The organism is Pseudomonas sp. NEEL19 (genome assembly GCF_028751975.1).
Classification (GTDB): Bacteria; Pseudomonadota; Gammaproteobacteria; order Pseudomonadales; family Pseudomonadaceae; genus Aquipseudomonas; species Aquipseudomonas juntendi.
The window spans coordinates 3,757,697-3,988,382 of record NZ_CP081491.1; the positions used below are offsets into that span (position 1 = coordinate 3,757,697).

General features: G+C 62.1%; 182 protein-coding genes, 19 tRNA genes, 3 rRNA genes and 5 pseudogenes (2 of these 209 cut by a window edge). 73 read left to right on the forward strand and 136 right to left on the reverse strand.

Annotation, left to right across the window (positions count from 1 at the left end; all coding sequences use genetic code 11):
* On the forward strand, positions 1 to 1,662 hold the 3' portion of the coding sequence (locus tag K4A76_RS16675; RefSeq protein ID WP_274410737.1) for a PAS domain S-box protein. 1,635 nt of this gene lie to the left of the window's left edge; 1,662 of the gene's 3,297 nt are visible here — the last part of the coding sequence; its start codon lies beyond the left edge, outside the window; its stop codon occupies positions 1,660 to 1,662.
* A gap of 226 nt (positions 1,663 to 1,888) precedes the next feature.
* On the opposite strand, the gene K4A76_RS16680 is transcribed toward K4A76_RS16675, so the two are convergent.
* The 10 genes from K4A76_RS16680 to gltX all read right to left on the reverse strand — a co-directional run bounded on the left by K4A76_RS16680 (position 1,889) and on the right by gltX (position 6,656).
* Complete coding sequence (locus K4A76_RS16680) at positions 1,889 to 2,332, reverse strand: Hsp20 family protein (protein WP_009685045.1); 444 nt, start codon at positions 2,330 to 2,332, stop codon at positions 1,889 to 1,891.
* 142 nt (positions 2,333 to 2,474) lie between these two features.
* Positions 2,475 to 3,443 (reverse strand): tRNA dihydrouridine synthase, encoded by a 969-nt coding sequence (locus K4A76_RS16685; protein WP_274410738.1) that lies wholly within the window; start codon positions 3,441 to 3,443, stop codon positions 2,475 to 2,477.
* Positions 3,444 to 3,494: 51 nt separating this feature from the next.
* Positions 3,495 to 3,929, reverse strand: a complete 435-nt coding sequence (locus K4A76_RS16690; RefSeq protein ID WP_009685047.1) for an acyl-CoA thioesterase — start codon at positions 3,927 to 3,929, stop codon at positions 3,495 to 3,497.
* A gap of 239 nt (positions 3,930 to 4,168) precedes the next feature.
* Positions 4,169 to 4,244: transfer RNA gene (locus tag K4A76_RS16695), tRNA-Glu, on the reverse strand.
* A 42-nt stretch (positions 4,245 to 4,286) separates the two neighbouring features.
* Positions 4,287 to 4,362, reverse strand: a tRNA-Ala gene (locus tag K4A76_RS16700).
* Positions 4,363 to 4,423: 61 nt separating this feature from the next.
* Positions 4,424 to 4,499: transfer RNA gene (locus K4A76_RS16705), tRNA-Glu, on the reverse strand.
* A gap of 42 nt (positions 4,500 to 4,541) precedes the next feature.
* Positions 4,542 to 4,617 (reverse strand) — tRNA-Ala (locus K4A76_RS16710).
* 52 nt (positions 4,618 to 4,669) lie between these two features.
* Positions 4,670 to 4,745 (reverse strand) — tRNA-Glu (locus K4A76_RS16715).
* A 72-nt stretch (positions 4,746 to 4,817) separates the two neighbouring features.
* A tRNA-Ala gene (locus tag K4A76_RS16720) sits at positions 4,818 to 4,893 on the reverse strand.
* A gap of 281 nt (positions 4,894 to 5,174) precedes the next feature.
* Positions 5,175 to 6,656, reverse strand: a complete 1,482-nt coding sequence (gene gltX, locus K4A76_RS16725) for a glutamate--tRNA ligase (RefSeq protein WP_274410739.1) — start codon at positions 6,654 to 6,656, stop codon at positions 5,175 to 5,177.
* A 144-nt stretch (positions 6,657 to 6,800) separates the two neighbouring features.
* Here gltX and K4A76_RS16730 point away from each other — a divergent pair, with 144 nt between their 5' ends.
* Positions 6,801 to 7,856 (forward strand): HlyD family secretion protein, encoded by a 1,056-nt coding sequence (locus K4A76_RS16730; protein ID WP_009685049.1) that lies wholly within the window; start codon positions 6,801 to 6,803, stop codon positions 7,854 to 7,856.
* A 49-nt stretch (positions 7,857 to 7,905) separates the two neighbouring features.
* Positions 7,906 to 9,396 carry an MDR family MFS transporter gene (locus K4A76_RS16735; RefSeq protein ID WP_172828417.1) on the forward strand — a complete coding sequence of 497 codons (1,491 nt, stop codon included), beginning with the start codon at positions 7,906 to 7,908 and terminating at the stop codon, positions 9,394 to 9,396.
* A gap of 37 nt (positions 9,397 to 9,433) precedes the next feature.
* Here K4A76_RS16735 and uvrB read toward each other — a convergent pair whose 3' ends face one another.
* Positions 9,434 to 11,449 (reverse strand): excinuclease ABC subunit UvrB, encoded by a 2,016-nt coding sequence (uvrB, locus tag K4A76_RS16740; RefSeq protein ID WP_009685051.1) that lies wholly within the window; start codon positions 11,447 to 11,449, stop codon positions 9,434 to 9,436.
* Between the two features lie 287 nt (positions 11,450 to 11,736).
* Here uvrB and K4A76_RS16745 point away from each other — a divergent pair, with 287 nt between their 5' ends.
* Positions 11,737 to 12,933, forward strand: a complete 1,197-nt coding sequence (locus K4A76_RS16745; protein WP_029887102.1) for an amino acid aminotransferase — start codon at positions 11,737 to 11,739, stop codon at positions 12,931 to 12,933.
* A 62-nt stretch (positions 12,934 to 12,995) separates the two neighbouring features.
* A tRNA-Asn gene (locus tag K4A76_RS16750) sits at positions 12,996 to 13,071 on the forward strand.
* A gap of 82 nt (positions 13,072 to 13,153) precedes the next feature.
* Here K4A76_RS16750 and K4A76_RS16755 read toward each other — a convergent pair.
* The 16 genes from K4A76_RS16755 to K4A76_RS16830 form a co-directional block, all read right to left on the reverse strand.
* A complete protein-coding gene (locus K4A76_RS16755) occupies positions 13,154 to 13,714 on the reverse strand; it encodes a DUF1285 domain-containing protein (protein ID WP_110679709.1) in 561 nt (186 codons plus the stop codon).
* A gap of 10 nt (positions 13,715 to 13,724) precedes the next feature.
* A complete protein-coding gene (locus K4A76_RS16760; protein WP_009685054.1) occupies positions 13,725 to 14,330 on the reverse strand; it encodes a DUF4823 domain-containing protein in 606 nt (201 codons plus the stop codon).
* A 66-nt stretch (positions 14,331 to 14,396) separates the two neighbouring features.
* Positions 14,397 to 15,365, reverse strand: coding sequence for a GTP 3',8-cyclase MoaA (locus K4A76_RS16765; protein WP_110679708.1), 969 nt, complete (start codon positions 15,363 to 15,365; stop codon positions 14,397 to 14,399).
* A gap of 92 nt (positions 15,366 to 15,457) precedes the next feature.
* On the reverse strand, positions 15,458 to 16,093 hold the full coding sequence (locus K4A76_RS16770; protein WP_009685056.1) for a TetR/AcrR family transcriptional regulator: 636 nt from the start codon (positions 16,091 to 16,093) through the stop codon (positions 15,458 to 15,460).
* A gap of 786 nt (positions 16,094 to 16,879) precedes the next feature.
* Entirely contained in the window at positions 16,880 to 17,662 is a 783-nt protein-coding gene (locus K4A76_RS16775) for a TatD family hydrolase (RefSeq protein WP_009685057.1), read from the reverse strand.
* A gap of 30 nt (positions 17,663 to 17,692) precedes the next feature.
* Positions 17,693 to 18,679: a DNA polymerase III subunit delta' gene (locus K4A76_RS16780; RefSeq protein ID WP_274410740.1), complete on the reverse strand. Its 987-nt coding sequence runs from the start codon at positions 18,677 to 18,679 to the stop codon at positions 17,693 to 17,695.
* Positions 18,672 to 19,304, reverse strand: coding sequence for a dTMP kinase (gene tmk, locus K4A76_RS16785; RefSeq protein ID WP_274410741.1), 633 nt, complete (start codon positions 19,302 to 19,304; stop codon positions 18,672 to 18,674). Before tmk ends, K4A76_RS16780 begins: the two co-directional genes overlap by 8 nt.
* 9 nt (positions 19,305 to 19,313) lie before the next feature.
* Entirely contained in the window at positions 19,314 to 20,498 is a 1,185-nt protein-coding gene (gene mltG / locus K4A76_RS16790; RefSeq protein WP_274410742.1) for an endolytic transglycosylase MltG, read from the reverse strand.
* Between the two features lie 4 nt (positions 20,499 to 20,502).
* A complete protein-coding gene (pabC, locus tag K4A76_RS16795; protein ID WP_274410743.1) occupies positions 20,503 to 21,318 on the reverse strand; it encodes an aminodeoxychorismate lyase in 816 nt (271 codons plus the stop codon).
* Entirely contained in the window at positions 21,318 to 22,562 is a 1,245-nt protein-coding gene (gene fabF / locus K4A76_RS16800; protein ID WP_173890700.1) for a beta-ketoacyl-ACP synthase II, read from the reverse strand. Before fabF ends, pabC begins: the two co-directional genes overlap by 1 nt.
* Before the next feature lie 187 nt (positions 22,563 to 22,749).
* Complete coding sequence (acpP, locus tag K4A76_RS16805; protein WP_009685065.1) at positions 22,750 to 22,986, reverse strand: acyl carrier protein; 237 nt, start codon at positions 22,984 to 22,986, stop codon at positions 22,750 to 22,752.
* A 202-nt stretch (positions 22,987 to 23,188) separates the two neighbouring features.
* Positions 23,189 to 23,929: a 3-oxoacyl-ACP reductase FabG gene (gene fabG / locus K4A76_RS16810; protein ID WP_003247160.1), complete on the reverse strand. Its 741-nt coding sequence runs from the start codon at positions 23,927 to 23,929 to the stop codon at positions 23,189 to 23,191.
* 15 nt (positions 23,930 to 23,944) lie between these two features.
* Positions 23,945 to 24,883 carry an ACP S-malonyltransferase gene (fabD, locus tag K4A76_RS16815; RefSeq protein WP_274410744.1) on the reverse strand — a complete coding sequence of 313 codons (939 nt, stop codon included), beginning with the start codon at positions 24,881 to 24,883 and terminating at the stop codon, positions 23,945 to 23,947.
* Positions 24,884 to 25,048: 165 nt separating this feature from the next.
* Positions 25,049 to 26,059: a phosphate acyltransferase PlsX gene (gene plsX / locus K4A76_RS16820; protein WP_443218403.1), complete on the reverse strand. Its 1,011-nt coding sequence runs from the start codon at positions 26,057 to 26,059 to the stop codon at positions 25,049 to 25,051.
* Positions 26,060 to 26,062: 3 nt separating this feature from the next.
* The gene (rpmF, locus tag K4A76_RS16825) at positions 26,063 to 26,245 is read right to left on the reverse strand and encodes a 50S ribosomal protein L32 (protein WP_029887079.1); all 183 of its coding nucleotides are present in this window, start codon (positions 26,243 to 26,245) and stop codon (positions 26,063 to 26,065) included.
* A 13-nt stretch (positions 26,246 to 26,258) separates the two neighbouring features.
* Entirely contained in the window at positions 26,259 to 26,786 is a 528-nt protein-coding gene (locus tag K4A76_RS16830; RefSeq protein ID WP_080709253.1) for a YceD family protein, read from the reverse strand.
* A gap of 96 nt (positions 26,787 to 26,882) precedes the next feature.
* Between K4A76_RS16830 and K4A76_RS16835 the strand changes: the two genes are divergently transcribed.
* Positions 26,883 to 27,461, forward strand: a complete 579-nt coding sequence (locus tag K4A76_RS16835) for a Maf family protein (protein ID WP_274410745.1) — start codon at positions 26,883 to 26,885, stop codon at positions 27,459 to 27,461.
* A gap of 123 nt (positions 27,462 to 27,584) precedes the next feature.
* Here the strand turns inward: K4A76_RS16835 and K4A76_RS16840 are convergent, their stop codons facing one another.
* From K4A76_RS16840 to rluC, 3 genes are read right to left on the reverse strand one after another with little or no spacing between them, the layout of a single operon-like run.
* Positions 27,585 to 28,574, reverse strand: a complete 990-nt coding sequence (locus tag K4A76_RS16840; RefSeq protein WP_009685073.1) for a S49 family peptidase — start codon at positions 28,572 to 28,574, stop codon at positions 27,585 to 27,587.
* Between the two features lie 6 nt (positions 28,575 to 28,580).
* Positions 28,581 to 29,255, reverse strand: coding sequence for an HAD family hydrolase (locus tag K4A76_RS16845; protein WP_054905786.1), 675 nt, complete (start codon positions 29,253 to 29,255; stop codon positions 28,581 to 28,583).
* 3 nt (positions 29,256 to 29,258) lie between these two features.
* Positions 29,259 to 30,215 (reverse strand): 23S rRNA pseudouridine(955/2504/2580) synthase RluC, encoded by a 957-nt coding sequence (rluC, locus tag K4A76_RS16850; protein WP_009685075.1) that lies wholly within the window; start codon positions 30,213 to 30,215, stop codon positions 29,259 to 29,261.
* Between the two features lie 800 nt (positions 30,216 to 31,015).
* Here rluC and rne point away from each other — a divergent pair.
* Complete coding sequence (gene rne, locus K4A76_RS16855; protein ID WP_274410746.1) at positions 31,016 to 34,282, forward strand: ribonuclease E; 3,267 nt, start codon at positions 31,016 to 31,018, stop codon at positions 34,280 to 34,282.
* A 226-nt stretch (positions 34,283 to 34,508) separates the two neighbouring features.
* On the opposite strand, the gene murB is transcribed toward rne, so the two are convergent.
* The 8 genes from murB to K4A76_RS16895 form a co-directional block, all read right to left on the reverse strand.
* Positions 34,509 to 35,528 carry a UDP-N-acetylmuramate dehydrogenase gene (gene murB, locus K4A76_RS16860; RefSeq protein ID WP_009685204.1) on the reverse strand — a complete coding sequence of 340 codons (1,020 nt, stop codon included), beginning with the start codon at positions 35,526 to 35,528 and terminating at the stop codon, positions 34,509 to 34,511.
* Positions 35,525 to 35,989 (reverse strand): low molecular weight protein-tyrosine-phosphatase, encoded by a 465-nt coding sequence (locus K4A76_RS16865; RefSeq protein WP_009685205.1) that lies wholly within the window; start codon positions 35,987 to 35,989, stop codon positions 35,525 to 35,527. Before K4A76_RS16865 ends, murB begins: the two co-directional genes overlap by 4 nt.
* Positions 35,989 to 36,753: a 3-deoxy-manno-octulosonate cytidylyltransferase gene (gene kdsB / locus K4A76_RS16870; RefSeq protein WP_054905782.1), complete on the reverse strand. Its 765-nt coding sequence runs from the start codon at positions 36,751 to 36,753 to the stop codon at positions 35,989 to 35,991. The genes K4A76_RS16865 and kdsB overlap by 1 nt, the downstream gene beginning before the upstream one ends.
* Complete coding sequence (locus tag K4A76_RS16875; RefSeq protein WP_003247142.1) at positions 36,750 to 36,935, reverse strand: Trm112 family protein; 186 nt, start codon at positions 36,933 to 36,935, stop codon at positions 36,750 to 36,752. Before K4A76_RS16875 ends, kdsB begins: the two co-directional genes overlap by 4 nt.
* A 43-nt stretch (positions 36,936 to 36,978) precedes the next feature.
* Positions 36,979 to 37,980 carry a tetraacyldisaccharide 4'-kinase gene (gene lpxK, locus K4A76_RS16880; protein WP_274410747.1) on the reverse strand — a complete coding sequence of 334 codons (1,002 nt, stop codon included), beginning with the start codon at positions 37,978 to 37,980 and terminating at the stop codon, positions 36,979 to 36,981.
* The gene (locus tag K4A76_RS16885; RefSeq protein WP_012271149.1) at positions 37,980 to 38,414 is read right to left on the reverse strand and encodes an ExbD/TolR family protein; all 435 of its coding nucleotides are present in this window, start codon (positions 38,412 to 38,414) and stop codon (positions 37,980 to 37,982) included. Before K4A76_RS16885 ends, lpxK begins: the two co-directional genes overlap by 1 nt.
* Entirely contained in the window at positions 38,411 to 39,046 is a 636-nt protein-coding gene (locus K4A76_RS16890) for a MotA/TolQ/ExbB proton channel family protein (RefSeq protein WP_009685211.1), read from the reverse strand. The genes K4A76_RS16885 and K4A76_RS16890 overlap by 4 nt, the downstream gene beginning before the upstream one ends.
* Before the next feature lie 495 nt (positions 39,047 to 39,541).
* Positions 39,542 to 41,755, reverse strand: a complete 2,214-nt coding sequence (locus K4A76_RS16895) for a DNA internalization-related competence protein ComEC/Rec2 (RefSeq protein WP_274410748.1) — start codon at positions 41,753 to 41,755, stop codon at positions 39,542 to 39,544.
* A 142-nt stretch (positions 41,756 to 41,897) separates the two neighbouring features.
* Here K4A76_RS16895 and K4A76_RS16900 point away from each other — a divergent pair.
* Positions 41,898 to 42,404: pseudogene (locus K4A76_RS16900) on the forward strand (DUF2062 domain-containing protein); the annotation flags it as partial.
* 9 nt (positions 42,405 to 42,413) lie between these two features.
* On the opposite strand, the gene K4A76_RS16905 reads toward K4A76_RS16900, so the two are convergent.
* The 3 genes from K4A76_RS16905 to K4A76_RS16915 form a co-directional block, all read right to left on the reverse strand.
* Positions 42,414 to 43,193, reverse strand: a complete 780-nt coding sequence (locus K4A76_RS16905) for an ABC transporter permease (protein ID WP_029887525.1) — start codon at positions 43,191 to 43,193, stop codon at positions 42,414 to 42,416.
* Positions 43,190 to 44,122, reverse strand: a complete 933-nt coding sequence (locus K4A76_RS16910) for an ABC transporter ATP-binding protein (RefSeq protein WP_009681882.1) — start codon at positions 44,120 to 44,122, stop codon at positions 43,190 to 43,192. Before K4A76_RS16910 ends, K4A76_RS16905 begins: the two co-directional genes overlap by 4 nt.
* Before the next feature lie 146 nt (positions 44,123 to 44,268).
* A complete protein-coding gene (locus K4A76_RS16915) occupies positions 44,269 to 44,892 on the reverse strand; it encodes a glutathione S-transferase (protein WP_274410749.1) in 624 nt (207 codons plus the stop codon).
* A 286-nt stretch (positions 44,893 to 45,178) separates the two neighbouring features.
* On the opposite strand from K4A76_RS16915, the gene K4A76_RS16920 reads away from it, so the two are divergent.
* The 6 genes from K4A76_RS16920 to K4A76_RS16945 all read left to right on the forward strand — a co-directional run bounded on the left by K4A76_RS16920 (position 45,179) and on the right by K4A76_RS16945 (position 53,386).
* The gene (locus tag K4A76_RS16920; protein ID WP_274410750.1) at positions 45,179 to 47,626 is read left to right on the forward strand and encodes an acyl-CoA dehydrogenase; all 2,448 of its coding nucleotides are present in this window, start codon (positions 45,179 to 45,181) and stop codon (positions 47,624 to 47,626) included.
* A gap of 92 nt (positions 47,627 to 47,718) precedes the next feature.
* Complete coding sequence (locus K4A76_RS16925; protein WP_110679739.1) at positions 47,719 to 48,123, forward strand: PA2817 family protein; 405 nt, start codon at positions 47,719 to 47,721, stop codon at positions 48,121 to 48,123.
* Positions 48,124 to 48,358: 235 nt separating this feature from the next.
* Entirely contained in the window at positions 48,359 to 48,901 is a 543-nt protein-coding gene (locus tag K4A76_RS16930; RefSeq protein ID WP_274410751.1) for a fimbrial protein, read from the forward strand.
* Positions 48,902 to 48,970: 69 nt separating this feature from the next.
* Positions 48,971 to 49,714: a fimbrial biogenesis chaperone gene (locus tag K4A76_RS16935; RefSeq protein WP_274410752.1), complete on the forward strand. Its 744-nt coding sequence runs from the start codon at positions 48,971 to 48,973 to the stop codon at positions 49,712 to 49,714.
* A gap of 31 nt (positions 49,715 to 49,745) precedes the next feature.
* Positions 49,746 to 52,232: a fimbria/pilus outer membrane usher protein gene (locus tag K4A76_RS16940; RefSeq protein WP_274410753.1), complete on the forward strand. Its 2,487-nt coding sequence runs from the start codon at positions 49,746 to 49,748 to the stop codon at positions 52,230 to 52,232.
* Positions 52,233 to 52,285: 53 nt separating this feature from the next.
* Positions 52,286 to 53,386: a fimbrial protein gene (locus K4A76_RS16945; protein WP_274410754.1), complete on the forward strand. Its 1,101-nt coding sequence runs from the start codon at positions 52,286 to 52,288 to the stop codon at positions 53,384 to 53,386.
* 20 nt (positions 53,387 to 53,406) lie between these two features.
* On the opposite strand, the gene K4A76_RS16950 is transcribed toward K4A76_RS16945, so the two are convergent.
* The 5 genes from K4A76_RS16950 to K4A76_RS16970 form a co-directional block, all read right to left on the reverse strand.
* Positions 53,407 to 57,261: an RHS repeat domain-containing protein gene (locus K4A76_RS16950; protein ID WP_274410755.1), complete on the reverse strand. Its 3,855-nt coding sequence runs from the start codon at positions 57,259 to 57,261 to the stop codon at positions 53,407 to 53,409.
* A 36-nt stretch (positions 57,262 to 57,297) separates the two neighbouring features.
* Positions 57,298 to 57,771, reverse strand: a complete 474-nt coding sequence (locus tag K4A76_RS16955) for a hypothetical protein (RefSeq protein ID WP_274410756.1) — start codon at positions 57,769 to 57,771, stop codon at positions 57,298 to 57,300.
* Positions 57,771 to 60,662, reverse strand: a complete 2,892-nt coding sequence (locus tag K4A76_RS16960) for a hypothetical protein (protein ID WP_274410757.1) — start codon at positions 60,660 to 60,662, stop codon at positions 57,771 to 57,773. The genes K4A76_RS16955 and K4A76_RS16960 overlap by 1 nt, the downstream gene beginning before the upstream one ends.
* Positions 60,663 to 60,677: 15 nt before the next feature.
* Complete coding sequence (locus K4A76_RS16965) at positions 60,678 to 62,951, reverse strand: hypothetical protein (RefSeq protein ID WP_274410758.1); 2,274 nt, start codon at positions 62,949 to 62,951, stop codon at positions 60,678 to 60,680.
* A gap of 74 nt (positions 62,952 to 63,025) precedes the next feature.
* The gene (locus tag K4A76_RS16970; RefSeq protein WP_274410759.1) at positions 63,026 to 64,834 is read right to left on the reverse strand and encodes a hypothetical protein; all 1,809 of its coding nucleotides are present in this window, start codon (positions 64,832 to 64,834) and stop codon (positions 63,026 to 63,028) included.
* Positions 64,835 to 65,033: 199 nt separating this feature from the next.
* Between K4A76_RS16970 and K4A76_RS16975 the strand changes: the two genes are divergently transcribed.
* The 4 genes from K4A76_RS16975 to K4A76_RS16995 all read left to right on the forward strand — a co-directional run bounded on the left by K4A76_RS16975 (position 65,034) and on the right by K4A76_RS16995 (position 76,157).
* Positions 65,034 to 70,082: an RHS repeat domain-containing protein gene (locus K4A76_RS16975; RefSeq protein ID WP_274410760.1), complete on the forward strand. Its 5,049-nt coding sequence runs from the start codon at positions 65,034 to 65,036 to the stop codon at positions 70,080 to 70,082.
* A 313-nt stretch (positions 70,083 to 70,395) separates the two neighbouring features.
* A complete protein-coding gene (locus K4A76_RS16985; protein ID WP_274410761.1) occupies positions 70,396 to 72,384 on the forward strand; it encodes a hypothetical protein in 1,989 nt (662 codons plus the stop codon).
* A 142-nt stretch (positions 72,385 to 72,526) separates the two neighbouring features.
* A complete protein-coding gene (locus K4A76_RS16990; protein WP_274410762.1) occupies positions 72,527 to 74,680 on the forward strand; it encodes an autotransporter outer membrane beta-barrel domain-containing protein in 2,154 nt (717 codons plus the stop codon).
* A 52-nt stretch (positions 74,681 to 74,732) separates the two neighbouring features.
* Positions 74,733 to 76,157, forward strand: coding sequence for a hypothetical protein (locus tag K4A76_RS16995; protein ID WP_274410763.1), 1,425 nt, complete (start codon positions 74,733 to 74,735; stop codon positions 76,155 to 76,157).
* 50 nt (positions 76,158 to 76,207) lie between these two features.
* Here K4A76_RS16995 and K4A76_RS17000 read toward each other — a convergent pair whose 3' ends face one another.
* The 6 genes from K4A76_RS17000 to K4A76_RS17025 form a co-directional block, all read right to left on the reverse strand.
* A complete protein-coding gene (locus K4A76_RS17000) occupies positions 76,208 to 78,661 on the reverse strand; it encodes a hypothetical protein (RefSeq protein WP_274410764.1) in 2,454 nt (817 codons plus the stop codon).
* Positions 78,662 to 78,835: 174 nt separating this feature from the next.
* Positions 78,836 to 78,911, reverse strand: a tRNA-Gly gene (locus tag K4A76_RS17005).
* Positions 78,912 to 78,962: 51 nt separating this feature from the next.
* Positions 78,963 to 79,038 (reverse strand) — tRNA-Gly (locus K4A76_RS17010).
* Positions 79,039 to 79,041: 3 nt separating this feature from the next.
* Positions 79,042 to 79,117, reverse strand: a tRNA-Glu gene (locus K4A76_RS17015).
* A 92-nt stretch (positions 79,118 to 79,209) separates the two neighbouring features.
* Positions 79,210 to 79,285: transfer RNA gene (locus K4A76_RS17020), tRNA-Gly, on the reverse strand.
* 4 nt (positions 79,286 to 79,289) lie between these two features.
* Positions 79,290 to 79,365 (reverse strand) — tRNA-Glu (locus K4A76_RS17025).
* A 267-nt stretch (positions 79,366 to 79,632) separates the two neighbouring features.
* On the opposite strand from K4A76_RS17025, the gene K4A76_RS17030 reads away from it, so the two are divergent.
* A complete protein-coding gene (locus tag K4A76_RS17030; RefSeq protein ID WP_029886503.1) occupies positions 79,633 to 80,400 on the forward strand; it encodes a hypothetical protein in 768 nt (255 codons plus the stop codon).
* Between the two features lie 62 nt (positions 80,401 to 80,462).
* Here the strand turns inward: K4A76_RS17030 and K4A76_RS17035 are convergent, their stop codons facing one another.
* Together K4A76_RS17035 and K4A76_RS17040 are read right to left on the reverse strand one after the other, a co-directional pair.
* Positions 80,463 to 80,945, reverse strand: coding sequence for a GAF domain-containing protein (locus K4A76_RS17035; protein WP_274410765.1), 483 nt, complete (start codon positions 80,943 to 80,945; stop codon positions 80,463 to 80,465).
* Entirely contained in the window at positions 80,946 to 81,833 is an 888-nt protein-coding gene (locus K4A76_RS17040) for an ATP-binding protein (protein ID WP_054913045.1), read from the reverse strand.
* A 177-nt stretch (positions 81,834 to 82,010) separates the two neighbouring features.
* On the opposite strand from K4A76_RS17040, the gene K4A76_RS17045 reads away from it, so the two are divergent.
* Complete coding sequence (locus K4A76_RS17045) at positions 82,011 to 84,368, forward strand: hybrid sensor histidine kinase/response regulator (protein WP_274410766.1); 2,358 nt, start codon at positions 82,011 to 82,013, stop codon at positions 84,366 to 84,368.
* On the opposite strand, the gene K4A76_RS17050 is transcribed toward K4A76_RS17045, so the two are convergent.
* The gene (locus K4A76_RS17050; RefSeq protein WP_009682840.1) at positions 84,358 to 84,846 is read right to left on the reverse strand and encodes a glutathione peroxidase; all 489 of its coding nucleotides are present in this window, start codon (positions 84,844 to 84,846) and stop codon (positions 84,358 to 84,360) included. The two genes, K4A76_RS17045 and K4A76_RS17050, sit on opposite strands and share 11 nt — an antisense overlap.
* A gap of 13 nt (positions 84,847 to 84,859) precedes the next feature.
* The gene (gene msrB, locus K4A76_RS17055) at positions 84,860 to 85,255 is read right to left on the reverse strand and encodes a peptide-methionine (R)-S-oxide reductase MsrB (RefSeq protein ID WP_009682839.1); all 396 of its coding nucleotides are present in this window, start codon (positions 85,253 to 85,255) and stop codon (positions 84,860 to 84,862) included.
* Between the two features lie 167 nt (positions 85,256 to 85,422).
* On the opposite strand from msrB, the gene K4A76_RS17060 reads away from it, so the two are divergent.
* Together K4A76_RS17060 and htpX are read left to right on the forward strand one after the other, a co-directional pair.
* Positions 85,423 to 86,634 (forward strand): pyridoxal phosphate-dependent aminotransferase, encoded by a 1,212-nt coding sequence (locus K4A76_RS17060; RefSeq protein ID WP_173890733.1) that lies wholly within the window; start codon positions 85,423 to 85,425, stop codon positions 86,632 to 86,634.
* A gap of 349 nt (positions 86,635 to 86,983) precedes the next feature.
* Positions 86,984 to 87,871 carry a protease HtpX gene (gene htpX, locus K4A76_RS17065; RefSeq protein ID WP_047150248.1) on the forward strand — a complete coding sequence of 296 codons (888 nt, stop codon included), beginning with the start codon at positions 86,984 to 86,986 and terminating at the stop codon, positions 87,869 to 87,871.
* Positions 87,872 to 87,938: 67 nt separating this feature from the next.
* On the opposite strand, the gene K4A76_RS17070 is transcribed toward htpX, so the two are convergent.
* Entirely contained in the window at positions 87,939 to 88,592 is a 654-nt protein-coding gene (locus tag K4A76_RS17070; protein WP_274410767.1) for a thiopurine S-methyltransferase, read from the reverse strand.
* Between the two features lie 101 nt (positions 88,593 to 88,693).
* On the opposite strand from K4A76_RS17070, the gene K4A76_RS17075 reads away from it, so the two are divergent.
* A complete protein-coding gene (locus K4A76_RS17075; protein WP_054905502.1) occupies positions 88,694 to 89,461 on the forward strand; it encodes a DODA-type extradiol aromatic ring-opening family dioxygenase in 768 nt (255 codons plus the stop codon).
* 87 nt (positions 89,462 to 89,548) lie between these two features.
* On the opposite strand, the pseudogene K4A76_RS17080 reads toward K4A76_RS17075, so the two are convergent.
* Positions 89,549 to 91,262: pseudogene (locus K4A76_RS17080) on the reverse strand (DEAD/DEAH box helicase).
* Between the two features lie 409 nt (positions 91,263 to 91,671).
* Positions 91,672 to 92,427: a spermidine synthase gene (locus K4A76_RS17085; protein ID WP_274410768.1), complete on the reverse strand. Its 756-nt coding sequence runs from the start codon at positions 92,425 to 92,427 to the stop codon at positions 91,672 to 91,674.
* Positions 92,428 to 92,542: 115 nt separating this feature from the next.
* On the opposite strand from K4A76_RS17085, the gene K4A76_RS17090 reads away from it, so the two are divergent.
* Entirely contained in the window at positions 92,543 to 93,889 is a 1,347-nt protein-coding gene (locus tag K4A76_RS17090) for a class II 3-deoxy-7-phosphoheptulonate synthase (protein WP_182369764.1), read from the forward strand.
* A gap of 81 nt (positions 93,890 to 93,970) precedes the next feature.
* Here K4A76_RS17090 and K4A76_RS17095 read toward each other — a convergent pair whose 3' ends face one another.
* Positions 93,971 to 94,720 (reverse strand): sulfite exporter TauE/SafE family protein, encoded by a 750-nt coding sequence (locus K4A76_RS17095; protein ID WP_029885627.1) that lies wholly within the window; start codon positions 94,718 to 94,720, stop codon positions 93,971 to 93,973.
* 113 nt (positions 94,721 to 94,833) lie between these two features.
* On the opposite strand from K4A76_RS17095, the gene K4A76_RS17100 reads away from it, so the two are divergent.
* The 3 genes from K4A76_RS17100 to K4A76_RS17110 all read left to right on the forward strand — a co-directional run bounded on the left by K4A76_RS17100 (position 94,834) and on the right by K4A76_RS17110 (position 96,870).
* Positions 94,834 to 95,787: a LysR family transcriptional regulator gene (locus tag K4A76_RS17100; RefSeq protein ID WP_054913039.1), complete on the forward strand. Its 954-nt coding sequence runs from the start codon at positions 94,834 to 94,836 to the stop codon at positions 95,785 to 95,787.
* 58 nt (positions 95,788 to 95,845) lie between these two features.
* Positions 95,846 to 96,301 carry a MarR family winged helix-turn-helix transcriptional regulator gene (locus tag K4A76_RS17105; RefSeq protein ID WP_054913038.1) on the forward strand — a complete coding sequence of 152 codons (456 nt, stop codon included), beginning with the start codon at positions 95,846 to 95,848 and terminating at the stop codon, positions 96,299 to 96,301.
* Positions 96,302 to 96,441: 140 nt separating this feature from the next.
* A complete protein-coding gene (locus tag K4A76_RS17110) occupies positions 96,442 to 96,870 on the forward strand; it encodes an organic hydroperoxide resistance protein (RefSeq protein ID WP_054913037.1) in 429 nt (142 codons plus the stop codon).
* An 85-nt stretch (positions 96,871 to 96,955) separates the two neighbouring features.
* On the opposite strand, the gene efp is transcribed toward K4A76_RS17110, so the two are convergent.
* Both efp and earP read right to left on the reverse strand, forming a co-directional pair.
* Positions 96,956 to 97,525, reverse strand: a complete 570-nt coding sequence (efp, locus tag K4A76_RS17115; protein ID WP_023535349.1) for an elongation factor P — start codon at positions 97,523 to 97,525, stop codon at positions 96,956 to 96,958.
* A gap of 48 nt (positions 97,526 to 97,573) precedes the next feature.
* A complete protein-coding gene (gene earP, locus K4A76_RS17120; protein ID WP_054913036.1) occupies positions 97,574 to 98,707 on the reverse strand; it encodes an elongation factor P maturation arginine rhamnosyltransferase EarP in 1,134 nt (377 codons plus the stop codon).
* Positions 98,708 to 98,796: 89 nt separating this feature from the next.
* On the opposite strand from earP, the gene K4A76_RS17125 reads away from it, so the two are divergent.
* Complete coding sequence (locus tag K4A76_RS17125; protein ID WP_054913035.1) at positions 98,797 to 99,174, forward strand: hypothetical protein; 378 nt, start codon at positions 98,797 to 98,799, stop codon at positions 99,172 to 99,174.
* Positions 99,171 to 99,647: a GreA/GreB family elongation factor gene (locus K4A76_RS17130; protein WP_009685219.1), complete on the forward strand. Its 477-nt coding sequence runs from the start codon at positions 99,171 to 99,173 to the stop codon at positions 99,645 to 99,647. The genes K4A76_RS17125 and K4A76_RS17130 overlap by 4 nt, the downstream gene beginning before the upstream one ends.
* A 6-nt stretch (positions 99,648 to 99,653) precedes the next feature.
* Here K4A76_RS17130 and K4A76_RS17135 read toward each other — a convergent pair whose 3' ends face one another.
* Positions 99,654 to 100,589, reverse strand: coding sequence for a LysR family transcriptional regulator (locus K4A76_RS17135; RefSeq protein WP_274410769.1), 936 nt, complete (start codon positions 100,587 to 100,589; stop codon positions 99,654 to 99,656).
* A gap of 118 nt (positions 100,590 to 100,707) precedes the next feature.
* Here K4A76_RS17135 and K4A76_RS17140 point away from each other — a divergent pair, with 118 nt between their 5' ends.
* From K4A76_RS17140 to K4A76_RS17150, 3 genes are all read left to right on the forward strand, one after another.
* Positions 100,708 to 101,457, forward strand: a complete 750-nt coding sequence (locus K4A76_RS17140; protein WP_009685217.1) for a 3-oxoacyl-ACP reductase family protein — start codon at positions 100,708 to 100,710, stop codon at positions 101,455 to 101,457.
* A 122-nt stretch (positions 101,458 to 101,579) separates the two neighbouring features.
* Positions 101,580 to 102,773, forward strand: a complete 1,194-nt coding sequence (locus tag K4A76_RS17145) for an MFS transporter (protein WP_054913786.1) — start codon at positions 101,580 to 101,582, stop codon at positions 102,771 to 102,773.
* A gap of 174 nt (positions 102,774 to 102,947) precedes the next feature.
* Positions 102,948 to 105,080 (forward strand): TonB-dependent siderophore receptor, encoded by a 2,133-nt coding sequence (locus tag K4A76_RS17150; protein WP_274410770.1) that lies wholly within the window; start codon positions 102,948 to 102,950, stop codon positions 105,078 to 105,080.
* A gap of 124 nt (positions 105,081 to 105,204) precedes the next feature.
* Here K4A76_RS17150 and K4A76_RS17155 read toward each other — a convergent pair.
* A tRNA-Ser gene (locus K4A76_RS17155) sits at positions 105,205 to 105,294 on the reverse strand.
* A gap of 198 nt (positions 105,295 to 105,492) precedes the next feature.
* On the opposite strand from K4A76_RS17155, the gene K4A76_RS17160 reads away from it, so the two are divergent.
* The 3 genes from K4A76_RS17160 to K4A76_RS17170 all read left to right on the forward strand — a co-directional run bounded on the left by K4A76_RS17160 (position 105,493) and on the right by K4A76_RS17170 (position 108,089).
* Positions 105,493 to 106,182, forward strand: coding sequence for a crotonase/enoyl-CoA hydratase family protein (locus K4A76_RS17160; protein WP_054913784.1), 690 nt, complete (start codon positions 105,493 to 105,495; stop codon positions 106,180 to 106,182).
* A 151-nt stretch (positions 106,183 to 106,333) separates the two neighbouring features.
* Positions 106,334 to 107,053: a lysophospholipid acyltransferase family protein gene (locus K4A76_RS17165; RefSeq protein ID WP_274410771.1), complete on the forward strand. Its 720-nt coding sequence runs from the start codon at positions 106,334 to 106,336 to the stop codon at positions 107,051 to 107,053.
* A 64-nt stretch (positions 107,054 to 107,117) separates the two neighbouring features.
* On the forward strand, positions 107,118 to 108,089 hold the full coding sequence (locus K4A76_RS17170) for a magnesium and cobalt transport protein CorA (RefSeq protein ID WP_009684091.1): 972 nt from the start codon (positions 107,118 to 107,120) through the stop codon (positions 108,087 to 108,089).
* Positions 108,090 to 108,815: 726 nt separating this feature from the next.
* On the opposite strand, the gene nadA is transcribed toward K4A76_RS17170, so the two are convergent.
* The gene (nadA, locus tag K4A76_RS17175; protein ID WP_009684090.1) at positions 108,816 to 109,874 is read right to left on the reverse strand and encodes a quinolinate synthase NadA; all 1,059 of its coding nucleotides are present in this window, start codon (positions 109,872 to 109,874) and stop codon (positions 108,816 to 108,818) included.
* Between the two features lie 231 nt (positions 109,875 to 110,105).
* The gene (locus K4A76_RS17180; RefSeq protein ID WP_274410772.1) at positions 110,106 to 111,614 is read right to left on the reverse strand and encodes a YdgA family protein; all 1,509 of its coding nucleotides are present in this window, start codon (positions 111,612 to 111,614) and stop codon (positions 110,106 to 110,108) included.
* Between the two features lie 448 nt (positions 111,615 to 112,062).
* On the opposite strand from K4A76_RS17180, the gene K4A76_RS17185 reads away from it, so the two are divergent.
* The 5 genes and pseudogenes from K4A76_RS17185 to K4A76_RS17200 all read left to right on the forward strand — a co-directional run bounded on the left by K4A76_RS17185 (position 112,063) and on the right by K4A76_RS17200 (position 117,409).
* Positions 112,063 to 113,415, forward strand: coding sequence for an APC family permease (locus K4A76_RS17185; protein WP_110679189.1), 1,353 nt, complete (start codon positions 112,063 to 112,065; stop codon positions 113,413 to 113,415).
* 409 nt (positions 113,416 to 113,824) lie between these two features.
* Positions 113,825 to 114,640: pseudogene (locus K4A76_RS23930) on the forward strand (PDC sensor domain-containing protein); the annotation flags it as partial.
* Between the two features lie 396 nt (positions 114,641 to 115,036).
* Positions 115,037 to 115,546: pseudogene (locus K4A76_RS23935) on the forward strand (methyl-accepting chemotaxis protein); the annotation flags it as partial.
* Between the two features lie 144 nt (positions 115,547 to 115,690).
* Positions 115,691 to 116,650, forward strand: coding sequence for a cation diffusion facilitator family transporter (locus K4A76_RS17195; protein WP_274410774.1), 960 nt, complete (start codon positions 115,691 to 115,693; stop codon positions 116,648 to 116,650).
* A 60-nt stretch (positions 116,651 to 116,710) separates the two neighbouring features.
* The gene (locus K4A76_RS17200) at positions 116,711 to 117,409 is read left to right on the forward strand and encodes a CatB-related O-acetyltransferase (RefSeq protein WP_274410775.1); all 699 of its coding nucleotides are present in this window, start codon (positions 116,711 to 116,713) and stop codon (positions 117,407 to 117,409) included.
* A 126-nt stretch (positions 117,410 to 117,535) separates the two neighbouring features.
* Here K4A76_RS17200 and K4A76_RS17205 read toward each other — a convergent pair whose 3' ends face one another.
* The 16 genes from K4A76_RS17205 to K4A76_RS17280 form a co-directional block, all read right to left on the reverse strand.
* Positions 117,536 to 118,366: a cache domain-containing protein gene (locus tag K4A76_RS17205; protein WP_274410776.1), complete on the reverse strand. Its 831-nt coding sequence runs from the start codon at positions 118,364 to 118,366 to the stop codon at positions 117,536 to 117,538.
* 139 nt (positions 118,367 to 118,505) lie between these two features.
* Positions 118,506 to 119,489: an SUMF1/EgtB/PvdO family nonheme iron enzyme gene (locus tag K4A76_RS17210; protein WP_274410777.1), complete on the reverse strand. Its 984-nt coding sequence runs from the start codon at positions 119,487 to 119,489 to the stop codon at positions 118,506 to 118,508.
* Positions 119,486 to 121,123, reverse strand: a complete 1,638-nt coding sequence (locus tag K4A76_RS17215; RefSeq protein ID WP_274410778.1) for an arylsulfatase — start codon at positions 121,121 to 121,123, stop codon at positions 119,486 to 119,488. Before K4A76_RS17215 ends, K4A76_RS17210 begins: the two co-directional genes overlap by 4 nt.
* A 13-nt stretch (positions 121,124 to 121,136) precedes the next feature.
* Positions 121,137 to 121,922: a cyclase family protein gene (locus K4A76_RS17220; protein WP_274410779.1), complete on the reverse strand. Its 786-nt coding sequence runs from the start codon at positions 121,920 to 121,922 to the stop codon at positions 121,137 to 121,139.
* Positions 121,919 to 122,911, reverse strand: coding sequence for an NAD-dependent epimerase/dehydratase family protein (locus K4A76_RS17225; RefSeq protein ID WP_274410780.1), 993 nt, complete (start codon positions 122,909 to 122,911; stop codon positions 121,919 to 121,921). Before K4A76_RS17225 ends, K4A76_RS17220 begins: the two co-directional genes overlap by 4 nt.
* Positions 122,902 to 123,894, reverse strand: a complete 993-nt coding sequence (locus K4A76_RS17230) for a fumarylacetoacetate hydrolase family protein (RefSeq protein ID WP_274410781.1) — start codon at positions 123,892 to 123,894, stop codon at positions 122,902 to 122,904. The genes K4A76_RS17225 and K4A76_RS17230 overlap by 10 nt, the downstream gene beginning before the upstream one ends.
* Positions 123,891 to 124,463, reverse strand: a complete 573-nt coding sequence (locus K4A76_RS17235; RefSeq protein WP_274410782.1) for a cupin domain-containing protein — start codon at positions 124,461 to 124,463, stop codon at positions 123,891 to 123,893. The genes K4A76_RS17230 and K4A76_RS17235 overlap by 4 nt, the downstream gene beginning before the upstream one ends.
* A 23-nt stretch (positions 124,464 to 124,486) precedes the next feature.
* On the reverse strand, positions 124,487 to 125,077 hold the full coding sequence (locus K4A76_RS17240; protein ID WP_274410783.1) for a malonic semialdehyde reductase: 591 nt from the start codon (positions 125,075 to 125,077) through the stop codon (positions 124,487 to 124,489).
* A gap of 16 nt (positions 125,078 to 125,093) precedes the next feature.
* On the reverse strand, positions 125,094 to 126,290 hold the full coding sequence (locus tag K4A76_RS17245) for an MFS transporter (RefSeq protein WP_274410784.1): 1,197 nt from the start codon (positions 126,288 to 126,290) through the stop codon (positions 125,094 to 125,096).
* Positions 126,291 to 126,418: 128 nt separating this feature from the next.
* Positions 126,419 to 128,869 (reverse strand): efflux RND transporter permease subunit, encoded by a 2,451-nt coding sequence (locus K4A76_RS17250; protein WP_274412306.1) that lies wholly within the window; start codon positions 128,867 to 128,869, stop codon positions 126,419 to 126,421.
* 4 nt (positions 128,870 to 128,873) lie between these two features.
* Complete coding sequence (locus K4A76_RS17255; RefSeq protein WP_274412307.1) at positions 128,874 to 129,971, reverse strand: WD40/YVTN/BNR-like repeat-containing protein; 1,098 nt, start codon at positions 129,969 to 129,971, stop codon at positions 128,874 to 128,876.
* A 55-nt stretch (positions 129,972 to 130,026) separates the two neighbouring features.
* Positions 130,027 to 131,391: a DUF1329 domain-containing protein gene (locus K4A76_RS17260; protein WP_274410785.1), complete on the reverse strand. Its 1,365-nt coding sequence runs from the start codon at positions 131,389 to 131,391 to the stop codon at positions 130,027 to 130,029.
* A gap of 11 nt (positions 131,392 to 131,402) precedes the next feature.
* A complete protein-coding gene (locus K4A76_RS17265) occupies positions 131,403 to 133,085 on the reverse strand; it encodes a DUF1302 domain-containing protein (RefSeq protein ID WP_274412308.1) in 1,683 nt (560 codons plus the stop codon).
* Positions 133,086 to 133,222: 137 nt separating this feature from the next.
* Positions 133,223 to 134,347 (reverse strand): FAD-dependent oxidoreductase, encoded by a 1,125-nt coding sequence (locus K4A76_RS17270; protein ID WP_274410786.1) that lies wholly within the window; start codon positions 134,345 to 134,347, stop codon positions 133,223 to 133,225.
* A gap of 142 nt (positions 134,348 to 134,489) precedes the next feature.
* The gene (locus K4A76_RS17275) at positions 134,490 to 134,831 is read right to left on the reverse strand and encodes a Rieske (2Fe-2S) protein (protein ID WP_274410787.1); all 342 of its coding nucleotides are present in this window, start codon (positions 134,829 to 134,831) and stop codon (positions 134,490 to 134,492) included.
* A 2-nt stretch (positions 134,832 to 134,833) separates the two neighbouring features.
* The gene (locus K4A76_RS17280; protein ID WP_274410788.1) at positions 134,834 to 135,775 is read right to left on the reverse strand and encodes a VOC family protein; all 942 of its coding nucleotides are present in this window, start codon (positions 135,773 to 135,775) and stop codon (positions 134,834 to 134,836) included.
* A 281-nt stretch (positions 135,776 to 136,056) separates the two neighbouring features.
* Here K4A76_RS17280 and K4A76_RS17285 point away from each other — a divergent pair, with 281 nt between their 5' ends.
* Positions 136,057 to 137,004 carry a LysR family transcriptional regulator gene (locus K4A76_RS17285; protein ID WP_274410789.1) on the forward strand — a complete coding sequence of 316 codons (948 nt, stop codon included), beginning with the start codon at positions 136,057 to 136,059 and terminating at the stop codon, positions 137,002 to 137,004.
* A 91-nt stretch (positions 137,005 to 137,095) separates the two neighbouring features.
* Positions 137,096 to 138,253, forward strand: a complete 1,158-nt coding sequence (locus K4A76_RS17290; RefSeq protein ID WP_274410790.1) for an alpha/beta hydrolase family protein — start codon at positions 137,096 to 137,098, stop codon at positions 138,251 to 138,253.
* Positions 138,254 to 138,555: 302 nt separating this feature from the next.
* Here the strand turns inward: K4A76_RS17290 and K4A76_RS17295 are convergent.
* The 18 genes from K4A76_RS17295 to K4A76_RS17380 all read right to left on the reverse strand — a co-directional run bounded on the left by K4A76_RS17295 (position 138,556) and on the right by K4A76_RS17380 (position 152,335).
* A tRNA-Lys gene (locus K4A76_RS17295) sits at positions 138,556 to 138,631 on the reverse strand.
* A 57-nt stretch (positions 138,632 to 138,688) separates the two neighbouring features.
* Positions 138,689 to 139,363 (reverse strand): 7-cyano-7-deazaguanine synthase QueC, encoded by a 675-nt coding sequence (gene queC / locus K4A76_RS17300; RefSeq protein ID WP_274410791.1) that lies wholly within the window; start codon positions 139,361 to 139,363, stop codon positions 138,689 to 138,691.
* A 17-nt stretch (positions 139,364 to 139,380) separates the two neighbouring features.
* Positions 139,381 to 140,028 carry a 7-carboxy-7-deazaguanine synthase QueE gene (gene queE / locus K4A76_RS17305; protein WP_009684060.1) on the reverse strand — a complete coding sequence of 216 codons (648 nt, stop codon included), beginning with the start codon at positions 140,026 to 140,028 and terminating at the stop codon, positions 139,381 to 139,383.
* A 168-nt stretch (positions 140,029 to 140,196) separates the two neighbouring features.
* A complete protein-coding gene (gene ybgF, locus K4A76_RS17310; RefSeq protein WP_029887417.1) occupies positions 140,197 to 141,000 on the reverse strand; it encodes a tol-pal system protein YbgF in 804 nt (267 codons plus the stop codon).
* Between the two features lie 6 nt (positions 141,001 to 141,006).
* Positions 141,007 to 141,507 carry a peptidoglycan-associated lipoprotein Pal gene (gene pal / locus K4A76_RS17315; RefSeq protein WP_029887416.1) on the reverse strand — a complete coding sequence of 167 codons (501 nt, stop codon included), beginning with the start codon at positions 141,505 to 141,507 and terminating at the stop codon, positions 141,007 to 141,009.
* Between the two features lie 54 nt (positions 141,508 to 141,561).
* Positions 141,562 to 142,863, reverse strand: a complete 1,302-nt coding sequence (tolB, locus tag K4A76_RS17320; RefSeq protein ID WP_009684057.1) for a Tol-Pal system beta propeller repeat protein TolB — start codon at positions 142,861 to 142,863, stop codon at positions 141,562 to 141,564.
* Entirely contained in the window at positions 142,860 to 143,969 is a 1,110-nt protein-coding gene (gene tolA / locus K4A76_RS17325) for a cell envelope integrity protein TolA (RefSeq protein WP_054905832.1), read from the reverse strand. The genes tolB and tolA overlap by 4 nt, the downstream gene beginning before the upstream one ends.
* Positions 143,969 to 144,421: a protein TolR gene (tolR, locus tag K4A76_RS17330; RefSeq protein ID WP_003254760.1), complete on the reverse strand. Its 453-nt coding sequence runs from the start codon at positions 144,419 to 144,421 to the stop codon at positions 143,969 to 143,971. The genes tolA and tolR overlap by 1 nt, the downstream gene beginning before the upstream one ends.
* 14 nt (positions 144,422 to 144,435) lie before the next feature.
* Positions 144,436 to 145,131, reverse strand: a complete 696-nt coding sequence (gene tolQ, locus K4A76_RS17335; protein ID WP_009684054.1) for a protein TolQ — start codon at positions 145,129 to 145,131, stop codon at positions 144,436 to 144,438.
* Between the two features lie 2 nt (positions 145,132 to 145,133).
* Positions 145,134 to 145,586, reverse strand: a complete 453-nt coding sequence (gene ybgC / locus K4A76_RS17340; protein ID WP_054911979.1) for a tol-pal system-associated acyl-CoA thioesterase — start codon at positions 145,584 to 145,586, stop codon at positions 145,134 to 145,136.
* 125 nt (positions 145,587 to 145,711) lie between these two features.
* Complete coding sequence (gene ruvB, locus K4A76_RS17345; RefSeq protein ID WP_029887414.1) at positions 145,712 to 146,758, reverse strand: Holliday junction branch migration DNA helicase RuvB; 1,047 nt, start codon at positions 146,756 to 146,758, stop codon at positions 145,712 to 145,714.
* Positions 146,755 to 147,372 carry a Holliday junction branch migration protein RuvA gene (gene ruvA / locus K4A76_RS17350; protein WP_029887413.1) on the reverse strand — a complete coding sequence of 206 codons (618 nt, stop codon included), beginning with the start codon at positions 147,370 to 147,372 and terminating at the stop codon, positions 146,755 to 146,757. The genes ruvB and ruvA overlap by 4 nt, the downstream gene beginning before the upstream one ends.
* 109 nt (positions 147,373 to 147,481) lie before the next feature.
* Positions 147,482 to 148,006, reverse strand: coding sequence for a crossover junction endodeoxyribonuclease RuvC (gene ruvC, locus K4A76_RS17355; protein WP_029888028.1), 525 nt, complete (start codon positions 148,004 to 148,006; stop codon positions 147,482 to 147,484).
* Between the two features lie 185 nt (positions 148,007 to 148,191).
* A complete protein-coding gene (locus K4A76_RS17360) occupies positions 148,192 to 148,938 on the reverse strand; it encodes a YebC/PmpR family DNA-binding transcriptional regulator (RefSeq protein WP_029888029.1) in 747 nt (248 codons plus the stop codon).
* 113 nt (positions 148,939 to 149,051) lie between these two features.
* Entirely contained in the window at positions 149,052 to 150,827 is a 1,776-nt protein-coding gene (aspS, locus tag K4A76_RS17365; RefSeq protein WP_029888030.1) for an aspartate--tRNA ligase, read from the reverse strand.
* A gap of 93 nt (positions 150,828 to 150,920) precedes the next feature.
* Positions 150,921 to 151,142: an FmdB family zinc ribbon protein gene (locus tag K4A76_RS17370; protein WP_003254776.1), complete on the reverse strand. Its 222-nt coding sequence runs from the start codon at positions 151,140 to 151,142 to the stop codon at positions 150,921 to 150,923.
* Between the two features lie 92 nt (positions 151,143 to 151,234).
* Positions 151,235 to 151,564: a ribbon-helix-helix domain-containing protein gene (locus K4A76_RS17375; RefSeq protein WP_009684046.1), complete on the reverse strand. Its 330-nt coding sequence runs from the start codon at positions 151,562 to 151,564 to the stop codon at positions 151,235 to 151,237.
* A 297-nt stretch (positions 151,565 to 151,861) separates the two neighbouring features.
* On the reverse strand, positions 151,862 to 152,335 hold the full coding sequence (locus K4A76_RS17380; RefSeq protein WP_009684045.1) for a Dps family protein: 474 nt from the start codon (positions 152,333 to 152,335) through the stop codon (positions 151,862 to 151,864).
* Positions 152,336 to 152,616: 281 nt separating this feature from the next.
* On the opposite strand from K4A76_RS17380, the gene K4A76_RS17385 reads away from it, so the two are divergent.
* Positions 152,617 to 153,210 (forward strand): cold-shock protein, encoded by a 594-nt coding sequence (locus K4A76_RS17385; protein ID WP_009684044.1) that lies wholly within the window; start codon positions 152,617 to 152,619, stop codon positions 153,208 to 153,210.
* 88 nt (positions 153,211 to 153,298) lie between these two features.
* Here K4A76_RS17385 and K4A76_RS17390 read toward each other — a convergent pair whose 3' ends face one another.
* Together K4A76_RS17390 and K4A76_RS17395 are read right to left on the reverse strand one after the other, a co-directional pair.
* On the reverse strand, positions 153,299 to 153,505 hold the full coding sequence (locus tag K4A76_RS17390; RefSeq protein ID WP_029885229.1) for a SlyX family protein: 207 nt from the start codon (positions 153,503 to 153,505) through the stop codon (positions 153,299 to 153,301).
* A gap of 1 nt (position 153,506) precedes the next feature.
* Positions 153,507 to 153,926: an HIT family protein gene (locus tag K4A76_RS17395; protein ID WP_274410792.1), complete on the reverse strand. Its 420-nt coding sequence runs from the start codon at positions 153,924 to 153,926 to the stop codon at positions 153,507 to 153,509.
* 690 nt (positions 153,927 to 154,616) lie between these two features.
* On the opposite strand from K4A76_RS17395, the gene K4A76_RS17400 reads away from it, so the two are divergent.
* The 3 genes from K4A76_RS17400 to K4A76_RS17410 all read left to right on the forward strand — a co-directional run bounded on the left by K4A76_RS17400 (position 154,617) and on the right by K4A76_RS17410 (position 158,749).
* A complete protein-coding gene (locus K4A76_RS17400) occupies positions 154,617 to 155,900 on the forward strand; it encodes an OprD family porin (RefSeq protein WP_009684041.1) in 1,284 nt (427 codons plus the stop codon).
* Between the two features lie 159 nt (positions 155,901 to 156,059).
* Positions 156,060 to 157,775 carry a proline--tRNA ligase gene (locus K4A76_RS17405; RefSeq protein ID WP_054911983.1) on the forward strand — a complete coding sequence of 572 codons (1,716 nt, stop codon included), beginning with the start codon at positions 156,060 to 156,062 and terminating at the stop codon, positions 157,773 to 157,775.
* A 20-nt stretch (positions 157,776 to 157,795) separates the two neighbouring features.
* Positions 157,796 to 158,749, forward strand: a complete 954-nt coding sequence (locus tag K4A76_RS17410; protein WP_054911984.1) for a hypothetical protein — start codon at positions 157,796 to 157,798, stop codon at positions 158,747 to 158,749.
* 135 nt (positions 158,750 to 158,884) lie between these two features.
* Here the strand turns inward: K4A76_RS17410 and dinB are convergent, their stop codons facing one another.
* Positions 158,885 to 159,943 (reverse strand): DNA polymerase IV, encoded by a 1,059-nt coding sequence (gene dinB, locus K4A76_RS17415; protein WP_161892868.1) that lies wholly within the window; start codon positions 159,941 to 159,943, stop codon positions 158,885 to 158,887.
* A gap of 221 nt (positions 159,944 to 160,164) precedes the next feature.
* On the opposite strand from dinB, the gene K4A76_RS17420 reads away from it, so the two are divergent.
* The 5 genes from K4A76_RS17420 to K4A76_RS17440 all read left to right on the forward strand — a co-directional run bounded on the left by K4A76_RS17420 (position 160,165) and on the right by K4A76_RS17440 (position 165,449).
* Positions 160,165 to 160,241 (forward strand) — tRNA-Met (locus K4A76_RS17420).
* A gap of 745 nt (positions 160,242 to 160,986) precedes the next feature.
* Positions 160,987 to 161,063 (forward strand) — tRNA-Met (locus K4A76_RS17425).
* Between the two features lie 121 nt (positions 161,064 to 161,184).
* A tRNA-Met gene (locus tag K4A76_RS17430) sits at positions 161,185 to 161,261 on the forward strand.
* Positions 161,262 to 161,514: 253 nt separating this feature from the next.
* The gene (gene mprF / locus K4A76_RS17435; protein WP_274410793.1) at positions 161,515 to 164,157 is read left to right on the forward strand and encodes a bifunctional lysylphosphatidylglycerol flippase/synthetase MprF; all 2,643 of its coding nucleotides are present in this window, start codon (positions 161,515 to 161,517) and stop codon (positions 164,155 to 164,157) included.
* Positions 164,157 to 165,449 (forward strand): virulence factor family protein, encoded by a 1,293-nt coding sequence (locus K4A76_RS17440; protein WP_110679226.1) that lies wholly within the window; start codon positions 164,157 to 164,159, stop codon positions 165,447 to 165,449. The genes mprF and K4A76_RS17440 overlap by 1 nt, the downstream gene beginning before the upstream one ends.
* A 34-nt stretch (positions 165,450 to 165,483) precedes the next feature.
* Here K4A76_RS17440 and K4A76_RS17445 read toward each other — a convergent pair whose 3' ends face one another.
* Positions 165,484 to 167,394, reverse strand: coding sequence for a potassium transporter Kup (locus K4A76_RS17445; RefSeq protein WP_009682553.1), 1,911 nt, complete (start codon positions 167,392 to 167,394; stop codon positions 165,484 to 165,486).
* Between the two features lie 235 nt (positions 167,395 to 167,629).
* Between K4A76_RS17445 and rimO the strand changes: the two genes are divergently transcribed.
* The 6 genes and pseudogenes from rimO to K4A76_RS17475 all read left to right on the forward strand — a co-directional run.
* Entirely contained in the window at positions 167,630 to 168,961 is a 1,332-nt protein-coding gene (gene rimO / locus K4A76_RS17450; protein ID WP_009682554.1) for a 30S ribosomal protein S12 methylthiotransferase RimO, read from the forward strand.
* Positions 168,962 to 169,117: 156 nt separating this feature from the next.
* Positions 169,118 to 169,585: a GNAT family N-acetyltransferase gene (locus K4A76_RS17455; protein ID WP_274410794.1), complete on the forward strand. Its 468-nt coding sequence runs from the start codon at positions 169,118 to 169,120 to the stop codon at positions 169,583 to 169,585.
* Between the two features lie 108 nt (positions 169,586 to 169,693).
* Positions 169,694 to 170,404, forward strand: a complete 711-nt coding sequence (locus tag K4A76_RS17460; RefSeq protein ID WP_054911989.1) for an rRNA pseudouridine synthase — start codon at positions 169,694 to 169,696, stop codon at positions 170,402 to 170,404.
* Positions 170,405 to 170,453: 49 nt separating this feature from the next.
* The gene (locus K4A76_RS17465) at positions 170,454 to 170,915 is read left to right on the forward strand and encodes a DUF1456 family protein (protein ID WP_029887591.1); all 462 of its coding nucleotides are present in this window, start codon (positions 170,454 to 170,456) and stop codon (positions 170,913 to 170,915) included.
* Between the two features lie 6 nt (positions 170,916 to 170,921).
* Positions 170,922 to 171,614, forward strand: a complete 693-nt coding sequence (gene tsaA / locus K4A76_RS17470; protein WP_144189050.1) for a tRNA (N6-threonylcarbamoyladenosine(37)-N6)-methyltransferase TrmO — start codon at positions 170,922 to 170,924, stop codon at positions 171,612 to 171,614.
* A 184-nt stretch (positions 171,615 to 171,798) separates the two neighbouring features.
* Positions 171,799 to 171,864, forward strand: a pseudogene (locus K4A76_RS17475) (hypothetical protein); the annotation flags it as partial.
* A 227-nt stretch (positions 171,865 to 172,091) separates the two neighbouring features.
* Here K4A76_RS17475 and K4A76_RS17480 read toward each other — a convergent pair.
* From K4A76_RS17480 to K4A76_RS17495, 4 genes are all read right to left on the reverse strand, one after another.
* Entirely contained in the window at positions 172,092 to 173,414 is a 1,323-nt protein-coding gene (locus K4A76_RS17480; protein WP_054911991.1) for a dicarboxylate/amino acid:cation symporter, read from the reverse strand.
* A gap of 297 nt (positions 173,415 to 173,711) precedes the next feature.
* Positions 173,712 to 175,058 carry an ATP-binding protein gene (locus K4A76_RS17485; protein WP_274410795.1) on the reverse strand — a complete coding sequence of 449 codons (1,347 nt, stop codon included), beginning with the start codon at positions 175,056 to 175,058 and terminating at the stop codon, positions 173,712 to 173,714.
* Positions 175,055 to 175,732 carry a response regulator gene (locus K4A76_RS17490; RefSeq protein ID WP_274410796.1) on the reverse strand — a complete coding sequence of 226 codons (678 nt, stop codon included), beginning with the start codon at positions 175,730 to 175,732 and terminating at the stop codon, positions 175,055 to 175,057. Before K4A76_RS17490 ends, K4A76_RS17485 begins: the two co-directional genes overlap by 4 nt.
* 149 nt (positions 175,733 to 175,881) lie before the next feature.
* Complete coding sequence (locus K4A76_RS17495) at positions 175,882 to 176,487, reverse strand: outer membrane protein (RefSeq protein WP_197886317.1); 606 nt, start codon at positions 176,485 to 176,487, stop codon at positions 175,882 to 175,884.
* A 129-nt stretch (positions 176,488 to 176,616) separates the two neighbouring features.
* On the opposite strand from K4A76_RS17495, the gene K4A76_RS17500 reads away from it, so the two are divergent.
* Both K4A76_RS17500 and K4A76_RS17505 read left to right on the forward strand, forming a co-directional pair.
* Positions 176,617 to 177,408 (forward strand): dienelactone hydrolase family protein, encoded by a 792-nt coding sequence (locus K4A76_RS17500; RefSeq protein WP_274410797.1) that lies wholly within the window; start codon positions 176,617 to 176,619, stop codon positions 177,406 to 177,408.
* Between the two features lie 156 nt (positions 177,409 to 177,564).
* Positions 177,565 to 178,266 carry a 4'-phosphopantetheinyl transferase family protein gene (locus tag K4A76_RS17505; RefSeq protein ID WP_274410798.1) on the forward strand — a complete coding sequence of 234 codons (702 nt, stop codon included), beginning with the start codon at positions 177,565 to 177,567 and terminating at the stop codon, positions 178,264 to 178,266.
* Between the two features lie 3 nt (positions 178,267 to 178,269).
* Here the strand turns inward: K4A76_RS17505 and K4A76_RS17510 are convergent, their stop codons facing one another.
* Together K4A76_RS17510 and K4A76_RS17515 are read right to left on the reverse strand one after the other, a co-directional pair.
* The gene (locus K4A76_RS17510; protein WP_274410799.1) at positions 178,270 to 179,877 is read right to left on the reverse strand and encodes an ATP-binding protein; all 1,608 of its coding nucleotides are present in this window, start codon (positions 179,875 to 179,877) and stop codon (positions 178,270 to 178,272) included.
* Complete coding sequence (locus K4A76_RS17515; protein ID WP_009682568.1) at positions 179,874 to 180,572, reverse strand: response regulator; 699 nt, start codon at positions 180,570 to 180,572, stop codon at positions 179,874 to 179,876. The genes K4A76_RS17510 and K4A76_RS17515 overlap by 4 nt, the downstream gene beginning before the upstream one ends.
* Positions 180,573 to 181,318: 746 nt before the next feature.
* On the opposite strand from K4A76_RS17515, the gene K4A76_RS17520 reads away from it, so the two are divergent.
* Both K4A76_RS17520 and K4A76_RS17525 read left to right on the forward strand, forming a co-directional pair.
* Positions 181,319 to 184,198: a ribonucleoside-diphosphate reductase subunit alpha gene (locus K4A76_RS17520; RefSeq protein WP_274410800.1), complete on the forward strand. Its 2,880-nt coding sequence runs from the start codon at positions 181,319 to 181,321 to the stop codon at positions 184,196 to 184,198.
* Positions 184,199 to 184,846: 648 nt separating this feature from the next.
* The gene (locus tag K4A76_RS17525; protein ID WP_029885549.1) at positions 184,847 to 186,097 is read left to right on the forward strand and encodes a ribonucleotide-diphosphate reductase subunit beta; all 1,251 of its coding nucleotides are present in this window, start codon (positions 184,847 to 184,849) and stop codon (positions 186,095 to 186,097) included.
* 1,168 nt (positions 186,098 to 187,265) lie between these two features.
* On the opposite strand, the gene K4A76_RS17530 is transcribed toward K4A76_RS17525, so the two are convergent.
* The 7 genes from K4A76_RS17530 to K4A76_RS17560 all read right to left on the reverse strand — a co-directional run bounded on the left by K4A76_RS17530 (position 187,266) and on the right by K4A76_RS17560 (position 195,858).
* Positions 187,266 to 188,150, reverse strand: a complete 885-nt coding sequence (locus K4A76_RS17530) for a hypothetical protein (RefSeq protein ID WP_274410801.1) — start codon at positions 188,148 to 188,150, stop codon at positions 187,266 to 187,268.
* A 95-nt stretch (positions 188,151 to 188,245) separates the two neighbouring features.
* Positions 188,246 to 189,037, reverse strand: a complete 792-nt coding sequence (locus tag K4A76_RS17535; protein WP_274410802.1) for an IclR family transcriptional regulator — start codon at positions 189,035 to 189,037, stop codon at positions 188,246 to 188,248.
* A gap of 60 nt (positions 189,038 to 189,097) precedes the next feature.
* Positions 189,098 to 190,408, reverse strand: coding sequence for an MFS transporter (locus tag K4A76_RS17540; RefSeq protein ID WP_054913804.1), 1,311 nt, complete (start codon positions 190,406 to 190,408; stop codon positions 189,098 to 189,100).
* 58 nt (positions 190,409 to 190,466) lie between these two features.
* Positions 190,467 to 191,615, reverse strand: coding sequence for a galactonate dehydratase (gene dgoD, locus K4A76_RS17545; RefSeq protein ID WP_110679749.1), 1,149 nt, complete (start codon positions 191,613 to 191,615; stop codon positions 190,467 to 190,469).
* 38 nt (positions 191,616 to 191,653) lie between these two features.
* Entirely contained in the window at positions 191,654 to 192,274 is a 621-nt protein-coding gene (locus tag K4A76_RS17550) for a 2-dehydro-3-deoxy-6-phosphogalactonate aldolase (protein ID WP_144189084.1), read from the reverse strand.
* Between the two features lie 12 nt (positions 192,275 to 192,286).
* Positions 192,287 to 193,261 carry a 2-dehydro-3-deoxygalactonokinase gene (locus K4A76_RS17555; RefSeq protein ID WP_182389237.1) on the reverse strand — a complete coding sequence of 325 codons (975 nt, stop codon included), beginning with the start codon at positions 193,259 to 193,261 and terminating at the stop codon, positions 192,287 to 192,289.
* Positions 193,262 to 193,476: 215 nt separating this feature from the next.
* On the reverse strand, positions 193,477 to 195,858 hold the full coding sequence (locus tag K4A76_RS17560; RefSeq protein WP_274410803.1) for a glucose/quinate/shikimate family membrane-bound PQQ-dependent dehydrogenase: 2,382 nt from the start codon (positions 195,856 to 195,858) through the stop codon (positions 193,477 to 193,479).
* A gap of 311 nt (positions 195,859 to 196,169) precedes the next feature.
* Between K4A76_RS17560 and K4A76_RS17565 the strand changes: the two genes are divergently transcribed.
* The 8 genes from K4A76_RS17565 to K4A76_RS17600 all read left to right on the forward strand — a co-directional run bounded on the left by K4A76_RS17565 (position 196,170) and on the right by K4A76_RS17600 (position 204,283).
* Positions 196,170 to 197,414, forward strand: coding sequence for an OprD family porin (locus K4A76_RS17565; protein ID WP_274410804.1), 1,245 nt, complete (start codon positions 196,170 to 196,172; stop codon positions 197,412 to 197,414).
* Positions 197,415 to 197,664: 250 nt separating this feature from the next.
* Positions 197,665 to 198,471 (forward strand): NAD-dependent epimerase/dehydratase family protein, encoded by an 807-nt coding sequence (locus K4A76_RS17570; protein ID WP_009682575.1) that lies wholly within the window; start codon positions 197,665 to 197,667, stop codon positions 198,469 to 198,471.
* Between the two features lie 24 nt (positions 198,472 to 198,495).
* Complete coding sequence (locus K4A76_RS17575) at positions 198,496 to 199,377, forward strand: glucurono-1,5-lactonase (protein WP_274410805.1); 882 nt, start codon at positions 198,496 to 198,498, stop codon at positions 199,375 to 199,377.
* Positions 199,378 to 199,444: 67 nt separating this feature from the next.
* Positions 199,445 to 200,416 (forward strand): TRAP transporter substrate-binding protein, encoded by a 972-nt coding sequence (locus K4A76_RS17580; RefSeq protein ID WP_029885563.1) that lies wholly within the window; start codon positions 199,445 to 199,447, stop codon positions 200,414 to 200,416.
* A 64-nt stretch (positions 200,417 to 200,480) separates the two neighbouring features.
* On the forward strand, positions 200,481 to 201,008 hold the full coding sequence (locus tag K4A76_RS17585) for a TRAP transporter small permease (protein WP_009682578.1): 528 nt from the start codon (positions 200,481 to 200,483) through the stop codon (positions 201,006 to 201,008).
* The gene (locus tag K4A76_RS17590; protein ID WP_009682579.1) at positions 201,009 to 202,289 is read left to right on the forward strand and encodes a TRAP transporter large permease; all 1,281 of its coding nucleotides are present in this window, start codon (positions 201,009 to 201,011) and stop codon (positions 202,287 to 202,289) included.
* Positions 202,290 to 202,464: 175 nt separating this feature from the next.
* Positions 202,465 to 203,388, forward strand: coding sequence for an EamA family transporter (locus K4A76_RS17595; protein ID WP_274410806.1), 924 nt, complete (start codon positions 202,465 to 202,467; stop codon positions 203,386 to 203,388).
* A gap of 25 nt (positions 203,389 to 203,413) precedes the next feature.
* Entirely contained in the window at positions 203,414 to 204,283 is an 870-nt protein-coding gene (locus K4A76_RS17600) for an aldose 1-epimerase (RefSeq protein WP_274410807.1), read from the forward strand.
* Positions 204,284 to 204,304: 21 nt separating this feature from the next.
* Here K4A76_RS17600 and K4A76_RS17605 read toward each other — a convergent pair whose 3' ends face one another.
* The 13 genes from K4A76_RS17605 to K4A76_RS17665 form a co-directional block, all read right to left on the reverse strand.
* The gene (locus tag K4A76_RS17605) at positions 204,305 to 205,201 is read right to left on the reverse strand and encodes a LysR family transcriptional regulator (protein ID WP_054913711.1); all 897 of its coding nucleotides are present in this window, start codon (positions 205,199 to 205,201) and stop codon (positions 204,305 to 204,307) included.
* Positions 205,202 to 205,284: 83 nt separating this feature from the next.
* Positions 205,285 to 207,321, reverse strand: a complete 2,037-nt coding sequence (locus tag K4A76_RS17610; RefSeq protein ID WP_274410808.1) for a pyridoxamine 5'-phosphate oxidase family protein — start codon at positions 207,319 to 207,321, stop codon at positions 205,285 to 205,287.
* Between the two features lie 21 nt (positions 207,322 to 207,342).
* Positions 207,343 to 207,972, reverse strand: a complete 630-nt coding sequence (locus K4A76_RS17615; RefSeq protein ID WP_029885569.1) for a glutathione S-transferase family protein — start codon at positions 207,970 to 207,972, stop codon at positions 207,343 to 207,345.
* 215 nt (positions 207,973 to 208,187) lie between these two features.
* A complete protein-coding gene (locus tag K4A76_RS17620; RefSeq protein ID WP_274410809.1) occupies positions 208,188 to 208,739 on the reverse strand; it encodes a UPF0149 family protein in 552 nt (183 codons plus the stop codon).
* A gap of 92 nt (positions 208,740 to 208,831) precedes the next feature.
* Positions 208,832 to 209,821, reverse strand: coding sequence for an asparaginase (locus tag K4A76_RS17625; protein ID WP_274410810.1), 990 nt, complete (start codon positions 209,819 to 209,821; stop codon positions 208,832 to 208,834).
* Positions 209,818 to 210,972 (reverse strand): hypothetical protein, encoded by a 1,155-nt coding sequence (locus K4A76_RS17630; protein WP_274410811.1) that lies wholly within the window; start codon positions 210,970 to 210,972, stop codon positions 209,818 to 209,820. Before K4A76_RS17630 ends, K4A76_RS17625 begins: the two co-directional genes overlap by 4 nt.
* A 10-nt stretch (positions 210,973 to 210,982) precedes the next feature.
* The gene (locus tag K4A76_RS17635; RefSeq protein ID WP_274410812.1) at positions 210,983 to 211,879 is read right to left on the reverse strand and encodes a nitrilase family protein; all 897 of its coding nucleotides are present in this window, start codon (positions 211,877 to 211,879) and stop codon (positions 210,983 to 210,985) included.
* A gap of 223 nt (positions 211,880 to 212,102) precedes the next feature.
* Positions 212,103 to 213,746 (reverse strand): acetolactate synthase large subunit, encoded by a 1,644-nt coding sequence (locus K4A76_RS17640; RefSeq protein WP_274410813.1) that lies wholly within the window; start codon positions 213,744 to 213,746, stop codon positions 212,103 to 212,105.
* Between the two features lie 229 nt (positions 213,747 to 213,975).
* Positions 213,976 to 214,091 (reverse strand): 5S ribosomal RNA (rrf, locus tag K4A76_RS17645).
* A 134-nt stretch (positions 214,092 to 214,225) separates the two neighbouring features.
* Positions 214,226 to 217,118, reverse strand: a 23S ribosomal RNA gene (locus K4A76_RS17650).
* Positions 217,119 to 217,367: 249 nt separating this feature from the next.
* Positions 217,368 to 217,443, reverse strand: a tRNA-Ala gene (locus K4A76_RS17655).
* A 114-nt stretch (positions 217,444 to 217,557) separates the two neighbouring features.
* Positions 217,558 to 217,634: transfer RNA gene (locus tag K4A76_RS17660), tRNA-Ile, on the reverse strand.
* Positions 217,635 to 217,720: 86 nt separating this feature from the next.
* Positions 217,721 to 219,257, reverse strand: a 16S ribosomal RNA gene (locus K4A76_RS17665).
* The 16S, 23S and 5S rRNA genes sit together here with 2 tRNA genes alongside, the layout of an rRNA operon.
* A gap of 456 nt (positions 219,258 to 219,713) precedes the next feature.
* On the opposite strand from K4A76_RS17665, the gene K4A76_RS17670 reads away from it, so the two are divergent.
* Positions 219,714 to 220,610 (forward strand): formate/nitrite transporter family protein, encoded by an 897-nt coding sequence (locus K4A76_RS17670; RefSeq protein WP_009684638.1) that lies wholly within the window; start codon positions 219,714 to 219,716, stop codon positions 220,608 to 220,610.
* Between the two features lie 2 nt (positions 220,611 to 220,612).
* Here the strand turns inward: K4A76_RS17670 and K4A76_RS17675 are convergent, their stop codons facing one another.
* Positions 220,613 to 221,704: an MBL fold metallo-hydrolase gene (locus K4A76_RS17675; protein ID WP_274410814.1), complete on the reverse strand. Its 1,092-nt coding sequence runs from the start codon at positions 221,702 to 221,704 to the stop codon at positions 220,613 to 220,615.
* A gap of 129 nt (positions 221,705 to 221,833) precedes the next feature.
* Between K4A76_RS17675 and K4A76_RS17680 the strand changes: the two genes are divergently transcribed.
* Positions 221,834 to 222,907 carry a diguanylate cyclase gene (locus K4A76_RS17680; RefSeq protein WP_274412309.1) on the forward strand — a complete coding sequence of 358 codons (1,074 nt, stop codon included), beginning with the start codon at positions 221,834 to 221,836 and terminating at the stop codon, positions 222,905 to 222,907.
* Between the two features lie 51 nt (positions 222,908 to 222,958).
* Positions 222,959 to 225,523, forward strand: coding sequence for a bifunctional diguanylate cyclase/phosphodiesterase (locus tag K4A76_RS17685; protein ID WP_274410815.1), 2,565 nt, complete (start codon positions 222,959 to 222,961; stop codon positions 225,521 to 225,523).
* 70 nt (positions 225,524 to 225,593) lie between these two features.
* Here the strand turns inward: K4A76_RS17685 and K4A76_RS17690 are convergent, their stop codons facing one another.
* On the reverse strand, positions 225,594 to 225,923 hold the full coding sequence (locus K4A76_RS17690) for a DUF2025 family protein (protein ID WP_029885164.1): 330 nt from the start codon (positions 225,921 to 225,923) through the stop codon (positions 225,594 to 225,596).
* A gap of 125 nt (positions 225,924 to 226,048) precedes the next feature.
* Positions 226,049 to 226,957 carry a LysR family transcriptional regulator gene (locus tag K4A76_RS17695; protein WP_274410816.1) on the reverse strand — a complete coding sequence of 303 codons (909 nt, stop codon included), beginning with the start codon at positions 226,955 to 226,957 and terminating at the stop codon, positions 226,049 to 226,051.
* A gap of 112 nt (positions 226,958 to 227,069) precedes the next feature.
* Here K4A76_RS17695 and K4A76_RS17700 point away from each other — a divergent pair, with 112 nt between their 5' ends.
* Complete coding sequence (locus K4A76_RS17700) at positions 227,070 to 227,828, forward strand: SDR family NAD(P)-dependent oxidoreductase (protein WP_274410817.1); 759 nt, start codon at positions 227,070 to 227,072, stop codon at positions 227,826 to 227,828.
* 22 nt (positions 227,829 to 227,850) lie between these two features.
* Here the strand turns inward: K4A76_RS17700 and K4A76_RS17705 are convergent, their stop codons facing one another.
* The 3 genes in view from K4A76_RS17705 to K4A76_RS17715 are tightly spaced (at most 12 nt apart) and all read right to left on the reverse strand, a layout consistent with a single transcriptional unit that may run on beyond the window.
* On the reverse strand, positions 227,851 to 228,708 hold the full coding sequence (locus K4A76_RS17705; protein WP_029885161.1) for an efflux RND transporter periplasmic adaptor subunit: 858 nt from the start codon (positions 228,706 to 228,708) through the stop codon (positions 227,851 to 227,853).
* Positions 228,709 to 228,720: 12 nt separating this feature from the next.
* Positions 228,721 to 228,927 carry a DUF1656 domain-containing protein gene (locus tag K4A76_RS17710; RefSeq protein ID WP_009684629.1) on the reverse strand — a complete coding sequence of 69 codons (207 nt, stop codon included), beginning with the start codon at positions 228,925 to 228,927 and terminating at the stop codon, positions 228,721 to 228,723.
* Positions 228,914 to 230,686, reverse strand: the 3' portion of a protein-coding gene (locus K4A76_RS17715) for an FUSC family protein (protein ID WP_115294626.1). Its footprint extends 216 nt past the window's final position; only the last 1,773 of its 1,989 coding nucleotides appear in the window; the start codon falls outside the window, past its right edge; the stop codon is at positions 228,914 to 228,916. Before K4A76_RS17715 ends, K4A76_RS17710 begins: the two co-directional genes overlap by 14 nt.

Below are 230,686 nucleotides of genomic sequence, written 5' to 3' on the forward strand. Positions count from 1 at the left end.
AGCCCTGACGCCATCACCATCACCGAATGCAACAGTGGCCGTTACCTGGAAGTCAACGATGGCTTCTGCCGCCTGACCGGCTATAGCGCTGCGGAAGTGGTGGGCCAGACGGTGTACGAAATCGGCATCTGGGCCGATGACAAGCAACGCGGCGCCTTGCTCGCCGAACTGCGCGAGCGCGGCCGGGTTCATCACCGCGAGATGCTCGGGCGCAACAAGCGCGGCGATATCCTGACCGTGGAGGTGTCGGTCGAGCGGATCACCCTCAATGAAGTGGACTGCCTGTTGCTGACCGCCCGCGACGTCAGCCAGCTGAAGAACGCCCAGGCGCAGATCCGGCACCTGGCCTACCACGACCCGCTGACCAACCTGCCCAACCGCGCCCTGCTGATGGACCGCCTCAGCCAGCAGATCGCCCTGCTCAAGCGCCACAACCTGCGCGGCGCGCTGCTGTTCCTCGACCTTGACCACTTCAAGCACATCAACGACTCGTTGGGCCACCCGGTGGGCGACGCGGTGCTGAAGATCATTACCGCGCGCCTGGAAGCCAGCGTGCGCCTGGAAGACACCGTGGCGCGCCTGGGCGGCGACGAGTTCGTGGTGCTGCTCAGTGGTCTGGAAGGCAGCCGAGAATTGGTGGAAGCACAAGTGCGCGAACTGGCCGACACCCTGCGCGAGCTGCTGGCCGAGCCCATGTCGCTGGATGGGCAGCGCCTGCAGGTCACGCCAAGCATCGGCGTGGCGCTGATCCCCGACCATGGTGCCACCCCGGCCGACCTGCTCAAACGCGCCGATATCGCCCTGTACAGGGCCAAGGATTCCGGTCGCAACACTACCCAGCTGTTTCACACCACCATGCAAAAGGCCGCCAGCGAACGCCTGCGCATGGAGAACGACCTGCGCCTGGCCCTGGCCCGCGGCGAACTGGCGTTGCACTTCCAACCGCAGGTGGATGCCCGTGACAACCGCATCGTCGGTGCCGAGGTGCTGCTGCGCTGGCACCACCCGCAACTTGGCCAGCAGCCACCCGCGCAGTTCATCCAGGTACTGGAGGAAAGCGGGCTGATTCTGGAAGTGGGGAGCTGGATCCTGGACGAGGCCTGCGACGCCTGCGCGCGCATGCTGACGGACGGCCTGATCGACGCCGACGACTTCAGCCTGTGCGTGAACATCAGCCCGCGGCAGTTCCGCCAGGCCGACTTCGTGGGGCGGGTATTGCGCAGCCTCGACGACTACCGTCTGCCCCGCAAGATGCTGAAGCTGGAAATCACCGAGGGCATCGTCATCCAGAACCTGGAAGACACCATCAGCAAGATGCGCGAGCTCAAGCGCTATGGGGTGAGTTTCGCCATGGATGACTTCGGCACGGGCTACTCGTCGCTGACGTACCTGAAGCGCTTACCGGTCGATGCACTGAAGATCGACCAGAGCTTCGTGCGCGATGCGACGGTCGACCCGAACGATGCCGAGATCGTCCGTGCCATCGTCGCCATGGCCCGCAGCCTGGAACTGGCGGTGATTGCCGAAGGGGTCGAGCTCACAGAGCAGCTGGAGTTTCTGGAGCAGCTGGGGTGCTACCTGTACCAGGGCTACCTGCATAGCCGGCCGTTGCCGTTGGCGGAGTTCCGGCAGATGTTGCTGGAAGCACCGGCGGATTACTGACTGGAACCCCGGTGTGGCCGCTTTCGCAGGGCCAGGCAAAAAATGGCACCCGAAGGTCAATGCCAGCCAGTTAAGTAATTTGGGGCCGCTTTGCGACCCTTCGCGGGCACGCCCGCTCCCACATCTTGAATTCACCTGTGGGAGCGGGCGTGCCCGCGAAGGGCTGCAAAGCAGCCCCAGTAACGCAGGCATTAACCCAAAGATGCCCTTGTTTACAACGACCCCATCAATTCAGCGCTGGCTTGTCGCCGTTGATCGGTATGCGCTTGGCCTTGGCTTCTTCAGGCACGATGCGCAGCAGGTCGATGCTGAGCAGACCATTGGCCAGGCCGGCAGCCTTGACTTCAATGTGGTCGGCCAAGCGGAACGACAGCTTGAAGGCGCGCTGCGCGATACCCTGGTGCAGGTAGGTCACTTCAGCATCGCCATTGTCACGCTTGCCACCGATAACGGTCAGGACACCCTTTTCGACCTGTAGGTCGAGGTCCTGCTCCTGGAAACCGGCTGCGGCAACCACGATACGGTATTGGTCATCGCCATGCTTTTCCACGTTGTAGGGCGGGTAGCTGCTACCAGCCTCATTACGGGCCGCGGATTCGAACAGGTCATTGAAGCGGTCGAAGCCAACGGAATGACGGAACAGTGGAGCAAGAGAGAAAGCGGTAGTCATGGTCATAAACTCCTGAGTATCAGCAAGTAAGTCATTGCGCGACCCGAATTCGGCATCGCGTACTCAAGAGATAGGGCCGAGACAAAGGCTTTCAAGGGGGTAAATTGAAAAAATCTGCTGGGGGGAACGGGCCGACGGCCGTTCAGGCAACACAGGCCTCGGCCACCGCCTCACAGCCCAGCAACCGGCTGATCCGCGCACAGTCATCCTCGCGGCGCAACTCGGCAAACAGCAGCACCGCCTCCGGGTAGCTACGGGTCAGCATGGCCAGCCACTGCTTCAGTCGGCCAGGCGCATAACGCGGTGACAGCTTGGCCTGGGCCTGGCGCCAGAACTCGCGCAGCAGCGGCTGCAGGTTCTGCCAGCCCAGCGGCTGGTAATCACGCCCATCCCGCGCCGCGGCTATCTGCAGGCCAAGGTCAGGGCGCGAAACCAGCCCACGGCCAAGCATGATGTCCTCGGCACCACTGACTTCACGGCAACGCCGCCAGTCGTCCACGGTCCAGATCTCGCCATTGGCAAACACGGGCACCTTGACCACGTCCTGCACCCGCGCCACCCACTCCCAATGGGCGGGCGGCTTGTAGCCCTCGACCTTGGTCCGCGCATGCACCACGAGGTGCGCCGAGCCGCCGTCAGCCAGCGCCATGGCGCAATCCAGCGCGCCGGCCGGGCTATCGAAGCCCAGGCGCATCTTCGCGGTTACCGGGATATGCGCAGGCACCGCGCGGCGCACGGCATGCACGATAGCATGGAGCAACTCTGGCTCCTTGAGCAGCACGGCGCCACCGCGGGACTTGTTCACTGTCTTGGCCGGGCAGCCAAAGTTCAGGTCGATGACCGGCGCGCCCAGTTCACAGGCCAGTGCGGCGTTTTCCGCCAGGCATAGCGGGTCCGACCCCAGCAGTTGCACGCGCATGGGCACCCCGGCAGCCGTCAGCGCCCCCTGGCGCAGCTCGGGCGCCAGCTTGTGGAACGAAGCCGGCGGCAACAGGCGGTCGCACACCCGAATGAACTCGGTGACGCACCAGTCTATGCCGCCCACACGGGTCAGCACGTCGCGCAGGATGTTGTCGACCAGCCCCTCCATGGGGGCCAGAGCAATTTGCATGTCGGGGTCTCGGCGGAAAAAGGCGGCAGTCTAACAAAAAAACCCGGCGTTTCAGGCACCGATCAGCGCCGGCCCATAACCGTCGAGAAATTCTGCCGGCATGCGCCTGGGCTTGCCGCTCGAAAGCTCGATGCAGGCGAAGGTGGTCTGCGCTCGCAGCAGGGTCACACCGTCACGCGGGCGTTGGAGTTGGAAACGCCGGGTCATGCGCAGGCGCTGATCCCAGTCGATGATCCAGGTGGCCAGTTGCAATTCGTCGTCTTCGTAGGCGGCCGCCAGGTAATCGATTTCGTGGCGCACCACAGCCATTGCACGGTCCAACCGGCGATACGCGGCAAGGTCCAGGCCCAGGCGCTGGGAGTGACGCCAGGCACAGCGCTCCAGCCAGGTGACGTAGACGGCATTGTTGGCGTGGCCGAGGCCATCGATGTCCTCGCTGCCGACGCGCAGGTCGATGACGAAGGGTGTTGGCAGGTCCCAACTCATGTTCGCTTCCTTGGCGCAAAAGCCGATTTAGCAGCGGCGAGCGGGTCAATGTCCAGCGACATCGCCATGCTCCAGGGTCAATGCACCCTGCGCAGCCTGCAGAATGCGTTAGCCAGGCAAAAGCCATGGCCCTATTCCAGAGCAGGTATGACAGGGAAAACGGGGGAAGGGAAAAAACAAAAGGCTCATTCAATAATCGAATGAGCCTTCAAAGTCCCGCAAAACGCGGGTAAAAAAATTGGCGTCCCCTAGGGGACTCGAACCCCTGTTACCGCCGTGAAAGGGCGGTGTCCTAGGCCACTAGACGAAGGGGACATAACCTTCGCAAAGATTCATTTGCATGAACCCTGGCATAAATGGTGGAGCTAAGCGGGATCGAACCGCTGACCTCCTGCATGCCATGCAGGCGCTCTCCCAGCTGAGCTATAGCCCCGAAACAAAAGGCTCATCAATAATCGACGAGCCTTTTTAAGCCCTGCAAAACGCAGGAAAAGTGGCGTCCCCTAGGGGACTCGAACCCCTGTTACCGCCGTGAAAGGGCGGTGTCCTAGGCCACTAGACGAAGGGGACGTAACCTTCGCGAAGATTCACTCGCGTGAACCCTGGCAGAATTGGTGGAGCTAAGCGGGATCGAACCGCTGACCTCCTGCATGCCATGCAGGCGCTCTCCCAGCTGAGCTATAGCCCCGGATTTTTAGCCTCGCGGCCCAGCGACATCTACAACATCGCTTGTGCAAAACTGGCGTCCCCTAGGGGACTCGAACCCCTGTTACCGCCGTGAAAGGGCGGTGTCCTAGGCCACTAGACGAAGGGGACGAACCTTCTTACCTTCAAGACCCGGTTGCTGGACCCGGTCTTGCTTACCAGCCTGGGCTGTTAAGCGGAATTTGGTGGAGCTAAGCGGGATCGAACCGCTGACCTCCTGCATGCCATGCAGGCGCTCTCCCAGCTGAGCTATAGCCCCACAATGTCGCTTTGAACCGAACCGCTGGCTGGGTGCCTGGCGCTTCGTTTACGTTCATCGCTGTGGACGGGGCGCATATTAAGATCGGATTGCAGGGCTGTCAAACGAATTTTCAAAAATAACCAAAAATTTTTTCACAGATAACAATCACTTACCGCCCTGCCCCGGTTTTTGGGCTTCAGCTGGGCTTGTGGGAGCGGGCGTGCCCGCGAATGCGATCGTAGATCAAACACCGCATTCGCGGGCGCGCCCGCTCCCCACAGGTTAGGTGTAATACTGAATCAGGCGATGGAAGCCAGCAGCTTTTCCCACTCTTTGTTTTCCTTCTTCGACACACCACCCAGCAGGTCCAGGGCCTGGCGCAGGCGGTAGCGGGTCAGGTCCGGGCCAAGGATTTCCATGGCGTCCAGCACCGACACCGAGCTGGCCTGGCCGGTGATGGCCGCGAACATCAGCGGCATGGCATCGCGCAGCTTCAGCTCCAGCGCCTCGACCACAGCCTGGATACAGCCGGTGATACGCTCTTTTTCCCACTGGCGCAGGCTTTCGAGCTTCCACAGGATCAGCTGGATGACCTGGCGCACCTGGTCGGCCGACAACTTCTTGCTTTCGAACAGCTTGGCGTCCAGCTTCAACGCGCCTTCGAAGAAGAAACCGCCCAGCGGGGCGACCTGGCTGAAGGTTTCCACCCGGCCCTGCACATGCGGAGCGATCTTCATCATGTAATCGCTGTTGAACGCCCACTTCTGCAGGCGCGCCGCGAACTCCTCGACGGGCAGCTCGCGCAACCACTGGCCGTTGAGCCAGGACAGCTTCTCGATATCGAAGATCGGGCCGCCCAGCGAGATGCGCGACAGGTCGAAGTGCTCGACCATCTCGGCCAGCGAGAACTTCTCGCGCTCGTCCGGCATCGACCAGCCCATGCGGCCCAGGTAGTTGAGCATGGCTTCGGGCATGAAGCCCATGCGCTCGTAGAAGGTGACCGACGTCGGGTTCTTGCGCTTGGACAACTTGGACTTGTCGGGGTTACGCAGCAGCGGCATGTAGCACAGCTTGGGCTGCTCCCAGCCGAAATACTCGTACAGTTTGATCAGCTTGGGTGCCGATGGCAGCCATTCTTCGCCGCGCAGCACGTGGGTAATGCCCATCAGGTGGTCGTCCACCACGTTGGCCAGGAAGTACGTGGGCAGGCCGTCGTTCTTCATCAGCACCTGCATGTCCATGCGATCCCACGGGATTTCGACATCGCCACGCAGCATGTCCGGCACCACGCACACGCCTTCGCTGGGCACCTTCATGCGGATGACGTGCGGCTCGCCAGCGGCCAGGCGGCGCTGTACTTCCTCGTCGCTCAGCAGCAAGGCACGGCCGTCATAGCGCGGGGTTTCGCCGCGGGCTTGCTGTTCGGCGCGCATCTGTTCCAGCTCTTCGGCGGTGCAGAAGCAGTAGAAAGCGTGGCCGGCGTCGACCAGTTGCTTGGCGTACCGGGCGTAGATCTCGCCACGCTCGCTCTGCCGGTACGGGCCGTGCGGGCCACCAACGTCCGGGCCTTCGTTCCATTCGATGCCGAGCCAGCGCAGGGCATCGAAGATCTGCTGCTCCGACTCGCGCGTGGAGCGCAACTGGTCGGTGTCTTCGATGCGCAGGATGAACTCACCGCCGTGCTGCTTGGCGAAGCAGTAGTTGAACAGGGCGATGTAGGCAGTGCCAACATGAGGGTCGCCGGTAGGCGATGGCGCGATACGCGTGCGTACGGTGGTCATGGAGAGTCTCGAACGAAAGATGAAACAAAGGCGGGATGTTAGCAGGTGGCGGGCACCGGGCTCCAGCAATGGCGCGAACGTCACTTGCCGAGTGGCCATCTGCCGCTGTTAAATTTATTTACATTTCTGCAACGACAATCCCCCATGCCTGCCCAACTCAAACGCCGCCTGGCGATATTCTTCACCCTGGTGGCCATCATTGCCCTGGCTTTCCTGGCCCATTGGTATTTCAAGGGGCGCTTCTACGAAAGTACCGACAACGCCTACGTACAGGGCGAGATCACCCGTGTCTCCAGCCAGTTGGGCGCGCGCATCGACAGCGTGCCGGTCGAAGACAACCAGCATGTCAACCAGGGCGACCTGCTGGTGCGCCTGGAGGCGGCCGATTTCGAGCTGGCCCTTGAGCGCGCCCGTGCGGCACTGGCCACCCGCGAAGCCGAGTACGCCCAGGCGCAAAGCCGCCTTACCCAGCAAAGCAGCCTGATTGCCGCCGGCCAGGCCCAGGTGGCCGCCAACCAGGCCACGTTCGACCGCTCGCGGCTGGACCTGAGCCGCGCCGAGAAACTGCGCAAGCCAGGGTTTGTGTCGGAAGAACGGGTCACCACCCTGTCGGCCGACAGCCATGTTGCCGGGTCGCAAGTGGACAAGGCCCGTGCCGACCTGCAAAGCCAGCGCCAGCAGGTCAGCGCACTGAATGCCGAGCTCAAGCGCCTCGATGCGCAGATCGCCAATGCCCGCGCCGACCTGGCCCAGGCCGAGTTGAACCTCACCCGCTGCGAGATCCGCGCGCCCATCAGCGGCACCATCGGCCAGCGCAGTGCCCGTAATGGCCAGGTGGTGCAGGCCGGGGCTTACTTGCTGTCGATCGTGCCTGACGAAGACATCTGGGTGCAGGCCAACTTCAAGGAAACCCAGATCGGCCATATGCAGCCAGGCCAGCGCGCCGAACTGCTGTTCGACAGCTACCCCGATACGCCGATCGAAGGCCGGGTCGACAGCCTGTTCGCAGCCTCGGGTGCGCAATTCAGCCTGCTGCCACCGGACAATGCCACCGGCAACTTCACCAAGGTGGTCCAGCGCATCCCGGTAAAACTCACCTTCCGCGCCGACAACCCTCTGCACGGACGTATTCGCCCGGGCATGTCGGTCACTGCCACCGTGGACCTGCGCAACGAAGACGAAGGCCACGATGGCCGCTGAACAACTGCTGCGCCCGACGGCGGAGCCCAGCCGCCGCGACTGGATCGCCGTGATGAGCGTGATGCTCGGCGCCTTCATGGCGGTGCTGGACATCCAGATCACCAACTCTTCGCTCAAGGACATCCAGGGCGCGCTGTCGGCCACCCTGGAAGAAGGCTCGTGGATTTCCACCTCGTACCTGGTCGCGGAAATCATCATGATCCCGCTGACGGCCTGGCTGGTGCAGCTGCTGTCGGCGCGGCGCCTGGCGGTGTGGGTTTCGGCCGGGTTCCTGCTGTCTTCGTTGCTGTGCTCGATGGCCTGGAACCTGGAAAGCATGATCCTGTTCCGCGCCCTGCAAGGCTTTACCGGCGGCGCGCTGATCCCGCTGGCATTCACCCTGACCTTGACCAAACTGCCGGAGCACCACCGTGCCAAGGGCATGGCCATGTTCGCCATGACCGCCACGTTCGCGCCGTCGATCGGCCCCACCCTGGGCGGCTGGCTGACCGAGAACTGGGGCTGGGAATACATCTTCTACATCAACATCCCGCCGGGCCTGGTGATGATCGCTGGCCTGCTGTACGGGTTGGAGAAAAAGGAGGCGCACTGGGACCTGCTGAAAAGCACCGACTATGCCGGCATCCTCACACTCGGCCTGGGCCTGGGCTGCCTGCAGGTATTTCTCGAAGAAGGCCACCGCAAGGATTGGCTGGAATCGCACTTGATCGTGGCCCTGGGCAGCGTCGCCCTGGTCAGCCTCATCACCTTCGTCATCCTGCAGTTTTCCAGGCCGCACCCACTGATCAACCTGCGCATACTCGGCAACCGTAACTTCGGCCTGTCGAGCATCGCCAGCCTGGGCATGGGGGTCGGGTTGTACGGCTCGATCTACCTGCTGCCGCTGTACCTGACCCAGGTGCAGGGCTACAACGCCCTGCAGATTGGCGAAGTGATCATGTGGATGGGTATTCCGCAGCTGTTCCTGATTCCGCTGGTGCCGCAGCTGATGAAGGTGGTATCGCCCAAGGTGCTGTGTGCGCTGGGCTTCTGCCTGTTCGGCGCTGCCAGTTTCGGCTCGGGGGTACTGAACCCTGACTTTGCCGGGCCGCAGTTCAACCATGTGCAGATCATTCGCGCACTGGGCCAGCCGATGATCATGGTCACCATCTCGCTGATCGCCACCGCCTATATTCAGCCGCAGGACGCAGGGTCTGCGTCGAGCCTGTTCAATATCCTGCGCAACCTCGGCGGCGCCATTGGCATTGCCTTGCTGGCTACACTGCTGGACGCACGCACCAAGGTGTATTTCGATTACCTGCGTGAGGCCGTGGTGCCCACCAACCCCCAAGTGGCCGAGCGCCTGGCGCAACTGACGGAGCGCCTGGGGAGTGACAACGCGGCGCTGGGCAAGCTGAGCGAGATCACCCACCAGCAGGCGCTGATCATGGCTTACAACGACGCCTTCCACTTCGTCGGGATTGGTTTGGCGGTAAGCATGGTGGCGGTGCTGCTGACCCGCAAATTGCCCCAGGGCTTGAAAGCGGGCGAGGCCCATTGAGCTTGTTACAATGCACCCACAGGGCCGGCGCCAGCCTTCAGCTGGTGATCAACCGCTCGCGCAGCTTGGTGATCTCGTCACGCAACTGCGCAGCGGCTTCGAACTCCAGGTCGCGGGCGAACTGCATCATTTTCTCCTCCAACTGCTTGATACGCTTGGTGATCTCCCCAGGCGTGCGCAGTTCGGCCTCGTAACGGGCGCTTTCCTCCGCGGCCTTGGCCATGCCCTTGCGCTTCTTGCTGCGCGCACCTGGGACGGTGGCGCCCTCCATGATGTCGGTAATGTCCTTGATCACGCCCTTGGGCACGATGCCGTTGGCTTCGTTGAAGGCGATCTGCTTCTCGCGGCGGCGCTCGGTTTCATCGATCGCCCGCTGCATCGAGCCGGTGATGTTGTCGGCGTACAGGATGGCCCGGCCATTGAGGTTACGCGCCGCACGGCCAATGGTCTGGATCAGCGACCGCTCCGAGCGCAGGAAGCCTTCCTTGTCGGCATCGAGGATCGCCACCAGGGACACCTCGGGCATGTCCAGGCCCTCACGCAGCAGGTTGATCCCCACCAGCACGTCAAAGGTACCCAGGCGCAAGTCACGGATGATCTCCACCCGCTCCACCGTGTCGATGTCCGAGTGCAGGTAGCGCACCCGCACATCGTGATCGGCCAGGTAGTCGCTGAGGTCTTCTGCCATGCGCTTGGTCAAGGTGGTGGCCAGCACCCGTTCGCCGGCAGCCACCCGCTTGCGGATCTCCGACAGCAGGTCGTCGACCTGGGTCAGTGCCGGGCGAATTTCGACCTGCGGGTCGACCAGCCCGGTGGGGCGCACCACCTGCTCCACCACCCGCCCGGCATGCTCGGCCTCATAAGGCCCCGGGGTGGCGGAAACGAAGATGGTCTGTGGGCTGACACTCTCCCATTCATCGAAGCGCATGGGCCGGTTGTCCAGTGCCGACGGCAGGCGGAAGCCATACTCGACCAGGGTTTCCTTGCGCGAACGGTCGCCTTTGTACATGGCCCCCACCTGCGGCACGCTGACATGGGATTCGTCGATTACCAGCAGCGCATCGGGCGGCAGGTAGTCGTACAGCGTTGGCGGCGGTGCACCCGCCGGGCGGCCAGACAAGTAACGCGAGTAGTTTTCGATGCCATTGCAGTAGCCCAGCTCCAGGATCATCTCCAGGTCGAACCGGGTGCGCTGCTCCAGGCGCTGGGCTTCGACCAGCTTGTTGGCCTTGTGCAGGTACTCCAGGCGGTCCTTGAGCTCCGCCTTGATGCCCTCCACGGCGTCCAGCAGGGTTTCCCGCGGGGTGACGTAGTGGCTTTTGGGGTAGAAGGTGAACCGCGGCAGCTTGCGGAAGACCTCGCCGGTCAGCGGGTCGAACGCCGCGATGTTCTCCACCTCGTCGTCGAACAGCTCGACGCGGATGGCCTCCAAGTCCGATTCTGCGGGGAAAATGTCGATCACATCCCCCCTTACACGGAAGGTGGCGCGGGCAAAGTCCATCTCGTTGCGGGTGTACTGCAGGTCGGCCAGGCGGCGCAGCAGCGCGCGCTGGTCGAGCTTGTCGCCGCGGTCCACGTGCAGGACCATTTTCAGGTAGGTCTCGGGGCTGCCCAGGCCGTAGATGCACGACACGGTGGTGACGATGATCGCATCGCGGCGCTCCAGCAGCGCCTTGGTCGCCGAGAGGCGCATCTGCTCGATATGGTCGTTGATCGATGCATCCTTCTCGATGAAGGTGTCCGACGACGGTACATAGGCTTCCGGCTGGTAATAGTCGTAGTAGGAGACGAAGTACTCCACCGCGTTATTGGGGAAAAACGCCTTGAACTCACCGTACAGCTGCGCGGCCAGGGTCTTGTTCGGCGCCAGCACCAGGGTCGGGCGCTGAACCTGCTGGATCACGTTGGCAATGCTGAACGTCTTGCCCGAACCGGTCACCCCCAGCAGCGTCTGGTGCGACAGCCCGGCCTCGATGCCCTCGACCATCTGGCGGATCGCCTCGGGCTGGTCGCCGGCAGGCTGGAAACGGGTAACGAGCTGGAACTCGGACATGACGGACCTCGCGGTGCTGCAGCAACTGTAAATTTAGCCAGTAGTCTATACCCAAATGCGCCCGCAAGGGGGGGCTTTCAAGGCACAGCCACAACCAGGTATTACGGTTGACCGGGCAATCAGACCGATGGTCAAAAAATATTTGCGCAAATACCCGGAAAAGCCGCGCCAGAGTGTCGCGGTCACCGGTCGGTATCACTATACTGACTCCCCGTTTGTGCACCGCTTCAGTGCATTCGGCTGGAGCGTGTACGCCCTATCACTCTCCAATCAGAGCCGAAGTAACAATGAGCCTGTTTTCCGCTGTCGAGCTGGCACCCCGCGACCCTATCCTGGGCCTCAACGAAGCATTCAATGCCGACCCACGTACCGACAAGGTCAACCTGGGTGTTGGCGTGTACTGCAATGAGGAAGGCCGCATTCCGCTGCTGCGCGCCGTGATCGAAGCCGAGACCCAGCGTGCAGCCCAGCATGCCTCGCGCGGCTACCTGCCGATCGATGGTATCGCCACCTACGACCAGGCCGTGCAAAAGCTGCTGTTCGGTGCCGAATCGCCACTGCTGGCCGCCGGCCGCGTGGTCACCGTGCAGGCCGTCGGTGGTACTGGCGCACTGAAAATCGGTGCCGACTTCCTCAAGCGGATCTCGCCAAACGCCGTGGTGGCCATCAGCGACCCAAGCTGGGAAAACCACCGCGCCCTGTTCGAGTCGGCCGGTTTCCCGGTGCAGACCTACCGCTACTACGACGCCCCGAGCAACGACGTCAACCGCGCCGGCATGCTCGAAGACCTCAACGCCCTGCCCTCCGGCTCGATCGTGGTGCTGCACGCCTGCTGTCACAACCCGACGGGCGTCGACCTGAGCCTGGACGACTGGAAAAACGTGCTGGAAGTGGTCAAGGCCAAAGGCCACGTGCCGTTCCTCGACATGGCCTACCAAGGCTTTGGTGACGGCATTGCCGAAGACGCCTTCGCGGTCCGCCTGTTCGCCGAGTCGGGCCTGGAGTTCTTCGTATCCAGCTCATTCTCCAAGTCGTTCTCGCTGTACGGCGAGCGCGTGGGTGCGCTGTCGGTGGTTACCGCCTCCAAAGACGAAAGCACCCGCGTGCTGTCGCAGGTCAAGCGCGTGATCCGCACCACCTATTCCAACCCGCCCACCCACGGCGCAACCATCGTCGCTACCGTGCTGAACAGCGCCGAGCTGCGCCAGATGTGGGAAACCGAACTGGCCGAAATGCGCGAACGCATCCACGGCATGCGCAAGCAGATGGTCGCGCTGTTGGCCGAATACGGTGCCAACCGCGATTTCAGCTTCGTCGGTCGCCAGGTCGGCATGTTCTCCTACTCGGGCCTGAGCGTAGAGCAGGTCGCCCGGTTGAAGAACGACTTTGGCATCTATGCGCTGGACACTGGCCGCATCGCTGTGGCTGCGCTGAACCAGAGCAACATCCATGTCGTCACCAAGGCGATCGTGCAAGTGTTGTAACTGCTTGATTTGGCAGGGGGTGGCTTGACTTCCCCCTGGCGATCAGTATGATGTGCGCAGATTCCGCGATAGCTCAGTCGGTAGAGCAAATGACTGTTAATCATTGGGTCCCTGGTTCGAGTCCAGGTCGCGGAGCCAAACATTGAAAAAGCCCCCGGCTGTGAAAGCAGCCGGGGGCTTTTTCGTTTGCTGCGAAGCCGGCGACGCACGCACAATGCAATCAGCTGCTGCGCCCAATCGGGTAGAACTCGCCACCGCTCCAAACGCCCAGCCATTGCTCACCGTCGATCTCGCGCGGCACCGCCAACTCCACCATCTGGTAGAACACATTACGGTGTATCAATGCCTCGAGGTTGCTGCGCATCAGCACGTACGGCGACGGCTCTTGCGTCACCGGATCGGTGACTACCCGTAGCGGATTGGCCGGGCCGGCCTCGACCTGATCCTCGACATTGCTGGTAAAGCGCAGCACCTGCTGCTCGCCCTGCCCTTGCACCTCCAGCGCCACTGCCACGAACGGCGCATCGTCTACCTGGATGCCCACCTTTTCCACCGGGGTAATCAGGAAGTAATCGTCACCATCGCGGCGCAGGATGTTCGAGAACAGCCGCACCATCGGTTTGCGGCCGATGGGCGTGCCCAGGTAATACCAGGTGCCATCGCGGGCGATACGCATGTCGATGTCACCGCAGAAATCGGGGTTCCACAGGTGGACCGGTGGCAGGCCCTTGGCCTTGGGGATCTGCGCCAGCAGGTCGTTGGCCTTACCGGTGTCGCTCATCACACTCGCCTCACTCACTCATGCCCAGAAGGCTACGAGCGTACTCGCGCATCGGTGCGGCAAGCAAATCCTCGGGGGTTTTGTCGTGGAACGTCAACAAACCGCCACGGCTCTTGATGCGAGCGGTATCGATCAGGTAACGGGTATTGGTTTCGATCAGCATCATCTGCACCACGCCGCTGTCCCAGCCCAGGCGGTCGACGGCTTGCTCGTCGTACCACTCGTCACCATTGCCGATGCGGTCGTCGGTGCGGGCGAAGCGGGTATACAGCACATAGTCGGCACCGACCGAACGGGCCTGCGCAATGGCCTCTTCCAGGCCCAGCGGGCCTTGGGCGCGGCGTACCAGCGGGAAATACTCGACGAAACTCTTGAACGCCTGCTCGGCCACTGCATTCTGCCGGGGTACCGGGCCCTTGCCAGGCGGCACGAATGCGCCCTGCCCTATGAAGATGAACGAGTCGGGCTGCAGGCGAATCGACAGCGTGCGCCGGGTTTCGCTATGGTCCAGCAGCCCTGCGTCGCTCATGTGATAGCGGACGCCCTCGCCCATATCGCTGACATTCATGCAACCGCCCAACGCCATCAGCGCCAGCAGCAAGACCAGGCTACGCATCTTTCCTCCAGTGACCGGCGACGAAAAACCGGCGAATAGCCGGCGGATGCAGCTTTTGCGCCAGCTTCAGCCGCCGATTACCTTCATCACCGTCACGCCGCCGGAAAACGCCAATGCCTGTTTGTCTGCCAGCGCCTTGACCAGTAACCGCTGCAGCGCCGGCAAGGCTTGGTGACGTGGTTTCTCCAGAAGGTCGCCAACGAAATGACGATTGCCCGACGACAGGCAGCCATGCAGCCAACCTGTGGACGACAGCCGTAGCCGCGAGCACGTGCGGCAGAACGGCACGCTCTCATTGGCGATGACGCCGAAGTGCCCCTTGCCGGGGATCTGATAGCGCATGGCGGTGGCGTCCACCGGCGCAGCGACACGGGCGAGGGCATGCTGACCGCCGATCAGCGTGAGCAGGTCATCGAGGCTGACGAATTGCCGCAGGAAAGCAGAGTGATCACGCGCCAGGTGGCCCATGCGCATCAGTTCGATGAAACGCAACTCAAAGCCCCGCGCCATGCAGTAATCCAGCAACGGCAGCACCTGGTCGAGGTTTTGCCCGCGCATCGGCACCATGTTCACTTTGATCTGCATGCCCATGGCGCGAGCCCGCTCCATCGCCGCCAGCACCGTGGCCAGGTCGCCGCCGCGGGCGATCTGGCGAAACGTCAACGGATCCAGGGTGTCGAGCGAAACATTCAGCCGGCGAATTCCGGCTGCCTGCAATTGCGGCAACTTACGGCCTAGCAGCTGACCATTGGTAGTCAGCGAAATATCCTCGAGGCCGAGCTTGGCCACCGCGGCGAGAAAGGGATCCAGGCGCGGACTGACCAGCGGTTCACCACCGGTGATACGCAAGCGCTCGATGCCGGCTGCTTCAATCAGGTAGGCCACGCCACGCGCCAGTGCGTCTGCCGAAAGCTCATCCTGCGCCGCCACCAGGCGCTTGCCGTCGGGCACGCAATAGGTACAGGCGTAATTGCAGGCAGCCGTCAGGCTGACACGCAGGTTACGAAACCGCCTGCCTTGACGATCGACGATCATGGATGACTCCGGCATGGATAGAAGGGCCGGCAAAAGCTGACTCATAAATCAGGTTTTTGCAAGCCCTGTACACATAGCCGGTGGGGCGTAGCTCAGTGGGACGGCTCCGGGTCGCGCTTGCGCTTGTTGCCCATGCGCACGCCGATGTCCATCAGGAACTGGAAGAAGCCTTCCTGATCTTCCAGCACATTGCTCCAGAACGGTGAGTGGTACAGCGCAACGGCACCATGCACCAGTGCCCAGGCGGCGCAGTAATGGAAGTAAGGAGGCACGTCTTCGAGCTTGCCCTCGCTGATGCGGCCCTTGATCAGCTGGGTGAGGCGGTCGAAGTTGGAGGCACGGATGCTGTGCAACTGTTCGACCATTTCCGGCACCTGGTTGCCCTTGACCACCTTCTCTTCCAGGCGGTCGAACAGCCGGTAACGCTGAGGGTCACGCATGCGGAATTCGAAATAGGCACGCGACAGGGCCTCTTTGTCACGGTCGACGTCGGCCGAGTGCAGCAACCCGTTCAGGTCGCGCTCGTAGTCGAGCATCAGGCGCAGGTAGATTTCGGCCTTGGACTTGAAGTGCTTGTAGATCGTGCCTTTGCCGATGCCCACGGCGTCGGCGATCATCTCGACGGTGACGCTGTCTTCACCTTGCTCGAGAAACAGCTTGAGCGCGGTATCGAGGATTTCCTGTTCGCGACGGCGAAACTCACGGACCTTACGAGGTTCTTTCTGCATGGGAAGGACTGGATGACAATCGAAGCGGTTTATTATGCCTAACTTGCGGGAAATTGCACGGATCTTCCGAGCATGGCTGTGTTTCAGAATGCTCTCGGCCATACGCTGCGGGAGGAACCAGACGCGGGCGTATTCCAAATCTGTTTAAAAAACGACCAATAGCCACTGGCAGGCCGCCAAACCTGGCCAATACTAGAAGTGTTGGCGCGGCGCATCCCCCCTAGCGGCGCGCCGATAAAGGTGCTCAGGGACCGCGTACCTTTGTTTTACTCCTAATGGTCTTAACCCGGATTCCTCCCCCAGAACCCGGGTTTTTTTTGTGTGTTTGCGGCGGGCGTTGGAGGTGGGATTTTTGGGGGTGGTACGAGCGCCGCTGGTGTTCGCCGAAGCATTTGCAGCGCCTGTGAGATCGAGCGCCGCCCGCGTTCGCCGAAGCATTTGCAGCGCCTATGAGATCGAGCGCCGCCCGCGCGGCGCTTCGCGGGTAAACCCGCTCCTACATTTGTTTAGGGCCAATTATGCCTGTGGGATTTGCGCGCGAACGCTTTGGCGCATGGCTCGATATGGCGTCGTACAAACAAGGCGGTCGCGCGCGCCTGGCACAGGCGATACTGGCCAGAAACAAACGTAGGAGCGGGTTTACCCGCGAAGCGCCGCGCGGGCGGCGCTCGATCTCATAGGCGCTGCAAATCCTTCGGCGAACACCTGCGGCGCTCGATATCACAGGCGCTGAATTTGTTGTGGCAGGCACCTCATGGCCCTCACACAACCTTCAACTCCAATGAATCAACCCACCCGCGCTAACGGAAACAACCGCTTGAAGTTAGCCGTTGTCTGCTCAGCCAATTGCCCATAACTGGCCCCGCGCAGCGAAGCCACATACTCCGCCACTTCCCGCACATATTGCGGCAAGTTCGGCTTGCCGCGATACGGAATTGGCGCCAGATACGGCGAATCGGTTTCCACCAACAAGCGGTCGACCGGCACTTGCCGCGCCACTTCCCGCAGGGCATCGGCATTGCGGAAGGTAACGATGCCAGACAGCGATATGTAATAGCCCAGGTCCAGCGCCGCCTTGGCCATGTCCCAGTCTTCGGTAAAGCAGTGCAGCACGCCAGCCTGCGGCAGATTGGCCTCGCGCAGCAGTGCCAGGGTATCGGCGCGCGCCGCCCGGGTATGCACGATCACTGGCTTGCCGGTCTGCCGCGAAGCCTCCAGGTGCAGGCGGAACGAGGCCTGCTGCAATTCAGCGGCTTCAGGCTCGTAGTGGTAATCCAGCCCGGTTTCGCCAATGGCCACCACATGCGGGTGGGCCAGTTCGCGCAGTAGCCATTCCAGCGCCGGGGTTTCGCCCGGCGCCAGGTCCAGCGGGTGTACACCGACCGAGCAGTCGACATCCGCGTACTGCTCGCTCAACGCCTTTACCGCGCCGGCGTTTTCGGCACTGACGCCGATGCACAGGAAATGCCCCACCCCGCGATCACGCGCCGCCTGCAGCGCAGCATCGAGCGAGCCCTGATGGGCACTGAGGTCAAGACGGTCAAGGTGGCAATGGGAGTCTACGAGCATGGGATAGCGGCACACATGGAAAATGGGAAATCAGCGGGCGCCCGGCAGTTGCAGCCAATGAGCCAGCAGCGATTCGAGCAACAGGATTTGATTGAGGTTGGCCTTGCCCAGCACTTTCTGGCGCTGTTCGAGGATCCACGCCTGCACCTCCAGCACCTTGGCCTGGCGGCTTTTCTGCGCCAGGTACTGCACCACCTTGCGCATATCGGCCAAGCCTAACCCCTCCTCGTCCTGGGTCAACTGGTAGCGCAGAATGAGGTGCGCCCAATCGCAGAACCAATCGAATACCCTCAACATCGGCACAGCCTTCCAGGCTTCGGCCAGCTGGCTGGGCGATTGCTGTTGCTTGAGTAACTTCTTCACCCCGTCAGTAACCAGCGCACGCTGCTCGCGCACACCCTGCGCCTGCAGGCTGACCGCCATCAGCGGCGAGCCGGCGGCCAAGCTCAGCAATTCGTCGCGTTCGGCCTCGTCCGTATCAGGCAACGCCGCGGCCAACCAGGCCTGGCTCTGGGCCAGGTTCGGCTGGGGGCAGGCCACCTGCTGGCAACGGCTCTTGATGGTCGGCAGCAGCCGGCTGGGCTGGTGCGTGACCAGCAGCAACACGGTGTCGCCGGAAGGCTCCTCAAGGCTTTTCAACAGTGCGTTGGAAGCATTGACGTTCATGGCTTCCACCGGCTCGATCAACACCACCTTGCGCCCACCCAGCTGCGCCGTCTGCACCACGAAGGCCACCAGGTCACGGACCTGGTCGACCTTGATCGGCTTATCGGCCTCTTCGGGCTCAAGGATGTAGTTGTCAGGGTGGCTACCGGCTTTCAGCAGCAGGCAGGACTTGCAGGTGCCGCAGGCATCGAGGCCTTGCGGCTGCTGGCACAACAGGCGGGCCATCAGACGCTCTGCCATGGCCCGCTTGCCAATGCCCTGCGGACCGTGCAGCAGGTAGGCATGGGCATGCTGACTGCGCCCGGCCAATTGCTGCCAGAGCGCCTGCTGCCATGGGTAGGCCTCAGCCACGGCACCGCTCCACGATGGCCGGCAACAGCGCATCGATAGCACGCTGCACGGCCGCGAGCGGCTGTGCGGCATCCAGCAGGCTGTAACGCTGGGGTTCGCGCTGAGCGCGCTGCAGGTAAGCCTGGCGCACAGCCTGGAAAAACGCCTGGCCTTCCTGCTCGAAGCGGTCGAGGCGACCGCGCGCAGCGGCACGGGCCAGACCGACTTCGACCGGCAGGTCGAACACCAGCGTCAGCTGCGGGCGAAGGTCGCCCTGGACGAATTGCTCCAGAGTGGCGATACGCTCGACCGGCAGGCCGCGGCCACCGCCCTGGTAGGCATACGTGGCATCGGTAAACCGGTCGCACAACACCACAGCGCCACGGGCCAGCGCCGGGCGGATCACCTGCGCCAGGTGCTGGGCGCGGGCAGCGAACACCAGCAGCAGTTCGGTGTCGGCGGCCATGGGTTCATCGCTGGGGGCCAGTAGCAGCTCACGCACCTTCTCGGCCAGCGGCGTGCCACCTGGCTCACGGGTCAGCACCACATCCAGGCCATGCTCGCGCAGGCGCGCCGCCAGGTAGTCGCGGTTGGTGCTTTTGCCCGCGCCTTCGGGGCCTTCCAAAGTAATAAACAAGCCGCTCACAGGCAGTCCTTAATGTTGTTCGTCAGGCGTTGCCGGCTCGGCCGCCTGGGCATCACCGGCGGGAGCGGCCGGCGCCGGCTGCGCAGCCGGCTCATCGGGTGCCGGCTGCTCTTCGCCGGCCGCTGGCGCAGCGTCATCGTCGCCCGGTTTTGCCGGCTGCTGCGGCGCAGGGCTGGAGCGATAGTCTGCCCGCCGCTTGAGCTGAAACTCCCGGACCGCCGAGTTGTGATCGTTGAGGTCGTCGGAGAACACATGGCTGCCGTCGCCACGGGCGACGAAGTACAGGCTGGTGCCATCGGCCGGGTTAAGCGCCGCGTGAATCGCCTCGCGGCCGACCATGGCAATCGGCGTGGGCGGCAGGCCAGTGATGGTGTAGGTATTGTAGGGCGTAGGCTCACGCAGGTCGGCACGGGTGATCTTGCCGTTATAGCGCTCACCCATCCCGTAGATAACCGTCGGATCGGTCTGCAGCATCATGCCCAGGCGCAAACGCCGCACGAACACCCCGGCGATCTGCCCGCGCTCTTGGGGGATGCCGGTTTCCTTCTCCACCAGCGAAGCCATGATCAGCGCCTGGTAGGGATCGCGGTACGGCAGGTCGGTGGCGCGCTCGGCCCATTCCTTGGCCAGCACTTCTTCCAGGCGCATGTAGGCCTGCTGCAGCAATTCGACGTCGCTCATGCCGCGCACGAAGCGGTAGGTATCGGGGAAGAACCTGCCCTCAGGGAACACACCGGTATGGCCAAGTTTGTCCATGACCTCGGCGTCCGACAGGCCATCCAGCGTGTGCTTGAGCTTTTCATGCTTGGCCACGGCCGCGCGCAGCTGGCGGAAGGTCCAGCCCTCGACCAGGGTAAGGTTGTATTGCACCACGTCGCCCCGGCGCCAGGCGTCGAACAGCTGCTCGACGGTCATGCCAGGGGTGAGGCGGTATTCGCCGGTGTGCAACGGGGTACCGGCCATGTTGAAGCGCCAGTACAGGCGCAACCAGACGGCGTCGTCGAGCAGCCCTTCGGTTTGCATGCGGTAAAACATGCGGTTGGGGGTGGTGCCATTGGGCACGTCGAGCAGGCGTTCCTGCGTGACGTGCAGTGGCTGCTCCAGGACCGAGTTGATTTTCCAGGCCGACCAGCCTAGCGCCAGACCGGCGAGGATCAGACCCATTTCCAGCAACAGCAGGAATTTACGTCTCACGAATTCAGGTTTCCAGTAACGTACGGGCAACGGCCTGCAGTTTTCGGGTAAGCGGGCCCGGCGACCAGTTTAACGCGGCAAGCCCGCGCACGGGCCACACGCCATAGACGCTGTTGCAAACAAATACTTCATCGGCCTGCTCCAGCGCATCATACGGCAGGTCGCAGACGTGGGCCGTAATACCCTGCAAGCGCGCCTGGTCGAGCAAGGCACCGCGCATGACCCCGGCCACGCCACAACGGCTGAGGTCGGCGGTAAAGAGCACGCCGTCGCGCACCAGGAACAGGTTGCTGTATACCCCTTCGATCACCCGGCCGTGCCCGTCACGCATCAGGCCCTCGGCATGGTCACTGTCCTGCCATTCGGCACGGGCCAGCACCTGCTCCAGGCGGTTGAGGTGTTTGAGCCCGGCCAGCAACGGTTGTTCCCCAAGCCGTGTCTGGCAGGGGAACAAGCGTACGCCCTGCTCGGCATGGGCAACAGGATAGCTGGGTAACGGGCCGCCCTGCAGGATACGCCGGGGCACGGCATCGGCAACCGGCGCGTAACCACGCTGGCTGTCGCCACGGGTGAGGATGAGTTTGGCTACCCCGTCGCCGAGCTGGCTGGCATAACGCAGCAATTCCTCACGCACCTGCGCCAGGTCGGCGCCAATCGCCAGCCGCTGGCAACCCAGCGCGAGGCGGGCGAGATGGCCGTCCAGCAGGCTGGGCCGGCCATGCCGAACGGCGATGGTTTCGAAAAGACCATCGCCGTAAGCCAGCCCGCGGTTCTGCAGATTGAGCGCAGTCGCGGGCTGGCCGTCGATCCAGCTGAGCATCAACCGGCGAACCGGCGGAACACCAGCGAGCCGTTGGTGCCACCAAAGCCGAACGAGTTGGACAACACCACATCAATCGGCATGCTGCGCGCCTGGTGCGGTACGAAGTCCAGGTCGCAACCTTCGTCCGGTTCGTCCAGGTTGATGGTCGGCGGCGCCATCTGGCTGTTGATCGCCAGCACACTGAAGATCGCCTCTACCGCGCCAGCTGCCCCCAGCAGGTGGCCGGTCATCGACTTGGTCGAGCTGACTGCCAGCTTGTAGGCGTGCTCGCCGAATACGCGCTTGATCGCCGCCACTTCGGCAATGTCGCCCGCGGGGGTCGAAGTGCCATGGGCGTTGATGTAGCTCACGTGTTCCGGCTGGATGCCAGCATCGCGCAGGGCGTTGGCCATGCAGCGCGCAGCGCCTTCACCGGAGTCTGGTGGCGAGGTCATGTGGTAAGCGTCGCCGCTCATGCCAAAACCGATCAACTCGGCATAGATGGTCGCCCCACGGGCCTGGGCATGCTCCAGTTCTTCGAGCACCAAGGCACCGGCACCGTCGGACAGCACGAAACCATCGCGGCCTTTGTCCCATGGGCGGCTGGCGCGGGCAGGCTCGTCGTTGCGGGTGGACAGCGCGCGCGAAGCACCGAAGCCACCCATGCCCAGCCCGCAAGCGGCCATTTCGGCGCCGCCGGCAATCATTACGTCGGCTTCACCGTAGGCGATATTGCGCGCGGCCATGCCGATGCAATGGGTGCCGGTGGTGCAGGCCGTGGCAATGGCGTAGTTGGGGCCCTGCAGGCCCAGGTGGATCGACAGGAAACCCGAGATCATGTTGATGATCGAGCCCGGCACGAAGAATGGCGAAATGCGACGCGGCCCCGAGTCATGCAGGGTGCGGCTGGTTTCTTCGATGTTGGTCAGGCCCCCGATCCCCGACCCCATGGCCACGCCGATGCGCTCGCGGTTGGCGTCGGTGACTTCCAGGCCGGCATTACGCACCGCCTGGAACCCGGCCGCCAGGCCGTACTGGATGAACAGGTCGAGTTTGCGGGCCTCTTTGGCCGACAGGTACTGCTCCACCTCGAAGCCTTTCACCGAGCCGCCAAAACGGGTGGAGTAGGCAGACAGGTCCGTGTGTTCGATCGGACCGATGCCACTGCGGCCAGCCAGAATGCCCTGCCAGGTGCTCGGTACATCGGTACCCAGTGGCGACAGCATACCCATACCGGTGACCACGACGCGTCTACGCGACACAGTACTCTCCTTTTCTAATAACAGAGTCTCTTGGCATTGCATTCAAGCGCTGGAATGAAATGGCAACAGACTCTTGGTGCGCGGTGAACGAGGCGGCCTGGACAATACGCGGCGCTCGCAAAGAAAAAACCGCACGCCAGCGAAGGCAGTGCGGTTTTCCCCGACAAGTAGCGTCGACGGTAACGTCTTAAGCCTGGTGGTTCTTGACGTAGTCGATAGCAGCTTGAACGGTAGTGATCTTCTCGGCTTCTTCGTCAGGGATTTCGGTCTCGAATTCCTCTTCCAGAGCCATCACCAGTTCAACGGTGTCAAGCGAATCGGCACCCAGGTCATCGACGAAGGACTTCTCAGCAGTCACTTCTTCTTCCTTGACGCCCAGTTGCTCGGCGACGATTTTCTTGACGCGTTCTTCGATGGTGCTCATACCTAGTTTTCACTCCTAATGGATATATGCAGGCAGCTGGCCGGTGGCTAATTTTATAGAAAGACGTTCGCTTTTCAAGCTGAACCTGCCTTCAGGCTAGTCACCGCACCCGCTGTCTGGAATCTGATTGCAGCTTTATAACGGATTTTAGGCTCGCAGTATGACTCTTTTTTTACGAAATCCGTCACATTGAGTTGCAGGGTTACATGTACATCCCGCCGTTGACCGGCACGGTTGCACCGGTTACATAGGCTGCACCGTCCGAAGCCAGGAACGAAACCACCTTGGCAATTTCGTCGGCCTGCCCCAGGCGGCCCAGTGGGATCTGGGTTTGCAGGGCTTCGCGCTGCGCTTCAGGCAGTTCGCGGGTCATGTCGGTATCGATGAAACCAGGGGTCACCGAGTTGACGGTAATGCCACGCGAACCGACTTCACGCGCCAGGGCGCGGCTGAAGCCTTCCAGCCCGGCCTTGGCAGCCGCATAGTTGGCCTGGCCAGCGTTACCCATGGCACCGACGACCGAGCCGATGCTGATGATACGACCCCAACGGGCCTTGGTCATGCCACGCAGCACACCCTTGGACAGACGGTAGAGGCTGTTCAGGTTGGTGTCGATCACATCGAACCATTCGTCGTCTTTCATGCGCAGCATGAGGTTGTCGCGGGTGATGCCGGCGTTGTTGACCAGAATGGCCGGGGCGCCGAACTGCTCGCCAATGGCAGCCAGTACCGCTTCAACCGACTCAGCGCTGGTCACGTTCAATTCCATGCCGGTGCCGGTGATACCGTGCTCTTTGAGGGTGGCGGCGATACGCTCGGCGCCGGAGGCCGAAGTGGCGGTACCAATCACGGTTGCGCCCTGGCGGCCCAGTTCCAGGGCGATGGCCTGGCCAATGCCACGGCTGGCGCCAGTGACCAGTGCAACTTTACCTTGCAGGCTCATGCAAGCTTCTCCAATTCAGGCCAGTGCCGCGCGGGTGGCGGCAACGGCGTCAGGGGTATTGAGGTTGTAAGTGGTCACGCCATCGGCGCAACGCTTGTTCAGGCCAGCCAGCACTTTGCCCGGGCCGCACTCGACCAGATTGACCGCACCATTAGCCGCCAGGGCCTGCACGCACTCAACCCAGCGTACCGGCTGGTACAGCTGCGCCAGCAGGTCCTGCTTGAGGGCATCGAGGTCGGCCGCGATGGCGGCGGTGACGTTCTGAACCACCGGAATCTGCGGGGCCTTCCACTCGATGGCGTTGACCGCATCGGCAAAACGCTCGGCAGCCGGCTTCATCAGGGCGCAGTGCGAAGGCACGCTGACGGCCAGCGGCAGGGCGCGCTTGGCGCCTTTGGCCTTGCACAGCTCCATGGCGCGGTCCACCGCCGCCTTGTTGCCGGCGATGACCACCTGCCCTGGCGAGTTGAAATTGACGGCACTGACCACTTCATCTTCAGCCGCTTCGGCGCACAGCTCCACGACCACAGCGTCGTCCAGGCCGAGAATGGCGGCCATCGCCCCGTGCCCGGCAGGCACCGCTTCCTGCATCAGCTGGCCACGGCGCTCGACCAGGCGCACAGCGTCTTTCAGGCTGATGCTGCCGGCAGCGACCAGGGCGCTGTATTCACCCAGGCTGTGACCGGACACGAAAGCTGGCTTGGCACCGCCCTCTTCCAGCCACAGACGCCACAACGCGATGGACGCGGTGAGGATCGCCGGCTGCGTCTTGTCGGTCTGGTTGAGTTGCTCTTCCGGACCTTCCTGGACCAGCTTCCACAGGTCGTAACCGAGTGCGTCAGAAGCTTCCTTGAAGGTTTCGATGATCACTGGCTTCTCGGCGCCGAGCTCGGCGAGCATGCCCAGCGACTGGGAACCTTGACCGGGAAAGACGAATGCGAGAGATGCAGACATTGAACAAGCCCTTATGATCTTGTCGTCGGATAGGGTACGCCAGGCCTTGGGCCAGGCGCGGAATCTGAAAGCTTGGATGAAGACGCAGACCAAGCGGTCACATTTAAGCACTTCATCGGTGATATGCCTAAGGTCTTTGTTTGCCTGCTCGGGCCCCGTCGCAGGCTAAAGCAGCAGGTCCTCCAAACGCCCGTGCAAACGCTGCGGCAGATTCTCCTGAATCTCGATCAACGCCCGCTGGATGGCACTCTGGAACCCCTGAACGCCCGCGGAGCCATGGCTCTTGATGACGATACCCTGCAAACCCAGGAAACTCGCGCCATTGTGCCGCGCCGGCGCCAGGTCGGCCTGCAGACGCTTGAGCAGGGGCATGGCCACCGCTCCAGCAGCCCGCGCCAGCAAGCCGCCCTTGAACAATTGCTCGATCCGCGCACCGATCATGGTGGCCAGGCCCTCGCTGGACTTGAGCAGGATATTGCCAACAAAGCCGTCGCACACCACCACATCCGCCTCGCCACGGTACAGCCCGTCACCTTCGACAAAGCCCACATAGTTGAGCCCGCGGGCATTGTGCAACAGGCTTGCCGCCAGCTTGACCTGCTGGTTGCCCTTGATGTCCTCGGTACCGATGTTCAGCAACGCCACGCGCGGGCGGTGAACACCCAGGGACTGGGCGGCCACCGACCCCATCACGGCGAACTGGTACAGGTTTTCGGCACTGCAATCGACATTGGCACCCAGGTCGAGCAACTGGCAGTAACCGGCCTGGGTCGGGATCGCCGCCACCATGGCCGGGCGATCGATACCCGGCAGGGTCTTGAGCACGAAGCGTGACAACGCCATCAGCGCGCCGGTGTTGCCGGCACTGACGCAGGCCTGGGCCTTGCCATCACGCACCAGTTCCAGGGCGATGCGCATGGACGAGTCCGGCTTGCCACGCAGCACCTGGGATGGCCGCTCGTCCATGCCGACCACTTCACTGGCGGCGACGATTTGCAGGCGCGCGCGATCCGCAGCCGCAAGGCCACTGACAAGATCTTCCAGGAGGGAGGGTTGACCGACGAGGGTCAGGTGTAACGAGGGGGTAGCGGAAAGGCAGGCAATGCTAGCCTGAACAATGCTGCGGGGACCGAAGTCCCCGCCCATTGCGTCGATCGCGATGACCTGAGCGGACAAGGATTACTCGTCAGCGCCCTTGTCGACCACTTTGCGACCACGGTATACGCCTTCTGGCGAAACGTGGTGGCGCAGGTGGACTTCACCGGTGGACTTGTCTACCGACAGCGCGTTTTCCGACAGAGCGTCGTGCGAACGGCGCATGTCACGGGCAGAGCGGGATTTTTTGTTCTGCTGAACAGCCATAATTGATTAACTCCTAAACGTTTGGGTCACGCTTTAACTGCGCCAAAACACTGAACGGGTTGGACCGCGATACCTCGTCCTTGCTCGATTCGGGCTCGTCTGCGCCCGCCGGCTGCTGGCATTCTTCCGGATGATGAGCAGGCACGATTGGCAGGGCGAGCAGAAGCTCCTCCTCGATCAATGCCTGCAGATCCAAAGGATCTTCGCCCAGTTCCAGCACGTCATAGCCTTTCGGCAACGACTGGGTATTCGCACCCTCCTTCACCACAGCGTAAGTGCATTCGCTATGGATCGGCAGGGTGACCAGCTCAAGACAACGCTGGCAAACCATTTTGACTTCGACGTCCAGCTCGCTGTGGATAACCACCACGTGCTGTTCATCTCGTTCAAAATCGAACTTCGCCTGCACCGTACCGACATTGTCGGAAAGCGGGTCGCAGAGTCTTTCCAAATCAGCGAGCGGCAGCGAACCGTTAAGGGTTACGCCACGATCGGCTAATTTGCGCGGGTCAACGTGAGGTGGAATCGGGTCATTCAACATAGGCGCAGCATAATAGGGATGCCCCCCGCCCCTGTCAAAGGAAATTAGGCAGCATCGTGCGTGATAGAATTTGTTCAACTGAATCAGGAGTCTACCATGCTTCCTCTGTTACTGGCTTCCAGCTCTGCCTATCGCCGCGAACTGCTCGCCCGCCTGCAACTGCCTTTCACCTGGGCAAGCCCCGACATAGACGAGCAGCGCCAGGCCGGCGAGCCAGCGCCAGAGCTGGTGCAGCGCCTGGCCAGGCAGAAGGCCGAGGCACTGGCGGGCAACCACCCCGGGCACCTGATCATCGGCTCGGACCAGGTGGCGGTGCTGGGCGAACAGGTGCTGGGCAAGCCGCAGACCTTCGAGCGCGCGTGCGAACAACTGCTGGCGTGCAGCGGGCAGCAGGTGTGCTTCCTGACCGGGCTGGCACTGCTTAACAGCGCCACCGGGCAATGCCAGGTCGATTGCATACCGTTTACCGTGACCTTGCGCGAACTAAGCCCCGAGCAGGTGGAGCGCTATGTAGCGGCGGAGCAGCCGCTGGACTGCGCTGGCAGCTTCAAGGCGGAGGGGTTGGGGGTGAGTTTGTTTCAGAGCACCCATGGCTGCGACGCCACCAGCCTGATCGGGCTACCGTTGATTCGGCTGGTGGACATGCTGACCAAGGAAGGGGTGGTGATTCCTTGAGGGCCTGGGGCCGCTTTGCGGCCCATCGCCGGCAAGCCGGCTCCCACGGGTACTGCACAAGTTTTGAGAACTGTGGGGCACCTGTGGGAGCCGGCTTGCCGGCGATGAGGCCAGAACAGGCTATCAGCGCAGCTGTGGCCCCTGGAAGCCCATCCACATGGCCAGGTGCTCAGCCACACTGGCCCCGACCCGCTTGGAGAAGCGGTCAAACGGCGATTCCTGCACGGTGAAGTCCACCAGCTCCTTCTCGCCAACGATCTCGCGGGCCACATAGCTGGCACTGCCCAGCCCATCCACCAGCCCCAGCGCCTTGGCCTGCTCACCCGACCACACCAGGCCACTGAACAGCTCCGGGTGCTCCTTGTCTTTCAGGCGCTCGCCGCGGCCCTGCTTGACCATGGCGATGAACTGGTTGTGCGTGGTGTCCAGCACTCCTTGCCAGAACCGGGTCTCCTCGGGCTTTTCCGGCGAGAACGGATCAAGGAACGCCTTGTGCTCACCCGAGGTGTAGGCACGGCGCTCGACACCCAGCTTTTCCATGGTGCCGACAAAGCCATAGCCGGCCGCCGTTACCCCGATGGACCCCACCAGGCTGGCCTTGTCGGCGTAGATCTCGTCTGCGGCACTGGCAATGTAGTAGGCACCGGACGCCCCCAGGTCGGCGATTACCGCGTACAGCTTGATGGCCGGGTATTCGGCACGCAGGCGGCGGATTTCGTCGTACACGTAACCGGCCTGCACCGGGCTGCCACCCGGGCTGTTGATGCGCATTACCACAGCCTTGGTCTTGCTGTCCTTGAAGGCCTCACGCAGGCTCTTGACGATATTGTCTGCGCTGGCTGCCTCCTGGTCGGCAATCACGCCACGCACCTCGACCAGTGCGGTATGGCTGGCACCGCGCGAGGCCGCCTTGTCCATATCCATCAGCGGCGAGAACAGCGCCAGGATGCCGAACAGGTAAACGAAGGTCAGCAGCTTGAAAAAAATACCCCAGCGCCGTGAGCGGCGCTGCTCCTGCACACTGGCCAACAGGGTCTTTTCCAGCAGTTGCCAGCTCTTGCGCTCTTCGCGCTCCCCGGGCTCGGCCTCGGGGGCTTTCCATTCGTCTGCCATGCTCACCTACCTTGGAAGTGGAATTGCGGCCCCAGCCAACCACTCGCGCAGCTGGGAAAAATGCTCGATGCACACCTGCGGGCCGAACTCGGCCAGCGCCTGTAACGACATGGCACCATAGCCCACGGCCACCGAATGCATGCCGGCATTGCTGGCCATTTGCAGGTCGAATGCCGAATCTCCGACCATCAGCGCACGCTGCGGTTCTACACCACAATGGCCGAGAATTTCCTCGAGCATCAGCGGGTGTGGCTTGCCACGGGTCTCATCAGCGGCGCGGGTAATGTCGAAAAACGCCTGCCAGCCGTTGGCCTTGAGCACCCGATCGAGGCCGCGACGGGCCTTGCCGGTGGCCACCGCCAGGCGGTAACCCTCGGCGCGGAAGGCGTCCAGCGACTCGCTCACCCCCTCGAACAGCGGCGAAGGCTGCTGATCCAGGGCGGTGTAGATATCAGCGTAGTGCTGACGGAAGCTTTCGACCTGAACGGGCTCCAGGTGCGGGTACAGGGTATGGATGGCCTCGTCCAGGGCCAGGCCGATGATGCCCTTGATCGCATCATCACTGCGTTGCGCCTCACCGGCACGCACGGCAGCCGCGTTCATGGACTCGACGATGCGCCCGATGGAGTCGGCCAGCGTGCCGTCCCAGTCGAAGATCAGCAGTTCATAAGCTTTTTTCATAGGTCACGGCGCACTCAGCCGCTCCACCGTCTTGGCCCAGACTTCGTCCACCGGCGCCTCAAGCTTGAGCTCGCCACCGTCCGGCAGCGGCACGGTCAGCGCGTAGGCGTGCAGGAACAGGCGCTTGCCACCCAACTCACGAATTTCGCGGCTGAAATCTTCGTCGCCGTATTTGTTGTCGCCGGCGATCATGTGCCCGGCATGCAGGGTATGCACGCGAATCTGGTGGGTACGCCCGGTGATCGGCCGCGCCTCGACAATGGTGGCGAAATCGCCGAAGCGACGCAGCACGCGGAACAGGGTCAGCGCCTCCTTGCCCTCATCGTTCACCTCGACCATACGCTCGCCCGAGCGCAGGTTGCTTTTGAGCAGGGGCGCGTTGACCTGTTTCTTGGCCGTGGGCCAGTGGCCCCGCACCAATGCCATGTAGCGCTTGTCCACGCCATCACCGCGCAGCGCCGCATGCAGGTGGCGCAACATGCTGCGCTTCTTGGCGATCATCAGCAGGCCGGAGGTGTCGCGGTCCAGGCGGTGCACCAGCTCCAGCTCCTTGGCGTCAGGGCGCAGCTGGCGCAGCGCCTCGATCACGCCGAAGCTCAGGCCACTACCGCCATGCACGGCGATGCCGGCCGGCTTGTTCATCACGATCAGCGCCTTGTCTTCATAGACGATGGCCGCCTCCAGGCGCTGCAACAGCCCCTGGGCGACCGGTGCCGGCTCGTCGCGCTCCGGCAGGCGGACGGGCGGCACCCGCACGATATCGCCGGCCTGGATCTTGTACTCGGGTTTCACGCGGCCCTTGTTGACCCGCACCTCACCCTTGCGCAGGATGCGGTAGACCAGGGTCTTGGGCACGCCCTTGAGCGCCGTGATGAGGAAATTGTCGATGCGTTGGCCGGCAAGCTCCGGCGCGACTTCGATCAGCTGTACGCCGGAAGTCGGAGGGGTATTGGTCGTCATGGCGGGAATCATAACAATTTTTTATGGAATTGAAGCACTTAATCATTGCTGCTATAGTCGCGAACGCCGCCAAAAGTGGCAGGCCAGCAAAACCAGGCCCTGAGCCGGTTGCTGACCTACGCAATTCTCCAGGACGCGAGGCCGTCCTACGGGGTTTTCGCCAGTTTACCGAATTGCCTGGAATCGCCACCAGCGCTGTGTAGAGAAGACCGAAAAAAACGACAAGTGTGGTTGTTCACCTGCTTACCCGATTCTTTTCGTTGTAGCTCTGCCCGCCCCCGTCGCTTCCACGCAACGCAAGGCGAATGCTCCGGAAACAACAGCCTTGGACATGTAATGGCGTCAGCTTCCCATTCGAAGCTGGCGAAAAATGCAACCCGTTGCGGATTCAGCGCGCGGCAGCACCCGAATTATCAGGGATACGTGCAGGGTGGAGATGCACAGCCCTCGGACCGTGTAGCACCGCGTCCGGCCAGCAGCCGATTGAAGGCTGGTGAGCGGATAAGGTCCTGAACAGATGCCCCCGGGCGTCCACGGCTGACGGTTGATTCCTCCTCCTGACTGAGTGCACACGGCCCGCTTGGTTGATTCGGATACCCATTCGAAGCCACCGGGGCCTTGTTGGCACCGCAGCAAACAGGACGCGTCGTCGCGACAACGGCAGGCTGGGCAACCGGCTGGTGCCGAACGTTGCTCGACACGGGGGTGGCCCGGCCACCCTTTGCGCACCTTGGCACCGACCATGAGACGTCGTGTGTGCCGAACGCCGTTTCCGGCAGCCCGGAAACCGACGGTACAACATGAAAAGAATGCTGATTAACGCAACTCAACCCGAAGAGTTGCGTGTAGCCCTGGTGGACGGCCAACGTCTCTACGACCTGGACATCGAGTCCGGCGCGCGTGAGCAGAAAAAGGCCAACATCTACAAAGGCAAGATCACCCGCATCGAACCCAGCCTCGAAGCCGCTTTCGTCGACTTCGGTTCCGAACGTCACGGCTTCCTGCCGCTGAAAGAAATCTCCCGCGAATACTTCAAGAAAACCCCGGAAGGCCGGGTGAACATCAAGGAAGTGCTCAGCGAAGGCCAGGAAGTCATCGTTCAGGTCGAGAAGGAAGAGCGTGGCAACAAAGGTGCCGCCCTCACCACCTTCATCAGCCTGGCCGGCCGCTACCTGGTACTGATGCCCAACAACCCGCGCGCCGGTGGCATCTCGCGCCGCATCGAAGGCGAAGAGCGCAACGAACTGCGCGAAGCCCTGAACGGCCTGACCGTACCGGGCGACATGGGCCTGATCGTGCGCACCGCCGGCCTGGGCCGCAGCAGCGAAGAAATGCAGTGGGACCTGGACTACCTGCTGCAATTGTGGACCGCCATCAAGGAAGCGTCCCTGGACCGCGCCGCGCCGTTCCTGATCTACCAGGAAAGCAACGTCATCATCCGCGCCATCCGCGACTACCTGCGCCAGGACATCGGCGAAGTATTGATCGACAGCATCGACGCCCAGGAAGAAGCCCTGACCTTCATCCGCCAGGTGATGCCGCAGTACGCCAGCAAGGTCAAGCTCTACGAAGACAGCGTGCCGCTGTTCAACCGCTTCCAGATCGAAAGCCAGATCGAAACCGCCTTCCAGCGCGTGGTCGACCTGCCGTCCGGTGGCTCGATCGTGATCGACCCGACCGAAGCCCTGGTGTCCATCGACATCAACTCGGCGCGCGCCACCAAAGGCAGCGACATCGAAGAAACCGCCCTGCAGACCAACCTGGAAGCGGCCGAGGAAATCGCCCGCCAGTTGCGCCTGCGTGACATCGGCGGCCTGATCGTCATCGACTTCATCGACATGACCCCGGCCAAGAACCAGCGCGCCGTCGAAGAGCGCGTGCGTGAGTGCCTGGAAGCCGACCGCGCCCGCGTGCAGGTTGGCCGCATCTCGCGCTTTGGCCTGCTGGAAATGTCCCGTCAGCGCCTGCGCCCATCGCTGGGTGAAAGCAGCGGCATCGTCTGCCCACGCTGCTCCGGCACCGGCATCATCCGTGACGTCGAGTCGCTGTCGCTGGCCATCCTGCGCCTGATCGAAGAAGAAGCCCTGAAAGACCGCACCGCCGAAGTGCGTGCCCAGGTGCCAATCCCGGTAGCAGCGTTCCTGCTCAACGAAAAGCGTAATTCCATCACCAAGATCGAGCTGCGCACCCGTGCGCGCATCATCATCCTGCCGAACGATCACCTGGAAACCCCGCACTTCGAAGTCCAGCGCCTGCGCGACGACAACCCGGAAGTGCTGAACAACCAGTCCAGCTACGAAATCGCCGCCAGCGAAACCGAAGAAGCACCACAACCGACTGCCACCCGTACCCTGGTTCGCCAGGAAGCGGCCGTGAAAACCGCCCCGGCCCGCGCCAATGCACCGGTACCGGCCGCCGCCGAAGAGCAGCAACCTGCACCCGCCGCCGCCGCGCCGAGCGCGCCGGAGCCAAGCCTGTTCAAGGGCCTGGTCAAGTCGCTGGTCAGCCTGTTCGCCGGCAAGGACGAGCCTGCCGCTGCCCCGGTCGCCCCTGCCGCCGAAAAACCGGCCGCCGAGCGCAGCCCACGCAACGAAGAACGCCGCAACGGCCGTCAGCAAAGCCGCAACCGCAATGGCCGCCGCGACGAAGAGCGCAAGCCGCGTGAAGAGCGTGCCGAGCGCCAGCCACGCGAAGAACGTGCACCACGTGAAGAACGTGCCCCACGCGAAGAGCGGGCACCGCGGGAAGAACGCGCACCACGCCAGCCACGCGAAGACCGCCGCGGCAACCGTGGCGAAGAGCGCGTACGCGAACTGCGCGAGCCGCTGGACGCTACCCCACCGGCCGAACGCGAAGAGCGCCAGCCACGTGAAGAACGTGTAGCCCGTGAAGAACGCGCCCCACGTGAAGAGCGTGCACCGCGTGAAGAGCGGGCCCCTCGCGAAGAGCGTGCCCCACGTGAAGAACGCGCCCCTCGTGAAGAGCGTGCACCACGTGAAGAACGCGCCCCGCGTGAAGAGCGTGCACCACGTGAAGAACGCGCCCCGCGTGAAGAGCGTGCACCACGTGAAGAACGTGCTCCGCGTGAAGAGCGCGCCCCGCGCCCACCCCGTGAAGAGCGTCAGCCACGCGCGGCCGAAGAAGCGGCCGAACAGGCTGCCGAGCTGGCCGAAGAGCAACTGCCGAATGAAGAACAACTGCAAGACGAGCAGGAAGGCACCGATGGCGAGCGTCCGCGCCGCCGCTCGCGTGGCCAGCGTCGCCGCAGCAACCGTCGTGAACGTCAGCGCAATGCCAATGGCGAGCTGATCGACGGCGAAGAAGAAGGCAGCGACGAACAGCCACAGCAGCACCAGGCCACCGAGCTGGGTGCTGAACTGGCGGCCGGCCTGGCTGTAACTGCAGCGGTTGCTACCAGCAACATCAGCAGCGACGCCGAAGCCCAGGCCAACCAGCAGGCCGAGCGCGCCACCGCTGACGTCGTTGCCGCTGCAGCAACCGACAACAGCGAAGCCGCCCAGCCGGTTGAGCAGGCTGAAAAGCTCGAGCAAGTCGAAGTTGTCACCAAGGTTGAAGAAGTGGCCGTGGCCCCAGTGGTCGAGCAGCCGGTCAGCGAGCCTGTAGCCGTGGTCGAGGCAACTGCCGAGCCCGTGGTCGAAGTCGCGCCACAACCGGTCGTCGAAGAAGCGCCTGTTGTCGAGCCGGCCGTGGCTGTCGAAGCTCCGGTAGAAGCGCCAGCTGTCGAAGCCGGTGAAATCGAGCAGGCCCCGACCGTGGTCGAGGCTGCGCCGGCTGCCGAACAGCCTGCCCCGGTTGCCGAAGCCCAGCCAGAAGTAGTGGCCGAGCCTGCACCTGTGGTTGTCGAGCCTGCGCCGGTCGCGGCCCCAGCCGTGGTAGAGCCTGCCACTGTCATGCTGGCCAACGGCCGCGCGCCGAACGACCCGCGTGAAGTTCGCCGCCGCAAACGTGAGGCCGAGGCTGCCGCCAAAGCCGCGCAGGAAGCTGCTGCAGCCGCCGGAGAGCCAGCCCTGGAAACCGCCGATGAGCAAAAGCCTCATCATGGTTGATAGCCAAGGCTGAATGAAAAAGCCCCGCCAGTGCGAACTGGCGGGGCTTTTTCTTGGCCTATCACTTTATGTCAGCGCCGGCGCTGCCCTTTGTAGGAGCGGCCTTGTGTCGCGATGGGGCGCAAAGCGGCCCCAGGAATGTTTGCATTGACGCTGAAATCTGGGGCCGCTACGCGCCCCATCGCGACACAAGGCCGCTCCTACAGGTTCTGCACCGCCCTCTAATTCAGTACAGGTTAGGCTCCATCTCCAGCTCAACCCCGAACCGTTCGAGGATATCGGCCTGGATCCGTCGCGCCAGCGCATGCATCTGCGCCCCGCTCGCCTGGCCATAGTTGACCAGCACCAGCGACTGCAAGCGATGCACCCCGGCATCACCCTCGCGATAGCCCTTCCAGCCTGCCTGCTCGATCAACCAGCCTGCGGCCAGCTTTACCTGACCGTCAGCCTGCGGATAGGCGACCACGCCGGGGTACTGCGCACGGATGCGCGCCACGCATTCGGCCGAAACCACCGGGTTCTTGAAGAAGCTTCCGGCATTACCCAGCTCGGCCGGGTCTGGCAGCTTTTCGCGGCGAATGCTGCAGATCGCATCGCTGATCGCCTGCGCCGTCGGTTCGGTCACGCCCTGCTCTGCCAGGCGCTGGCGGACCGGGCCGTAGTCCAGGTGCGCGTGCAGGGTACGGCTCAAGGCAAACCGCACCCGCAGGATCAACCACCGGCCTGGGTTACGCTTGAATACGCTGTCGCGGTAACCGAAGGCACAGTCCGCCAGCGCGAAGTCGCGCAGCTCGCCCGTCTCGCGGTCCAGGGCCGTAAGGCCGACGAACACGTCCTTGATTTCCACCCCGTAGGCACCCACGTTCTGCATGGGTGCAGCGCCCACGGTGCCAGGGATCAGGCTGAGGTTCTCCAAGCCGCAAAAACCCTGCGCCAGGGTCCACTGCACGAACGGGTGCCAGGGCTCGCCGGCCTCGGCTTCGACCACCACATGCTCGCCGTCATCACTGAGCACCCGTCGGCCCTGGCTGGCCATGTGCAAGACCAGCGCATCGATATCGCGCGTCAGCAGCAGGTTGCTGCCGCCCCCAATCACCAGCACTGGCAACGCCAGGCGCTGAGCCTGGCTCAGCGCCTGGCGCACATGCAGGTCATTGCGGGCCTGGCTGAAATAACGCGCCTTCACGTCGATGCCGAAGGTGTTGTAAGGCTTGAGCGATACCTGCTCCTGCCATTGCCCGGTCATAACCGCCCCTTGATTTCCAGCACCAGCGCCTGGCAGGCCGATTCGATCAGGTCGAGTACCTGCTCGAAGCCATCGGCGCCGCCGTAGTACGGGTCAGGCACTTCATCCAATGCCGCACCATAGCGGCGCAGGAACAGGTCAAGCTCGCCCGTCGCCGTTGGCGGGCGCAGGGCACGCAGGTCGCGAAGGTTGCTCTCGTCCATGGCCAGCACCAGGTCGTATTCGGCGAAATGCCGCTGCTTGACCTGCTGCGCGCGTTGCCTGGACAAGTCATAGCCACGCGCCAGCGCCGCCTTGCAGGTGCGGCTGTCGGGTGGTTTGCCAACGTGCCAGTCGCCCGTACCCGCGGAGGCCACCTGCACGCGGTCGGCGAGCCCGGCGGCCTGCAGTTGGTGGCGCAGCACGCCTTCGGCAGTGGGCGAGCGGCAAATGTTGCCCAGGCACACGAACAGTACGCGCATCAGGCCTCCAGCAAGCGCCGTACGCGCTCCAGGTCTTCTGCGGTGTCTACACCCACGGCAGGCGCCTCGATCGCGTCCTCGACGTGGATGCGCACACCGTGCCACAGGGCACGCAACTGCTCCAGGGCTTCGGTCTGCTCCAGCCAGCACGGGCCCCAGCTGACGAAGTCGTGGAGGAAGCCCACGCGGTAGGCGTACATGCCGATATGGCGGCGGTAAGGTACGCCGGCTGGCAACTGGTCCTGGCCTTTGGCGAAGGTGTCACGCGCCCACGGCAGCGGCGCCCGGCTGAAGCTCAGGGCAAGGCCATGCTTGTCGCTGACCACCTTCACCGCATTGGGGTTGAACACGGTTTCCGGCTCATGGATCTGCTCGGCCAGGGTGGCGATGGCCGCTTGCGGGTGAGCAGCCAGGTTGGCAGCTACCTGGTCGATGATCACCGGCGGGATCAGCGGCTCGTCACCCTGCACGTTGACCACGATAGCATCGGCCGCCAGGCCCAGTTGCGTCGCCACTTCAGCCAGGCGGTCGGTACCCGACTCATGGTCGACACGGGTCATCAGCACTTCGGCGCCAAATGCCTGGCAAGCTTCGAAGATGCTGGCATCGTCGGTAGCGATGACCACGCGGCTGGCCGCGCTCTTGCGCGCCTGCTCCCATACATGTTGCACCATCGGCTTGCCGGCGATGGCCAGCAGCGGCTTGCCTGGCAAGCGCGTGGAACGCAGGCGGGCAGGAATCACCACGGTGTAGTCAAGGCTCATTTGTCCAGGCGCTCGTCGTCGGTCAGGGTACGTGCCTCGCTCTCCAGCATGACCGGGATACCGTCGCGAATCGGGTAGGCCAGGCCGGCACCCTTGCTGATCAGCTCGGTCTTGTCGGCGCTGAGCTTGAGCGGGCCCTTGGTGATCGGGCAGGCGAGGATATCGAGCAGTTTGGTGTCCATTGAAGGCTTCCTTTAGGCCAGATGGCCAGAAATGAAAACGGGCTCAGGGCTTGTGCAGCAAACGCTGCAGTTGGCAGTCGAACCAGGCGCTGAATGCCGGCGTGGGCTGTGCTTCGACAGCCAGGTACCACCAGTCGTCGGCGGCGAAGGCGCGGCATTTCACGGCGTCTTTCTCGGTCATGACCAGCGGTAGCGGTGGGCTGAAGGCCAGGCTCCGGGCGCTGAATTGTGCATGGTCGGCAAAAGGGTGCGGCAGCGGCTGCCAGTTTAGCCCCAGCAGGGTATTGAAGAAACGTTGCGGGTTGCCGATACCGGCCACCGCGTGCAGGCGCTGGCCGGCGGGAAAATGGTCGAGTGCGCGGCGCTCGCCACTGCGCAGGTTGACCAGTGCGGATGGCTGCAGGCGCAGGCCAAAGCCACCGGCACGGTCTTCGCCGGCACCATTGAACAGCACCGCATCGGCGCTCTGGAGACGTTCGGCAGGCTCGCGCAGCGGGCCGGCCGGCAGGCAGCGGCCGTTGCCCAGGCCACGCGCGGCATCGATCAGGACCAGCTCCAGGTCACGTGCCAGGCGGTAGTGCTGCATGCCGTCATCACACAGGATCAGGTCCAACGGTTCACTGGCCAGCAGGGCCTGCACGGCCCTGGCGCGATCTGGGTCGATCATCAGCGGTACCCCACTGCGCTGCACGATCAGCAGCGGTTCGTCCCCGGCCTGTTCGGCCGACTGGTCGGCCAGCACCCGCCACGGCAACTGCGGCGGTTTGGCGCCATAGCCACGGCTGACCACGCCGACGTTCAGCCCCTGCTGGCGGCAATGCTCGATCAGCCAGAGAATCATCGGTGTCTTGCCGGTGCCACCCACGGTGATATTGCCCACCACGATGACCGGCACCGGTGCGCGGTAGCTGGCACTTTCACCCTTTAGAAAGCGCGCGCGCTTGCGCGTGACCACGCGGCGGTACAACGCCTCCAGCGGGCGCAGTAGCGCCAGCGCCGGGTGCCCGGCGTACCAGACGGCGAGCAGGCGGTCGGCGATAGCCATCAGGGCGTGCCCTGGGCCGCCTCGACGGTGGTCATGCGCAATTGGCTGAAGCCGAGCTTGCCGGCAGCATCCATCGCAGTGACCACAGCCTGGTGCGGGGTCTTGCCATCGGCACTGATGGCCAGCGGCAGCTTGTTGTCACCACCCGACTCACGCTCGATGGCCTCGCTCAGGGTGGCCAGGTCGCTCTTGGGCAGCAGGTGGTTGTTCACCGAGTACACGCCTTCGGCGCTGATGGTGATTTCCACCAGCTTGCCCTGGTCGGCCGGCGCCTGCTCGGCACTGGCGGCCTCTGGCAGCTCGACCCGCAGCTGCGTTTCACGGGTGAAGGTGGTGGTGACCACGAAGAACAGCAGCAGCACGAACACCACGTCGATCAGCGACGCCAGGTTGATGTCGACGTTCTCCCGCTGGCGATTGCGCCGGAACTTCACGCCTTGCCTCCAGCCACTTCCACTTCGCGGTCGCCCTGCAGCACTTCCACCAGCTTGATCGCCTCCTGCTCCATGCCCACCACCAGTTCATCGATGCGGCGCAGCAGGAAACGGTGGAAGAACACCGCCGGAATACCGACCATCAGGCCCGCCGCCGTGGTGACCAGGGCCTTGGAAATACCACCGGCCAGTACCGCGGCGTTGGCGGTCATCTGCGTGCCCATGAAGGCACTGAAGATGTCGATCATGCCCAGCACGGTGCCTAGCAGGCCCAGCAGCGGGGCCATGGCGGCGATGGTGCCGAGGGTGCTGATGTAGCGCTCCAGCTCGTGAATGACGCGCGAAGCTGCCTCTTCGATGCACTCTTTCATGATTTCGCGGCCATGGCGCGAATTGGCCAGGCCCGCAGCGAGGATCTCACCCAGTGGCGAATCGGCGCGCAGCGCCTTGAGCTTGTCACTGGTGAGTTGCTTGTCCTTGATCCATATCCAGACCTGGCCCAGCAAGTGTGGCGGGGTGACGCGGCTGGCGCGCAGGGTCCACAGGCGCTCGATGACGATAGCCATGGCAGCGATGGAGCTCAGAATGATCGGCAGCATCATCCAACCACCGGACTTGACCAATTCCCACACAGTAAACGCCCCTTCGGATAAAGGCCGCCACTCTACCATAGGCACGGCGGGGGCTCATCTGCCGGAGATCGGGGAGCATGCCTTGGATGGGTATCAGGGCTGACAGGGGCATGCCTTGGGTTTTCCAGCGCCTGTGAGATCGAGCGCCGCCCGCGCGGCGCTTCGCGGGTAAACCCGCTCCTACGTTTGTTTCGGGCCAGTATTGCCTGTGCCGGACGCGCGCGACCGCCTTGTTTTTACGACGCGATATCGTGGCGGGCGCCAAGGCGTTCGCGCGCAAATCCCACAGGAATAACTGGCCCGAAACAAACATAGGAGCGGCTTTAGCCGCGAAGCGCCGCGCGGGCGGCGCTCGATCTCACAGGCGCTGAATATGTCGAGGCGAACGCTTCGGCGCTCGATCTTACACGCGCTGAATGTGTCGAGGCGAACGCTTCGGTGCTCGATCTCACACGCGCTGAAGATCTTGTGGCAAGCACCTGCAAGCCCCTCCCCTCACTCCCCCCGAGCCCGCCAGAACCGCCGCTGCCCCCGCATACCCTCAACCTCCCCCCACCCACCCAGCACCAACCGCAAAGCGCCCTGCACCGCCGTGTCATGCACCACCACCCCATGCCGCCGGTACCGCTCCACCACCTGCGCATGCGGGTGCCCAAAACTATTGTTGCGCCCCCGCGATATCAGCACCCCACGCGGCGCCGTGGCACGCATGAACCCCTCGCTGGAAGAACTGCGGCTGCCATGGTGCGGCGACTGCAGCCAGTCGATGCGTGGCGCGTCGGTTGCCGCCAGCCAGGCACGCTCCGCCCCTGCCTCCATGTCGCCGGCCAGCAACAACCGCTCGCCCTGCGCCTCGACCAGCAACACACAGGAGCGGTCATTACTGCTGCGCCCTTGCGCCCAGCGCCACAGCGAGAAGCGCACACCATCCCATTCCCATTGCTCGCCACTGGCACAGGGTTGCAACTGAACATCATCCAGCGCTTCCCCACCGATAACCCGCTCGACCGGCAAACCCCGCTGTATCGCCCCAGCACCGCCGGCATGATCGGCGTGGGCATGGCTGATCAGCATCACGTCCAGGTGACTCACCCCCAACTTGCGCAAGGTCGGCAACACCACCCGCTCCCCCAAGTCGTAGTCGCCCCTCGCCGGCCCGGCGTCATACAGCAGGTTGTGCTGCCGGGTGCGCAACAGCACCGCCAAGCCTTGGCCGACGTCCAGTTGCCAGACCTCCACCTGCCCGAAAGGCACCGGCTCGCGCGGCACCCAAAGGGCCAACAGCATTACCCCGCCCAACCCTCGCAGCGGCACACCACGGGGCAGCAGCACCAGCAAAGCCCCCAGGCAGACCAGCAGCCAGGCCCATAGCGGCAGGGCTGGCGGCACCCATGCCGGGCGTTGCTGCGCAACCAGCGCCAGCACCCGAAACAGCACATCCAGCAAGCCACCTGCCAGCCACAAGAAGGCCTCCCCAGCCCCACCCAACGGCAACAACAAGGTACCCAGCAAGGCCAACGGCAGTACCGCCAGGCTCACCCATGGCACCGCCACCAGGTTGGCCAGCGGCGCACTCAGGCTCACCGGCAAGCCCACGGCCAGCAGCACCGGCAACAAACCGATGGCAATCACCCACTGCGCCCGCGTCCAGGCCTGCCATGGCCGCCATGCCCCCAGGCGGGCACTGAAGCAAAACACCAGCGTGGCCACGGCGCCGAACGACAGCCAGAAGCCCGGAAGCAGCGCCGCCAGCGGCTCGACCAGCAACACGGCCACCAGCGCCAGCAACAGTGGCAGGAACGCCCCCAGGTGCCGAAAACGCAGCCGCCAGAGCAACACCACGGCCAGCATCAGGCAGGCACGCTGCACCGGCACCCCCGCGCCGGCCAGCCAGCCGTAGGCCAGTGCCGCACCCATGGCCAGCGCGCACGCCGAGGGCAGCCAAGGCAGCCGTGCGGGCCACAGCCCCCAGCGGGCCAACCCGGCGACCAGGCCGTAGAGCAAACCGGCAACCAGGCCAATGTGCTGGCCGGAAATGACCAACAAGTGCACCGTGCCGGTGGCCTGCAACGTCTGCCAATCTTCCCGCGCCAGGCCGGCCCCGTCGCCGAGCACCAGGGCCACCAGCGCGGCCTGCCGGCCGTTGGCATCGACCGCCAGCAAGCGCTGGCGCAGCGAATCCCGCCACCCATAGCTGGCCGGCGCCAGCAGCTGCCCCGCCTTCACCGTACCGGTAGCGCCGACCCGCCGGGCCAGCAACTGCGCTTCACGGTCCGGCCCATGCGGGTTCAACAACCCGGCGGGGCGCTGCAAGGTCACCGCCAGCCGCCACTGCTCGCCGGCCCGTACCGGCGGCCCGTCGAACCAGCTGACTTGCAGGCGTTGTGGCAGTTCGGCACGGCGCGAACGGGCGGCCTCCAGCTCGAAACGCACACCGTGCGCCGTGCGCGCCGGCAAGCCGACCACCCGCCCCTCCAGCCACAAGGTGCGGCCATCCAAAGCGGCCGCCAGCCGGTCATCCAGGGCCTGCTGGGCAGACCAGCTGGCCCAGCACAGCCCCAACAGAAAACAGCCCAATGGCCACCCGCGGGTGAACAGGCACACGCCAGCGCAAGCCGCCAGCACCCACAACCACCCGTCCGGTAGCAATGCAGGAAGAAAGCCCAGGCACAGCAGCCCGAGCGCAAGCGCCAACATCCCTGTGCGCATGAGGTAGAGCTCCAGAAGCCAAATCACCTTCTGAGGCATAGCCCAATTGCCGGCACAGCTTGCTCAACAATTGTCACAAACTCTGAACGAGGCTGAGCGGGAATAAGGGCATACTGCCCGGGTCAACGCTCCGGGAGCCTACATGCCGCGCCGACTTTTCAAACGCTACATGCCGGACCCGACCAGTATTCGGGAACACAAGTCCTTACGCTTTTTCGGCAAGTTGCTGCACGACCCGAACCTCTGGCACCTGAACCGCCATTCGGTGGCGCGGGCCATGGGCGTTGGCCTGTTCGCGGCACTGATCCCGATGCCGGCGCAGATGCTGCTGGCCGCCGCGCTGGCCATTCCGGTACGCGGCAACCTGCCGATCGCGGTCAGCCTGGTGTGGTTGACCAACCCACTGACGATGCCGCCGGTGTTCTTCGTCACCTACATGACCGGCGCCTGGCTGATGCAGGTACCACCGCGCACATTGCCTGACGAACTGACCTTCGAGTGGATCACCGACCAGCTGTCGACACTGTGGCAACCCTTCCTGCTCGGCTCGGTGGTGTGCGGCGTGGTGCTGGGCATTCTTGGCTACTTCGGCACCATGCTGTACTGGCGCTGGTGGGTGGGCCGGCAGTGGCGGCGGCGCCAATGCCGGTGCAAGGCCTCAGGCGCGCATGCCGCGGCCGCTGACCAGCAGGCGCACACACAGCAGGTAGAGCACCGCGGTGGCCACCAGCATGAAGGTGATCGCCGTACCGATGCTGATATCCGACACCCCTAGGATGCCGTAGCGGAACGAGTTGACCATGTGCAGCACCGGGTTGGCCAGCGACACGGTCTGCCAGAACGGCGGCAGCAGGTTGATCGAATAGAACACCCCGCCCAGGTAAGTCAGTGGCGTCAGCACGAAGGTCGGGATGATCGAAATGTCATCGAAGTTGCGCGCGAACACCGCGTTGACGAAGCCCAACAGCGAGAAGATGGTCGCGGTCAGCAGCACCACGGCCACGGTCACGCCCAGGTGGTGCACCTGCAGGTCGGTGAAGAACATCGACAGGATGGTCACGATCACCCCCACCGCCAGGCCACGCAACACGCCGCCCAGCACATAGCCAATGAGAATGATGTGCGGCGATACCGGCGACACCATCAACTCTTCGATCGAGCGCTGGAACTTGCTGCCGAAGAAGCTCGACACCACGTTGCCATAAGAGTTGGTGATCACCGACATCATGATCAGCCCGGGCACGATGTACTGCATGTAGGTGAAACCACCCATGTCACCGATCTGCCGGCCGATCAGGTTACCGAAAATCACGAAGTACAGGACCATGGTGATCGCGGGCGGCAGCAGGGTCTGCGGCCAGATGCGCAGAAAACGCCGCACTTCACGGTAGACGATGGTGTTCAGGGCGACCCAGTTGGTACGCAGTTCCACACTCATACGGCCACCTTCGACAGGTTTTTTTCCACCAGGGACACGAACAGCTCCTCGAGTCGGTTGGTCTTGTTGCGCAGGCTTTGCACTTCGATGTTCTGCAGGGCAAGCTGGCCGAACAGCGCGGTAATGCCGATGTCCTTGTCCACCTGCACTTCCAGCGTGTGCGGGGTCAGCAGCCGGCAAGGGTAGCCTTGCAACACCGGCGCCGTGGCCAGGTCCTGCTTGAGGTCGAGGACGAAGGTTTCGACATGCAGCTTGCCCAGCAACTGGCGCATGCTGGTGTTCTCGACGATGGTGCCGTGGTCGATGATGCCGATGTTACGGCACAGCTGCTCAGCCTCTTCCAGGTAATGGGTGGTGAGGATGATGGTGATGCCCTTCTGGTTCAGCTCGGTGAGAAAGCTCCACATCGACCGGCGCAGCTCGATGTCCACCCCGGCGGTAGGTTCGTCCAGGATCAGCAGGCGCGGCTCGTGAATCAGCGCGCGGGCAATCATCAGGCGGCGCTTCATGCCACCAGACAACGAACGCGACTGCACGTCGCGCTTGTCCCACAGGCCCAGCTGGGTCAGGTATTGCTCGGCGCGCTCCTTGGCCAGTTTGGGCGGGATACCGTAGTAGCCGGCCTGGGTCACCACGATATCGAAGGTTTTCTCGAACTGGTTGAAGTTGAATTCCTGCGGCACCACGCCCAGGCAGCGCTTGAGCGCGGCGGGCTCGCGGTCCAGGTCATGGCCGAACACGTTGACCGTGCCGCTGGTCTTGTTTACCAGCGTGGACAGGATGCCGATGGTGGTGGACTTGCCGGCGCCGTTGGGGCCGAGCAAGGCGAAGAAGTCACCTTCGGCAACGTCCAGGTCGATGCCCTTGAGGGCCTGGAAGCCGTTGCCGTAGGTTTTGGTGAGCTGTCGGATGGACAGGGCAGAACTCATAGCGGGTCACTTACCGAAGAATAAGGTGCAGGACACGCCAGATAACGTCACTGGCGCAGTGAGTGCGGCCAATGGTGCAAGGCCTGGCCGCACAAGTACAGTCATGTGTATTGATAGTGACTATCGAAACAGCCGTGGTGTTCGATTCAGGTCAGTGCCGTCATCACCGCAGCCTGGTAGGCCGGGCGTGCCTTGAGGCGGGCGTACCAGGCTTCCAGATGCTGCATGGCCGGGCGCTCGATGGGCAGCTCGAACCAGGCGTAGGCAAAGCACCCCAGTGGGATGTCGCCCATGCCGATCTGGCCACCGGAAAGATACGGCTGCTTGGCCAGGGCTGCATCGGCCATCGCCAGCAGCTCGGCACAGCGCTTGTGCGCAGCGTTGATCGCCACCCAGTCGCGCTGGTCTTCCGGGGTACGCAGCAAGCCCCAGAACAGCGGTCGGAAGGGGGTTGCCAAGGATGACGTGGTCCAGTCCATCCACTTGTCGGCCAGGGCGCGCTGGCGTGGGTTTTCCAGGTACCAGCCTCGCTCGGCGCCGTACTCGGCGCACAGGTAGCGGACGATGGTGTTGGACTCCCACAGGACCAGGTCGCCGTCCTCCAGCAGGGGCACCAGGCCATTGGGATTGCGCGCGCGGTAGTGCGGCTCGTTGACCACGCCGAAAGCGCCGCCGGCGTCGATGGACTCGAAGTCCAGGCCCAGTTCGTGGGCAATCCACAGCGCCTTGCGCACATTGCTCGAATTCTTGCGGCCCCAGATCTTCAGCATGGCAACGTCCTTATGAATGTGGAGGGCTGCACAGTCTACTCCAGAGTTTTCTCGCCTGTACCGGCCTCTTCGCGGGCGCGCCCGCTCCCACAGGTGTCTCACCCGTCTCGAACCCTGTGATATCCCTGTGGGAGCGGGCGTGCCCGCGAAGAGGCCGGCACAGGCTGAAAATATCCTGAAACTCCCGCCGCCACACCCTGTCACTGTTCTGACCCTGCCGTTCACGGCGTTACGTCTAAGCTGTCTGGGACGGTTCAAGCTCCCCTGGTTCCAAGGAGGACCGATTATGTTGCTGTTATGGTTGGTAGTGCTGGTGATCGGCGCGGCATACCTCACGCACCGGCGCCTGGCGCCCCTGCAGATTCTCGGCAGCGTGGCGGCCTACGTCCTGCTGATGAGCATTTTCAGCAACGCCCCCGGCTGGCTGCTGGCGCTGATCTGGATCGTGCTGGCGTTCAAGGTGGCCGTGGTGGCGCTGCCCGACTGGCGCCGCAGGGTATTTACCGGCCGGGTGTTCAGCTGGTTCCAGCGCACCCTGCCGCCCATGTCGCAAACCGAGCGCGAAGCGATCGACGCAGGCACCGTCTGGTGGGACGGCGAGCTGTTCAGCGGCCGCCCCGACTGGCGCACCCTGCTGGCCTACCCGGCACCAAAGCTGACCGAGGAAGAACAGGCCTTCATCGACGGCCCCACCGAAGCGCTCTGCGCAATGGTCAGCGACTGGCAGATCGGCCAGGACCTCGACCTGCCGCCCGAAGCGTGGGCGCATATCAAGTCGAACGGTTTCTTTGCCCTGATCATCCCCAAGGAATATGGCGGTAAAGGTTTCTCCGCCTATGCCCACTCCCAGGTGGCGATGAAGCTGGCCACCCGCAGCGGCGACCTGGCCTCGACCGTGATGGTGCCCAACTCCCTGGGGCCCGCTGAGTTGCTGCTGCACTACGGCACCGATGAGCAACGCAACCACTACCTGCCGCGCCTGGCCCGTGGCGAAGAAATCCCTTGCTTCGCCCTCACCGGCCCACTGGCCGGCTCCGACGCTGGCGCCATGCCCGACACCGGCGTCATCTGCAAAGGCCAATGGCAAGGCGAAGAAGTCCTCGGCCTGCGCCTGAACTGGGAAAAGCGCTATATCACCCTCGGCCCGGTCGCGACCCTGCTGGGCCTGGCCTTCAAGGCTTACGACCCGGACCATTTGCTGGGCGAGCAGGAAGAACTGGGCATCAGCCTGGCCCTGATCCCTACCGACACCCCCGGCGTCGAAATCGGCAAGCGCCACCTGCCGCTGGGCGCTGCCTTCATGAACGGCCCCAACAGCGGCAAGGATGTGTTCGTGCCGCTGAGCTTCCTGATCGGTGGCCAGGCCATGCTCGGCAAGGGCTGGATGATGTTGATGAACTGCCTGTCGGTGGGCCGCTCGATTTCCCTGCCCGCCGTCGGCACGGGGGCGGCCAAGTACACCAGCCTGGTCACCGGCCAGTACGCCACTATCCGCGAGCAGTTCAATGTGCCGCTGGCGGCCTTCGAAGGCATCCAGGAATCCCTGGCGCGCATCGGCGGCAACGCCTGGCTGATGGACAGCGCCCGCCTGCTCACCGCCAAGGCTGTGGACCTGGGCGAAAAGCCCTCGGTGCTGTCGGCGATTCTCAAGTACCACCTCACCGAGCGCGGCCGTGAATGCATCCAGCATGCCATGGACGTGCATGGCGGCAAGGGCATCATCATGGGCCCGAACAACTACCTGGGCCGGAACTGGCAGGGGGCGCCGATCTTCATCACCGTCGAGGGCGCCAACATTCTCTCGCGCAACCTGATGATCTTTGGCCAGGGCGCCATCCGTTGCCACCCGTTCGTGCTCAAGGAAATGGCCCTGGCCGGGCGCCAGGACCCCGACCAGGCACTGCGCGAGTTCGACGACCTGTTGATGCAGCACATCATGTTCGCCGCCGGCAATGCGGCCAGCACGTTCATCCACGGCATCGGCCTGGGCCGATTTGAGAAGGTGCCGGGCGATGCCTTGAGCCAAGGGTATTTCCATGCACTGAACCGTCAGGCTGCCGCGTTCGCGATGCTCGCGGACCTCTCCATGATGCTGCTCGGCGGCGCGCTGAAGCGGCGCGAACGTTTGAGTGCGCGCCTGGGGGATGTGCTCAGCCATCTTTACCTGTCCAGTGCCGCCCTGAAGCGCTACCACGACCTTGGCTCACCCGAGCATATGCGGCCGCTGTTGCGTTGGGCCATGGAAGAGAGCTTGGGCCAAGCGGAAAAGGCCTTGGATAGCCTGCTCGACAACTTCCCGAACCGCTTCGTCGGCTGCGCCCTGCGCGTGCTGGTTTTCCCATTCGGGCGCCGTCACACCGGGCCGAGCGATGAACTGGACGCCGAGGTGGCTGCACTGATCGGCCGTCATAAAGGCGACCCAGCGCTGGAAGAACTGCTGGCCGGCTGCTTCAGGCCCCAGGCTGAGGGAGACCCGGTAGCGGCCCTGCAACGGGCCTGTGACTTGCTGGGTGAAGCGGCCCCCCTGCAAAAAGACGTGCACCAGGCGCTCAAAGATGGCCGAGTGCGGCCCGCGCCCGGGCAATCGACCATAGAGGCCGCCGTGGCGGCGGGTGTGCTGCAGTCGACCGAGGGGCAACGGTTGCTGGCAGCCGAGGCAGCACGGCGGGCTGTGATCGACGTGGACGCCTTCGACAAGGATCAGTTGCTGCCCGAGCCCGGCAAGGTCCGCTAGACCGGAGCGGCCCATGGCGGGCCGCACTGTCTCCAAAAGACATGATCTGGCGTATACTCCGCGACCGTTTCAACGACACCGAGGACCGCCCCATGGCCACCCCCAATCTGGAATACCACCTGCAACTCCTGAACCACCTGCGCACCATCCTGGTGGCTTTGAGTGAAGCCGAGCAGGTACCAGAGGAAAGCCACGCTCTGTTCCTCGAACGCTTCGACGAACTGCTGACCCTGCTGCCGCAAGACCCGCTGGAAAGCCAGTACCTGGGCCAGGACCTGATCTGCCAGGTGATCCAGCGGTACCCGCAGATCGCACACTTGGTGCCCCGCGACCTGCTATGGTTCTTCGGCGGCGATTGCCTGCATTACATGCCGGACGAAGAACTCGATCTCTATCAGCGCCTGGAAGAACTGCGCTACGAAGCTGAACGCAGAGGCGAACCCTTCGACTGGAACCTGCAGAAACGTACGCTTGGTTCGCCCGACCTACCCCACTGATGCCACGTTTGCCCGGTGACACTGTGTAGAAGCGTCCCCGGGAAACTGCCCTTCGCGAATAGAGCATTATTTCCTACGCGCTCTTGTCCCATTACTTACCGTTATTCGCGGTCTTCCTACATTCGCCCTATTCGCCCGTCCATAAACTGTTCGAGTTCCGGAAGTGCACTGCTCACTCGCGATCCGGAACCTGCGGAGTTCACGCAGCCACCTGAACTTGATTATGGACATCACGATGAAAAGACTGTTTTTCCCGCTAGGCCTTGCGCTGGCGAGTACAACCGTTTCAGCGGCGACGGAAACCGGCCGCATCGACTTCACGGGTTACATCTACGCTGGCGGCACCTGCCCAATCGAGGTGGTAGAGCCGGGCATGGGCGTCCTGCCTTCCGTTTCCATGGGCAACTTCCTGCCCAAGCACTTCCCGGTAGTGGGTACCACTTCACCGGAAAAGGCGTTCGCACTGCGCATTACGCCCGACGCGACTTGCACGCCCAGCACCAAAGCCAGGGTCACTTTCGAAGCCTTGCATGGCGTAGTGGGTGGCGACGAGCTCTACGGGCTGCGCCGGGGCGACGGCACAGCATCGGGCCTGGGCGTACTGATCAAGGATCAGAATCACAACATCCTCAAGCCCGACATGGAGTCGGAAGAGTACGACATTTCTCCGTCGCAACCGACTGACATGCAGTTCTATGCAGCTTACCAATCGACAGACCCGGTAGTGACCGAAGGCCTCGCAGAGGCCCGCGTCAATTTCTCGGTCGAACTGCCCTGACGATTCACTCCAGGTGCCGCCCGCGCACCTGGAGTTTTCCGCTACAACCTCACTTCGAACGGTCTCGACATGAATGTTCTGACGTCAGGCAGGCGCTTGCTGTGCGCTTGTCTGTTGCCGCTCGCCCTGGCGCCTAACGGTGCCCAGGCAGCGCTCACCATCAGCACCACCCGCATCGTCTACGACGCTCATCAACGCAGTGCCTCGGTAGTTGTCGCCAATCCCTCGGCGCAGCCTTATGCCGCACAGGCTTGGGTCAACACCGAGGCCGACGACACCACTACCAGCGTGCCGCTCGTCACCACCCCTGCACTGTTTCGCCTGAACCCAGGCCGAGAGCAGACCGTGCAAATAAATGGCTTGCCCAATGAGTTACCCCAGGACCGCGAGTCGCTGTTCTTCTTCAACCTGCAGGAAGTCCCACAAGCCGACCCGGACTCGGCTGCTCGCAATACGCTACGCATCGCCCTGCGTACACGCATCAAGCTGTTCTACCGGCCCACCGCCATCGCCGGGAACCCGGCACGCGAGCTGAAGAAGCTGGAGTTCTCCACCGTGCAGGAGGGCGGCCGCCGCTACCTGCAAGTAAGTAATCCCACTCCTTATCACTACGTGTTCAGCCGGTTCGAGCTGCAGCTCGCCGACCAGCGCCACCCGCTGCGTGAGGCCGACATGCTGCGCCCGCTAGACACGCAACGCTATGCAATACCGCGCCAATTCGGCACGAGTGGCCTGAAGGTCACCGTTACGTTCATCAACGATTACGGTGGCCTGACCCAGCCTCTGACCCTCCCCGTGCAGGACGCTATCTGAGCGTAGCGAGTCGCCTTCAGGAATGGAACACATGAACCCATCACCAACCTGTCCTGACAGCGAGTCGGTGCGGCGAGCGCTGCTCGCGCTCAGCTGTCTAGTGCCCCTGCTCGTGCAACCGGGCAGAGCCATCGCTGCACCTTTCGAAGCCGGTTTTCTTCGCCAAGACCCCCGCCAACCTGGCGCCAGCGCCCTGGCGCTCGGCGCCTTGAGCGATGAACAGCAACTACCGCCGGGGCGTTACCGGGTGAGGCTGATCGTCAATCTCGAGGACATCGGTGAGCACTTGCTGACGTTCAAAAACGATGCCCGCACGCAAACGCTCGAAGCCTGCCTACCCCCGGCGCTCCTAGGTGAATTGGGGTTGCGCCTGGATGCACTGGAGGATCCGACGGCCACCAGCCTCCAGTGCCTGGACCTGCCGGGCGTAGTGCCCGGCGCGCAAGTGAACTTCGACAGCGAAAAGCTCCAGCTATCGCTGTCCATACCGCAAATCGCCTTGCGCCGTGATGTGGCAGGCTATGTCGATCCCCAGCGTTGGGACAGTGGCATCAACGCAGCATTCGTCAATTACCAGGCCTCGGCGCGACGCAGCGACGGCTACCAGAGTAGCCAGTACAGCCAGGACCTGTACCTCAATACCGGTCTGAACGTGCAGGGCTGGCGCCTACGCAGCCAGCAGTCCTGGCGACAAGACAGCGGCAGCGGGGCACACTGGGACAGGACCAATACCTTCGCCCAGCACGACCTGCCCGGGACGTGGGGGGCCGTGACCTTGGGCGAGTCGTTCACCGACAGCCAGGTGTTTCGAAGCATTCCCATGCTCGGTATCCGTGCGAATGCAGACCAGGACATGCTGCCGGATGCCCTGCGCAGTTATGCCCCCGTGATCCGCGGCGTCGCCCAGAGCCGCGCCAAGCTGGAAATCTGGCAGAACGGTTACCCGATCTACTCCACCTATGTCAGCCCTGGCCCCTATGCCATCGACGACTTGAGCGTAGGAGGTACTGGAGAACTGGAAGTGGTGCTGACCGAAGCTGACGGGCAGGTGCGCCGCTTTCAGCAACCCTATGCCAGCATCGGCAACCTTCTACGGCCTGGGGTCTGGAACTACAGCGCCGCAGTGGGGCGTTACAACCCGCCCGACAAGTTCGAAACCCCGGTATTCTGGCAGGCCGGCCTGGCCATGGGCACACCTTGGCGCTCATCGGTGTACGGCGGGGTGATGTCCAGCACCGGGTATCGCGCAGTCGCGCTGGGCATGGCGCGTGACCTGGGCGAGCTGGGGGCGCTTTCACTGGATGTGACCCACGCCAGCAGCGAGCTGCCAGCGCCGCACCGCGACCTGCAGGGCCAGAGCTATTCGATGCGTTACAGCAAGAGCTTCGGCGCCGACACACACCTGCGCTTCGCCGGTTACCGCTATTCCACCCAAGGGTATCGGGATTTCGACGAATGGGTCCGGCAAGGCAGCAATGACCGCAGCTTTCTCGGCAGTCGTCGCAGCCGCCTCGAGGCCTCTGTTTACCAGAAAATCGGCAAAGGGCACTCGATCAGCCTGAACCTATCGCAGCAAAACTACTGGCAGCGCCAAGACGTACAACGTCAGTTCCAGTTCAATTTCAGCGGCTACCATGGCTCGCTCAACTACAACCTGTATGCTTCGCAATCCCTGACCAGCGCCGGCTCACACAGTGACCGCCAAATCGGCCTGAGCCTGTCGATGCCCTTGGAGTTCGGCGCCACCCACCGGCTGTCGACCGACGTGTCGCACAGCGCCAGTGGCAGTAGCCTGCGTACCTCACTCAGCGGCCAGGCGGGACAGGAGCTAGGCTATAACGCCAGCGTTCAGCGTGATCAGCAGCGCAATGATACCCTTTCACTGGCCTTGGCATACCAAACACCGCACGCCAGCCTCGGTGCGGGAGGCGTGCTGAGCGAGCGGTACCGTAACGTATCGGTGAATGCCAGCGGCGCCGTGCTGCTGCATGAAGACGGTCTGGCTTTCGGCCCCTACCTGGGAGACACCATGGGCCTGGTTCAGGTGCCAGGTATCGCCGACGTCGGCATACGCCAGGGTGGCGCAGCCCGTACCGATGCCAACGGCTACGCGCTGATTCCTCACCTGCGCCCCTACAAGCCTAACGCCTTGGTACTGGATACCGACCAACTCGGGGCGGATGTGACCATCGAAAATGCCACTGCCCAGCTTGTGCCACGGCGCGGAGCGGTGGTCAGGCACCGCTTCGAGGCCCGCCGCATCAACCGCATGGTGCTGACCCTGCACAACGCCGAAGGCTACGTGCTGCCCTTTGGCGCACAACTGCTCGACCACTCGGGAGAAGTAGTAGGCATGGTCGGCCAGGGCGGGCAGCTATTGCTGGCCCTGGATGAGGGTGAGCACACCCTGACCGCGCACTGGGGCGAAGACGACCAACCACGCTGCCAGGTGCAACTGAACCCTGCTGGCCTGCCCATCTCGGACGGGTATCGACAGCAAACCCTGACCTGCAACTGACTCACCAGCCTTGGTCGGTCGCCCACGGGTTGACCGCCAGACAAGGATATCCAATGTTCAGCCCGCGCAATACCCTCGCTATCACCACGTTGATCTGTACGCTCGGCTTCCTGCCGCACGGCCAAGCAGCGCCAAGCGCAGACCCCTCCTTTTGTGCCGTGGCGCGTCCCGGGCCGATGCCCATGACCTATCACCGTGACCTGGGAACCTTGCACGTGCCGCGCGACGCCCCGGTCGGTACGGTCATCGGCCAACTCGACCCTGAAACCTGGGAAAGGACCGACGGCGCAAGGCTTACATGCTTTCATTTTGGCGACGGCGCCTACATGCGCTTGCACCTCAACGCGAGCGTGCCCATTGTCCCACACCCCTTGCCACCGATCGGCGGTGAACCCTCAGATGGACACATTCTCGAAACCGGTATTGACGGCATAGGTATGCGCATCCGGGTCAAAACACCGCTTGACGGCGTTATGTCCAGTAGTTTCATTCCAGAGAACGGTGACACGCGTGTGCCTTACGTCGCTTACAGAGATACCGACAACGGTCTTGTCGGAACAATATTGGGGCTCCTCTTCACACAGATCACCTTCGTCAAAACCGGTGACATTGCACCCGGCCCCCATCGGCTCGCCGCCAAGCAAATGTTCAATGCCGTCCTCGATTTCAATAACTTCGGTGAAGCGTTCAAGTTCCTGGTATCGGCCACCATCGTCCAGGCCGAGTGCAGTATCGTCGGCGACGCGGTGAGCCCGAACCCCGTGGTGCTTGGGGAATGGCAGAAAAGCGACTTCACCGGACCGGGGTCGCGCACCACGACCGTACCGTTCACGATCGCCTTGAAAGGTTGCGTTGCCGACCCTGGCGGCAATAGCCGAGTGACGCTGCAATTGGACCCGACCAACGGTTCGCTGGCCGACCCGCGCCACCCCGGCGTTTTCAGCATGGGCGCTGGCGCGGACGCCGGCGGCGTCGGCATCCAGGTGGTCAAGAACGATAGCTCGCCTTTCCCCCTGGAAGTCGAGCACGACATGCTGCCGCTCACCTCGGGCGACATGCGCCTGGACCTGGGTGCCCACCTGTTCCAGACCGAGGACACCGTTGTCCCTGGCGCTGCTAGCGGCGCGCTGAACTTCACCCTGCGCTACCGCTAGCGCGCCACACCGCGATAGGTTCAAGCCGGCCCGGAGGTGCCCGTCAGCACGTCCTGAGCATCGTAGTGGTACTGGTGGTTGGCCTGGCCATCGACGACCTCGCGCAGCCGGTTCAGGCCATCATAGGTCAGGGTGCGGCCTGCCTCGTCGCACGTCATATTGCCATTGGCATCGTAGGTGAACGACACAGGTGGCAGCACCGACCGATCTGCTGGGTAATGGGCCAGACCGGTCAGCTGCGCTGGATCCAACGGGTTTTCGAAATTGTAGAGGGTCCTGTGGATCTGGCCTTCGGCATCGGTGGTGGCCACCATGGTAATGTTGTCCAACTCATCGAGCATGAATGCCTGCTGCGCGATCACATTGCCCCACGGGTCCTCGGGGGCCTGCAATGCAGGCTGCCCCCCCTCGCCCTTGCACTGGTACACCGTCAACCGATTACGAAGGTCGTAGGTAAAGAACTCATCGCGCAGTACCGTGCTGCCTTCGCACAACGTGCGTTGCACCAAGTTATCGATGTCGTTGTACACCTGCTTCAAGCTCTGCGTCAGGCCACCGCCGAAGTCGAACGTACGCAAGACCTCACGATCGAACTCGTCATACATCAAGGTCGTCACCAACTGCTGGTCGCCGTCTTTTGTCGTGATGGAATGGGTGCGTCCGAATGCGTCGTAGGTGAAGTCCGCCGTAGTGGAGCCCAGGGTCGTCCGGGACAAGCGGCCGCTCTCATCATAGCCATAGGTCTGCACACCGCCGAGCACGTCCTGGTAACTCATCAGGCGCTCCTTGACGCTATAGCCGTACTTCATGGTGAAGGTCTGATCAGCGCCGTTCGCGGCTGACGCAGTGTAAGTCCGTGTTTCGTCCTTCACTTGCCCGGTACTGTAATAGCTGCGCACGACCGTCTGGTCCCCCGCGACGCAACTCAACAGCCGTCCGTTCTGGCGATCGTAGTCGTAGATGTCCTGCGCGTTCGCCAGCCCTGCTCGATCGGTTCCCGACGGAGCGATAGTCCTGCTGACGGGCTCATCGACAAGCGTTGGCACGTAGTCGTATTCGACCACATCGCCGCTGGGCATGGTCACGGTTTGCGGACGCAGTTGGCTGCCGTTGTAAGTGTAGGTTTGCAGCCGGCCGCCAGTGGTGGAGGTGCTCATCCGCCCCAGGCCGTCGAAGCTCTGTTCGCCCAGTATCTTTCCGTTGATCGCTATGGAGGTGGGCAGGTCGTCGGCACTGTGCGACGCATAAGTACGAACGACAATGTGTTCATACGGCAGCTTATGCTCGAGCAAGCGGTCGAAGACATCATAATGGTACTCGTTGACCCGTGTGTCGATGACCTCGCGGGTGTGGCGCCCCAACCCATCGTAGCTGTCTTCCTGAATACTGATCGTGTTGCCCTCGATGTCTTGCCGTTCGGTGCGTACCTCTTTGTCGAAAAGGTTCAGCCAAGTGACCGTCACGCCCGACTTGAGCCACTGACGGGTTCCGTCCGAAGCCACCACCTCGACCTCGTCCCAGGCCCGAGTGACCACCCCGTCGTGCTCAGCGACCCCTACCGGGTCGGTATAGGCATAATGGTGCACCCGGTCAGGCCCAACCGTGCAGCATCGTTGCCCCCAGTCGTCATGACGGTATGTGGTGCGCAATTCCAACAACTTGCCGTCTACCCAGTCGATGTCTTCTTCCGCTATTTGTTCTCCCAGCGCGTTGAAGGCGGCGCGATAGGTCGGATGCAGGTCACCACTGTCATCGATGAGCGCATCGACGTCCTCGCGCAGTTCAGCGATGACCCGATTCAAACCGTCGAACTCGCTGCGGGTGGCCACCGACTTGACGTCAAAGCTCAGTTGGCTTGCCTGCTCGCCGGTAGCGGCACAAAGCTGGTACTGGTAACGCCGACTGGCTTGCTCGGGCCGGCCGGGCGCGACAGTCTCGCAGGTGACCCGGTGCAAGGCGTCGTATTCGTAGCGTATTTCGACATCGTTGTCGTCGCGCGTCAGCAAAGGCTCGTCGAGCACTACCGAATGCTGGGACACGATGGTTCGGGTAGGCGAGTGCTGATCGTCGCCTTCGAGCGAACCGGTCAGGGTTTCCTGGACCTCAAGCACAGTATTGCCCAACAGCGCGGTCTGGCCAGCAGTGTAGGGTTGCTGGCTATACGCATACCGCGTGGTGAGGTCGCCACCCTCCATGCGCTGAACCTTGCGCCGCGGTCGAGCGTATGTCCAGCGTTCGGCCGGGTCGGTCTCGTACTCGTAGGTCATTTCCTGCCACTGCCGTTCAGTGTCGGCCGGCAACATTTCCACCAGGGTCTCGCTGTCGAGTGCATACCACGGCGCAAGCTCCACGCCCGCCTCGCCATCATTGCCCAATGCCGCCAGCGTCGCATAACGGTAACGGCTTACCAGGACGCTGGCCGCCCCCACACCGCTTTCGGCCGGCACCACGGTTTTCTGCTTGAGGTCTCGGGCGAACCCTTCAGGGTCGGCGTCATGCCCGTCCTGATGCGACGCGTCATACCACTGCTGCAGCGTCTTCACCCCAGTGGCATCGACCTGCTCCAGCAGGTTGCCGAACCCGTCATACCGTGTCAGGACGCTCTGTTCACGGCGCACAGCCGATTGTGAATGGCGCCACCAGGCCTCGGTACTCCGGGTGGGCAACTGCATATTGGCCGGTTGCTGGGCGAACTCGATCATGTTGCCGTCACTGTCGAGCTGCACGTTGTACACCGTACTCGAGCGTTGAACACTGTCGTTCTGGACAGTCTGTGTACTGGTTTGCAGGTGGAACTGATCGAACGCGCGGGTAATGGTGCGCACGGGCTGGGCCACGCCTTGCTCATCGGCGACATACCAGGTTTCCACCGACCCGTATGCATAGGTGCCGACATAGCGGAACAGGTTGTCCAAGCCATCGTCCTGCCAGGTCACCGGCAGCCCGTAACCGAGAAAATTGTGCTTGTTGGGTCGAGTGGGATCGAGTTCGTAGCCGTAGCGCTTCTCGATCGTCGGCTGCTCGAATCCGGGGTGGATCAAATGGTGCGTGACCCGAGGGAGCGAGGTACGTGCATTGCCGGGAAACAAATGGCCTTCGTCTTCATAGCGCAACGCTTCAAGGGCGCCGGTCGGGGTCTGCACCTCGACGATGCACTGCAGGTCGCGCATGGTTTCGTAGCGAAAGCGCCAGGAAGCTTGCTCCTCGGTCGGCAGTATGAGCCGGTCCACTTGCCCATCACCCCTCAGAAGCAACGTGAAGGCCGTGCGGGCCTGTGCGTCTTCCAGGTTGGGAAAAGTCGTGGCGTGCAGCGCATTCCCTTCTCGCTTGATCTGCAACACGACCTCGCCATCGTCCTGGGTGACCGATGCCAACTGCGGGAAGCCACCAAAGTCCTGGTAGTACAGGCGTATTCCATGGCCTTGCGCATTGTATATTTCCACGGGCACGGCAAGGTTGCGGGCGCCTTGCGGCTTGAGCACTTCGACAGCGCCCGATTTGTGCACGATACGATAGCCTCGGTTGCCGTGCGCGTAGAAGTGGAACGTTTCGAGTTTCTGCTCTTTCATCACCCAGGGTTTGCCGGCGGGTTTGCCAGTGACCTTGAAGCTTTCACCGGTGGCCAGCGAGACGACGTCCGTGGCGGGGTTGAATTGCGAAAGCCGCAACGTCCAACCCTTGCCGAACCCCGAATCGACGGTATTGAGCGGACTGTAGAACAACGGGAACTCGAACAGCGGCCCCTGCAGGAAATTGCAATTGAGCCCGGGCAAGTTGACCGAGAATGTATATTGGCCAGTGCGTGGATCGACACCGGAAGCGAGGTAACTCATGAAGTTAAAGGCGTTCGAATGAACGGCAGTGGAATCGGTCATGTTGGTATCTCCAGAAAGGGTTGTGCGTGCGACCAGTCAGTAGAGATGGATTGACACACAAGACAATTTCCCTTTGATATTTCCCTGATTATAATCATAATCATCGCGACGCACCCCTCTCTCGACAATCCTATCCGGAGCTACGTTCATCAAGTCAGGAATGGCTATCCACTTCGTGGATACAGGATTTATATTCACGCGCAAAATGAAATACCAATCCGGTTTGTTGTACGTTCTACATTTAGCCTCTGCGTACAAGCCGATCAGAGTCGCTGATGGCACACTATCAAGCTTGAAATAGGTCATCTGATCATTCTTGCAGTCATTATTATCACCTTTGAAGTCAAAGATTTGTGTTTTTTCACTTGCTTCGATATCAATAGAACACCGATCCCCGCCAGGGCCATTGACGCTGTCCCACTTTTCGGCGAAATCGATTTTGCCGGCAACCGCTGTATCGAGTATCAACAGCCCCAATATCGCCAACATGCAGCTTGTACGAATTTTCATTATACCGCTCCTCTCGAATTGCCCTGCATCACGCTCTGCGGAGGTTGCTCGACTTTAAGTGCCACCTGATTGCGCCGCCCAATCTGGGTGGGCTGTCCGTAAGAAAGGCGCAGATAGTGGGCATTGCCATCCTGGTCTACTAACTCGACGCCTAGATCTTTATTGACGACAGCCAGGGCTTGCTTATTGAATGGAAATTCGTCATGCCTGAAGTTTACGATTACCAACGCGCCGTCCTTGAAACCGGTGAGTTTTACCGTCTGATCGAAGTCCCCAATCACTTTCTCCACATAAGGTTTCAGGCGGCTGTCATACTTTATTTCAAGTGGAGGCGGGCCACCGCCTTCCTTTTTTTCCAGGCGGTCGCGGAAAATCCAGCCGGTATAGCTGGCCATCACCTCGTTGTTGTAGCTGCTTTCCCAGGTCAGCAGCGAGCAGGGCGGTGTTACCAATAAATCCTTGGCGTAGCCATCGAGCCAATAGAACTTGCATGTCTCGAAAATACCCTGACCGTACTCTAGAATAAAGTAATCCTGGGTCCGGAGATGAAAGTCGAAATTGTCCTCTACCGGGTCGCCCGGGGCCGCCGACCCGCCCTCGGCCCGCCAACGCGCAATGCTGTAATGATCCTCTTTGAAAATAGGGCGTGGTATATGCTTGAATGTGAACGAAGCGTTATCAACGGGCTTTTCTGTCGAAACAAACTGGCCGCCCCCATCCTTATCCAGAACCAAGCTGAACTCGGCACTCGGGGCGTTCTCGTAGCGTGCGTGCAAATAAAGTGTTTTGAAGGTAACCCCCTCGTCAGCGGCGGCCAAAGGCGTATGGCCCTGCCCGCCTTGGGACATCCTGAACCGATTGGGCGTGGTGCGCGTTGCGTACAGAGACGTAGAGCCGCTCTCGATGCCTTCGGCCTCCTCATCCAAAAGGTCGATGTCTAACCCCGACCGGCGATCGCGCAAGCGGATGCTGGCGATTTCCGTAGGGCTGAGCCAATAGACCTTGTCTCCAGAAACGGGCTGAACCGGCTTCACCTTGATGTCTAGCTGCAACTGTTGGTAACCGTTGGCAAATGCGCGCCCCTCATGCGTGCCCCCCACACCGCTACTGAGCGTTACCTGAAATATGTCTAGATCTGTCCAGCTCTTTTCCGGTTCCAGGCTCGAGACCGTCACTACCGCGTGCCCACCAGGGTAGCTCACACCGTTCTGGATAAACGCCAGCGCTACCACATCCGTGGCCGCGAGCAAGCCGGTGGGCGCGGTGTACTGGCCCTGAGCATCGAGTACGCCATCGCCCAGTGCGCGCCAACGACGTTCGGCGCTGGGCAACCAAGTGGCATCATCGTGCATGAACGTGCGTTGCTGGCCAGGCTTGATCACGCCTTGTTCGCTGGAGTTGATGCGGGCCGGCTGATAGCTGTTGTTGAGCACGACGCCGAGGCGCTGCTTGCCTTCGGCGTCGACAGCGATCTGTTGCAACGCCACGTCGTGGGTTATACCCGCAGCAGGTTCGAATTTCGCTTGCCGTGCCTCTGGTAGCAAGGTGCCCAATGCAGGCCCCAGCAAGCGCCAGGACAAGGCATTGTCATCGGTACGCGAGGCGTTCAACCTCACCGGCTCCAGGCTGCCAACGGTCTTGTACAGCGCAGGCGCGAAGGCGACCGGCTGGTGCTGCACCAGCAACCGGGCGCTGGCCTTGCGCAGGACCCCGCCTTGCTCGTGCACGGCGGTGATCACCACGGTCAGGCTGTTTTGACCAATGGCCTCTACGTCGGCGGCCTGGTACAAGCCCGGGCGGCCACTCACGAACATGCCATCCGCCTCGCGCTGGTGACTGCGCAGGCTCATCGCCGTCCAGCGCGTCGCTTGTAGCCGCGCGCCATTGGCATCATACAAGGTGAACTGGACCGTCTCCCCGGCCTGTAGCGTTCGAGTCGCCGGCGATAAGGTCAACAGACTACGGTGTGGCGCGATGTCGCCAAACACGATCAGATCCCTGGGTGAAGCACGGTCGATCTCCTGGAACACCTGGCCACCAGGAAACAACAGGCTGCTGAGTACATCGAGACGGCCGCCGGTGACATGCTCGAGCATTTCCCGCTGGACCAGCAGCGACGCGGAATACCGTTCACCATCGTCATCGTCAGGTATTAGGTAGGGGAATTCGCGGTCAGGCTCGAGGCCGGTTGCCTCGTTGCCTAGCAGCTTGATGAACACCACCACCGCCCCAGCCCCATAGTTGTTCGCACCCAGCAGTTGCGCCCCGGGCGCGGCCTGGGTACGAATGATGAAACGATCCGGTGTCAGCGGGCTTACCCCTTGAAGGTCGATGATGCCCAGGTCGAACAGGGTGCGAGACCGAGGTAACCCGGCGAACCAGCTACCGAGCCGGGTGTTCAACGCCTTGGCGAGCTCCCCTTCGTACAGGTTGCTGGCAAGGCGGGTGCCCTGGGACAGATCGAGCACCACGCGCCCGCGTTGATCGACGATACCTTGCACCTGGGTCAACTCGATGGCCATCTCTAGGGTGTAGCCCATGCTTTCGGACAGCTCATACCGGGCCAATAGCTCCCCCGTGCCGCCGTATTCGAGCACCTGACCGCCGATGATGTTCAGGGTCAAGCTGGCCTGCGAATCCTCGAACGAGGCCGTTTCAAAGGACAGCCTCGGGGTGCCGAACTCGATCATGACCAGGGCGATGCGCTTGTCCGCTTCCTGGAATTCGAGTGAGCAGGGCGGCAAGAAGGTAAGCGTTTCCAAACGGCTCAAGTACTGCTGCTCCAGCGCCCGATTGAGCCGAGCGCGGCTGAACACCGAGATCGCCCCCCAGCCACGGGTACTTGGACCTTGCAGCCGAGCAATAATGTCGTTACGTGAATTACTAAGCATGTCGATAGCCTCGTGTCATTGCGGATCATTGCTGTCTGTGACGTTTGCCTCATGCCAGACGAGCTGCGAGAGCAGTGCCGAGTGGGCCGAAAGCGGTAGTGGCAAGATCGAGTAACCCTCAAAGGTGCCGTACTCGGGGTGCTGATAGCTGGCGGCGACCAGGGCATAATGCTCGAAGGCCAACGGATCGCTCGCGTACATGCCCTGCTTATCGATAGAGCCGGGGCCACCTAGCGGCAGGCTCCACATCACTTCATCCAGCAGGGTGCCGTTGACACGTGCCTCCAGTTGCACACGGCCGTCCGGTTGCAGCGCGCCGAGGGCGATGTCGAGCAGCGGCTGGCGCTGCTCCACCAGCATGTGTACCTTGCGGCTTTCTCCCCGCCCATCGCTCACGACGATTTCGTCGATCACCCACGCCTTCTCGGGATCGGGGCTACCCGCGGTGTACGTGCAGGAGGCTCCATCGGGGGTCGGTTCGAGGAGACCCGCCCCTGGCCCTGCGCCCTCGATAGACCAAGCCAGGTCGCCGCCGCCGTTCGATGCCGCGCTCAACTGTGCCTCATCCCCTGGCTGCAGCACCCTGATCAAGGGGTTGACGCTGATCCCGTGGGGCAACACGGTAACCAGCACGTCGCTCGTCTGCTGGGTGACCCTATCGGTCGCGGTGACCATGATGCGCGTGGCGAGACCGCCCATGGCATTGGGGCCCGGCGCGGTATAGGTGCCAGTGTCGGCATCGATACGCCCCCACTCCCCCGAACTGCCGGGTAGGCCGGTCAACCGCCATTGCAGCGTGGCGCCGGCGGGCTCGACGGTAAAGGTGTGCACATCCCTGGCCTTGAGCACCAGCGGCGCATCGACAATCCGTAGCGTTGAGCCCTGCGCCCGCAAGGTACCGAACACCGCCGGGTTGATCGCTGTTTCAACCCGCTGGGGCACCGGTTGGCTGGCCTCACCCACTGTGAAGTCCTGGAGCAACTGCTCGCCGATATGCGCCGTCAGGTGGGGGGCCAAAGCGTTGTAGAAGGCCTTGTGGATCGAATACGCCACCGCCTCGTGAATTTGCGCGCGCGCTTCCATGGGCAGGTCGGGCGGCAGCCCGCCGGTGAGTTCGACCACCGGTGCACCAATGGCCGAAGTCTGCAGTTTGCCCTCGGTCATGAAGGCTGCGTCACTTGCCAGACCCAATTCGAAACGGTGAGCCAGCGTCACAGAGCCTGTCAGCGACAGGCTGCTCCAGGACGAGCTTTCGCGCGGGCGGTATTTCAATGACATCGAGAACGACTGGCGCCAGGCCTGCTCGCTCGCCGGCGCCGAAAAGGTCGCCCGCAGGGTGCGTGCCTCTAGATCGAAACCGTCGAGCTGAAAGTCAAAAGCTTGCGAGCTGTAATCACTGCCAGGGACATAGAGTCGGCCTGCACGCGCCGAAAGCCCCTCGAGCCTGCCACCCTCGCCTCTCGTCCAGGAGAAATCGCCATCAGGAATCAGCCCCAACATGGCCTCGGCAAACGCCACCCGTTGCAACGCGGCCAGCGATAGCAGACTGGTCACCTGCTGCGGGCCGGCGAACTCATCCGGTAGCAGGAAAGGCAACGGGGCACCCGGCAGCTCACCGTTCGCTCCGCTATCGAGCGTCGACCACAGCACGAGCGCCATGCGCTGCTCATCATCGCTGCGCTGAAACCTGGCGACCATATTCTTGCCGGCACGCAACGGCTTGTCCGGCGCAGTGCGGATGCCGGCCAACAGGAAGTAACGCTGTGCATCGCTCAGTTCGGCGAAATGGCTCCGGAAAAACTCCCCCCCCAGCATACCGTCGACCGAAGAGCCCATGCCTTCCATGAAAAAGTCGTCACCGCTTGGTAGGTCAAGCTGAAGCCTGCCGTCAGCAGCGGCCAAGGTATGGTCGGATCTCAAACGCAGGCTGTCCAGCGCATCGTAATGGGCCAATTGACGAATCCCGCGCAGGCTCTGCAGCATGACCACGGTGCCTTCCACCTGCAGCGTCACACGCGCCACTGGCCGTGCTTCGGAAACGATGCTCAGGTCCAACTGTGGAGCCGCCAGGCGCACATCATTCAAGTTGTATGAGATGTCGGTATGCTCGATGTCGAACTGGCCGTTGATCTCGTCGATGGCATTCCCATCGCGCCATCGCAACAGATACCCCTGGCGCATCGAATCGTTGAGCCCCCGGACGTCCAGGGCATGGACGAAATCCCACTTGGCCAGGTCTGGATAACGGCCCATCCACTCTAATATTGCCTCTACGGTATGTACGGACATGCAGATAGTCCTCTTGCTCGGTTATGGATCTGATGGCGATCAGGGACGACACCCTGCCTGCCATATCGAAGCCGCTATGACATCAGGGTCAGGGACAGCGCTTTGAACGGCTTGAAAGAAGCGCCCTCGTCGAAGCTCACACTGCCCTGAACCTGGAAAATCTGGTTCAATGCCAACTCACTCAGTTGGGCCCTTTCGAAATGGGCAACGATTCGCTCAGCCACTTCCTCCTCGTCGCTAACGGCCACCTTGCAGCGCGGGTAGAAGGTTTTGGAGGCGCCCCCGACGAGCCCGTGAACTTCAAGGGTGACCTGTTGCCCGGCAGCCATGCCTTTCCAGTAGTCAACACTTAGCTCCAGCCCTTCGTCCGGCACCTTCGCCAGCGACACAGTGCCGTTGTCGACCGGTTGGCACTGGATGCCTGGGAGGCGGTCTTTGACGATGTCCTCAACAACGTGAAGCCGGTAGGCGTCGGAACTGCCCAGGTGTTCCCCCCCCAAGCTGACCGAGCAGGAAACCTCTACGACCCGGTCAAGATTCGGCAGTATCAGGTTGGCTGGGACAGCGCAGCGCTTCTGGTCGCTCGCTAGCGAAAAGCTTTGCGAACCCGCCTCGGTGAACCCCCGCCAGTGAGCGCTGAGTTCGGCTCCGACCGGCAGGTCTAAAAGGTCAGGTATCAAGATGGCCGAACCGAAATTCAGCGAATTCCAGCCGTCGATGGAGCCGTCGTACTCTCCGCCATCGTCGCCAGGCACGGCGTCTTCCACGCTTGGAGTGGGCAGTTTCAGTTGGGTCTTGATGTCGATGCTCAGGTCTTGCGAGCGGCCATCGTAGCCACCCCGTGCGCACTGGTATGACAGCACCACCTTGTCGCCACGATGGTCACGTACCCACTGCCCATCGAGACTGAATGCAAAAAACTGGCTGTCCACTGACGTGAGGTCCAGCCGCATGCCGAGCGCCTCGCTGGTCCCCGAGGCATACTGCAGAAGCAGAACGACGCCATCTCTGTCGGACATGCCAGCATAGGGTGCGAACTCGAGGGTGATACCTTCAGGGTAAGCATCGGGGTCGATGATCACCGTGCCGTCAGCACCAGGGGGAACGTCGCGCACCCGTGGCGGGGGCAGCAAGCCCGGGAGGCCAGGGTCGCTGTTCACTATTAGCAGCGTTTGCATGGGCGAATCGCTGAAGCGAGTGTTCCCCACATAATCGATGCGGTAGGAAACCTTCAGGGCCAGGCCGCTCCCGGTCACGAGGATCGAATGGGGGAATGGCAAGCTGACTGCACGGTTTATATCGTCAGGCCCCACCGTGTGGCCAATGGTGCCTTTCTGGAGTTCTATATCACTGTCGGGGAAGACAAGCGACCACGAGCACGTGAACTGGTCCCCTTCGCTCATTGCCTGATACGGCAACAGCACAAGGTGCGCATCCTGGCCGCCCAGATCATCGACCACCACGGTCAAGTCGTGAGACTCCAGGAGCTGTGCGACAGGTAAGCCGCCCTGGGCCGGTAATTCACGGTTGACATAGAAAAAACGGCGCAATGACGCTTCATAGGTTTCGCCCGGGGTGCCTACCCGGGTATGCGCAGTGTAAGCGTAGAACACCCACCCGCCTTTCAGCCCACTGAACCTCCCTGCCGGGATGAGGCAGTGATAGCACCCTTGGTCATCCAGCTCATCTACAACCAGTGCCACTTGAAGGTGATCCGAAGGGCTGCCGTCGGCTGCACAACCGCGAAGATCGATATCGAGCGTGTCACCTTCGACAATGCCCGGATAGCAGATCAGTGTATCGAGCATTTCATCCAATGCATCGGCATCGAGGCTGTTGTTGGCATCGAGTGCCGGAACATCAGGCATCGGTAAAAACGGCATGGGGAACTCCATTGATGAGCGCTACTGAGATCTCAGAAGCTCGCAATGGAACCTTTTTTACCCCTGCCTCCACCCACGGGAAACTGGCAAATATGCTAGGTGGCACACCTGGATCACGCTGTTAAGGTCTGCGACAAACAGGCCCGGCTTCTACCGTGACCGGTGCCTGACCCAGTACCCCTGTTACGAGGTCAGCACAATGACGCTCAATTCCAGAGTGCGCAGCAATGCCAGTAATTTCATCGAACAACTGCAAACCGGTGTCGATGCACGCACCGGTCAGTTCACCGTGAACCTGAAACTGCCTACCGTCCAAGCGCATGATCGGCGAGGGCCGGCGCTGGACATCGCGCTCGCCTACAATGCCTTGACCCCCATTGATGCAGGCTACGGGCTGGGCTGGGATTTACCCCTGTCGCAGTTTCGCCAAAGCAAAGGGCTGCTCACTACCAATAGCGGCGAAAACTTCAAGATCATCAGCGACCCGACACAGCTCGGGCGCATGACCGTGGGCCAGCAGAAGCTCGAAAGTTTTCACTTCTATCGCGACAGCGAAGCGGTTTTTCGCCTGGTGCACCGCAGCGGTGAGGTCGAGTTCCTGGAAGAGCGCGGCAGCGGCGAATTCCGTACTGCCGTGCCCGTGCAAATCTGTACGCCACAGGGCCATCGGCTGAACCTCGACTACGATACCTACGGTGGCCATCCCTACCTGTCCCGCGTTCGTCAGAGCGACGGCGAGACGCTGTTACGGATAGAACGGGCCCCAGGCCGCAACAGCGTGGTCTTGTCCTTCAACCCCGACATCAGCGACCAGCCAGGCCCCTCCTACACACTGCACCTCGATGCCGAAGGCAAGCTCGTGCGCTTCGAGCTACCCACTGACGAGAAGGCTACCTGGGCCTTCGACTATCGAAAAATCAGGGACATGTGGTGTGTCGTGGAAATGCGTACGCCCATGGGTGGTGTGGAACGGCTGGAGTACGCCGACGGTGGGCATCATTTCCCCACCAGTGCCAACCGGCCCACATTACCCAGGGTCACCCGGCACCTGCGGCACCCTACCGCTGACGGCGACCCTGTCGACATCCGCTACCAGTACTGCATGGATGCGCAGCGTCCGGACGCCCGCAACTTCCTGGGCTATGAATTGAACTACAGCTGGCTCGACGATGGCCTGGACTACCTCTACCAGCACAGAGGCGACTACCGGTACGGCACCATCGAGACGTACTGGACAAACGACGGTAACGGCTCGCCGCGTGCGCTGCGCTCGATCAACCGCCATTACAACCGTTACCACCTGCTGGTGCTGGAGCAAACAAGCCAGGGCGAGGCGGTGGCACGCCAGACCATCACCTACAACCTGCACGACGATACCCACTTCGATCAGCAGCCGGCCACCTGCCAATTGCCCATCGAAACGCAATATTCCTGGTGGCTGACGAGCGCTTCGAGCGAGGTTTACCATGAGAAGGAATCACGCACGTACGACCACCAAGGGAACCTCAGGACCCTCACTCGGCGCGACGGGGTGCAGGAAATCAGCGAGTACTATCCGGCCGAGGGCGAAGACGGTGACGAGGGTGTCTGCCCCGCCAATCCTGAAGGTTTCGTGAGCTACCTGAAGCGACAGGTGACGATACCCGTAGCCGGGCCAGGAAATGCCGCCACGCTGGTCAAGCGTTTCGACTACAGGGCCCTGCCGGCACTGAGAGACCCTGAGCGAGCCGACTTGGCCGACTGGCATACCGTGACACAAGAGCGAACGCTGCAGCTGGACAATCAACAGGAAGTCGAGCTGACCCGGCATGAGTACACCTATGTCAACGATATCGACGTACCCTTCCTGCATGGGCGGGTGGTGATGAAAGTGACCACCCGCGACTTCCTGCCTACCGTGGTGACGCATGCATTCAGCCAGCTGAGAGCCGACCAGACACTGGCCAATGTACCGGTGGTGCAGACCCAGGAAACCCTCAGCGGGTGGGACGGCAGCGTATCGACGAGCCTGGTTCAGGAGTCGGCGTTCACCGGGGACGTGGTACTGCGCGAGGACACCGAAGGGGTTCAAGTACTCTATGAGTACGATGCCCTTGGGCGCCCGCAACGCGAAATTCTAGCCCCCGAGGACCCGCAACACCGTGCCGAGAACACCTGGCAGTACTATCTGCATTGCACGGAAATAGGCGAGGCACCTGGCACATCCACGACCTCTGTCGGCGGGGTCACCACCCGCACGTATGTCGACGGGTTCGGACGAGTGATCGGCGAGGCCCGAGACCACATCGACAAAGACGTCCCCCAGCGCCTGCACGAAACCCTGGAAGTACGCTATGACGCGCTAGGTCAAACCATCGAACGCACCGAGCATGACTGGTACCAGAACAATCCGCAGCCGCTTGTCACCCGCTTCGAATACGACGACTGGGGGCAATGCCATCGCACCACGACCCCCGACGGCGTCATTCACCACGAACAAGCCAAGCCGACCCGCGAAGGCATGGTGATTCGCAGTTGGCGCAGCAGCGGCGATCGCATCAACGCAATGACCGAAGCTTCGATGAACAGGTTCCAGGCCCCGGACCAGCTGCGCACGCTGGACGCCAGCGGCACACTATTGTGGACACGTAACTTTACCTACGATGGGCTTGGACGCATCCACCGCCAAACCGATGAACATGGCGACACCCAGAGCTTCACCTATGATGCCCTAGGGCGGCTAAGCAGCACCCGCCTGGCGGATGGGACGGTCCTTGAGCATGGCTACGCCGCCCACGCTGAAGCCGCGCTGCTCACCGAGGTTGCCCTGGTACCCGAGGGGGACCGTAACCAACGTGCGATATTGGGTTCTCAAGCGTTCGATAGCCTGCATCGCCGCACGCGTACCGACGTGGGCAAACAGAGCCATCGTTACCACTACCAAGGCGGACGCAACCGACCGTCAAGCTACACCACACCTGCCGGCGCGAAGATCGAACTGAGCTACCTGCTGAACCTGACCGGCGCGCCGATCGCCAGTGTGGCCCCCGACCAAACCTGCAGCTACGGCTACGACCCACGCAACGCCCAACTGGAACGCGCCACCAGCGAAGAGGGCGAGCGCCAGTACGAGTACGACAGCTTTGGCCATTTGATCCGCGAGCAGTGGACAGGCAAGGATCAGGTAACCTGGACCACTCGTTACCAGCCATCGCTGCACGGGCGTATCCACCTGCGCGAAGACCAGACGCGCCCCCCCACACGCTATACCTATGACGCCGCCGGAAGGGTGAGCAGCATGACCTGCGAACAGGTGACGGTCACCTACCGTTACGATACCCTCGGCCGGCTCGAGCACGTCACCACTACCGATCGGGCCGGTGGCAGTGAGCAGGTCACCACCCATGGCTACGATGACCACGACCGCGAGACCAGCCGTACCACCAGGGTCACCGGCCAACCAACGCGAACCCTGGAACAGACCTGGTACCCAGGTGAACGCCTGAAAAGCCGCACGCTGACCGAAGAGGGCACGCTGCTGCTGGGTGAAACGTTCGCCTACGACAGCCGTGCTCGCCTGAGCACCTACAGCTGCACTGGCAGCGAATTACCCCGTGACGAACTTGGCCGACCGATCAGTAAAGAGATCTTCCTCTACGACGGTTTCGACAATATCAAAGTGGTCACGACTACCATCGAAGGAACGATATACCGTACCCTCTACACCCCCCGGGAAGACGACCCCTGCAAGCTCGCCAGCATCCAGCATCTGCCCGCCCGGCCGGGCCTTCCCATACCGCCATTCGAGTACGACGCCAACGGCAACCTGCTCAACGACGAAGCCGGGCGCCGGCTTTGCTACGATACCCAGAGCCGTTTGCTGTCAGTGACCGACGCCTCCAGCCAGGTACTCACCAAATACCATTATGACGGTAACGGTGACCTCCATGCAGTCCAGGCCACCGGTCAACAAGCCACACAGGTGTTTTTCGAAGGGTATCGCCTAAGCCTGGCCATAGGCAACGCGCAGGCGCAACGAGTGCTATACAACGGCGAAGGGCCAGTGGCCCAGCAGGCGTGTGGCGAACCTGGCCAGACGCTGCTGTTGCAGACCAACGCCAGCCACAGCGTGATCGCCGAGTATCACTTGGGCGAGTTGCGCAAACTCAGCTATGGCGCTTACGGCAGCCTGCCGGAAAGCGAACAGGCCGCCGCCAAAGGCCTGTTGCGTTTCAACGGCGAGCTGGCCACGACTGCACTGGGCTGGTACCTGCTCGGGCGGGGCTATCGGGTCTACAACGAACGTATCCGGCGCTTCCATAGCCCCGATAGCCTGACCGTGTTCGATGGCGGCGATATCAACCCCTACAGCTACTGCCGCAACGACCCGGTGAATTTCCGCGATCCCAGTGGGCACGAGGGTGTGGGCAGCACCGGCCGGCTACGCTCCCCGGTCGAGGACGAGGTGCCCACCTACGGAGGCGGCGGAGGGAACTGGGAAGGATGGTTGATGCTGGGCGTCGGGCTGATTGCCACCGTAGCAGCGGTGTTTACCGCAGGGAGCTCGATCAGTGCACTGGTAGCAGCCGCCAGCGTCACCGCGGGAATGATCGCCAAGGCCACGGTGCTGACCATCATCGCTGCCGGCGCCGTCATCTCGTATGGTATGCAAATCTACGCCACCATCAAGCAGGACGAGAAAGCGAACATGATCGCTTTCTCGATCAACATCGCGGTGACGGTCGTGTCAATCATGTACGCGGCGTTTACAAAAATGGCCAGTCTTTTCAGGTCATTCAGGAGACAGTCTGGGTCGCCGGCGGCGCAGTCATCGAGATCATCAATAGCAAGAAGCAACTCCACGACGAGCGCTTCTTCGGTAATTGACGACGCCGTGCCCTCCAGCTCGTCCCGCGCTTCAACGTCAACACGACCCTCGTATATCTCAAATGCCAGCCTAAATGCGCAAAGAAGTGGGGCAAACAGCCGAACTTCATCGATAGCAGCCGGCGCGGAAGTGAATCAGCTCGAAAATACCATTCCACCGAGCTTGCCGGGAACTTCTTCCGCGATTGCAAGAACGTCACGGTCCAGTTCCCTGGCAAGTGATGTTCTCTCGCAGCTCGACCGCCCCCCGCTTGAGTACTCGTCCGGGGTAATCTGGTATAAATCCCCTACTAGAGGGTGGCTTGAGGTGAGTGAAACCACGGCCGAGAAAATTCGGTACAGGTGGCAACAGGCTTACTACGGTCGGGCTCTGTTCCCGTAGGCCGATCGGCCTAAAAACGCCCGATGCACCGCATCGGGCGTTTTGTTTTTCACGGCTATGTGAGGCTGCTCTGTGTACATCTGCACCGCCTCATCAACCATCTTTCTCGCCTGCGCCAGGTTATCTGGTTTGCTCCGCAGTAGCTCTGATGAATGAGGAAGTAAACCTTATTCAGGTCGGGACATGCCTAGCATTTTTACCAGTAGTCCGATGGCCTGAACGGGCGCTAACGTAACGTCAGCGCCCCCTGGCATGCCAGGAACCGAATTCACCTGACACCTGTGTGCTTCGCACCCTGCAAAGGAGTTTACGGATGAACAGTAAAGACTCACGCCACCCCAACCGACAGCTCGCCGACGAAGCCCGCCGCCAATACCAGGCGCAACGGATCAAGCGCCTGGCCAGCCTACCCATCGCCGCCCTCGCTGAGCCAACCGTCGCGGCAATCGTCGACCCTAGCGACGGCACACTGAATGTGAAACTAATCGATCAAGACCTCGATGTGAGCATCGCAAAATGGCCGAACATTGCCGCCGGCGACAGCGTTCAATTGTATATCAAGAGGGGTGGCAGCAACGAAAGCATTGCTGTGAGCGAATCGATCCCGGCCGACGAGAGCACAACATTCCCAATGAGTGTGCCAATGGACCATGCGCATCTAGAGCAAGAGGGGGTCTTCGATCTTTTCTACAAACAGATGAACGCCGACGGTAATTCGATCGACTCCGCCCCCCGGCCACTGCGCGTGGACCGCACACCACCTTGGGGCCATCAGTATCCTGAAAAGCTGGCCCTGCCCGCCGTCCCCATCACCGATGCCTACCTGAAACAAAACCCGCAAGGTGTGACGGGCACGATTCCCGAGTATGAGGACAGCCAGAGCAACGACAAGGTTGCCGTCTATTACTTCAATGAGCTCCCCCCGAATAGCTCAGACGATCTCCCTGCCCCAATCCTCCTCATCGACGTACCTGCCAACAGGCAGATCACCATCAGTGAAGAACACGTGCGTACCTATGGCGACGGTGGCTGCTATGTGGTCTATGTGCTGATAGACATCGCGGGCAATGCCAGCCGCATTTCCACTTACACTGCCCTGGACGTCGCGCTCGGCACCCTGCCCAGCGGTATGGGTGACCCGGTGGTGCCACTGGCCGCTCCCGACAATTTGGTGGACCTGGAGGATGCCCGAACTGGGGTGGTGGTGGAAATTCCCCCCTTCGAGAACTGGAAAAGCACGGACACCCTCATCGTGAGCTGGGGCAACACCCCGCTTCCCAGTGAGCAGATCGGCTCCAGCCCGCACTTCCCCCTCGAGGTGCGCGTGCCTGCCGCAGCCTTGAAGGCTGAGTACACCGACGCACCCGACCGCCAAAGTACGCGTGTCTCCTATGAGCTGTTCAGGGGAACGATGTCACAGGGAACACTGGACACGGAGGTTGATGTCGACTTTTCGGTCATAGGCCCTGTGCGCCCTGATCCGGATCCGAACTGGCCAGGCGGAAACGCCAATCTGCCCACGCTAGAGGTTCGCGGCAAGAAATCCGACCAGGCCAATACGCTCACGCGTGAAGATGAAAACCAGCCTGCCCTCATCACCCTGACACGCTACCCAGGGGCCAAGGACGGCGAGCGGATTCAATTCTACTGGAAAGGCGAACACGTTCCGGAAGCCGATCTGACCATCGACACCGAGAAGACCGATGAACTGACGGCCGAAATTCCATGGGAATACATCTATAACGCACGTAACGATCCGCAATTGCCGGTGCACTACGGCATCACCGCCCCCGGAGAAACCAACGAAGAGCACTCTCTCGCCACCTTGGTGAACGCAAATGCCGTGGTGCTGCGGGCTCCTGCGGTGAAGTTCGAGCGCACCTTCAAGCGCGCTGATGGCACGGAGGTGTTGAATTGCAATTCCCTCTGGGACCCAAACGATGGGAGTAAAGAGGCCGCGTTCCTCGTCACGATCCCGGACCTGACAAGCCTCGGCGTCTCGGCCGGCCATGTGCTGAAGATCACCTGGACCGCGCTGAAGGGGGAAAGCGGTGATACGCAAGTAGCTGAGCTGTCCCAGAATCTGACCATCGGCACCGACCTGCCCATTACCGGCGGGGGATGGGAAATAAAACCTTACGACGAGAACATCTACCCTATCTACGATGGCGTCAACAGGGGGCGTGGACGGGTCGACTATGAAATCAGCGGCGGAGCGGAAACGATCAATGCCATCTCCGCTGAAATGTTGGTGAGTATTTTCAATGGCGGTGGCTCGTGCGAAATACCTTCTGGGGCCTGACCGGAATCGCTCTCCTGTCCGCGAGAGCGATGACCACTCAGGCAACTGGCGACTTTTCCTACATAACCTAGAGACCAATCTGAATACAGTTTTCCTTTTCGTAGAACTTTAGTTGCGTCCTAGACCTGAAAGGAAATAACTCATGCGAATCCATCGTACCCGCACGGCCCCACTCCTGGGGCTGAGCGGCTTTCTCCTGCTACCGTTCAGCCCAGTAACGGATGCTGCCCCTGTGTTCGACGACCAAACCATCGACGCCAGCACCCCCCGCCAGAGCTGGCAGGTGATCGATGGCAGCCTCACCGCCAACGGTGCCACCACCAACGAAATCATCGCCGAACCTGGTACTCGCGTAACGCTCAACGACAGCACCGTCGCCGCCAATGCCGCTGGCCTGCGGTTACTGGGTGCTTCTGCGGTGGTCAACCGTTCGCAGCTCAGCAGCCAGAGCAACCAAGGCTTGCTGATGAACGAGGGTAGCCAGGCGCAAGTGTTCGACAGCCAGATCACCGGTGCCTTGCGCGGCGCCACGGTCAATGCCAGCACCCTGGAACTCACGCGCACCCAGGTCAGTGCAACCGCGGCCACATCGTCAGGCCTGGTGGTGCTCGACGGAACGCTGCGCGCCAGTCAAGGCAGCGTGATTTCAGGCGTCAACGAAGGGATATTGATACGTTCGACGCCAACCGGTACGGCCAATTCCGTGGTGCTGGACGCCAGTCAGGCAAGCGGCCAAGCCGGGCCTGCCATCCGTGTGGGCCAGGCTGGCGCGCCCGCCGATGCACAAATCGCCATACTCAATGGTTCGACCCTCAGCGCCGGTGCTGGCGAGGCACTGATCGACATCGGCGACAATGCCACCGCCAGCGTACGCGTCAACGCCAGCGACCTGATAGGCGACATCGTCGCGCAGCCCGACGGGCACGCCAGCCTGACCCTGGAAAACCGAGCGACCCTGCGTGGGCGCCTGGATAACATCGAGCGGGTAGCCATCGACAGCCTCGCCAGCTGGACGCTGGTCGAAGACAGCCAGATAGGCGCCTTGTCGATGAACGGTGGCAGTATCCGCTTCGGCGAAGCGGACGGCCAATTCCATACCCTTACCGCCGACAGCCTGGAGGGTAATGGCACCTTCGTCATGGCTGTGGACTTCAACACCCTGCAGCATGACTACCTCAACATTACCGGCCAGGCTACCGGTGACCATGGTTTGCTGGTCAGCAGCAGCGGTACCGAGCCGCAAGCCGAGAGCCAGATGCACCTGGTGCATACCGGCTCGGGTGATGCACGTTTCTCGCTGGTCGGCGGGCCGGTGGACCTGGGCGCTTACTCCTACGACCTGGTCCAGCGCGACAACGACTGGTTCCTCGACACCAGCACAAGAACCGTCAGCCCAGGCACCCAAACCTTGCTGGGGCTGTTCAACACTGCCCCGACAGTGTGGTATGGCGAATTGGCCACCTTGCGCAGCCGGATGGGCGACGTACGCCGAGGTGGTGATACGGCCGGTACCTGGCTGCGCAGCTATGGCAACCAATACAACGTGTCGTCCAGTTCCACGACGCAGTATCAGCAGACCCAGCAAGGCATCTCGTTCGGTGCCGACAGGCCGTTGGGCCAGGGGCAGTGGCTGGCCGGCGTTACCGCGGGCTACAGCAAATCCGACCTGAACCTGCCACGCGGCGCTTCCGGCGAAGTCGACAGCTACCACCTGGGTGTTTATGCCACCTGGGTCGACCCGCAGTCCGGTTACTATTTCGACGCGGTCGGCAAACTCAACCGCTTCCGTAACCAGGCCGAGGTACGCCTGAGCGATGGCCAGCGAGCCAAGGGCGACTTCGATACCACCGGTGCAGGTGTTTCGCTGGAGGCCGGTCGCCATCTGAAACTGGGTGATGGCTGGTTCGTCGAACCCTACGCACAGGTCGCTGGCCTGATCGTGCAAGGCCGCGAAGTCACCCTCGACAACGGCATGCGCGCCGACAGCCAGCGCAGCCGCTCGTTGCAGGGCAAGGTAGGCAGCGCGCTGGGGCGTGACATCGCCCTCGAAGGCGGCGGCACTTTGCAGCCGTATATCAAGGTCGCCGCACTGCACGAATTCGCGCGCGGCAACGATGTAAAGGTCAACGACAATCGCTTCCACAACGACCTGGCCGGCACCCGTGGCGAAGTGGGCGCAGGCCTGTCCGCTCGCTGGGCGGAGCGCTGGCAGGTGCACGCCGAGTTCGACTACAGCAACGGGGACAAGCTGGAAAAGCCTTGGGGCATGTCACTGGGCGTCAACTATCGCTGGTAACGCATTCGCGTGGGGGCGTCACGGCTCCCACGTAACATCAAGGAGAAACACCATGCGCCCAACGCCACTCGCACAACTCCCTCTTCCCACCATCCCGGCCCTGTTGCCGAACATTCCCGGTGGTCAGCCCAACCTGCTACCGGTCAACGCACTGGCGGCGCCGCTGCGGGTCGAAGTGGTCATGTGGCTCAATTCAAGGCCAACCCCTGCAGCCCCGGAAACACTGAACCTGTATTGGAACAAGCAATGCGTCCACTCCAAAACCTGGGACGCCCCCATCGAGGAGGACGAACTGTTCGTCGAAGTCCCTGTCGAGCATCTGGTGGATGGCGAACATGAAGTGTTCTATGAAGTAGTGCTAGGTGACGGCAACCCAGCTTATTGCGAGCCACTGCCGATCACCATCGACCTGGCACCACCGGAGTTGCCGCAAGACAACGCGATCCACTTTCCGGAGGAAGTGATCCAGGATGGCGTCAGTGACCGCTACCTCAAGGCCCATGACGACCTGCTGCTGGGCAGCATCGCGCCTTACGACGATGCCGCCCCGGGCGATGTGGTGAAGATTTACTGGGGCGAGGTGCCCGACGCCAAAACCAGCACGGTCGTCGACCGTTACACCCTCACCCCGCAAGACCTAGGCCAGCCCCTGCGCGCCAGGATCTCCGGAACCGACATTCGCGACAGCGGCGAGGGCGGGCGCTGGGCCTGGTATGGGGTTCAAGACCGCGCCGGTAACCTGGAACACTTTTCCATACCAAAATCGCTGTACGCCCGCGCCACACCCCGAGGCCGGGTACTGCCAGCCCCCACGCTGGTCGAAGCCGAAGGGGGGGCGAGCCGAAGCATCTTGCGCCCGAATATGGCGGCCCAGGGCGCCACCGTGCGGATACCGGACAGCGCCGACATCGGCCCTAACGAAAGCATCGAGGTATTCTGGGGCAAGCCGGGCGAGGAAGGTTCGTACAAGCCCCAGCCGCTGCAGCCCGATGCCCGCCTTTATCATGTGCCCCCTGAGTTCGTAGCCATTCATATTGGCAAGCAGATCGAGCTGTACTATGAACTCACCGAGAGGGAAACGGAGAAGTCGCCGGCCCACACCCTGACCGTGGACAACGTCGACCACCTGCCTACGCCGCAGAGCGATGCGATCGACGCCGGCATACTCAACCTCACCCGCCTGGGTACTGGCAAGGCCAGCCTGCATTCGGCCATCTGGCCGTTCATCGCAACGAGCCAGTTCATCAAGATCGAACTCTACGGGCGTAGCGTTGCCGATGGCTCGAATCTGCGTACCCAAATTGGCGAGAAGGCAGTCGTTAGCACGCAAGGCCGTATTGAACTGGGCGAGATCGACAAGGACAAACTGGCGCTCTATAAACGCGACGAAACCCTGCGCATCGAGGCGTCGATCAGTTTCGACAACAAGAAAAGCTGGCAGCCGATGCCGATCATCTTTCCGTTGCTCGTGGACTGATCGGCCCTGGGTGATGGCCGGTCGGCCATCACCCAGGGGTTGGCGAGCACTTACAATGAATGGACTTGACGCACGCCCTGCCCTGCCACGACCTCGACCGATCCTGGCAAGGCACGCTGTTGCTCCGTCAATGGCAGGGGCAGAATGATGAAGCCGTCGAAGATGCCGAATGGACCTCCATCCACCGAGCAGCCGACCACCGCGTATCTGGACGCAGGGAGCGTTTCATCGACTGTGTAGAGCCCCGAGGCGTCCACCTCGCCGGGCCCCGCTATCACTTCCCACAGCCCACCCGTTATCGGATCGCCATCGAACCGGCTTTCGAGCTGAACGCTGCCCTCATTCATGGCGACCATCTGCACTTCGAGCAGCGGCTCACGATGCATGGCGATCTGATGGCAAACTTTGCTATTACCCAAGGTATCACTCACCGTGATCTCGTCCAGAACGTAGCTCGGCATTCTTTCACCATCTTTGGGCTCGTACGCCCTGTAGGTGGCGGACAGGCCATCGGCGGCGGGCTCGAGGGAACCTGCCATCGCGTGCTCGGTCACCGACCAGCTCAGTTTGCCACCGGTCGTAAGTGTGCTCGCCAAGAGCTCCACTTCCTCCGTGTTGCTCGTTGCTTTCACTTGGGGGTTGAGTTGCAAAACGTTGCGCATGATCGTCAGCAACGCAGTGGCCTTGGAACCGACTGCAGTGGCTGTGACGCGTACACGCGTGAATGCCCCCTCTATAAGTTCTGCCGGCGGTGCGGTATAGAGCCCATGCGAATCGATCGAACCCGCCTTCCCCATGCCGTGAATTGCCTCGACCGACCACACAACAAACGGGGAAGCGGTGGAGAACTGATAAGACTCTCCAGCAGCCAGGATATGCTCGTAAGTATTCAGCTGCACTTGGGTGCGCGCGGGACTGATATCTCCGAATGCCACCGCGTCATAGGGGGCCACAATGTCGGACACCCGTACCACTTCCCCGAAATTCATCGTCAGGACAGAACGTATGGGCTCTTCCATGGAGATCTTGATGGGGAGCAAATTCAACGCATCATTTTCGATGCTTTTGGCGATCTCATACAGGATGAGACCATCCTTCATGATCAAGCCAGCGATGGTGTCATGAACCATAAGAAGAAAGTCGCAGAAACGATCTAATTCTTCATTAGTCGGAGGTTCAAGAGTTCTGACTCGCCTAGAGCCTTTGAGCCTTTGCGACCGACCGTCAGAAACCGTACTGGTAGAGGTATAGACGAGGTTAGCGGAATCTTTCTGGCCTTCATAATATCCTGTTACTGTGGTATCAACGTGCACCGGTACTAAGGATGCTAATCGTTCAATAAGATCAGGGCGATACACCGCAGCATATCCAAGTGCGAGCGTATACATGAAAAGATACCAGGGATTCTCAAACCCCATGATAAGCACGTTAAAATCCTGCTTGACTGGCCATGAACAATAGACCCTGCCGTCGCGAGCCTCGAACTTCAATCCCTCAGCGGACACGTCTAGATTTTCGATTGCGTACCAGATTTTGACGTACCGATCCTCATAACCAAGCTCTTCCGGAATTGGCATCGAAACGGGGTAAGGTGTGTCAGCCAAGGCTAGAACACCGCCGCTTACCTCAAGCCCAGATGGAAACCCAATATGGTCATAGTTCGTCTTGAATGTGCCGCCTGATATGACTTTCGGCAGCTCATGGCCCAATGCAGGTATTGAGAAATATCGCGTATCCATCATGACCGTCGCGGTATGGTCATCGGCTACCAGATACCGGAAGTCAGACCCTGGGGTGGGCTCGTCGCCGTTATAACGGGCGTTCTCCATCCTGACCAAGCCGAGCACACCCCCCTCGCTGCCCTCCCCCGCAGACTGTGTACGCATGATGAACGACTGTGGATGCATCAGCTCGTGCTCACCCCGCTGTATGCGCCCCAGCAGAAAACGCCGTTGCGCGTCGGGTAAAGACTCGAACAGCTCCTTGAAGACAAGTCCCCCCAGCGAGTTCTCATAAGGCTCGTCGGTGAACGTCAACGTGAAATCACTGCTATGCTTCAGGTCCAACAGCAACTCGCCGCCATCACTGACAAGCCCAGGAACATCCGACAACTTCAGGTGCAGCTTCAGCACCGGCCCCTGAAGCGGGTCGATCCATTCGATCTCCCGAACCTGCCACTGGCCGTTGATTTTCTTTTTACTCAGTAAGTTACCGCCGATAACTCGCAGGGTCATGTCAGCCTTGGAGTTGTCCAGGGCTGCCGTTTCGAACGAGACTCTCGGGGTGTCGAGCACGAAACTTTCAAATCGGTACTGCCAGTCGTTACTGGCCGAAGAGACCATCCCACAGATCGGTGGAAAGTAAGATTCATCGGAAAAACGACGGATGTATTCCTGGAGCAAAAAACGGTTGAGCGTCGCACGATCGAATGCTGCGATCATTCCCCACTTGAGTAACCGACTGTCCATCGCCATCCAGTCAATAAGTTCGCGCTTGCTGGCCATGTCAGACCTCCTGATGATAGGTGCGCAGGGAGTCAAGCCCTGCTGTCAGAGTGACTGGAGCAGGTTCGCATGGGAGCAAGGAGGGGGGTACTGACAGTTTTATCAGTAGCGATGCGCCTGTTTTTCACCCAGGCATAACGAAAAATGCCACTCGAAAGAGTGGCATTCTTGATTTGGAGCGGGAAACGAGACTCGAACTCGCGACCCCGACCTTGGCAAGGTCGTGCTCTACCAACTGAGCTATTCCCGCATATTTGAAGCAGACCGTACCGTTTTGTTGAACGCCACAGCCTTGGAAGACTGGAGCGGGAAACGAGACTCGAACTCGCGACCCCGACCTTGGCAAGGTCGTGCTCTACCAACTGAGCTATTCCCGCAAATGGCGTCCCCTAGGGGACTCGAACCCCTGTTACCGCCGTGAAAGGGCGGTGTCCTAGGCCACTAGACGAAGGGGACACACGACACTTTTCAGTGCACCAGAACATGAACCTCACGATTCAGCCTGGATTTTCTTTTCCTGCCCCGCCGTTAAGCGCTGCCGGAGAAACTGGAGCGGGAAACGAGACTCGAACTCGCGACCCCGACCTTGGCAAGGTCGTGCTCTACCAACTGAGCTATTCCCGCAATTTGGCGTCCCCTAGGGGACTCGAACCCCTGTTACCGCCGTGAAAGGGCGGTGTCCTAGGCCACTAGACGAAGGGGACACGCTGCTGGCATCGCTGCCTGCTTTCACTCCCTGCCGCGTTTCGCTGTGTGCTTTACGCTGCAAGTGGCGCGCATTCTATGGATGCTTGATACAGGCGTCAACCCCTTTGTAGAAATTTATTTAAATCAATGACTTCCGGGTGGGTTGGGGTGCAGATGCGGGCTGGCTTGTCGATATAGAGAACGGGTTTGCCTGTGCCGCTATTCGCTCCGAGGCAAACTCACTACACTCAACGCTGTAATTCTTCTTCAATGAGGCATTAACGGTGACACCACTTCTGATCACCCTGCTCATCGTAGCGGGTATCGCGTTGCTGATCGTGATCGGCTACCTCAACAATGTGGTCGAGAACGGCAAGCTGGAGCGCGCCCGCCTGAAGATCGAACTGGCCGACCGCCTGCGCCGCTGCGGAGAAATCACCGAGACCTTCCCGGGCCAGTTCATGACCCCGGCGCTGAAGCTGCTGCTGACCCGCCTGGAGCTCAACCTCAACCAGCGCCAGCTGGCGGTGGACAAGCACAATGCCCAGTTGAAGGCACGCATGGCCGAACTGGAAGGGCTGATCGCCCTGGGTGAAAAGATCCCGGTGAACAACCCGCCCAACCCGATCCAGACCGAGGTCAAGGCCAAGGATGTGCGCTTCTTGCTGGAAGCACTGCACAACCAAGTGACCCGGGCCGCGCAAGAGGGCTTCCTGCCCGCGCCGGAGGCCAAGCACTGGGTCAAGGAGATCCGCCACATTCTGGTACTGCTGCATATCGAGTTCTTCAACAACCTCGGCCAGCAGGCCCTGCAGAAAGGCCAGCCAGGCCAGGCACGCCTGGCATTCGAGCGGGGGGTGCAGTACCTGCGCAAGCAGCCGGAGCCGAAGGTGTATGAAGAGCAGCTGACGTACCTGGAGAAACTGCTGGGCCGGGCCAACGCCCAGGTGCTGGACCAGATGGAACCGGCCGAGGACGAACACAACGAACTGACCCAGGGCCTCAAGACCGATGAGGACGAGACCTGGAAGAAGAAGGTGATGTACGACTGATCCGGAATTTGTAGCGTTGCCAGGGCTTGCCGGCGACAGGGCCAGCCCGGGCAACACGACAATCAGCAGTCAGTCAGCTCCAGGAAGATCGCCGCCAACCGCTCCAGCCCCTCCTGGTCAGCCTGGCTGAAACGCGCGAGCTTCGGGCTGTCCAGGTCCAGCACACCAATCAGCCTGCCCTCCTTCACCAGCGGTATCACCAGCTCGCTGTTCGACGCACTGTCGCAGGCAATGTGCCCCGGGAACGCATGCACGTCCTCGACCCGCTGGGTCTTGCCGGTGGCAGCCGCCGCGCCGCACACGCCTTTGCCGAACGGAATGCGCACGCACGCCACCTGGCCCTGGAACGGGCCCAGCACCAGTTGCCCGTTACGGTTGAGGTAGAAGCCCGCCCAGTTCAGGTCGCCTACCTGGTGGTAGAGAAATGCCGAAAACTGCGCGGCATTGGCGATGAAATCACGTTCGTCGGCAAACAGCGCCTGCACTTGCGCCGCCAGCAGGTGGTAGCCGTCGAGGCCGACGCCACTGGCATTGAGGTCGATCATTTACTTTTGCTCCAGCAATTGCAGCCCGACCCAGTAGCGAGCGAACTGATAGGCACAACGGCCATTACGGTTACCGCGGCCGGTAGCCCAGCGCACGGCGAGAATTTCCAGCGCTTCGTCACGCTGCCAGGCCAGGCCGGCCGGGGCCGCCAGCTGGCCGATCCAGTGCTCGACCACGTCAAGGAAGTGCGCCTGGGTGAACGGGTAGAACGACAGCCACAGGCCAAAGCGGTCGGACAGCGCGATCTTGTCCTCCACCGCTTCACTGGGGTGCAGCTCGCCGTCGACCCTTTTCCAGTTTTCGTTGTCGCTCTCCTTTTCCGGCACAAGGTGGCGGCGGTTGGAAGTGGCGTACAGCAGGACATTGTCCGGTGCCTGCTCCAGCGAGCCATCGAGTACGCTCTTGAGCACACGGTAATCGCCCTCACCGGCCTCGAACGACAAGTCGTCGCAGAACAGGATGAAGCGCTGCGGCAGCTTCTGCAGTTGCTCGACCACGCGCGGCAGGTCGGCCAGGTGGTCGCGTTCGATTTCGATCAGGCGCAAACCGGCGCTGGCGTGCTCGGCCAGCAGCGCACGCACCAGCGACGACTTGCCGGTGCCGCGTGAGCCCCACAGCAGCGCATGGTTGGCCGGCAGGCCGTTGATGAACTGGTGCGTGTTGCGGCCCAGCTGGTCACGCTGTTTGTCGACGCCAATCAGGTCGGTCAGGCGGATGTCCAGGCTGACTTCCAGCGGCAGCAGGTAGCCGCTGCGGCCATCGCGCTGCCAGCGGGCAGCCAGGGTGGTGGCCCAGTCGATGTGCGGGCGCGGGGCCGGCAGCAGGGGTTCGAGGCGCGCCAGTACCGATTCGGCGCGGTCCAGGAAAGCGATCAAGCGAGCGTCCATGACGACTCCTAGCAATTTCAGTTTTTTCGGGGCCGCTGCGCGCCCCTTCGCGGGCTTGCCCGCTCCTACAGGGATTGTGTTAGGCCTGGGGGCCCGCGAAGGGGCGCAAAGCGGCCCCCGCTTGGCGATCAACTGAAATGAACAGACAGACCCACCAGCAGCCGGGGATGATCGGCTATGCTTGCGCAGCGCAAGGAATGGGAAACCAGCTCGGAACTCATGGATATCAAGTTCACCAATCGCCTGTCATACAAGCAAGCCCGGTTGACAGTCCTGGTCGGCTTCATCCTGGGAACATTGCTCAGTCTCATCCAGATCGGCATCGATTATGCCAGCGTAGACGCATCCATCAACCGTGAAGTGCGGGCCTTGCTGCAAATCAGCCACAACCCGGCCTCGCGTATCGCCTACAACATCGACTCGGAACTGGCCCTGGAACTGACCCGCGGCCTGCTGCAGTCGCCGGCGGTGATCCGCGCACGGCTGATCGACAACAACCAGACGGTCCTGGCCGATGTCGAGCGCCCACGCCTGCAAGACCGTCTGCGGCCGCTGAGCGACTTCCTGTTCGGCGAACAGCGCCAGTTGAGTGAAAGCCTGTACCTTACCCATATGCCCAAGGAATACCTTGGCACCCTGTACCTGGACGTCGACACCTTCGCCTTCGGCAGCCGCTTTCTCGACCGTGCCGGCATTACCCTGCTCAACGGTTTTGCCCGCAGCCTGGTGCTGACAGGCCTGCTACTGGCACTGTTCTACCTGATGCTGACCAAGCCACTGGTCACCGTGATCAGTGCGCTCAGCGGCAGCGACCCGCGCAAACCCCGGCAAACCCGCCTGGAATGCCCGCACGGCCACGAACTTGATGAAATCGGCGTGCTGGTGAAAGTCGCCAACCAGCAGTTCGTCAGCATGGCCACCGAAATCGAGCAGCGGCGCACCGCGGAAAACCGCCTGACCCAGTACCTCAACGAGCTGGAAGACATCGTCTCGGCACGCACCAACGAGTTGAAGGCCAGCAACAGCAGCCTGAGCCTGACCAACCAGGAGCTGGAACAGGCCCGCCGGCGGGCGCTGGACATGGCCCAGGCCCGCGCCGCCTTCCTTGCCAACATGAGCCACGAAATCCGCACCCCGCTCAACGGCATGCTCGGCATGATCGCCCTGGCGCTGGATAACCCGTTGCCCAGCGAGCAACGCCAGCAGCTGGCGATTGCCCACGACTCGGGCAAGGTACTGGTCGAACTGCTGAACGATATTCTCGACCTGTCCAAGTTCGACGCCGGCCAGCTGGAACTGGAGCGCATTGCCTTCGACATGGGCTCGATGGTCGAAGACACCGCCAACCTGCTGTCGCAGAACACCGCACAGAGCGTGGAGCTGACCTGCCTGATCGCCGGCGACTTCCCCAGCAGCGTGCTGGGCGACCCCACGCGGGTGCGGCAGATCGTCAGCAACCTGCTGTCCAATGCCTTGAAGTTCACCCGCTTCGGCCGCGTCGATATGCGCCTTGAGCGCATTGCCGGCGGCGTGCGCCTGCAAGTGCGTGACACGGGCATCGGCATCCCTGAAGAGGCCCAGGTGCGCATCTTCCAGCCCTTCACCCAGGCCGGCGCCGGCATCACCCGCCAGTACGGCGGCACCGGCCTTGGCCTGGCCCTGACCCGCAACCTGTGCAAAGCCATGCAGGGGCACCTGCAGATAAGCTCCGAAGCGGGCTTTGGCAGCTGCTTCACCGCCGAGCTGCCGCTGGCTGCGCACACTGAAGCCATCCCTCCACAGCCCCTGCAAGGCCGCGTGGCCGCCCTCAGTGCGGCGGGCAGCGGGCTGCACGAGCTCCTGCAGCGCGTGTTGCCCGCCTGGGGCTTGAGCTACCAGCGGCACGACAGCCGCATGGCCCTGCAGGCCACCGCGTTCGACCTGTTGATCACCGATGACGTGGACCATCTATTCGAACTGCGCCCGGCCCTGCAAGCGCCGATCCTGCTGGTTACCGCCTACGGCAACTTCCTTTCCCAAGAGCAGTCGCTGGCTTTGGCACCGCTGCACCAGCTGGCCCGCCCGCTGGCGCGCAACGCCTTGTACCAGACCTTGCGCCGAACCTTGCAAGGCCATGAGCCGGAACACCCGCTGGCCACGCCGCCCGTGACCCAGGGCGAAGGCCGCGCGCGCATCTTGTTGGTAGAAGACAACCCGGTGAACCAGCTGGTGGCCAAGGGGATGCTGGCCAAGCTCGGTTGCCAGGTCGAACTGGCAACCCAGGGCGCCGAGGCCCTGGCGGCGCTGGAACGGCAACCCTTCGACCTGGTGCTGATGGACTGCAACATGCCGGTGATGGACGGCTACGAGGCCAGCCGGCGCATTCGCCAGAGCGGCCGCTGGCCGTACCTGCCCATCGTCGCCCTCACCGCCAACGCCATGCCCGAAGAGCGCGAGCGCTGCCGGGCCGCGGGCATGAACGACTACCTGGCCAAACCGTTCCGCCGCGAAGAGCTGCTGGCGCTGGTCGACCACTGGGTGCCGCTCAGCGGCTGAGCAGGCGCTCGATGTCCGCTTCCAGTGCCTGCGGCTTGGTGAAAGGCGCATAACGCGTGACCTGGCCACTGGCCGGGTCGAGCAGGAACTTGGTGAAGTTCCACTTGACCTTCTGCGAGCCAAGCAAGCCTGGGGCACGCTGCTTCAGTTCGACATACAACGGGTGGGTGCCGGGGCCGTTGACGTCCACCTTGCGGAACAGCGGGAAGCTCACGCCGAAATTGCGTTCGCAGAACTGCGCAATCTCCCGCGCCTCGCCCGGCTCCTGCTGGCCGAACTGGTTGCACGGAAAGCCCAGCACTACCAGGCCACGCCCGCGGTAGGCCTGCCACAGTTGCTCCAGCCCCTTGTACTGGGGGGTAAAGCCGCACTGGCTGGCGGTATTGACCACCAGCAACGCCTTGCCGGGGTAGTCGCCGAGGGTCTTGTGCTCGCCGCCCAGGGTCACGCAGGGAATGTCCAGTATCGATCCAGCCATGGTCGGGCTCCGGTCAGTCGCGCGGGCGCAAGTCGATGCACACCGAGTTGATGCAGTAGCGCAGGCCAGTCGGTGGCGGGCCGTCGGGGAACACGTGGCCCAGGTGCGCATCGCAGCGGGCACAGGTGACTTCGGTACGGATCATGCCATGGGAGGTGTCGCGGATCTCGATCATCGCGCTGTCTTCGATCGGCGCGTAGAAGCTCGGCCAGCCACAGCCGGAATCGAACTTGGTCTGGGCGTCGAACAACGGCAGGCTGCAGCAGATGCAATGGTAAATGCCGTCGCGGCGCTCGCTGTTGTACTTGCCGCTGAACGGCCGTTCGGTGCCCTTCAGGCGGCAAACCTGGTACTGCTCGGGGTCGAGCATCGACCGCCATTCTTCCAGGGTTTTCTCGATCTTTTTCATGCAGGAACCTCGGCAGGCTGAATTTCACCCCACGCCGTCTTTTCCAGGGCGCGGGCGGCACGTATATTAGGTGGCTTCGTGTGCCAGGCGTTCAGTCTGTCACCCGCTTCCTGCCCTTTCAAACCTTTCGGCGGGGCGTAGCGCGTATTCTCAATCGGGATCCCATCATGCAGTTCAGCAAATCGAACAAGCTCGCCAATGTCTGCTATGACATTCGCGGCCCAGTGCTCAAGCACGCCAAGCGCCTGGAAGAGGAAGGCCACCGCATCCTCAAGCTGAACATCGGCAACCCAGCGCCCTTCGGCTTCGAGGCGCCCGACGAAATTCTCCAGGATGTGATCCGCAACCTGCCCACCGCGCAGGGCTACAGCGACTCCAAGGGCCTGTTCAGTGCGCGCAAGGCGGTGATGCAGTACTGCCAGCAGAAAGAGATCGAAGGCGTCACCATCGAGGACATCTACCTCGGCAACGGTGTCTCCGAACTGATCGTGATGTCGATGCAGGCGCTGCTCAACAACGGTGACGAGGTGCTGATCCCGGCACCCGATTACCCACTGTGGACCGCTGCCGTGAGCCTGGCCGGCGGCAAGCCGGTGCACTACCTGTGCGACGAGCAGGCCGACTGGTTCCCCGACCTGGAGGACATCAAGGCCAAGATCACCCCGAACACCAAGGCCCTGGTGATCATCAACCCGAACAACCCGACGGGCGCGGTGTACTCCAGGGAGTTGCTGCTGGGCATGCTGGCGCTGGCCCGCCAGCACAACCTGGTGGTGTTCTCCGACGAGATCTACGACAAGATCCTGTACGACGAAGCCGTGCACATCAGCACCGCCTCGCTGGCGCCAGACCTGCTGTGCCTGACCTTCAACGGCCTGTCCAAGTCGTACCGGGTGGCGGGCTTCCGCTCTGGCTGGCTGATCATTTCCGGGCCCAAGCACCATGCGCAAAGCTACATCGAAGGCATCGACATGCTGGCCAACATGCGCCTGTGTGCCAACGTGCCGGCACAGCATGCCATCCAGACCGCGCTGGGCGGTTACCAGAGCATCAATGACCTGGTGCTGCCACCCGGGCGCCTGCTGGAGCAGCGCAACCGCACCTACGAGCTGCTGAACGACATCCCTGGGGTAAGCTGCGTGAAGCCGATGGGTGCGCTGTATGCGTTCCCGCGGATCGACCCGAAGGTGTGCCCGATCCTCAATGACGAGAAGTTCGCCCTTGACCTGCTGCTGTCGGAGAAGCTGCTGATCGTTCAGGGTACCGCGTTCAACTGGCCGTGGCCGGACCACTTCCGCGTGGTGACCTTGCCGCGGGTCGATGACCTGGAAGCGGCGATTGGGCGGATCGGCAATTTTCTGAAGGGTTATTCGCAGTAGGGTTCGACGGGGGGCGCCGGGGGTTAGGAGAAGTTCGACGCGGGGGCGCGGGAGACCACGAGAGGTTCGACGTGGTGGTGGTGGTGGGGCGCAGATCGAGCGCCGCCCGCGCGGCGCTCGATCTCACAGGCGCCCCCCCCCTTGCGGCAAACACCCAGCGGCCTTGACGCAACCCCCAAGCCGAATGTTTCTTACATCCTGCAACGCTCTATCCCACTGCCCCCGCATCATCCTCTGCCATACTCCGCCGTACACAGTTTGAAATAGTCCCCCGATTGAAACGGCACCCCAGGCCCCTTATATACCCCGCAGTAAGCGACAATTCATCCGTCAGGAGAACGTAACAACCATGATGCGCATTCTGTTGTTTGTAGCCACCAACCTCGCGGTGGTGCTGGTTGCAAGCATTACCCTGAGCCTGTTCGGTTTCAACGGGTTCATGGCCGCCAACGGGGTCGACCTGAACCTCAGCAGCCTGCTGGTGTTCTGCGCCGTGTTCGGCTTCGCCGGCTCCCTCGTCTCGCTGTTCATCTCCAAGTGGATGGCGAAGATGACCACCGGCACCCAGATCATCACCCAGCCGCGCACCCGCCACGAGCAGTGGCTGTTGCAAACGGTCGAGGAGCTGTCCCGGGAAGCGGGCATCAAAATGCCTGAAGTGGGCATTTTCCCGGCCTACGAGGCAAACGCCTTCGCCACCGGCTGGAACCGTAACGACGCACTGGTAGCGGTGTCCCAGGGCTTGCTGGAGCGTTTCTCGCCCGACGAAGTGCGTGCGGTACTGGCCCACGAAATCGGCCACGTGGCCAACGGCGACATGGTCACCTTGGCGCTGGTCCAGGGCGTGGTGAACACCTTCGTGATGTTCTTCGCCCGGATCATCGGTAATTTCGTCGACAAGGTCATCTTCAAGAACGAAGAAGGCCAGGGCATCGCCTACTACGTGGCAACCATCGTTGCCGAGCTGGTATTGGGCATCCTGGCCAGCATGATCGTCATGTGGTTCTCGCGCCGCCGCGAATACCGCGCCGACGAAGCCGGTGCACAGCTGGCCGGCACTTCGGCGATGATCGGCGCCCTGCAGCGCCTGCGGGTAGAACAAGGCCTGCCGGTGCACATGCCGGACACGCTCAAGGCCTTCGGCATCAACGGCGGCCTCAAGCACGGCCTGGCCGGCTTGCTGATGAGCCACCCGCCGCTGGAAGACCGTATCGAGGCCCTGCGCCGTCGCGGTTGATCCACCGGGTAAGCAAGGGCGACTTCGGTCGCCCTTTTTTGTGTCTGCCTGTGCAGGCTTACCCGCGCTAGAGCCGGCAGACCCGGTACACCCGCTCCAACACACTGGATGCCCCGGCCTGCAGAAACTTCGGACTTTCCCCGAGCACCTGCGCCTGCTCCACTTCATCCACCTGCCAGCCCGCAAAGCCCTGCCTCAGCTCCTCATCCGCCACCGAAAACGGCGGCCCGGCCAGCAGCGACTGGTCGTAATCCAAGGTCACCACCAAGCCACGGCACCCGGCTGGCAACAACGCCGACAGGGCCTGCGTGTAGCGCATACGCATTGGCGGCGGCAGGGCAATCAGCGCCGCGCGGTCGTACAGGCCCGCGCAGTCGCCGACATCCTCTGCCTGCAGGGCAAAGAAGTCCCCACACCACAGCTCCACGTCGCCACTGCGCCATACTTCAAAGTCGCCACGCGGCTGCACCTCGGCCTCAAGCTCATGCTCGCGGAAGAAACCCTCCACGGCCCGCCGCGAAAGCTCCACGCCCAACACCCGGTGCCCCTGCCCGGCCAACCAGGCCAGATCGAGGCTTTTGCCGCACAGTGGCACCAGCACGCGGCTGCCGAGCACCTGCTGCAACCCTGGCCAGTACCGCTGCAGATACGGGTTCACCTGCGCCTGGTGGAAGCCGATCTGGTTGTCGGCCCACCGTTGCTGCCAGAATGATGGTTCCATGAACACTCCCGATTTTTTGATGGTTTGCCAGTAAAAGTTGGTTTGGATTTCGATCTTTAGTTGATCGAAGATGAGTGCATCTTAACCTTCAGGACCCCGCCATGCTGCCCAGCCTGTTCATTTCCCACGGCTCCCCCATGCTTGCCCTGCAACCCGGCGCCAGCGGCCCGGCGCTGGCAGGGCTCGCCAACGCACTGCCGCGGCCGCAAGCCATTGTGGTGGTGTCGGCGCACTGGGAAAGCCGCGAGCTGCTGATCACCGGTGGCGCACACCCAGAAACCTGGCATGACTTCTACGGCTTCCCACCGGCCTTGTATGCGGTGCAGTACCCTGCGCCCGGTGACCCTGCCCTCGCCGGCCGGGTCGGCGAGCTGCTGCAGGGCGCCGGGCTGGCCGCGCGCCTCGACCCGCAGCGGCCGTTCGACCATGGCGCCTGGGTGCCGTTGTCGTTGATGTACCCCGATGCGAGCATCCCGGTGGTGCAGGTTTCGCTGCCCACCCAGATGGGCCCGGCGCTGCAAGTGAAGGTTGGCCAGGCACTGGCGGGGCTACGCCAGGAGGGCGTGCTGCTGGTGGGTTCGGGCAGCATTACCCATAACCTTGGCGAGCTGGACTGGCATGCCGGGCCCGACGTGATCGAACCGTGGGCGTTGGCGTTTCGAGATTGGGTAGTGGAAAAACTGCGGGCTGATGACCGGGAGGGGTTGCTGGCTTATCGGCAACAGGCGCCGTTTGCAGTGCGCAACCACCCGAGCGATGAGCATTTGTTGCCGCTGTTTTTTGCCCTTGGTGCGGGGGGGCAGTTTGGCGTTGTGCACCAAGGCTTTACCTTGGGGGCGCTGGGGATGGACATCTACCGGTTCGACTGACGATTGCCGGGGGCTGCCGCGCAACCCCACCATGGCACAGGCAAAAAAATCCCCAGCCAAGGCCGGGGATTTTTCATTGCGCCAGAATCAATCCTCGCGGTAGCGGCGCAGCTTCAGCTGCTTGCCGGCCACGCGGGTGTCCTTGAGCTTGGACAGCAGCTTCTCGAGGCCATCTTCCGGCAGCTCGACCAGGCTGAAGCTGTCGCGCACCTGGATACGACCGATCGCGTCACGCGCCAGGCCACCCTCGTTGAGGATCGCGCCCAGCAGGTTCTTGGCGGCGATGCCGTCACGGGCACCCAGCGCGGTACGGCAACGCACGCGGCCTTCGGCCAACGGCAGCGGCGCGCGACGCTCGCGGTCGCCGCGGTCAGGGCGCTCGCTGCGCTCACCGCGTTCGGTACGCTCACCACGCGGGGCGAAGCTCGGCACCAGCGGCTGCTCACGCTCTACCGCCGCCAAGTCCAGCGCCTGGCCGTTGGTGGCCTTGCGCAGCAGGGCCGAGGCCAGGGCACGGGCGCTGCAACCCAGGTCGTTGGTCAGGCGGTCGAACAGGTCACCATGGGTGGCCTCAGCCTCGGCAACCAGTGGCGCCAGGCTGTTGGTCAGCTTCTTGATGCGCGCATCGAGCACCGCCTGGGCGTTCGGCAGGCGCGCTTCGGCAACCTTCTGCCCGGTTACACGCTCGATCACCTGCAGCATGCGGCGCTCACGTGGCGTGACCAGCAGCAGCGCACGGCCTTCGCGACCGGCACGGCCGGTACGGCCGATACGGTGCACGTAGGACTCCGGGTCGTACGGCATGTCAACGTTGAATACGTGAGTGATGCGCGGTACGTCCAGGCCACGGGCCGCCACGTCGGTGGCGACAACGATGTCCAGGCGGCCATCCTTGAGCGAGTCGATCACGCGCTCACGCTGGTTCTGGGCGATGTCGCCGTTCAGCGCAGCAGCCTTGTAGCCCTTGGCTTCCAGCGCGGCGGCCAGGTCCAGGGTAGCTTGCTTGGTGCGCACGAAGGCGATCAGCGCGTCGAACTCTTCCACTTCCAGCAGACGCAGTACAGCCGGGATCTTCTGGTCGGCGTGGACCATCAGGTGGGCCTGATCGATCGCGGTAACGGTCTGGGTCTTGCTCTGGATCTTGACGTGCTTGGGTTCGCGCAGGTGGCGCTCGGCGATCGAACGGATCGACGACGGCAGGGTGGCGGAGAACAGCACGGTCTGGCGGGTAGCAGGGATGGCGTCGAAGATCACTTCGAGGTCGTCCATGAAGCCCAGCTTGAGCATCTCGTCGGCTTCGTCCAGTACCAGGTACTGCACAGTCGACAGGACTTTTTCGTCGCGACGCAGGTGGTCGCACAGACGGCCCGGGGTGGCGACGACGATTTGCGCGCCGTTGCGGATGGCGCGCAGCTGTGGGCCCATTGGGGCACCACCGTACACAGCAACCACGTTCACGCCTGGCATCTGCTTGGCGTAGGTTTCGAAAGCGGTAGCAACTTGCAGCGCCAACTCACGGGTTGGCGCCAGGATCAGGGCTTGCGGTTCGCGCTTGCTCACATCGATCTTGTTGAGGATCGGCAGGGCGAAGGCAGCGGTCTTGCCGGTGCCAGTCTGCGCCTGGCCGATCATGTCATGACCGGCGAGGATGATCGGGATAGATTGCTGCTGAATGGCGGAGGGCTCTTCATAGCCGGTAGCCACTACGGCAGCAACGATATTCGGGTTGAGATCGAGAGCGGCGAAGCCGCCGGTTTCCTGGGTCATGGGTCTGCCTCTAGGTGCATCCGCAAAGACCCATGCTCCAAAGCTGCACATGCCTTGAAAGACCGTCAGGTCACCCAGGCAGCTTTGGCGGCGGGGATTTGCGAAAACGATTGAAAAAGAAAACTTGGGAAGGTCCGCCTAGCGGACGTGCAGCCGAAGCTGGACTCGGAGGATTTGCACCACCTGATTTTGAGGTCCGCTAAAAGACCGGCGCGTACTATACCTGAAATGTACGGTTAGGTGAGGAATATTTTCAGGGGCTGAAACGATAATCCCTGACGCTGCCACGATCCCAGTAGGAGCGGCCTTGTGTCGCGAAAGGGCCGCAGAGCGGCCCCGGCAATATCCGCTGCGAAGCTGAAAATGTGGGGCCGCTGCGCGCCCCTTTCGCGACACAAGGCCGCTCCTACAGAGATCGCGACGGCTACGGCCGCACCTACCATTCAGGTAGCCGGCCGAATCTCGCGGATCAAACCCTCGAGGCTGTAGCCCAACCGTGGCGTCAGCGCCTGCGCCCGGGCCCGCAAGCCTTCCATGTCCAGGGTCTGCTCCAGATCCGCTGGCACCAGCAGAATCACATTGCCCTCCTTCACCGGCAGCTCCCAGTAATGGCGGTGGTACAAGCCGCGCAGCAACGCTGCCCCCAGCGGCTTGCCATCATCGGTGGCCCACTGGTTGATCACCAGCCAGCCGCCCGGGTTGAGTTGCTGCTGGCAGCTCGCCAGGAAGTTCCACGCCAGGTGCCCTACCCCCGGCCCATGGTCGGTGTACAGGTCAACGAACAACAGGTCGGCCTTTTCTGCGCTGGGCAGCAGCTCCAACGCATCGCCAATGCGCACGTACAGCCGCGGGTCGTCGTCCAGGCCCAGGTACTGCATGGCCAGGCGCGGGACGTCCGGACGCAGCTCGATGGCTTCGATATCATCCAGCGGCAGGAACTTCATGCAGGCCTGGGTCAGCGTGCCCGCGCCAAGGCCCAGGAACAGCGCGCTTTCCGGCTGTTCATGGCACAACGCGCCGACCAGCATGGCGCGGGTGTAGTCGTACTCCAACCAGCTGGGGTCGGCGGTGAACACGCAGCTTTGCTCGATGGCATCGCCGAATTCCAGAAAGCGGTAGTCGTCCACTTCGTACACGCTGATGACGCCAAAGGCATCTTCCACCCGCGCCAGTAGCCGCTCTTGCCGTTGCGCCGTCATGCCTGCACCTGCCCGCACAAAAACGCGCATTGTCCGCCAACACCCCCGATGCAACAAGCGCAGCGCCAACTGTTACCATGGCCTCCAGCCGACAACCGACAAGACCGAGCCTGAAATGAACCAACCGTGGAGCCCCGACAGCTGGCGCGCCCTGCCGATCCAGCAGCAACCGACCTACCCCGATGCCGCGCACCTGCTGAAGGTCGAACAGACCCTGGCCAGCTACCCGCCGCTGGTGTTCGCCGGCGAAGCGCGCGAACTGCGCCGGCAGTTTGCCGAAGTGACCGAAGGCCGCGCGTTCCTGCTGCAAGGCGGCGACTGCGCCGAGAGCTTTGCCGAGTTTTCAGCGGCAAAAATCCGCGACACCTTCAAGGTGCTGCTGCAAATGGCCATCGTCATGACGTTTGCCGCGGGCTGCCCGGTGGTCAAGGTCGGGCGCATGGCAGGGCAATTCGCCAAGCCACGCTCGGCGGGCGATGAAACCATCGGCAACGTCACCCTGCCGGCCTACCGGGGCGACATCGTCAACGGCATCGGTTTCGACGCCAAGAGCCGCATCCCCGACCCGGAGCGCCTGCTGCAGGCCTACCACCAGGCCACCGCCAGCCTCAACCTGCTGCGGGCCTTTGCCCAAGGCGGTTTTGCCGACCTGCACCAGGTGCACAAATGGAACCTGGACTTCATTGCCAACTCGGCGCTGGCCGACAAGTACCACCAGTTGGCCAACCGCATCGACGAAACCCTGGCGTTCATGCGTGCCTGTGGCCTGGACAGCGCGCCGCAGCTGCGTGAAACCAGCTTCTTCACCGCCCACGAAGCGCTGCTGCTGAACTATGAAGAGGCCTTCGTGCGCCAGGACAGCCTGACCGGCGACTACTACGACTGCTCGGCGCACATGCTGTGGATCGGCGACCGCACTCGCCAGCTGGACGGCGCCCATGTCGAGTTCCTGCGCGGGGTGCACAACCCGATCGGGGTCAAGGTCGGCCCCAGCATGAACCCCGAGGAGCTGCTCCGCCTGATCGACACCCTCAACCCGGCCAACGACCCAGGGCGCCTGAACCTGATCGTACGCATGGGGGCGGGCAAGGTTGGCGACCACCTGCCAGGGCTGATCCGCTGCGTAGAGCGCGAGGGGCGCAAGGTGCTGTGGAGCTCCGACCCGATGCACGGCAATACCATCAAGGCCAGCAGTGGCTACAAGACCCGTGATTTTGCGCAGATCCTCGACGAGGTGAAGCAGTTCTTCCAGGTGCACCAGGCCGAAGGCAGTCATGCCGGCGGCATTCATATCGAGATGACCGGGCAGAATGTGACCGAGTGCATCGGTGGCGCACGGCCAATCACCGAAGATGCCCTGTCAGACCGGTATCACACCCACTGCGACCCCCGGATGAATGCCGACCAGTCGCTGGAGCTGGCGTTCCTGATTGCCGAAACACTGAAGCAAGTGCGGCGCTAACCCTCGGCGCCATACCCCATCGGCCTGGTGCCGCGAAGCGCCGCCTGCGCGGCGCTCGCCCCCACCGGCGCGGTCAAACGCTCAAAGCTCGAACCCGAGCATCACCGCACACACAACCAGGAACACGCAGAACATCGCCCGTAGCACCTTCTCTGGCAGCGCATGGGCCAGCTTCACCCCCCAGCTGATACTGAGCAGGCCGCCCACCGCCAACGGCAACCCTACCCCCCAGTCAACACTGTGATGCACGCCATAGGTCACCAGAGTCACCAGGGTGCTCGGCGCCGCCAATGCCAGCGACAGCCCTTGGGCCACCACCTGGGTAGTGCCGAACACACTGGTCAGGATCGGTGTGGCTACCACGGCGCCACCCACCCCGAACAACCCGCCCATGGTGCCGGCAAAGCTGCCCAGCACCCCCAGCCAAGGCCAGGCATAACGCAGTTCGGCACTGGCTGGCGCCACTTTCATGAACATCCGCGCCACGTTCCACACCGCCAGCGCCACCAAAAAGCCGACAAAGCCCAGGCGCATGGAATGCGCATCCAGCCCCACGGCCCAGATCGAACCCAGCCAGGCAAACACGAAACTGCACAACGACAGCGGCACGGCGTGGCGCAACTCGATGCGGTTGCGCTGGTGATAACGCCACAACGCCAGCAACACATTCGGCACCACCATGACCAGTGCAGTACCCTGTGCCAGTTGCTGATCCAGGCCGAACAGCACGCCCAGCGCCGGGATCGCGATCAGCCCACCGCCTATGCCGAACAGGCCCCCCATGGTGCCCAGGGCAGCGCCCAGCACGATATACAGCAACCACTCGATCATCAGGGCCTCGTTCGCCAGCAAAGTTGATAGCGGCATGCTAACCAGTGTGCGCTGGCGGGGAAACGCACAGCAGCGCACAATGGCTGTGCGTATTGTGCAAAAGCAAGGCAACCATGAGCCCCGATACCCTCACCGAGCAGCTAAGCCTGTTCCTGGACGTGCTGCAAAGCGGCAGTTTTTCTGCCGCCGCCCGCCGCTACCCGCTGACCCCGTCTGCGGTGGCGCGGCGCATTGACGCCCTCGAAGCCGCCGTGGGCAGCCGCCTGTTTACCCGCAGCACCCATGCCGTGCGCGCCACCCCGGCGGGCCACGCCTTTGCCGAGCGTGCCAGGCGCATCATCGAGGAACTGCGCCTGGCCCGTGCCGAGGCGGTGTCGCTGAGCAATGCACCGGAAGGGCTGATCCGCATCGACGCCCCCGCCGCGTTCGGCCGCCGCCACCTGGCCCCGGCCATTGCCGACTTCCTGCTGGCCTACCCGGGCCTGGACGTGCAGCTGCGCCTGATCGACAGCTTTGTCGACCTGCATGGCAGCCACCTGGGCGAAGTGGACCTGGTGTTGCGTGCCGGCCCGTTGGCCGATACCCGCCTGGTCGCCACGCCACTGGCCTACATGGTGCGCATCGCCTGCGCCAGCCCCAACTACTTGGCCAGCCGCGGCATCCCCGACTGCCCCAGCGAACTGCCCGGCCATGACGGCCTGGACTGGGACGGCCTGGCACCGCCGTATGCGTGGCGTTTCGAGGTAGCGGGGCAAACCCGCCTGTACCGCCCGGCCCGCATGCGCATGGCGGCCAACAACGCCGAAACCCTGTTGTTCGGCGCGCTGGCGGGGCTGGGCATCGCCCACCTGCCCACCTGGCTGATCAGCGAGTACCTGCTGCGCGGCGAACTGGTGCCACTGTTTTGTGACGCAGGCCTGCCCCAGGCTGAAAGCAGCGGCATTTACGCGCTACGCCTGGAACATGAAACGAACTCTCGCAGCCGTTTGCTGCTCGAATTTCTCAAGAGCCGCTTCAGTCCGATTCCACCCTGGGACCTGGCCCTGCGCAGCGGACTGCGCGAGTGATGCGTGCAGTGACGCTCAACGTGCCAGGATTTCCCATTGATTACCTTCAAGGACGTGCATGAACGCCGACACCCAAGCTCCCTGTGACGAGCTGCTGCTGGACAACCAGGTCTGTTTCGCCCTGCATTCCACCTCGTTGCTGATGACCAAGGTCTACAAACCGCTGCTGCAGGCCCTGGGCCTGACCTACCCGCAATACCTGGCCATGCTCGTGCTGTGGGAGCATGACGGCCTGACCGTGGGTGAAATCAGCCAGCACCTGCTGACCGACCCGGGCTCGCTGACCCCGCTGCTCAAGCGCCTGGAAAGCGAAGGCCTGTTACAGCGCAACCGCAGCCGCGAGGACGAACGGGTGGTACTGGTGCAACTCACCGACAAAGGCCGCGCCCTGCAGCAGCGGGCAAAGGAAGTGCCGCAGTGCATCCTCAAGGCCAGCGGTCGCAGCCTTGAGCAGTTGCAGCAGTTGCAGGCCGAGTTGCTGGACCTGCGCGAGAACCTGCAGAAAAACCTTTAGCGGCTATGCTGGGCAATGGCCGTTCGGCTGAGCGGTGAATATTTATCTTGCGCGCTAACTAATTGCGCGCTAATTTAAATTCCACACCAACCCGCGTCCTCCCGCCAACGGGAGCGCACAGCACATTAGCGAGGCTCAAGATGCAAAAGGTCACTCCGCTGTACATCGCAGAAGCTACCTCCACCGGTGGGCGCGACGGTAAATCCCGTTCCAGCGACGGCAAGCTGGACGTCAAGCTGAGCACCCCGAAAGAGCTGGGTGGGGCTGGCGGTGACGGCACCAACCCTGAGCAGATGTTTGCCGCCGGCTACTCGGCGTGCTTCATCGGCGCCTTGAAGTTCGTGGCAGGGCAAGAGAAAAAAGCCTTGCCGGCCGATGCTTCGATCACCGCCAAGGTGGGGATTGGCCAGATTCCGGGCGGTTTCGGCCTGGACATCGATCTGCACATCAGCCTGCCCGGCCTGGCCCAGGCCGACGCCGAAGCGCTGGTGGAAAAGGCGCATAAGGTGTGCCCGTACTCCAACGCCACCCGCGGTAATGTGGATGTGCGGCTGCACGTAGCCGTCTAAACCTGCCCTGCAGGTGCAGTGATGCACAATTGGCAGACACAAAAAAACCCGGCCGAAGCCGGGTTTTTGCCTTTCACAAGAAGCATTACTTCTTGGAACGGCCCTTGAAGCTGTTGTCGCGGGTGTCGATGTCGATCCACTCGTCGATCTGGATGAAGTCAGCAACCGAAATCTCGGTACCGTTCTTCAGCTTGGCAGGCTTCATGACCTTGCCCGAGGTGTCGCCGCGCGCAGCGTTCTCGGTGTAGACAACCTGACGGCTGATGGTGGTCGGCAGTTCAACCGATACCAGGCGGCCTTCGAAGAACACGGCTTCGCAGACGTCTTCCATGCCTTCTTCGATGTAAGGCAGAACAGCTTCGATGTCTTCGGCGTTCAGCTCGTACATGGTGTAGTCGCTGGTGTCCATGAAGGTGTACTCGTCACCGTTGATGAACGACAGGGTCGCTTCTTTGCGGTCCAGGATCACGTCGTCCAGCTTGTCGTCTGCACCGTATACGGTTTCGGTCTTGTAGCCGGTCAGCAGGTTCTTCAGCTTGGTTTTCATGATCGCGCTGTTACGGCCCGACTTGGTGAACTCAGCTTTTTGAACCAGCCACGGGTCGTTGTCGATGCGCAGCACGGTACCGGGTTTCAGTTCTTTACCAGTTTTCATTACGAAGTATCCGAATCTGGATGGATTTATAAAAATCGAGGCCGCATATCATAGCGAATTTCCATAAAAGTGTACTAGCGCCGTGGCAAGGTCCGGCTGAGCGGCCTGTTGCGCCGCCCAGCACCGGGCGTGCTGCTGCAGTTCCGGCCAATGCCGGCGGGCTGCCTGCCAGGCCTGGCCCATGTCCTGGTCCATGTTCCAGGCCCGCCACAGGCCCAGCAACGCGGCGCCGGCATCGGCTGACAAACCGCGTCGATAATGCGCCAGGAACGCTTCGAGCTTTTCCCAGTGTGCATTCTCGTCCTGCACGTAGATGTGCCACAGCATGGGCTGCCCGGCCCACTGCGCCCGCACGAACGAATCCTCGCCCCGCACCGCATTGAAGTCGCAGCACCACAGCAGCCGGTCGAAATCATCCTGGCTCACGAACGGCAACACCTGCACGGTCAGCGCACCACGCCTGCGCACCTGCCCGGCCTGCAACGGCGCTTCGCCAAGCCAGTGGCTGAGGCCGGCGACCACACGGCCTTGCGGCACCAGCAGGTGGCAGGCTTGGTCACCGGCAGCCAAGGCATCGAGCCAGTTGCCCAGTTGCGGGTTTTCATAGGCGAACAGGCTGATCAGCAGCGCCCCGGGCGCTGGGCTTACAGCCAACCCCTGCAGGAACGCCTGCCGGGCAGCAGCCGACTGTTGCAACGCGTCGCGCCGGGCCAGCAGCTCAGCCTCGCGCAGCAGGCCACCGGTGTTTTCGGTGAAGCCGGGGAAGAAGAACACTTTGCGCAAGCCATTTGCCTGCGGCGACGGCAGACCATGGCAACCCGCTACCCAATCCTCGGCACTGAGGTATTCAAGGTTCAACCACAGGGGTGGCCGGGGGCAGACCCGCATGGCCTCGACATAAGCCGCTGGCAACTGGCAGGCGAAGGCACCGATCACCACATCGGCAGGCGCTACCGGCAACCAGGCCGCCGGCCACTGGCGTACGTCCACGCCCTGCTGCCACTGCTGCGCCGCGTTGGCGTCGGCGCCGGGGCACATGGGCGTGAAGGCGTTGAGATCATCCACCCACAGGCGCACCGCCAGGCCATGCTCGGCCACCAACTGCCGGGCCAGGCGCCAGGTCACGCCAATATCGCCGTAGTTGTCGACCACGCTGCAGAAGATGTCCCAGGTGGCTTTCATGCGCCGTTCCCTTTAACTTGCGTAAAAACGCGGATTCTGCCCGACAGCATGCGACAATGCACCCCGCCCACTTTGCCAAGGAGGCCGCCATGCCCCGCCGCCGTGAATTGACCATCACCCTGAAGCCGTTGCAGTTGATACTGTGCGTGGCTTTGGGCCTATGGCTTGGCGCAATGGCGATTGCCCTTAGCCTGTGGCTGGCGCAGCAACTGTGGCCGCTCCCGCCCGAGCAACAAGCCGCGGCCCCGGCCGTGGCACCGGCACCGGTGCAACCGGCCGACGCGCAAGCTGAAATGTTCGAGCGCTACAAGCACATGCTGCAGCAACAGGAACAACAACAGGCCACTGAGGCTGCGCAGGGCAACCCGCGCAACCTGAACAGCCCCAAGTGCCAGTTCTGGCTGCAACAGAATCGCACTGCACCTACCGACAAAAGCCAGGCCAACGTGCTGGAGTTCTGTTATTGACCACGCGCAAGCCCCACCTGCTGGCACAGATCGTCGCCACCCTGGAACATGACCTGGACGTGCTGACCCGTGCGGCCCAAACCGCCTATGAAGCCGCCACGGCGGAAGAGAACATCGCCGAGAACAAGTACGACACCCTGGGCCTGGAGGCCTCGTACCTGGCCACCGGGCAAGCCCGACGCAGTGCGCAAATCCGCCAGGCGCTGCTGATTTACCAGCAACTGCTGCTGCGCGACTACGACCCGGCGCGCGGGGTGCAGGTGAGCAACCTGGTGACCCTGGAGGATGAGGCCGGCGAACAACGTCGGGTGTTTCTGGGGCCTGAGGCTGCCGGCCTGAAGATTGCCGCAGCAGACGGGCTGGTGACAGTGATCACGCCGCGCTCGCCGCTGGGGCAAGTGTTGCTGGGTAAGCGGGTGGACGATGAGGTGAGCCTGGGAGTGCAGGTACTGTTCGTCGTTGATGTTGCCTGACGCCTACTAACACTGCAGGGCATCGAAGCGCCCCGCCAGGCCCTGCTCGGCGAACTGCTCGACGATGAAATCGACGAATGCACGGGTCTTGCCCGGCAACAGCTTGTGCTCGGCGAAATACAGGCTGATATGCCCATCGTCCACATACCAGTCCGGCAACACCCGCTGCAACCGGCCGGCCTGCAGGTAGGGCACCGCGAACGGCAAACTCACCAGCGCAATCCCCAGCCCCTGCTCGGCCACCGCGCAGGCAGCGTCCGAATCGCTCATGGTCATGGCCTGGCGCAAGAGCAATGGCTGCTGTCCCTGCCAGCGGCTGGTCAACGGCCACGAGCGCACCCGCCCGGTCTGCGGCGAGCGGATCAGAATGCCGTCATGGCGCTGCAACACGGGCGGCTCATCGATCTGTGCATGCCGCTGCAGGTACGCCGGCGCCGCCACCAGCACCCGGTGCGCCGGGGTCAACTTGCGCGCCACCATCCCCGGCGGCAGTTCAAAACCACCGCCAATGGCCGCGTCGAAGCCCTGGCCGATCAGGTCGACCTGGCGGTTATCGAAATGCCAGTCCGGAGTAATGGCTGGGTAGCGGCGCAGAAATTCGCCCAGCAAGGGCAGCACGTACAAACGCCCGAACACCGTGCCCATGCTGACCCGCAGCAGCCCGGCCGGTTGCCCTTCGGCACTGGCCAGGTTGGCCACCGCATACTGAATGGTGCGAAAGCTGTCGCTTACCTCGCCAAGAAAACGCTGCCCTGCTTCGGTCAAGGTCAGCTTGCGGGTACTACGCTGGAACAACCGCACCCCCAGGCGCGCCTCCAACTGCGCAACGTGCTTGCCCACGGCAGCGGGCGTGATACGCAAGCGCCTGGCCGCTTCGGCAAAGCTGCCCACCTCGGCACTGCGGATGAAGCATTCCAACGCGTTGAACGATTCCATGGCCATGATTGGCAACCAAAGGTTTACTCTGCTTATAGTGATTGCCATCTTATCAGCAGGTAATCAAGCGCCGATACTGCGCCTATCCAAGGCATTCCAGCCTGGCTTCCAGCAGGAGATCAGCATGTCCAAGCAACTTACACTCGAAGGCAAGGTGGCCCTGGTACAGGGCGGTTCCCGGGGTATTGGTGCGGCTATCGTGCGGCGCCTGGCCCGCGAGGGTGCGCAAGTGGCCTTCACCTATGTCAGCTCTGCCGGGCCGGCAGAAGACCTGGCACGGGAAATCGGCGACAACGGCGGCAAGGCCCTGGCCCTGCGCGCCGACAGCGCCGATGCCGCCGCCGTGCAGCTGGCCGTGGACGACACCGTGAAGGCCTTCGGCCGGCTGGATATCCTGGTCAACAATGCCGGGGTACTGACGGTCGCGCCGCTGACCGAATTCGACCTCGCCGATTTCGACCGCACGTTGGCGGTGAACGTACGCAGTGTCTTTGTCGCCAGCCAGGCAGCGGCGCGGTACATGGGCCAGGGCGGGCGCATCATCAACATTGGCAGCACCAATGCCGAGCGCATGCCATTTGCCGGCGGCGCGCCTTATGCCATGAGCAAGTCGGCGCTGGTCGGCCTGACCCGCGGCATGGCGCGCGACCTGGGGCCGCAGGGCATTACCGTGAACAACGTGCAACCAGGGCCGGTGGACACCGACATGAACCCGGCCAGCGGCGAATTCGCCGAAAGCCTGATCCCGCTGATGGCAATCGGGCGGTATGGCGAAGCGGACGAAATTGCCAGCTTCGTGGCCTACCTGGCCGGGCCTGAAGCGGGGTATATCACGGGGGCCAGCTTGACGGTGGACGGTGGCTTTGCCGCCTGATTGCGCCGTTGGTGTGGTGGCACCCTGTAGATCGAGCGCCACCCGCCCCCGCAAATGCATTGGTGCCGTGCCCTGTGCTTGCCGATAATCCCCCTCTTGCTCCTGCCCGCTACGAGAAACACATGCCCGCCCCTACTCTCAGCCGCACCCTGATCCTGCTGATGGCCACCGCCACCGGCCTGGCCGTGGCCAGCAACTACTATGCCCAGCCGCTGTTGCACAGCATTGCCCAGCAATTCGGCCTGAGCACCGCCAGCGCCGGCAGCATCGTGATTGCCGCGCAGCTCAGCTATGGCGCCGGCCTGTTGCTGCTGGCACCGCTAGGCGACCTGTTCGAGCAGCGTCGGCTGATCACCGTGATGACCGTCATCGCCACCCTCGGCCTGGTCATCAGCGCCTGTGCGCCTGGCCTGCCATGGCTGATCCTCGGTACGGCGTTGACCGGCCTGTTCTCGGTAGTGGCACAAATTCTGGTGCCCATGGCTGCCTCGCTGAGCGAGCCGCAGCAGCGCGGCCGCGCGGTCGGCACACTGATGAGCGGGCTGCTGCTGGGCATTTTGCTGGCGCGCACCGCGGCCGGCTTCATGGCCGAACTGGGCGGCTGGCGCAGCATCTATGTGCTGGCCGCCGTGCTGATGGCGATCACCGCCGTGGCGCTGTACCGCAGCCTGCCGCAACACCACAGCCATGCCGGGCTGAAGTACCCGGCGCTGATCGGCTCGGTGTTCCGCCTGTTCCTGGAAGAGCCGGTACTGCGCCTGCGCTCGCTGCTGGGCCTGCTGGCATTCAGCTTGTTCGCCCTGTTCTGGACACCGTTGGCATTCCTGCTGGCAAACCCTCCTTACCATTATTCAGATGCGGTGATCGGCCTGTTCGGCCTGGCGGGTGCAGCCGGTGCACTGTCGGCCAACTGGGCCGGGCGCCTGGCCGACCGGGGCAAGGGCCAGTTGGGCACCACCGTGGGCCTGGTGGTACTGCTGCTGTCGTGGGTACCGCTGGGGTTTGCCCAACAGTCACTGCTGGCCTTGCTGCTGGGCGTGCTGATGCTCGACCTGGCGGTGCAACTGGTCCACGTGAGCAACCAGAACGCCGTGATCGCCCTGCGGCCCGAAGCGCGTACCCGGCTCAACGCCGGGTATATCACCTGCTACTTCATTGGCGGGGCGCTAGGCTCTTTGTTAGGCACGCAGCTGTACCAGCGCCAAGGCTGGCTGGGCATCGTCGCGGCAGGGTTGGTCATCGGCGCCCTGGCATTGCTGGCATGGCTGCTTGCCGCGCGTAAAACCGAAGCTCGCCCCTCCGCCGGGGCGGCCTAGGCGCCTGTTACAGGCAGCGATACCTGGTCGACAATCGACGGCAACTGGCGCCAGCACAACGGCCAGGCGCATCTGCCTGACAGCGTGGCGCAACGCGTGGATCGTCTTGGGGTCAAGGCGGCTGGTAAGATGCCGCCTTTTTGCCGGCCTGTCGCGCCTTCAGGAGCCCCCCGCATGCCCCCGCGTCCTCCCCGCCTGCCCCTGAGCCTGCTCGGCCTGGGCCTGGCCTTGCAGTGCCCTGCCGTGCTCGCCCAGGGCAGCGTGCTGCTGGCCCCAGTGCAGGTCGTCGATACCTACGCCAACGACGGCTACCAGGCCAGCGAGGCTGCAGTGGGTGGCTTCCAGCCCGCCCCTCTGCTCGACACCCCGGCTTCGATCAGTGTGTTCAGCCAGCCACTGCTGGAAGACCGCCAGGTGCGCATGCTCAGCCAAGTGCTGCAAAGCGACGCGTCGGTTGGCGAAAGCTATGCCCCCATTGGTTACTACGAAAACTTCAATGTGCGGGGCTTTGCGCTGAACGCGGCCAGCAGCTACCGCATCAACGGTCAGACCATCGCCGGCGAACAGAGCGTGGCCCTGGAGAACAAGCAGCAGGTGGAACTGCTCAAGGGGCTGTCCGGGCTGCAGAGCGGCGTAGCGGCCCCCGGCGGCTTGATCAACTACGTGACCAAGCGCGCTGAAGCGGTGCGCAGCCTTACGCTGTCGACCAACGAACAGGGCGAGCGCTACCTGGCCACCGACCTTGGCGGCTGGTTTGGCAGCGAACAGCAGTTCGGCCTGCGCGCCAACCTGGCCCATGAAGACCTGCGCTCGTACGTCGACCATGCTGATGGCCAGCGCGACTTCGCCTCGCTGGCCTTCGACTGGCAGATCAGCCCCGACGCCACCCTGCAGCTGGACGCTGAATACCAGCACCGCGAACAGCGCTCGGTGCCCGGTTACCAGTTGCTCGGCGGCAGCGCAGTGCCGCACGGCATCGACCCGGATGACCGGCTGGCCTACCAGCACTGGGCAAAGCCGGTGCAGACCGACTCGCTGAACCTGGGCGGGCGCTTCGAGTACCGCTTCAACGACAACTGGACCGGCACCCTCAGCGCTTCGCGCAGCAAGGTGGTGATCGATGACTACAGTGCGTTTGCCTGGGGCTCGAGTGAAGGCGCGTACTTCGGCAGCACGGGCGATTACGACATCTACGACTACCGCAGCCCAGACGACACCCGCCGCACCGACGAGGCCCAGGCCTTGCTCACCGGGCGCTTCGATGGCCTGGGGGTGGGCCACGAACTGACCGTGGGCAGCAGCGCCCAGCGGCGCACGCTGGACCAGCGCCCGTATTACAACGCCTGGCTGGGTACCGGCAACATCGACACCGGGGCCCCGGCTTTCGAGCCGTCCGACCAGCCGCTTGGCGCCAGCCAGCGCCGCCTGGACAGCCGCCAGTACGGCCTGTTCGTCAGCGACAGCATCCGTTTCAACGAGCATTGGCAAACCGTGCTGGGTGCCCGTGAGATACGCCTGGACGAACAGACCTGGGACGAGACCGGCGTTGCCGGGCGCCATACCCGCCAATACCAACTGCTGCCCAATGCTGCGCTCATCTACAAGCCGCAGCCGGAGACCACCGTATATGCCAGCTACGCCAAGGGGTTGTCCGCTGGCGGGACGGCGCCCTGGTTCGCCAGCAACGCCGCCGAAATCCTCGCGCCCACAACATCACACCAGCTGGAGCTGGGCCTCAAGCACGACTGGCAGGCGCTGAGCCTCAGCGCCGCGCTGTTTCAGCTTCGCCAGGCCTATCAGTATGCGCGCCCCGACGGCGCCGGCAGCTTCACTTACGTGCAGCAAGGCCAGCAGAAGAACATCGGCCTGGAACTGGGCGCCAGCGGCTGGCTGACCCGCAGGCTGCAGGTGCAAGCCAGCGCAGCGGCCATTCGGGCGCGGGTGCAGGACAGCGGCACGGCCGACTATGAAGGGCATCAGGTGATCAACGTGCCACGCTTGCGCGCAGCACTGCACGCCGAATACACCCTGCCGGTCGCAGGCCTGGCGTTGCTGGGCGGCGCACGCTACAGCGCCAGCAAGTATGCGAGCCAGGCGGGGAATGTGGCGGTTGGTGGGTACACGGTATTCGATGTAGGCAGCCGCTATCGCACACGGGTCGGGGGGTATGACACGGTATTGCGGCTGACGGTGGACAACCTGTTCGACAAGCGTTACTGGCGCGATGTGGGCGACTACCTGGGTGACAACTACCTGTTCCAGGGCGCGCCGCGCACTGCCCGGCTGTCAGCTTCGGTCAGCTTCTGATATTCAGGGCCGCTTGCGGCCCAGCGCCGGCATGCCCGCTGCCACAGGGGCTGTGCAGCCGGCCCAATGGGCCTTGAAACAAAAAGCCCCCGGGCTTTTCAGCGCGGGGGCTTTTCGTAGAATGTGGCGGTGAAGAAGGGATTTGAACCCTTGATACGATTTCTCGTATACACACTTTCCAGGCGTGCTCCTTCGACCACTCGGACACTTCACCGTTTCTCTTCAAGCCTTGCGGCCCGTCGAGGTGCGCTAATTTAGTGAAAGCGCTCCCCTTTGGCAAGCATTTTTTTCAGTTTTTTCATGTATTTGCACCAGAGCCCGGCTGGGCGCTGACCGACCAGTCAGCCTTGCTGCTTTACCTTGCCCATCGCGCTGGGTAACGTCGGTGCCACGCCAACAAAAGGACTCTGCCATGAGCGAGCTGATTACCTACCACGCCGAAGACGGCATCGCCACCCTGACCCTGAACAACGGCAAGGTCAATGCCATCTCGCCGGAGGTCATCAGCGCGTTCAATGCCGCGCTGGACCGCGCCGCCGAGGCCCGCGCGGTGGTGATCATCACCGGGCAGCCGGGCATTCTGTCGGGCGGCTACGACCTCAAGGTGATGACCCGCGGCCCACAGGAAGCCATCAGCCTGGTCACCGCCGGGTCCACCCTCGCCCGCCGCCTGCTGGCTCACCCCTTCCCGGTGGTGGTCGCCTGCCCGGGCAATGCCGTGGCCAAGGGCGCCTTCCTGCTGCTGTCGGCCGACTACCGCATTGGCGTCGAAGGGCCGTACAAGATCTGCCTGAACGAAGTGCAGATCGGCATGACCATGCACCACGCCGGCATCGAACTGGCCCGCGACCGTCTGCGCCGCTCGGCCTTCCACCGGTCGGTGATCAACGCCGAAGTGTTTGACCCGCATGCGGCGGTGGATGCCGGCTTCCTCGACAAGGTGGTGCCTGCCGAACAACTGCAGGAAGCGGCGCTGAGCGTGGCGCGGGAATTGAAGAAGCTGAACATGCTGGCGCACAAGAACACCAAGCTGAAGGTGCGCAAAGGGCTGCTCGAGGCCTTGGACACCGCCATACAACTGGACCAGCAGCCTATGGGTTGAGCCTGCTGGCCGCGACGCGGGGCAGGCGTACGCTGCTCCCGCGCAGGAGCGGGCTCACCCGCGAAGTGGCCAGCACAAGCTGACACCGGCATTTGCCCCAACCAGTGCACAGCCGTACACTGCCCGGCGACTGTCTGGTGTGAGTCGTACCATGCTTTATTTATTGCGCATGCTCCTGCTGGCGCTGCACTTTCTCGCCGTTGGCGTCCTGGGCCTGGCCATTGGCCTGTGCCGCCCCTTCAACCCCGACAACAGCCGCCTGTTCGCCCGCCTTTACAGCCGGCCGGCCACCTGGCTGCTGCGCATCAAGGTCAAGGCCGAGGTCGGCCCGCTGTGGGACCAACCGCCCGGTTGCGTGATCGTGGCCAACCACCAGTCCAACTTCGATCTGTTCGTGCTGGGCCAAGTGGTGCCGCAGCGCACGGTCGCCATCGGCAAGAAAAGCCTGGGCTGGATACCGTTGTTCGGTCAGCTGTTCTGGCTGGGCGGCAACGTGTTGGTCGACCGCAACAATGCCTACCAGGCGCGCAAGGCCCTGCAGAAGACCACCCGGGTGCTGCAGAACGACACCTCTATCTGGATTTTCCCCGAAGGCACACGCAATGCCGGCGAGCAGTTGCTGGCGTTCAAGAAAGGCGCGTTTCACATGGCCATCGAGGCCGGCGTGCCGATCGTGCCAGTGTGCGTCAGCCGCTATGCCCGGCGCCTGAGCCTGAACAGCTGGCGCCGCCGCACCGTGATCGTGCGCTCGCTGCCGCCCATTGCCACCGCGGGCCTGACCCAGCAGGACCTGCCAGCACTGGTGGAGCAGTGCCGTGTGCAGATGCAACAGTGCATCGAGCGCATGGAAGGGGAACTGGGCAAGGGCTAGGTTGCTCTTCTGCCGTCTACAGCCCAAGCTATGAACCGTGTTCAACCGGAATAAGCGGGCAACCATGGGTCGAGTAGTGGCGTCAGCGGTGTACAGCGCCGGCCGGAAGGTCACCAACATCAGCATCGACGAGGGCAGCGAGTGGGCACGCAAGCCTGGGCATTTTGTCTGGATCGGCCTGGAAGAGCCCAACGCCGAGGAGCTGGCCACCCTGCAATGCCAGTTCAACCTGCACGAACTGGCCATTGAGGATGCCCTGGAAAAGCACAGCCGCCCCAAGCTCGAGACATTCGGCGACGCGCTGTTCATCGTCACATACTCGCCGGTACGTCACGAAGGCAAGCTGGAGTTCATCGAAACCCACATCTTCGCCGGCAACGGCTACATCATCACCTGCCGCAACGGCCACTCCAAATCCTATGCCATGGTGCGCCAGCGCTGCGAGGCGCGGCCCTTGCTGCTGGAGCACGGTGAAGACTTCGTGCTGTACGCCCTGCTCGACTTCGTCACCGAAAACTACCAGCCAGTCAGCGAAGCCATCCATGGCGAGATCGAAGCGCTGGAGCAGAGCGTGCTGGGGGGCTCACTGCAAGAGGACGACATTCGCCGCCTGCACAGCCTGCGCCGCGATATTCTGCGCCTGCGCCGCTACGTGGCGCCCATGGTCGAGGTCAGCGAAGAGCTGCAGCGCCTGAGCTTCCCGTTTATCGACAAGAACATGCGCCCGTATTTTCGTGATGTGCAAATCCACGTCACACGGCAGATGGAGGACTTGTCGGGCATTCGCGACATTGCCAGCCAGACTATCGAGATCGGCATGTTCCTGGAGTCGTCACGGCAAAGCATCGTGCAACGCAAGTTTGCCGCGTGGGCGGCGATCCTGGCGTTCCCCACGGCGATCGCCGGGGTGTATGGGATGAACTTCCAGAATATGCCGGAGCTGAGCTGGCATTACGGCTATTTTGCGGTGTTGGGGGTAATTGCTGCGGGGTGTACCGGGTTGTATGCCAGTTTCAAGAGGTCGGGCTGGCTATAAGCCGCTTGAGGTCCATCGCGACACAATGCCGCTACGGGCACCGGCGTTGCCGGTGTGGGAGCGGGCGCGCCCGCGAAGAATCCAACCCGGTGGATGGCACCGGCTTTGCCGGTGTTCGCGGCTGAAGCCGCTCCTACATCGGTAGCGTGAGCTGTAGGAACGGGTTTACCCGCGAAGCAGGCGACGCGGTGGCTGGCACCGGCGTTGCAGGTGTTCGCTGTGTGGGAGGGGCGTGCCCGCGAAGAATCCAACCCGGTGGATGGCACCGGCTTTGCCGGTGTTCGCGGCTGAGGCCGCTCCTACATCGGTAGCGTGAGCTGTAGGAGCGGGTTTACCCGCGAAGCAGGCGACGCGGTGGCTGGCACCGGCGTTGCAGGTGTTCTCTGTGTGGGAGCGGGCGTGCCCGCGAAGAATCCAACCCGGTGGATGGCACCGGCTTTGCCGGTGTTCGCGGCTGAAGCCGCTCCTACATCGGTAGCGTGAGCTGTAGGAACGGGTTTACCCGCGAAGCAGGCGACGCGGTGGCTGGCACCGGCGTTGCAGGTGTTCGCTGTGTGGGAGCGGGCGTGCCCGCGAAGAATCCAACCCGGTGGATGGCACCGGCTTTGCCGGTGTTCGCGGCTGAGGCCGCTCCTACATCGGTAGCGTGAGCTGTAGGAGCGGGTTTACCCGCGAAGCAGGCGGCGCGGTGGCTGTGCTGGGGCCGCCGAGCGGCCTCCGGCAATCTCAGGCGTTACCGGAAAGCTTGAGCCGCGCCGCCTGGGTGAAGTCCAGCATGCGGTTCAATGGCTTGATCGCCTTGGGCACCAACGCGGGGTCGACAAAAATCTCATCCCCCCCATTGCGCAGGCAGTGCAGCACGCGCTCGAGGGTGTTCATGGCCATCCACGGGCAGTGCGCGCAGCTGCGGCAGGCGGCGCCGTTGCCGGCAGTAGGCGCCTCGACGAATACCTTGTCCGGGCACAACTGCTGCATCTTGTAGAAGATGCCGCGGTCGGTAGCAACGATGAAGGTCTTGTTCGGCAAGGTCTGCGCGGCCTTGATCAACTGGCTGGTGGACCCCACCGCATCCGCCAACTCGATCACCGCTTCCGGTGATTCAGGGTGCACGAGGATGGCGGCGTCCGGGTACAACGCCTTCATGTCGGCCAACTGGCGCGACTTGAATTCTTCATGGACGATACAGGCACCGTCCCACAACAGCATGTCGGCACCGGTCTGCTTCTGGATGTAACGGCCCAAGTGCTGGTCCGGGCCCCAGATGATGGTTTCGCCGTTGTCCATCAGGCTCTCGACGATTTCCAGTGCGCAGCTGGAGGTCACTACCCAGTCGGCACGGGCCTTCACCGCAGCGGAGGTATTGGCATACACCACCACGGTGCGCTCCGGGTGCTGGTCGCAGAACGCCGAAAACGCTTCGACCGGGCAGCCCAGGTCGAGCGAACAGGTGGCCTCCAGGGTCGGCATCAGCACGCGCTTTTCCGGGGTGAGGATTTTTGCCGTTTCGCCCATGAAGCGCACACCGGCCACGATCACCGTTTCGGCGGGGTGGTTCTTACCAAAGCGGGCCATTTCCAGCGAGTCGGACACGCAGCCGCCGGTTTCTTCGGCCAGCGCCTGAATGACCGGGTCGCAGTAATAATGGGCGACCAGCACAGCGTTCTGGGCCTTGAGCTCGGCAGCGATGGCCGCACGGTATTCGGCCTCCTGCTCGGCTGTCAGCGGGTTGGGCTGCTTGGCGTCGAGGTGGGCCTGAACCAACAGGCGTTCGGAAATCTGGGTCATGATCGCTGGACCTGCAGGCGCGCGTGCGCATCAAATCGAGTGTATCACCCGGCCCTGACAGATCGGCTAAGGGTGCCGGACGGCGCAGGCCGCCACGGCCCTCTGCGGGCGCGGATTATTATCGGAGGCCGAAGGCTACAGAGAATCCAGCGATTACTAAAGGGGTTTTTGTATTGCCGGCGCTGGCCTGTTCGCGGGTGAAGCCACCAGGAGACCAGCGCCGGATAACCATCACCCCCGCGGCGACAGCGCTGCGAGGTGCGCGGCCATCAGCATGGCGAATTCTTCCACGGTCATCTTCTGCCCATTGAAATCGACCATGCCATCGGCATAGTGCAGGCTGCTGACCACATCATCGCCCTGCACGGTGGCCAGGCCGCTCTGCACGGCCATCATGCCGACCATCTCCCCGGCCTGCCCCGACTGCATGGCGATCGCCTGGGCATCGGTTTGGCCATCGAGCAGCGCTTGCAGTGTCGCCAGGTCGCCAATCATGGGTTTGGACAGCGAGAGCTTGCTCTTCACCTCGGTGACGACCTGCTTGCTCAGTTGGTCCGGCGGCAGGTCGAAGCTGGCCGGCGCGGCGAAGTCCATCGCCATGTTGAAGCGGCTCTCGCCGTTGGCGGTCTTGAACGACAGGTTTTCCACCGCCACCTTGGGCTTGGCCGCCAGCAGTTGCCGCAGGTCGCCCTGGAAGCGGGCCTTTTCAGCGTCGTCCATCTGGATTTGCGGCACCGGCTGGCCGGCAGCAGCGGCAGCTTCGAACTCCGGCAGGTGCGACTGGTACCATTTCGACAAGGCCTGCAGCGCCGGGGCATTGACAGAGGTGATGCTCACCGCCATTTGCGCCTTGCCCACCGCGCGGCCGTCCCAACTGATGTCCCCGACCTTGTACTCCACGCGGCCGCCCACGGTGTCGGGGGTTTCAAGACTCTGCAGGGCATACTGCTCCACGCCCTTGACCAGCAGGACCTGCTGTTTTGGCCCTAGCGTGACCTTGGCCTCGGCCAACAACAGGTCGACGTTGCCCACGTAGATATTGTCGTACGGCGTGGCCGCCAGGTTGCCACCAAGCTTGAGGCCCTGAAGCTCGAATGTGGCCGGTGGCTGGTCGTCGTTCACCAGCTTCATCAGCAAACGGTCGGCATGGCCGTGGAACTTGGAGGCCTTGCCGTCCTTGTCGCCACTGACCTCCAGTTGCATCCCCGAAAAATCGAGGCGGTTGCCGTCTGCCTTGTCGAGCTTGAGCGGCGCCAGTTGAATCCGGCTGACCACATCTCCCCCGTAACCCAGGCTGGTCTGCGCGCTGAGCGGCACCTTGCCGCCGGCAGCGTCGAACCAAGGCGCGACGGCATCGTCCTTCTGCAACGTGCTGTTGCTGACGGCCATCACCGGCACCAGCTTCAGCGCCTTGACCCGCGACCAGGGGAATGGGCCGTGCTCGATGTGGTCGGTCACGCCCACGTCGAAGTTGATCACCTCGCCTTCACCTACGTTGATGTCGCGGGCCTTGAGCCGGTACTGGGCAGTACTGCTGAAGAAGTGCTGCTCCAGCGACACCCGCTCGATACGCAGGCTGCCACCGGTGGTGACCAGGGCCTTTTGCAGCTCGGCGTTGCTGCGGGCAAGCGCGTTGTCCAGCTCGGCTGGCAACTGCTTGCCGGTGTACCAGGCGCCAGCGGTAGTTGCGACGGCGATGGCAACCGCCAGGCCGGAAAGAATGCCAACTGATTTCTTCATGAATTGAACCGATTGCTGTCCGTAAGGGCTGGGTAGGCGGCCACGGGCCACACAGAGGACGAAGAATATCACCCTCGCAGGCACGGGACGCAGGCCAAAGTGCCGAAATCCTGCCTTTCGGAAGCATCTGACAAACCGATTGACCCCACGGCCGAATCGTTGATTTTTTCGAACACACAAATTGATCAGAACCGCAAAAAACCGCGTAAAAACCGAACAAAATCCACTTAATATCGATAAATATTTCAATGCCGTAACGTCTTGTCATGTTTAACTTGACACCCACCTACCCATCGTTTTTTATTTTCACCACTTTGCGCGCCCCCCATCGCGCCTTCCGCTGCTCCAACATAAAAGGTGAACAACATGGAGCCCACCCGCTCGCCCTTGCCGCATGCGCCATACCCCGTGCCCGCCGTTCGCGTCCAGCAACAGGAGCCATGCCAGCATGCAGCATGACCCTAGCGCTGCCGGCAACGGCCAACTTCGCAAAACCCTGCGCCTGTGGCACGTGATCATCATTGGCTTGGCCTACCTGACACCGATGACGGTATTCGACACCTTCGGCATCGTCAGCGGGATAACCGCCGGCCACGTGCCCAGCGCGTACATCCTGGCGCTGGCCGGTATCCTGTTCACCGCAGTCAGCTATGGCACCCTGGTGAAACGCTTCCCGCAGTCGGGTTCGGCCTACACCTACACCCAGCGCGCGATCAACCCGCACGTGGGTTTCCTGGTCGGCTGGTCGTCGTTACTGGATTACCTGCTGCTGCCAATGGTCAATGCCCTGCTGGCCAAGCTGTACCTCTCGGCGATGTTCCCGGAAGTACCCGCATGGGTGTGGGTGGCCGCTTTCGTGACCCTCATCAGCCTGATCAACATGCGCAGCGTGAACCTGGTGGCGCACTTCAACCTGCTGTTCGTGGGCGTGCAGGTGGCGATCATCGCCGTGTTCATCTACCTGTGCGTGCGTGGCCTGCACCACGGTGAAGGGCTTGGCACGGCCTGGAGCCTGATCCCGTTCGCCGACGGTCAGACCCAGTTCAGCGCACTGGCCGCCGGCGCGACCATCCTGTGCTTCTCGTTCCTGGGCTTTGACGCCGTCACTTGCCTGTCCGAAGAAACCCGCGACCCGGGCAAGACCATCCCGCGAGCGATCTTCCTCACCGCCCTGATCGGTGGCGTGGTGTTCATCACCGTGTCGTACTTCATCCAGGCCTACTTCCCGACCATGGCGCGATTCCATGACCACGAGGCGGCCCTGCCGGAAATCGCCCTGTATGTCGGGGGCAAACTGTTCCAGTCGGTGTTCATTGCCTGCACGGTGATCAACACCATCGCCTCGGGCCTGGCCTCGCAGACCAGCGTGTCGCGCCTGCTGTACGTGATGGGCCGCGACAACGTGATCCCGGCCCGCGTTTTCGCCCGCCTGCACGCACGCTACAAGACACCGGTACTGAACATTGCCGTGGTCGGCATCATTTCGCTGTCGGCGATCTTCTTCGACCTGGTGACTGCCACCTCGATCATCAACTTCGGCGCCCTGGTGGCGTTCAGCTTCGTCAACCTGTCGGTGATCAACCATTGCTACCTGCGCGAGGGCAACCGCAAGGGCCTGGCCAACCAGCTGAAGTACCTGGTACTGCCCACCATCGGCTTCTGCATCATCGTTTCGCTGTGGCTGGACCTGAATGCCCACTCGCTGATCTTTGGCGGTATCTGGGCTGCGCTCGGCCTGCTGTACCTGGGCTGGCTGACCAAGGCGTTCCGCTCGGCGCCCCCCAACTACGTGCCTGAATGACCCACGCTACCCACAACGCCCGCGCCTGGCCGCGGGCGTTGCAGTGTTCGAAAAGGAAAGCTCCATGCTGCTGCGCCGCCTCTCCATCCAATGGAAGATCACCTTGCTGGCCGGCCTTTGCCTGCTGGCCATCGTCGCCTTGCTGGTGGCCACCTCGCTGACTCAGGCACAACGCAGTGCCACGCTGGTCAACCAAGCCAACACCGCCATGCTCGACAGCAGCGCGCGGCAGCGCCTGGAAGCCCACGCCGAAACCCAGGCCCTGCGCATTCAGCGCTACTTCATGGACGCTTATCAATACGGCAATGGCTTTGCCCGCCTGGTGCAAGTGCTGCAAGCCCGAGGTGGCAACGACCTGCGCGCAGAACTCACCCGCCAGGCGCGAGCCAGCCTGGCCGGCAAACCTGACATGATCGGCCTGTACCTGGTGTTCCAACCCGATGCACTGGACCAGCAAGACAGCCAGTACCGCGGCCAGGACGCGGTGGGCAGCAACGAGAGCGGGCGCTTTTCGCTGTACTGGTCGCAGCCGCGCCCGGGCACCCTGGAGCGCGAAGCCATGCCAGAAGCGCTGCTCGGCGACGCCAGCATCGGCAGCAACGGCGCGGCGAAGAACCGCTGGCTGACCTGCCCACTGGAGACCGGCACAACCTGCCTGCTGGAACCGTATCTGGACGAGGTCAACGGCAGCCAGGTACTGATGACCAGCATCGCCCTGCCCTTGCTGGAACACGGCAAAGTGGTGGGCGTGGTCGGCCTGGATATCAGCCTGGACAACCTGCAGCAACTGAGCACAAACGGCCGCCGCGAGCTGTTCGAGGGTCAGGGCCAGGTGAGCATCGCCAGCGCGGCCGGTCTGCTGGCAGGCAATAGCCGCGACGCCAGCATGCTCGGCAAACCCGTTGAGCCTGCAGTTGCCGCTGGCCAGTTACGGGTTGCGCACCCCTTCACGCCCATTCCCGACGCCGCCCCGTGGCAGGTATTGCTGGAAGTGCCGGAAAGCGTGCTGCAGGCGCCCGCGGTAGCCCTCAATCAGCGCCTGGATGCGCACAACCAGCGTGCCAACCTGACCAGCCTGCTGATCGGCCTGGGCGCGGCAGTGCTGGGCTTGCTGCTGGTGTGGCTCACGGCCCGCGGGGTAACCCGCCCGATCCTGGCGGTGGCTGCCCGGCTTGAAGACATCGCCAGCGGCGAAGGCGACCTTACCCGCCGCCTGGACTACGCCCGCCAGGACGAACTGGGCCAGCTCAGCGCGTGGTTCAACCGCTTCCTCGACAAACTGCAGCCGGTCATCGCCCAGGTCAAAGGCTCGCTGCAGGAGGCCCGAGGCACCGCCGACCAGTCGGCAGCCATCGCCAGCCAGACCAGCGCCGGCATGCAGCAGCAACACCGTGAAATCGAGCAAGTGGCCACCGCGGCCAACGAAATGAGCGCCACCGCGCTGGATGTCGCCCATAACGCCGCGCAGGCGGCCCAGGCGGCACGTGCCGCCGACCAGGCCAGCCAGGAAGGCCTGCAGTTGATCGACAGTACCCGCCAGGGCATCGACCGGCTGGCACTGGACATGGACACGGCCATGGCCGACGCACGCGCCCTGGAGGGCCGCAGCACTCAGATCGGCACGGTACTGGAAGTCATCCGTACCATCGCCGAGCAGACCAACCTGCTGGCACTGAATGCGGCCATTGAAGCAGCCCGTGCCGGGGAAGCCGGCCGTGGCTTTGCCGTAGTCGCCGACGAGGTGCGCGGGCTGGCACAGCGCACGCAGGTGTCGGTGGAGGAAATTCGCCAGGTCATCGAAGGTTTGCAGCAAGGCACCCAGGATGTCGTGGGCGCCATGCACGAGGGCCAACGCCAGGCGCAGGCCAGTGCTGCACGCATGGAGCAGGCCCTGCCGGCACTGCAACGCATTGGCGAGGCGGTGGCGGTGATCAGCGACATGAACCTGCAGATTGCCTCGGCCGCGGAGGAACAGAGCGCAGTGGCCGAAGAGGTGAACCGCAACGTAGCCGGCATTCGCGACGTTACCCAATCGCTGGCAGGCCAGGCAGACGAGTCGGCTCGCATCAGCCAGGCCTTGAACCGGCTGGCCAACCAGCAACAAGCGCTCATGGAGCAGTTCCGCGTCTAATCTGTAAGGGCTTATTCGCGGGTAAACCCGCCCCCACAGGGACCCGCACTGGCCTTTGAAGCCATGCCCCCTGTAGGAGCGGGTTTACCCGCGAAGAGGCCCTCACAGGCACCACAGCATCATCGTTTTTGCCGAGCACACCTTATGCAAACCGCCCCCCGATCCTCGTTCTTCGACATCACCAGCGAACAGGGCCTGCTGCGCACCTCGATCGCCGTCACCCTGTTCATCGCCAGCATCGGCATCGCTTTCGGCGTGGCCTCCGGGTCGTTCTCGATCATGTTCGATGGCGTTTACTCACTGGTCGACGCCAGCATGAGCGGCCTGTCGCTGGTGGTGGTCAAGCTGATCACCTCGCATACCACCAGCGTGCAGATGTCGCGCAAGCTGCGCGAGCGTTTCACCATGGGCTTCTGGCACCTGGAGCCGATGGTGCTGGCACTCAATGGCATCCTGCTCAGCGGCGTGGCGGTCTATGCCCTGATCAACGCCGTCAGCAGCCTGCTGCAGGGCGGCCGACACCTGGAGTTCGGCATTGCCATGGTCTACGCGGTAGTGGCCGTGATCTGCTGCGTGACCATCGCCCTGGTCGAGGCCCGCGCCAACCGCCAGCTGAAGTCGGACTTCGTGGCCATGGATGTCAAGGGCTGGGTGATGTCGGCCAGCATCACCGCTGCGCTGCTGATCGCCTTCTGCTTTGGTTACGCGGTTCAGGGAACCTCATGGGAGTGGGTATCACCGTACATCGACCCGGCGGTACTGGCCCTGGTGTGCCTGGTGATTGTGCCGCTGCCGATGGCGGTGGTGCGCCAGGCCCTGGCGGACATTTTCCTGGTCACCCCAGGCGACCTCAAGCTGCACGTGGACGAAGTGGCCAAGGCCTTTGTCGCCCGCCACGGGTTGCAGTCCTACCGTGCCTATGTTGCCAAGGTCGGGCGCTCACGCGAGATCGAGCTGTACTTCATCGTACCCAAGGCCATGGCAGCGAAGACCATCGATGAATGGGACGCGTGGCGCAACGAGATTGGTGAAGCCGTGGGCGGTGAAGGGCCGAACCGCTGGTTGACGGTGGTGTTCACGGGCGACCCGGAATGGGCGGAGTAAGCGTTTGTTCATTGCAGAAGGCTTGCTAAGATCCCCCAAAAGCGTGATGCGATCAAAACTATGCTCAAAATATTCAAAGAACGACAATTCAAGAAAGCGTTCCGAAAACTGGGCGGCAAAGCCGCCGGAGGTTCTGGTTCCTTCAGCGCCCGTGCCTGCGCAACCATTGAGCAAGGTGTAAGCCTTGGACACGTCAGGGTAGAGTCGCCGTCGGTAACCATCGGTGCCCACACCTACATCAGGAGTGGCAGCACGTTATCCGTGATTTCTGCGATCGGCCGTTTTTGCTCGATCGGATCCGACTGCACACTGGGCCAGGAAAAGCATACCCACCCTACCGATTGGGTAAGCACGCACCCCTTCCAGTATGAAACGGGAGGCTTGTCCTATTCGCCAGGGGCCGCTTGGGTGACCCTGGGCCACGATGTCTGGGTCGGGCATGGCGCGACCATTTTGGAAGGTGTAGAGGTAGGCACGGGGGCAATCATTGCCACACGGGCAGTGGTGACAAAAAACGTGCCCCCCTATGCGATCGTTGGCGGAAACCCAGCCAAGTTCATCAAGTACCGGCATAGCGCTGAAGTCATTGAGCGGCTGCTTGCAAGCGAATGGTGGAACCTGGATGTCGAGTACCTCAAACGCCTGCCCATGAACGACGCCGAGGCATTTCTCAAGGCGATTGAAAATAGTGCACCCGCCGCCCCAGTACACTACTCGAAACTCTCCATCGCCAAGCGCAGGGTGCAAGAAGCGCCGTAGTGATTTCAGCTTTATCAAACTTCGCTGATGGCCTTTACGTTTGCGCGTCGAAGCTACTGATGAAGTAACGGCTTGATTTCCCGATTACATGAAGTTGCCCGAGTACAGCCCCACAACGGCATTTGCTTACTGGGAGCCCAGGTAGTAGCCCGTCGCGACGAGCAGATGACCGGTTTTACGCAGTAGCGCATATTTGTCTTCCACCTTGCCGGTCACCGGGTTACGCCAGCGGTAGCCGTACCCCCCTTCAGATCGACTCTTCATCATCTCGAGAATGGGCGCGCCGACCGGCTTGCCCTCGGGATCCTTGATGGTGGTGAACTCGACACCCAGCAACCTGCGGTTGTAGCCATGAGCCACGTAGCGACCATTGCGCAGATCGATGATGAAGAGATACAGGTCATCCTCATTGAAACGCGCGGACAGGTTGTTGATAGCCTGCAGGGTGGCTTCGGGCTCGAGCTCGATAGCTTCGACTGCGCGATTCAGAAACGCCTTGGCCTGGTCAGCCGTTGCGCGCGGTAGGTACATGCCAACGGCCAGTACCCGATCGCCCACGCGCTGGAAGAAAACCCGCTTGCGTTCAACTCTGCCGTCTTGCGCGTTCATCCAGCGGTATTCTGCCGATAGCACTTGCCCCTCGTCACCAGACAGTGCCTTGCGAAATCCTGCGCGAACCTCTGGCTCGAAGGCCTGGGTCACATCCCGACCAATCCAGGTGGCCGACGTCCCGCCGCTCGCCAAGAGCGTACCGTTGGTATCGACCACGAACACATAATGCTCATTATCGATGAACTCGCCTTGGCGGCTGAATGCAGCAAAAGCGATATCGCCCTGCACGCGGTAGTATTCCACCGCGCGCTGGAGCAACTGCCGAGCGCGTTGCTGTTCATCGGCCTTCGCCGAACCATAGCTCAGTAATAACAAAGCGCTGCACAAGCATGCAATCAAACGCATATTCCAATTCTCCTATACGCCCAGACGTACGAGCAATGCATACAGAAACCCGGTCGGGTTCACTTTGAATCAGTTAGCACAGAGGCCGGGGCCTCGATGCGTCCCACACCTATCGCCACAACTCCACGTGGGTCATGCATCAGGGCAAGATAGGGCGAATGGTCCGAAAACCGACATGCGACGTCGCCAAGTCAGCTTCCTGGCGTTCCCTGGCAGCCGCGCGGTAGCGAGCACAGTAGTTGCCCGAGCACAGATATGACCCCCCTTTGATAACCCTGGACGATGATCGGCCTGAGACTGCTCGCAACTGCCCGGGGTCGCCATTGGCATGGCCCATCAAGGGGCTCCACTGTTTATCGGTGGTCCACTCCCAGACATTGCCGATCATGTCGAACAAACCAAAGGCGTTAGCCGCGAAACAGCCAACCGGGGCCAGGCCGGCGTACCCGTCTTCGCCAATATCAATCAGCGGAAATGCGCCCTGCCAATAGTTGGCAGCGGGCTTCCCATCTTCATCCAGCGGCAGCTCGCCCAAGCGCTGGGAAGGGCCGCCTGCACGCGCCGCGTACTCCCACTCGGCCTCACTTGGCAACCGGTTGCCACGCCAGTTTGCATAGGCCTGGGCATCAGCCAGGGTCACTAAGGTGACAGGCCGCCCATCCAGGGCGGCAGGGGCAGCATCGGGGCCCTCAGGGTGGCGCCAGTCAGCGCCCCTGACCAGCCTCCACCAGTTCAAAGGGGTAATGTCTTGGGCGCCGTCCCGTGGCGGGCTGAATACGGCGGCCACACCCGCTCGCTCAGCTTCGGTGACATAGCCTGTGGCGGCCACGAAGGCACCGAACTGCGCACGAGTCACCTCGGTACGATCAATCCAGAAGTCGCCAACATCCACGGCTCCCAAAGGGCGCTCATCCGGATACCCCCTTTCATTGCCTGGTGTGAAACGCCCCCCACTTATACGGATCATGCCGGCCAGTGGTTCGCTTTCCCAGCCGTTGGGCAAACCGTCATAAGCCTCGCATGTGGTGCGACTGCCCAGCACCGGTGCAGGACGAGGCCATACCACGGCCACCGCCAACACAACGCCCGCCAGAATAAAACCGCTGATCCACCAACGCTTCATGGTTTGGCGGCTTGGGGTGGGGCAACCACGCCTACTTGACGCGCATAAGCCTGCCAGGCCTGTTTGAGCCGCTCCATGGTCTGCGGCTGGCTATCTGCCAGGTCGTGCTGCTCGCCACGGTCGCGGGACAGGTCGAAAAGCTGCCAACGCAGAGGCTGGGGTGCCTCGCCCGGCTTCGCCCACGGGACCAGGCCCAGCAACTTCAAATCGCCTTCCCGGTAGTAGCGGCTGCCGAACAACTCGCCCGCCATGACTCCGTCATGACGCGCTTTGCCCTGAAGCATCGGCAGCATTGAGCGACCCGTGATGGGATGCTTGGCCTGGCCGTGATAGGTATCACCTGGATCAGGCAAAGATGCCAGGGCGAGAAAGGTCGGCGCCAGATCATCGACGCGCGCCACGCTGCGCTCCAAACCTTGGCGCCGCAGGCTGACAGGAAGCTGGACGATGGCAGGAACGCTGATGCCGCCCTCGGCAGTGGTACCCTTGAACAGACGCATCGGCGTCGCGCTGACCTCCGCCCAACGCAGCCCATAGTCGATCTGCGAGCCGCGACGCCCTATGTTTTCCAGGCTGTTGTCGGTGTCTGGGCCTGCAGGGTAGAACACCTCATGGCGCTCCCCTGCGGCGCCGTTATCAGACATGAACACGATCAAGGTGTTGTCCAGCTGTCCGCTCTCGCGCAGATAGTCGAGCAACCGACCTATGTTGTGATCAAGGTTGTCCACCATGGCAGCGTAAATCTCCATCTTGCGGGCCTCGACCTGCCGCTGCTGCGCATTCAGCTCTTTCCAACCTGGTAATTGCGCAGTTACCGGCAGTGGTGCCGCCGCCTGGAAATCAGCCGGCATCAAACCCTTCTCTTTCATCCGCGCAACACGCGCCGCCCGCACTTCGTCGTAGCCGCCGTCATAGCGACTGCGGTATTTATCGAGGTAAGGCTCAGGCGCCTGCAAAGGCCAATGCGGCGAGGTGAAGGCGGCATAAGCAAAGAACGGCTTGTCGCTACCCTCACCCGCTCTGAGGTAGCTGATCAGCTTATCGGTATAGAAATCGGTGGAATAGAAATCTTCCGGCAGCTCCACCGGCTGGCCGTTTTCACGGTAGGTAATCTGCTCGATCTTCGCTTTGGATCCGGGAGTGGGCTTGAAGTGCACGCCACCGCCCTCAAGCAGCGTGAACGACTGCTCGAAACCACGTCTATCAGGCCCTTGTTCGGGCGCCAGCCCCAAGTGCCATTTGCCCACCATGCTAGTGCGATAACCACCATCACGCAGCAGCTGCGCGATGGAGTGTGCCTGTTGATTGAGATAGCCCTCGTAACCCGGCTTGCCTCGCTGGAAGGGCTGGATGGCCTCGCCCATGGTACCCAGGCCTGCCAAATGGTTATCTGTACCGGACATCAGCATGGCTCGGGTCGGCGAACAGGTCGGCGCCGCGTACATGCTGGTCAGTTGCAGGCCATTGACGGCCATGCGATCAAGATTGGGCGTTTCGATCTCGCCACCAAATGCACCCAGGTCGGAGTAACCGAGATCGTCCGCGACGATCAGCAGAATATTGGGCCGGTCGGCTGCCACTACGCTGGCACTTGCCAGGCAAATCGCGACGGTCAGTAAGGCAGAAAGGCGCACGGCAAACTCCTTTTTATTCTTCGAAGATAGCCACGGCGCGCACAAAGCCCGCTGAGGCATGCTTGATCTTGTAGGGGAAACACGAAACCTGGAAACCGTTGGCCGGCAAGCTGTGCAAATTGGCGAGCTTTTCCATCTGGCCGTAGCCGATATCCCGCCCGGCCTTGTGACCCTCCCAGATCAACGAGGCATCGCCCGTTTCGTCGAAACGCTGCCGTGTATATTTGAACGGGGCATCCCAGCTCCAGGCGTCGGTCCCGACCACCCGTACCCCGCGTTCCAACAAGTACAGCGTGGCTTCGCGCCCCATACCGACACCGGCCTCCAGGTACCCTGGCTGACCGAACAGGCTGCCTGCGCGGGTGTTGACCAGCACGATGTCCAGCGGTTGAAGATGATGCCCGATGCGGTCCAGCTCAGCCTCGACCTGGGACGCGCTCACCACATGCCCATCAGGGAGATGACGGAAGTCCAGTTTGACGCCTGGTTGCAAGCACCACTCCAGCGGCAGCTCATCGATACCGAATGCCGGCTGACCGCCATTTGTGGTCGACGCATAGTGCCAAGGCGCATCCATGTGCGTGCCACTGTGAGTGGTGATGTCCAGCCGCTCGGCGGTCCAAGATTCATCGCCCGGCATTTGCTCCTTGCGCAAGCCTGGAAACATCGCCGCCATCTCTGGCCAGCCCTGCTGGTGATCCATGTAAACGATCTTCGGCAGCAAGGGCGGCGGGTCGGTGTAGGGGTTGTTGTCGAGTGTGACGGACAAATCGACCAGGCGACGCTTCTTCTGGCTCATGATGGTGCTCCTGCAAGAGACGGGACGGGACGACGCGCTCGTGGCGTCGCGGGCAGATTCAGGGCATTGCGCAGCAGCGCGGCTGCGGACCCGTCGTGGTGGAAACCGAGGGCCTTGGCCTGCGGTGTGCGCAGCGGCGGATAACAGCCGAAGCGTGCCTCCAGTTCAGGCTCCGGAGCGAAGCTGAGCAGGCTGCGTGGCTCTTCGCCAAACCAGATCGACAGCGCGTCCAGCACCTGCTCGATCGATAGCTGTAACACGGGCAACTGAATAACCCGGCTCGCCAGTTCGCCTCGCAATTCAGCGGCGTGCACTAAGTTGTCCACACAACAACGAACCGACATCCACCAGGCCGTGGCTTGCGCTGAAACTGGGCACACATAGTGTTCGCCTGCCGCAAACGCCTGCAGCAGATCGCTCATGAAGGCCGACTTCAGCCCCCGCGACTGACGCGCACGGGCGACGATACCGGGCAAGCGCAGCGCAACTCCATCCACCTCACCACGCCGAGCCAGGTCGACGAGCTGAGATTCGACGATGAGTTTGTGGGTGGCGTACGACGACTGCGGCAGACAGGCTGATGCCTCGTCCATGCGCAAAGCAAGATTGCTGCCGTATACCGCGATGCTACTGGCGTAAACCAGACGGGGCGCACGGTCTGCATTACGCAACTGATGCAGCAATTCCAGGCTGGCCCTCAAGTTAACTTCGTAGCCCTGCTCGTAATTCGCCTCGGCAGCACCGCCCGGCACGCTGACCAAGTGGAACACGACATCGACACCGTCAGCGAGCGCGCGCCGCACCAACGCGGTATCGGCCACACTGCCGCAATATCGGCGGATGCGCTTGTCCTCGGGAAAGCCGTCCAGGCTTTGGTCCAGCAGCAGCAAAGCCTCTACAGGCTGGCCGCAAAGCACGCCATCGGCCAGCAGGCGCAGTGAGAGCTCGCGCCCGACGAATCCGTTGGCACCGGTGATCATCACTCGCATGGGGTTACCTCCTGCACCACACGCTGGTCCAAGGCACCGAACAACGCGCTGCCGTCGGCACAGCGTGCTTCCATGCGGATGCGATCACCAAAACGCATGAAACCTGTGCGTGGTGCACCCTGCTCAATCATCTCGATGGCCCGTCGCTCGGAAATGCAGGCCGAGCCGACGCCGCGGTCACGGTTAGAGACCGTACCTGAACCAATCAGCGTGCCGGCACTCAGCCGTCGAGTCAGCGCCGCATGGGCAATCAACTGATCGAAGCCGAAATGCATGTCGCCGCCATGCGGATGCCCAAACCACTCACCATTCCATTCGACCTGCAACGGTAGGTGCACGCGCGCATCGCGCCAGCTCGCACCCAGCTCGTCGGGGCTCACCGCCACCGGCGCAAAGCTGGAGGACGACTTGGCTTGGACGAAGCCAAAGCCAGTGCGCATTTCACGCGGCGCCAGTGCGCGCAGGCTGACGTCATTGACCTGCAGCAGCAATCGGATGTGCTGACGCGCCTGCTCGGCCGTGCACCCCATCGGTACCGCGTCGACCAGAACGGCGAATTCACCCTCGAAGTCGATACCATGGGCCTCGCTGGGCAGGGAGATGTCCTGACGCGGACCTAGAAAGTCATCGCCCGCACCTTGGTACATCAGCGGCGTGTGCGCTACCCCTTCGATAGGGTCAAGGTTGAACGCACGTTGCATCAGCTCGCTGTGGCTGAGAAAGCACGACCCATCCAGCCATTGCCAGGCGCGCGGTAGCGGTGCCATCACTTGTCCTGCGTCGAAATCGAACGCGCCCTTCAAGTTGCCGCGGTTCAGTGCGTCATAGCGACATTGCAGCGCGTGCTCCACACTCGACCAATGGTCGATAGCGGCCTGCAGAGTCGGCGCAAGATCGGCGGCACTCACAGCGCGCGTCAAATCGCGCGAGACCAACAGCAGACGGCCATCACGAGTGCCGTCATTCAACGTTGCCAATTTCATTCGACCAGCTCCCTTAATTCATCGGCATAGCGGCCATCGAGCAGGATGAAGACCATGCGCGCCATCTGCTCGGTACGGTTACTCCACGCATGATTGGTACCGCGCTGCACCACGATGTCGCCGCGCTTGAGGTGAACATCCACACCGTCGAGCACCAGCCAGACCTCGCCTTCGGTGACAATGCCGTAGTCCAAGGTCTCGGTGCGGTGCATCAGCTTATGCTTCGAGTCTGGCTTGCCGGTGCCGGCCTGCGCTTGACCGATCTCGGCGAACGCGGCGGCAGCCTCCTCGGCGCTAACCTGGTTCTGCAGGCTGTCCGGTGGAATGTCGACCACCCGGATGACACTGCCTGATGCAGCGGGACCGAGCTGCAAAGGTCTATTCGTGGGATCGCCAGAATTATCCAGAGATGCTGGGCTGTCGTGGCTCCTCCATACCTCGTAGAACACCGTGCCGGGCACGGCCTTGAGCGGGAAGTTATTGGGCGTTTCACCCGCCATGGCGACAACAGCGCGGCCGTTGCCGTCATGGCCCGTGACGATGCGCCGGAATGCAGGAAGTGTTTGCATACGAAGACTCCTAAGCCGTGAATTCACAGCACCTGACAAACTTGCTTGAAGGGCAGCCGCGGCCCAGCCGGGCGCAAGCCCTCTGCATCGCCATAACCCAGGCTGCAAAGGAAATTGCTGCGCCAGCGTCCGTCCGGGAAAAATGTGGCGTCTACCCGGTCGGCATCGAAGCCGGACATCGGCGCGCAATCCAGGCCCAGTGCCCGGGCGGCAAGCATCAGGTAGGCACCCTGCAAGCTACTGTTTCGAAGGGCCGCAACGAAGGTCGACTGGGGGTCATCGCGATAAACAGCCGCAGCGTCATAAAGCGGAAACAGCTCGGGTAGGTGCTCAAAGAAGCGGCTGTCCCAAGCGACGATGACCGTCACGGGTGCATGCAGCACCTTCTCGCCGTTGTGCCCCTTGAGCGCTGGCAACAGCTTGTGCTTGGCCTCGGTGCTGGCCAGGAATACAAAGCGCGCCGGGCAACAGTTGTTGCTGGTCGGTCCCTGCCGCAGCAGCTCGTACAGCCGATGTAGCAGATCGGTAGGCACCGGGCAATCTTGCCACTGGTTATGCGAGCGGGCCGTCAAAAACAGTTGGTCAAGCGTCGTGGAGTCGGGCAGATAGGTCATGGACAACCTCTACGGGTCAGGCAAGCGCAGCGGCCGGTTCGGCCAAGGCGCGGAATACGCGATGCAAAACAAGGCAGACCAGCGCCAGCACGAATTGCATGATGGCGATCCAGACCAGCACTGTTGGCAAGGCGGCAAGCTGGCCGCCTGTGAAGGCAATCACCACCAATGGGCTGAGGAACTCCCCGGCGAACAGTGCCGCCGTGAAGCCGCCCGCTGCACGGCCGCGCTGGGCAAAGCTGACCTTGCTCATTACCCAGGTGATCAGGGCCGGTAACATCAGGCCAACTCCGAGCCCGTTGACCAGCACGGCGACAATGACCCACCCATGGCTACCCGCCTTCGCCATCAGCAAACCGCCCAGCCCGGCGGTGGCGAATGCCAGCAGCATCACGGTCTGCCGACGCAGGCCTGTCAGCAGCCGGAAAAGCAGTGCACCGATCAGCACGCCAAGCTGGTTCGCGCCCATGGTCATGCCAATCTGCTGCGGGGCGTCCACCTGCAAGAGGGTAAGCAGATACCCCGCCTGTACCGGAACGATGAACAGGCTGATGCCGGCCAGGATGGTCAACGCATAGAGCGGCAACAGCGCATTCCATGGAAACCTCTCGGGCGCTGCCTGATGTGAGCTCGCCTCCAAGGGGCTTGGTTCCCAGAGACACCGGGCCATGATCGGCAGTAGAAGCACCCCGGCGGCATAGAGCATGAATGGCAAGCGCCAATCGTTCTGCCCCAAGGCACCGCCCAACGCGATGAACACCGCTGCCGAAAGCGAGGTGGCGACCATCTGCAACGCGAACAGCCGTTCACGTCGAGAGCCTTGGTAATAGTCGCCCATCAGCGCGGTACAGCAGGTCATGATTCCGGCCTCCGCCAAGCCAAGTCCGGCCCGGCTGGCGACAATCGCCGGCAGCGACTCCAGCCACAAAGGCAACAGACCGCAAAGCGTGTACAGCATGAGCGAACCAAGCAGCAGGGGTTTTCGCCCCAGACGGTCAGCAATCATTCCGGCAAAAGGGGCCAGCAATGCGATCACTAGCGCCGGAATGGTCAACGCGATGGGCGTCAGAATCGCGACGCTCGGCGTGTCGGCGAAATGCTCCTGCATACGCGGCAGGATCGGCGCGATCAATACCGCCCCCAATACCGGCAGACAGCTACCGAACAGCAGCAGCGCGGATTGCGCGAGCCCCGCTTGGCGATCAGTGCTCATGGCTCACCTCATACGGCAGGATGCCCCAGAACATGGCTCCGTAAATGATGAGCCCCTCATGGAGGCTATTGAGCAGCAAGGTCAGTCGTTTCATTGGCGATGCCTATTGTTGTTTTGGAAAGTCGAGTTCAGCCATGGGCTACGCGTGGCGCAGGCATGACAGCATCTGCAGGTTGGGCATGTACCTCATGATCGGCCGCATGCTCGACCAACGGGGCATGGCGCTTGCCGACAGGAAGAAGGAAATAGGCCAGGGCCGGGAGCAACAGCAGCGCACCGACCATGTTCCAGACGAACATGAACGCCAGGAGAATGCCCATGTCGGCCTGGAACTTGATCGGAGAGAACGCCCATGTACCCACACCAATGGCCAGGGTGACGCCGGTCAGCATGACCACCTTGCCGGTCGAGAGCAGCGCACGGTAATAGGCCTGCGAAAGGCTTGCCCCCTCGCGCAAATGGCCGAGCATGATGCTCATGACATACAGCGCGTAGTCCACGCCGATGCCCACGCCCAAGGCGATGACCGGCAGCGTTGCGACCTTCACGCCAATCCCTAGCCAGACCATCAGCGCCTCGCAAAGAATCGAGGTGAGCATCAGCGGGATCACCGCGCACAGTGTGGCGCGCCAGGAGCGGAAGGTGATCAGGCACAGCAGAATCACCGCACCGTAGACCCAGAACAGCATCTCTCGGTTGGCCTGTTTCACGACAATATTGGTGGCCGCTTCGATACCCGCGTTGCCAGCCGCAAGCATAAACTGCACTTCTTCAGTGTCGTTGGCAGCAGCAAAGGCTTCGACATGATCCACCAGACGAGTCAGCGTCTCGGCCTTGTGGTCGGTGAGGTAAACATACAGGGTCAGCAGGTTGCACGCCTCGTTGTAGAGCCCTCGAGGTGCGCTGGCGGTGATCATGTTCAGCGTCGCCTGGTTGTTTTGCAGCTCGTACCACTTCGGACTGCCTTCGGACAGGCCGACCAGCATGCGACGATTGAGTAACGCCAGCGAATTGGTCGAATCCACGCCTTGCAGGCTGCGCAACTGCCAGTCCAACTGGTCGACCTTGCGCAGGATGTCGTAACGCGCACAGGCGCCCGCCGGTGTATGGACCATCACCGCGAACAAGTCGCTACTTGCGCCGTAGTGTCGGGTGAGAAAAGCATCATCCTGGTTATAACGCGAATCGGCTCGCAGTTCCGGCGCCCCTGGGTCCAGATCGCCAACGCTCAGGTGTAGGCTGACCATGAAGCCCAGCACCGCCAAGGCAAGGCTCACTGCCACGCACAGGCCGGCCCAAGGACGACGGGTGAACAGATCGAGAAAGCGCCAGAAGGCGTGCCGTGCCTGACCACACTGCTCGGCTCGCTCGCTCTTGAGGCTGAGTTGCGCGGCCTTCGGGCTCACCCCCACATAGGAGAGCAGCACCGGCAAGAGGATCAGGTTGGTGAAGATCAGCACTGCGACGCCCAAGCTGGCGATGATGGCGAGATCCTGAATGACCTGGATCTTGATAATCATCAGCACAGCGAAGCCCACGGCATCGCATAGGAGCGCAGTAAGACCGGCCAGAAACAGCCGTCGGAACGTGAAACGTGCCGCCACCAAACGATGCATGCCACGCCCGATGTCCTGCATGATGCCGTTCATCTTCTGCGCGCCATGGCTCATTCCAATCGCGAACACCAGGAACGGCACCAACACCGAGTACGGATCCAGCTCGTACCCCAGCAAGGGCAGCAGGCCAAGCTGCCAGACCACCGCCACCAGTGAGCAGATGACCACCAGCAGTGTGCTTCGTACGCAGCGGGTATAGCTGTAGAGCACAACCGTGGTGATCAGGATCGCGGCGGCGAAGAACAGCAGAATTTGCTCCAGACCTGCAATCAAGTCGCCGACCTTCTTGGCGAACCCGGTCACGTGAATGGCAATGCTGTCGCTCTGAAAGCGGCTGCGCAGTTCCTCGATCTGGGAAGATAGTTGTGCATAATTCAGCGGCTGACCGTCGGCAGTGCTCGCCAACAGAGGGACGTAGATAATGCTGGAGTGCTGATCGAACGATACCAACTGGCCAATCTCGTTGGACAGTTGCACGTTGCGTCGCAGTTCTGCCAGCGAATCAGGCCCGCCGTCGTATTGATCAGGGATCACCGGCCCCCCGTCCAGGCCCTCCTCGGTCACCGATACCCAGCGTGTGGCGGGAGTCCACAACGACTTCATGAAAGCACGGTCAACGCCAGGAAGCAGGTAGATCTGATCGCTCAGCGCCTGCAAGGTCTTCATGTAGTCGGCGTCGTAGATATCGCCTTTTTTATTGGCGACAGCAATACGCAGCGCGTTACCGAGGCCAGACAACTCCTTCTGGTTCTCCAGATAGTTGACGATGTAGGGGTGCCCGGTGGGAATCATTTTTTCGAAGCTAGCGTTGAGCTCAAGGCGGCTCGATTGCCAGCCCAGCAGCAGCGTGCTCACCAGGCAGACCAGCAGTACCCAGTGCCGGTGATTGAACAAGGCTCGCTCAATCAACGAACCGGAACGCGGGTCGAAGGCTTGCTGGCTGGCAGACGTATTGAAAGTCATGAAATCACTCCGAAACCTTCGCAGCAGATGAAGACAGCTGAGACAGACCGGTAAACCCAGCAGCGACCAGACTGCCGTCCGCGGCCTGGGCCAGCCCGGCAAGAGGACGCCCTTGGGGTGGGATCAGCTGCTGCAGACGGTGGCTGGTAGCCCCCAAAACGAACACGGCACCCACTTGGTTGGCTAGCAGCACTCGGCCATCATCAAGGCGCGTGCCGTCGCTGAATGACACCGGTGTTGGCACTTCCAGCGGTTCGATTACCCTGCCAGCGCTGCGGATGAGGAAAACATTGCCTTTCAGACCGCCAAGCAACAGCGAGCCGTCCTGTCTCGGCACCAGCGTAAAAAATGTGCCCTCATAGGGGCTTGGCAGTTGCTCGAAGTGCCGACCATCATCGCTGGAGCGGGCCAGGAAACCCTGCTCACCGGCCAAGTACCAGTCACGGCCTTGTTGAGCTACCGCATACAGATGCAAACCTGTCGGGTTGTCGATCTGGCCGACAACCGACTGCCAAGTCCTTCCACCATCGGCAGTACGCAGCGCCATACCATAGGCGCCGACGACCAGGCCGTGCTGTTGATCGGTAAAGTGCAGGTTCAGTAGCGGTTTGTCCGCGCCCTCATCCATTAGCCGCTGCGCCGTTTCGACACGTGCCTGAGCCGCATCGACATCCGCTGTTACGCCTACCGCCTGCTGTGCGGCAAGCAATTCCAACTCGGCAGCGTGGTGCCCTTCCAACTGCACCTGCCAGCTCTCCCCGCCATCTTCACTGAACAACACCACACCGCCATGGCCTACCGCCCAGCCATGTTGGGCATCAACGAACTGCACGGCCGTCAAACCTACGGAAACCGGCACGCTGGCCTGACGCCACGTCAGGCCATTGTCATCTGACAACAGGATCAACCCCCGCTCGCCCACGGCAACCAGCCGATCCTCGGCACGCACGACACTGCTGAAAACGGCATGTGTTGCATTCACTGTCCGCATCGCTGGACTCTGTAGCACGCCAGCCACAGCCAGCGGCTGAGCTTGGGTGGCTAACGAAAAGGGCAAGGCAAGGGTTAAAAGAAAGCCGCTTGTCCATCTCGATCTGCTCATCATTCACCTCGAACTGCATCGAACAGGGAGGACTCATGGCCCTCCCGATCAGGCTCTAGCGCACGCCTCGGCCGGCCATCGCTGCTGGCGAAAACTCGGAGGACTTATAGCGATCGACGATCGCGTACTGCTGTGCCTTGCCCGCATAGAGGTTCTGGATGAACCAGGTGTTGGAGGTCAGGTCGTAGAAACCTGAGGAAAGTTGAGCCACTGCAGGGATGTCCGGCATGACAGCTGGCAGCGACCAGAGACTCTTCGACAGTCGGCCGTTGGCATCCCAGCGATCACCCAGAATGGCCTGCCAAGTGTCCTCGTCGAGGTAGTAGCGCCCTTTCGGCAACTGATGGCGCTTGCCAGGGGCAAGCTCTGCCTCGACGACCCACACGCGATGCAACTCCCAGCGCACGTAATCCGGGTTCATATGGTGCTTGCCCAGCACATCTTCTGGGTTGCTCGCGGTTTGCACTTTGTTGGTGTTGTAGGGGATGTACATTTCCTGCTTGCCCACCAACTTCCAGTTGAAGCGGTCCATGCGACCTTGGAATACATTCAACTCATCGAAGGACATGACGCCAGCGGTGGCCGGAGTCGGCGTGTCGCAGCAGGCGTTGGGCAGCTTGCGCACACGTCTCTGACCCGCCAGATAGACGTGAGCCTGGCTTTTATCGCCGTTCAGGTTGGTGCGTCCCATGATTTGCTCGCCCGCACGTAGGGCTGGCCCCACGTTGGTCAATCGGAACAACCAATAATCGCCATCGAACTTGTCTGCCGAACCTTCCGGGTAGTAATAGGGCATCTCTTGGATGGCCTTGCCGTCCGTAGTCATGACTGGCGTACCCTCGGCAGTGACCAGGTAATGCCGGAAATCCATGGCCAGCGGTGTACCACGCCAGTTCAGGAGGTGGTTCCACATCGCCTCGCTGCCGTTTTTCGGTACCGGGAACGGAATACCCCCATAAGCGCCCTCAGGAATCAGGCCCGCACTGCTCTCGACCAGCTTGGCGTTCCGGGCATTCTTTGCCGTATTGTCGTACACCCACTGAGGTGCGGCCGCCGTACGGTGCGTCGGGTAGATATCCAGGCGATAGGTGTCTGGGTAGCGCTTAAGCATCTCTTTGGTGCCATCGCTAATCTTGCCTTCGTACTGGGCCATGTTCTTCGCGGTAATACTAAACAGCGGCTTTTCCGAGGCAAATGGATCGCCACGTTTGCCTCCGGGTTTGTAGGAGGGATCGACCGTAGTCATGCCTCCAGTCCAGGCAGGGATACTGCCGTCGGCGTTGCCGGATGCTTCGGCGCCGAACGGTGTCAGGCTTTTGCCAAGATCGTCGGCGGTAGCAGCGATCACCGGCTGCAAGCTCAGGGCCATCGCTCCTGCGAGCGTCAGGAAAAACGTCTTGAGTGCAAACTGACTAGCCATGTGCGCGATCCTCAGAATGTGGTTTTCACGGAGAAGGCCAAGTAATCGCGATCTTTCAACGACTGCTTGTAATTGAACTGGCTGGCCGAGTTCAGATTGGTGTCCTCGGGGCCGTAGTAGTGTGTGTAAGTCAGGCCAAGGGTGACGCGGTCGAGGTAGGTGGCACTCACGCCAATGTTGACGTCACCGCCCTTGTCAGGGCCGAAAGAGCCGACCACAGCGGACTTACCCATGGGGAAGTAGCTGATACCAATTGGCACACTGAGATCGATGCCAGGCATGACCTGCCGGTAAGTAGGGGTGTACACCAGCTTCATGCCCACCGCGTCGTCAGTCGCATTGGGGTCCAGCGCACTGCGATTCTCGGTAACTTTGAGCAGGCGATTCCAGGCGATTTCGGCGACCAGCCCCGACTCTTGCGCAATTAAATTTGGCCCGAAGGACGCAATCATGTTCAGGTTGACATGGGCGGTTCGGCCAATCGCGTAAAGGGCATCATCGTTATTGTCCGCGGCCACGCCGGGCAGGACCGTCTGGCCATTGGAAACCAGTGGCATGTTCCAGCGCATGGAGGCTTCACCTGCGAAGCTGTATTCACCCACCGTGGTAATGAAGCTGGCGCCAAGTGCCCGGATATCCTCCGGATAGACCCAGTAATACTCACCGATCTTTCCGGTGCTGAACTCGGGGGTGGTGCTGGGTTTGAGGTAAAGCTTGGGCGACTTGTCGTGGTATTGGATGGCGTACAGGCCGTATTCAACCGTATCGTCAGTGATGCGCAACTGCACACCGCCCTGACCTGAGCTCTTGGCCTTCTTGTCCTTACCGTGGAAAAACGCTGATGGACTATTCGGGTTACCACCGAGAAAGGCGGGAAACGGGTCGCCTACGACCAGGCGCTCATTGCCCTCGCCGATAGTGTCGCTTACGGAGAAGTAGCTGCCTGCACCTGGCAAGCGGGTTTCCTCCCACTCGAACTGGTAGAAGGCGCCCAGGGAAAGATCATCCGTGAGTTGATAGGTCGTGGAGATTTGGCTGACCGGACGGGTGATTTCTTTGAACTGGGTGTTGGGCACGGAAATCGCCTTGACCACATCCACGGGCGCCATCCCGCCAGCAATGCCGTTGGCACCAAAAAACATGCTCTCGCCCCATACCAGGCCATGGCGGCCCAGGCGCACCGACAGGGCTCTATTGGCCAGCTCGCCATTCCAGTAGGCGAAGGCGTCGAGTAGTTCGGTGTCACCTCCATGCAAATGACGGGTGTCGTCGGTAAACGCATCGTAAGCTACCGAACGCTGGTTAGCCCGGGCGGGATCATTGTTGTCATTGTGTTCTTGATACTCAGTGTCGTACCAGCCGGCGGCGCTGACACGGGCACCGAAATCGCGAAACCCCATGTCCAGTTCGCTGAAAATGTCGAGCCGATTGGAGATAAGGCCTTTGCCAAAGGCGCGATCGCCATCATCCTGGTTACGCGCAACTTGACCCTCGGATAGCTTGCTGCTGCGATCCTGCATACGCCAAGCGGCGCTGTATTTGACGGTGTTATCCCAGCGCAGACTGAGGTCGGGGTTTGCAGTATCGATCTGAAATGCAACCGCCTGGTTGGTGCATGCCAGCAGCGCTGCGGCAAGGGTCAGGCGGTCGGCAGCCAGCTTTCGCCAGGGTGCAACGAGCTCTCGATTTGCCATCGATATAAACCTCTTTTTGTTTTTATGAGAGTTTTTTGCTTTGTTCACGCATCGCTGCAAGGCGACTCGAATCGTATGAGGCGCCGCATCGAAGTCACGCCGGCGGCATGCCGGCGAGCACGGCCGGGTTAAAGGCCTCAGATTGGCCTGGCAGTGACTTCCAGCATTTCCTTGACAAGCCCGATACGGTCGAAGTCGCGATCACGCGCCATCTCCTTCTCACCCGCCAGGAGAGATTTTTCGCCGATATACTTGCAGCGCTCGAAGCGCCGGGCCATGAAGCGCGCCAACTGCTGCCCAATATCTCCTTCGGCAGTCAGTTCCTCGCTAAGCACCAAAGCATCCTCGATAGCCATGCCGGCACCCTGGCCCAGATGTGGAGTGGTGGCATGCGCAGCGTCGCCAATGATCACGACACGGCCGCGATACCAAGGTTCGTTGACGAACACGGCTTCTAGGGGCTTGTAGACTACCTGCCCGTTGTCGGCGATCTGCTCGCGTAACTCGGCAATCAGCCCTCCCATGCCTTGCAGGCGCTGACGCATCTCGGCAGCCAGAGAATCATTGGGCATCCAAGGATTGCCTGGCTCATGAGAAGTGGTGAACATGTACATGACCTCATCGGACAACGGTACCAAGCCGGCATTGCCCGCAGGTCCCTGATAGTTCGCCAGATGATCGATCTGCGGCATACGCGGGAAGTTGTAACGCCACACCGACTGGCCGGTGAAACGCGGCATGTACTTGTTGCCGAACAGCATCTCGCGCACTTTGGAGTACAAGCCGTCGGCCCCTACCACGAGGTCGTAGCGTGCGCGGGTGCCGTCGGTGAACACCACATCGACGCCGCGTTCATCCTGTTCCATGGATTGCAAAGTGGTGCCCAAGCGTACCTTGGCACCCAGTTCGATGGTCGTCTCGCTCAGTACCTTGTGCAGGGCACGTCGGGAAATACCAACATTGGCAGGGTATTGTGGACCGGCCAGACGCTGACCTGGGATGCGCACCAGTGGCTGCCCATCGGTGGTGTAGATGGCAACATCTTCGAAGGCATAGGCCGCATCGAGATAGGCATCAAGCAGACCCAACCGCGACATCTCACGCACGACATTGCTCTGCTGGATGATGCCGACACCGTACACCGTCCACTCGGATTTCAATTCGACCAGGTCGACGGCGATACCTTTGCGTCGTAGGGCGATGGCTGCGCAAAGACCACCGATTCCACCCCCGACGACCAAGACTGTCTTGACTGAATTCATGTAACTTCTCGCTTCTTGTTCTTATTTGAAATGGCCGCTGGTGGTGGTGCTGTGCAGCCTTGGCCACCAGCTTCAGGCCAAACCAGGAATTTGACTAATCGCATGTATGGATTCGATGTATCGCCGATCGCGATACCTCAACTCACTGCAATACCCGCTCATCGACCGTCAGCCAACCTCCCCTCTCCCTCCAGGGCACGGCTACCAATCGCTCTCCAAAGCAGGGTCCGAACACGCAAAGGCCGGTATCGGGCTCGAATTGGGCGCCATGCGCGTAGCAGATGACTCGAGAACCATCGGCAGACAGAAAGCGGTCCTTGCGATAGTGCAGAGGTACATCCAGGTGCGGGCAACTGTTGCGATAGAGATAGAAGACACCAGCGTGACGCAGGGCAAACAGGCTATCTTTGCCACGCTGCAACGGGTCGAATCCACGCGACTGCCCCTCCACCAGCTCATCGAGCCGGCAAAGCGCGACAAACATGCTCAACCGTGCTTTGGCGGCGGACCACCGGGTGCCCACTTCTCCCTGGAGGAGAAGAGGAAAAGCTGCGAGTTATCCGCGGACATCGGTGCTTGACGGGCCACCCACTGATCATCATGAGTGTCCATGTCTGCGTCGTATTCGACATGACAACCCAGCGGGCTGTTGAAGTACCAGAACCAGTTGGAGCCGAACAGATGACGGCCCGGCCCCCAGAAGCTGGTCCAACCCTTTTCTTCGAACCGCCGACCAGCCAGTAGCACCTCGGTACCACTGCCCATATGGAAGGTAAAATGTTCGCAACCGCGCATATGGGGCGGCGTCTGGATCATGAACAGGCAGTGGTGGTCGACCATTGCACCAGTGCGCATGAAAGGGCCGACTCCAACGAAGGTATCGGTGGTGACGAAGCCCAGGCGATCTCGGTAGAACGCTTCGCCCTTCGCGGCATCAGGTACGAAATACACAACGTGCGACAGCGTACGTGGGAGTGCTGGCATATCCGGCGTGATGCCTGGCTTGTTGGCCGGGCGCTGGGGAGCAGAACCGGGGGCATTGGTCAGATCAGCCTCAGCGTCGAAGGCACGCCGGCAAGTAACCTGAAACGCCAAGGCGAAACCCAGGTCGTCGACACTGTGCAAGGCACCCTGGGCATCACGCACCACAGCCCGGTCACGTCCAAGCTCCTCGGCAATGGCGTCGAGGTCGGTCGAGGCCCCGACCCCATAGACTGTTTCGCGAAGGGAAGGTGCCGGCCCCATAGCGGGGGGCAGAGCCGGATCGTCGTGTCGACGAATAATGATGGCCGTACCATCGAGCGCTTCAAACCGCCCGCCTTCTTCGCTTAGTTCGATGGCGGCCAGACCGTAATCGCGCAGACAGTCGGCACAAGCCTGAATGTCATCGACGCCAAATACCAGCGCGTCAAGGCCAATGATGTTCATGACTACCACTCCATTGAAATTGTTCTTCCGGCGAGTTGGCGAGCCGCCGGTGGTGGAAGCCGGGCAGCTCACCAGCGCCGCGACTTGGCAATCAAGATGAGGCAAAACAGACGATGAGGACCAATCACGTATGGGGATGCTAGGTATCGAAAAACGCAATACATCGTCACTCGCCCATCTGCAGGCGACATAGCTCGATCGTGGTGCAGGGCAGGTTGACTAAAGCCATAGTTGGCGGCAAATGTATCTTGAAAATAAATACAACGATCAGGATCTATGCCATGCGCTTCAACCACCTCGACCTGAACCTGCTGGTCGCATTGGATGTACTGCTGGAAGAGCAGAACATCACCCGCGCGGCCGAACGCCTCCATATGACTCAGTCAGCCACAAGCGGGGTGCTGGGTCGCTTACGGACATTTTTCGAGGACGAATTACTGGTGCAAGTCGGCCGCAAGATGCAGCCCACACCTTATGCACTGGAGCTGGCCAAGCCGGTGCGCGAAGTGCTGTTGACCATTCGCTCGTCCATCACCACCAAACAGCTGTTCGACCCGGTCTCAACCAAAAGGCACTTCAAGCTGATGGCTTCTGACTATCTGATCACCGTACTGTTCTCGCAGGTGATACAGAAAATTCACGAGCAGGCTCCCCACATTACCTTCGACATGATCGCGCCTAACGATGGCGACTTATTGGTCCGTGGTGAAATCGACCTGATGATCGTTCCTGAACGTTACGTAATCGAAGGACATCCATCGCACCTGCTGTTCGAGGAAGAACACGTGTGCGTGGTCTGGGCCGGCAATACCTTGGTGGGGGAGCAATTATCGCTCGAGCAATATATGGAACTGGGACACATCTCGGTTGGCTTCGGTCGCAACCGCAGTTCAAGTATTGAAGAATGGTTCATGACCCAGTACGGTTTCAATCGCCGCCTGGAGGTGATCACCCACGACTTCAATACCGTTGCGCAGTTGGTGGTGGGCACTCAGCGCATCGCAACCATGCACCGTAGGCTGGCCTACCTCTACGCCAGATATCTGCCACTACGTATTCTCCCAACGCCTGTGAAGATTCCGGCCATGCGGGAATTCATGCTATGGCACCGCAGCATGGACGGGGACCCCATGCACCGATGGCTGCGCGAACGTATTCACGAATTCATCAAGACGGTCGATCTCTCGCCCCCAGGCATCGCAGCGCGTGATACCTCGCATCCAAAGTAACGATTGGCCAACTTGCCGAATGGGTCCTTAAGGTGACTCGGCACTACGCCTGCAAGGCGGGCGTGTCAGACGACCTCAAAGGACAACAAGAATGTTCCGTTACTTCCCTACCAACTACGTCTGGGATCTTTCCGTCAACCTGGCCATAGAGATGGGCGCGCGCATCGGCGAAATCGAAGAAATGTGCAAACCGCTCGCTGAAGCTGCCAAGCATCCGGATGCGGCCGGTACTGCGGCCTTCCGCGAGACCTGGGCAAAAATGGCCGACAAGCTTTGCAGCATGGCCGAGGAAGATGAAGCCGCAGGGCGCCTGTTCTCAGCGGGCGAGAAATACAACCGGGCATCGACTTACTACCTGACCTGCGAGCGCCTTCAGGCTCATGGCGCTCCAGGTCGCCAAGCGCTTTATCAACGCGTGTTACAAACCTTCGCTCGCAGCATTGAGTTGTCCAAGGAAAACTGCGAGCGGGTAGAAATACCCTATGAGGGGGCGCATCTGTCCGGCCTGCTTGTACGCGCCGAAGGTGTTACTGGAGCGGCTCCGCTGTTGGTTCAGGTCAACGGACTGGATTCAACCAAGGAAATGAAGTATCGCGTTGGCCTGCCCGCTTGGCTGGCCAAACGTGGTGTGTCCTCTTTGATCATCGATCAGCCGGGTACCGGAGAGGCATTGCGCCTGCATCACCTGACCGCGCGGTACGACAGCGAACATTGGGCGAGCCGTGTGGTGGACTGGCTGGAAACCCGCAACGACGTCGATGCCAAGCGTATCGGCATGGAAGGCGTTTCCCTTGGTGGGTATTACTGCCCGCGTGCAGTGGCGTTCGAACCGCGCTTCGCCTGCGGCGTGGTCTGGGGGGCGAACCATGACTGGCGCGATGTACAAAAGCGCCGCCTGGAGAAGGAAGGTAGCTTTCCGGTACCGCACTATTGGGCTCACGTTCAATGGGTATGGGGTGCTAAGGACATGGAGGACTTCATGCGCATCGCCGAGAACGTGCACTTGGACGGCGTGCTGGATCGCATCAAGGTCCCATTTCTCGTTACCCACGGCGCTAGGGACTCGCAGATTCCCGTCAAGTGGGCCGAACGCACCTACGAGCAACTGATCAACAGCCCAAAACGCGAGCTGAAGATTTTCGATGAGCGTATGGGGGGGGTACAGCACTCAAGCTTCGATAACAGTATCAACGCTGGCCATTATATAGCCGACTGGGTCGCTGAAACCCTCGGTGGTCGCCTCGCCTGACTGCAAGGGTCCTGTGGTTTTTCAGCCGCTTCCCAGCTTTTACGATAAAGCTTGGAGGTGCCTGAAACAGGGCGACTCAGGCGTTTCAGCAAAACACCTGGCCCAGTTTGCGCAGGAGGCGGGCAGGCTCAAATGATTATTCTGGCCAGATAAAAGAAAAAGCCCGCGAACCTGTGCAGGCTGCGGGCTATTTCATATTGACATCACGCTGAAGCGCGCCTAAGGTTCGCTCCAGACGGCAGCACGACTAGATTGGCTGTGACAGCCCTTCCCTTCCTAGTACATACGAACCGCTGTGAATATGGTGGGTCGTGTAGGATTCGAACCTACGACCAATTGGTTAAAAGCCAACTGCTCTACCAACTGAGCTAACGACCCGTTGGATGGCGCGTATAATACTGATTTCTAACGGGAAATCAATACCCTCTGATCAGTTCAAGCGTAGCGCGTCGGGTCGTCGACACCGGCAGCCCTGAAGCCATCAGCACGCAGGCGGCAACTGTCGCACTTGCCGCAGGCACGTCCTTCATCGTCGGCCTGGTAGCAGGAAACAGTCAGGCTATAGTCCACGGCGCGGGCCATACCGGCCTGCACGATTTGCGCCTTGCTCATGTTCTGCAGCGGCGCCTGGATCCGGAAGCCCTGCCCTTCGACCCCGGCCTTGGTCGCCAGGTTGGCCATGCGCTCGAACGCTTCCACGAACTCTGGGCGGCAATCCGGGTAGCCGGAGTAGTCCACGGCGTTCACGCCAATGAAGATATCACGCGCCTCCAGCACTTCAGCCCAACCCAGCGCCAGCGACAGGAACACGGTATTGCGCGCTGGCACATAGGTCACCGGAATACCTTCACCGGGGGTTTCCGGCACGTCGATGCTGCTGTCGGTCAAGGCCGAACCACCAATACCGTCCAGGTTCAAGCCAATGACCTTGTGCTCGACCACGCCCAGGTCGCGGGCCACGCGGGCGGCGGCGTTCAGCTCGGCGCGATGGCGCTGGCCGTAATCGAAGCTCATGGTATAGCAGCTGTAGCCGTCGGCCTTGGCCATGGCGACCACCGTGGCCGAGTCCAGGCCACCGGACAACAGGATGACTGCGCGTTTTTCTGTCATGTGTATTTACTCCTCAATCAACGCCCGGGTTCGTCGTTCCACAGCAGCTTGTGCAACTGCAGCTGGAAGCGCACGGGCAGGTTGTCGGCGACGATCCAGTCTGCCAGGTCGCTGGCGCTCACCTGATGATGGCTGGGTGAAAACAGCACTTCACCGGCACGCTCGGCCAGGTTGTATTGGATCAGCTTGGAAACTGCCCAGTCGTAATCCTCGCGGGAACAGATGACGAACTTGACCTGGTCGTTGCGGGTCAGCTGGTCGATGTTCGAATAGAGGTTACGATGCGACTCTTCGGAGCCTGGGGTCTTCAGGTCTACCACACGACTGACCCGGGTGTCGGTGCCGGCGATATCCAACGCGCCACTGGTCTCCAGCGACACCTCGTAGCCGGCATCGCACAGCCGCTGCAGCAGCGGCAGGGCATTCGGTTGGGCCAGCGGTTCGCCGCCGGTGACGCACACGTAGCGCGGCCTGAAGCCGGCCACTTGCTCAAGGATCGAATCGAGGGTACGAACGGTACCGCCACTGAATGCGTAGGCACTGTCGCAGTACTGGCAGCGCAGGGGGCAACCGGTGAGCCGCACGAATACCGTGGGCAGCCCAGCCGTTCGTGTTTCACCCTGCAAAGAGTAAAAGACTTCGGTGATGCGTAATGTGTCTTGCATGCTCGCCACGGGCGTGACAGCTAAACAGGCTGCCCGCCTCCGTCAGGCACTGCCGCGGACTCGACATCGCGTTATCCGCAGCAGCGTGTTTACGAAAAAAGGGCCGTGATTCTAACGAAAAAACCCGCGACTGGCGCGGGTTTATTTCAAACGCTACTGCAAAGGGCATTAGAGCTTTTGCAGGTCACGCTGTGCCAATTGCGCGGCAGAGGTGCCGGGATACTGGGTGATGACCTGTTGCAGGATGCTCTTGACTTTGTCGGTGTGGCCCATGCGGCGCTCGACGTCGGCCAGTTTGTAAAGCGAGTCTGGCACCTTGCTGTGCTTAGGGTACTTTTGGCTGACCTGAGCAAACGCCTGGCTGGCGCCTTGCAAGTCACCCTTGGCCAGGTTCACCTCACCCAACCAGTACTGGGCATTGCCGGCGTACTGGCTGTTCGGGTATTTGCGCAGAAAGGCGGTGAACGCCTGGCTGGCCTTGTCGAAGTCTTTTTGCTTGATCAGATCGAAAGCTGCATCGTAGTAGAGCTTCTCTTTCGCCGGATCACCGGGCTCGCTACTGGCGGCCGGTTGTTGCGCAGCAGCACCGGCTGCTGCACCGGAGGCGGCATTGGATGCACCACCGGAGGAATTGTCAGGGGTTGCGGCAGGTGCAGCACCACTGTTGATGCGACGGTCCAGGTCCTGGTACCGCTCCAGGTTTTCCTGCTTCATGCGCGACACATCGTTTTGCAGCTCTTCGATGATGCCTTGCTGGCGGGAAAGCTGGTCCTGCATCTGTTGCAGCTGCATGAACAGCTGGCCCTGTGCAGAGGCAGGGGCCGAAGCCCCCGACCCGGCATAGGCGCCGCTCGTGCCATAACCCGCGGGCGGATAACTGCCTGCGTTGTCATCTACTACAGGGACCTCAGCCCAGGCCGCGAGCGGCAGGCTGAGTGCGAGGACGGTTACTACACGGCGGCACATACGCATAAGAACTTACTTACGCAGTTCTACGCGACGGTTCTGAGCCCAGGACTGCTCGTCGTTGCCGGTAGCAACTGGACGCTCTTCGCCGTAGGAAACCACTTCCAGCTGAGCAGGGGAAACACCCTGCAGAACCAGGTAGCGCTGAACGGCTTTCGCACGACGCTCACCCAGAGCCATGTTGTACTCGCGGGTGCCGCGCTCGTCGGTGTTACCTTCCAGAACAACGCGGTTGCCGTTGGCTTTCAGGTCCTTGGCGTGAACGTCCAGAGCGCGCATGGCTTCTGGCTTCAGGTCCGAGCTGTCGTATTCGAAGTAGAAGGTGGTGATTGCGCGCAGGGCGGCTTCTTCGCTCAGGGAGCCGTCGACAGCGCCAGTGTTGGCACCGTAGCCAGCGTTAGGATCTACAGCAGCGCCTTCGCCTGCGTTGTCACCGCCCTTCGAGGAGCAACCTACAGCTACGGCCATGGCCAGAGCCAGCGCAGCAAATTTACCAAACTTCAGCATTTCCATCGTGAAACTCCTAATGAAACCCCAGTGTGTTAAGCAAAACGTATTACGCCGCAATCAGTTCAGGTAAGGGGACCAGGACGGTTCTCTGACTTCGCCTTGAGCGGTAGGAAGTGGGAGCCTCACGCGGCCATTAAGCGACACGAGCATCAAGACTCCCCGGCCCTGCTGGCGGGTGGCGTAGATTAGCATGGTGCCGTTTGGCGCAACAGTGGGAGACTCATCAAGACTTGTTTCCGAGAGAATCTTTACACTTCCGCGCTGCAAGTCCTGTGCCGCCACTTTGAAGTTGGTAAAGCCCTGTTGGCGATGAATCATCACCAGGGTTTTCTCGTCTGCCGAAAGTTTCGGGTTGGCGTTGTAGTTACCCACGAAGGTTACGCGCTCGGCACCACCGCCACTGACCGACTGTTTATAGATCTGCGGTTTGCCGCCCCGGTCGGAGGTGAAGTAAATGGTGTTGCCGTCTTTACCCCAGAACGGCTCGGTATTGATACCAGGGCCGGCGGTTACGCGGCTGATCTGGCGCGAGGCCATGTTCATCACGTAGATGTCCGGGTTGCCGTCCTTGGACAGCACGAAGGCCAGGCGCGAACCGTCAGGCGACCAGGCTGGCGCGCCGTTCAGGCCCTCGAAGTTGGTCACCTGTTCGCGGCGGCCGGTATCGATGTTCTGCACGAAGATGCGCGGGCGCTTCTGTTCGAACGATACGTAGGCAATACGCTTGCCATCCGGTGCGAACCGCGGCGACAGGATAGGCTCGCGCGATTGCAGCAGGGTGACCGCACGTGCACCGTCGTAGTCCGAACGCTGCAGGGTGTAGCGGGTATTGTTGGTGGAGAAGCGCTCGGCAGTCACGTACAGCATACGGGTCGAGAACGCACCCTTGATGCCGGTGAGCTTCTCGAACGACTGGTCTGCAATGTAGTGCGCCATGTCGCGCAACTGGTCGGTGCTGCCCGCCACGCTACCGGTCAGCACTTGCTGCTCGGTGGCGACGTTGAACAGCGCGTACTGGACCTGCAGGCGACCACCCGACGGCACGATGCTACCGACCATCACGTACTGGGCGCCCAGGGCTTTCCAGTCACGGAAGATCACTTCGCTGGCCTGCGACGGCTGGCTGATCATGTTCTGCCGCGGAATCGGTGAATAGTAGCCAGAGTTGCGCAGGTCGTTGCCGATGATGTCGGCAATGTCTTCAGGCAACACGCTACCGCCCTGCATACCGAACGGTACTACCGCGATGGGCGTGGCCCGGTCGCTGCCGCTGGTGACCAGGATGTTCTTTTCCTCTGCCACCGCCAAGCCTGCCACGCAGCAGAGCAAGACCAGCAGTCCTCTCAGACGTTTAATCACAACGCTAGATCCTCAGGTGTAAATGTCATCTTGAACGAACGATAACGATTGAAATCGCTCGGCTTCATACCCTGCATCTCGGTCAAACGACCAATGTTCTTGACCGCAGCCACCGCCGAACTGTCGAACGGGCCGTCACCACTGGAACGGACCACGCTGACACTGGTAACGGTACCGTCCGGCAACATGCTTACCTGCAGGGTCACCGTCATGCCCTTGCGCGCGGAAGGCGGACGCGCCCAACCCTCGGCCGCGCGCATGCGGATCAGGTCGTCGAAATCGCCGGCCACCTGGTCACCTTGCTCGTCAGCCAGGGCCTGCTGCCGCTCGGTGGTATCAGACAACAGCTCGGCCAGGGCCTGGGCTTTCTTGTCTTCTGCCGCCTTGCGAGCCGCTTCCTGTGCCTTTTTCTTCTGGGCGTCTGCAGCGGCCTTCTTCTTGGCCTCTTCAGCTGCCTTCTTCTTCGCGTCCTCGGCCGCCGCTTTCTTCTTGGCGTCCTCGGCTGCTTTCTTCTTGGCCTCTTCGGCTGCCTTCTTCTTGGCGTCCTCGGCGGCTTGTTTCTTCGCCTCTTCAGCGGCCGCTTTCTTGGCCTCTTCTTCGGCTTTTTTCTTCGCTTCGTCCTCGGCCTTCTTCTTGGCGATGTCAGCCTGCTGCTTCTCGGCGGCTTTCTTCGCCTCGTCGGCCTTCTTGGCTTCGGCGGCTTGCTTGGCCTTGGCGGCTTCGGCGGCCTTGGCCGCGTCCTCGGCTTTTTTCGCCTCGGCGGCTTCGCGAGCCTCTTCGGCCTTTTGAGCGGCGTCGGCTTTCTTTTGTTCCGCAGCCTTGATGGCCTCCTGCTCGACCTTCTTCTGCTCCAGCTGCTCGACTTCAGTCTGGCGCGACGCGGTTTTCTTCGCCTCCCCGGCAATCTTCTGGTTGGTCTGGGTGGTCGCCTGGCTCTTGGACTTGAGCTGGTACAGGGTAGCCTGGACGATTGGCTTGGAAGGCGGCAGCTCAGGCGTCATGGCAAAACTGACGAACAGCAAGCCGAACACCAGCACATGCAGACCGATGGCCCAAACACTGGGCCAGAAGTAGCTTTCCGAGGCAGATGGCTCTCGCTGTTGCATCAGGGCGCCTCGGTAATCAGGCCAACGTTACCGACACCGGCCTTCTGCAACCCGCCCATGGCACCCATGACCGCGCCATAGTCGACCGCCTTGTCACCCCGAATGAATACCTGGGTCTGCTTGCCCTGGTCACGGCCGGCGGCAATGATCTTGGTCACGGCGTCGGTCATGGCCGGCAGGGTCATGGCCTTGTCCATCTGCTTGTCGGTATCGACTTCGCTGCCGAGGTTCCAGTAATAGGTCTTGTCGGCCTTGATGGAGATGGTGAGGATCTGGACGTTGTTGTCCTGCGGCAAGGCTTCGCTGGAAACCTTGGGCAGGTCTACCTTCACGCCCTGGTTGAGCATGGGCGCCGTCACCATGAAGATGACCAGCAGCACCAGCATCACATCGATGTAGGGCACCACGTTCATCTCGGCGACGGGCTTGCGTTTGTGGCGAACTCGGGCCATGGGCTTCTACCTGATTACTCTTCGCTGGTGTGCACTTTACGGTGCAGGATCGCCTGGAACTCGTCGGCGAAGGTGTAGTAACGGCCGATCAGCACTTCGCTGCGCGCGGCAAAACGGTTGTAGGCAATGACCGCCGGAATTGCCGCGAACAGGCCGATGGCCGTAGCCACCAGGGCTTCGGCGATACCCGGGGCAACGGTGGCCAGGGTCGCTTGCTGGGCGCTGGCCAGGCCGCGGAAGGAGTTCATGATGCCCCATACGGTACCGAACAGGCCGATGTACGGGCTGGTGGAACCGACGGTGGCCAGGAACGGCAGGCTCTGCTCGAGCTTTTCTTCTTCGCGCGAGATGGCCACGCGCATGGCACGGCCCACGCCTTCCATGACCGCATCCGGGTCTACACCCGGCTGCTGGCGCAGGCGCGAGAACTCTTTGAAGCCGGCACGGAATACTTGCTCCACGCCTGAATCCGGGTCTGGGTTGCTGCCTGCCTGACGGTACAGCTTGGACAGGTCGATGCCCGACCAGAAGCGCTCTTCGAAGGCATCCAGCGCACGACGACCGGCGCGCAGCATGGCGCTGCGCTGGAAGATCATGATCCATGAGGTGACCGAGGCGGCCACCAGGGTCAGCATTACCAGCTGAACCACCACGCTGGCATTGCTGACCAGACTCCACATGGAGGTATGGTCGACGACGTTAGCTTCCACGCTTATTCTCCTGCGTTCGATTGATTACCCGAGCCGTCCGCCGCAAAAGCGTCGCGCAGCTGGGGGGGTATGGCTCGGGGTTTGAAAGTGTCAGCACGCACTGCGGCCACCAGGAACTGCCCCTCGCAGAGCAGCGTTTCATCGTTTTCCCGCCAAACCTGCTGGACGAAACGCAGGCTGGCGCGATTGAGTTCAAGTACTTGCGCGGTGACCCGCAGTTGGTCGTCCAGCCGCGCCGGCGCGTGATAGCGCGCTTCGCTGGAATGGACCACGAACAGCAGATTGTCTTCGGCCAGTTGCGACTGGGAGAACCCCAGGTGCCGCAGGCGTTCGGTGCGCGCGCGCTCCATGAATTTCAGGTAGTTGACGTAATACACCACGCCACCGGCATCGGTATCCTCGTAATAGACGCGACAACGGTGTGCGAACGGTTCCAGGCCATTTTGCGCGCGCATACTCTAGTGCTTACTCCTCGGCTTGCCAATCCGCTGTGGCAACTGTTTTTTCGTCATTAATGTCTTATTGCCAGCAACCATTCGGCGTGCCTGCGGTAGGACCACGAAAAGTCGGTTTCGATCTGTCATTCATCGCCCGGTTCCGAATAATCTGCGCCCTCCCCCAGACGCCCTGGAATATTCAGGCCGAAGTGCAGGTAGGCATGCCGTGTGACGACGCGGCCACGCGGCGTGCGCATGATGTAACCCTGTTGAATCAGGTAGGGCTCGAGTACGTCTTCGATGGTATGGCGCTCTTCGCTGATGGCCGCCGCCAGGTTGTCGACGCCCACCGGGCCGCCATCGAACTTCTCGATCATGGTCAGCAACAGGCGACGGTCGGAATGATCAAAACCGCGCTCGTCGACGTCCAGCAGGTTCAACGCCATGTCAGCCACGGCCTTGGTGATCTGGCCCTTGCCGCGCACCTCGGCGTAGTCACGCACGCGGCGCAGCAGGCGGTTGGCGATTCGTGGCGTGCCACGGGCGCGGCGGGCAATTTCGTAGGCACCCAGGTCCTCGATGGCCAAGCCAAGAATATTGGCCGAGCGGCTGACGATGGTGGCCAGGTCCTTGTCGCTATAGAACTCCAGGCGCTGGACGATGCCGAAGCGGTCACGCAACGGGTTGGTGAGCATCCCGGCACGGGTAGTTGCACCGACGAGGGTGAACGGCGGCAGGTCGAGCTTGATCGAACGGGCCGCTGGCCCTTCGCCGATCATGATGTCGAGCTGGAAGTCTTCCATGGCCGGGTACAGCACCTCTTCGACAACCGGCGACAACCGGTGGATCTCGTCGATGAACAGCACGTCGTGCGGTTCGAGGTTGGTCAGCATGGCCGCCAGATCGCCCGGGCGCTCCAGAATCGGCCCAGAGGTGCTCTTCACCGAAACGCCCATTTCATGGGCGATGATGTTGGCCAGGGTGGTCTTGCCCAAGCCTGGCGGGCCGAAGATCAGCGTGTGGTCGAGCGACTCGCTGCGCCCGCGAGCAGCCTGGATGAACAACGACATCTGCTCGCGCACCACCGGCTGACCGATGTACTCGCTCAGGCTCAGCGGCCGGATCGCACGGTCCTGGACTTCTTCACGGTCGCGGCCACTGGCGGCGATCAGGCGGTCGGCTTCGATCACTTGGCAATCATCCCTTTCAGGCTGCGGCGGATCAGTTCTTCACTGCTCAAGCCAGCCTTGTCCTTGATCGCGGCAATCGCCTTGCTGGCTTCCTGCGGCTTGTAGCCCAGCGAGACCAGGGCACTGACTGCATCGGCCTCGGCGCTTGATGCGCTGGCGGCCGGCAACGGCCCATCCGACACCAGGGTAAACATGGCCGGCGAGGTTTCCCAGGCCTTGAAGCGGTCCTTGAGTTCGACCAGCAGGCGTTCGGCGGTTTTCTTGCCGACCCCCGGCACGCGTACCAGGGCCGATGTATCCTGGGCCTGCACGCAACGTACCAGCTCGTCGACCTCCAGCCCGGACATCAACGCCAGGGCCAGCTTGGGCCCTACGCCGTTCAGGCGGATCAACTCGCGGAACAGCTCGCGCTCGCGCTTTTCGGCAAAACCATAGAGCAGGTGCGCGTCTTCGCGCACCACCAGATGGGTATGCACTGTAACGGTTTCGCCCACTTTGGGCAGACGGTACAGCGTGGTCATGGGCACTTCGAGCTCGTAGCCCACGCCATTGACGTCGATAATCAGGTGCGGCGGCTGTTTTTCCGCCAGGGTGCCGCGCAAACGTCCAATCACGTTCCGATCCTTCCTCTCGGGGAGCCGGTCAACGACCGCTCAACCCTATCAGCAAATGCGGCGGGTGAATGCTTCACCCGGACAAATTTTGTATCTGCGCATGAAGCGCTCAAAGACGCAAGCGCCCGCCACGTCGGCGTGCGGTGGCCAGGCCATGGGGCACCAGGCTGGAACGGGTATGGGCATGGCACAGGGCAATGGCCAGCGCATCGGAGGCATCGATCTGCGGCTTTTGCGTCAGTTTCAGCAGGTGCATGACCATCATCATCACCTGTTCCTTATTGGCCCCACCGGTGCCGGCCACGGCTTGCTTGACCTGAGTGGCGCTGTATTCAGCGATTTCCAGGCCGGCTTCGGCAGCGGCAACGATAGCAGCGCCGCGCGCCTGGCCGAGCTTCAGCGCCGAGTCGGCGTTGCGGGCCATGAACACCCGCTCGATGCCCATGGTTACCGGGCCGTGCTGGGTGATGATTTCACTGACACCACGAAAAACGATCTGCAGCCGCTCGTGCAGCTCGCCGCTGCCGGTGCGGATACAACCCGACGCCACGTACTCGCAACCACGGGCGGTCTGGCGGACGACGCCGTAGCCGGTGATTCGCGAGCCGGGGTCGATACCTAGAATCAGAGTCATAAAGCCCGTCGAAAAAATGATGCATCGCTACAAACTGCGCCGACCCTTTCGCGGGTAAACCCGCTCCTACAGGTACTGCACCACATTTGAAATGGGCGTGACACCTGTAGGAGCGGGTTTACCCGCGAAAGGGCCGGCACAGGCGCTATCAAACGCTCAGAGTTGGCACAAAATGCCAAATCACCTTAGCCGAGGTTTTCCATGATCTCGTCGGAAATCTGGGCGTTGGAGTAGACGTTCTGCACGTCATCCAGGTCTTCGAGCATGTCGATCAGCTTGAGCACCTTCTCGGCACCCTCCTGGTCGAGTTCGGCACTGGTGGTCGGCTGCATCACGATTTCCGCGTCAGCGGCCTTGAAGCCGGCCTCTTCGAGGGCGTTCCGCACGGCATAGAAACTGTTGAACGAGGTGAATACCTCGAACGAACCGTCGTCGTTGGCTACCACGTCGTCGGCATCGGCCTCCATCGCCGCTTCCATCAACGCGTCTTCGTCCACGCCTGGCGCAAAGCTGAGCTGCCCCTTGCGCTCGAACAGGTAGGCCACCGAGCCATCGGTACCGAGGTTGCCGCCACACTTGGTAAAGGCATGGCGCACGGCGGCGGCGGTACGGTTGCGGTTGTCGGTCATGGCTTCGACCATGATCGCCACGCCACCCGGGCCGTAACCTTCGTAGCTGAGCTCTTCGACGTTGTCGCTTTCGTTGGTGCCAGCACCACGGGCCACGGCGCGGTCGATGATGTCGCGGCTCATGTTGGCGCCTAGGGCCTTGTCCAGCGCCAGGCGCAGGCGCGGGTTGGATGCCGGGTCAGGACCACCCTGCTTGGCAGCGACCGTCAGTTCGCGGATCCACTTGGTGAAGACCTTGCCTCTCTTGGCATCCTGGCGCTCTTTGCGGTGCTTGATATTCGCCCACTTGGAATGACCAGCCATAACGACTCCGTTTTCCTTGAATCACAAACAGCCCCGCCCCATGACGGGGCGGGACGGGAAAATGCCTGCGCCGAAACGCAAAGGCGCATCCATGTGGATGCGCCCGGGACTGCTTATTCGACCTTGGTCTGTTCACGCAGTCGGATGTGCAGCTCGCGCAGGGCCTTGGCGTCGACCAGGCCAGGGGCCTGGGTCATGACACACGCGGCGCTCTGGGTTTTCGGGAAGGCAATCACTTCACGAATCGACTGGGCGCCAGTCATCAGCATGACCAGGCGGTCCAGGCCGAAGGCCAGGCCACCGTGAGGCGGTGCACCGAACTTCAGGGCGTCGAGCAGGAAGCCGAATTTCTCTTCCTGTTCTTCGGCTTCGATACCCAGCAGGCGGAACACGGCCTGCTGCATCTCTTTGCGATGGATACGGATCGAACCGCCACCCAGCTCGGTACCGTTCAGGACCATGTCGTAGGCACGCGACAGCGCAGTAGCCGGGTTGGCCTCGAGCTCTTGCGGGGTGCACTTCGGCGCGGTGAACGGGTGGTGCAGCGCGGTGAAGCTGCCGTCTTCGTTCTCTTCGAACATCGGGAAGTCGACGACCCACATCGGTGCCCACTCGCAGGTCAGCAGCTCGAAGTCGTGGCCCAGGCGGATACGCAGCGCGCCCAGCGCTTCGCTGACCACCTTGAACTTGTCGGCACCGAAGAACACGATGTCGCCGTCTACGGCGCCAACGCGGTCGAGGATGGTGTTGAGGTTGGCCTCGGGGATGTTCTTGACGATCGGCGACTGCAGGCCTTCGACACCCTTGGCGCGCTCGTTGACCTTGATGTAGGCCAGGCCCTTGGCACCGTAGATGCCGACGAACTTGGTGTACTCGTCGATCTTGCTGCGCGGCATGCTGGCGCCGCCTGGCAGGCGCAGGGCGGTTACACGGCACTTCGGATCGTTGGCCGGGCCGGCGAACACCTTGAAGTCGACATCCTTGAGCTGGTCGGCAACGTCAACCAGTTCCAGCGGGTTACGCAGGTCTGGCTTGTCGGAACCGTAGCGGCGCATGGCTTCTTCGAAGGTCATGTGCGGGAATTCGCCGAATTCCAGGTCGAGCACTTCCTTGAACAGCTTGCGGATCATGCTTTCGGTCAGGCCCATGATCTCGTTTTCATCGAGGAAGCTGGTCTCGATGTCGATCTGGGTGAATTCCGGCTGGCGGTCGGCACGCAGGTCTTCGTCACGGAAGCACTTGGCGATCTGGTAGTAACGGTCGAAGCCGGCCACCATCAGCAGCTGCTTGAACAGCTGTGGCGACTGCGGCAGGGCGAAGAAGCTACCGGCGTGGGTACGGCTAGGTACCAGGTAGTCGCGCGCGCCTTCCGGGGTAGCACGGGTGAGGATTGGGGTTTCGACGTCGAGGAAGCCATTTTCGTCAAGGAAACGACGGATGCTGCTGGTGATGCGCGAGCGCAGGCGCAGCTTGTCGGCCATTTCCGGGCGACGCAGGTCGATGAAGCGGTAGCGCAGGCGGGTTTCTTCGCCGACGTCGGAGTACTCGTTCAGCGGGAACGGTGGCGTTTCTGCTTCGTTGAGCACGGTCAGCTGGTAGCCGAGGATTTCGATGGCACCGGACGCCATGTTGGCATTCACTGCACCCTCAGGGCGCTTGCGAACCTTACCGGTCAGCTGCACGACGTATTCGCTGCGCACGCGGTCTGCAGCGGCGAAAGTTTCGGCGCGATCCGGGTCGAACACGACCTGGGCCATGCCTTCGCGGTCACGGATATCGAGGAAGATCACCCCGCCGTGGTCGCGGCGCCGATGGACCCAGCCGCAAAGGGTGACTTCCTGGCCGTCCAGGCTCTCGTTCAGTTGGCCGCAATAATGGCTGCGCATCATGATGGTGGTTTCGCTTCTCGTGATTCGTGTATTCGGTGGAGGCCTTGGCCGCCCGGAGGGCTAATACTGCAAGACCCGGTCACAGCATTCAACTCAGTCGGCCTTGTCGCCGCCTGCCAGATTCTTTTTCGCCCCGGTCTTGAAGTCGGTTTCGTACCAACCGTTACCGCTCAGGCGGAAGCCTGGGACCGACAGCAGCTTCTTCAGCGCTGGCGCCTGGCAGGCCGGGCAATCGGTCAGCGGCGCGGCACTGATCTTCTGCAGCACTTCCATACGGTGCTCGCAGGATGCACATTGATAGTCATACAGGGGCATGGGTGTCTCTCGTCAACCAAAACGCTGGCTGCGGGGGCAGCAAAAAGCGGGATTATATATGGTTAGCAAGCACTGCGCAGCCCGCCAGGCGATCAGCGCGCACTTGGCGGGTTCTGCAGCCACGCCACGCAGATGACCCGGATCAGGCCGCTGAAGTTGCGCACGCCACCCTGGCGCAGGTGGATCTCGCGGTCAACGTAGGACAGGACCGCGCTGACCGAGCAACGGTTGGCGGCGGCAATGCGCTCGAGGATCTGCCAGTAGACGGCCTCCAGGCGCAGGCACGTGGAAAAGCCGTTGAGGCGCACGGAGCGCGACACCGGCTGGATCTGCAACATGTCGAAATCCGCCTTGAACGGATCGATGCACGGTTTCCCCGGCCAACGCCCCTGGCCGTTTACACGCTTGCTCGCTTGCATCATGCGCCACACTTCCTCGTCACAGGTACCAGGTGGCCTATGAAGCGCTGATGGGCGCGGTTAAAGCAGCGGCAAAGTGTTCCTGCACAAACACTGATTGTCATGCACGACGCGGCCCCTGTGGGAGCGGGCGAGCCCGCGAACACCGGCGTAGCCGGTGCCAGCCACCGCGCTGGATTCTTCGCGGGCACGCCCGCTCCCACAGGATCCGCGTCGTGCTTATGAATCGAGTTCTCTGCGCGACAGCGCAGCCCGTAGGGCTGTGTTATCTCCCACAGGGTTATGTGACAGCCTGGGTAATTATTTGCCGTCGAGCAGCACCCGCAGCATCCAGGCGGTCTTCTCGTGCACCTGCATGCGCTGGGTCAGCAGGTCGGCGGTCGGTTCGTCACTGACCTTGTCGACTACCGGGAAAATACTGCGCGCCGTGCGCACCACAGCCTCCTGCCCTTGCACCAACTGGCGGATCATCTCTTCCGCAGCGGGTACCCCTTCCTCCTCCTTGATGGACGAGTGCCGGGCATAGAATGCGTATGACCCCGGCGCCGGGAAGCCCAGGGCCCGGATGCGCTCGGCGATGGAATCCACCGCCAGCGCCAATTCGTTGTACTGCTCTTCGAACATCAGGTGCAGGGTGCGGAACGACGGCCCTGTGACGTTCCAGTGAAAGTTATGGGTTTTCAGATACAGCACGTAGGTATCCGACAACAAGCGGGACAGCCCATCAACGATGGATTTGCGATCTTCTTCACTGATACCGATATCGATTGCCATGAAGTTCCCCTTTGCATAAGGCTTGAGACTCAAGCGGGCGACGACCACTGTAGCAATACTTGGCGCCGGTCGCATGTGACATGGCGCAACACATCGCCCGCCGGGCGGCCTGCAGTTTGAGTAGCCTGCGGCTTTACTGTTAAATAGGCAGCGTGCCACCCGTGCGGACTGTTATTGCCGGGTGCATAGGCTGGCCTGCCACGTGTTTGCGCTTTACACCTCATGCGCACCGTGCTGCCCGCTCTTCCTGTGATCGGCCTTATCAACTGTGAGCCAACCCCATGTTCAAGATCGTCCATCTGGTGACGGGCGTGGCAGCTTTGCTGCTATCGCTCATACCCAGCCTGAAAACCGAAGCAACCCCCTTCCTCCTGCAACCCGACGCGGTCTACCTGGCACTGCTTGGCCTGCTCAACCTGGTCCTGGCGCCAGTCGTGCCCCTGTATTACCGAGGCGCGCGCCAGCAACTGCAGCACCTGGCCTGCGCCTTGCTGGTAGTTGCCGTGGTGCTACAGACCCTGACGCTGCTGGCCCGCCCGGAAATGGGCAACCTGGCAGCACTGGTCTGCGCCACGCTGGCCGTCGCCCTGCACCTGGCCGTGGGCTTTGCGCGCAGCCCGCGCAAGCCACGCAACAGCCAGCACACCGCCCCAGATACCGGCAACCGCGATACCGGCACCGTGAAGTGGTTCAATACGTCCAAAGGCTTTGGCTTCATCTCCCGTGATTCGGGTGATGATATCTTCGTGCACTTTCGCGCCATTCGCGGGGAGGGTCACCGCATCCTCGTCGAAGGCCAGCGCGTGGAATTCTCGGTGATGCACCGCGACAAAGGCCTGCAGGCCGAGGATGTGGTGGCCGTGACCCGCCGCTGATACCGCCAGCCCCAGCACGAATGCCCCCACAGGCCTGACGACCGCCCTGTGGGGCCCCCTGCACCCGATCAGAACAGTGATCAGCGCATCAATAATGCGGCGGCGGCGCCTCGTCCCCTTCGCTGCCGAATTGCCCCACCATTTCTTCATGACGCTTTATCAGCTCGGCCACCTGCAACTGCAGGCGCTCGATCACCTTCGCCTGCTCGACCACCACATCATTCAATGCCTGGAGAGTGTCATCCTGGAAGGCCTGGCGGGTTTCCAGTTCGATCATGCGCATTTCCAGTGACATGTCAGGCCTCCTGATAACCGGCCAGCCCCAAGTCGCGCACGCGCTGGCGCACCGCCTGCAGCTGGGCATTGGTATAGGCCACTGGCGGGCACTTGCCCCAGACCGGGGCGGGCCAGGCAGCGTCGTCACGCCGGCGCACGATCACGTGCATGTGCAACTGGCTTACCACATTGCCCAAAGTTGCCACATTCATCTTGTCGGCGCGGTAGCTGGCCTTCAGCGCTGCTGCCAACTGGGTGGTCTCCTGCCAGAGCTGCTGCTGCTCGTGCGCATTCAACTCGAACAGCTCGCTCACCTCAGCACGCTTGGGCACCAAAATGAACCATGGGTAATTGGCATCCTTGCTCAGCAGCAGCTGGCACAGCGCAAACTCCCCCAGCACCAGGGAATCCTGCTGCAGACGCGAATCGAGGACGAACACGGCATATCTCCTTAAGACAAAACGACCCGCATGGCGCGGAAAACATGGGTGGCAAGAATACCCTGCACAATCCCGGTAACACAGCGCTACTTTTCGCACCAAAATGAGGCCATCTACCCACCCCTCCCGCACCTGCCACCCCACAAACTACTCTGGATGAACAAATGGCGGTAACACATTGACTTTTATGAGCGCGCTTTAAATTTTAATGATTCTCGAACTCAACAATACCAAAACGGCGCTCGACCCCGTGTTTACGGCACTTTCCGACCCTCGGTAGGGGGTTTTGTGAAAATTTCATGAACTGTTGCGAATTTTGAGCACGCTTGTTGCATTCCTTTCACGCCAAGTCGGCACGGCATCTGCAATGGCAGGTGTACGCGACAAATAACAACAGCGGCATTGGTTACCAGGGAGTTTCTTCAGCTGGCGTCGGTAGTTACCGATTCATGGCGGCTAAAGAAGCAGCGCTGGGGTTATACGGCCCTATATTGGGGCGTGATTTGCGACATGGAAATACCTGAACGCGACATGGTGGAAAAGTTCCGTAAAGAGTCTCTATCGCCATATCGCCAAGAACAGTCAGCGTGCTATACATTTTCGCCGACATAACAAGAAAGAGCTGCTCCATATAACTAAAACACTTGGACGCAGCGGTACTCTTCCTAAAAACCAAAGGAGCAAATCACGATGCGCGTGATGAAGTGGAGCATGATCGCCCTGGCCGTTACGGCAGGGACCTCGCAGTTGGCAATGGCCTCCGCACAAGATGAGTCCAAAGGTTTCATCGAAGACAGCAAGCTGAACGTCAAGACCCGCATGCTGTATTTCAGCCGTGACTTCCGCAACAACGCGCCTGGCAGCCAGAGCCGCGTGGAAGAAACCGGCCTTGGCTTCCTGGGCACCTTCGAATCCGGCTTCACCCAAGGCACCGTAGGCTTCGGCGTCGACGCCATCGGCATGCTCGGCCTGAAGCTGGACAGCGGCCGCGGCCGCGCCGGCACCGGCCTGTTCCCGACTGGCTCGGACGGTCGCTCGCAAGATGATTACTCGGAAGCGGGCGGCGCTGTGAAAATGCGCATCTCCAACACCGTACTGAAGTGGGGCGACCAGTTCACCGCACTGCCAGTATTCGCAACCGACGACAGCCGCTTGCTGCCAGAAGTTGCCGAAGGTGGCCTGATCACCAGCAACGAAATCGACGGCCTGACCCTGCACGCTGGTCACTTCACTGCGCTGAACGCCCAGGCCCAGACTTACCACGACAGCCTGCGGCTGACCGAGGCCAATGTCTTTGGTGGCACCTATGCCCTCTCCGACAACCTCAGCACCAGCGTTTACTACTCGCGTGTCGAAGACCACTTCCGCAAGTGGTACGGCAATATCAACTGGGCGCTGCCGATCAGCGACAAGCAAGGCCTGGTGTTCGACTTCAACATCTATGACACCAAGTCCATCGGCAACAACCTGACCGGTGCATTCGTCAGCAAGTCCGACGGCAGCAACGAACTGGACAACATCGCAGCCAGCCTGTCGGCCGCGTACAACGTCGGCGCCCACACCTTCACCCTGGCCTACCAGAAGGTCACCGGTGACGGCGATTACGCCTACGGTGTAGACGGTGGCGGCACGGTCTTCCTGGCCAACTCCGTGGCGCGCTCCGACTTCAACGCCGAAGACGAAAAATCCTGGCAGGCTCGCTACGACCTGAACTTCGCTGAATTCGGCGTACCCGGCCTGACCTTCATGACCCGCTATGTACGTGGTACCGGTGCAACCACCCGCACCACCGACAGCGGCAAGGAATGGGAACGCGACATCGACGTCAAGTACGTGATGCAGAGCGGCCCGGCCAAGGACCTGAGCTTCCGCGTCCGTCAAGCCACCTACCGTTCGGCCGATGGCGTTTACTACGGTTCGCCTTCGATCGACGAACTGCGCCTGATCGTGGAGTACCCGCTGAGCATCCTGTAAGCCTGGCTTGCAGTGCCCCGCACCTGAAAAGCCCGGCGACCACGCCGGGCTTTTTCTTGGCTGACAAGCGTCACGCCCTGGGGCATCCTGTACGCCTTCGTTTCACCCCCGTACAATGCGGGGCTATTTCAACGTCTTAGGCAATCGACACGGCTAACCATGCGCACCAGTCAATATTTGCTCGCCACCCAGAAAGAAACCCCTGCCGATGCAGTGGTCATCAGCCATCAGCTCATGCTGCGTGCCGGCATGATCCGCAAACTGGCCTCCGGCCTGTACACCTGGCTGCCGATGGGCCTGCGGGTAATGCGCAAGGTCGAGGCCGTGGTGCGTGAGGAAATGAACGCCGCCGGTGCCCTCGAAGTGCTGATGCCAAGCATCCAGCCCGCCGAGTTGTGGCAGGAGTCCGGCCGCTGGGAACAATACGGCCCGGAACTGCTGCGCCTCAAAGACCGCCATCAGCGTGACTTCTGTGTCGGCCCAACCCACGAAGAAGTGATCACCGACCTGGCCCGTAACGAGCTGTCCAGCTATAAACAGCTGCCGCTCAACATGTACCAGATCCAGACCAAATTCCGCGATGAAATCCGCCCGCGCTTCGGCCTGATGCGTGGCCGCGAGTTCATCATGAAAGACGCCTACTCGTTCCATGCCGACCAGGCTTCCTTGCAGGAAACCTATGACCGCATGCACCAGGCCTACAGCAACATATTCACGCGCCTGGGCCTGGACTTCCGCCCAGTGCAGGCTGACACCGGCTCGATCGGCGGCAGCTACTCGCACGAATTCCACGTACTGGCCGAGTCTGGCGAAGACGACGTGATTTTCAGCGACAGCTCCGACTACGCCGCCAACATCGAAAAGGCCGAGGCCATCCCACGGGAAACCGTGCGCCCTGCGCCTACCGAAGAGCTGCGCCTGGTCGACACGCCAAACGCCAAGACCATCGCCCAGTTGGTGGAAAACTTCGGCCTGCCGATCGAGAAAACCGTCAAGACCCTGATCGTGCGCGGCGCCGAAGAGGGCAAGCTGGTGGCCCTGATCGTTCGTGGCGACCACGAGCTGAACGAAATCAAGGCCACCAAGCTGGAGCAGGTTGCCGACCCGCTGGTAATGGCCACCGAAGCCGAACTGCGCGAGGCAATCGGTGCCGGCGCCGGCTCGCTGGGCCCACTGAACCTGCCGCTGGAATGCATCATCGACCGCTCGGTGGCGCTGATGAGCGATTTCGGTATTGGTGCCAACATCGACGACAAGCACTATTTCGGCGTGAACTGGGAGCGCGACCTGCCAGTGCCACAGGTAGCCGACCTGCGCAATGTGGTTGAAGGCGACCCGAGCCCGGACGGCCAAGGCACCCTGATCATCAAGCGTGGCATCGAAGTCGGGCATATCTTCCAGCTGGGCACCAAGTACAGCGAAGCGCTGAAGTGCCAGGTACTGGGCGAGAACGGCAAGCCGGTCGTGCTGTCGATGGGTTGCTACGGCATCGGTGTATCGCGCGTGGTGGCAGCCGCCATCGAGCAGAGCTACGACGACAAAGGCATCATCTGGAACGACGCCCTGGCCCCGTTCCAGATTGCCCTGGTACCGCTGCGCTACGAAACCGAAGCGGTTCGCGAGGCAACCGACAAGCTGTACGCCGAACTGACCGCCGCCGGCTACGAAGTACTGCTGGACGACCGCGACAAGAAGACCAGCCCCGGCATCAAGTTCGCCGATATGGAGCTGATCGGCATCCCGCACCGCATCGTGGTCAGCGATCGCGGCCTGGCCGAAGGCAACCTGGAGTACAAGCACCGCACCGAGCAGGACGCCCAGCCGTTGCCGCTCAATGAAGTGCTGACCTTCCTGCAGGCCCGCGTTCGCCGCTGATAACCAATGCACGAGTAATCATGTTCAAGCGAAGTACCTTTACCCGGGGGGGCGCCGCACTGTGCGGCGCACTGCTCGTCAGCGGCTGCGCCAACCAGATGTCCCAGCGCAGCGACCATGAAGAGCGCGTGGAGCGCAAACTGCTCGCCCACACCCTGCAGATCGATGTCGGCGAGCCGAAGGTGATGGAGCTGCCGCAACGGCGTGTGCGCGTGCATGAGCAAAAGCGTTTCGAAGTGACCGAATTCGAAGTCACCCGCCGCTATGATCGCTACACGCCTTACCAGCCCTGGCGGGAGATCTACGAGATCCCGCTGGGTGCGGTGGCCGTTGTGGCGGGGGTTGGCGCCAACGTGGTCAATGTCTTCGCTTTGGGCAACCTGCCGCAAAGCATGACCCACGACTGGCTCAGCTATGGGGTGGACGGGCTCAACCCGTTCATGAACGTAGCGTCCAATGGCCGCGCCCAGCAGAACCTCGCCGGGATCAGCGAAGTGCAGAAAGGCCAGCGTGAAGAATCCACCAGCATGCCGTGGAGCGAACGCTTGGTCGAGGTCAAGGCTGGCAAAATGACTCACGAGCTGACCACCGACCGTAGCGGCGTGCTGCGCCTGAACCTGCTGGACAGCCCGTTTTCGGAGCAGAACCTCAACCACGTCGGCACCCTGCACCTGCAAGTGCTCGACGAGGACAACGGGGTCCGTGGCGACGCCAGCCTGCTGGTCAGCGCCACCCTGCGCAACAAGCTGCATGAGGCCCATGAGCTGATCTTCGATGACCTCGAAGATGACGATGTCAGCCAGTGGGTACACCGGGTCAAGCGCCTGTCCGAGTTGGGCCTTGAAGAAGAAGCCAGCGAAATGGAACAGAGCCTGATCGAGCTGACCCGCAACGACCCGGAACTGCAGCAGGAGTTTCTGCAGTCGCTGACCAAGGCTACCGGGCGATTGGTGGCTGACCCGGGGGCGCAATAACCCGGCCTCTATCGCGATTACCGTGTAGGAGCGGCCTCGCGTCGCGATGGGCTGCGCAGCAGCCCCAGGCATTCGGCATTGCTGCTTGAATTGCCGGGGCTGCTGCGCCGACCACCGCGGCGCAAGGCCGCTTCTTTATATAGGCGCAAACAGCTCCAGCTGTTCATGCGCCCCGCGCAGATCGCGCAACCTTACCCCTACCCCCAATAAACGCACCGGCTTGCCACCGCGGGCGAACGCCTGCCCCAGCAATTGCCGGTAACTTTCCAGGTCCCTGCCCGCCCCGGCCTGTTCCAGCGTGGTTTGGCTGAAGTCATGGAACTTGACCTTGACGAAGGGTTTCTCTGGCCGGTAACTGCTGTCCATGCGGGCGATGCGTTCGTTCAGGCTTTCCAACAGTTCCGGCAAACGCGCCAGGCAACTGGCCAGGTCCGGCAGGTCGGTGTCGTAAGTATTTTCCACGCTGACCGACTGGCGCCGGCTATCGTTGTGCACCGCACGCTCGTCAATACCTCGCGCCAGCCCCCACAACCGCTCACCGAAACTACCGAACTCGCGCACCAGCGCCAGACGCGACCAGTCACGCAGTTGCAGGCAGGTTTCGATACCCAGGCGCGTCAGTTTGTCTGCCGTGACTTTGCCCACGCCGTGCAGCCTGGCCACTGGCAAGGCCGCAACGAATGCCTCGACCTCATCGGGGGTAATCACGAACAGCCCGTTGGGCTTGCGCCAGTCGCTGGCGATCTTGGCCAGGAACTTGTTTGGCGCCACCCCCGCCGACACGGTGATATGCAGGGTACGCGCGACTCGCCGGCGAATATCCTCGGCAATACGGGTGGCGCTGCCCGAATACCATTGGCTGTCGCTGACATCCAGGTAGGCCTCGTCCAACGACAAGGGCTCGATCAGCTCGGTGTAGTCTCGAAAGATGGCATGAATTTCCCGCGAGGCTTCGCGATAGGCCTCGAAACGCGGCTTGACGATCAACAAGTCCGGGCACAGTTTCAGCGCGTGGCGCGATGCCATGGCCGAGCGCACACCGTAGGCACGCGCTTCATAATTACAGGTGGCGATCACGCCACGGCGCTCTGCCGAGCCGCCCACTGCCATGGGCCGCCCGGCCAGGCGCGGGTCGTCACGCATCTCGATCGCGGCATAGAAGCAATCGCAGTCAACGTGGATGATCTTGCGCAAAGACATGGATGACCGTCAGCACTGTAAATTCATACAGATAGTATCGCATGGGGCCGCCCGTTCAACAGCTGGCCCGCGTGCCCACGCGATAATCGGCCTGAAAGGCCCGCCGCGCCTGAGCCGCATGCAGGTGTGATGCGCTAAGGGTTTGAACAAAAAAGGTTTTTTCAAAACAATTGCTTGACACCAGCGCGCAAATCCGTAGAATTCGATCTCACAGGCGCGGGATGGAGCAGCCTGGTAGCTCGTCGGGCTCATAACCCGAAGGTCGTCGGTTCAAATCCGGCTCCCGCAACCAGTTTCGAGAAAAGGCCACTGTTCACGCAGTGGCCTTTTTCTTTGCCCTGCCCTCGCCCCAGAGCCCCGCTCAACTCGCTTGATGTAGGAGCGGCTTCAGCCGCGAATGCGGTGATGGCTGCAACGTTGAATACCCAGGAAATCACGCCAGCAGGCCCGGCACCTTCGCGGGTGAACCCGCTCCTACGTCGGGCGGTGTCGAGCCGCAGATATGTGCCGACCACCGAAAGGTGGGCCTTTTTTGTTTCCAGCCCACGCCCCAGAGGCCCGCTCAACTCGCCCGATGTAGGAGCGGCTTCAGCCGCGAATGCGGTGGTGGCTGCAACGTTGAATACCCAGGAAATCACGCCAGCAGGCCCGGCCCCTTCGCGGGTGAACCCGCTCCTACGTCGGGCGGTGTCGAGCCGCAGATATGTGCCGACCACCGAAAGGTGGGCCTTTTTTGTTTCCAGCCCACGCCCCAGAGCCCCGCTCAACTCGCCCGATGTAGGAGCGGCTTCAGCCGCGAATGCGGTGGTGGCTGCAACGGTGAATACCCAGGAAATCACGCCAACAGGCCCGGCCCCTTCGCGGGTGAACCCGCTCCTACGTCGGGCGGTGTCGAGCCGCAGATATGTGCCGACCACCGACCACCGAAAGGAGGGCCTTTTTTGTTTCCATGAAAAAGCGATTTTCCAAAAAGTCTCGGTAAATCAAAAAGTAGCGCTTGACACACACGCTGCACACTGTAGAATTCGCCCCACTGACGCGGGATGGAGCAGCCTGGTAGCTCGTCGGGCTCATAACCCGAAGGTCGTCGGTTCAAATCCGGCTCCCGCAACCAGATTCAAGATAAGGCCACTGTTAACACAGTGGCCTTTTTCTTTGCGCTTGAAAAAGATCTCGAGCCAGAGCGTGAAAACACTTGACACCAGACCGGCAAACTGTAGAATGCGCACCTCTGACGCGGGATGGAGCAGCCTGGTAGCTCGTCGGGCTCATAACCCGAAGGTCGTCGGTTCAAATCCGGCTCCCGCAACCATATTCGTCAGAACAAACCCCGCCTGTGTAACAGCAGCGCGGGGTTTGTTGCGTTTGTCTCCTGCCGCTCGTATGACCGGGTCTACCTACCCAACCTGCGGTGTTGAGGGCTCATCCTCAGGATGAACTATCTTTAACGCTGCCGGACGACTGCAAGTCATGTTGTCCGGAGTAATATCCGGATACGTTTTCCAAAGGGACTTTCACTTGGCCGCACCTCTCCTCCACCTCGCGCTGCTTGCCCGGGGCAATTCATGACTACGCACAACCCCGAACCCCAGGTACCGCTCGCCACGGTGCTGCCAGGTGCCGTACAGCGCCTGCCGTTGCTCGAACGCCTGAGCCGCTACCGCCAGCCCATCGGCCTTGCGGTGACCCTGCTGCTGTTCACCATGGCCCTGATCGCTTGCCGCCACTTGCTCAGCGAGCTGGACATCTACGCCTTGCACGACGCCATGCTCAGTGTGCCGGCGCAGTCGCTGCTGGGCGCTTTTGTCGCGACGGTGGTCGGCTTCGTGATCCTGCTGGGCTATGAGTGGTCGGCCAGCCGCTATGCCGGGGTGAAGCTGCCGGCACCTACCCTGGTGCTGGGTGGTTTCAGTGCGTTCGCCATCGGCAACGCCATCGGCCTGTCGATGCTCTCGGGCGGCTCGGTGCGCTACCGCTTGTACGCCCGCCATGGGCTGGGCGCTGGCGAGGTCGCACGCATGACCGTTTTTGCCAGCCTGTCGCTGGGCTGCGCGCTTCCGCCCCTGGCCGCCCTGGCGACCTTGAGCGATCTGCGGGCTGCATCCAGCGCACTTGGCCTGGCCCAGGGCCTGCTGGCAGGCATCGCCAGTGCGGTGCTGGTCGCCTCTGCCCTGCTGGTCATCGGCTTGTACCGTCGGCGCCTTGCCGAACAGCCACTGGCCAATAACCTGCTGGTACAACTGGGGCGCCGCACCTTGCGCCTGCCGGATGCCCGCCTGACTCCCCTGCAACTGCTGATCACTGCACTGGATGTGGCAGCTGCCGCTACCGTGCTGTACCTGCTGCTGCCCGAAGCGCCCCCGTTCGGCGCGTTCGTGCTGGTGTATCTGCTGGCCTTGGCGGCAGGTGTGCTCAGCCATGTACCGGGCGGGGTCGGGGTGTTCGAGGCGATCCTGCTGGCGGCCTTTGCCAACCAGCTGGGTGCGGCGCCGCTGGCTGCCGCATTGCTGCTGTACCGGTTGATCTACGTAGTGGTGCCGCTGCTGCTGGCCTGCGTGTTGCTGTTGGCCAACGAAGCCCGGCGCCTGCTGTTCGCCCAGCAGGCCATGAAGGCCGCCTCGGGCCTGGCTGCGCCTATCCTGTCGATCCTGGTGTTCCTGTCTGGTGTGGTGTTGCTGTTCTCCGGCGCCACCCCGGAAATCGACACGCGCCTGGAGCACATGGGCTTTCTGGTGCCACACCGGCTGATCGATGCATCGCACTTCGGCGCCAGCCTGATCGGCGTGCTGTGCCTGCTGCTGGCCCAAGGCCTGCGTCGGCGCCTGTCGGCCGCCTGGATGCTGACAATCGTATTGTTGCTGGTCGGTGCCCTGCTGTCGTTGCTCAAAGGCTTCGACTGGGAAGAGGCCAGCCTGCTGACCTTTACTGCCACCTTGCTCGCCGTGTTCCGGCGCTCGTTCTACCGCCCCAGCCGGTTGATGGAGCTGCCCTTCTCGCCGGTATTTCTGGTTGCAAGTGCCTGTGTTGTCGGGGCCTCGGTGTGGCTGCTGCTGTTCGCCTACCAGGATGTGCCCTACAGCCATCAGCTGTGGTGGCAGTTCACCCTCGACGCCGACGCCCCCCGCGGCCTGCGCGCCGCCATGGGCAGCGCCTTGCTGTTGGCGGCCCTGGCACTGACCTGGCTGCTGCGCACCGCACCACCGGTGATCCATTTGCCTGACGAAGAAGAACTGCAGCGTGCCAACCGCATTCTGCTGGCTTCCGACCAGCCTGACGGCGGCCTGGCACTCACCGGCGACAAGGCCTTGCTGTTCCACCCACGGGACAATGCCTTCCTCATGTACGCCCGGCGCGGCCGTAGCCTGGTGGCACTGTACGACCCGATCGGCCCGGCCCAGGAACGGGCCGAGATGATCTGGCAGTTCCGCGACCTGTGCGACCTGCACCATGCGCGGCCGGTGTTCTACCAGGTACGCGCGGAAAACCTGCCGTTCTACATGGACATTGGCTTGACCGCGCTGAAACTGGGTGAAGAGGCCCGGGTCGACTTGCGCCGCTTCGACCTCGAAGCCAAGGGCAAGGAAATGAAGGACCTGCGTTATACCTGGAACCGCGGCGGACGCGATGGCCTGAGCCTGGAAATCCACGAGCCTGGCCATGCACCGCTGGCAGAACTGAAGGAAATCTCCGACGCCTGGCTAGGCGGCAAGAACGTACGCGAGAAAGGCTTCTCGCTGGGACGCTTCAGCCCGGACTACCTGCAGCACTTCCGGATTGCCCTGATTCGCTTCCAGGGCCGCCCGGTGGCCTTTGCCAACCTGCTGGAAACCCACAGCCACGAACTGGCGAGCCTGGACCTGATGCGCGCCCACCCCGAGGCCCCCAAGCTGACCATGGAGTACATGATGATCGGCTTGATCTTGCACTATAAAAGCCGTGACTACGGGCGCTTCAGCCTGGGTATGGTGCCGCTCTCCGGCCTGCAGCCACGGCGTGGCGCGCCATTGACCCAGCGCCTGGGCTCACTGGTGTTCCGCCGTGGTGAGCAGCTTTACAACTTCCAGGGGCTCCGGCGCTTCAAGGACAAGTTCCAACCGGACTGGGAACCCCGCTACATGGCCGTGCCAGCCGGGCTCGACCCGCTGGTGGCACTGGCCGACACTGCCGCCCTCATTGCTGGCGGCCTGACTGGATTGGTGAAACGTTGATGACCCGACGCTATTGGCTGTACCTGCTCGTTCCCCTGTTGCTGGCTGCCCTGGGTGGCGGGCTGGCGTTCTGGCTGTGGACGCGCCCTGCCCCAGAGGCGCACCTGGAACAAATGAGCATCAATGACACCCCCATTACCCGGGTGACGCCAGGCGTGCACCCCAAAGTCAGCGTGGCCATCGGCGTGCCTCAGGACCAGGCGCTGAGCGACAAGCAACTGCTGGACCTGGCCCAGGCTGGCGAAGCGCAGCTGGTGCAGGTGATCCTGCCACCGAACGATTGCAGCAAGCAGCAACAGGCGCTGGACCAGGCCCTGAAGCAATTGCCGGCAAAACCCGACGTGGTCGCCGGTATCGGCCCTGGTGCCGCCCAGGCCTGGCGCTGGCTGGCCGGGCAGAGCGATGACAAGGCCCGCGCCATTTCCGTAGGCTTTGCCCTTGAGCAGCCCGGCTGCCAGGCGCCGTTGCCCAAATCGGCGGCGCATGGCCACTGGAGCGTGGCCTGGAACGACAACCCGGACGACGCCAGCGCCGCCTTCGTGCGTGACCAGGCCAATGCCGAAACCAGCATCAGCGATTATGATATCCACCTGCCGCAGGTGCTCAAGGCGCAACTGACCCAGGCCTTGCTCGGCCACGATGGCAACGCGCTGCCAGTCCCGGTAGTCGAGGTGCCGGCCGGGCAAACCACCGATACCGTCACCCTGTTCCTTTCCGGCGATGGCGGCTGGCGCGACCTGGACCGCGACGTCGCTGGCGAAATGGCCAAGCTGGGCTACCCGGTGGTGGGCATCGACACACTGCGCTATTACTGGCAGCACAAAACCCCCGAACAAAGCGCTGCCGACCTGTCCGAACTGATGCAGCACTATCGCCAGAAATGGGGCACCAAGCGCTTCGTGCTTGCCGGCTATTCATTCGGTGCCGACGTACTGCCGGCGATCTACAACCGCCTGCCGGCCGAAGACCAGCAGCGTATCGACGCCGTGGTGCTGCTGGCCTTTGCCCGCAGTGGCAGTTTCGAAATCGAAGTCGAGGGCTGGCTGGGCAAGGAAGGCCAGGAAGCGCCAACCGGGCCGGAAATGGCCAAGCTGCCTGCCTCCAAGGTGGTGTGTGTGTATGGCGTCGAGGAAGCCGACGAAAGCGGCTGCACCGATGGCACGGCTGTTGGCGAGCGCATGAAGCTGCCCGGCGGCCACCACTTCGACGAGAACTACCCGGCGCTGGCCAAGCGCTTGATTGGTGAGATCGAGACGCGCCAAGGCAAGGCAAGCGTGGCTGAGCAGAACTGACAAAAATCGGGGCCGCTTTGCGGCCCCTTGCCAATCAGATCTCGACCTGGGTCCCCAGCTCGATCACCCGGTTCAGCGGCAGGTTGAAGAAGCGCAGGTTGCCGTTGGCATTCTTCAGCAGGAAGGCGAACAGGTTGCCACGCCAGCGCGACATCCCCTCGAGCCGTGAGGCGATCACCGTCTCACGGCTGAGGAAGTACGTGGTGCGCATAGGGGTGAAGTCCAGGCCATCCAGATGGCACAGTTTCAACGCCGCCGGTACGTCCGGCTCGTCCATGAAGCCAAAATGCAGCAGCACGCGGAAGAAGCCGTCACCATAGGCTTCCACTTCGAAGCGCTCGTGCTCCGGCACCCGCGGCCGGTCCTCGCTGACCACCGTCAACAACACCACCTGGCTATGCAGCACCTGGTTGTGCAGCATGTTGTGCAGTAGCGCATGCGGCACGGCATCGGAACGCGCGGTCAGGAACACCGCCGTGCCTTCGACCCGGTGCGGTGGCTGAATGCGGATACTGCTGATGAACAACGGCAGCGGCAATGCCCCTTCGTCGATGCGCTCGACCAGGATCTGCTTGCCACGCTTCCAGGTGCTCATCAGCAGGTACAGCACGCCCCCAGCCAGCACCGGGAAGGCGCCACCCTGGACAATTTTCGGCACGTTGGCGGCAAAGAACAGCCCGTCGACCAGCAGGAAACCGACCAGAATCGGCACCGCCAGCAGCGGCGGCCACTTCCACAGCAGCAGCATCACCGCCGACACCAGGATCGTGGTCATCAGCATGGTCCCGGTTACCGCAACGCCGTAGGCTGCCGCCAGCGCCCCGGAGGACTCGAAACCGATCACCAGCAGTACCACACCCACCATCAGGGTCCAGTTCACCGCACCGATATAGATCTGCCCTTGCTCGTCGCTGGAGGTGTGCTGGATCTGCATGCGCGGGATATAACCCAGCTGGATGGCCTGGCGGGTCAAGGAGAAGGCCCCGGAAATCACTGCCTGCGAGGCGATGACCGTGGCCAGGGTGGCCAGGCCGACCAACGGCAACAGCGCCCAGCCCGGTGCCAGCAGGTAGAACGGGTTACGGGCCGCATCCGGATCCTGCAGCAGGAGCGCGCCCTGGCCAAAATAGTTGAGCACCAGCGCCGGCAGCACCAGGATGAACCAGGCACGGGCGATAGGCTTGCGGCCAAAATGGCCCATGTCGGCATACAATGCCTCGGCACCGGTCAGCGCCAGCACCACCGCACCCAGAATGGCCACCCCCATCCCCGGGTGCACCACGAAGAAGTTGACCGCCCAGCCGGGGTTGAAGGCCTTGAGCACTTCCGGGCTTTGCGAAATGCCGTGCACGCCCAGTGCACCGAGCACCACGAACCAGGTGACCATGATCGGGCCGAACAGCTTGCCGATCTTCTCGGTACCGTGCTTCTGCACCAGGAACAGGGCCACCAGCACCACCAGCGAAATCGGCACCACCCAGTGGTCGATACCGTCGAAGGCCAGGCCCATGCCCTCTACCGCCGACAGCACCGACACCGCCGGGGTGATCATGCTGTCACCATAGAACAGCGAAGCGCCGATCAGGCCACAGATCACCATCAGTGTGCGCAGCCGCGGGTAGGCCGCCGTAGCCCGCCGCGCCAGCGCAGTCAGGGCCATGGTGCCGCCCTCGCCCTGGTTGTCGGCGCGCAGGATGAACATCACGTACTTGAACGACACCACCCACAGCAGCGACCAGAGGATCAGCGACAGGATCCCCAGTACGCCGTCATGGTTGACCGGCACCCCATAACCACCGGTAAAGACTTCCTTCAGGGTATACAGCGGGCTGGTGCCGATATCGCCATAAACCACCCCGACCGCTGCCACGAGCAGGCCCAGCGACCGCGTCGCACCCTGCTTACCCTCGTGCCCGCCCTCAGCGTGACTGCTTGCCTGAACCATCGACCACTCCCGCAGACGGCCATTACGGCCTTTCAGTATTCACTCTGCGACCAAGCACTCACTGCAGCTTGGCGCAACGGCGCGAAGCATAGCGCAGCGTTCGTCGTATTTCTGCTGGTCAAGCGTCCCTGCGCTCGCTAGAATTGCGCACTTTTTGATCAGAGGCGCCAAAAGCGCCCGTCAAGATCGCCCCCTATTCCGGCCGGGCGACCTGCATTCAATACCGAGGTTAGTCATGTCCACCACGCCCGCCACCCCCAAGGTAGGTTTCGTAAGCCTGGGTTGCCCCAAAGCCCTGGTCGATTCCGAGCGCATCCTGACCCAGCTGCGCATGGAAGGCTATGAAGTCGTGCCCACCTACGAGGATGCCGACGTGGTGGTGGTCAACACCTGCGGCTTCATCGACAGTGCCAAGGCCGAATCGCTGGAAGTCATCGGCGAAGCGATCAAGGAAAACGGCAAGGTCATCGTGACCGGCTGCATGGGCGTTGAAGAAGGCAACATCCGTGACGTGCACCCAAGCGTGCTGTCGGTCACAGGCCCGCAACAGTACGAGCAGGTGGTCAACGCCGTGCACGAAGTGGTGCCACCCCGCCAGGACCACAACCCGCTGATCGACCTGGTACCGCCACAAGGGGTCAAGTTGACCCCGCGCCACTACGCCTACCTGAAAATTTCCGAAGGCTGCAACCACAGCTGCAGCTTCTGCATCATCCCGTCGATGCGCGGCAAGCTGGTCAGCCGCCCGGTGGGCGAAGTGCTGAGCGAGGCCGAGCGCCTGGTGAAGGCCGGGGTCAAGGAGATCCTGGTGATTTCCCAGGACACCAGCGCCTATGGCGTTGACGTCAAGTACAAGACCGACTTCTGGAACGGCCGCCCGGTCAAGACCCGCATGCTTGAACTGTGCGAAGCACTGAGCAGCCTGGGTGCCTGGGTGCGCCTGCACTACGTGTACCCTTACCCGAATGTCGACGATGTGATCCCGTTGATGGCGGCCGGCAAGATCCTGCCGTACCTGGACATTCCGTTCCAGCATGCCAGCCCGAAAGTGCTCAAGTCGATGAAGCGCCCGGCTTTCGAAGACCGTACCCTGGCACGCATCAAGCAGTGGCGCGAACAGTGCCCCGAGCTGGTGATCCGCTCGACCTTCATCGTCGGCTTCCCCGGCGAAACCGAAGAAGACTTCCAGTACCTGCTGGACTGGCTGACCGAAGCCCAGCTCGACCGCGTGGGCTGCTTCCAGTACTCGCCGGTGGAAGGCGCCCCGGCCAACGACCTGGGCCTGGATGAAGTACCGGACGACATCAAGCAGGACCGTTGGGACCGTTTCATGGCCCACCAGCAGGCCATCAGCGCTGCCCGCCTGCAACTGCGCATCGGCAAGGAGATCGAAGTGCTGATCGACGAAGTCGAGGCGCAAGGTTCGGTAGGCCGCAGCTTCTTCGATGCCCCGGAAATCGACGGCAGCGTGTTCATCGATGGCGACCATGGCTTCAAGCCAGGCGACAAGGTTCGTTGCCGGGTGGTAGACGCCGACGAATACGACATGTGGGCCGAGCCGGTCTGACACCCACGCAGTACGCTGCGCACCATCGCCGGCCAGCAGCTCCTTTACCAGGGAGCTGCCTGGCCGATGATGGGCCGCGCAGGCGCACCGGCAATCCTTGGGCCTGTTGCGCTTTTAGCATCTATCGTTTCCTCAGCCCCAGAGGAACGTACCCCGATGCGCCAGCCATTGTCCCTGCAAACCCCGCACCTGAGAGACTACCCCGAACTGGCCCAGGTCTGGGAAGATTCGGTGCGCGCGACCCACGATTTTCTACCCGATGCCTATGTCCGGCTGCTGCGTGAGCATGTGTTGTACCGCTACCTCGACGCCGTGATGCTGGTCTGCTGCAAGGATCGCCAGCGTATCTGCGGGTTCGCCGGGGTCGCCAGCAGCCGGGTGGATATGCTCTTCGTTGCCCCGTCCTACCGTGGCCAGGGCGTGGGCAGGCGCTTGCTGCGCTACGCCATCAACGAACTCAATGCCGAAACCCTGGACGTCAACGAGCAGAACCTGCAAGCCCTGGGCTTCTACCTGCATGAAGGTTTCGAGGTGGTCGGCCGCTCCCCTACCGACGGCCTTGGCCAACCCTACCCCCTGCTGCATATGCGCCTGCGGGGCACAGGCCAGTGCAGCGGCGACTGAATATGCCGCAGCAGGTCGCCGAAATGGCGCAAGTGACACAGATTCCCATCATCAACCGCGTAGGGGCAGGTACAATGGTCACCTTTCCCTGCCTCTGCGAATTGCGCCATGTCCGAACCCGTCCGCCTGTCCAAACGCCTCATCGAGCAGCTTGGCTGCTCTCGCCGCGAGGCCGAGCTGTACATTGAAGGAGGCTGGGTCACGGTCGATGGCGTGGTGGTCGAGCAGCCGCAGTTCAAGGTCGGGCAACAGCGCGTCGAGCTGTTGCCTGGCGCCCGCGCCGAGACCCTGGAGCCGGTGACCCTGCTGCTGAACCAGCCTGCCGACATGGACAGCGAAAGCGCCCGCGCCAGCATCAACATGGGCAGCCTCAGCGAAGCCCACCGCGAGGGCGTGCGTGCGCTGCACGGGCACTTTGCCCGGCAGGCTTGCGTCGCCCCACTGGAGCGCGGCGCCAGTGGCCTGCAAGTGTTCACCCAGGACTGGCGGGTGACCCGCAAGATCGAAGCCGACCTGCGCCGCCTGGAGCAGGAATTCATCGTTGAAGTGCGCGGCCAGACCACGCCCCAGGCACTGGAGCGCCTGGCCCGCGGTGCTACGCGCAATGACCGTGAGCTACCCAAGGCCAAGGCCAGCTGGCAGAACGAGACCCACCTGCGCATGGCCCTGAAAAACCCGCAGCCCGGGCAGATCGCCGAATTGTGCGCTTACCTGCGCTTGGAGCTGGTCGGCATGCGGCGCATTCGCCTGGGTGGCGTATCGATGGGCAAGTTGCCGCTGGGCCAATGGCGCTATGTGGCCACTACCGAACGTTTCTAAGTAATAGGCCGTGCTGGAACGCGCGGCACCTGAACAGGATTCAGCAGCAATGAACCACAACGACGTCCTGCGCAGCCTGCGCTACATGCTCAAGGTGAACGACGCCAAGATGGCCGAGATCATCGGCCTCTCCGGCCTCGAAGTGCACCCGCTGGTGCTCGCCACCTACCTGAAGAAAGAAGACGAAGAAGGCTTTGTGCGTTGCCCTGAACGGGTGATGGCGCACTTCCTCGACGGCCTGGTGTTCTACCGTCGCGGCAAGGATGACAGCCGCCCGGCGCAACCGATCGAGCTGCCGGTGACCAACAACCTGATCCTCAAGAAGCTGCGGGTGGCTTTCGAACTCAAGGAGGACGACTTGCACGCGATCCTCAAGTCCGTGAACTTCCCGGTCAGCAAGCCGGAATTGAGTGCACTGTTCCGCAAAGCTGGCCACGACAACTACCGGCCGTGCGGCGACCAGTTGCTGCGCAACTTCCTCAAGGGCCTGACTTTGCGCGTGCGCGGCTGAGTGACCATGCAGCACACCGTTGCCCCGGTCGGTATCGTCCGTTCATGCTTCAAGGAAAAGTTTGCCATTCCGCGCCAACCGCAGCTGGCTCCCGCCGCCCGCGGTGTGCTGGAGCTGCTGCCGCCGTTCGACCAGGGTGAGGCAGTCGAAGGCCTGGAGCAGGTCAGCCATGTCTGGCTGCTGTTCCTGTTCCACCAGGCGCTGGAAGACAAGCCACGCCTGAAGGTGCGGCCACCGCGCCTGGGTGGCAACAAGAGCATGGGCGTGTTCGCGACCCGCGCCACCCATCGGCCCAATGGCATCGGCCAGTCGGTGGTGCGCCTGGAGGGGGTTGAACCGGGGCGGCTGCTGCTGTCCGGGATCGACCTGCTGGACGGCACGCCGGTGCTGGACATCAAGCCCTACGTGCCTTACGCCGACAGCATTGCATGCGCCAGCAACCAGATGGCCAGCGCCGCGCCTGCAGCCATTGCCGTGCACTGGGCCGACAGCGCATTGGCGCAGGCCCGCGAGCATGCATTGCGGCTGGGTGAGCCGCTGGTGGCGCTGATCGAACAATGCCTGGCCCAGGACCCACGCCCGGCCTACCAGGTACCTGCACCGGAACGGGTGTACGGGGTGAGGTTCTGGGATGTGCAGGTGCGCTGGCATTACCCGCAGCCGGAGGTGATCCGGGTGTTGGAGGTGGTGCTGGCCTGACCCGATTCAGGCTTGTTCGCTGTCCATTGTAGGAGCGGCCTTGCGTCGCGATGGGGCGCGTAGCGGCCCCGGGGCTTTACCCATCCTGCAAGCTTGCCGGGGGCTGCTACGCAGCCCTTTCGCGACGCAAGGCCGCTCCTACAAGGACCGCGCAGGCATGAAAAAGGCGACCCGAGGTCGCCTGGCGCTGATCGAACAGTGCCTGGCCCAGGACCCACGCCCGGCCTACCAGGTGCCTGCACCGGAACGGGTGTTGGAGGTGCTGCTGGCCTGACCCCGATTCAGGATTGTTCGCTGCCCATTGTAGGAGCGGCCTTGCGTCGCGATGGGGCGCGTAGCGGCCCCGGGGCTTTAGCCATCCTGCGAGCTTGCCGGGGCTGCTACGCAGCCCTTTCGCGACGCAAGGCCGCTCCTACAAGGACCGTGCAGGCATGAAAAAGGCGACCCGAGGTCGCCTTTTTGCATTTCAAGCCGCTATCAACGAGCCGGGCCTTCAGCTACACCCAGGTCGTCGGTTGGGCGGGTATCAACCAGCGGTGCACCGCCGGACGCCAGCTCCGAGGCCAGCTTGTCGTTGTCCATTTCCTTGACCCACTTGGCCACGACCACGGTGGCAACGGCGTTGCCGACCAGGTTGGTCAGGGCGCGGGCTTCGGACATGAAGCGGTCGATACCGAGGATCAGCGCCAGGCCGGCAACCGGCAGGTGGCCCACCGCCGACAGGGTGGCAGCCAGCACGATGAAGCCCGACCCGGTGACGCCGGCAGCACCCTTGGAAGCCACCAGCAGCACCAGCAGCAAGGTGATCTGGTGGGTGATGTCCATGGTGGTGTCGGTGGCCTGGGCGATGAAGACCGCTGCCATGGTCAGGTAGATCGAGGTGCCGTCGAGGTTGAACGAGTAACCGGTCGGGATCACCAGGCCAACCACGGACTTCTTGGCACCCAGGCGTTCCATCTTGGCCAGCATGCGCGGCAGGGCCGATTCCGACGAGGAGGTGCCCAGCACGATCATCAGCTCTTCACGGATGTAGCGGATCAGTTTAAGCACGCTGAAGCCGTGGGCGCGGCAGATACCGCCCAGCACCACCAGCACGAACAACAGGCAGGTGATGTAGAAGCAGGCCATCAGGTAGCCCAGTTGCACCAGCGAACCCACGCCGTACTGGCCGATGGTGAAGGCCATGGCACCGAAGGCGCCAAGCGGGGCCAGCTTCATGATCATGTTGATGATGTTGAACATGACATGGGCGAAGCGGTCGATCATGTCCAGCAGCGGCTTGCCGTAGCTGCCCAGGCGGTGCAGGGCGAAGCCGAACAGGACCGAGAACATCAGCACTTGCAGGATATCGCCGTTGGCGAATGCACCGACCACGGTGTTGGGGATGACGTTGAGCAGGAAGCCGACCGTGGTCTGCTGCGCGCCGGCGGCGGCGTAGGCAGCCACACTGCTGGCGTTCAGGGTGCTGACGTCGATGTGCATGCCAGCGCCTGGCTTGACCACGTTGACGACGATGAGGCCAATGATCAAGGCGATGGTGGAGACGATTTCAAAGTACAGCAGCGCGTAGCCGCCAGTCTTGCCGACCGACTTCATGCTCTGCATGCCGGCGATGCCGCTGACCACGGTGCAGAAGATGATCGGGGCGATGACCATCTTGATCAGTTTGACGAAACCGTCACCGAAGGGTTTGAGCGCGACGCCCGTTTCCGGGTAGAAGTGGCCGAGCAGGATGCCGATGGTGATGGCGACCAACACCTGGACATACAGGGATTTGTACAGCGGCTGACGTGTCGTCATGGCTAATTTTCCTCAAGTGTGCCGGCTCACCCTTCCCAGGGTGATGGGGCACCTGAATCGCTAACCCTCCTGCACCTGGAGGGATTTGTCGTTGTGTTCGAGCTGCCTGGGCAGGCCTCTGCGTAGATCAATAGCAAGGGTGGTGCCAAAGTGCCCAGCAAGGGTGCAAATGCCTTGTTTAGCAAGGATTAGTGCCCAACGACGGGGCGATAAAGGTGAGGAAAGCTGGCGGATTTCCGCCCGGTGGCGGGTTTTGTACAGGCATGTTGGCGGGAATCCGCCCACCCGGGCCGTGAATCAATCAAGGTTGAAGGTAATCCTGAACGCAGCCCCACCCAGTGGGGAGTCCCCCAGGCTGAGCACGGCGTCATAGCTGTCGACGATATCCTTGACCACCGCCAGGCCGATGCCCTGCCCCGGGTGCTGGCTGTCCAGCCGCTCACCGCGCTCGAGGATGCGCTCGCGCTGGTCGGCCGGCACGCCCGGCCCGTCGTCTTCGATGCACAAGGTCAGGCGCCCTGGCACTTGCTCAAGGCTTACGCGCACCTGGCCAAGGCTCAGCCGATAGGCGTTTTCCAGCAGGTTGCCGAGCATCTCCAGCAAGGCGCCCTGCTCCATCGGCACCTGGGCCGCCCCGGGTAACACCCGTTGCACCTCCACGCGTTTGTCCCGGTAAACCTTGGCCAACGTGCTGCACAGGCTGTCGAGCACAGGCCGTAGCGGCACACTGTGGCGCACCAGGCCGCTCTTGCGCAGGCTGGCGCGCTGCAACTGGTAGTCGATCTGCTGGCTCATGCGTTCGATCTGGCTTTGCAGCACCCGCGCCTGTTCGCGTTCGCCACTGCGCTGCTGCAGGCTTTCGCCCACCCCCTGCAATACCGCCAGCGGGGTTTTCAGGCTGTGTGCCAGGTCGTCCAGCGAATCCCGGTAGCGCGTACGCTGCTCGCGTTCACTGCGCAGCAAACGGTTGAGCGAGCGGGTCAGGCGCAGCAGCTCGCGGGGGTGCTGGCCGCTCAGGCCATCGCGCGCCCCTGCTTCCACCTCATCCAGTTCGTGGCTGAGCCGGCGCAGCGAGCGCAAGCCCCAGGTCAAGCCGGCCCACAGCAACACCAGCAGCGCCAGCAAGGCGGCGCCGAAGCCCAGGTAGAGCTTTTCGCGCAGGCCGTTGAGGGTGGCCTTGTACTCGCTCACCGGCTGCAGGGCGACAATGCTGTAGGCTGCGCTCTGGCCACCCAGCAGCTTGATCTCGACGTCGTAGACAAAGAACTCTTCACCGTCGGCCTGGTGGATGCGGGCAAATTCGTTGCCGCGCCCGTCATAGCGCGGCCGGTAGTTGATGTGCCGGTCGGCGGTGGCGCGGGACTGCCAGACCAACTGGCCATCGCGGTCGAAGATATACCCGAGCAGGCCGGTGTACGGCAGGTTGTAACGCTCGTCCGGCAGCAGTTCGGGCATCTGCAACTGGCCGCCTTCGATGCGCGCGGCCGATATCAGCGTGGTCACGTCCGAGGCCAGGCGCTGCTCGATCGACTCCTGCAGGGCCAGGCTGAACGCCTTCTGCAACGCGGGCAGCAACCCCAGCATGAACAGCAGCGCCAGCACGGCGGCGGCCAGCATCAGGCGCACGCGCAGGGAACGAATCATCGGCAGCGCTCGGTGAACAGGTAGCCCAGGCCACGTACGGTATCGATGGGTTTGAACCCCTGCTCGCCTTCCAGCTTGCGGCGCAAGCGGCCGACCAGCACTTCGATGACATTCGGGTCACGCTCCTCATCGCCTGGGTACAGTTGCTCCATCAGGCGGTCCTTGGCCACCACTTGCTGATGATGGCGCATGAGGTATTCGAGGATGCGGTACTCATAAGCCGTGAGCGCCAACGGCTGCGCATCGAGGCTGGCCTGCTTGCGGTTGAGGTCGAGCACCAGCGGGCCGGCAGCGATGGTCGACTGGGTGAAGCCGCTGGAGCGGCGCAGCAGCGCATTCAGGCGGGCTTCGAGCTCTTCGAACTGGAAGGGTTTGACCAGGTAGTCGTCGGCGCCTGCGGCCAGACCTTCGACCTTGTCCTGCCAGTTGCCACGGGCCGTGAGGATGAGGATGGGGAAGGTCTTGTCCCGGCTGCGCAGGCGCGTGATCAGCTCCAGGCCACTGATACCGGGCAAGCCCAGGTCGATGATGGCCAGGTCGAAGTGGTACTGCCCGGCCTGGTACAGCGCCTCCTCGGCATCGGCGACCGCCTCGACCACGTGGCCGCTTTCGCCCAGGCGGGTGTAGAGGTGATGGCGAAGCAAGGCTTCGTCCTCGACCACCAGCAGTTTCATATACAGCTCCTTTTCATCTATTGCCTGTACCGGCCTCTTCGCGGCTAAAGCCGCTCCCACAGGGAGCACACAGGTTTGCTGGACTGTGCGATCGCTGTGGCAGCGGCTTTAGCCGCGAAGAGGCCGGTACAGGATAACCCGGCAGGCCGTCAGAACTTGTAGGAGGCTGCCAGGTAAGTCTGCGCACTGCTGCTCAGGCGCAGGGTGCCATCCTTCGGCCCACCATGCGCGCCCACTTCGGTTGCCGCATTGGTGCGCAGGTAACGGTAGCCCAGCTCCACCGAAGCCTTGTCGGTGATGTCCTGGATCACACCGGCCTGCAGCCCGTAGGCATAACCGTAGTCGGTATCGCGGCGGGCGCCTGGCGAGTCCTGGGTGAGCTTGGTCATGCCCAGGCTGCCACCGCCAAACAGCTTGGTGGTATCGCCCACCGGCAGGAACAGGTCATAACTGCCCAGCAGGTTTTCCTGACGCAGTTTCAGGCCGCTGTGATCTCCCGAGACGTTGTCATAGGTCATGTAGTAGCGGCCTTGGTCGTTGATCTTGCCCACACGCACACCCCAGGTGTCATCCTTGCCGATGATGCCGTCGGTGTTGAGGTTGTCGGTGTTGCGCTGCAACAGGCCGGACTTGCGAACCTTGTCGCTGGTCTGGCCGTAGGTGAGGCTGGCGAAGTTGTCGTCGGCAGCCTGGGCGGTGGTGATGCCAGCGGCGCAGACGGCCATGGCGGCAAGCAGGGTATTGAAGGTTTTCATGGCAGGTTACTCCAGTTGGGTGCGCTGTTTCGGTCTGGAAGCTAGAGTAAGCAGGGCACCCTGAACCGCGACTGAACCCTGACTGAACCTCGGCTGAACGACTTGATTGCCGACCTAGGAGTAGTACCCATGCGTGTCCTGCTGGCTCTGACCCTGATGTGCAGCGCTGCCCTTGCCCAAGCGGCGGTACAAACCCGCGAAATTCCTTACCAGGATGCCGACGGCAACCGGCTGGTCGGCTACTACGCATACGACGACGCCGTCGAGGGCAAGCGCCCAGGCATTGTCGTGGTGCATGAATGGTGGGGGCTGAACGATTATGCCAAGCGCCGCGCCCGTGACCTGGCAGCGCTGGGCTATAACGCACTGGCCATCGACATGTATGGCGATGGCAAGCACACCGAGCACCCGCAGGATGCCCAGGCGTTCATGGCGGCCGCACTGAAAGACCCTGCCGCTGCAGCCAGGCGCTTCGATGCGGGCCTTGAGCTGCTGAAACTGCAACCGAACACCAACAAGCACGAGCTGGGTGCGGTCGGCTACTGCTTCGGCGGCAAGGTGGTGCTGGATGCTGCACGCCGTGGGGAGAAACTCGACGGCGTAGTGAGCTTCCACGGCGCACTGGCTACCGCTACCCCGGCCAAACCGGGCGTGGTACGCGCGGCTATCCTGGTCGAGCACGGTGCGGCCGACAGCATGGTCACGCCGCAACAGGTCGAGGCTTTCAAGGCCGAGATGGAGGCGGCCAAGGTGAACTATCAGTTCGTCAGCATCGAAGGGGCCAAGCACGGCTTCACCAACCCGGACGCAGACCGCTTGAGCCATGGCGAGCATGGCGGTCCGGACATTGGCTATAACAAGGCCGCGGATGAAAGCTCCTGGGCGGATATGCAGGCGTTTTTCAAGAAGGTATTCAAATAGCGATTGTACGGCCCGCTTTGCGGCCCATCGTCGGCAAGCCAGCTTCCACAGGCACTGCATAGATCGTCGGGCCTGCAGGCTTGCCGCGATGGGCTGCACGGCAGCCTCGGCTATTGCATCTCCCACACCGTCGCCGCGGCTGGCACAATAGCCGCCATGAACACGCTCCCCGCCTGCTGCGCCCCACTTCAGTACCACTGGCCCCTGCCCCGCCCATTACCCGGTGCGGTGCTGGTCAGTTGCGCCTTCGACCCCGCCCAGCTGGGGGCCGACGACTTCCAGCGCGCGGGGGTAGTGCCAAGCGCCAGCCTGCTACGCTCGGTGCCCAAGCGCCAGGCCGAGTACCTGGCCGGCCGTGCATGCGCACGGGCCGCGCTGCAGCGCCTGGACGGTCGCTATTATGTGCCTGGCACCCATGAAGACCGCTCGCCCATCTGGCCCGCCGGCATTCATGGCTCGATCACCCATGGCCAAGGCTGGGCCGCCGCGGTGGTCGCTGGCGCCCACAGCTGCCAGGGCCTGGGCCTGGATCAGGAAGCCCTGCTCGATGACGAACGCGCCGAGCGCTTGATGGGCGAAATTCTCACCCCGGCCGAGTTGCAGCGCCTGGACCGCGCTCAGCTTGGGCTGACGGTCACCCTGACCTTCTCGCTGAAGGAAAGCCTGTTCAAGACCCTCTACCCCCTGACCCGCCAGCGTTTCTACTTCGAGCACGCCGAAGTGCTCGACTGGTCTGGCGAGGGGCTGGCGCGCCTGCGCCTGCTCACCGACCTGTCGCCACAGTGGCAACGCGGGGCAGAGCTGCACGGCCAGTTCAGCCTGCAACACGGCCATCTGCTTAGCCTGGTGAGCGTCTGAGGCCTACAAGGCTGCCTGCTGGCGCGGCCAGTTCAGGCTGAAGCAGGCGCCCCCCAACGCCGCACTGCGCCCTACCGTGGCTCGCCCGGCATGCCAGTAGATGATCCGCCGCACGATCGAAAGGCCCAGGCCATGCCCGCCCGAGGCGCGGGTGCGGCTGTCGTCCAGGCGGGTGAACGGCGTGAAAATGCGGTCCCATACCCCCTCCGGGATGCCTGGGCCATCGTCTTCCACATCGATGCGGCAGCGTTGCTGCCCCAGCTGGTAGCTCAGGCGTACCTGCGACTCGGCGTGGCGCATGGCATTGCCGACCAGGTTCTGCAGCGCCCGGTGCAGGTAGCGCGGCTCCGCCTCGACCCAGGCGCCGTCGGCATCGGCCCCCTGGCACTCACCCCGCTCGACGCGCACATCGGCACGCAGCGGCGCCAGCTCGTCGATCACCCGGTCGAGCAAGGCATCGATGTCGATCCGCTGGAACTGCAAGGCCGGCGCGCCTTGCTCCAGGCGCGCGTAAGTGAGCATTTCGTCGACCAGCTTGTCGAGGTCCTGGATGTCGCCGTCCATGCCAGCCAGGTGCTTGGCGCGCGCCTGCTCGGTGCTGGCACTTTCGATCATCTCCAGGCCAAAGCGCAGGCGCGCCACCGGCGTGCGCAACTCGTGGGATACCGCGCGCACCAGCTCACGCTGCATGGTCAGCGAACGCTGCAAGTGCTCGGCCATGCCATTGAATGCTGCGGCCAGGCGCCCTACCGAGTCGGTGTCGCCAGCCGGTACGCGTGTGTCCAGGCTGCCTTGGGCGATGCGTGTGGCGGCAACTTCCAGGCCCGACACGCGGCGCTCCAGCTGGCGGACCAGCAAGTAGACCACCAGACCGATCAGGCACAGGCCCAGAAACGCGATCAGGACCAGCAACTGCGGCGGATACGGGTTGAGCTGGTACAGCGGGCCGATCTCCAGCACCCAGGGCGAGCCGGTCAACCCGGCGAACACCCGGATCGAATCGCCATCCTTGCCCAGCGCCATCACCGTGTCGCCCTCCTCGACCCTGTGCCGCTGGTCATCGTCCAGGCTGACGCGCTCGATCCGTTGCAATGCAACGCCGAAGCCGAAGCCTTTTTCCTGCGTCAACCGGGCCAGGCGCTGCTGTTGTTCGGTGACCGGGTAGCGCACCAGCTCATCGGCCAGCAGATAAAGTGTCGCGCGTGCCAACTGCTCGCTGATCTGGTTGATCTGCGCCACCAGCATCAGATCTTCCTGGCCAACCTTGCGCAGCACCTGTGCCGCATGCGGGCCGGTTTTTTCCACCACCACCAGGCCACGGGCCAGGCGCGCACGCTGGGTGCCATCAAGCCGGCGGGCGCTCATCGGCTGCAGCGCCAGTGGCACGCCGAGCAGGCGCTCCCAGATCAACAGCGAGCGCTTGCGTTCGGTTGCGTTCTGCACCGCCAGGTTGTCCGCCATCAGGCTGAAGGTGCCTTGCGCCAGGCTCTCACGGTGCTGGGCGGCGCGCACCTCGTTGACCAGGTGCAGGCTGAGCACGCCCAGCAGCGCCACCAGTACCAGCACCGCCAGCATGCCGCCATAGATGCGCAGGAAAATCGAATTGTTCATGGTGCCTCGCCGACGAACAGGTAGCCCTTGCTGCGCAGGGTCTTGATCAGCCGCGGCTGCAGCGGGTCATCGCCGATCTTGGGGCGGATCCTGGAAATGCGGATGTCGATGGAACGGTCCTGGCCGTCGTAGCCAACACCACGCAGCGCAGTGAAGATCTGTTCGCGGCTAAGCACCCGCCCGGCATTGCTGGCCAGCAGCCAGAGCAAGTCGAATTCGGCGCCGGTCAGTTCGATCAGTTGCTCACCGAGGCGCGCCTCGCGCAGCCGGTTGTCGATGTGCAGGGCACCGAACGCCAGGTCCTGGCGCTTGCTGTCCAGGGCTTCGCTACGGCGCAGCAAGGCCTGGATACGCGCCAACAGCAGGCGCGGGCGCACCGGTTTGCAGACATAGTCGTCGGCGCCCAGGTCCAACCCGTGGATCTGGTCGAGTTCGTCGCTGCGTGCGGTGAGCATCAGGATCGGCCCAGGGTACTGGTTGCGCGCCCGGCGGCAGATGCTCAAGCCGTCCTCGCCCGGCAGCATCAGGTCGAGAATGACCAGATCAGGTTGGCTGTCGACGATCCGACGCACGGCACGCGCGCCATCGCCCTCGACCGCGACCTCGAAGCCGTTGGCCTGCAGGTACTCGGCGGTCAGCTCGGCCAGGCGCGGGTCGTCCTCGACGATCAGAATGCGGGGTTGGGTCTGGTCCATGGCTTTGGCCTTTTTATTCTCTGGATCGCAATCTTGGCCTTTGAGCGTATGACTGTAGATCTTTGCTGTCCATGAAATCGAGCGTGGCCCGCGCGGTGCTCGATCTGACAGGCAGCAACCCGCTACAGCCACGCACCTGCCCCCTTGGCTCGAGCGTTTTTTGTGGTAGGGTGCGCGCCCGCAAAAACTGCGACGGGGCGGCGAACGGCCGAAAAATACTGCAAACCACTTGGCACAAGGCCTACAGCGAATACTCACCTTTCACCCACAAAGTACCCACACGTTATCCACAGACGCTCGCCTTGCAAAGACCCCAATACCGCATTATCTTGTATCCCGATCGCAGCGAACCACTAGATATAGGGGTTCGTGCAAAATCACACACAAAAGTCAACCCGCAAGGTCAAGCGATCTTCGGGGTGGAACTTCAAGTGATTTCAGCAGCCAAACCGCTCCTGCGGAGGCGACCGAGGCAAGCCCACCCAGGGCCTTGTTCGGGCATGGGTGTTGCAGGCCAGCCTGGCACTCATCAGCAACAGTTTTTGGGCCCAGCCCAGAACCTTTGACTTCGGCCAGGGAGCGGCAAGCCATTGCCCCTTATTCCTGAGTCTGTCCCGAAGTCGGTACGCCCGCGCGGGCGGGTGCGCATGCAGTGCGCATCCCCGTGAGGTTATCGAGCAAGTGGACGGAACGGTGGGCGCTCAAAAGGCGCCTGTACAATATAGAAACTGTGGAGACACCCACCCATGCAAACCGACACAACTCGCGAGAACCCGCAGGCCAAGGTGCCGCAGGCCGCCGATTCCCAGCAGGATCTGGCTGCTACCGCCCCTGGCCAACTGCGCGTGATCAAGCGTAACGGCACTGTCGTCCCGTACACCGACGACAAGATCACCGTTGCCATCACCAAGGCGTTCCTCGCAGTTGAAGGCGGCACCGCCGCCGCCTCGTCGCGCATTCACGACACCGTCGCGCGCCTGACCGAGCAGGTTACCGCCACGTTCAAGCGTCGCATGCCATCGGGTGGCACCATCCACATCGAAGAAATCCAGGACCAGGTCGAGCTGGCCCTGATGCGCGCCGGCGAGCAGAAAGTCGCCCGCGACTACGTGATCTACCGCGACCAGCGTGCCAAGGAGCGTGCGACCCGCGCCAACAACGACGCCGTGGTCGAGCCACACCCGAGCATCCGCATTACCCTGGCCGACGGCAGCCTGGCACCACTGGACATGGCCCGCCTGAACACCATCATCAGCGAAGCCTGCGAAGGCCTGGCCGAAGTCGATGGCGACCTGATCCAGCGCGAAACCCTGAAGAACCTCTACGACGGCGTAGCCATCAAGGACGTCAACACCGCCCTGGTGATGACTGCCCGTACCCTGGTAGAGCGCGAGCCGAACTACTCCTTCGTCACTGCACGCCTGCTGATGGACACCCTGCGCGCCGAAGGCCTGGGCTTCCTGAACGTCGCCGAAAGCGCCACCCACCACGAAATGGCCGACCTGTACGCCAAGGCGCTGCCGGCCTATGTCGAGAAAGGCGTCGAATTCGAGCTGCTGGACCCTGCCCTGAAAGGCTACGACCTGGAGCGTCTGGGCAAGGCCATCGACCACGAGCGCGACCAGCAGTTCACCTACCTGGGCCTGCAAACCCTGTACGACCGCTACTTCATCCACAAGGATGGCGTGCGCTTCGAGCTGCCACAGGTGTTCTTCATGCGTGTGGCCATGGGCCTGGCGCTGGAAGAGAAAGACAAGGAAGCCCGTGCGATCGAGTTCTACAACCTGTTGTCGTCGTTCGACTACATGGCCTCGACCCCGACCCTGTTCAACGCCGGTACCCTGCGCCCGCAGCTGTCCAGCTGCTACCTGACCACCGTGCCAGACGACCTGTCGGGCATCTACCACGCGATCCACGACAACGCCATGCTGTCGAAATTCGCCGGTGGCCTGGGCAACGACTGGACCCCGGTCCGTGCACTGGGCTCGTACATCAAGGGCACCAATGGCAAGTCCCAGGGCGTGGTGCCGTTCCTGAAAGTGGTCAACGACACGGCCGTTGCCGTGAACCAGGGTGGCAAGCGCAAAGGCGCCGTGTGTGCCTACCTGGAAACCTGGCACCTGGACATCGAAGAGTTCATCGAGCTGCGCAAGAACACCGGTGATGACCGCCGCCGTACCCACGACATGAACACCGCCAACTGGATCCCTGACCTGTTCATGAAGCGTGTCTTCGATGACGGCAAGTGGACCCTGTTCTCGCCATCGGAAGTGCCCGACCTGCACGACCTGACCGGCAAGGCCTTCGAAGAGCGCTACGAGTACTACGAAGCCCTGACCGAGTACAACAAGATCAAGGTGTTCAAGACCATCCAGGCCAAAGACCTGTGGCGCAAGATGCTGTCGATGCTGTTCGAGACCGGCCACCCATGGCTGACCTTCAAGGACCCGTGCAACCTGCGTTCGCCGCAGCAACACGTGGGCGTGGTCCACAGCTCGAACCTGTGCACCGAGATCACCCTGAACACCAACAAGGACGAGATCGCGGTCTGCAACCTGGGCTCGATCAACCTGCCGAACCACATCAATGATGGCAAGCTGGACACCGCCAAGCTGCAACGCACCGTGAACACCGCCGTGCGCATGCTCGACAACGTGATCGACATCAACTACTACTCGGTGCCGCAAGCGCGTAACTCGAACTTCAAGCACCGCCCGGTCGGCCTGGGCATCATGGGCTTCCAGGATGCGCTGTACCTGCAGCACATCCCGTACGGCTCCGACGCGGCCGTCGAGTTCGCCGACAAGTCGATGGAGGCGGTCAGCTACTTCGCCATCCAGGCTTCGTGCGACCTGGCCGACGAGCGTGGCGCCTACGAGACCTTCCAGGGCTCGCTGTGGTCCAAGGGCATCCTGCCACTGGATTCGCAACAGATCCTGATCGAGGCGCGTGGTGCCAAGTACATCGACGTCAACCTGGAAGAGTCGCTGGACTGGGCCCCGGTGCGCGAGCGCGTCAAGAAAGGTATCCGTAACTCGAACATCATGGCCATCGCGCCAACTGCAACCATTGCCAACATCACCGGCGTGTCGCAGTCGATCGAGCCGACTTATCAGAACCTGTACGTGAAATCCAACCTGTCGGGCGAATTCACCGTGATCAACCCGTACCTGGTGCGCGACCTGAAAGCCCGCGGCCTGTGGGACTCGGTCATGATCAACGACCTGAAGTACTACGATGGTTCGGTGCAGCAGATCGAGCGTATTCCGCAAGAGCTCAAAGACCTGTACGCCACCGCGTTCGAAGTCGAAACCAAGTGGATTGTCGATGCGGCCTCGCGTCGTCAGAAGTGGATCGACCAGGCGCAATCGCTGAACCTGTACATTGCCGGCGCCTCGGGCAAGAAGCTGGACGTGACCTACCGCATGGCCTGGTACCGTGGCCTGAAAACCACCTACTACCTCCGTGCCCTGGCCGCGACCAGCACCGAGAAGTCGACCATCAACACCGGCAAGCTCAACGCCGTTTCCAGCGGTGGCGACAACGCCCCGGTTCAGGCAGCAGGCCCAGCGCCAGTGCCGAAGGCCTGCGCGATCGACGAGCCAGACTGCGAAGCCTGCCAGTAAGGCCTGAATGCCGCACGGGGTGCCCTTGGGTGCCCCGCGCGGCATTTTTGTATCTGCACCCCGGAGAAACCTTGCCCTTTCCCCAGCGCTCACGCGGCTCGGCAAAAGAACAGGACTTCTCACAAAACGCGGTCACTGTGGGAGCGGCCTTGTGTCGCGATTGGGGTGCGAAGCGCCCCCAAGATTGCAGCTTCGCCGCATGATTCGCGGGGCCGCTTTGCGGCCCGTTCGCGACACAAGGCCGCTCCCACAAAAATCACGCCAACACCACATAATGTGGCTTAAAAATAAAAATCCACAACATGTAGTGCCATCCGCGTTTTGCCGCTACACTCCCTTCCCATAGCAAGCCACACAAACCCGGTGAACGGACGCACGCATTTCCGGTCGAAAAAGTTACGCTCGCCCGCAAGAGACGCGCCCCGATCCAAGGCGAAATCCGATATACTTCGCCCCCTCTGAAAAGAGCACCATTCAATTGTCCTGGCCCCTCCCCGAGGCCTGGCCAGGTACAAGCCAGAACACATTCAGATGTAAACGAGAGTCAGCCTCTCGAGCTGTCCATTCGCCGTTACGGCCTTGCGTCAGGCATCACATTCTTTAAATCCAAGCGGTTGCCCAGGGCAACCCTCAAGCAGGAGCCAAACCATGCTGAGCTGGGACGAATTCGACAAAGAAGACGGCGAAGTAGCCGCCAAAGGCAATAACCCTGCGCAGGCCGCTGCCGCCGCCACCCTCGACAAGCTCGACAGCGCCGGCGGTGCCGCCGCCCTGGAAGCCCGTGCGGCCACCGCTGCTGACTCCGACGCCGTCAAACGTGCCAAGGCAGCCCTCGACGCCCTCGACGTTGCCGAAGGCCTGGCCGAACTGGAAGGCTCCTCGGCCCGTGTTGCCGTTGACGAAAAGCGCATGATCAACTGCCGCGCCGACCTGAACCAGCTGGTACCGTTCAAGTACGACTGGGCTTGGCAGAAGTACCTGGACGGCTGCGCCAACCACTGGATGCCGCAAGAGGTCAACATGACCGCCGACATCGCCCTGTGGAAGAGCCAGGACGGCCTGACCGAAGACGAGCGCCGCATCGTCATGCGCAACCTGGGCTTCTTCTCCACCGCCGACTCGCTGGTTGCCAACAACCTGGCCCTGGCCGTGTACCGCCTGATCACCAACCCCGAGTGCCGCCAGTACATTCTGCGCCAGGCCTTCGAGGAGGCGATCCACACCCACGCCTACCAGTACTGCATCGAGTCGCTGGGCATGGATGAAGGCGAGATCTTCAACATGTACCACGAGATCCCGTCGGTCGCGAAGAAAGCCGCCTGGGGCCTGAAGTACACCCGCGCCATTTCCGACCCGGAGTTCAACACCGGCACCGTCGAAACCGACAAGGAGCTGCTGCGCAACCTGATCGCCTACTACTGCGTACTGGAAGGCATCTTCTTCTACTGCGGCTTCACCCAGATCCTGTCCATGGGCCGCCGCAACAAGATGACCGGCGTTGCCGAGCAGTTCCAGTACATCCTGCGTGACGAGTCGATGCACCTGAACTTCGGTATCGACGTGATCAACCAGATCAAGATCGAGAACCCGCACCTGTGGGATGCGGCGATGAAGGAAGAAGCGACCCAGATGATCCTGCAAGGGACCCAGCTGGAGATCGAATACGCCCGCGACACCATGCCACGCGGCGTACTGGGCATGAACGCAGCGATGATGGAGGACTACCTCAAGTTCATCGCCAATCGTCGTTTGACCCAGATTGGTCTGAAGGAAGAGTACCCAGGGACTACCAACCCGTTCCCGTGGATGAGCGAGATCATGGACTTGAAGAAAGAGAAGAACTTCTTCGAGACGCGGGTGATTGAGTATCAGACTGGTGGGGCGTTGAGCTGGGATTGATCGTCCGGGCTGAGCATCGAGAAGGCTGCCGAATGGCAGCCTTTTTTGTTGCCTGCGGAAGGCTCATACAGCTCCCGGCATTGTCCCTCTCTGTCCATTACGATAACGTTTCAGGGCACTTGAGACCGCCCATGGACAGGTGGATGGTGAAGCCGATTCGCCAGACACCGCGTCGCTTGCTTCGCGGGCACGCCCGCTCCCACAGGGCATTGCGTATTGCCAAAGCCTGGCTAATCCTGCAATGCAATCATCGCTGGCAAGGCCAGCTCCTGCAGGTATCACGAAAGCCTTCCGCAAACGGGGATACCCCCCGTGGGAGCGGGCTTGCCCGCGAACACCGGCGAAGCCGGTGCCAGACACCGCGTCGCTTGCTTCGCGGGCACGCCCGCTCCCACAGGGCATTGCGTATTGCCAAAGCCTGGCTAATCCTGCAATGCAATCATCGCTGGCAAGACCAGCTCCTGCAGGTATCACAAAAGCCTTCCGCAAACAGGGATACCCCCGTGGGAGCGGGCTTGCCCGCGAACACCGGCGAAGCCGGTGCCAGACACCGCGTCGCTTGCTTCGCGGGCACGCCCGCTCCCACAGGGCATTGCGTATTGCCAAAGCCTGGCTAATCCTGCAATGCAATCATCGCTGGCAAGATCAGCTCCTGCAGGTATCACGAAACCTTCCGCAAACGGGGATACCCCTGTGGGAGCGGGCGTGCCCGCGAACACCGGCGAAGCCGGTGCCAGACACCGCGTCGGTTGCTTCGCGGGCAGAGTGAACTGGACCAGGCATTGGTTGCCATATGCGCTGATAAGCTGCGCACTTGATTCTGCCGAGATAAGGCAGAGTGACAAGAGACCTCGCCCACGCCGACAGGAGGGGTACGGCACACTCAGTTGCCATGTGCCGGGACTGGACTTGCCAGTCTGAGTGGTCGTGGGCGAGATCGGTTTGAGTATAGATTGATCCAGGAAAAACCAATCTTTGCAAAAGTCGCCGAAGACTCACCAGCTGGGCTCAGCGTCCGTAGCTCCCAAAAAAACAATCATTAATCAAAAACCCGACTGGATAATGGAAATACGGAAATTATCAACGGCTGGCTGGGGGCGCGTTGCGCCCCTTTCCGACCGGTCCGGCGCCCGGCAAGGCCGCTCCTGAGAGGGATCCTGGCAGGGCGTCAGGCGGTGGCAGAGGCCTGCTTTGCTTCAAGCAGGTTATGCAGGGTATTGAGGAACAGGTCGAAGCTCATGATGCCGCTCCCCGCGGTGGACAGCACGGTCCTGCCGCCCTCGTCCTTGATTACCACCAGTTCGGTCCAGGCACTGAGATCGATGCTGCGCAGGCTGGTCATGGGCACCTTGATGCCTTCGACTTCCAGGGCATCACGGGTGACCCGGAGAGGTTTGGTCGTGACATTGAGGAAGTTGCCGCTGACACGCTTGCCCCACACCTGGCCAGTGCCGATGTAGTTGAATTGCACTGTACCGCCCTGCGAAAGGGTGGCCATGGCTTGGGGCAGGCGTTCGTTCAGGTGCAGCTCGCGAACCAGGTCAATGAACTTGTACAGGCCCTTGAGGTGGGCATTGACGCGCCGGAACGCTTCGCTGTCGTTGCGGCGGTACGCCAGGTTGTTGACCAGGCCGGCAGCAGATGTCTGACCAGAGGCGAACAGGTACAGGTCGTCCATCTCGCTGAACGGCAAGTAATCGCGCTCGCTGCCGATCACCTGGCAGAGCCCTTTTTCATACACCTCATAACGGGCGACGCGCAGCTTCTTTTGCCAAAGGGCCAGGCCGAACATGCTCAACCCAAGGGCCAGCAGCAAACCAATGGTGAAGTAGAAGATCTGTATCGGGCCGCTGAAATGCAGCGTGGTGCCACGCCGTGTTTGCAGGTCGACCGGGCCGCTAACGTCCGTCGAGACGATGGTGCTGAGGTAGCCGACAAAAGCCGCGAGGCCCACACAGATGATGCCGAGGGTGATCAAGCTGACGATCAGCGCCTTGCCATAACCATAACTGCCGAGCAGCTTGCCGGCGGACGTGCCCGGGGTGGGTTGCATGGTGAAGCCTCCTTGCTTGGGGAAATGGACGTCATGTCATTGTTGGCGCTCAGGCACCAATTGGAGCGCGTAGTTCAGTGCCAACGCGGTTCAGGCTAGTGCTTTAGCCCAAGCTCTGCCGAAAGCCGCGCGGTCACGCCTTTGACCACCGGTACCAGCTCGCGCATCTTTTCCTCGGGCATGTAAGGCACCGTACTGGCCACACTGACCGCCGCCACGATCCGCCGGCTGGCATCACGTACCGGGGCCGCCACGCAGCGGATCGAGGGTTCATTGTCCTCCAGGTCGAAGGCATAACCGCCCACCCCATACTCGACCATACGCTGCTCGAACTGCGCCCAGGTCTGCTCGGCGTGGTGCGGCCAGAACGCGCTTTTGCCACCTGCCGGCAGGCTGGTTTCATACAACCTCTGCCACTCGGCCGGGGTGTCGTCGAGCATCAGCGCCTTGCCGATACCCGTGCGCGCAAGCGGCATGCGGTGGCCGACCCGGGAGCGCATCTCCGGGCCGTTGCGCCCCGGGGTCTTGTGCAGGTACAGCACCTCATCGCCTTCGCGGATCGCCAGGTGGATGGTGTCGCCGGTCAACGCCGACAGCTCGTCGAGGTACGGCCCGGCAAGGGTCACCAGCGGCAGCTCTTCTCGGGCCTGGAAGCCGAGTTCGATCAGCTTGGGGCCAAGCAGGTAACCGACCTGGGGCACCACGCGCAGGTAGCGCTCGTCCACCAGGCAACTGACCAGGCGGTGGGTGGTGCTGCGGGTGGTGCCGATGTGCTGGGCGATGTCCTTGAGGTCGCGCGCGCCTGCGGCCACGGCCTGCACAACGGCCAGGCCGCGCAGCAGGGTCTGGGTGCCGGTAGGGGCGGTTTTGGTAGGGTCTTCCTGCATGTGCGGCCTTTATCGAAGTGCGAATGGGCGGGCGACATTATGTTCACCCGCAGGGCGCGGCTACAACTCGATGCGCTCGACCTTGCCGACCAGCAGGATGTACGACAGCGCGCCAAGCAGGGCCAGCGCGGCGATGTAAGTGATCGCCGGGGCGAACGAAGCGCCGCTGGCAAGGAAGCCGATCACGATGGGTGTGACGATCGCCGACAAGTTGCCGATGAAGTTGAACACCCCGCCGGTCAGCCCGAGCAGACGCGCCGGGGCCAAGGTAGAAACCAGCGACCAGGTGATCGAGGCCAGGCCGTTACCGAAGAACGCCAGCGCCAGGAAAGCAATCACCAGCGGGGTGGAGTCGACGAAGTTGGCGCCAATGATGGCGGTGGAAATCAACAGGCCGCTGATGATCGGCAGCTTGCGCGCAAGGCCCACGCTGGCCCCACGACGGATCAGCCAGTCGGAGAAAAAGCCCGAGCACAGCACCCCGACAAAGGCGGCGAGAAACGGCAGCGAGGCCAACATGCCGGACTTGATGAAGTCCATGCCGCGGTACTTCACTAGGTAGGTCGGGAACCAGGTGAGGAAGAACCACAGTGTCGAATTCAGGCAGAACTGGCCGAGGTAAATGCCCCAGAGCTTGCGCTGTGTCAGCACGATGCCCAGGTCGGCCCAGCTGAACCTGGCCTTGGTCTTGGCCTGCTCCTGCTGGATATCCACCAGCCCGCCGCCCTCACGGATCAGTTCGATCTCGGCCTCATTGGCACCCTTGAAATCGCGCGGTTCGCGATACACCGCGTACCAGATCACGCCCCAGAGAATGCCCACCGCACCCGTGGCGACGAACACCATGTGCCAGCCGAACGCATGCTGCAGCCAGGCCAGCACCGGCGTCAGGAACGCCAGGCCGACGAACTGCCCGGAGGTGTAGAAGCCGATGGCCGTGGCCCGCTCCCGCTCGGGGAACCACGTAGTGACCACGCGGCTGTTGATCGGGTATGCCGGCGCCTCCAGGGCGCCGACCGCCATGCGCAGCACGAACAGCGCGATGAAGCTGGCCGCGAAACCGAGCATCACCGTGGCCAGCGACCACAGCACCAGCGCCACGGTATACAGAATGCGCGGCGGTACGCGGTCGACCAGCCAGCCGCCTGGGATTTGCATGGCAGCGTAGGTCCAGCCGAACGCCGAGAACACCAGGCCGACGTGAATCGGGTCGATGCCCAACTCGCTGGTCAAGGCCGGTGCTGCAATCGACAGATTGCTGCGGTCCAGGTAGTTGATCACCACCGTGATGAACAGCAGCACCATGATGAAAAAGCGCTTGCGGCTGGGCGCCGACAGGGTCGCCTGCCCGGTAAGGGTATGCGGGTGCATGAGCAGTGCCTCTTGTTATGGTTATTGAGGTCGTTTCAACGCAGGTGGGGCCAGCCAGTCACCACTCGGCAAAGCTGCCATCGGCGTGGCGCCACACCGGGTTGCGCCAGCGGTGGCCCACAGCGGCGCGCTCGATCACGTACTCCTCGTTGATCTCGATGCCCAGGCCAGGGCCGTTGGGGATCTTGACCATGCCCTGCTGGTAGTCGAACACGCCGGGGTCGCGCACATAGTCGAGCAGGTCGTTGCTCTCGTTGTAATGAATGCCCAGGCTCTGCTCCTGGATGAAAGCGTTGTAGCAGGCAGCGTCGAGCTGCAGGCAGGCCGCGAGGGCGATCGGGCCCAGCGGGCAGTGCAGCGCCAGGGCGACGTCGTAGGCCTCGGCCATGTTGGCGATCTTGCGGGTTTCGGTGATGCCGCCGGCATGCGACGCATCGGGCTGGATGATGTCGACGTAGCCTTCGCTGAGCACGCGCTTGAAGTCCCAGCGCGAGAACAGCCGCTCACCCAGGGCAATCGGCGTGCTGGTCAGCGGCGCCAGTTCTTTCAACGCCTCGTAGTTTTCACTGAGCACCGGTTCTTCGATGAACATCAGCTTGTAAGGGTCGAGTTCCTTCATCAGCACCTTGGCCATGGGCTTGTGCACGCGGCCATGGAAGTCCACGCCAATGCCCACGTTCGGCCCTACCGCATCGCGCACGGCAGCAACGTTGGCCAACGCCTGGTCGACCTTGTCGAAGGTGTCGAGGAACTGCAGTTCCTCGGTGCCGTTCATCTTCACGGCGGTGAAACCACGTGCCACGGCCTCTTTTGCCGCTTGCGCGGTGTCAGCGGGGCGATCGCCGCCGATCCACGAATACACGCGGATCTTGTCGCGCACCTGGCCGCCGAGCAGGTCGCTGACCGACACACCCAGCGCCTTGCCCTTGATGTCCCACAACGCCTGGTCGATACCCGCCAGGGCGCTCATGTGGATGGCACCACCGCGGTAGAAGCCGCCGCGGTAGAGCACGGTCCAGATATCCTCGATGTTGCGCGGGTCCTTGCCGATCAGGTAATCGGACAGTTCCTCGACCGCGGCAGCCACGGTGTGGGCCCGGCCCTCGACAACAGGCTCGCCCCAGCCGGTGACGCCCTGATCGGTTTCGACCTTGAGGAAGCACCAGCGCGGCGGAACGATGAAGGTGGTCAGCTTGGTAATTTTCATCTGCTTGTCTCTTTTGTTGGATGCAGTGCAGGGCCGGCTCAGCGCAGGCTCTGCCAGGCGCTCACGTAAGCCTTGGCAGCGGCCTCGACCTGTTCAGGGGTCATACCTGGCTTGTACAGGCCGGAGCCCAGGCCGAAGCCCCGGGCGCCAGCGGCATGGAACTGCTGCAGGTTGCTGGGGGTGATGCCGCCGACCGGCGCCAGCACGGTGCCGGCGGGCAGCACGGCCAGCCAGGCCTTGACCACCGCCGGACCCAGTTGCTCGGCCGGGAACAGCTTGAGCACGTCGGCCCCTTGCGCCAAGGCGGCAAAGGCTTCGGTCGGTGTGGCGACGCCTGGTGCCAGGTACAGGCCTGCCGCCTTGGCAGCACGCAGTACAGCTGGGTCGCTGTGGGGCATGACGATCAGCTGGCCGCCCGCCTCTTTCACCTGCGCGACCTGGGCCGGCGTCAGCACGGTACCTGCACCGATCAGGCAATCGGCAGGCAGGGTGCGACGCAGCAGGCGGATACTGGCGAACGGGTCAGGCGAATTGAGCGGTACTTCGATGATGCGAAAGCCGGCGCTGTAGAGCACTTCGCCAACCGCAGCCGCTTCATGCAGTTGCAAACCGCGCAGAATCGCAATCAGGCCGTTGTGTGCCAATGCTTGTTCGAGCATGTCGAGCTCCCTTCAGGATGAATGAACCAGGCCGGCGGCAAGCGCCAGTTGCCAAAGACCGCGCTCGGTGGCCTGCTCGGCGACACTCACATGGGTGAAGCCGCATGCCTGCAGGGCCCGGCTGTAACGCGCGCACAGCGGGCCGTTGCCGATCAGCAGGATTTCCGGCAGGTGCACACTGTGGCGCCGCTGGCGCTGCAGTTTGGCCAGGGCTGAAAGTTCATGGCCGATCAGGAGACCCGACAAGTAATCGGGCTGGGCGCTGGCGCTCAGCTCACCGGTCAGGCCCAGGGTGCGGGCGCTGAACAGGGTGGACAGCGGGCCGATCTCCCCCTCGGCGGAGCAAGCGGCCTGCACACCGAAGTCGAAGGCTGGCGCATCGAACGCGGCGCCGCGCTGCTGGGTACGGCCAAGGATGCTGTGCGCGCTGAGCACGGCGAAAATCTCGCCGGTCATGAAGGTATCGAAGTGGACGATGCAGCCATCGACAACCTCTACCCATTTCGAATGACTGCCGGGCAGGCCGATGAGCAGGTCATCGGTATTCACCCCAGGCAGTGCGCCCAGCACCTGCGTCTCTTCACCCCGCATGACATTGGGCAGGCGCGCGTGCTGGATCACGCCGGGCACGATATGCACCTCGACGCCGCGAAGGCTGCCGACAGTTTGCAGCGCGCCACCGAGGCTGGCGACGTTGGCCGGGGTTTCGCGGTACGCGGCCTCGCGCCAGCCCTGGGCGCTGCCGACCATGCCACAGGCAATCACGGGCAGCCCGGGCTGGGCGTCGAGCCAATCGCCACAGGCCTCGTCGAATGCCAGTTCGAAACCGTCATTGCAAAGTTGGCCGTTGATCAGGCGCGGGGCTTTTGGCAAGTGCATGATGCCGCTGGGCAGGGTGCGCACATCCAGCACCTGGCCTTGCGCGGCGAGTTTGTAAGCACGGAGGGAGGTGGTTCCCCAGTCGAGCGCGATCAATTGCGCCTGCATCGCTTCACCTGTTCTGTTTTTGGCAGTGAGTGAGGCGACTATAAACTTGGGCGGCGAGAAATTCCAACATGTAAAACACAATCCCATATATAGGGATTTATACTTCATCTTGTGGGAGGTCACTGGGTCGCGACATGCCCGCCATCAAAAAAGCCCGTGAAACCAAGCGCCGGCCGCGCGGTGCTCGATCTCACAGGCCTTGAACCTGCCGCCGCTTACTCCGGCAGGGCAAACGCCATCACATAGTCCCCTTGCCGGGTACCCAACGAGCCATGCCCGCCGGCCATCACCAGCACGTACTGGCGACCATCCTTGCCGGTGTAGGTCATCGGCGTGGTCTGAGCACCTGCCGGCAGGCGCCCTTCCCAAAGCACCTTGCCATCGCTCACGTCATAAGCACGCAGGTACTGGTCGAGCGTGCCGCTGAGGAACGCCAGGCCGCTGGCGGTGGTGAAGCTTCCGCCCAGGCTCGGCACGCCCATGGTCAGCGGGATCGGAATGGGCGAGCTGTCACGTACGGTGCCGTTCTTGTGCTTCCAGATCACCTTGTGGGTGGTCAGGTCCACTGCGGCCACATAGCCCCAGGCCGGTGCCTGGCAAGGCAGCCCCAGCGGCGACAGGAAAGCACCCATGATCACGCCATAAGGCGCGCCCTTGTTGGCCTGGATGCCCTCGGTTTCACTCTTGCGCGCCGGCTGCCCGGCGATTTTCGAGGCAGGCACCAACTGCGACTTGAAGGCCATGTAGCTAGGGTTGACGAAGGCGATCTGGCGCACCGGGTCGACCGAAATGCCACCCCAGTCGAACACCCCGAAGTTGCCGGGGTAGACCAGCGAGCCCTGCAGCGATGGCGGAGTGTAGATGCCGTCATAGCGCAGCGAACGGAAGTCGATGCGGCACAGCATCTGGTCGAACGGCGTTACGCCCCACATGTCTCGCTCACGCAGGGTAGGCGGCATGAAATTGAGCTCGGACATCGGCTGGGTCGGCGCGGTGTGATCACCTTCCACGGCGCCTTGCGGTACCGGGGTTTCGTGGATGGGCACCAGCGGCTGACCGTTGCTGCGGTCCAGCACGTAGATGCTGCCCTGCTTGGTCGATGCCATCACCGCAGGCTTGATGCCTTCGGCGGTCTTGATGTCGACCAGGCTCGGCTGGCCACCGACATCCATGTCCCACAAGTCGTGATGGGTGAACTGGTAGTTCCAGCGCACCTTGCCAGTGGCGATGTCCAGGGCCACCAGGCCGGCACTGAATTTCTCCGCCTCTGGCGTGCGGTTGCCGCCCCACTGGTCGGGCATCTGGTTGCCCATGGGCAGGTACAGCAGGCCGAGCTTCTCATCGGCGCTGATCACCGACCACACGTTTGGAGAGTTGCGGGTGTAGAACTGGCCGTCACCGATCGGCGCGGTGGCGTCGGGGTTGCCGCTGTCCCAGTTCCACACCAGCTGGCCGGTGATTGCATCATAGGCGCGGACCACGCCGGACGGCTCGTCGGTGGAAACGTTGTCGGTGACATGACCGCCAAGTATCAACAGGCCGCCGGCCACGGTGGGTGGCGAAGTGGAGTAATAGCCACCAGGGGCGAAGCTGCCGATGTTGCGGGTAAGGTCGATCTGGCCGTTGTCGCCAAAGCCGGCGCACTGTTGGCCGGTATCGGCATCCAGCGCGATCAGGCGGGTGTCGGCGGTGGGTACGTAGATGCGCTTGGCGCAGGCCTGCCCTTGCACGGGGCTCACTTGCGAGCTGGCCGTGTCGTAATAGGCCACGCCGCGGCAGGTCATGTGCGCCCAGCCTTTGAAGTTGGCCGCATTCTGCGTGCTGAGCTTGGGATCGAAACGCCAGATCTCCTTGCCGCTGTCGGGGTCCAGGGCAATCACCTGGCTATGCGGGGTGCACACGTAGAGCTTGCCGTTGACTTTTAGCGGGGTGTTTTCCGCCGTGGTCTCGCCCGGGTCGTTCGGCCCGGGGATATCACCGGTGCGGTAGGTCCAGGCCAGCTTGAGCTTGCCGACGTTCTGCGGGGTGATCTGCTTGAGTGGCGAGTAACGGTCGCCAAACTCGGTACGGCCGTAGGACTGCCAGTCACCGTCAGGCATTGCCGGTGCCGTGCTGGTGGTGCCTGCCGTGTCACGGTCCAGGCGGCCGCCCACGGTGTCAGGCTGGGTGAACTGGCTGGCCAGCGCCATCAGGCCCGCGACCGCCACGCCCACGCTCAATACCCCTGTACCGAGGGGATAAGGCTGGCCCTGCGTCAATGGCCTGCGTAGCCAAGGCAATAACAACACCAGGCCAAGGACGAACCAGAGGGCCAGCCGGGGGACCAGTTGCCACCAGTCCAGGCCCACCTCGACCAACGACCAGAGCGAACTCAGCAACAGCACGACGCCATAAACGCTCAATGCCTCACGTCGGCCAGCCAGCAACAAGGCTGCGGTAATCGCCAAACCAATGCCGGCCAGCAGGTAATACAGCGAACCGCCAAGGGTTGCCAGTTTGATGCCGCCGGCCAACAAGGCCAGGCCCATCAGCAAAAAAACCACGCCTAGCAATCTGGGCAGCAAGCGTGAGGGGTGTGAAGCACGGGTGGTGCTCATCGGTGAAATCTCCGTTTCCATGGGTCTGAATCGATAAGACATTCAGCAACGAAGAATAGTATTACTAAATAATTCTGCGACAAACTGACGCACCCGAGGCAGTGCGTTGCGACAAATGCAACAATTCGCGGGCAGTCGTAGTATGACCAATTGTTATTGCGAGCCCGAACTAGAGCCTGCGCTTGAGCGCTCACCGCTGAAAGTAGCTAAATGCTGGCGGCCAACGCCGTTGACAGCGGGTTTTTCACTTGTTAAAAAAGCCGCAGTTGTACGACAACACATAACAAAAACAACATCAGCGGAAGCAACCCATGTCGAAAATCTGCCACACCCCCCTCCCCTGTGCGCTGCTTGGCGCCAGCCTGCTCAGCTGCCTGCCGGGCACCAGCCTTGCCCAAGGTTTCATCGAAGACAGCAAAGCCGTGCTGGGCCTGCGCAACTTCTATATCAACCGCAACTTCACCAACCCCGCCAACCCGCAAGGCAAAGCCGAAGAATGGACCCAGAGCGTGATCCTCGATGCCCGCTCCGGCTTCACCGAGGGCCCGGTGGGTTTTGGCGTGGACGTGCTGGGGCTGTGGTCGGTGAAGCTCGATGGCGGGGGCGGCACCTATGGCACCGGGCTGCTGCCACGCCACGACGATGGGCGGCCGGCGGATGACTTTGGCCGGCTTGCCGTGGCAGGCAAGGCGCGCATTTCGAAAACCGAGCTGAAGATCGGCGAATGGATGCCGGTACTGCCAATTCTGCGCGCGGACGACGGGCGTTCACTGCCGCAAACATTGCGTGGCGGGCAGGTCACGTCCAACGAGATTGCCGGGCTGACCTTGTACGGCGGCCAGTTCCGCGCCAACAGCCCGCGCAACGACGCCAGCATGGAGGACATGAGCTACGGCGGCGCGGTGTCGGACCGCTTCAACTTCGTCGGCGGCGAGTACAGGTTCAACCAGGAGCGCACCCTGGTGGGGCTGTGGAATGCGGTGCTCAAGGACGTGTACCAGCAGCAATACCTGCAGCTGAGCCACAGCCAGCCGCTCGGCGACTGGACCCTGGGCGCCAACCTGGGCTATTTCCAGGGTGATGACGACGGTTCCAGGCGCGCTGGCGAGCTGGACAACAAGACGTACTCGGGGATGTTCTCCGCCAAATACGGCGGCAGCACCTTCTGGGTCGGGCTGCAGAAGGTCGATGGCGATACCTGGATGCGGGTCAATGGCACCAGTGGCGGAACCCTGGCCAATGACAGCTACAACGCCAGCTTCGACAACGCCAACGAACGCTCATGGCAGGTGCGCCATGACTTCAACTTCGTCACCGTCGGCGTGCCGGGGCTGACCTTGATGAACCGCTACATCAGCGGCCGCGACGTGCACAGCGGGGTGGTGACGGATGGCAAGGAATGGGTGCGTGAGACTGAACTGGCGTATGTGATCCAGAGCGGAGCGTTCAAGGATTTGAGTGTGAAATGGCGCAATTCGTCGATTCGGCGGGACTACAGCAATAACGAGTTCGATGAGAACCGGTTGATTTTCAATTATCCATTGTCGTTGCTGTAAGGGTTGATGCAGACCTTTGGAGGGACGGCCTTGTGTCGCGTAAGGAGGGCGAACCTCCCTTGGCGAATCATGCCGCTAAGGTGCAGTGGTGGGGGCGCTTCGCACCCCTTTCGCGACACGAGGCCGCTCCTACAGGGCACGCGCATGACACCGGGCTGACATTGAGTTGTCATTGACAACACTGAATCGCACTGCCAATAATCACAAAAGTCATACGACAACCTACAACAATTAACAACAAGAGCCGGTCATGACCACTACCCCCCTCAAACGCCTGCTGCTCACCGGAGCCGCAGGCGGCCTGGGCAAGGTCCTTCGCGAACGCCTGCAAGGCTGCGCCGAGGTCCTGCGCCTTTCCGACATCAACCCCATGGCCCCAGCCGCTGGCCCACACGAAGAAGTGGTCACCTGCGACCTGGCCGACAAGGCAGCCGTGCATGCCCTGGTCGAAGGCGTCGACGCCATCGTGCACTTCGGCGGGGTGTCTACCGAGCATTCGTTCGAAGAGATTCTCGGCCCCAATATCTGCGGCGTGTTCCATGTCTACGAGGCGGCACGCAAGCATGGGGTGCAACGGGTGGTCTTCGCCAGCTCCAACCATACCATCGGCTTCTACCGCCAGAACGAGCGCATCGACGCGCATGCCCCGCGCCGCCCCGACAGCTACTACGGGCTGTCCAAGTGCTATGGCGAAGATGTCGCCAGCTTCTATTTCGATCGTTACGGCATCGAAACCGTCAGCATCCGCATCGGCTCTTCGTTCCCCCGGCCACAGAACCCGCGCATGCTCTGCACCTGGCTGAGTTACGACGACCTGGTGCAGCTGATCGAGCGCGGCCTGTTCACGCCGAACGTCGGCCACACCATTGTCTACGGTGCCTCGGCCAACCGCACCGTATGGTGGGACAACCGCCATGCCGCACACCTGGGCTACGTGCCCAAGGACAGCTCGGAGCCCTTCCGCGCAGCGGTGGAAGCCGAGCCGGCGCCTGCCGCCGATGACCCGAGCATGGTCTATCAGGGCGGCGCATTTGCCGTGGCCGGACCGTTCAACTGACCGCACGCGCCAGGAGGCACGGCCATGCACTGTGAACTGATCGTCGACGCCCGCAACGGCACCGGGGAAAGCCCCGTGTGGCACCCTGGCGAGCAGGCCTTGTACTGGGTCGACATACCCGCGCGGCAGTTGCACCGCTGGCAGCCGGTGGATAACACGCACCAGGTCTGGCAGGGCGACCAGATGCTGGCCTGTATCGCCCGCAGTGGCGACGGCTGGGTGGCCGGCATGGAAAGCGGCATCTTCCAGATTCAAACCAAGGCCGACGGCAGCCTGGCCAGCCGTGTGCTCAGCGAGGTGGCGCATGCGCAGCCGGGCATGCGCTTCAACGATGGCCGCTGCGACCGCCAAGGGCGTTTCTGGGCCGGCAGCATGCTGCTGGACATGCAGCAAGGCGCCCACGTAGGGGCACTGTACCGGCATGACCGCGAGGGCCATTTGCACCTGCAGCAAGCGGGCATGATCGTGCCCAACGGCCTGGCTTTCAGCCCCGACGGCACGCGCATGTACCTGTCCGATTCGCACCCCAGCGTGCAGAAGATCTGGGCCTTCGACTACGACACCGACACGGGCACACCCCACAACCCGCGGCTGTTCGTGGATATGCGCAATTACCCCGGCCGCCCCGACGGTGCCGCCATCGACCAGGACGGCTGCTATTGGATATGCGGCAATGACGCCGGGCAGATCCACCGTTTCACCCCTGACGGGCGCCTGGACCGCTCGCTCAGCGTACCGGTGAAGAAGCCGGCGATGTGCGCCTTCGGTGGCACCAACTTCGACACCCTGTACGTCACCTCGATCCGCCCGGCGGGGCTCGACCTTGGCGACCAGCCGCTGGCGGGCGGGGTATTCGCCCTCAACCCAGGCACCAAGGGCCTGGAGGAGCCAGCCTGGCGGGGCTGAGCCCCGCGACGCGCACCACACCCTTTGCACGCCCGAAACCAGATAATAAAAACCACGGAGTTTCATCATGACGTTCAAACGCAAGCTGCTTCTTGCCGTACTCCCCTTCGCCTGCAGCGTGGCCATGCCCGTTTCGGCGCTGGACATCAAGTTCGCGGAAATTCACCCCGCCGGCTACCCCACGGTGGTGGCCGAGCAGAACATGGGCAAGAAACTGGAACAGGCCAGCAATGGCGACATCACCTTCAAGATGTTTGCCGGCGGTGTGCTGGGCTCGGAGAAGGAAGTGATCGAACAGGCGCAGATCGGCGCCGTGCAGATGACCCGCGTCAGCCTGGGGATCGTCGGCCCGGTGGTGCCGGATGTGAACGTGTTCAACATGCCGTTCGTGTTCCGCGACCACGACCACATGCGCAAGGTCATCGATGGCGAGATCGGCCAGGAGATCCTCGACAAGATCACCAACTCCGACTTCAACCTGGTGGCCCTGGCCTGGATGGATGGCGGCTCGCGCAGCCTCTACACGAAAAAGCCGGTGCGCAGCCTGGAAGACCTGAAGGGCATGAAGATTCGCGTGCAGGGCAACCCGCTGTTCATCGACATGATGAACGCCATGGGTGGCAACGGGATCGCCATGGACACCGGGGAAATCTTCAGCGCGCTGCAGACCGGGGTAATCGACGGCGCCGAGAACAACCCGCCGACCCTGCTCGAACACAACCACTACCAGAGTGCCAAATACTTCACCCTGACCGGCCACCTGATCCTGCCCGAACCGGTGGTGATGTCCAAGACCACCTGGAACAAGCTCACCCCCGAACAGCAAGCGCTGGTGAAAAAGGTAGCGCGTGAGGCGCAGATGGAAGAGCGGGTGCTGTGGGATGCGAAAACGGCCAGCAGCGAAGAGAAGCTCAAGGCCGCCGGTGTCGAGTTCATCACCGTCGACAAGAAGCCTTTCTACGACGCGACCGCACCGGTGCGGGAAAAATACGGCGCGCAATACGCCGACCTGATGAAACGTATCGACGCGGTGCAGTAAGCGCGACCTTTCCTACCGACCTCGGCAGGGCCGTGTCAGCCGCCCTGCCGCTTTGGTGATGCCCATGAAAAACCTCTTTCTGCGTGCCAACGACACGTTGTACCGCGCCTGTATCTGGGTCGCCGGCCTGTCGATCCTGAGCATGTCGCTGATCATCCCGTGGGGCATCTTCGCCCGCTATGTACTCGGCACCGGGGCCAGCTGGCCAGAGCCGGTGGCCATCTTGCTGATGGTGGTGTTCACCTTCGTTGGCGCCGCCGCCAGCTACCGCGCCGGGGCGCACATGGCGGTGGCGATGATCACCGACCGCCTGCCGCCGCTGCAGCGCCGGCTGGTGGCCCTGCTGGTGCAGGTACTGATGGTCCTGGTGTGCCTGTTCATGACCGGGTACGGCACCCAGCTGTGCATCACCACCTGGAACCAGTTTCTGGCCTCCCTGCCCAGTGTACGCGTGGGCATGACCTATGCGCCGATCCCAATCGGTGGCGTGCTGACCTTGGTGTTTGTGCTGGAAAAACTCCTGCTGGGCGACCAGAGCCACCGCAAGGTGGTGCGCTTCGACCAACTGGAAGAAAACGAAGGAGCGGCGTAAATGGATGCGTTCATTCTGTTGGGCAGTTTTATCGCGCTCATCCTGCTGGGCATGCCCGTGGCCTATGCCTTGGGCCTTTCGGCGCTGATCGGCGCCTGGTGGATCGACATACCGCTGCAGGCGATGATGATCCAGGTGGCCAGCGGGGTTAACAAATTCTCGCTGCTGGCCATTCCGTTCTTCGTGCTGGCCGGGGCCATCATGGCCGAAGGCGGCATGTCACGGCGGCTGGTGGCTTTTGCCGGGGTGCTGGTGGGTTTCGTGCGCGGCGGCCTTTCGCTGGTCAACATCATGGCCTCGACGTTCTTTGGTGCAATTTCAGGCTCGTCGGTGGCAGACACCGCCTCGGTGGGCTCGGTGCTGATCCCGGAGATGGAGCGCAAAGGCTACCCGCGCGAGTTCTCTACCGCCGTGACGGTGAGCGGCTCGGTACAGGCGCTGCTGACCCCGCCCAGCCACAACTCGGTGTTGTACTCGCTGGCGGCGGGCGGCACGGTCTCGATCGCCTCGCTGTTCATGGCCGGGGTGATGCCAGGGTTGCTGCTGAGCGCGGTGATGATGGGCCTGTGCCTGCTGTTCGCGAAGAAGCGCAACTACCCCAAGGGTGAGGTCATCCCGCTGCGCCAGGCGCTGAAGATTGCCGGTGAGGCACTGTGGGGCCTGATGGCCATGGTGATCATCCTGGGCGGTATCCTGTCGGGCGTGTTCACTGCGACCGAGTCGGCAGCCGTGGCGGTCGTCTGGTCATTCTTCGTGACCATGTTCATCTACCGTGACTACAAGTGGCGCGACCTGCCCAAGCTGATGCATCGCACGGTGCGCACCATCTCGATCGTGATGATATTGATCGGCTTCGCGGCCAGCTTTGGCTACGTGATGACGCTGATGCAGATCCCCTCGAAGATCACCACGGCGTTCCTCACCCTGTCGGACAACCGCTATGTGATCCTGATGTGCATCAACTTCATGTTGCTGCTGCTGGGCACGGTGATGGACATGGCGCCGCTGATCCTGATCCTTACGCCGATCCTGTTGCCGGTGATCACCGGCATCGGCGTGGACCCGGTGCATTTCGGCATGATCATGCTGGTGAACCTGGGGATCGGCCTGATCACGCCGCCGGTGGGCGCCGTGTTGTTCGTTGGCTCGGCGGTGGGCAAGGTGAGTATCGAATCGACGGTCAAGGCGCTGCTGCCGTTCTACCTGGCACTGTTCCTGGTGCTGATGGCGGTGACCTACATTCCGGCCATTTCGCTGTGGCTGCCTAGCGTGGTGCTGTAACCGCACCTCAGCCTGTAGGAGCGGCCTTGTGTCGCGATGGGCCGCAAAGCGGCCCCAGGTTTTCGGCGTTGTTGCGAATATTGCTGGGGCCGCCTTGCGGCCCATCGCGACACAAGGCCGCTCCTACAACGACTGCGATAGGGCTGGAAAATCTACCTGCAAACGGATCCTGCACATGGCTGTCCCCTCCTCTGCTCCCCCGCTGTTTCCGCGCCAGCTGGCCATCGCCCTGCTGGCTCTGCTTGCCTGCTCATTCGCCGGTAACCATATCGCCGCACGCATCGCCTTCGATGACGGCACCGGTGTGCTGCTGGCCATACTCTGCCGTTCCGGCATTACCTTCCTGGTGCTGGCCGGCGTGCTGCTGTGGCAACGTCAGGCGCTGGCGCTGCCCGCTGGCACCCGCCGCTGGCAACTGCTGCTTGGCCTGCTGATCGCCACTCAGAGCCTGTGCCTGTATTCGGCGGTGGCGCGCATCCCGGTGGCCTTGGCCTTGCTGGTGGGCAATATCTTCCCGATGCTGCTGGCGCTGCTGACCTGGGCGCTGGGCGGTGCGCGCCCCACTGGCCGCACCGTGCTGTTCATGGGCTTGATCCTGTGCGGCCTGGTGCTGGCGCTGGATGTGCCGGCACGCCTGGCCGACAGCGGTGCGGGCAACCCGCACTGGGCGCTGGGGGTCAGCCTGGCCTTCGGCGCCGCTTGTGCCTTCGCTTGCGCGTTGTGGATCACCGACCACAAGCTGGCTAGCGTGCGGGGCCCGGTGCGCAGCCTGCTGACCCTGCTGATCGTGTTCTCCAGCATGCTGCTCGCGGGCGCCAGCGGGGTGATGCCGGCCGGTTTGTCGCTGCCGGGCAGCAGCAGTGGCTGGGTGGCGCTGGCCAGCCTGGTACTGCTGTATGGGCTGGCGTTCAGCTTGCTGTTCGTCTGCGTACCCAGGCTGAACATGGCGCAAAACGCCCCGGTGATGAACGTCGAACCCATCGCCACTTTACTGCTGGGTTGGGCCCTGCTCGACCAGCAACTGGGCCCGCTGCAATTGCTCGGCGGCGCTGTGGTGGTATGCGGCATCGTGCTGCTGACTTACCGGCGGGCCAACTGATCGCTCTGCTCGAGAGGAACCTTGCATGGCTGTGACCACACTGCACCTGCAGGACCGCCTGACCCGCCTGAGCCTGGCGCCGGAACTGGGCGCCAGCCTGGTCAACTGGCAGGTCAAGGCAACCGGGCAGGCGCTGCTGCGCCATACCGACGCGGCTGCCTTGGCCAGCGCCACGCCCAGGCGGCTGGCTTGCTACCCACTGGCGCCTTGGTCCAATCGGGTTGCCGAGGGGGGTTATGCCCGGCCGCAGGGCTGGCAGGCGTTGGCGCCGAATACCGAGCACGACCCGTTTCCCATCCATGGCAGCGCCTGGCAGCAGGCCTGGCACGTTGAGCATCACAGCGACCGGCGCGCACGGCTGACGCTGGACAGTGCCGTACCCTTCGCCTACCAGGCCACGCTGGATATACACCTGCATGAAGGCTGCCTGACCCTGGACCTGCATGTGACGCACCGGGATGATTCGGCCAACTGGTATGGGTTGGGCCTGCACCCTTACCTTCCGCGCTACCCCGATACCAAGCTGTCTGCGCCCGCGCGCAAGGTGTGGCTGGCCGAGGCTGGGCGCTTGCCGTCGTATCAGGCCACGGTGCCCGAGCCGTGGCGGTTCGAAGCACTGGGCCACCTGCCCGAGACGCTGGTCGACCACGCCTTCAGTGGCTGGCCGGGGCACTGTGTGATCGAACAGCCAGGGGCAGGCTACCGGCTGGCCTGTCGCGCCAGCGGGGCGGAGCACTTCTTGCTGTTCTGCCCGCCGGGGCAAGGCTTCTTCTGCTTCGAGCCGGTCAGCCACCCGGTCAACGCCCATCACCTGCCCGGCCGGCCTGGGCTGAGGCTGTTGCAACAGGGTGACACGATGAGCCTGGGGTTCAGCATGCAGTACCAAGCGTTGTAACGCGTTGTGGGCGCTACATGCTCACTCCAGTTGCTGGTCCCGCAGCGCCTGCGCCAGCATGTCGATGAAGGTTCTGACCTTGGCCGACCCGTACTTGCTCTCGCGGTGCAGTATGTGAATCGGCCAGGGTGCTTCCTCATACTCGGCCAGAATCACCTGCAACTGCCCGCTCGCCAGTTCATCAGCCACCTGGTATGACAATAAACGGGCAATCCCCAGGCCACCGCAGGCCGCAGCGATAGCCCCATCATTGCTGGTCACCGTCAGCCTCGGTTTCATGCGCACCAAAGTCGGCTCATCGGTCACGCCAAAGCGCCAGCCGGCTCGGGGGGACAGGTTGGTGGTACCGATCACCGCATGCCCGGCCAGGTCCGAGGGGTGCCTGGGCACACCGTGGCGCGCCAGGTAACCGGGCGCAGCGCACAACATGCGCCGGACCTGACCGACCCGCAAGGCCTTCAACCCGGAGTCGGGCAACGGGCCGATCCGCACGGCCACATCCATGCCTTCCTCGACCAGGTTCACCACGCGGTCGAGAAAGTAGGCGGCCACGTCGACTTGCGGATACTGCTGCAGGTAGCGAACGATGCTGGGCATGACGAACTTCTTGCCGAACAGGATCGGTGCAGTCACCGCCAGGTCGCCCTTGGGGGTGGCATTGATGCCGGCCGCCGCTTCGTTGGCCTCGTGAATGCTGGCCAGGATATGCCGGGTGTCCTCCAGGTAGCGGCCGCCTGCCTCGGTCAGGCGCACGCTGCGGGTGGTGCGCAGTAGCAGCTTGACCCCCAGCTGCTCCTCCAGGGCGCTGACGGCACGGGTGACGGCGGCCGGGGAGATGGCCAGGCGGCGGGCAGCAGCGGCGAAGCTTTCCAGCTCACCTACGGCGACGAATACCTTCATCAGGTGGATCTGGTCCATGCGAGCTCCTGGGGACATGAGGTGCCGGGATTATTGTTCATCTGGGTATTTTCTGCTGCCCGCGAAGAGGCGGGGCTGGTGTATCAGATGTCCAGCACCAGGGCCTGTACCCCCTCCTGCACCTGCGCCGGCACGGCACAACAGATCAACACCGACCCCGCCTCCGGTAGCTCTGCCGGTGGATTCGGGTAATGCACCTGGCCACTCACCAGTCTGGTCTTGCAGGTACCACACGAGCCACCCCGGCAACTGAAGTCCGGCGCCAGCCCGCGCGCCTCGGCCAGCTCCAGCAAGGTACCGCCGCCGGGTGCCCAGCGCGCCTCCTTGGCCGACGCCGCAAAGTACACCGGTACTGGCTCGCTGGCAGCGGGTGGCTGCTGCAAGGCGGGCTGGTCGGCGTGCGTGTGCCGGCGCAACGTCGACGGCCCAAACGCTTCTGCGTGAATCCGCGCATCCGGCACATGCACGCCGCGCAACCCTTCATACAAGTCCTGGGTAAAACTGCCCGGTCCGCACAGGTAGAACTCGTAGTCGTCCAGTGCCAGCGTCGCCTTGACCTGCCCGATGCCCAAGCGCCCGGCAAACTCGTAATCCCGCCCAAGCAGCGCATGGCTTTCCGGCTGGCTCAGGGCGCGATGAATGTGCAGCAAGCCCTCGGCCCGTTGCTGCAAACTCGCCAGCTCCTGCCTGAACGGCAGGTCGGCCAGGCTACGCGCCCCCTGGAACACGTGGATAGCCCGGGCCTGCCCATGGCTCAATTGCTCACGCAGCATGGCCAGCAACGGCGTAATGCCTACGCCGGCGCCAATCAGCACCAACGGCCGCGTGCTCTGTATGTCGAGCGTGAAACTGCCCATGGGTGGGCGAACATCAAGCACATCGCCTGGCGCGATACGCGCATGCAAGTGGCGGGAAACCGGGCCCTGGTCTTTGACGCTGATGCGCCAATAGCCGTCGGAAGGTGCGCTGGACAAGCTGTAGGTGCGGATAAGCGGCGCCTCACCGTCGCGCTTGACCTGCACCGGAACATGTTGCCCGGGTGCAAACACCACAGCACTATCGCTGGGCGGCTGGAGGTAGAACGAACGGATATCGCGGCTCTCCTGCTCTACCCGCAGCACCCGCCAGGCTTGCCATTGGCGCTGCTGCTGACGTTGCTGCAAACGCGCATCGGCCTCGGGCCAGGTGCCGGTCATCAGGCTGGTGGGGGCGTACTCCTTGAAGGCCCAGCGCAGGGAAACCGCAGCCGGCCGCCACACCACCTGGTCGACCTCCAGCGTCCACAGCCGCTCTGCACCTTCGAACGCCTGGATGGCCGGGCTTTCCAGCAGCACCTCGGCACGCCCGCACACCTGCAGCACGTTGCCGTTGCTGAAGTCGATGAACAACAAACCTGCCCTCGGGTTGACCAACAAGTTGCCCAAGGTGTTGAAGTGCAGGTTACCGGCGTAGTCGGGAATGGTCAGTGTATTGCCTTGGACCCTGACGAATCCTGGCCGACCGCCACGGTGGGACACATCCACCGAACGCTGGCCGTTGTCATGCTCGACATAGCTGGCGACGAAGAAGGTGTCGGCAGACTGGATCATACTGACGGTCGTGGCATCCAGGGCCGTCGCATCGATGCGCCCCTGGGCCGGTTCGGCGACGCGCGCGTAATCGCGCAACTGGATGTATTGCGGGCAGTTGCCGAACGACTGCTCTACCGTCACCTGCAATTGCCCTGCAACCGCCTTGCGAATCTGCCCGTTGAGGCGGTTGCGCCGGCGGGTGTGCAGTTCGATGCCCAGCAGGCCGATTGCCTGCCCGGCGACCAACCCAGGGGTCGCCGGGTCATCGGCCGCTAGCCTGGTGTCAATCGTCAACTGGCGTGGGTCGGGCGAACTGACGAAACCTTCCGGCCCTTCCAGCAGCGTCGCCCAGGGCCGCCCCTGAGCGTCTACGCTGGCCGCCACCATGAACGGCAACTGGTGGTAGAACGTGCGGTGCTGGTCGGGCATGTAGTCACGAATGACCTTTTGCCCGAACGCCTCCATGCGCTCTGCTACTCCGACCTTTTCCTGCAGGGTTTTCTCGCCCGCATGCCAAGGCGAGGGGCGGTGATCGGGGGACTGTTGCATGGTGGCGTTCCTCGCAGGGGATCAGACGCTGGTCTGCAGCCCGATGACAGTGCGGGGCATCGGTACGAAGCCCGGCAATGCCTCGATCCGCGCCAGCCAGCTACGTACGTTGGCATACGGCTCCAGCGACACGTTGCCCTCCGGTGCGTGGGCGATGTAGGAGTAGTTGGCGACGTCGGCGATGGTCGGCGTGTCGCCTGCCAGGAACGGCGACTTGGCCAGTTCGGCATCAATCACCTTGAGCAGGGTGTGCGCCCGGGTAATCACTTCGTCAGTGTTGAACGAAGCGCCGAACACGGTCACCAGGCGTGCAGCGGCCGGGCCAAAGGCCAGCGGGCCTGCAGCGACCGACAGCCAGCGTTGTACACGGGCGGCAGCGGCTGGCGCCTCGGGCAGCCAGGTGCCGTTGTCATATTTTTTGGCGAGGTAAACGAGGATTGCGTTGGAGTCTGCGATCACCGTGCCGTTGTCATCGATGACCGGTACCTGGCCGAACGGGTTGAGGGCCAGGAAGTCCGGCTGCTTGTGCGCACCTTTGGCCAGGTCCACGAACACCAGCTCGGTAGGCAGGTTGAGCAGCGAAAGCATCAGCTCGATGCGGTGGGCGTGGCCGGACTTGGGGAAGTTGTAGAGCTTGATCGGGTTCGACATGGGCTTGGCTCCTGGTCAGCACCGGATTGGGCTGATGGAGCACATGCTGCACTGATTCGGCTGGCAGCAGAATCAGTGCGCGGGGGAAACCATAATTTCGCCAGATGGAATAATTAACCGCCCCATGACAAAAAACAGTCTGCGTTTTTCGGGTACTTGCCGACGGATCCGCAGTGCGGCCCCGGCAAGTACCGCAGCAACCGAGCCCGTGTGCCTCAGTGCGGCTTGTTGAAGTAGCGGTACAAACCACGCGCAGCTTCGATCACCTTGGGCACACAAGCCTGGATATCCGCTTCGCTCATCTGGTCCAGCAGCTCGAAGTTATCCTCCAGCCCGTGCAAAGAGATGGCTTTGAGCAACTGGTCCTGCTCCGGCGGCAAAGCTTTCCAGTCGGCAATTTGGGTGGCGCGCATGTAGCCGAAGCACCATTCTTCCATCACGACCACGGTGCCCTGCTCGTCTTCTGTCTCCTCGAACAGCGGCTCGAACTGATCGATGTGTTCGCCCAACTGTTCAGCTACCTGGTCGGCATACCGCAACATCAATGCCACGTAGGCTTCTTCATGGGCCGGCTTCTTGAACTTGGGCACCTTGCCACCTGCCACTGCCGGCAGCCAGTGCTCAGGGGTGACCGTGGACGGCGAGCTAGCCAGCGCAGTGAAAAAGCCATTGAGCTCGGCCAGGTTGAGTACCGAGTAGTCGTTGCCGTAAGTGATCAGCAGGTCTTCGAGGCGGTGCAGTTCTTTTTCGCTGAGTGGCGGGAGCATCGGGCAGGGAATCCTTGCTAGCAAAAGTGTGTGCACCCTAGCACAGCAATGCTTGGAGGGTTGCCCGTGCAAGGCACAGCACGGGCAAATTTTCAGGTGGGCAGCCAACCCGGTAACTCATGCTGCCGGTCGGCGCCAATCAGCAGCCACAGCAAGATGCGGCACTTGCGCGGGCAGAGGTGCCCGGCCATGTGCACACCTTTTTTCTGCAAGTCGATCTCGGAGCCGGAAAAACCGTATGTTGCGCGGGCTGTAGCCCCCTCACCTGTACGAGTGGCGACAATGACTGGCAGGGTTGGCGTCATGTGCTCCAGAACATCAGACCAATTGCCGGAAACATGGCCGGCGCCGAACCCGGCGATGACCAGCCCGTCGTAGCGCAATGCGGGCAGAGCCTGCAGCAATACAGTGTCGGCGTCCAGGCACGCTTCCAGCAGGATGACGCGCTGGTCGGTACGCCCCGGCAGCGGGAGTACCTCCCGCCTGTCTGGGGGATGGCGGTACGTTGCAACACCTTCTACAACTTCCCCCACAGGACCGAAACCAGGCGAGTCGAATGCCGCTATCGCCAGGCTGGCTGTTTTGCGAACCTTTGTCGCACGATGGATCTGATCATTCATCACCACCAGCACACCACGCCCACCGCTGCCTCGTGCCAATGCAACCTGGGCCGCAGCCAGAAGGTTGGCCGGGCCATCGTTGCCCGGCTGGCTGGGCGAGCGCATTGCACCGGTCATCACCAAAGGCGCATCGAATGGCCAAAGCAGGTCAAGGAAATAGGCCGTTTCCTCAAGGCTGTCGGTGCCTTGGGTCAGTACCACGGCCCGGGCACCGCCCTCGACTTCGCAGCGAGCCCAGGCCAGCACTTCCAGCAACGCGTTGAAGCTGAGCGATGCACTGGGGACCAGGCTCAATGACGTTACAGTCAACTGCGCCATTTCGCGCAACTGCGGTACCTGAAGCAGTTGCTGCTCACAGTCCAGGGTGGGCGTTACGCCACACCCACCCGCTGTAGCCTGCATGCTGACCGTCCCGCCCAAACTGGCGATCGACAGCTTGGGCAGGTCCGAATGCTCAATCATCCTTCTCCCCCCACCAGTAACCCGATCAGCGGTACGATTCCCAACGTGCTGATCGCCATCGACACCACGTTGCCGATGTAGCCATGCACATAACCCGGCAACCGCTGCGTGATCGCCACTGCCAGCGGCGGAGCCACCAGGGCCCCCAGCACTGCACTGGCCACAATGACTTGCCAACTACCGCCATGCGTCAGCACGGCGGCCGGCACGATCGAGACAATCGGAATATAAGTCGGATACCACCCCCGGGCTTGCCACTGGCCGCGCCAGAATACGACCCCGACCAAGGATGCCAAGACCTGTCCGGCCAGTATGTGCAACGCCAACATTGAACCGTATGCAGGTGCTGCCGGGGCCAACAGGTAAGCCAGTAACAAACCCAGTAGGAGACCCAGACTGGCCAGCTCATTGCCAAAGAAGGGGGCTTCACTGAAATCGGCCAGTACACGCCGCAAAGTCCAGATCACACCGTAGGATGGCTGGCTGGCCACAGGCTTCACAACGTCGGGTTCGTGGCTCTGACGGACCCATGACGGGTAGCGCTTGCACAGCAGGAAAGCGGCGGCACTTGCCACGGCCATACCACCCACGTTGCCGATAACCACAGGCAACTGCAGGGGGTAGCACAGGTAGTTGACCAGCAGCAGACTCGCCGGGGTTACCAGTAATGCCCCCAGCAATGCGCCTGCTATCGCCACCCGCCAGCCCGCCCCATACAACAGCACCATGGCTGCCGGCAACGACACGAAGGCCACGAACGTTGGTTGCCAGCTACCACTGGCCAAGGTCCATCCCCACAAGGCATGGCTAAGTAAAAGGCCCATCAGCGAGCTGGTGAACACCCATGGCCACCGTCCGCTTCCATAGCAGATGGCAAAACCCTGCCAGCGGTACCCCCGAAGATGGGCCCAATGTGCCAGGCTGGCGCCTAGCAGCAAGCCCAGCGCAGGCAGCTCATGCTTGTAGAATGCGACCTCGCTGATATCGCCCACTATCCAGCGCAAACGACTCAGCGGTTGGTCCAGTGTCGCCGCCAGTTGCCCGTAGTCTGGCCACGGGCCTAACGCAAGACTGGCTGCCAGCAGCATTGCCAGGCAGGTGAAGATCAGCACGGGGGCGTGCTGCCGATTGGGCAGCAGTAATGGCTTCATGTGCGGATCCTCAGCGTGGCATAGGCGCATGCAGGCGGTAGCCAAGCGCAGCATCGTAGAGGTCGGTACGGCGATCACGCTGCAGGTCGTTGAGGCTGTTCCAGATCGGCGCTGAACGCGCGCTGCTGAGGTCGACATCGGCGTAGACAATGCTTTCCTCCTCCGCACTGGCCACAGCACCAATGGGCCAACCGTTGGTTCCGGCAATCAACGAACAACCGAGAAAGCGCCCTCCTCGCTCACTGCCGATACGGTTTGCGGCGGCGACGTAGACATTGTTCACATGCGCGGCTGTCATGGTCAGGTAAGACGCCATGCAACGCCCTGTTTCATCAAACAGTGGAGGCGGTGTCCACACCCAATTGTTCAAGCTGCATATGATGTCTGCCCCTTGCGCTGCCATGAGCCGTGGCACTTCAGGGAACCAGATGTCCCAGCAGATCAGCAGGCCGATACGGCCGATTGGCGTCTCGAATACAGGGAAGCCGAGGTCGCCAGGGGTGAACCAGAGTTTTTCCTGGTTCCACAGGTGGGCCTTGCGATAGTGGCCAAGCAGGCCGTCGGGGCCAAACAATACGGCGCTGTCGTAGAGCTTCAGGCCCTCACGCTCGGCGAATCCTGCTGCCAGGTACACCTGATATTCCCTGGCGAAATCAGCCCAGGCTTTCAGGCTGCGGCCCGCCTGCAACGTCTCGGCATGGGCATAGGCCTCGGCACGGGAGTGAAAGGTGTACCCGGTGTTGGCCAGCTCGGGCAGCACGATCAGATTGGCACCTTCACGCACCGCACGCCGGGCCAGTGCCAGGCCTCTGCTCAGGTTGCCATCGCAGTACTCTAGCCCGACTTGTGGGTCGTACTGGATGACAGCGACACGGACAGGGCTGACGGGGGGGCAATGTTCGGACATGGCGACTTCCTTTTTGTGGTTGTTTTGGAAGGTCGCCAGTAGAGCGGGGTTGGGTTTTGGAGGGACAGTCGGGCGATTCTCAAGCAGTTGAAGGATCTTGGAGAGGATTGAGTGGGAAACGCCCTAGGATAAAGAGCGGAAAGGAGTGATTGCCCACAGCCAGCTGACGCAGGAGCATAAGCTCCCAGCGCCTGCTGGCCCTATGAAGGGCTTGTGGATCTGTTTACACCGCCAGCGCGCGCTCACGCAGCTCGCTGTTGAGGATGCGGTCGTTTTCGCTGTAGTCGACCGGGCAGTCGATCACGTGCACGCCTGGGGTCTTGATGCAGTGCTCCAGCAGCGGCAGCAGGCCGTCGGCGCTTTCCACGCGGTGGCCATTGGCGCCGTAGGCTTCGGCATACTTGACGAAGTCCGGGTTGCCGTAGTCCAGGCCGAAATCGGTGAAGCCCATGTTGGCCTGCTTCCAGCGGATCATGCCGTAGCCATCGTCACGCAGGATCACCACGGTGATGTGCATGCCCAGACGCACGGCGGTCTCCAGCTCCTGGCTGTTCATCATGAAGCCGCCGTCACCGCACACCGAAATCACCGGACGATCCGGGTAGACCAGGTGTGCAGCCATGGCCGATGGCAAGCCGGCGCCCATGGTCGCCAGGGCGTTGTCCAGCAGCACGGTGTTCGGCTTGTGCGCCTTGTAGTTACGGGCGAACCAGATCTTGTAGATGCCGTTGTCCAGGGCCACGATGCCTTGGGACGGCAGCACGCGACGAATGTCGGCCACCAGGCGCTGTGGGTAGACCGGGAAGCGGTCGTCGTCGGCACCTTCGGCGATCTGTGCTTCGTTGGCTTCACGAATTGCCATGAGGCGGGTGAAGTCCCAGTGCGAAGTGTCGCCCAGGCCTTCAGCGATCTGCCACACGGCGTTGGCGATGTCACCGATCACTTCAACCTGCGGGAAGTACACGGCATCGACTTCGGCGGAACGGAAGTTGATATGGATGACTTCGGTGCCGCCACGCACCATGAAGAACGGCGGCTTCTCGATCACATCGTGGCCGATGTTGACGATCAGGTCCGCCGCTTCGATCGCACGGTGCACGAAATCGCCGGACGACAGCGCAGCGTTACCCAGGAAGCGTGGGTGGCGCTCATCGACCACACCTTTACCCAGCTGGGTAGTGATGAACGGGATGCCGGTCTTGTCGATCAGTTGCTTGAGGACCTTGGCGGTCATCTTGCGGTTGGCACCGGCGCCGATAACCAAAATCGGACTGCGGGCTTTGTGTAGCTTTTCAATCGCTGCTTCGATGGCCACGTGCTCGGCCAATGGGCGGCGGTGCAGGCTGCCCGGGATCGGCAGCGCGTCGGTCTGCTCGGCGGCGATGTCTTCCGGCAGTTCCAGGTGCACGGCACCCGGCTTTTCTTCTTCAGCCAGGCGGAAGGCTTCACGCATGCGCGAAGGGATGTTGTCGGCCGAAGCGAACTGGTGGGTGTACTTGGTGATGGGGTCCATCATGCCGCACACGTCGATGATCTGGAAGCGGCCCTGCTTGGACTTCTTGATCGGCTTCTGGCCGGTGATCATCATCATCGGCATGCCGCCCAGGTAGGCATAGGCGCTGGCCGTTACCAGGTTGGTGGCACCCGGGCCGAGGGTCGACAGGCTGACGCCGGTCTTGCCGGTCAGGCGGCCGTAGGTAGCCGCCATGAAGCCTGCAGACTGCTCGTGACGGGTCAGTACCAGTTTGATCTTCGACTTGCGCAGGGATTCGAGCAGGTCGAGGTTTTCCTCGCCAGGGATGCCGAATACATACTCGACACCTTCGTTTTCCAGGCATTGCACAACGACATCGGCGGCCTTGGCCATCTTGCTTGCTACCTCAAGTGATGGGACGGTGGAAGTCCAGAAATGCGCAGCACGGTGCGCTGGCATCGCCAGGTTGAGGGGCAGGGATGCCCCGGACCTAAGCCTTGACGAAGGGTAGCCGAGGGAAAGTCACGTTGTGAGGGCGGTAATATTGTCGCAGCCCGGGACAACGGCGTGAGAAAGACAAAACCCCTACCTGCATGTGCAGATAGGGGTTTTGCGAAATGAATCTTGACGATGACCTACTCTCACATGGGGAAACCCCACACTACCATCGGCGATGCATCGTTTCACTACTGAGTTCGGGATGGGATCAGGTGGTTCCAATGCTCTATGGTCGTCAAGAAATTCTGTAGCCAGAATGTCCAGTTGGACAGCCCAGCGAATCCGGATATGTGATGTTTGTGATGCCTTGCGAACTTTCGGTTCATGTCATCTTCACCACCGCAATCTGCGCTAGCAAATTGCTTGGGTGTTATATGGTCAAGCCTCACGGGCAATTAGTATTGGTTAGCTCAACGCCTCACAGCGCTTACACACCCAACCTATCAACGTCGTAGTCTTCGACGGCCCTTTAGGGGATTCAAGATCCCAGTGAGATCTCATCTTGAGGCAAGTTTCCCGCTTAGATGCTTTCAGCGGTTATCTCTTCCGAACATAGCTACCCGGCAATGCCACTGGCGTGACAACCGGAACACCAGAGGTTCGTCCACTCCGGTCCTCTCGTACTAGGAGCAGCCCCTCTCAAATCTCAAACGTCCACGGCAGATAGGGACCGAACTGTCTCACGACGTTCTAAACCCAGCTCGCGTACCACTTTAAATGGCGAACAGCCATACCCTTGGGACCGGCTTCAGCCCCAGGATGTGATGAGCCGACATCGAGGTGCCAAACACCGCCGTCGATATGAACTCTTGGGCGGTATCAGCCTGTTATCCCCGGAGTACCTTTTATCCGTTGAGCGATGGCCCTTCCATACAGAACCACCGGATCACTAAGACCTACTTTCGTACCTGCTCGACGTGTTTGTCTCGCAGTCAAGCGCGCTTTTGCCTTTATACTCTACGACCGATTTCCGACCGGTCTGAGCGCACCTTCGTACTCCTCCGTTACTCTTTGGGAGGAGACCGCCCCAGTCAAACTACCCACCATACACTGTCCTCGATCCGGATAACGGACCTGAGTTAGAACCTCAAAGTTGCCAGGGTGGTATTTCAAGGATGGCTCCATGAGAACTGGCGTCCCCACTTCAAAGCCTCCCACCTATCCTACACAAGCAAATTCAAAGTCCAGTGCAAAGCTATAGTAAAGGTTCACGGGGTCTTTCCGTCTAGCCGCGGATACACTGCATCTTCACAGCGATTTCAATTTCACTGAGTCTCGGGTGGAGACAGCGCCGCCATCGTTACGCCATTCGTGCAGGTCGGAACTTACCCGACAAGGAATTTCGCTACCTTAGGACCGTTATAGTTACGGCCGCCGTTTACCGGGGCTTCGATCAAGAGCTTCGCTTGCGCTAACCCCATCAATTAACCTTCCGGCACCGGGCAGGCGTCACACCCTATACGTCCACTTTCGTGTTTGCAGAGTGCTGTGTTTTTAATAAACAGTCGCAGCGGCCTGGTATCTTCGACCGGCATGAGCTTACGGAGCAAGTCCTTCACCCTCGCCGGCGCACCTTCTCCCGAAGTTACGGTGCCATTTTGCCTAGTTCCTTCACCCGAGTTCTCTCAAGCGCCTTGGTATTCTCTACCTAACCACCTGTGTCGGTTTGGGGTACGGTTCCCAGTTATCTGAAGCTTAGGAGCTTTTCTTGGAAGCATGGTATCAACCACTTCGTCGCCTAAAGGCAACTCGTCATCAGCTCTCGGCCTTGAAATCCCGGATTTGCCTAAGATTTCAGCCTACCACCTTAAACCTGGACAACCAACGCCAGGCTGGCCTAACCTTCTCCGTCCCTCCATCGCAATAACTGGAAGTACAGGAATATTAACCTGTTTTCCATCGACTACGCTTTTCAGCCTCGCCTTAGGGACCGACTAACCCTGCGTCGATTAACGTTGCGCAGGAAACCTTGGTCTTTCGGCGTGCGAGTTTTTCACTCGCATTGTCGTTACTCATGTCAGCATTCGCACTTCTGATACCTCCAGCAAGCTTCTCAACTCACCTTCACAGGCTTACAGAACGCTCCTCTACCGCATCACCAAAAGGTGATACCCGTAGCTTCGGTGCATGGTTTGAGCCCCGTTACATCTTCCGCGCAGGCCGACTCGACTAGTGAGCTATTACGCTTTCTTTAAAGGGTGGCTGCTTCTAAGCCAACCTCCTAGCTGTCTAAGCCTTCCCACATCGTTTCCCACTTAACCATGACTTTGGGACCTTAGCTGACGGTCTGGGTTGTTTCCCTTTTCACGACGGACGTTAGCACCCGCCGTGTGTCTCCCATGCTCGGCACTTGTAGGTATTCGGAGTTTGCATCGGTTTGGTAAGTCGGGATGACCCCCTAGCCGAAACAGTGCTCTACCCCCTACAGTGATACATGAGGCGCTACCTAAATAGCTTTCGAGGAGAACCAGCTATCTCCGAGCTTGATTAGCCTTTCACTCCGATCCACAGGTCATCCGCTAACTTTTCAACGGTAGTCGGTTCGGTCCTCCAGTCAGTGTTACCTAACCTTCAACCTGCCCATGGATAGATCGCCCGGTTTCGGGTCTATACCCAGCGACTAAACGCCCTATTAAGACTCGCTTTCGCTACGCCTCCCCTATTCGGTTAAGCTCGCCACTGAATATAAGTCGCTGACCCATTATACAAAAGGTACGCAGTCACCTAACAAAGTAGGCTCCCACTGCTTGTACGCATACGGTTTCAGGTTCTATTTCACTCCCCTCTCCGGGGTTCTTTTCGCCTTTCCCTCACGGTACTGGTTCACTATCGGTCAGTCAGTAGTATTTAGCCTTGGAGGATGGTCCCCCCATATTCAGACAAAGTTTCTCGTGCTCCGTCCTACTCGATTTCATTGATAAGAGATTTTCGTGTACGGGGCTATCACCCACTATGGCCGCACTTTCCAGAGCGTTCCACTAATCTCAAACCAACTTAAGGGCTGGTCCCCGTTCGCTCGCCACTACTAAGGGAATCTCGGTTGATTTCTTTTCCTCAGGGTACTTAGATGTTTCAGTTCCCCTGGTTCGCCTCTTGCACCTATGTATTCAGTACAAGATACTCAGCTTGTGCTGAGTGGGTTCCCCCATTCAGAGATCTCTGGATCACAGTCTGTTTGCCGACTCCCCAAAGCTTATCGCAGGCTACCACGTCTTTCATCGCCTCTGACTGCCAAGGCATCCACCGTATGCGCTTCTTCACTTGACCATATAACCCCAAGCAATCTGGTTATACTGTGAAGACGACATTCGCCGAAAATTCGCATTTCGCTCAGTTAAGAGCAGAACTCACAAATTTTACCTTAGCCTGATCACACACCAGTGAAAGTGCGTGTCAGTCTATATCTATCACATATCCGAATTTTTAAAGAACGATCTGACAAAAGTCAGAAATCAACATTCATCAACGAATGTTCATTTCTAATTTCTGAGCAGGAGCAACATCTACCGCAGAAAGTGGTGGAGCCAAGCGGGATCGAACCGCTGACCTCCTGCGTGCAAGGCAGGCGCTCTCCCAGCTGAGCTATGGCCCCGTATTCTACGGCTGAACCATGTAATGGTAGGCCTGGGCAGATTTGAACTGCAGAAGAGCCGTCCTCACCACTCTTTATCCAGAGGCATGGGGTGCTCAACATTCCAACCAAAAATGGTAGGTCTGGGCAGATTTGAACTGCCGACCTCACCCTTATCAGGGGTGCGCTCTAACCAACTGAGCTACAGACCTAATGGTATAACTTTGGGTCTTGATCGTCTTTTACAATGAATCAAGCAATTCGTGTGGGAGCTCATCAGTAGGCTGATGTCGTCGATTAAGGAGGTGATCCAGCCGCAGGTTCCCCTACGGCTACCTTGTTACGACTTCACCCCAGTCATGAATCACACCGTGGTAACCGTCCTCCCGAAGGTTAGACTAGCTACTTCTGGTGCAACCCACTCCCATGGTGTGACGGGCGGTGTGTACAAGGCCCGGGAACGTATTCACCGCGACATTCTGATTCGCGATTACTAGCGATTCCGACTTCACGCAGTCGAGTTGCAGACTGCGATCCGGACTACGATCGGTTTTGTGAGATTAGCTCCACCTCGCGGCTTGGCAACCCTCTGTACCGACCATTGTAGCACGTGTGTAGCCCAGGCCGTAAGGGCCATGATGACTTGACGTCATCCCCACCTTCCTCCGGTTTGTCACCGGCAGTCTCCTTAGAGTGCCCACCATAACGTGCTGGTAACTAAGGACAAGGGTTGCGCTCGTTACGGGACTTAACCCAACATCTCACGACACGAGCTGACGACAGCCATGCAGCACCTGTGTCAGAGTTCCCGAAGGCACCAATCCATCTCTGGAAAGTTCTCTGCATGTCAAGGCCTGGTAAGGTTCTTCGCGTTGCTTCGAATTAAACCACATGCTCCACCGCTTGTGCGGGCCCCCGTCAATTCATTTGAGTTTTAACCTTGCGGCCGTACTCCCCAGGCGGTCAACTTAATGCGTTAGCTGCGCCACTAAAATCTCAAGGATTCCAACGGCTAGTTGACATCGTTTACGGCGTGGACTACCAGGGTATCTAATCCTGTTTGCTCCCCACGCTTTCGCACCTCAGTGTCAGTATCAGTCCAGGTGGTCGCCTTCGCCACTGGTGTTCCTTCCTATATCTACGCATTTCACCGCTACACAGGAAATTCCACCACCCTCTACCGTACTCTAGCTTGCCAGTTTTGGATGCAGTTCCCAGGTTGAGCCCGGGGCTTTCACATCCAACTTAACAAACCACCTACGCGCGCTTTACGCCCAGTAATTCCGATTAACGCTTGCACCCTCTGTATTACCGCGGCTGCTGGCACAGAGTTAGCCGGTGCTTATTCTGTCGGTAACGTCAAAACAGCAAGGTATTAGCTTACTGCCCTTCCTCCCAACTTAAAGTGCTTTACAATCCGAAGACCTTCTTCACACACGCGGCATGGCTGGATCAGGCTTTCGCCCATTGTCCAATATTCCCCACTGCTGCCTCCCGTAGGAGTCTGGACCGTGTCTCAGTTCCAGTGTGACTGATCATCCTCTCAGACCAGTTACGGATCGTCGCCTTGGTGAGCCATTACCTCACCAACAAGCTAATCCGACCTAGGCTCATCTGATAGCGCAAGGCCCGAAGGTCCCCTGCTTTCTCCCGTAGGACGTATGCGGTATTAGCGTTCCTTTCGAAACGTTATCCCCCACTACCAGGCAGATTCCTAGGCATTACTCACCCGTCCGCCGCTGAATCAAGGAGCAAGCTCCCGTCATCCGCTCGACTTGCATGTGTTAGGCCTGCCGCCAGCGTTCAATCTGAGCCATGATCAAACTCTTCAGTTCAATACTGCTTGGGTTTTTAAGAAACCCTAAACTTGGCTCAGCAACCTCAAATGACTATGTGATTTCTCGCATGGTCACTTGTGATGCTGATAATCTTTTTGACTATCAGTCCGTACTCACAAGCACCCACACGAATTGCTTGATTCGATTTGTTAAAGAGCGGTTGGCTAAGAGTGTTTCGTCTCAACCGAGGCGCGCATTATACGCTTTCCTCATTTGCTGTCAAGCGTTTATTTTGAAGTTTTTTACCGCTGCTTTCTTTCGAAAGCCAACAACTTCAACAACTTACCGCTTGCCTCGAAGCGTTGATCGCTGCGAGGAGGCGAATAATACGCGCTTTGAATTCAGAGTCAACACCTTGTTCCAAAAACTTTTCTCAGCCGTTTCGCCTGCCCCCCGGCAACTAATGAAATCGCCACGAATCTGTAGAGAACCCCACCACGGAGCGAAGCGGCCATGAGTGTCGAGCAAAGCGAGAAAACCCCAGGGCTTTCGGCAGATGAAGAGCAGGAAGTCAGCCACAACCAGCCGCCACGAGCGGCAGTGCTGCACGAGACCATTCGCTACCAGGGCGATCAGGAACTGGAACGGACCCTCGCCGCCTTGTGGTGGTCGGCTGTCGCCGCCGGTTTGTCGATGGGCTTGTCCCTGATGGCCATGGGACTGTTCTATGCCCGCCTGCCAGAAGGTGAAAGCGCCCAGGTAGTCGCCAGCATCGGCTACAGCGCCGGCTTCCTTGCCGTGATCCTGGCCCGCCAGCAACTGTTTACCGAGAACACCCTGACTGCGGTGCTGCCGGTCATGACCAGCCCTACCCTTGCCAACTTCGGCCGCCTTCTGCGGCTTTGGGGCGTAGTGCTGCTAGGCAACCTGGCGGGTACCCTGCTGGTGGCCTGGGTGATGCTCGAGCTGCCGATCTTCGACAGCAAGACCGACATGGCGTTTCTGGAGATCGGCCGCAAGGTCATGAGCAACGACATCAGCCAGATGTTCGCCAAGGGCATCGTCTCGGGCTGGATGATCGCCACCATGGTATGGATGATCCCCTCGATGGAGAACGCCAAGATCTGGATCATCCTGATGATCACCTACCTGATGGCCATTGGCGACTTCACCCATATAGTAGTGGGCTCGGTCGAGGTGTCCTACCTGGTGTGGGCCGGCGAAGAAACCTGGCGCAGCTTCTGGCTGGAGTTCGCCTTGCCGACACTGGCCGGCAACATCATCGGCGGTAGTTTCATTTTCGCGCTCATCAGCCACGCTCAGGTGCGCAGTGACAGTGGCAAGGCACCCTCGCGGCTGTTGGAGCACGAGCGGGCGCAACGCCAGCGTGGCAAAGACGACACCAAGTGACACTAGCGCGCCGCAACGCTTCGCTCATTCTTCAGGCTGCGCTGACGCACCGGGCGGGGCTGCCACCAGTTCTGCCCGGCATGCGGCGAGTCCAGGCTCACCCGCTCGCCCATCAGCGGCGTACTGAGCCGTACCTGGGCCTGGTTTGCCAATGCCAGGATGCGCTCGAAGGGTTCCTGCCAGCCGTGGGTGGATAAGTCGAACGTGCCATTATGGATCGGCAGCATCCAGCGCCCGCGTAAATCCAGGTGGGCCTGTAGGCTCTGCTCTGGCTGCATGTGCACATCAGGCCAAGCGAGATTGTAGGCGCCGGTCTCGACCAGGGTCAGGTCAAACGGCCCAAAGCGCTCGCCAATCAGCTTGAACCCGTTGAAATAGCCCGTATCGCCACTGAAGAACACCCGTACGCCTTGGTCGATGATCACCCACGACGCCCACAAAGTGCGATTGCTGTCCAACAGCCCACGCCCGGAAAAGTGCTGGGCCGGGGTAGCAATAAAACGCACACCCTGCACTTCGCTTTCCTGCCACCAGTCCAGCTGACGCACCTTCGCTGGCGCAACGCCCCAACTGATCAGCAGCTCACCCACGCCAAGCGGGGCCAGGAAAACCCCGGTTCGCGAGGCCAGCTGGCGGATTGCCTGCTCGTCGAGGTGATCGAAATGGTCGTGCGACAACACCACCGCCGCCAGTGGCGGCAGCTGGTCAAGCCCCAGCGGGGGCGCATGGAACCGCTGCGGGCCGGCCCACTGCACCGGTGAGGCGCGTTCGGCGAATACCGGGTCGGTAATGAAGAAGCGCCCTCGCAACTTCAGCAATACCGTGGAATGGCCCAGCCGCCACAAACTGCGGTCTGGCGCATCGAGCACCTGCTGGCGGGTCATCGGTTGCAGGCTGACCGGCGTGGTTGGCCGGGTATTCGGCGGTTTGCGCAGGAACAGGTACTTCAGACCGATGCGCAGCTTCTTCAGCACGCCATCTTTCGGTAGCTGCGCCTGATTGTGAAAACGCCCATCACGCTGGGGCGCCGGGTCACCGGCAGCATTGGCCAAAGGAACCATCAGCAACACTCCTAGCAACAGGAAAGTCCGCATGTTACCCCACAGTGATCGCATCAACCGTGAATTGGCTTGTAAGGTCATTTTTCAGTGGGGCGACACTGTTCGACAATATTCATGCGATTTATGCGATAAACGGTACCCCGGCAGAAGAACATGACCATGATGCAAAACCGCAGCGGCAAAGGCCTTTCGTTCGTCAAGCGCATCTACCCGCCACGTGTGGTGGGCATGGGCATCGGCCTGTTCAGCGTCATGGCTGGCGTCGCCCCGCAATCCCCGCCCACCTGGGTGTGGGGCCTGATGCTGTTCAATGGCCTGTTGTGGCCCCACGTCGCCTACTTGTGGGCGAGCCGGTCGGCAACCCCGTACCGGGCCGAGCAACGCAACCTGTTGCTGGACTCGCTGCTGGGCGGTTTCTGGGCCGCCGCCATGCACTTCAACCCGCTGCCGACCGTGACCGTGCTGTCGATGATGACCATGAACAACGTGGCCGCCGGGGGCCGGCAATTGGTGCTCAAAGGGGCTGTTGCGCAACTGGCCGGGATTCTGGTCGGCACCCTGCTGCTCGCCCCAGGCCTGCAATTGAATGCCACTGCACTGCAGATATACGCCTGCCTGCCCATGCTGACGCTGTACCCCCTGGCCCTGGGCTGGGTGTGCTACCGGCTGGCAATCCAGCTGGGCGACCATAAACGCCGGCTCAGCGCCCTGAGCCTCACGGATAGCCTCACCGGGTTGCTCAACCACGGCGCCTGGAAAGACCTGTTGCTCGTTAAATACCAAAAATGCAAACAGCAAAAGGCACACGCGGTGATCGCCTTGATCGACATCGATCATTTCAAGACCATCAACGACACCTTTGGCCACGTGGTTGGCGACTGCGTACTGCGCCAGCTCAGCGCCGAGCTGCGCCGCAACCTGCGCGAGTGCGACCAGGCCGGGCGCTACGGTGGCGACGAATTCTGCGTGATCCTGCCGGGTACCAGCGAAGCTCAGGCCTGCCAGATCATGGAACGCCTGCGTGAGCAGGTTTCCGGGTATCGCAACGCGCAGCTCCCTCACCTGCGCATCAGCCTGAGTATTGGCCTGTCGCCTTTCAATGCCAGCCTGGAGTCACCGGAACATTGGCTGCAAGAGGCAGACAAGGCACTATACACTGCCAAGCACGCTGGCCGCGACCGGGTGAATTTTGCCGGTGGCGCAGCTACCGCACTGAAGCTGGCCTATCCTGATTGAACCTGCTGCCTCACTGCCTGGCAGGAGGTTTCCTGAAGGAGCCGCTCGCGCATGGCCAGGACTGCCAACCTCCCACCCGCCAGCCCTACCCCACGTTTCCAAGTGCGTAACCTGATCGCCGGCTTCAGCACCGTTTACGGTCTGGCTTGCCTGGTCATTCTCGGCGCGCTGTTCAACATCGCCGCAACCCTCGACCAGCAAGAGCGCGAACGCAGCGCCTTCCATGCCAATCAGGCGCTGGAGCAACGGTTACTGGCGTCGCGCCAATTCCTGTCCAGTTATGCCGTATGGGAAGACGCCCTGCAGCACTTGTCTGGCGAAGCCGACTGGCAGTGGGCCTATGATGAAAAGAACATAGGTGAATCGCTGTACAGCGCCAGCGGCTACGAAGGCGTGTTCGTCGTGGAAAACGGCCGCACCACCTATGCCCTGTTCAAAGGCCAGCCCAGCCCCGCAGGCGTAGGTACGTACATAGATGCCCCTATCCAGCCGATCATCGACCAGGCCCGAGCGGCGGCCATTACCCGCGAGCAGATCACCCGCTTTGTGCTGTTCAATGGCTGGCCGGCCGTGCTCACCGCCGCGGCCATACGGCCAGATCGCGATGTCACTGAAGGCGAAGTGAGACAGGCGCCGGTCTTGCTGTTCGTCGACCAGCTGACCGAGGCCAAACTGGCGCAGCTGGGTAAGCGTGCAGGCCTGGCCGGCATGCGCGTTGAGAAGGAAGACGCACAAGCCCACCACCACCTGCGCATCAACCTGGGCGACACCGGCTACCATCTGTCGTGGAACAGCGTGTTGCCTGGGCGCCAGCTGCTAGGGGCGGTATTGCCTGCCCTGCTCAGCGCCCTGCTGATCCTTGGGCTGGTCATGCTCTACCTGTGCCGCCATGCGTGGCGCAGCTCCCGGGCCATCGGCTTGACGCTTGCCCACCTGCAGCATAGCAACCTGGCGCTGGAGGCCAGCGAGCAACGTTTTCGCGCGGTGGCCGAGTCGGCATCGGACTGGATCTGGGAGACCGATCGGCACCACCGCCTGACCTACTTGTCGCAACGCTTTGCCAGCGTGACGGGCTACCCGGTCGAAGACTGGCTCGGCCAACCGCTCAACCAGTTGCTGGCCTGCGACACCACGCCCTTGTCGCCCTGGCTGGATGCCTTGGCCACCGCTGACCCACAGCAGTTGGCCAACCTGCGCTGCACCTACCGCGACCAGAATGGCCAGAACCGCTATTGTCGGATTTCCGCCCGCGCCATCTGGCACCAGGACACGGTCGTGGGTTTGCGCGGCACTGCCAGCGATATCACCGACGAAGTCGACGCCCATGCGCGTATTCAGCACCTGTCCTTGCACGACCCACTGACCGGCCTGGCCAACCGCAACAAACTGGCCCGGCACCTGGAACAGGCCCTGCTGCGCGGCACAGACTCACCGCCGTTGACCCTGTTGCTGCTTGACCTGGACAACTTCAAGCCGATCAACGACTCACTCGGCTATGCGGCTGGCGATGCGGTACTGCAGGAAGTGGCAGCCCGCCTGCGCGACACCACCCGCGACGGTGACCTGGTGGCGCGGTTGGGCGGGGACGAGTTCATCGTGGTACTTGGCGGCATGGACAACCGCCAGGAGATCGACCGTTTCTGCGCGCGCCTGATCGGCCTGCTGCAACAACCGATCATGTTCGACAGCCAACCCCTGCACATTGGCGCCAGCATCGGCATCGCCCAGACCCGCACCCAGGGCTTCGATGCCGGCGAGCTGATTCGCTGTGCCGACATCGCCCTGTACCAGGCCAAGGCAGACGGCAAGAACACCTGGCGCTACTTCGCCAGCGAAATGAACCAGCAGATCCAGTACCGGCGGCAACTGGAGAACGACCTGCGCCGCGCCCTGCGCAACCAGGAGTTCGAGTTGCACTATCAGCCGCGCTACCGCCTCAGCGACCTGCGCGTGGTCGCGGTCGAGGCGCTGATACGCTGGCAGCACCCCCAGGAAGGGCTGCTGGGGCCGGATACCTTCATCCCGCTGGCCGAACAGAGCGATATCATTGTCGCGCTGGGCCGCTGGGTGCTGCACGAGGCCTGCCGCACCGCCCTTGACTGGCCTGCAGAAATCCTGGTGTCGGTCAACCTGTCACCGGCGCAGTTCCTGCGCAGCGATGTGGTGCAAGACGTGCGGGAAATCCTGCTGGGCACGGCATTCCCGGCGCAACGCCTGGAACTGGAGATCACCGAGAATGTGATGCTCAACGACATCGAAGGCGCGCTGGGGACCATGCTGTCGCTCAAAGAACTGGGCGTGCGCCTGAACATGGACGACTTCGGTACCGGCTATTCATCGCTGGGTTACCTGCGAACGTATCCTTTCGACAGCCTCAAGATCGACAAGCGCTTCATCAGTGGCCTGAGCACCAACGGCGGCAGCGACCGTGCGGTGGTCCAGGCCATCATCAACCTGGGCAAGGCAATGGGGCTGACCGTGACGGCCGAGGGCGTGGAAACCGAACAGCAACTAGCCATGCTGCAAAAGGACCGCTGCCATGAAGTACAGGGCTATTACCTGAGCCGGCCACTGGATACCGCGGCCATGCGGGCGTTGTTGCAGCGCCCCCGGTAGGCGCGGGTCGAGCCGCCCCTGCACGGTTGCGCGGCAACGCCTCGATCAACCCAACGGGCGCGAGCGGGCCTCAGCCAGTAGGCTGCACACGCCGCTCGGCGATGATTTCCGGCAAGTCGCCGCGGCGCAGGTAGATGCGCAGCGGCTCTGCGATGTTCAAGCGGTCATCCACGTGCTGGTCCAGCAACAGTGCCAGGCGCTCCCGGCACAGGGCCATGCGCTGCCCCTGCTCGGGGCGCCAGACAAACTCGCTGCAGGGGGTGATGCTGGCGTCAGCGACATCCATACCGAACGCGTCTTCGGAAAAACGCACGATATGAACGCCGCGCTTGTCATGAAAGCCGACGAAGCCTTTGAGCTGGTCAGCTGCGTTGCAGATGTCCTGGGAAGTAATGGCCATGGCGTAACCTCGTGATGAAATCGGAAGATACGCACGCTGGGCAGCACAGGGTCGCCTCTGCCGGGCACCTCGCCAGTCCAAGCCTAATGCAAGCAGCCGTGCGTGCGCCATGACTCGGCTCAACTTCACGCCGTAGCATCGACCTCGCTGCGAAGCACCTCTGCCAGCCACTGCATGAACGCTTGCACCCGGCGGGGTACATGCCTTTGCCGCGCATACAGCAGTGACACGGGCATGGCCGGCGCCTGCCAGGCCGGCAGCAGTGCGACCAGTTCGCCGCGCTGCAGGTGTTCGGCCACCCCCACCGCCGGTACCTGTATCAGCCCCAGCCCGGCCAGGCAGGCTGCCGAGTAGGCTTCGGCATTATTGACCGTTACCGCCCCAGCCATGGGCTGGTACTGCACCTGCCCACCCTGCACGTATTCGAAGCCGGCACAGCGCCCCCCCAGGTTGCGCACGTAGTGCACCAATTGATGCCCTGCCAGGTCCTGCAGGGTACGGGGCACCCCATGGCGCGCCAAGTAAGCCGGGCTGGCACAGTTGCGCATGCTCAATTGCCCGACCGGCCTGGCCACGACATCCAGGTCATGCAAGGCGCCGATGCGCATCACGCAGTCGAAGCCCTCACGCAGCAAATCGACCTGCCGATCGGTGCAACTGAGCTCTACCTGCAAACGTGGAAAACGCTGCAGGAACCGGGGTAACGCGGGAATGATGACCCGCCGCGCCATCATCGTCGGCAGGTCGACACGCAGGCGCCCGGCCAGTTCGGCATCATCGGCGCTGAACAGGCTCTCGATCTCGTCCATACCTGACAGCAGGTCCTTGCTGCGTGTGTACAGCAAGGCACCATCCTGCGTGGCCCGCACCCGGCGGGTGGTGCGGTTGAACAGTTGCGTGCCCAGCAGGCGCTCCAGCGCCCTGACCTGTTCCGACACCGTCGAACGTGGCAAGCCCAGGCTCTCGGCGGCCAGGGTAAAGCTGTTCACTTCACTGACCCGCACAAAGGTCCGCAGCAACTCCAACTTGTTCACGCCCACCCTCGACTATCCGGTTGAGGCGAACAGTATTTCCATTTTTGCAGGATTTAACACCCGCCAGCCGACCAATAACCTGTGAGCACCCACCCATCACGAGGTTCTTACCATGACCCGCAAGATTGCCCTGATCACCGGCGCAAGCCGCGGCCTTGGCCGTAATACCGCCGAGCATCTGGCCGCCCGTGGCATCGACATCATTGGCACCTACAACAGCAAGGCCCAAGAAGCACAGGCCGTGGCGGCCACGCTGGAGCAGGCAGGTGTGAAGGCGACCATGCTGCAACTGGATGTGGGTGACGCCAGCAGCTTTGCCGGCTTTACCGAGCGGCTGGCGGCTGCCTTGCAGCAGCACCACGGTCGCCAGCGTTTCGACTTTCTGGTGAACAATGCCGGCATCGGGTTGAACGTGCCGTATACCGAAACCAGCGAGGCGCAGTTCGACCAACTGCTGAACATTCAGCTCAAAGGCCCGTTCTTCCTCACCCAGCGCCTGTTGCCACTGCTGGTCGATAACGGCCGGATCATCAACATTTCGACCGGGCTGGCACGGTTTGCCCTACCAGGGTACGCCGCCTATGCCGCCATGAAAGGCGCGATGGAAGTGCTGACCCGCTACCAGGCCAAGGAACTGGGCGCCCGCGGCATTCGCGTGAACATCCTGGCGCCGGGGGCCATCGAGACCGATTTTGGCGGGGGCGTAGTGCGGGACAACCCGCAGGTGAATGACTACATTGCTGGCAACACCGCGCTGGGACGGGCGGGTTTGCCGGATGACATCGGCGCGGCGATCGCCTTGTTGCTGGAAGACGGTAATGGCTGGATCACCGGGCAGCGCCTGGAGGTTTCGGGCGGCATGTTCCTGTAGTGGCGGGTGCCCGGGCCCCGGCTCACGGCTCATGTACTTGCACACTCGCAGTCATCCCCGCACTCAGGGTCACGCCGTCGGGCACCTGGTCCAGGCGGATTCTCACCGGTATCCGCTGGGCCAGGCGCACCCAATTGAAGGTCGGCTCAACCTCCGGCAGCAGCTGGCTGTCCGGGTTGCTGTTGCTGTCGGTGATGCCGCGGCTGATGCTTTCTACATGCCCCTGCATGGGTTCACCCGCGCCCATCAGCCAGACCTTTACCGGGTCACCCACGCGAATGCGCGGCAGCTTGGTTTCCTCGAAGTAGGCCTGGATATAGAACGTCGAATCGTCCACCAAGGCCATCACCGACTGGCCGGTGTTCACGTAGTTGCCTTCGGCCAGGCGCAGGTTGGTGATGTGCCCGCTGCGCGGCGCACGCACTTCACTGCGCGCCAGGTTGATCTTCGCCACCTGCAACTGCGCCTGGGCTTCCTGCAACTCGCCACGGGCGATGGCAGCATTGATCTGCGCGTTCTCCCGCAGCTCGGCACTGATCGCCTCGGGCCCCAGGGCGGTACGCCGGGCTGCTTCACTCTCGCGCAGGCGCAGCTGCTGGGCGCGGGTTTGCGTCACCGCACTGGCCTGGTCGAACGCGGCCTGAAAACGCTCGCGGTCGATGCTCATCAACAGCTCTCCCGCCTTGACCTGCTGGTTGTCATGCACCTTGAGCTGGCGCACCCAGCCGGAAACGTCAGGTGCAATCACCACCACATCGGCGCGCACACGGGCATCCCGGGTCCAGGGGGTAAGCATGTAGTACTGCCACAGTTGGTAACCGGCCAACACGGCCAGGGCCACCACACACAGGGTTACAAGAGTACGTACGGCCGCACGCATCGAAACACTCCTTTAAAAAGCTCCCAGCAGGCGTACCACCAGGAACAGCACACAAACGAAAACCGCCGCATCGAACAGCGCTTCATGCCAGATCCAGCGCGCCAACGGTGTGGCCTGCACCAGCAGGCGCAGCAGGCCGGTAAGCACCAGCGCCAGCAACACATAAAGCAGAAACGGGCTGAGCAGCACGCCCCCCACTTCCCATTCACGCAACCCCATGGGCTTCCTCCTGCCAGCGGCACCACTTGCCCCAGCTTTTCTGCAATTGCAGCACCGCGCCCTCGGCCAACCGCAGCGGGTCGCTCGCAGGCTGGCGGTGCAACGCAGCAATGAACCGTTCGCTGGCACTGTCCAGCTGTTGCCCGCGCCCGGCGGCAGGTCCTTTGGCCAGTACCGCCTCCACTTGCTGCAGGTACTCCCGCTCGGCACCGCCCAGTGGCGCCTGCGCGACCGCCAGGCACATGCGCAGGTGCACCAGTTCATCACCGATATCCAGCCCGTGCAGGCCATCGTCCCAGCGCTTGCGCTCACCCTCGGGCAACTCGCTGGCATGCCGCGCCAACTGCATCAGGCGGTCGGCCATGCGCCCGCCGAACCAGGTGTCGGCCCCGCGCAGGTCACGCCGGGTCAGGCGCACCAGGTCACTCTGGGTTGCAGCACGCAGGCGCCGCCCAAGCCAGGCCGGGTGACGGAACACCAACAAGCGAAACGCCATGACCGCTGCCGACACCCCTACCAGCATGGCCAAGGCACTGTTGAGCATGGTAGCCACGCTGAACTGCATGGCATTCACCGGCGACACCAGTACGATGAAGTGCAGGCAATAAGAGGTGGCAGTGGCGCCGGTACGCGGGTGGGCCATGCCCAGCGCGCCGAACAACAGCGGGACCCCCATGCCCAGGCAAAGCAGCGCGAAGCTGCTCCATTGCGGCAGCAGAATCTGCCCGACCAGGAACGCTGCCGGTATGGCCAGGCAGATCCCGCGCAGGAAACTCAAGCCAATCTGCGCGCCATTCTCGCGGCTGGCGAACAGGCTGCAGACCACACAGGTCAGCACCAGGCCGCCAGGCGCCGAGGGCCAGGCGGTGGCCAGCCAGAAAGCGCTCATCACCAGAAACGCCAGTGCGCTACGCGAACCGAACAGCAAGGCCAGCGACCAATCGCGGTGCACGGCCAGGCCTTGGCCGACATCCTTCGGCGCCGTGCCCGTTTCCACAGCCTCCAGCGCCTGGCCGGCGGCCATTGCGTAATCCAGCAGCAGGGCCATGCGCGCCAGGCAGTAATGCTCAACCGAACTTATATGCTCATCGTGCGCGGCATCCCAGACGCGCTGGCGCAGCAACAACAGGCTGGGCTGGTCGGGCTTGTCCAGCAGCGCCCGAACTTCAGACAACCAGGGGGCCAGGTGTTCCGCCTGCTGCTCATCCAGTTGCCGCCACTGCCGGCGCACCGACCGGGAAATACGCAATAGCACCATCAGCTTCTGGCTTAGCCCCCGAATGGCACGGGCACGCTGACGCCCGCGGTTGCCTTCGAACCAGGCATGCTCGCGCTGGCTGTCGATGGCAACGATGCGCCCCAGGCTCTCCAGCAAGCCCCTGCGTGCATCGTCCTCGCCACCCAGCATCGCACTGGCGGCCTGCAGGCCGTTCTGCCAGGCCTGACGCGCCTGGCCGCCAAGCTGCTGCTCGACCCGCATCGGCCAGAGCAAGGCACTGCTGGCCGTGGCGCAGAAAATACCCAGGCTGATCTCGGTGCAGCGGGCCACCGCCTGGTCGAACACCTGCAGCGGGTGGTCGATGGCCGGCAAGGTGATGATCGCTGCCGTGTAGCCGGCCAGCACGAAGGCATAGGCCCAGGCACTGCGCAACTGGGTAGAGGCGGCGGTGCACAAGGCCAGCCACAAGGCCAGGGCAATCAGAAACAGCCCCGGGGTCTGGGCGAACAGACCCAGCAGCACCACCGCCATGACCGTACC

What these genes read in the sequence shown, in the direction of transcription:
- K4A76_RS17460 (WP_054911989.1), top strand. Translation starts at nt 169,694, where the DNA reads ATGTCCGAACCCGTCCGCCTGTCCAAACGCCTCATCGAGCAGCTTGGC.
- fabD (WP_274410744.1), bottom strand. Translation starts at nt 24,883, where the DNA reads ATGTCTGCATCTCTCGCATTCGTCTTTCCCGGTCAAGGTTCCCAGTCG.
- K4A76_RS17690 (WP_029885164.1), bottom strand. Translation starts at nt 225,923, where the DNA reads ATGGCCATTACTTCCCAGGACATCTGCAACGCAGCTGACCAGCTCAAA.
- K4A76_RS17090 (WP_182369764.1), top strand. Translation starts at nt 92,543, where the DNA reads ATGAACCAACCGTGGAGCCCCGACAGCTGGCGCGCCCTGCCGATCCAG.
- K4A76_RS17275 (WP_274410787.1), bottom strand. Translation starts at nt 134,831, where the DNA reads ATGTTTGTCGCGCTTTGCCGGCTCGATGAGCTGGTGGAGGGGCAGTCG.
- K4A76_RS17400 (WP_009684041.1), top strand. Translation starts at nt 154,617, where the DNA reads ATGCGCGTGATGAAGTGGAGCATGATCGCCCTGGCCGTTACGGCAGGG.
- K4A76_RS16770 (WP_009685056.1), bottom strand. Translation starts at nt 16,093, where the DNA reads ATGCAGAAAGAACCTCGTAAGGTCCGTGAGTTTCGCCGTCGCGAACAG.
- K4A76_RS17260 (WP_274410785.1), bottom strand. Translation starts at nt 131,391, where the DNA reads ATGGCTAGTCAGTTTGCACTCAAGACGTTTTTCCTGACGCTCGCAGGA.
- dgoD (WP_110679749.1), bottom strand. Translation starts at nt 191,615, where the DNA reads ATGAAAATTACCAAGCTGACCACCTTCATCGTTCCGCCGCGCTGGTGC.
- K4A76_RS16985 (WP_274410761.1), top strand. Translation starts at nt 70,396, where the DNA reads ATGAACAGTAAAGACTCACGCCACCCCAACCGACAGCTCGCCGACGAA.
- K4A76_RS17520 (WP_274410800.1), top strand. Translation starts at nt 181,319, where the DNA reads ATGCAAACCGACACAACTCGCGAGAACCCGCAGGCCAAGGTGCCGCAG.
- K4A76_RS17105 (WP_054913038.1), top strand. Translation starts at nt 95,846, where the DNA reads ATGAACGCCGACACCCAAGCTCCCTGTGACGAGCTGCTGCTGGACAAC.
- K4A76_RS17625 (WP_274410810.1), bottom strand. Translation starts at nt 209,821, where the DNA reads ATGATTGAGCATTCGGACCTGCCCAAGCTGTCGATCGCCAGTTTGGGC.
- K4A76_RS17165 (WP_274410771.1), top strand. Translation starts at nt 106,334, where the DNA reads ATGCTTTATTTATTGCGCATGCTCCTGCTGGCGCTGCACTTTCTCGCC.
- K4A76_RS16875 (WP_003247142.1), bottom strand. Translation starts at nt 36,935, where the DNA reads ATGGACACCAAACTGCTCGATATCCTCGCCTGCCCGATCACCAAGGGC.
- K4A76_RS17200 (WP_274410775.1), top strand. Translation starts at nt 116,711, where the DNA reads ATGCTCAAAATATTCAAAGAACGACAATTCAAGAAAGCGTTCCGAAAA.
- K4A76_RS17440 (WP_110679226.1), top strand. Translation starts at nt 164,157, where the DNA reads ATGACCCGACGCTATTGGCTGTACCTGCTCGTTCCCCTGTTGCTGGCT.
- msrB (WP_009682839.1), bottom strand. Translation starts at nt 85,255, where the DNA reads ATGAAAAAGATCGAGAAAACCCTGGAAGAATGGCGGTCGATGCTCGAC.
- ybgC (WP_054911979.1), bottom strand. Translation starts at nt 145,586, where the DNA reads ATGCGCGCGCAAAATGGCCTGGAACCGTTCGCACACCGTTGTCGCGTC.
- rluC (WP_009685075.1), bottom strand. Translation starts at nt 30,215, where the DNA reads ATGACGACCAATACCCCTCCGACTTCCGGCGTACAGCTGATCGAAGTC.
- K4A76_RS17255 (WP_274412307.1), bottom strand. Translation starts at nt 129,971, where the DNA reads ATGAGCAGATCGAGATGGACAAGCGGCTTTCTTTTAACCCTTGCCTTG.
- K4A76_RS16940 (WP_274410753.1), top strand. Translation starts at nt 49,746, where the DNA reads ATGAACCCATCACCAACCTGTCCTGACAGCGAGTCGGTGCGGCGAGCG.
- pabC (WP_274410743.1), bottom strand. Translation starts at nt 21,318, where the DNA reads ATGCTCAGCTGGATCGACGGCCAGCCCGCGACTGCGCTCAATCTGCAG.
- earP (WP_054913036.1), bottom strand. Translation starts at nt 98,707, where the DNA reads ATGAAAGCCACCTGGGACATCTTCTGCAGCGTGGTCGACAACTACGGC.
- K4A76_RS17370 (WP_003254776.1), bottom strand. Translation starts at nt 151,142, where the DNA reads ATGCCCCTGTATGACTATCAATGTGCATCCTGCGAGCACCGTATGGAA.
- K4A76_RS16765 (WP_110679708.1), bottom strand. Translation starts at nt 15,365, where the DNA reads ATGATCGTCGATCGTCAAGGCAGGCGGTTTCGTAACCTGCGTGTCAGC.
- K4A76_RS17360 (WP_029888029.1), bottom strand. Translation starts at nt 148,938, where the DNA reads ATGGCTGGTCATTCCAAGTGGGCGAATATCAAGCACCGCAAAGAGCGC.
- K4A76_RS17530 (WP_274410801.1), bottom strand. Translation starts at nt 188,150, where the DNA reads ATGCAACCCACCCCGGGCACGTCCGCCGGCAAGCTGCTCGGCAGTTAT.
- lpxK (WP_274410747.1), bottom strand. Translation starts at nt 37,980, where the DNA reads ATGGCTATCGCCGACCGCCTGCTCGCCGTCTGGTACGCCGGGCACCCG.
- K4A76_RS16760 (WP_009685054.1), bottom strand. Translation starts at nt 14,330, where the DNA reads ATGCGTAGCCTGGTCTTGCTGCTGGCGCTGATGGCGTTGGGCGGTTGC.
- K4A76_RS17560 (WP_274410803.1), bottom strand. Translation starts at nt 195,858, where the DNA reads ATGAGCACCACCCGTGCTTCACACCCCTCACGCTTGCTGCCCAGATTG.
- K4A76_RS17270 (WP_274410786.1), bottom strand. Translation starts at nt 134,347, where the DNA reads ATGAATTCAGTCAAGACAGTCTTGGTCGTCGGGGGTGGAATCGGTGGT.
- murB (WP_009685204.1), bottom strand. Translation starts at nt 35,528, where the DNA reads ATGACCGGGCAATGGCAGGAGCAGGTATCGCTCAAGCCTTACAACACC.
- K4A76_RS17535 (WP_274410802.1), bottom strand. Translation starts at nt 189,037, where the DNA reads ATGCAGGAAGACCCTACCAAAACCGCCCCTACCGGCACCCAGACCCTG.
- K4A76_RS17405 (WP_054911983.1), top strand. Translation starts at nt 156,060, where the DNA reads ATGCGCACCAGTCAATATTTGCTCGCCACCCAGAAAGAAACCCCTGCC.
- K4A76_RS17480 (WP_054911991.1), bottom strand. Translation starts at nt 173,414, where the DNA reads ATGACGACACGTCAGCCGCTGTACAAATCCCTGTATGTCCAGGTGTTG.
- K4A76_RS17290 (WP_274410790.1), top strand. Translation starts at nt 137,096, where the DNA reads ATGTTCCGTTACTTCCCTACCAACTACGTCTGGGATCTTTCCGTCAAC.
- uvrB (WP_009685051.1), bottom strand. Translation starts at nt 11,449, where the DNA reads ATGTCCGAGTTCCAGCTCGTTACCCGTTTCCAGCCTGCCGGCGACCAG.
- K4A76_RS17050 (WP_009682840.1), bottom strand. Translation starts at nt 84,846, where the DNA reads ATGGCTGGATCGATACTGGACATTCCCTGCGTGACCCTGGGCGGCGAG.
- kdsB (WP_054905782.1), bottom strand. Translation starts at nt 36,753, where the DNA reads ATGAGCCTTGACTACACCGTGGTGATTCCTGCCCGCCTGCGTTCCACG.
- K4A76_RS17595 (WP_274410806.1), top strand. Translation starts at nt 202,465, where the DNA reads ATGGCTGTCCCCTCCTCTGCTCCCCCGCTGTTTCCGCGCCAGCTGGCC.
- K4A76_RS17540 (WP_054913804.1), bottom strand. Translation starts at nt 190,408, where the DNA reads ATGCACCCGCATACCCTTACCGGGCAGGCGACCCTGTCGGCGCCCAGC.
- K4A76_RS17145 (WP_054913786.1), top strand. Translation starts at nt 101,580, where the DNA reads ATGCCCGCCCCTACTCTCAGCCGCACCCTGATCCTGCTGATGGCCACC.
- K4A76_RS17125 (WP_054913035.1), top strand. Translation starts at nt 98,797, where the DNA reads ATGCCCCGCCGCCGTGAATTGACCATCACCCTGAAGCCGTTGCAGTTG.
- K4A76_RS17375 (WP_009684046.1), bottom strand. Translation starts at nt 151,564, where the DNA reads ATGATGCAAGCGAGCAAGCGTGTAAACGGCCAGGGGCGTTGGCCGGGG.
- K4A76_RS17230 (WP_274410781.1), bottom strand. Translation starts at nt 123,894, where the DNA reads ATGAAATTGGCAACGTTGAATGACGGCACTCGTGATGGCCGTCTGCTG.
- K4A76_RS17195 (WP_274410774.1), top strand. Translation starts at nt 115,691, where the DNA reads ATGCAAACCGCCCCCCGATCCTCGTTCTTCGACATCACCAGCGAACAG.
- K4A76_RS16835 (WP_274410745.1), top strand. Translation starts at nt 26,883, where the DNA reads ATGCTTCCTCTGTTACTGGCTTCCAGCTCTGCCTATCGCCGCGAACTG.
- K4A76_RS17565 (WP_274410804.1), top strand. Translation starts at nt 196,170, where the DNA reads ATGTCGAAAATCTGCCACACCCCCCTCCCCTGTGCGCTGCTTGGCGCC.
- fabG (WP_003247160.1), bottom strand. Translation starts at nt 23,929, where the DNA reads ATGAGCCTGCAAGGTAAAGTTGCACTGGTCACTGGCGCCAGCCGTGGC.
- K4A76_RS17500 (WP_274410797.1), top strand. Translation starts at nt 176,617, where the DNA reads ATGCGTGTCCTGCTGGCTCTGACCCTGATGTGCAGCGCTGCCCTTGCC.
- gltX (WP_274410739.1), bottom strand. Translation starts at nt 6,656, where the DNA reads ATGACCACCGTACGCACGCGTATCGCGCCATCGCCTACCGGCGACCCT.
- ruvC (WP_029888028.1), bottom strand. Translation starts at nt 148,006, where the DNA reads ATGACTCTGATTCTAGGTATCGACCCCGGCTCGCGAATCACCGGCTAC.
- K4A76_RS16995 (WP_274410763.1), top strand. Translation starts at nt 74,733, where the DNA reads ATGCGCCCAACGCCACTCGCACAACTCCCTCTTCCCACCATCCCGGCC.
- K4A76_RS17570 (WP_009682575.1), top strand. Translation starts at nt 197,665, where the DNA reads ATGACCACTACCCCCCTCAAACGCCTGCTGCTCACCGGAGCCGCAGGC.
- tolA (WP_054905832.1), bottom strand. Translation starts at nt 143,969, where the DNA reads ATGCAACAGCGAGAGCCATCTGCCTCGGAAAGCTACTTCTGGCCCAGT.
- K4A76_RS17280 (WP_274410788.1), bottom strand. Translation starts at nt 135,775, where the DNA reads ATGAACATCATTGGCCTTGACGCGCTGGTATTTGGCGTCGATGACATT.
- K4A76_RS17240 (WP_274410783.1), bottom strand. Translation starts at nt 125,077, where the DNA reads ATGACCTATCTGCCCGACTCCACGACGCTTGACCAACTGTTTTTGACG.
- K4A76_RS17640 (WP_274410813.1), bottom strand. Translation starts at nt 213,746, where the DNA reads ATGGCCAAGGCCGCCGATGTCGTTGTGCAATGCCTGGAAAACGAAGGT.
- K4A76_RS17380 (WP_009684045.1), bottom strand. Translation starts at nt 152,335, where the DNA reads ATGGCAATCGATATCGGTATCAGTGAAGAAGATCGCAAATCCATCGTT.
- K4A76_RS17410 (WP_054911984.1), top strand. Translation starts at nt 157,796, where the DNA reads ATGTTCAAGCGAAGTACCTTTACCCGGGGGGGCGCCGCACTGTGCGGC.
- rpmF (WP_029887079.1), bottom strand. Translation starts at nt 26,245, where the DNA reads ATGGCTGTTCAGCAGAACAAAAAATCCCGCTCTGCCCGTGACATGCGC.
- K4A76_RS17445 (WP_009682553.1), bottom strand. Translation starts at nt 167,394, where the DNA reads ATGGTTCAGGCAAGCAGTCACGCTGAGGGCGGGCACGAGGGTAAGCAG.
- K4A76_RS17705 (WP_029885161.1), bottom strand. Translation starts at nt 228,708, where the DNA reads ATGCGTGCGGCCGTACGTACTCTTGTAACCCTGTGTGTGGTGGCCCTG.
- K4A76_RS17485 (WP_274410795.1), bottom strand. Translation starts at nt 175,058, where the DNA reads ATGATTCGTTCCCTGCGCGTGCGCCTGATGCTGGCCGCCGCCGTGCTG.
- K4A76_RS16975 (WP_274410760.1), top strand. Translation starts at nt 65,034, where the DNA reads ATGACGCTCAATTCCAGAGTGCGCAGCAATGCCAGTAATTTCATCGAA.
- K4A76_RS17505 (WP_274410798.1), top strand. Translation starts at nt 177,565, where the DNA reads ATGAACACGCTCCCCGCCTGCTGCGCCCCACTTCAGTACCACTGGCCC.
- K4A76_RS16830 (WP_080709253.1), bottom strand. Translation starts at nt 26,786, where the DNA reads ATGTTGAATGACCCGATTCCACCTCACGTTGACCCGCGCAAATTAGCC.
- K4A76_RS16960 (WP_274410757.1), bottom strand. Translation starts at nt 60,662, where the DNA reads ATGCTTAGTAATTCACGTAACGACATTATTGCTCGGCTGCAAGGTCCA.
- K4A76_RS16690 (WP_009685047.1), bottom strand. Translation starts at nt 3,929, where the DNA reads ATGAGTTGGGACCTGCCAACACCCTTCGTCATCGACCTGCGCGTCGGC.
- K4A76_RS17685 (WP_274410815.1), top strand. Translation starts at nt 222,959, where the DNA reads ATGGCCAGGACTGCCAACCTCCCACCCGCCAGCCCTACCCCACGTTTC.
- K4A76_RS17385 (WP_009684044.1), top strand. Translation starts at nt 152,617, where the DNA reads ATGTTCAAGATCGTCCATCTGGTGACGGGCGTGGCAGCTTTGCTGCTA.
- K4A76_RS16895 (WP_274410748.1), bottom strand. Translation starts at nt 41,755, where the DNA reads ATGCGCACAGGGATGTTGGCGCTTGCGCTCGGGCTGCTGTGCCTGGGC.
- K4A76_RS17455 (WP_274410794.1), top strand. Translation starts at nt 169,118, where the DNA reads ATGCGCCAGCCATTGTCCCTGCAAACCCCGCACCTGAGAGACTACCCC.
- K4A76_RS17390 (WP_029885229.1), bottom strand. Translation starts at nt 153,505, where the DNA reads ATGTCACTGGAAATGCGCATGATCGAACTGGAAACCCGCCAGGCCTTC.
- K4A76_RS17670 (WP_009684638.1), top strand. Translation starts at nt 219,714, where the DNA reads ATGAGTGTCGAGCAAAGCGAGAAAACCCCAGGGCTTTCGGCAGATGAA.
- K4A76_RS17635 (WP_274410812.1), bottom strand. Translation starts at nt 211,879, where the DNA reads ATGTCCGAACATTGCCCCCCCGTCAGCCCTGTCCGTGTCGCTGTCATC.
- K4A76_RS16930 (WP_274410751.1), top strand. Translation starts at nt 48,359, where the DNA reads ATGAAAAGACTGTTTTTCCCGCTAGGCCTTGCGCTGGCGAGTACAACC.
- K4A76_RS17575 (WP_274410805.1), top strand. Translation starts at nt 198,496, where the DNA reads ATGCACTGTGAACTGATCGTCGACGCCCGCAACGGCACCGGGGAAAGC.
- K4A76_RS16685 (WP_274410738.1), bottom strand. Translation starts at nt 3,443, where the DNA reads ATGCAAATTGCTCTGGCCCCCATGGAGGGGCTGGTCGACAACATCCTG.
- K4A76_RS17185 (WP_110679189.1), top strand. Translation starts at nt 112,063, where the DNA reads ATGCAGCATGACCCTAGCGCTGCCGGCAACGGCCAACTTCGCAAAACC.
- K4A76_RS17630 (WP_274410811.1), bottom strand. Translation starts at nt 210,972, where the DNA reads ATGAAGCCATTACTGCTGCCCAATCGGCAGCACGCCCCCGTGCTGATC.
- K4A76_RS17285 (WP_274410789.1), top strand. Translation starts at nt 136,057, where the DNA reads ATGCGCTTCAACCACCTCGACCTGAACCTGCTGGTCGCATTGGATGTA.
- K4A76_RS17045 (WP_274410766.1), top strand. Translation starts at nt 82,011, where the DNA reads ATGCTTGCGCAGCGCAAGGAATGGGAAACCAGCTCGGAACTCATGGAT.
- K4A76_RS17225 (WP_274410780.1), bottom strand. Translation starts at nt 122,911, where the DNA reads ATGCGAGTGATGATCACCGGTGCCAACGGATTCGTCGGGCGCGAGCTC.
- queE (WP_009684060.1), bottom strand. Translation starts at nt 140,028, where the DNA reads ATGCAAGACACATTACGCATCACCGAAGTCTTTTACTCTTTGCAGGGT.
- K4A76_RS16755 (WP_110679709.1), bottom strand. Translation starts at nt 13,714, where the DNA reads ATGAGCGACACCGGTAAGGCCAACGACCTGCTGGCGCAGATCCCCAAG.
- K4A76_RS17035 (WP_274410765.1), bottom strand. Translation starts at nt 80,945, where the DNA reads ATGATCGACCTCAATGCCAGTGGCGTCGGCCTCGACGGCTACCACCTG.
- K4A76_RS17465 (WP_029887591.1), top strand. Translation starts at nt 170,454, where the DNA reads ATGAACCACAACGACGTCCTGCGCAGCCTGCGCTACATGCTCAAGGTG.
- K4A76_RS17085 (WP_274410768.1), bottom strand. Translation starts at nt 92,427, where the DNA reads ATGACGGCGCAACGGCAAGAGCGGCTACTGGCGCGGGTGGAAGATGCC.
- K4A76_RS16845 (WP_054905786.1), bottom strand. Translation starts at nt 29,255, where the DNA reads ATGAAAAAAGCTTATGAACTGCTGATCTTCGACTGGGACGGCACGCTG.
- K4A76_RS16950 (WP_274410755.1), bottom strand. Translation starts at nt 57,261, where the DNA reads ATGACCGATTCCACTGCCGTTCATTCGAACGCCTTTAACTTCATGAGT.
- tolR (WP_003254760.1), bottom strand. Translation starts at nt 144,421, where the DNA reads ATGGCCCGAGTTCGCCACAAACGCAAGCCCGTCGCCGAGATGAACGTG.
- K4A76_RS17150 (WP_274410770.1), top strand. Translation starts at nt 102,948, where the DNA reads ATGCCCCCGCGTCCTCCCCGCCTGCCCCTGAGCCTGCTCGGCCTGGGC.
- pal (WP_029887416.1), bottom strand. Translation starts at nt 141,507, where the DNA reads ATGGAAATGCTGAAGTTTGGTAAATTTGCTGCGCTGGCTCTGGCCATG.
- K4A76_RS17140 (WP_009685217.1), top strand. Translation starts at nt 100,708, where the DNA reads ATGTCCAAGCAACTTACACTCGAAGGCAAGGTGGCCCTGGTACAGGGC.
- queC (WP_274410791.1), bottom strand. Translation starts at nt 139,363, where the DNA reads ATGACAGAAAAACGCGCAGTCATCCTGTTGTCCGGTGGCCTGGACTCG.
- K4A76_RS17680 (WP_274412309.1), top strand. Translation starts at nt 221,834, where the DNA reads ATGCAAAACCGCAGCGGCAAAGGCCTTTCGTTCGTCAAGCGCATCTAC.
- rimO (WP_009682554.1), top strand. Translation starts at nt 167,630, where the DNA reads ATGTCCACCACGCCCGCCACCCCCAAGGTAGGTTTCGTAAGCCTGGGT.
- K4A76_RS17060 (WP_173890733.1), top strand. Translation starts at nt 85,423, where the DNA reads ATGCAGTTCAGCAAATCGAACAAGCTCGCCAATGTCTGCTATGACATT.
- K4A76_RS16840 (WP_009685073.1), bottom strand. Translation starts at nt 28,574, where the DNA reads ATGGCAGACGAATGGAAAGCCCCCGAGGCCGAGCCCGGGGAGCGCGAA.
- K4A76_RS16965 (WP_274410758.1), bottom strand. Translation starts at nt 62,951, where the DNA reads ATGTCCGTACATACCGTAGAGGCAATATTAGAGTGGATGGGCCGTTAT.
- K4A76_RS16955 (WP_274410756.1), bottom strand. Translation starts at nt 57,771, where the DNA reads ATGAAAATTCGTACAAGCTGCATGTTGGCGATATTGGGGCTGTTGATA.
- mprF (WP_274410793.1), top strand. Translation starts at nt 161,515, where the DNA reads ATGACTACGCACAACCCCGAACCCCAGGTACCGCTCGCCACGGTGCTG.
- K4A76_RS17605 (WP_054913711.1), bottom strand. Translation starts at nt 205,201, where the DNA reads ATGGACCAGATCCACCTGATGAAGGTATTCGTCGCCGTAGGTGAGCTG.
- K4A76_RS17585 (WP_009682578.1), top strand. Translation starts at nt 200,481, where the DNA reads ATGAAAAACCTCTTTCTGCGTGCCAACGACACGTTGTACCGCGCCTGT.
- aspS (WP_029888030.1), bottom strand. Translation starts at nt 150,827, where the DNA reads ATGATGCGCAGCCATTATTGCGGCCAACTGAACGAGAGCCTGGACGGC.
- K4A76_RS17110 (WP_054913037.1), top strand. Translation starts at nt 96,442, where the DNA reads ATGCAAAAGGTCACTCCGCTGTACATCGCAGAAGCTACCTCCACCGGT.
- K4A76_RS17265 (WP_274412308.1), bottom strand. Translation starts at nt 133,085, where the DNA reads ATGGCAAATCGAGAGCTCGTTGCACCCTGGCGAAAGCTGGCTGCCGAC.
- K4A76_RS17510 (WP_274410799.1), bottom strand. Translation starts at nt 179,877, where the DNA reads ATGAACAATTCGATTTTCCTGCGCATCTATGGCGGCATGCTGGCGGTG.
- K4A76_RS17555 (WP_182389237.1), bottom strand. Translation starts at nt 193,261, where the DNA reads ATGCAGGCGCAATTGATCGCGCTCGACTGGGGAACCACCTCCCTCCGT.
- K4A76_RS17600 (WP_274410807.1), top strand. Translation starts at nt 203,414, where the DNA reads ATGGCTGTGACCACACTGCACCTGCAGGACCGCCTGACCCGCCTGAGC.
- K4A76_RS17610 (WP_274410808.1), bottom strand. Translation starts at nt 207,321, where the DNA reads ATGCAACAGTCCCCCGATCACCGCCCCTCGCCTTGGCATGCGGGCGAG.
- K4A76_RS16910 (WP_009681882.1), bottom strand. Translation starts at nt 44,122, where the DNA reads ATGAGTTCTGCCCTGTCCATCCGACAGCTCACCAAAACCTACGGCAAC.
- K4A76_RS16745 (WP_029887102.1), top strand. Translation starts at nt 11,737, where the DNA reads ATGAGCCTGTTTTCCGCTGTCGAGCTGGCACCCCGCGACCCTATCCTG.
- K4A76_RS17075 (WP_054905502.1), top strand. Translation starts at nt 88,694, where the DNA reads ATGCTGCCCAGCCTGTTCATTTCCCACGGCTCCCCCATGCTTGCCCTG.
- tsaA (WP_144189050.1), top strand. Translation starts at nt 170,922, where the DNA reads ATGCAGCACACCGTTGCCCCGGTCGGTATCGTCCGTTCATGCTTCAAG.
- K4A76_RS16925 (WP_110679739.1), top strand. Translation starts at nt 47,719, where the DNA reads ATGGCCACCCCCAATCTGGAATACCACCTGCAACTCCTGAACCACCTG.
- K4A76_RS17220 (WP_274410779.1), bottom strand. Translation starts at nt 121,922, where the DNA reads ATGAGCCAGAAGAAGCGTCGCCTGGTCGATTTGTCCGTCACACTCGAC.
- K4A76_RS16680 (WP_009685045.1), bottom strand. Translation starts at nt 2,332, where the DNA reads ATGACTACCGCTTTCTCTCTTGCTCCACTGTTCCGTCATTCCGTTGGC.
- K4A76_RS17525 (WP_029885549.1), top strand. Translation starts at nt 184,847, where the DNA reads ATGCTGAGCTGGGACGAATTCGACAAAGAAGACGGCGAAGTAGCCGCC.
- K4A76_RS17490 (WP_274410796.1), bottom strand. Translation starts at nt 175,732, where the DNA reads ATGAAACTGCTGGTGGTCGAGGACGAAGCCTTGCTTCGCCATCACCTC.
- K4A76_RS16945 (WP_274410754.1), top strand. Translation starts at nt 52,286, where the DNA reads ATGTTCAGCCCGCGCAATACCCTCGCTATCACCACGTTGATCTGTACG.
- K4A76_RS17210 (WP_274410777.1), bottom strand. Translation starts at nt 119,489, where the DNA reads ATGAAGCGTTGGTGGATCAGCGGTTTTATTCTGGCGGGCGTTGTGTTG.
- K4A76_RS17180 (WP_274410772.1), bottom strand. Translation starts at nt 111,614, where the DNA reads ATGAAGAAATCAGTTGGCATTCTTTCCGGCCTGGCGGTTGCCATCGCC.
- htpX (WP_047150248.1), top strand. Translation starts at nt 86,984, where the DNA reads ATGATGCGCATTCTGTTGTTTGTAGCCACCAACCTCGCGGTGGTGCTG.
- K4A76_RS16775 (WP_009685057.1), bottom strand. Translation starts at nt 17,662, where the DNA reads ATGCTCGTAGACTCCCATTGCCACCTTGACCGTCTTGACCTCAGTGCC.
- K4A76_RS16915 (WP_274410749.1), bottom strand. Translation starts at nt 44,892, where the DNA reads ATGCTGAAGATCTGGGGCCGCAAGAATTCGAGCAATGTGCGCAAGGCG.
- K4A76_RS17550 (WP_144189084.1), bottom strand. Translation starts at nt 192,274, where the DNA reads ATGCTCGAACAAGCATTGGCACACAACGGCCTGATTGCGATTCTGCGC.
- K4A76_RS17000 (WP_274410764.1), bottom strand. Translation starts at nt 78,661, where the DNA reads ATGGCCAGCAAGCGCGAACTTATTGACTGGATGGCGATGGACAGTCGG.
- K4A76_RS17700 (WP_274410817.1), top strand. Translation starts at nt 227,070, where the DNA reads ATGACCCGCAAGATTGCCCTGATCACCGGCGCAAGCCGCGGCCTTGGC.
- K4A76_RS17040 (WP_054913045.1), bottom strand. Translation starts at nt 81,833, where the DNA reads ATGGACGCTCGCTTGATCGCTTTCCTGGACCGCGCCGAATCGGTACTG.
- K4A76_RS16905 (WP_029887525.1), bottom strand. Translation starts at nt 43,193, where the DNA reads ATGAGTGTGGAACTGCGTACCAACTGGGTCGCCCTGAACACCATCGTC.
- rne (WP_274410746.1), top strand. Translation starts at nt 31,016, where the DNA reads ATGAAAAGAATGCTGATTAACGCAACTCAACCCGAAGAGTTGCGTGTA.
- K4A76_RS17590 (WP_009682579.1), top strand. Translation starts at nt 201,009, where the DNA reads ATGGATGCGTTCATTCTGTTGGGCAGTTTTATCGCGCTCATCCTGCTG.
- K4A76_RS16935 (WP_274410752.1), top strand. Translation starts at nt 48,971, where the DNA reads ATGAATGTTCTGACGTCAGGCAGGCGCTTGCTGTGCGCTTGTCTGTTG.
- K4A76_RS17070 (WP_274410767.1), bottom strand. Translation starts at nt 88,592, where the DNA reads ATGGAACCATCATTCTGGCAGCAACGGTGGGCCGACAACCAGATCGGC.
- K4A76_RS17170 (WP_009684091.1), top strand. Translation starts at nt 107,118, where the DNA reads ATGGGTCGAGTAGTGGCGTCAGCGGTGTACAGCGCCGGCCGGAAGGTC.
- K4A76_RS17515 (WP_009682568.1), bottom strand. Translation starts at nt 180,572, where the DNA reads ATGGACCAGACCCAACCCCGCATTCTGATCGTCGAGGACGACCCGCGC.
- K4A76_RS16865 (WP_009685205.1), bottom strand. Translation starts at nt 35,989, where the DNA reads ATGCGCGTACTGTTCGTGTGCCTGGGCAACATTTGCCGCTCGCCCACT.
- K4A76_RS17675 (WP_274410814.1), bottom strand. Translation starts at nt 221,704, where the DNA reads ATGCGGACTTTCCTGTTGCTAGGAGTGTTGCTGATGGTTCCTTTGGCC.
- K4A76_RS17235 (WP_274410782.1), bottom strand. Translation starts at nt 124,463, where the DNA reads ATGCAAACACTTCCTGCATTCCGGCGCATCGTCACGGGCCATGACGGC.
- K4A76_RS17495 (WP_197886317.1), bottom strand. Translation starts at nt 176,487, where the DNA reads ATGAAAACCTTCAATACCCTGCTTGCCGCCATGGCCGTCTGCGCCGCT.
- K4A76_RS17095 (WP_029885627.1), bottom strand. Translation starts at nt 94,720, where the DNA reads ATGATCGAGTGGTTGCTGTATATCGTGCTGGGCGCTGCCCTGGGCACC.
- K4A76_RS17250 (WP_274412306.1), bottom strand. Translation starts at nt 128,869, where the DNA reads ATGACTTTCAATACGTCTGCCAGCCAGCAAGCCTTCGACCCGCGTTCC.
- K4A76_RS16990 (WP_274410762.1), top strand. Translation starts at nt 72,527, where the DNA reads ATGCGAATCCATCGTACCCGCACGGCCCCACTCCTGGGGCTGAGCGGC.
- K4A76_RS16920 (WP_274410750.1), top strand. Translation starts at nt 45,179, where the DNA reads ATGTTGCTGTTATGGTTGGTAGTGCTGGTGATCGGCGCGGCATACCTC.
- K4A76_RS16730 (WP_009685049.1), top strand. Translation starts at nt 6,801, where the DNA reads ATGCCTGCCCAACTCAAACGCCGCCTGGCGATATTCTTCACCCTGGTG.
- ybgF (WP_029887417.1), bottom strand. Translation starts at nt 141,000, where the DNA reads ATGCGTATGTGCCGCCGTGTAGTAACCGTCCTCGCACTCAGCCTGCCG.
- K4A76_RS17580 (WP_029885563.1), top strand. Translation starts at nt 199,445, where the DNA reads ATGACGTTCAAACGCAAGCTGCTTCTTGCCGTACTCCCCTTCGCCTGC.
- acpP (WP_009685065.1), bottom strand. Translation starts at nt 22,986, where the DNA reads ATGAGCACCATCGAAGAACGCGTCAAGAAAATCGTCGCCGAGCAACTG.
- K4A76_RS17205 (WP_274410776.1), bottom strand. Translation starts at nt 118,366, where the DNA reads ATGCGTTTGATTGCATGCTTGTGCAGCGCTTTGTTATTACTGAGCTAT.
- K4A76_RS17615 (WP_029885569.1), bottom strand. Translation starts at nt 207,972, where the DNA reads ATGTCGAACCCGATCAAGCTCTACAACTTCCCCAAGTCCGGCCACGCC.
- K4A76_RS16970 (WP_274410759.1), bottom strand. Translation starts at nt 64,834, where the DNA reads ATGCCGTTTTTACCGATGCCTGATGTTCCGGCACTCGATGCCAACAAC.
- K4A76_RS17100 (WP_054913039.1), top strand. Translation starts at nt 94,834, where the DNA reads ATGAGCCCCGATACCCTCACCGAGCAGCTAAGCCTGTTCCTGGACGTG.
- efp (WP_023535349.1), bottom strand. Translation starts at nt 97,525, where the DNA reads ATGAAAACTGGTAAAGAACTGAAACCCGGTACCGTGCTGCGCATCGAC.
- K4A76_RS17160 (WP_054913784.1), top strand. Translation starts at nt 105,493, where the DNA reads ATGAGCGAGCTGATTACCTACCACGCCGAAGACGGCATCGCCACCCTG.
- K4A76_RS17620 (WP_274410809.1), bottom strand. Translation starts at nt 208,739, where the DNA reads ATGCTCCCGCCACTCAGCGAAAAAGAACTGCACCGCCTCGAAGACCTG.
- K4A76_RS17135 (WP_274410769.1), bottom strand. Translation starts at nt 100,589, where the DNA reads ATGGCCATGGAATCGTTCAACGCGTTGGAATGCTTCATCCGCAGTGCC.
- K4A76_RS17245 (WP_274410784.1), bottom strand. Translation starts at nt 126,290, where the DNA reads ATGAGCACTGATCGCCAAGCGGGGCTCGCGCAATCCGCGCTGCTGCTG.
- K4A76_RS17710 (WP_009684629.1), bottom strand. Translation starts at nt 228,927, where the DNA reads ATGGGGTTGCGTGAATGGGAAGTGGGGGGCGTGCTGCTCAGCCCGTTT.
- nadA (WP_009684090.1), bottom strand. Translation starts at nt 109,874, where the DNA reads ATGACCCAGATTTCCGAACGCCTGTTGGTTCAGGCCCACCTCGACGCC.